The 222578-nt window shown below is 28.4% G+C and carries 205 protein-coding genes, 4 tRNA genes and 1 rRNA gene; 67 read left to right on the top strand and 143 right to left on the bottom strand.

Annotated features, from left to right (window positions below):
• The 4 genes from HNR35_RS03210 to HNR35_RS03195 form a co-directional block, all read left to right on the top strand.
• A partial coding sequence (locus HNR35_RS03210; protein ID WP_183223889.1) for a tetratricopeptide repeat protein occupies positions 1-1332 on the top strand: 1332 nt, incomplete at its 5' end.
• 7 nt (positions 1333-1339) lie between these two features.
• Positions 1340-3175: a DNA mismatch repair endonuclease MutL gene (gene mutL / locus HNR35_RS03205; RefSeq protein WP_183223887.1), complete on the top strand. Its 1836-nt coding sequence runs from the start codon at positions 1340-1342 to the stop codon at positions 3173-3175.
• Between the two features lie 18 nt (positions 3176-3193).
• Positions 3194-4228 (top strand): hypothetical protein, encoded by a 1035-nt coding sequence (locus HNR35_RS03200; protein WP_183223885.1) that lies wholly within the window; start codon positions 3194-3196, stop codon positions 4226-4228.
• Positions 4229-4255: 27 nt separating this feature from the next.
• Positions 4256-4329, top strand: a tRNA-Ile gene (locus HNR35_RS03195).
• An 11-nt stretch (positions 4330-4340) separates the two neighbouring features.
• Here the strand turns inward: HNR35_RS03195 and HNR35_RS03190 are convergent.
• Both HNR35_RS03190 and efp read right to left on the bottom strand, forming a co-directional pair.
• Positions 4341-4994, bottom strand: a complete 654-nt coding sequence (locus HNR35_RS03190) for a hypothetical protein (protein WP_183223884.1) — start codon at positions 4992-4994, stop codon at positions 4341-4343.
• Positions 4972-5550: an elongation factor P gene (efp, locus tag HNR35_RS03185; protein ID WP_006433484.1), complete on the bottom strand. Its 579-nt coding sequence runs from the start codon at positions 5548-5550 to the stop codon at positions 4972-4974. Before efp ends, HNR35_RS03190 begins: the two co-directional genes overlap by 23 nt.
• A 165-nt stretch (positions 5551-5715) precedes the next feature.
• Between efp and HNR35_RS03180 the strand changes: the two genes are divergently transcribed.
• The 4 genes from HNR35_RS03180 to pstB all read left to right on the top strand — a co-directional run bounded on the left by HNR35_RS03180 (position 5716) and on the right by pstB (position 9877).
• Positions 5716-6555 carry a PstS family phosphate ABC transporter substrate-binding protein gene (locus HNR35_RS03180; RefSeq protein WP_006433604.1) on the top strand — a complete coding sequence of 280 codons (840 nt, stop codon included), beginning with the start codon at positions 5716-5718 and terminating at the stop codon, positions 6553-6555.
• 89 nt (positions 6556-6644) lie between these two features.
• The gene (gene pstC, locus HNR35_RS03175) at positions 6645-7553 is read left to right on the top strand and encodes a phosphate ABC transporter permease subunit PstC (protein ID WP_183223882.1); all 909 of its coding nucleotides are present in this window, start codon (positions 6645-6647) and stop codon (positions 7551-7553) included.
• 104 nt (positions 7554-7657) lie between these two features.
• Positions 7658-9094, top strand: coding sequence for a phosphate ABC transporter permease PstA (gene pstA, locus HNR35_RS03170; protein ID WP_183224148.1), 1437 nt, complete (start codon positions 7658-7660; stop codon positions 9092-9094).
• Positions 9095-9877, top strand: coding sequence for a phosphate ABC transporter ATP-binding protein PstB (gene pstB / locus HNR35_RS03165; protein ID WP_006433492.1), 783 nt, complete (start codon positions 9095-9097; stop codon positions 9875-9877).
• Positions 9878-9879: 2 nt separating this feature from the next.
• Here pstB and HNR35_RS03160 read toward each other — a convergent pair whose 3' ends face one another.
• Genes HNR35_RS03160 through HNR35_RS05900 form a run of 6 tightly spaced genes read right to left on the bottom strand, consistent with a single transcriptional unit; the run spans position 9880 to position 14807 of the window.
• Complete coding sequence (locus HNR35_RS03160) at positions 9880-10701, bottom strand: ZIP family metal transporter (protein ID WP_183223880.1); 822 nt, start codon at positions 10699-10701, stop codon at positions 9880-9882.
• Between the two features lie 41 nt (positions 10702-10742).
• Positions 10743-12527, bottom strand: coding sequence for an alanine--tRNA ligase (locus tag HNR35_RS03155; protein WP_183223878.1), 1785 nt, complete (start codon positions 12525-12527; stop codon positions 10743-10745).
• Positions 12527-13744, bottom strand: a complete 1218-nt coding sequence (locus tag HNR35_RS03150; RefSeq protein WP_183223876.1) for a flagellar motor switch protein FliG — start codon at positions 13742-13744, stop codon at positions 12527-12529. The genes HNR35_RS03155 and HNR35_RS03150 overlap by 1 nt, the downstream gene beginning before the upstream one ends.
• Entirely contained in the window at positions 13731-14438 is a 708-nt protein-coding gene (locus HNR35_RS03145) for a 6-phosphogluconolactonase (protein WP_183223874.1), read from the bottom strand. Before HNR35_RS03145 ends, HNR35_RS03150 begins: the two co-directional genes overlap by 14 nt.
• A gap of 20 nt (positions 14439-14458) precedes the next feature.
• Positions 14459-14641 (bottom strand): hypothetical protein, encoded by a 183-nt coding sequence (locus HNR35_RS03140; protein ID WP_183223872.1) that lies wholly within the window; start codon positions 14639-14641, stop codon positions 14459-14461.
• Positions 14642-14675: 34 nt separating this feature from the next.
• The gene (locus tag HNR35_RS05900; RefSeq protein WP_272872315.1) at positions 14676-14807 is read right to left on the bottom strand and encodes a hypothetical protein; all 132 of its coding nucleotides are present in this window, start codon (positions 14805-14807) and stop codon (positions 14676-14678) included.
• 237 nt (positions 14808-15044) lie between these two features.
• On the opposite strand from HNR35_RS05900, the gene dusA reads away from it, so the two are divergent.
• Positions 15045-16052 carry a tRNA dihydrouridine(20/20a) synthase DusA gene (gene dusA, locus HNR35_RS03130; RefSeq protein ID WP_183223870.1) on the top strand — a complete coding sequence of 336 codons (1008 nt, stop codon included), beginning with the start codon at positions 15045-15047 and terminating at the stop codon, positions 16050-16052.
• On the opposite strand, the gene serS is transcribed toward dusA, so the two are convergent.
• On the bottom strand, positions 16042-17319 hold the full coding sequence (serS, locus tag HNR35_RS03125; protein ID WP_006433530.1) for a serine--tRNA ligase: 1278 nt from the start codon (positions 17317-17319) through the stop codon (positions 16042-16044). The two genes, dusA and serS, sit on opposite strands and share 11 nt — an antisense overlap.
• A gap of 129 nt (positions 17320-17448) precedes the next feature.
• Here serS and HNR35_RS03120 point away from each other — a divergent pair, with 129 nt between their 5' ends.
• Both HNR35_RS03120 and HNR35_RS03115 read left to right on the top strand, forming a co-directional pair.
• A complete protein-coding gene (locus HNR35_RS03120) occupies positions 17449-18150 on the top strand; it encodes a hypothetical protein (RefSeq protein WP_183223868.1) in 702 nt (233 codons plus the stop codon).
• A 15-nt stretch (positions 18151-18165) separates the two neighbouring features.
• The gene (locus HNR35_RS03115) at positions 18166-21081 is read left to right on the top strand and encodes an insulinase family protein (protein ID WP_183223866.1); all 2916 of its coding nucleotides are present in this window, start codon (positions 18166-18168) and stop codon (positions 21079-21081) included.
• A 34-nt stretch (positions 21082-21115) separates the two neighbouring features.
• On the opposite strand, the gene HNR35_RS03110 is transcribed toward HNR35_RS03115, so the two are convergent.
• The 8 genes from HNR35_RS03110 to HNR35_RS03075 form a co-directional block, all read right to left on the bottom strand.
• The gene (locus HNR35_RS03110) at positions 21116-21361 is read right to left on the bottom strand and encodes a type B 50S ribosomal protein L31 (protein WP_006433477.1); all 246 of its coding nucleotides are present in this window, start codon (positions 21359-21361) and stop codon (positions 21116-21118) included.
• A gap of 60 nt (positions 21362-21421) precedes the next feature.
• Positions 21422-22969: a transcription termination factor Rho gene (rho, locus tag HNR35_RS03105; RefSeq protein WP_006433621.1), complete on the bottom strand. Its 1548-nt coding sequence runs from the start codon at positions 22967-22969 to the stop codon at positions 21422-21424.
• A gap of 79 nt (positions 22970-23048) precedes the next feature.
• Entirely contained in the window at positions 23049-23456 is a 408-nt protein-coding gene (locus tag HNR35_RS03100) for a bactofilin family protein (RefSeq protein ID WP_183223864.1), read from the bottom strand.
• Positions 23457-23783 (bottom strand): HU family DNA-binding protein, encoded by a 327-nt coding sequence (locus tag HNR35_RS03095; RefSeq protein WP_006433421.1) that lies wholly within the window; start codon positions 23781-23783, stop codon positions 23457-23459.
• Between the two features lie 12 nt (positions 23784-23795).
• Positions 23796-24053: a 30S ribosomal protein S20 gene (gene rpsT, locus HNR35_RS03090; protein ID WP_006433627.1), complete on the bottom strand. Its 258-nt coding sequence runs from the start codon at positions 24051-24053 to the stop codon at positions 23796-23798.
• 69 nt (positions 24054-24122) lie between these two features.
• Positions 24123-24950: a hypothetical protein gene (locus HNR35_RS03085; protein WP_183223862.1), complete on the bottom strand. Its 828-nt coding sequence runs from the start codon at positions 24948-24950 to the stop codon at positions 24123-24125.
• 9 nt (positions 24951-24959) lie between these two features.
• Positions 24960-26066 (bottom strand): redox-regulated ATPase YchF, encoded by a 1107-nt coding sequence (gene ychF / locus HNR35_RS03080; protein WP_183223859.1) that lies wholly within the window; start codon positions 26064-26066, stop codon positions 24960-24962.
• Between the two features lie 30 nt (positions 26067-26096).
• The gene (locus tag HNR35_RS03075) at positions 26097-28103 is read right to left on the bottom strand and encodes a hypothetical protein (RefSeq protein WP_183224146.1); all 2007 of its coding nucleotides are present in this window, start codon (positions 28101-28103) and stop codon (positions 26097-26099) included.
• Positions 28104-28253: 150 nt separating this feature from the next.
• On the opposite strand from HNR35_RS03075, the gene lnt reads away from it, so the two are divergent.
• On the top strand, positions 28254-29822 hold the full coding sequence (gene lnt / locus HNR35_RS03070) for an apolipoprotein N-acyltransferase (RefSeq protein ID WP_040353466.1): 1569 nt from the start codon (positions 28254-28256) through the stop codon (positions 29820-29822).
• Here the strand turns inward: lnt and HNR35_RS03065 are convergent.
• Complete coding sequence (locus HNR35_RS03065; RefSeq protein ID WP_183223857.1) at positions 29759-30532, bottom strand: hypothetical protein; 774 nt, start codon at positions 30530-30532, stop codon at positions 29759-29761. The genes lnt and HNR35_RS03065 overlap by 64 nt on opposite strands.
• Before the next feature lie 63 nt (positions 30533-30595).
• The gene (locus HNR35_RS03060) at positions 30596-31198 is read right to left on the bottom strand and encodes a deoxynucleoside kinase (RefSeq protein ID WP_006433580.1); all 603 of its coding nucleotides are present in this window, start codon (positions 31196-31198) and stop codon (positions 30596-30598) included.
• A 418-nt stretch (positions 31199-31616) separates the two neighbouring features.
• Here HNR35_RS03060 and HNR35_RS03055 point away from each other — a divergent pair, with 418 nt between their 5' ends.
• The 3 genes from HNR35_RS03055 (at position 31617) to HNR35_RS03045 (ending at position 35786) form a co-directional block, all read left to right on the top strand.
• The gene (locus tag HNR35_RS03055) at positions 31617-32381 is read left to right on the top strand and encodes an MIP/aquaporin family protein (protein WP_006433568.1); all 765 of its coding nucleotides are present in this window, start codon (positions 31617-31619) and stop codon (positions 32379-32381) included.
• Between the two features lie 37 nt (positions 32382-32418).
• A complete protein-coding gene (gene glpK, locus HNR35_RS03050; protein ID WP_183223855.1) occupies positions 32419-33927 on the top strand; it encodes a glycerol kinase GlpK in 1509 nt (502 codons plus the stop codon).
• A gap of 269 nt (positions 33928-34196) precedes the next feature.
• Positions 34197-35786 carry a glycerol-3-phosphate dehydrogenase/oxidase gene (locus HNR35_RS03045; RefSeq protein ID WP_183223853.1) on the top strand — a complete coding sequence of 530 codons (1590 nt, stop codon included), beginning with the start codon at positions 34197-34199 and terminating at the stop codon, positions 35784-35786.
• An 86-nt stretch (positions 35787-35872) separates the two neighbouring features.
• Here HNR35_RS03045 and HNR35_RS03040 read toward each other — a convergent pair whose 3' ends face one another.
• From HNR35_RS03040 to HNR35_RS03030, 3 genes are read right to left on the bottom strand one after another with little or no spacing between them, the layout of a single operon-like run.
• A complete protein-coding gene (locus tag HNR35_RS03040; RefSeq protein WP_006433514.1) occupies positions 35873-36367 on the bottom strand; it encodes a DUF327 family protein in 495 nt (164 codons plus the stop codon).
• Positions 36354-36908, bottom strand: coding sequence for a bactofilin family protein (locus HNR35_RS03035; protein ID WP_183223851.1), 555 nt, complete (start codon positions 36906-36908; stop codon positions 36354-36356). The genes HNR35_RS03040 and HNR35_RS03035 overlap by 14 nt, the downstream gene beginning before the upstream one ends.
• Positions 36909-37934 carry a M23 family metallopeptidase gene (locus tag HNR35_RS03030; RefSeq protein ID WP_006433504.1) on the bottom strand — a complete coding sequence of 342 codons (1026 nt, stop codon included), beginning with the start codon at positions 37932-37934 and terminating at the stop codon, positions 36909-36911. It lies immediately after the preceding gene.
• Between the two features lie 179 nt (positions 37935-38113).
• Here HNR35_RS03030 and rdgB point away from each other — a divergent pair, with 179 nt between their 5' ends.
• From rdgB to HNR35_RS02995, 7 genes are all read left to right on the top strand, one after another.
• Positions 38114-38719 carry an RdgB/HAM1 family non-canonical purine NTP pyrophosphatase gene (gene rdgB / locus HNR35_RS03025; protein ID WP_183223849.1) on the top strand — a complete coding sequence of 202 codons (606 nt, stop codon included), beginning with the start codon at positions 38114-38116 and terminating at the stop codon, positions 38717-38719.
• Positions 38720-38838: 119 nt separating this feature from the next.
• Positions 38839-40611 (top strand): oligoendopeptidase F, encoded by a 1773-nt coding sequence (pepF, locus tag HNR35_RS03020; protein WP_183223847.1) that lies wholly within the window; start codon positions 38839-38841, stop codon positions 40609-40611.
• Between the two features lie 13 nt (positions 40612-40624).
• Positions 40625-41329: a phosphatidylcholine synthase gene (gene pcsA, locus HNR35_RS03015; protein WP_183223845.1), complete on the top strand. Its 705-nt coding sequence runs from the start codon at positions 40625-40627 to the stop codon at positions 41327-41329.
• Positions 41326-41940: a DedA family protein gene (locus HNR35_RS03010; RefSeq protein WP_183223843.1), complete on the top strand. Its 615-nt coding sequence runs from the start codon at positions 41326-41328 to the stop codon at positions 41938-41940. Before pcsA ends, HNR35_RS03010 begins: the two co-directional genes overlap by 4 nt.
• Before the next feature lie 20 nt (positions 41941-41960).
• Positions 41961-42044: transfer RNA gene (locus HNR35_RS03005), tRNA-Leu, on the top strand.
• Positions 42045-42132: 88 nt separating this feature from the next.
• Entirely contained in the window at positions 42133-44655 is a 2523-nt protein-coding gene (leuS, locus tag HNR35_RS03000) for a leucine--tRNA ligase (protein ID WP_183223841.1), read from the top strand.
• 14 nt (positions 44656-44669) lie between these two features.
• Positions 44670-46973 (top strand): efflux RND transporter permease subunit, encoded by a 2304-nt coding sequence (locus HNR35_RS02995; RefSeq protein WP_183223839.1) that lies wholly within the window; start codon positions 44670-44672, stop codon positions 46971-46973.
• Here the strand turns inward: HNR35_RS02995 and lon are convergent.
• Positions 46962-49382 (bottom strand): endopeptidase La, encoded by a 2421-nt coding sequence (gene lon / locus HNR35_RS02990; RefSeq protein WP_006433559.1) that lies wholly within the window; start codon positions 49380-49382, stop codon positions 46962-46964. The two genes, HNR35_RS02995 and lon, sit on opposite strands and share 12 nt — an antisense overlap.
• 276 nt (positions 49383-49658) lie before the next feature.
• On the opposite strand from lon, the gene recJ reads away from it, so the two are divergent.
• Genes recJ through rpsU form a run of 3 tightly spaced genes read left to right on the top strand, consistent with a single transcriptional unit; the run spans position 49659 to position 52946 of the window.
• Positions 49659-51785, top strand: coding sequence for a single-stranded-DNA-specific exonuclease RecJ (gene recJ, locus HNR35_RS02985; RefSeq protein WP_183223837.1), 2127 nt, complete (start codon positions 49659-49661; stop codon positions 51783-51785).
• Complete coding sequence (locus HNR35_RS02980) at positions 51778-52722, top strand: M23 family metallopeptidase (protein WP_006433562.1); 945 nt, start codon at positions 51778-51780, stop codon at positions 52720-52722. Before recJ ends, HNR35_RS02980 begins: the two co-directional genes overlap by 8 nt.
• A 14-nt stretch (positions 52723-52736) precedes the next feature.
• On the top strand, positions 52737-52946 hold the full coding sequence (gene rpsU, locus HNR35_RS02975) for a 30S ribosomal protein S21 (protein ID WP_002656880.1): 210 nt from the start codon (positions 52737-52739) through the stop codon (positions 52944-52946).
• Positions 52947-52981: 35 nt separating this feature from the next.
• On the opposite strand, the gene HNR35_RS02970 is transcribed toward rpsU, so the two are convergent.
• From HNR35_RS02970 to HNR35_RS02955, 4 genes are read right to left on the bottom strand one after another with little or no spacing between them, the layout of a single operon-like run.
• The gene (locus tag HNR35_RS02970) at positions 52982-55333 is read right to left on the bottom strand and encodes a DNA translocase FtsK (protein ID WP_183223835.1); all 2352 of its coding nucleotides are present in this window, start codon (positions 55331-55333) and stop codon (positions 52982-52984) included.
• Positions 55330-56130, bottom strand: a complete 801-nt coding sequence (locus HNR35_RS02965) for an undecaprenyl-diphosphate phosphatase (protein WP_183223833.1) — start codon at positions 56128-56130, stop codon at positions 55330-55332. The genes HNR35_RS02970 and HNR35_RS02965 overlap by 4 nt, the downstream gene beginning before the upstream one ends.
• Positions 56131-56144: 14 nt before the next feature.
• Positions 56145-58298 carry a flagellar assembly lytic transglycosylase gene (locus tag HNR35_RS02960; RefSeq protein ID WP_183224144.1) on the bottom strand — a complete coding sequence of 718 codons (2154 nt, stop codon included), beginning with the start codon at positions 58296-58298 and terminating at the stop codon, positions 56145-56147.
• Entirely contained in the window at positions 58291-59325 is a 1035-nt protein-coding gene (locus HNR35_RS02955) for a hypothetical protein (protein WP_183223831.1), read from the bottom strand. The genes HNR35_RS02960 and HNR35_RS02955 overlap by 8 nt, the downstream gene beginning before the upstream one ends.
• Before the next feature lie 182 nt (positions 59326-59507).
• Between HNR35_RS02955 and HNR35_RS02950 the strand changes: the two genes are divergently transcribed.
• Positions 59508-60890 (top strand): tetratricopeptide repeat protein, encoded by a 1383-nt coding sequence (locus HNR35_RS02950; protein WP_006433454.1) that lies wholly within the window; start codon positions 59508-59510, stop codon positions 60888-60890.
• Between the two features lie 6 nt (positions 60891-60896).
• Here the strand turns inward: HNR35_RS02950 and HNR35_RS02945 are convergent, their stop codons facing one another.
• Positions 60897-62150 carry a M23 family metallopeptidase gene (locus tag HNR35_RS02945; RefSeq protein WP_183223829.1) on the bottom strand — a complete coding sequence of 418 codons (1254 nt, stop codon included), beginning with the start codon at positions 62148-62150 and terminating at the stop codon, positions 60897-60899.
• Between the two features lie 61 nt (positions 62151-62211).
• Between HNR35_RS02945 and lepB the strand changes: the two genes are divergently transcribed.
• A complete protein-coding gene (gene lepB, locus HNR35_RS02940; RefSeq protein WP_006433482.1) occupies positions 62212-62718 on the top strand; it encodes a signal peptidase I in 507 nt (168 codons plus the stop codon).
• Between the two features lie 24 nt (positions 62719-62742).
• On the opposite strand, the gene HNR35_RS02935 is transcribed toward lepB, so the two are convergent.
• The 49 genes from HNR35_RS02935 to HNR35_RS02695 form a co-directional block, all read right to left on the bottom strand.
• The gene (locus tag HNR35_RS02935; protein ID WP_006433583.1) at positions 62743-64212 is read right to left on the bottom strand and encodes an Hsp70 family protein; all 1470 of its coding nucleotides are present in this window, start codon (positions 64210-64212) and stop codon (positions 62743-62745) included.
• Positions 64190-64711, bottom strand: coding sequence for a hypothetical protein (locus HNR35_RS02930; protein WP_006433540.1), 522 nt, complete (start codon positions 64709-64711; stop codon positions 64190-64192). Before HNR35_RS02930 ends, HNR35_RS02935 begins: the two co-directional genes overlap by 23 nt.
• A 19-nt stretch (positions 64712-64730) precedes the next feature.
• Complete coding sequence (locus HNR35_RS02925; protein WP_183223827.1) at positions 64731-65033, bottom strand: hypothetical protein; 303 nt, start codon at positions 65031-65033, stop codon at positions 64731-64733.
• A 22-nt stretch (positions 65034-65055) separates the two neighbouring features.
• Positions 65056-66963, bottom strand: coding sequence for a FapA family protein (locus tag HNR35_RS02920; RefSeq protein ID WP_183223825.1), 1908 nt, complete (start codon positions 66961-66963; stop codon positions 65056-65058).
• Between the two features lie 2 nt (positions 66964-66965).
• Positions 66966-67445, bottom strand: coding sequence for a hypothetical protein (locus HNR35_RS02915; protein WP_183223823.1), 480 nt, complete (start codon positions 67443-67445; stop codon positions 66966-66968).
• A gap of 9 nt (positions 67446-67454) precedes the next feature.
• Positions 67455-68342 carry a MinD/ParA family protein gene (locus tag HNR35_RS02910; protein ID WP_006433614.1) on the bottom strand — a complete coding sequence of 296 codons (888 nt, stop codon included), beginning with the start codon at positions 68340-68342 and terminating at the stop codon, positions 67455-67457.
• A gap of 11 nt (positions 68343-68353) precedes the next feature.
• Positions 68354-69520: a flagellar biosynthesis GTPase FlhF gene (flhF, locus tag HNR35_RS02905; protein ID WP_006433476.1), complete on the bottom strand. Its 1167-nt coding sequence runs from the start codon at positions 69518-69520 to the stop codon at positions 68354-68356.
• 4 nt (positions 69521-69524) lie between these two features.
• Positions 69525-71615 (bottom strand): flagellar biosynthesis protein FlhA, encoded by a 2091-nt coding sequence (gene flhA, locus HNR35_RS02900; protein ID WP_183223821.1) that lies wholly within the window; start codon positions 71613-71615, stop codon positions 69525-69527.
• A gap of 11 nt (positions 71616-71626) precedes the next feature.
• The gene (flhB, locus tag HNR35_RS02895) at positions 71627-72745 is read right to left on the bottom strand and encodes a flagellar biosynthesis protein FlhB (protein WP_183223819.1); all 1119 of its coding nucleotides are present in this window, start codon (positions 72743-72745) and stop codon (positions 71627-71629) included.
• Positions 72745-73533, bottom strand: a complete 789-nt coding sequence (fliR, locus tag HNR35_RS02890) for a flagellar biosynthetic protein FliR (protein WP_183223817.1) — start codon at positions 73531-73533, stop codon at positions 72745-72747. The genes flhB and fliR overlap by 1 nt, the downstream gene beginning before the upstream one ends.
• Before the next feature lie 35 nt (positions 73534-73568).
• Positions 73569-73832 carry a flagellar biosynthesis protein FliQ gene (gene fliQ, locus HNR35_RS02885; protein WP_006433594.1) on the bottom strand — a complete coding sequence of 88 codons (264 nt, stop codon included), beginning with the start codon at positions 73830-73832 and terminating at the stop codon, positions 73569-73571.
• Positions 73833-73840: 8 nt separating this feature from the next.
• Positions 73841-74605 carry a flagellar type III secretion system pore protein FliP gene (fliP, locus tag HNR35_RS02880; protein ID WP_006433461.1) on the bottom strand — a complete coding sequence of 255 codons (765 nt, stop codon included), beginning with the start codon at positions 74603-74605 and terminating at the stop codon, positions 73841-73843.
• A gap of 10 nt (positions 74606-74615) precedes the next feature.
• The gene (locus HNR35_RS02875) at positions 74616-75242 is read right to left on the bottom strand and encodes a flagella biosynthesis regulatory protein FliZ (protein ID WP_006433544.1); all 627 of its coding nucleotides are present in this window, start codon (positions 75240-75242) and stop codon (positions 74616-74618) included.
• Positions 75235-75576: a flagellar motor switch protein FliN gene (fliN, locus tag HNR35_RS02870; RefSeq protein ID WP_006068512.1), complete on the bottom strand. Its 342-nt coding sequence runs from the start codon at positions 75574-75576 to the stop codon at positions 75235-75237. The genes HNR35_RS02875 and fliN overlap by 8 nt, the downstream gene beginning before the upstream one ends.
• Before the next feature lie 46 nt (positions 75577-75622).
• A complete protein-coding gene (fliM, locus tag HNR35_RS02865) occupies positions 75623-76681 on the bottom strand; it encodes a flagellar motor switch protein FliM (RefSeq protein WP_006433563.1) in 1059 nt (352 codons plus the stop codon).
• A 28-nt stretch (positions 76682-76709) separates the two neighbouring features.
• A complete protein-coding gene (fliL, locus tag HNR35_RS02860; RefSeq protein WP_183223815.1) occupies positions 76710-77246 on the bottom strand; it encodes a flagellar basal body-associated protein FliL in 537 nt (178 codons plus the stop codon).
• A 47-nt stretch (positions 77247-77293) separates the two neighbouring features.
• Positions 77294-78076 carry a flagellar motor protein MotB gene (gene motB / locus HNR35_RS02855; protein ID WP_183223813.1) on the bottom strand — a complete coding sequence of 261 codons (783 nt, stop codon included), beginning with the start codon at positions 78074-78076 and terminating at the stop codon, positions 77294-77296.
• Complete coding sequence (locus tag HNR35_RS02850) at positions 78076-78861, bottom strand: motility protein A (RefSeq protein ID WP_183223811.1); 786 nt, start codon at positions 78859-78861, stop codon at positions 78076-78078. The genes motB and HNR35_RS02850 overlap by 1 nt, the downstream gene beginning before the upstream one ends.
• A complete protein-coding gene (locus HNR35_RS02845) occupies positions 78858-79082 on the bottom strand; it encodes a flagellar FlbD family protein (RefSeq protein ID WP_151059951.1) in 225 nt (74 codons plus the stop codon). The genes HNR35_RS02850 and HNR35_RS02845 overlap by 4 nt, the downstream gene beginning before the upstream one ends.
• A 21-nt stretch (positions 79083-79103) precedes the next feature.
• On the bottom strand, positions 79104-80432 hold the full coding sequence (gene flgE / locus HNR35_RS02840) for a flagellar hook protein FlgE (RefSeq protein WP_006433443.1): 1329 nt from the start codon (positions 80430-80432) through the stop codon (positions 79104-79106).
• Positions 80433-80436: 4 nt separating this feature from the next.
• Positions 80437-80880 carry a flagellar hook assembly protein FlgD gene (flgD, locus tag HNR35_RS02835; protein ID WP_183223809.1) on the bottom strand — a complete coding sequence of 148 codons (444 nt, stop codon included), beginning with the start codon at positions 80878-80880 and terminating at the stop codon, positions 80437-80439.
• 13 nt (positions 80881-80893) lie between these two features.
• Positions 80894-82078 carry a flagellar hook-length control protein FliK gene (locus HNR35_RS02830; protein ID WP_183223807.1) on the bottom strand — a complete coding sequence of 395 codons (1185 nt, stop codon included), beginning with the start codon at positions 82076-82078 and terminating at the stop codon, positions 80894-80896.
• A gap of 7 nt (positions 82079-82085) precedes the next feature.
• Entirely contained in the window at positions 82086-82703 is a 618-nt protein-coding gene (locus HNR35_RS02825; protein WP_183223805.1) for a periplasmic-type flagellar collar protein FlbB, read from the bottom strand.
• On the bottom strand, positions 82696-83127 hold the full coding sequence (locus tag HNR35_RS02820; protein ID WP_006433420.1) for a hypothetical protein: 432 nt from the start codon (positions 83125-83127) through the stop codon (positions 82696-82698). The genes HNR35_RS02825 and HNR35_RS02820 overlap by 8 nt, the downstream gene beginning before the upstream one ends.
• Entirely contained in the window at positions 83124-84434 is a 1311-nt protein-coding gene (locus HNR35_RS02815; protein WP_183223803.1) for a FliI/YscN family ATPase, read from the bottom strand. Before HNR35_RS02815 ends, HNR35_RS02820 begins: the two co-directional genes overlap by 4 nt.
• An 18-nt stretch (positions 84435-84452) precedes the next feature.
• Positions 84453-85373, bottom strand: coding sequence for a flagellar assembly protein FliH (gene fliH / locus HNR35_RS02810; protein WP_183223801.1), 921 nt, complete (start codon positions 85371-85373; stop codon positions 84453-84455).
• A 14-nt stretch (positions 85374-85387) separates the two neighbouring features.
• The gene (gene fliG, locus HNR35_RS02805) at positions 85388-86422 is read right to left on the bottom strand and encodes a flagellar motor switch protein FliG (RefSeq protein ID WP_002556889.1); all 1035 of its coding nucleotides are present in this window, start codon (positions 86420-86422) and stop codon (positions 85388-85390) included.
• 15 nt (positions 86423-86437) lie between these two features.
• Positions 86438-88147, bottom strand: a complete 1710-nt coding sequence (fliF, locus tag HNR35_RS02800; RefSeq protein WP_183223799.1) for a flagellar basal-body MS-ring/collar protein FliF — start codon at positions 88145-88147, stop codon at positions 86438-86440.
• A gap of 14 nt (positions 88148-88161) precedes the next feature.
• Complete coding sequence (gene fliE, locus HNR35_RS02795) at positions 88162-88509, bottom strand: flagellar hook-basal body complex protein FliE (RefSeq protein WP_183223797.1); 348 nt, start codon at positions 88507-88509, stop codon at positions 88162-88164.
• A 14-nt stretch (positions 88510-88523) separates the two neighbouring features.
• Entirely contained in the window at positions 88524-88982 is a 459-nt protein-coding gene (gene flgC, locus HNR35_RS02790) for a flagellar basal body rod protein FlgC (RefSeq protein WP_183223795.1), read from the bottom strand.
• Between the two features lie 23 nt (positions 88983-89005).
• The gene (gene flgB, locus HNR35_RS02785; RefSeq protein WP_183223793.1) at positions 89006-89413 is read right to left on the bottom strand and encodes a flagellar basal body rod protein FlgB; all 408 of its coding nucleotides are present in this window, start codon (positions 89411-89413) and stop codon (positions 89006-89008) included.
• A gap of 33 nt (positions 89414-89446) precedes the next feature.
• A complete protein-coding gene (hslU, locus tag HNR35_RS02780) occupies positions 89447-90793 on the bottom strand; it encodes an HslU--HslV peptidase ATPase subunit (RefSeq protein ID WP_183223791.1) in 1347 nt (448 codons plus the stop codon).
• Positions 90786-91334 (bottom strand): ATP-dependent protease subunit HslV, encoded by a 549-nt coding sequence (gene hslV, locus HNR35_RS02775; RefSeq protein ID WP_006433407.1) that lies wholly within the window; start codon positions 91332-91334, stop codon positions 90786-90788. The genes hslU and hslV overlap by 8 nt, the downstream gene beginning before the upstream one ends.
• Positions 91335-91342: 8 nt before the next feature.
• Entirely contained in the window at positions 91343-92287 is a 945-nt protein-coding gene (gene dprA / locus HNR35_RS02770) for a DNA-processing protein DprA (protein WP_183224142.1), read from the bottom strand.
• Positions 92288-92296: 9 nt separating this feature from the next.
• Positions 92297-92989 (bottom strand): tetratricopeptide repeat protein, encoded by a 693-nt coding sequence (locus HNR35_RS02765; RefSeq protein ID WP_183223789.1) that lies wholly within the window; start codon positions 92987-92989, stop codon positions 92297-92299.
• Entirely contained in the window at positions 92990-94189 is a 1200-nt protein-coding gene (ftsZ, locus tag HNR35_RS02760; RefSeq protein WP_183223787.1) for a cell division protein FtsZ, read from the bottom strand.
• Positions 94190-94210: 21 nt separating this feature from the next.
• On the bottom strand, positions 94211-95452 hold the full coding sequence (gene ftsA, locus HNR35_RS02755; RefSeq protein ID WP_006433399.1) for a cell division protein FtsA: 1242 nt from the start codon (positions 95450-95452) through the stop codon (positions 94211-94213).
• Positions 95452-96195 (bottom strand): cell division protein FtsQ/DivIB, encoded by a 744-nt coding sequence (locus HNR35_RS02750; RefSeq protein WP_183223785.1) that lies wholly within the window; start codon positions 96193-96195, stop codon positions 95452-95454. The genes ftsA and HNR35_RS02750 overlap by 1 nt, the downstream gene beginning before the upstream one ends.
• A 35-nt stretch (positions 96196-96230) precedes the next feature.
• Entirely contained in the window at positions 96231-97289 is a 1059-nt protein-coding gene (ftsW, locus tag HNR35_RS02745) for a putative lipid II flippase FtsW (protein WP_183224140.1), read from the bottom strand.
• Positions 97290-97331: 42 nt separating this feature from the next.
• Positions 97332-98387, bottom strand: coding sequence for a phospho-N-acetylmuramoyl-pentapeptide-transferase (gene mraY, locus HNR35_RS02740; RefSeq protein ID WP_183223783.1), 1056 nt, complete (start codon positions 98385-98387; stop codon positions 97332-97334).
• 19 nt (positions 98388-98406) lie between these two features.
• Positions 98407-99798, bottom strand: a complete 1392-nt coding sequence (locus HNR35_RS02735) for a UDP-N-acetylmuramoyl-tripeptide--D-alanyl-D-alanine ligase (protein ID WP_006433446.1) — start codon at positions 99796-99798, stop codon at positions 98407-98409.
• A gap of 21 nt (positions 99799-99819) precedes the next feature.
• Positions 99820-100101: a hypothetical protein gene (locus HNR35_RS02730; protein WP_006433481.1), complete on the bottom strand. Its 282-nt coding sequence runs from the start codon at positions 100099-100101 to the stop codon at positions 99820-99822.
• On the bottom strand, positions 100094-100984 hold the full coding sequence (gene rsmH, locus HNR35_RS02725) for a 16S rRNA (cytosine(1402)-N(4))-methyltransferase RsmH (RefSeq protein ID WP_183223781.1): 891 nt from the start codon (positions 100982-100984) through the stop codon (positions 100094-100096). The genes HNR35_RS02730 and rsmH overlap by 8 nt, the downstream gene beginning before the upstream one ends.
• Complete coding sequence (locus HNR35_RS02720; RefSeq protein WP_183223779.1) at positions 100977-101813, bottom strand: hypothetical protein; 837 nt, start codon at positions 101811-101813, stop codon at positions 100977-100979. Before HNR35_RS02720 ends, rsmH begins: the two co-directional genes overlap by 8 nt.
• Positions 101810-102886, bottom strand: a complete 1077-nt coding sequence (locus HNR35_RS02715) for a hypothetical protein (protein WP_183223777.1) — start codon at positions 102884-102886, stop codon at positions 101810-101812. Before HNR35_RS02715 ends, HNR35_RS02720 begins: the two co-directional genes overlap by 4 nt.
• A 27-nt stretch (positions 102887-102913) precedes the next feature.
• Entirely contained in the window at positions 102914-103672 is a 759-nt protein-coding gene (locus HNR35_RS02710; RefSeq protein ID WP_183223775.1) for a hypothetical protein, read from the bottom strand.
• 315 nt (positions 103673-103987) lie between these two features.
• The gene (locus HNR35_RS02705) at positions 103988-104827 is read right to left on the bottom strand and encodes an NAD(+)/NADH kinase (protein WP_006433618.1); all 840 of its coding nucleotides are present in this window, start codon (positions 104825-104827) and stop codon (positions 103988-103990) included.
• The gene (locus HNR35_RS02700) at positions 104817-105347 is read right to left on the bottom strand and encodes a chemotaxis protein CheW (RefSeq protein ID WP_183223773.1); all 531 of its coding nucleotides are present in this window, start codon (positions 105345-105347) and stop codon (positions 104817-104819) included. The genes HNR35_RS02705 and HNR35_RS02700 overlap by 11 nt, the downstream gene beginning before the upstream one ends.
• A 45-nt stretch (positions 105348-105392) precedes the next feature.
• Positions 105393-105971, bottom strand: a complete 579-nt coding sequence (locus HNR35_RS02695) for an SAM-dependent methyltransferase (protein WP_183223771.1) — start codon at positions 105969-105971, stop codon at positions 105393-105395.
• A gap of 50 nt (positions 105972-106021) precedes the next feature.
• Here HNR35_RS02695 and HNR35_RS02690 point away from each other — a divergent pair, with 50 nt between their 5' ends.
• Together HNR35_RS02690 and HNR35_RS02685 are read left to right on the top strand one after the other, a co-directional pair.
• The gene (locus tag HNR35_RS02690; RefSeq protein ID WP_183223769.1) at positions 106022-107065 is read left to right on the top strand and encodes a polyprenyl synthetase family protein; all 1044 of its coding nucleotides are present in this window, start codon (positions 106022-106024) and stop codon (positions 107063-107065) included.
• Complete coding sequence (locus HNR35_RS02685; RefSeq protein ID WP_183223767.1) at positions 107065-107748, top strand: tetratricopeptide repeat protein; 684 nt, start codon at positions 107065-107067, stop codon at positions 107746-107748. The genes HNR35_RS02690 and HNR35_RS02685 overlap by 1 nt, the downstream gene beginning before the upstream one ends.
• Position 107749: 1 nt before the next feature.
• Here the strand turns inward: HNR35_RS02685 and HNR35_RS02680 are convergent, their stop codons facing one another.
• The 5 genes from HNR35_RS02680 to HNR35_RS02660 form a co-directional block, all read right to left on the bottom strand.
• On the bottom strand, positions 107750-108556 hold the full coding sequence (locus HNR35_RS02680) for an ABC transporter permease (protein WP_006433585.1): 807 nt from the start codon (positions 108554-108556) through the stop codon (positions 107750-107752).
• Positions 108557-109489: an ABC transporter permease gene (locus HNR35_RS02675; RefSeq protein WP_183223765.1), complete on the bottom strand. Its 933-nt coding sequence runs from the start codon at positions 109487-109489 to the stop codon at positions 108557-108559. It lies immediately after the preceding gene.
• Positions 109486-110946 (bottom strand): ATP-binding cassette domain-containing protein, encoded by a 1461-nt coding sequence (locus tag HNR35_RS02670; protein ID WP_183223763.1) that lies wholly within the window; start codon positions 110944-110946, stop codon positions 109486-109488. Before HNR35_RS02670 ends, HNR35_RS02675 begins: the two co-directional genes overlap by 4 nt.
• Positions 110946-111995 carry a BMP family ABC transporter substrate-binding protein gene (locus HNR35_RS02665; RefSeq protein ID WP_006433419.1) on the bottom strand — a complete coding sequence of 350 codons (1050 nt, stop codon included), beginning with the start codon at positions 111993-111995 and terminating at the stop codon, positions 110946-110948. Before HNR35_RS02665 ends, HNR35_RS02670 begins: the two co-directional genes overlap by 1 nt.
• Positions 111996-112405: 410 nt before the next feature.
• The gene (locus HNR35_RS02660) at positions 112406-113464 is read right to left on the bottom strand and encodes a hypothetical protein (RefSeq protein ID WP_183223761.1); all 1059 of its coding nucleotides are present in this window, start codon (positions 113462-113464) and stop codon (positions 112406-112408) included.
• Between the two features lie 272 nt (positions 113465-113736).
• On the opposite strand from HNR35_RS02660, the gene HNR35_RS02655 reads away from it, so the two are divergent.
• Positions 113737-114876 (top strand): LysM peptidoglycan-binding domain-containing protein, encoded by a 1140-nt coding sequence (locus HNR35_RS02655; RefSeq protein WP_183223759.1) that lies wholly within the window; start codon positions 113737-113739, stop codon positions 114874-114876.
• A gap of 94 nt (positions 114877-114970) precedes the next feature.
• Positions 114971-115327 carry an outer membrane protein assembly factor BamD gene (bamD, locus tag HNR35_RS02650; protein ID WP_183223757.1) on the top strand — a complete coding sequence of 119 codons (357 nt, stop codon included), beginning with the start codon at positions 114971-114973 and terminating at the stop codon, positions 115325-115327.
• A gap of 15 nt (positions 115328-115342) precedes the next feature.
• On the opposite strand, the gene HNR35_RS02645 is transcribed toward bamD, so the two are convergent.
• The 3 genes from HNR35_RS02645 to HNR35_RS02635 are packed head-to-tail and all read right to left on the bottom strand — an operon-like array spanning position 115343 to position 120231.
• Positions 115343-116452, bottom strand: a complete 1110-nt coding sequence (locus HNR35_RS02645; protein WP_183224138.1) for a vWA domain-containing protein — start codon at positions 116450-116452, stop codon at positions 115343-115345.
• A gap of 54 nt (positions 116453-116506) precedes the next feature.
• A complete protein-coding gene (flcA, locus tag HNR35_RS02640) occupies positions 116507-119314 on the bottom strand; it encodes a periplasmic flagellar collar protein FlcA (protein WP_006433452.1) in 2808 nt (935 codons plus the stop codon).
• A 23-nt stretch (positions 119315-119337) separates the two neighbouring features.
• Entirely contained in the window at positions 119338-120231 is an 894-nt protein-coding gene (locus HNR35_RS02635; RefSeq protein ID WP_183223755.1) for a 1-acyl-sn-glycerol-3-phosphate acyltransferase, read from the bottom strand.
• Positions 120232-120622: 391 nt separating this feature from the next.
• On the opposite strand from HNR35_RS02635, the gene HNR35_RS02630 reads away from it, so the two are divergent.
• From HNR35_RS02630 to HNR35_RS02600, 7 genes are all read left to right on the top strand, one after another.
• Complete coding sequence (locus HNR35_RS02630) at positions 120623-122194, top strand: peptide ABC transporter substrate-binding protein (RefSeq protein ID WP_183223753.1); 1572 nt, start codon at positions 120623-120625, stop codon at positions 122192-122194.
• Positions 122195-122291: 97 nt separating this feature from the next.
• The gene (locus HNR35_RS02625; RefSeq protein WP_183223751.1) at positions 122292-123875 is read left to right on the top strand and encodes a peptide ABC transporter substrate-binding protein; all 1584 of its coding nucleotides are present in this window, start codon (positions 122292-122294) and stop codon (positions 123873-123875) included.
• A gap of 125 nt (positions 123876-124000) precedes the next feature.
• Positions 124001-125626, top strand: coding sequence for a peptide ABC transporter substrate-binding protein (locus HNR35_RS02620; RefSeq protein ID WP_183223749.1), 1626 nt, complete (start codon positions 124001-124003; stop codon positions 125624-125626).
• A gap of 290 nt (positions 125627-125916) precedes the next feature.
• Positions 125917-126837 carry an ABC transporter permease gene (locus HNR35_RS02615; protein ID WP_183223747.1) on the top strand — a complete coding sequence of 307 codons (921 nt, stop codon included), beginning with the start codon at positions 125917-125919 and terminating at the stop codon, positions 126835-126837.
• 12 nt (positions 126838-126849) lie between these two features.
• Positions 126850-127899 carry an ABC transporter permease gene (locus tag HNR35_RS02610; RefSeq protein ID WP_183223745.1) on the top strand — a complete coding sequence of 350 codons (1050 nt, stop codon included), beginning with the start codon at positions 126850-126852 and terminating at the stop codon, positions 127897-127899.
• A gap of 11 nt (positions 127900-127910) precedes the next feature.
• On the top strand, positions 127911-128783 hold the full coding sequence (locus HNR35_RS02605; RefSeq protein ID WP_183223743.1) for an ABC transporter ATP-binding protein: 873 nt from the start codon (positions 127911-127913) through the stop codon (positions 128781-128783).
• Positions 128784-129755, top strand: coding sequence for an ATP-binding cassette domain-containing protein (locus HNR35_RS02600; protein WP_183223740.1), 972 nt, complete (start codon positions 128784-128786; stop codon positions 129753-129755).
• A gap of 13 nt (positions 129756-129768) precedes the next feature.
• Here HNR35_RS02600 and HNR35_RS02595 read toward each other — a convergent pair whose 3' ends face one another.
• Positions 129769-130524: an early set domain-containing protein gene (locus HNR35_RS02595; RefSeq protein WP_183223738.1), complete on the bottom strand. Its 756-nt coding sequence runs from the start codon at positions 130522-130524 to the stop codon at positions 129769-129771.
• Between the two features lie 118 nt (positions 130525-130642).
• On the opposite strand from HNR35_RS02595, the gene eno reads away from it, so the two are divergent.
• Positions 130643-131944, top strand: a complete 1302-nt coding sequence (gene eno / locus HNR35_RS02590; protein ID WP_183223736.1) for a phosphopyruvate hydratase — start codon at positions 130643-130645, stop codon at positions 131942-131944.
• 63 nt (positions 131945-132007) lie between these two features.
• Here the strand turns inward: eno and rpsI are convergent, their stop codons facing one another.
• The 9 genes from rpsI to HNR35_RS02545 are packed head-to-tail and all read right to left on the bottom strand — an operon-like array spanning position 132008 to position 140891.
• Positions 132008-132418 (bottom strand): 30S ribosomal protein S9, encoded by a 411-nt coding sequence (gene rpsI, locus HNR35_RS02585; RefSeq protein WP_006433413.1) that lies wholly within the window; start codon positions 132416-132418, stop codon positions 132008-132010.
• Positions 132415-132879, bottom strand: a complete 465-nt coding sequence (rplM, locus tag HNR35_RS02580; protein WP_006433601.1) for a 50S ribosomal protein L13 — start codon at positions 132877-132879, stop codon at positions 132415-132417. Before rplM ends, rpsI begins: the two co-directional genes overlap by 4 nt.
• Before the next feature lie 52 nt (positions 132880-132931).
• Complete coding sequence (locus HNR35_RS02575) at positions 132932-133741, bottom strand: hypothetical protein (protein WP_183223734.1); 810 nt, start codon at positions 133739-133741, stop codon at positions 132932-132934.
• Positions 133734-135191: an Asp-tRNA(Asn)/Glu-tRNA(Gln) amidotransferase subunit GatB gene (gatB, locus tag HNR35_RS02570; RefSeq protein ID WP_183223732.1), complete on the bottom strand. Its 1458-nt coding sequence runs from the start codon at positions 135189-135191 to the stop codon at positions 133734-133736. Before gatB ends, HNR35_RS02575 begins: the two co-directional genes overlap by 8 nt.
• A complete protein-coding gene (gene gatA / locus HNR35_RS02565) occupies positions 135181-136626 on the bottom strand; it encodes an Asp-tRNA(Asn)/Glu-tRNA(Gln) amidotransferase subunit GatA (RefSeq protein ID WP_183223730.1) in 1446 nt (481 codons plus the stop codon). The genes gatB and gatA overlap by 11 nt, the downstream gene beginning before the upstream one ends.
• A gap of 10 nt (positions 136627-136636) precedes the next feature.
• Entirely contained in the window at positions 136637-136912 is a 276-nt protein-coding gene (gene gatC / locus HNR35_RS02560) for an Asp-tRNA(Asn)/Glu-tRNA(Gln) amidotransferase subunit GatC (protein WP_183223728.1), read from the bottom strand.
• 9 nt (positions 136913-136921) lie between these two features.
• Positions 136922-139018 (bottom strand): ATP-dependent helicase, encoded by a 2097-nt coding sequence (locus HNR35_RS02555; protein WP_183223726.1) that lies wholly within the window; start codon positions 139016-139018, stop codon positions 136922-136924.
• A 5-nt stretch (positions 139019-139023) separates the two neighbouring features.
• Positions 139024-140226, bottom strand: coding sequence for a BB_0345 family helix-turn-helix protein (locus HNR35_RS02550; protein WP_183223724.1), 1203 nt, complete (start codon positions 140224-140226; stop codon positions 139024-139026).
• 11 nt (positions 140227-140237) lie between these two features.
• Positions 140238-140891 carry a LolA family protein gene (locus HNR35_RS02545; protein WP_183223722.1) on the bottom strand — a complete coding sequence of 218 codons (654 nt, stop codon included), beginning with the start codon at positions 140889-140891 and terminating at the stop codon, positions 140238-140240.
• Between the two features lie 190 nt (positions 140892-141081).
• Between HNR35_RS02545 and HNR35_RS02540 the strand changes: the two genes are divergently transcribed.
• From HNR35_RS02540 to amrB, 3 genes are all read left to right on the top strand, one after another.
• Positions 141082-142500, top strand: coding sequence for an NFACT RNA binding domain-containing protein (locus HNR35_RS02540; RefSeq protein ID WP_183223720.1), 1419 nt, complete (start codon positions 141082-141084; stop codon positions 142498-142500).
• Positions 142501-142594: 94 nt separating this feature from the next.
• On the top strand, positions 142595-144028 hold the full coding sequence (gene pyk / locus HNR35_RS02535; RefSeq protein ID WP_006433643.1) for a pyruvate kinase: 1434 nt from the start codon (positions 142595-142597) through the stop codon (positions 144026-144028).
• A 17-nt stretch (positions 144029-144045) separates the two neighbouring features.
• A complete protein-coding gene (amrB, locus tag HNR35_RS02530; RefSeq protein ID WP_183223718.1) occupies positions 144046-144786 on the top strand; it encodes an AmmeMemoRadiSam system protein B in 741 nt (246 codons plus the stop codon).
• An 18-nt stretch (positions 144787-144804) separates the two neighbouring features.
• On the opposite strand, the gene rpmB is transcribed toward amrB, so the two are convergent.
• Positions 144805-145083, bottom strand: coding sequence for a 50S ribosomal protein L28 (gene rpmB, locus HNR35_RS02525; RefSeq protein WP_006433400.1), 279 nt, complete (start codon positions 145081-145083; stop codon positions 144805-144807).
• 19 nt (positions 145084-145102) lie between these two features.
• Entirely contained in the window at positions 145103-146665 is a 1563-nt protein-coding gene (locus HNR35_RS02520; RefSeq protein WP_006433640.1) for a hypothetical protein, read from the bottom strand.
• Between the two features lie 110 nt (positions 146666-146775).
• Here HNR35_RS02520 and HNR35_RS02515 point away from each other — a divergent pair, with 110 nt between their 5' ends.
• Positions 146776-147909, top strand: coding sequence for a hypothetical protein (locus tag HNR35_RS02515; RefSeq protein ID WP_183223716.1), 1134 nt, complete (start codon positions 146776-146778; stop codon positions 147907-147909).
• Here HNR35_RS02515 and HNR35_RS02510 read toward each other — a convergent pair.
• Genes HNR35_RS02510 through HNR35_RS02485 form a run of 6 tightly spaced genes read right to left on the bottom strand, consistent with a single transcriptional unit; the run spans position 147906 to position 153968 of the window.
• The gene (locus HNR35_RS02510; RefSeq protein ID WP_183223714.1) at positions 147906-149705 is read right to left on the bottom strand and encodes a hypothetical protein; all 1800 of its coding nucleotides are present in this window, start codon (positions 149703-149705) and stop codon (positions 147906-147908) included. The two genes, HNR35_RS02515 and HNR35_RS02510, sit on opposite strands and share 4 nt — an antisense overlap.
• Positions 149706-149717: 12 nt before the next feature.
• A complete protein-coding gene (locus HNR35_RS02505) occupies positions 149718-150668 on the bottom strand; it encodes a hypothetical protein (RefSeq protein ID WP_183223712.1) in 951 nt (316 codons plus the stop codon).
• Positions 150669-150701: 33 nt separating this feature from the next.
• Entirely contained in the window at positions 150702-151190 is a 489-nt protein-coding gene (locus HNR35_RS02500) for a CarD family transcriptional regulator (protein WP_183223710.1), read from the bottom strand.
• A gap of 27 nt (positions 151191-151217) precedes the next feature.
• Positions 151218-151811 (bottom strand): hypothetical protein, encoded by a 594-nt coding sequence (locus tag HNR35_RS02495; RefSeq protein WP_006433539.1) that lies wholly within the window; start codon positions 151809-151811, stop codon positions 151218-151220.
• Positions 151804-152535, bottom strand: coding sequence for a 16S rRNA (uracil(1498)-N(3))-methyltransferase (locus tag HNR35_RS02490; protein WP_183223708.1), 732 nt, complete (start codon positions 152533-152535; stop codon positions 151804-151806). Before HNR35_RS02490 ends, HNR35_RS02495 begins: the two co-directional genes overlap by 8 nt.
• 11 nt (positions 152536-152546) lie before the next feature.
• Positions 152547-153968 carry a S41 family peptidase gene (locus HNR35_RS02485; RefSeq protein ID WP_183223706.1) on the bottom strand — a complete coding sequence of 474 codons (1422 nt, stop codon included), beginning with the start codon at positions 153966-153968 and terminating at the stop codon, positions 152547-152549.
• Positions 153969-154032: 64 nt separating this feature from the next.
• Here HNR35_RS02485 and HNR35_RS05950 point away from each other — a divergent pair, with 64 nt between their 5' ends.
• The 5 genes from HNR35_RS05950 (at position 154033) to mgsA (ending at position 159108) form a co-directional block, all read left to right on the top strand.
• Positions 154033-154464 (top strand): hypothetical protein, encoded by a 432-nt coding sequence (locus HNR35_RS05950; RefSeq protein ID WP_084790339.1) that lies wholly within the window; start codon positions 154033-154035, stop codon positions 154462-154464.
• Positions 154465-154467: 3 nt separating this feature from the next.
• Positions 154468-155610: a MinD/ParA family protein gene (locus HNR35_RS02480; RefSeq protein WP_183223704.1), complete on the top strand. Its 1143-nt coding sequence runs from the start codon at positions 154468-154470 to the stop codon at positions 155608-155610.
• On the top strand, positions 155610-156596 hold the full coding sequence (gene lgt / locus HNR35_RS02475) for a prolipoprotein diacylglyceryl transferase (RefSeq protein ID WP_183223702.1): 987 nt from the start codon (positions 155610-155612) through the stop codon (positions 156594-156596). Before HNR35_RS02480 ends, lgt begins: the two co-directional genes overlap by 1 nt.
• Positions 156597-156616: 20 nt before the next feature.
• Positions 156617-158629 (top strand): EAL domain-containing protein, encoded by a 2013-nt coding sequence (locus tag HNR35_RS02470; protein ID WP_183223700.1) that lies wholly within the window; start codon positions 156617-156619, stop codon positions 158627-158629.
• A gap of 95 nt (positions 158630-158724) precedes the next feature.
• The gene (mgsA, locus tag HNR35_RS02465; protein ID WP_183223698.1) at positions 158725-159108 is read left to right on the top strand and encodes a methylglyoxal synthase; all 384 of its coding nucleotides are present in this window, start codon (positions 158725-158727) and stop codon (positions 159106-159108) included.
• 42 nt (positions 159109-159150) lie between these two features.
• Here the strand turns inward: mgsA and p22 are convergent, their stop codons facing one another.
• A complete protein-coding gene (p22, locus tag HNR35_RS02460; RefSeq protein ID WP_006433609.1) occupies positions 159151-159738 on the bottom strand; it encodes a lipoprotein P22 in 588 nt (195 codons plus the stop codon).
• Between the two features lie 126 nt (positions 159739-159864).
• Here p22 and HNR35_RS02455 point away from each other — a divergent pair, with 126 nt between their 5' ends.
• Positions 159865-161241, top strand: a complete 1377-nt coding sequence (locus tag HNR35_RS02455) for an aminopeptidase (RefSeq protein WP_006433495.1) — start codon at positions 159865-159867, stop codon at positions 161239-161241.
• A gap of 7 nt (positions 161242-161248) precedes the next feature.
• Positions 161249-161527 (top strand): PTS sugar transporter subunit IIB, encoded by a 279-nt coding sequence (locus HNR35_RS02450; RefSeq protein WP_006433639.1) that lies wholly within the window; start codon positions 161249-161251, stop codon positions 161525-161527.
• A 28-nt stretch (positions 161528-161555) separates the two neighbouring features.
• On the opposite strand, the gene HNR35_RS02445 is transcribed toward HNR35_RS02450, so the two are convergent.
• From HNR35_RS02445 to HNR35_RS02420, 6 genes are read right to left on the bottom strand one after another with little or no spacing between them, the layout of a single operon-like run.
• Entirely contained in the window at positions 161556-162611 is a 1056-nt protein-coding gene (locus HNR35_RS02445) for an NAD(P)H-dependent glycerol-3-phosphate dehydrogenase (protein WP_183223696.1), read from the bottom strand.
• 17 nt (positions 162612-162628) lie between these two features.
• Complete coding sequence (locus HNR35_RS02440) at positions 162629-164923, bottom strand: AAA family ATPase (protein WP_183223694.1); 2295 nt, start codon at positions 164921-164923, stop codon at positions 162629-162631.
• Positions 164924-164933: 10 nt separating this feature from the next.
• Entirely contained in the window at positions 164934-166151 is a 1218-nt protein-coding gene (gene tyrS, locus HNR35_RS02435) for a tyrosine--tRNA ligase (protein ID WP_183223692.1), read from the bottom strand.
• On the bottom strand, positions 166148-167485 hold the full coding sequence (locus HNR35_RS02430; RefSeq protein WP_183223690.1) for a glycine--tRNA ligase: 1338 nt from the start codon (positions 167483-167485) through the stop codon (positions 166148-166150). The genes tyrS and HNR35_RS02430 overlap by 4 nt, the downstream gene beginning before the upstream one ends.
• 10 nt (positions 167486-167495) lie before the next feature.
• Entirely contained in the window at positions 167496-168971 is a 1476-nt protein-coding gene (gene gltX / locus HNR35_RS02425; protein ID WP_183223688.1) for a glutamate--tRNA ligase, read from the bottom strand.
• A 12-nt stretch (positions 168972-168983) separates the two neighbouring features.
• Positions 168984-169751: a hypothetical protein gene (locus tag HNR35_RS02420; RefSeq protein ID WP_006433587.1), complete on the bottom strand. Its 768-nt coding sequence runs from the start codon at positions 169749-169751 to the stop codon at positions 168984-168986.
• 129 nt (positions 169752-169880) lie between these two features.
• On the opposite strand from HNR35_RS02420, the gene pdeB reads away from it, so the two are divergent.
• From pdeB to HNR35_RS02400, 4 genes are read left to right on the top strand one after another with little or no spacing between them, the layout of a single operon-like run.
• Entirely contained in the window at positions 169881-171017 is a 1137-nt protein-coding gene (gene pdeB / locus HNR35_RS02415) for a cyclic di-GMP phosphodiesterase PdeB (protein WP_183223686.1), read from the top strand.
• 21 nt (positions 171018-171038) lie between these two features.
• The gene (locus HNR35_RS02410; protein WP_183223685.1) at positions 171039-171752 is read left to right on the top strand and encodes a 5'-methylthioadenosine/adenosylhomocysteine nucleosidase; all 714 of its coding nucleotides are present in this window, start codon (positions 171039-171041) and stop codon (positions 171750-171752) included.
• Complete coding sequence (metK, locus tag HNR35_RS02405; RefSeq protein ID WP_183223682.1) at positions 171749-172927, top strand: methionine adenosyltransferase; 1179 nt, start codon at positions 171749-171751, stop codon at positions 172925-172927. Before HNR35_RS02410 ends, metK begins: the two co-directional genes overlap by 4 nt.
• Positions 172924-173397 carry an S-ribosylhomocysteine lyase gene (locus HNR35_RS02400; protein WP_004790298.1) on the top strand — a complete coding sequence of 158 codons (474 nt, stop codon included), beginning with the start codon at positions 172924-172926 and terminating at the stop codon, positions 173395-173397. Before metK ends, HNR35_RS02400 begins: the two co-directional genes overlap by 4 nt.
• Before the next feature lie 10 nt (positions 173398-173407).
• On the opposite strand, the gene HNR35_RS02395 is transcribed toward HNR35_RS02400, so the two are convergent.
• The 24 genes from HNR35_RS02395 to HNR35_RS02275 form a co-directional block, all read right to left on the bottom strand.
• Entirely contained in the window at positions 173408-174070 is a 663-nt protein-coding gene (locus tag HNR35_RS02395) for a hypothetical protein (protein WP_183223680.1), read from the bottom strand.
• A 27-nt stretch (positions 174071-174097) separates the two neighbouring features.
• On the bottom strand, positions 174098-174517 hold the full coding sequence (locus tag HNR35_RS02390; protein WP_183223678.1) for an HIT family protein: 420 nt from the start codon (positions 174515-174517) through the stop codon (positions 174098-174100).
• A 50-nt stretch (positions 174518-174567) separates the two neighbouring features.
• Entirely contained in the window at positions 174568-175932 is a 1365-nt protein-coding gene (gene mgtE, locus HNR35_RS02385) for a magnesium transporter (protein WP_006433645.1), read from the bottom strand.
• 54 nt (positions 175933-175986) lie between these two features.
• Entirely contained in the window at positions 175987-177411 is a 1425-nt protein-coding gene (locus tag HNR35_RS02380) for an MGH1-like glycoside hydrolase domain-containing protein (protein ID WP_006433422.1), read from the bottom strand.
• Positions 177412-177526: 115 nt separating this feature from the next.
• Positions 177527-178552 carry a nucleoside ABC transporter substrate-binding protein BmpB gene (gene bmpB, locus HNR35_RS02375; RefSeq protein ID WP_183223676.1) on the bottom strand — a complete coding sequence of 342 codons (1026 nt, stop codon included), beginning with the start codon at positions 178550-178552 and terminating at the stop codon, positions 177527-177529.
• An 81-nt stretch (positions 178553-178633) separates the two neighbouring features.
• On the bottom strand, positions 178634-179653 hold the full coding sequence (gene bmpA, locus HNR35_RS02370; RefSeq protein WP_183223674.1) for a nucleoside ABC transporter substrate-binding protein BmpA: 1020 nt from the start codon (positions 179651-179653) through the stop codon (positions 178634-178636).
• Between the two features lie 655 nt (positions 179654-180308).
• Positions 180309-181328 (bottom strand): nucleoside ABC transporter substrate-binding protein BmpA, encoded by a 1020-nt coding sequence (gene bmpA, locus HNR35_RS02360; protein ID WP_183223672.1) that lies wholly within the window; start codon positions 181326-181328, stop codon positions 180309-180311.
• A 40-nt stretch (positions 181329-181368) separates the two neighbouring features.
• Positions 181369-182430 carry a nucleoside ABC transporter substrate-binding protein BmpC gene (gene bmpC, locus HNR35_RS02355; RefSeq protein ID WP_183223670.1) on the bottom strand — a complete coding sequence of 354 codons (1062 nt, stop codon included), beginning with the start codon at positions 182428-182430 and terminating at the stop codon, positions 181369-181371.
• Positions 182431-182742: 312 nt separating this feature from the next.
• On the bottom strand, positions 182743-183771 hold the full coding sequence (bmpD, locus tag HNR35_RS02350) for a nucleoside ABC transporter substrate-binding protein BmpD (RefSeq protein WP_183223668.1): 1029 nt from the start codon (positions 183769-183771) through the stop codon (positions 182743-182745).
• A 99-nt stretch (positions 183772-183870) separates the two neighbouring features.
• Positions 183871-184344: a 30S ribosomal protein S7 gene (gene rpsG, locus HNR35_RS02345; protein WP_183223666.1), complete on the bottom strand. Its 474-nt coding sequence runs from the start codon at positions 184342-184344 to the stop codon at positions 183871-183873.
• A 24-nt stretch (positions 184345-184368) separates the two neighbouring features.
• A complete protein-coding gene (gene rpsL / locus HNR35_RS02340; RefSeq protein WP_002656492.1) occupies positions 184369-184743 on the bottom strand; it encodes a 30S ribosomal protein S12 in 375 nt (124 codons plus the stop codon).
• A gap of 67 nt (positions 184744-184810) precedes the next feature.
• The gene (gene rpoC / locus HNR35_RS02335) at positions 184811-188944 is read right to left on the bottom strand and encodes a DNA-directed RNA polymerase subunit beta' (RefSeq protein ID WP_183223664.1); all 4134 of its coding nucleotides are present in this window, start codon (positions 188942-188944) and stop codon (positions 184811-184813) included.
• A gap of 15 nt (positions 188945-188959) precedes the next feature.
• Positions 188960-192427, bottom strand: a complete 3468-nt coding sequence (gene rpoB / locus HNR35_RS02330) for a DNA-directed RNA polymerase subunit beta (protein ID WP_183223662.1) — start codon at positions 192425-192427, stop codon at positions 188960-188962.
• A gap of 82 nt (positions 192428-192509) precedes the next feature.
• Positions 192510-192884 (bottom strand): 50S ribosomal protein L7/L12, encoded by a 375-nt coding sequence (gene rplL, locus HNR35_RS02325; RefSeq protein WP_183223660.1) that lies wholly within the window; start codon positions 192882-192884, stop codon positions 192510-192512.
• A 69-nt stretch (positions 192885-192953) separates the two neighbouring features.
• Positions 192954-193442: a 50S ribosomal protein L10 gene (gene rplJ, locus HNR35_RS02320; RefSeq protein ID WP_183223658.1), complete on the bottom strand. Its 489-nt coding sequence runs from the start codon at positions 193440-193442 to the stop codon at positions 192954-192956.
• A 4-nt stretch (positions 193443-193446) separates the two neighbouring features.
• Positions 193447-194127 carry a 50S ribosomal protein L1 gene (gene rplA, locus HNR35_RS02315; RefSeq protein ID WP_183223656.1) on the bottom strand — a complete coding sequence of 227 codons (681 nt, stop codon included), beginning with the start codon at positions 194125-194127 and terminating at the stop codon, positions 193447-193449.
• Positions 194127-194558, bottom strand: a complete 432-nt coding sequence (gene rplK, locus HNR35_RS02310) for a 50S ribosomal protein L11 (RefSeq protein ID WP_006433846.1) — start codon at positions 194556-194558, stop codon at positions 194127-194129. Before rplK ends, rplA begins: the two co-directional genes overlap by 1 nt.
• A gap of 51 nt (positions 194559-194609) precedes the next feature.
• Positions 194610-195164 (bottom strand): transcription termination/antitermination protein NusG, encoded by a 555-nt coding sequence (nusG, locus tag HNR35_RS02305; protein WP_183223654.1) that lies wholly within the window; start codon positions 195162-195164, stop codon positions 194610-194612.
• 23 nt (positions 195165-195187) lie between these two features.
• Complete coding sequence (secE, locus tag HNR35_RS02300; protein ID WP_011600998.1) at positions 195188-195358, bottom strand: preprotein translocase subunit SecE; 171 nt, start codon at positions 195356-195358, stop codon at positions 195188-195190.
• Positions 195359-195384: 26 nt separating this feature from the next.
• Positions 195385-195457, bottom strand: a tRNA-Trp gene (locus HNR35_RS02295).
• 16 nt (positions 195458-195473) lie between these two features.
• Entirely contained in the window at positions 195474-195653 is a 180-nt protein-coding gene (gene rpmG, locus HNR35_RS02290) for a 50S ribosomal protein L33 (RefSeq protein WP_183223652.1), read from the bottom strand.
• 27 nt (positions 195654-195680) lie between these two features.
• A tRNA-Thr gene (locus tag HNR35_RS02285) sits at positions 195681-195753 on the bottom strand.
• A gap of 74 nt (positions 195754-195827) precedes the next feature.
• Positions 195828-196676 carry a hypothetical protein gene (locus HNR35_RS02280; RefSeq protein WP_183223650.1) on the bottom strand — a complete coding sequence of 283 codons (849 nt, stop codon included), beginning with the start codon at positions 196674-196676 and terminating at the stop codon, positions 195828-195830.
• Between the two features lie 13 nt (positions 196677-196689).
• Entirely contained in the window at positions 196690-197721 is a 1032-nt protein-coding gene (locus tag HNR35_RS02275; protein ID WP_183223648.1) for a hypothetical protein, read from the bottom strand.
• A 329-nt stretch (positions 197722-198050) separates the two neighbouring features.
• Here HNR35_RS02275 and HNR35_RS02270 point away from each other — a divergent pair, with 329 nt between their 5' ends.
• Positions 198051-198665: an ankyrin repeat domain-containing protein gene (locus tag HNR35_RS02270; protein WP_183223646.1), complete on the top strand. Its 615-nt coding sequence runs from the start codon at positions 198051-198053 to the stop codon at positions 198663-198665.
• Between the two features lie 64 nt (positions 198666-198729).
• Here HNR35_RS02270 and HNR35_RS02265 read toward each other — a convergent pair whose 3' ends face one another.
• Positions 198730-200253, bottom strand: coding sequence for a hypothetical protein (locus HNR35_RS02265; protein ID WP_183223644.1), 1524 nt, complete (start codon positions 200251-200253; stop codon positions 198730-198732).
• A 139-nt stretch (positions 200254-200392) separates the two neighbouring features.
• Between HNR35_RS02265 and HNR35_RS02260 the strand changes: the two genes are divergently transcribed.
• Positions 200393-201595 (top strand): dicarboxylate/amino acid:cation symporter, encoded by a 1203-nt coding sequence (locus tag HNR35_RS02260; RefSeq protein ID WP_183223642.1) that lies wholly within the window; start codon positions 200393-200395, stop codon positions 201593-201595.
• A gap of 11 nt (positions 201596-201606) precedes the next feature.
• Here HNR35_RS02260 and proS read toward each other — a convergent pair whose 3' ends face one another.
• Both proS and HNR35_RS02250 read right to left on the bottom strand, forming a co-directional pair.
• The gene (proS, locus tag HNR35_RS02255; protein WP_183223640.1) at positions 201607-203073 is read right to left on the bottom strand and encodes a proline--tRNA ligase; all 1467 of its coding nucleotides are present in this window, start codon (positions 203071-203073) and stop codon (positions 201607-201609) included.
• A gap of 52 nt (positions 203074-203125) precedes the next feature.
• Positions 203126-203803, bottom strand: a complete 678-nt coding sequence (locus HNR35_RS02250) for a DUF2259 domain-containing protein (RefSeq protein ID WP_183223638.1) — start codon at positions 203801-203803, stop codon at positions 203126-203128.
• Positions 203804-203967: 164 nt separating this feature from the next.
• Between HNR35_RS02250 and HNR35_RS05945 the strand changes: the two genes are divergently transcribed.
• The 3 genes from HNR35_RS05945 to HNR35_RS02240 are packed head-to-tail and all read left to right on the top strand — an operon-like array spanning position 203968 to position 205611.
• Positions 203968-204384: a hypothetical protein gene (locus tag HNR35_RS05945; RefSeq protein WP_006433818.1), complete on the top strand. Its 417-nt coding sequence runs from the start codon at positions 203968-203970 to the stop codon at positions 204382-204384.
• The gene (locus tag HNR35_RS02245) at positions 204381-204989 is read left to right on the top strand and encodes a DUF3996 domain-containing protein (protein WP_006433820.1); all 609 of its coding nucleotides are present in this window, start codon (positions 204381-204383) and stop codon (positions 204987-204989) included. Before HNR35_RS05945 ends, HNR35_RS02245 begins: the two co-directional genes overlap by 4 nt.
• A 10-nt stretch (positions 204990-204999) precedes the next feature.
• Complete coding sequence (locus HNR35_RS02240) at positions 205000-205611, top strand: DUF3996 domain-containing protein (RefSeq protein ID WP_006433823.1); 612 nt, start codon at positions 205000-205002, stop codon at positions 205609-205611.
• A 52-nt stretch (positions 205612-205663) separates the two neighbouring features.
• Here HNR35_RS02240 and manA read toward each other — a convergent pair whose 3' ends face one another.
• Both manA and HNR35_RS02230 read right to left on the bottom strand, forming a co-directional pair.
• Positions 205664-206779: a mannose-6-phosphate isomerase, class I gene (gene manA, locus HNR35_RS02235; RefSeq protein ID WP_183223636.1), complete on the bottom strand. Its 1116-nt coding sequence runs from the start codon at positions 206777-206779 to the stop codon at positions 205664-205666.
• A complete protein-coding gene (locus HNR35_RS02230) occupies positions 206776-208653 on the bottom strand; it encodes a fructose-specific PTS transporter subunit EIIC (protein ID WP_183223634.1) in 1878 nt (625 codons plus the stop codon). Before HNR35_RS02230 ends, manA begins: the two co-directional genes overlap by 4 nt.
• A gap of 170 nt (positions 208654-208823) precedes the next feature.
• On the opposite strand from HNR35_RS02230, the gene HNR35_RS02225 reads away from it, so the two are divergent.
• The 3 genes from HNR35_RS02225 to HNR35_RS02215 are packed head-to-tail and all read left to right on the top strand — an operon-like array spanning position 208824 to position 211101.
• The gene (locus tag HNR35_RS02225; protein ID WP_006433842.1) at positions 208824-209447 is read left to right on the top strand and encodes a hypothetical protein; all 624 of its coding nucleotides are present in this window, start codon (positions 208824-208826) and stop codon (positions 209445-209447) included.
• Entirely contained in the window at positions 209444-210325 is an 882-nt protein-coding gene (locus tag HNR35_RS02220) for a DNA/RNA non-specific endonuclease (protein WP_006433845.1), read from the top strand. Before HNR35_RS02225 ends, HNR35_RS02220 begins: the two co-directional genes overlap by 4 nt.
• Positions 210322-211101, top strand: a complete 780-nt coding sequence (locus tag HNR35_RS02215) for a hypothetical protein (protein ID WP_006433836.1) — start codon at positions 210322-210324, stop codon at positions 211099-211101. Before HNR35_RS02220 ends, HNR35_RS02215 begins: the two co-directional genes overlap by 4 nt.
• On the opposite strand, the gene HNR35_RS02210 is transcribed toward HNR35_RS02215, so the two are convergent.
• Positions 211089-211709: a diacylglycerol/polyprenol kinase family protein gene (locus HNR35_RS02210; protein WP_040353486.1), complete on the bottom strand. Its 621-nt coding sequence runs from the start codon at positions 211707-211709 to the stop codon at positions 211089-211091. The two genes, HNR35_RS02215 and HNR35_RS02210, sit on opposite strands and share 13 nt — an antisense overlap.
• Before the next feature lie 258 nt (positions 211710-211967).
• On the opposite strand from HNR35_RS02210, the gene HNR35_RS02205 reads away from it, so the two are divergent.
• Genes HNR35_RS02205 through HNR35_RS02185 form a run of 5 tightly spaced genes read left to right on the top strand, consistent with a single transcriptional unit; the run spans position 211968 to position 216958 of the window.
• On the top strand, positions 211968-212825 hold the full coding sequence (locus tag HNR35_RS02205) for a protein-glutamate O-methyltransferase (protein ID WP_183223632.1): 858 nt from the start codon (positions 211968-211970) through the stop codon (positions 212823-212825).
• A 32-nt stretch (positions 212826-212857) separates the two neighbouring features.
• Positions 212858-213985 carry a chemotaxis protein CheB gene (locus HNR35_RS02200; RefSeq protein ID WP_183223631.1) on the top strand — a complete coding sequence of 376 codons (1128 nt, stop codon included), beginning with the start codon at positions 212858-212860 and terminating at the stop codon, positions 213983-213985.
• Between the two features lie 24 nt (positions 213986-214009).
• Positions 214010-215224 carry a TraB/GumN family protein gene (locus tag HNR35_RS02195; protein ID WP_183223629.1) on the top strand — a complete coding sequence of 405 codons (1215 nt, stop codon included), beginning with the start codon at positions 214010-214012 and terminating at the stop codon, positions 215222-215224.
• A 40-nt stretch (positions 215225-215264) separates the two neighbouring features.
• Complete coding sequence (locus tag HNR35_RS02190) at positions 215265-215900, top strand: adenylate kinase (RefSeq protein WP_183223627.1); 636 nt, start codon at positions 215265-215267, stop codon at positions 215898-215900.
• 29 nt (positions 215901-215929) lie between these two features.
• The gene (locus HNR35_RS02185; RefSeq protein ID WP_183223626.1) at positions 215930-216958 is read left to right on the top strand and encodes a hypothetical protein; all 1029 of its coding nucleotides are present in this window, start codon (positions 215930-215932) and stop codon (positions 216956-216958) included.
• Between the two features lie 22 nt (positions 216959-216980).
• Here the strand turns inward: HNR35_RS02185 and HNR35_RS02180 are convergent, their stop codons facing one another.
• The 3 genes from HNR35_RS02180 to rrf all read right to left on the bottom strand — a co-directional run.
• Entirely contained in the window at positions 216981-217904 is a 924-nt protein-coding gene (locus HNR35_RS02180) for a diguanylate cyclase (protein ID WP_183223623.1), read from the bottom strand.
• Positions 217904-222394, bottom strand: a complete 4491-nt coding sequence (locus HNR35_RS02175; RefSeq protein ID WP_183223621.1) for an ATP-binding protein — start codon at positions 222392-222394, stop codon at positions 217904-217906. Before HNR35_RS02175 ends, HNR35_RS02180 begins: the two co-directional genes overlap by 1 nt.
• Before the next feature lie 96 nt (positions 222395-222490).
• A 5S ribosomal RNA gene (gene rrf, locus HNR35_RS02170) occupies positions 222491-222578 on the bottom strand; the annotation flags it as partial.

The following is a 222578-nucleotide window of genomic DNA, read 5'->3' as shown; positions in this document are numbered from 1 at the left end:
CTAAACGAATTCTTGACAACTAATCCCAATGACGCCCATGCCGCTAAAACTTTAGCTCAAGCTAATAAAATACAGCATTTAGAAAACCTTAAATCTAAGGTGCATTCAATAAAACCTAGCGATCTTGAAAACCCAAAAACACGCCAACAAGCTATTAAAGATCTAAACGAATTCTTGACAACTAATCCCAATGACGCCCATGCCGCTAAAACTTTGGCTCGGGCTTATGAAAACAATGGAGATTTACTAAAAGTAGAAAATGTATATGAAAAAATTACCAAACTCACAAATAACCAAGAAGATTACTATAAACTTGGAATTATTAGATTCAAGCTTAAAAAGTATGAACACTCAATAGAAGCATTTGATCAAACAATAAGGCTAGACCCAAAACATAAAAAAGCGCATAATAACAAAGGAATAGCTTTAATGATGCTAAATAAAAACAAAAAAGCAATAGAATCTTTTGAAAAAGCAATACAAATTGATGTAAATTATGACACTGCTTACTACCAAAAAGGAATAGCAGAAGAAAAAAATGGCGATATACAACAAGCATTCGCAAGTTTTAAAAATGCCTACAATCTTAACAAAAAAACCAACTATGCATTAAAAGCTGGGATAGTATCAAATAACCTAGGCAACTTCAAAAAAAGTGAAGAGTATTTAAATTTTTTTAATGACAATGTAAAAAAGCCCAACGAAATTGCTATTTACAACCTATCAATAGCAAAATTTGAGAACAATAAGCTTAAAGAAGCCCTTGAAATAATAAACAAAGCCATCAATTTAAATCCAGAAAAAAGTGAATATTTATATCTAAAAGCATCCATAAATCTTAAAAGCGAAAATTACCAAAATGCTATATCACTTTACAACTTAGTAATTGAAAAAAACCCTGAAAACACTTCAGCTTACATAAATCTAGCAAAAGCATATGAAAAATCGGGAAATAAAACTCAAGCAATCTCAACTCTTGAAAAGATAATAAACAAAAACAATAAATTAGCCTTAAATAATCTTGGAATACTTTATAAAAAAGAAAAAAATTATCAAAAAGCAATTGAAATTTTTGAAAAAGCAATAATCAATTCGGATATTGAAGCAAAATATAATCTTGCAACCACTCTAATTGAAATTAATGATAACACAAGAGCTAAAGATCTTCTAAAGGAATATACAAAATTAAAACCAAATAATCCAGAAGCCTTACATGCACTTGGAATAATAGAATATAATGAGAATAACAATGACCAAACACTAAGAGAACTTATCAAAAAATTTCCAAATTATAAAAAAAATGAAAATATTAAAAAAATAATAGGAATATAAATTTTTAATGAACAAAATAAGATTCTTAGATAAATACTTAGTTCAAAAAATAGCAGCAGGAGAATCAATAGACAGACCATGTTCGATATTAAGAGAATTGCTAGACAATTCAATAGATTCTGGAGCTACTAAAATTGAGGTCTTTCTTGAAGAAGGGGGAATTCACAAAATCTTAATAATAGATAATGGAAGCGGAATAAGTCAAGAAGATTTAAAAATATGCTACCTACCGCACACTACTTCAAAAATATCCTCAGAAGAAGATTTAAGAAAAATAGAAACTCTAGGATTTAGAGGAGAGGCCCTTTCTAGTATTGCAATTTGTTCTAATATTTCAATAACAAGCTCAACAACTAACAATGAAAGCTATCAAATAGAAATAGAAAATGGAATTGAAAAATGCTTCAAAAAACAACCTCCCATAAACGGAACAATAGTAGATGTCACAAAAATATTTCACAATTTTCCAGCAAGAAAAAGATTCTTAAAGCAAGAACCCATTGAAACAAAAATGTGTCTAAAAGTTTTAGAAGAAAAAATAATAACCCACCCCGAAATCAATTTTGAAATCAATTTGAATCAAAAACTAAGAAAAATTTATTTTAAAGAATCGTTAATCGATAGAGTACAAAATGTATATGGAAATGTAATAGAAAATAATAAATTTAAAGTCTTAAAAAAAGAACATGAAAACATAAAAATAGAAATATTTTTAGCGCCAGCTAATTTTTCCAAAAAAAGTAAAAGACATATTAAAACATTTGTCAACAGAAGACCTATCGATCAAAAAGATCTCTTAGAAGCAATAACTAATGGGCACAGCAAAATACTTTCTCCGGGTAACTTCCCAATATGTTATTTATTTTTAGAAATAAATCCTGAATATGTTGACTTTAATGTCCACCCTCAAAAAAAAGAAGTAAGATTTTTTAATCTTCCATTTTTATTTAAACTAATCTCTGATAATATTAATAATTTTTTCGATAAAGACTTAAATAGCTACAACGATGTAATAATAAAAAGACAATTAACAGATGATGATCATTTAATAGAAATGATCAACCAATCAGAAAGCTTTAATAAAACCAACACATATAATATATCACAAAACAAAAATTTAGAAATAGAAGAGAATACAAACGAACTAAACAAAAACATAATACAAGATGATGTTGGCCTTAAAAAATATAATTCAATTATACAAAATAGACCATCACTTAAAGAAAACATTACAAACATTTTCTCTGACACCTTTTTAGAATTTGAAGAACAACCAAACAAAAATGAACAAGAAGAAATACAATTTAACTATATAGGACAAATATTCTCTGAATTTTTGATCGTTGAAAAAGTAAATGAAATTTACTTCATAGACCAACACGCAGTTCACGAAAAAATAATATATGAACAACTTAGAAATTCAAAAAAAACTGTTCAAAAGCTTTTAATACCAATTGAATTTACAATAGTTGATAAAAACATAGAAAAAATTATAGATAGTGAAATTGAAGAATATAAAAAAATGGACATTACAATCTCTAAAATAGGCCCTGAAAAATATCAACTTGAGTCTATTCCTAATATTTGTAATCAGTATGAAAACACCCTTATTCACTTTTTTCAATCAAGAAAAAGTAGAACAATAGATTCTCTTGAATCTGATTTATATGCAACTATTGCCTGCAGAAAGGCTGTTAAAACAAATGACATATTAAGCGTTGAATTTAGCAAATTTTTAATAAATGAATTTTTTAAACTAGAAATCAAACATTGCCCTCATGGGCGAAAAATTTATTTCAAAATATCTAAATTTGAGCTTGAAAAAAAAGTTGACAGAGCATAAAATAAAGCTAGAGTTCCCATGATAAAAAAAATCAAATCAGAAATCAGCTTGTTAAAACTAGAAAAAGAAAAAAGTTTAATTGAACTTGGAAAAATATTGAAAAATAATAATATAGTAGAATTAAAAAGTTTAAACCACTATCCTAATCTAAAATTGGTAGAAAAAGAATTATACCAAATGAAAAGCAATTTAATCAAATCAGAAGAAAATGAAAATATATTAAAAAGTTTAAACAAACAGATTTATCTTCTTAAAACAGAATATAAATCTGTTAGCAAATCATATAAAAAAAACCTTAAAGAAATTGCTAAAACAATAATCAAAATTTATCCTCAAAATCTAGAATTAATATCAAAATACAATATGAATTTTTCCAAATTGAAGCTTGAAAAATATAAAAAAATAGAATTAGCAAGTGATTATAAAACAAAAAATTTTTTACAAAGAATAATACTTAAAGCCAACTCAGCAATAAACAATATTATAAATATGGTACATGTATGTAAAATATCAAAAGAATTAGAAAAACAAGTATTTATAAAATATTATCCTTCTGAAAACTTTGAAAACATAATAAATGAATTTTCATTAGATAAAAAATTAAACAATGCAATTATTAAAGAGTTTAAAATAATAAATGAAATTAAAACAAATATAAAAAATATAAAAGAAGAAATAAAACAAATAATATATACAAGCAAAAAAGAAAAAATATACAAAAAGAATCAAATAAAAACCGAAATCAATATCATTATAAAAAACAAAGAAAATATTTTAAAAAAAATCGCTGAAGAATTTATTGAAGCCACAAAAACAAATAAAATCACAGCTAAATCCAACGCAATAAGCTCAATAACCCAAAAAATAGAAAAAATAAACCAAAAAATATTAAATTTAAGTAATAATTTAATCAAAATAACAAAACAAGAAGAAATAAAAAACATTCAACAAAAAATTCAAGTTCTAACAAAAGAAAAAGATAAAATTAACAACAAACTAAATGCATTAACTTCTAAAATAGAAGTCATTCAAAATGAACTTGACAATAAATAAAAAATAAATATAATAAATTAAAGCTAAGGGCCCATAGCTCAGTTGGTTAGAGCACCCGACTCATAATCGGTAGGTCCCAGGTTCAAGTCCTGGTGGGCCCAATTTGATCTTTTTAATTGACCTTAAAAAAAAGATTTGAATTTTTTTCGATATAATAAAAGCTTATATAATTATCCAATGTTTTATCAATCTCTAAGGCATCTATTGAATCAATCTTAACAACTGAAGAGATGGGATATAACTTATCTTTAAAAGTTTTAACAAAAAATACTTTAGAATTGCTTAATTTATTTAACATTGCCATGTCTTTAGACTTATATACATAATTGTGAACATCGTCTAAATCATATTTTGACATATCTAAAGAAATAACAAGCTCTCTATTGTACACTCTCATACCCTTATCAAAAAGACGAACGCACGAAGTAAAATCTTCAAAAGTTTTATCAAAAAAATTAAACCTCAAATCCCTACAATATAGAATATCCTTGCCAAGACTAGAATCAATAAAAAAAGAGCTATAATTATTATTAATCACTTGAATAAACTCACCAGTGTTCTTATTTTCTATTGATAATTTAAAAACATCTTTTGGATTTAGAACTTTAATTGCAAAATCAAAACTCATATAATAATCTAAACGATTCTCAGTAAAATAATAATTTACCTTATAATCAAGTTCTTTTATCTCCGGATAATTTATTTCGCAAGAACAAACAACATAACAAAAAAACAGTATTGATTTAACTTTTAATTCGCTCTGCATACTCTTTAGTTTCAGAATTAACTAAAACTTTATCTCCAATATTAATAAAAAGCGGAGCTTTTATTACAAGCCCTGTATTAAGAGTAATATTTTTCATTGCATTTGTTACAGTGTCGCCTTTAACAGCTGCTTCAACCTCTACAACTTCAAAAGCAATTTTTGGAGCTAACTTAATATCAATAACCACGTTGTCAAACATTACAAGAGAATAAATTTCCGACTCCTGCAAAAAAAGTACCTTATCTTGAAAATTAGCATTTTCTTTTAAATCCAAACTAACTTGATCATAAGTTTCTAAATCCATAAAAACTAAAACATCTTTATCTTTGTATAAATACTGTACGCTAGTCTCATAAATTTCAATCGCTTCTGCAGTATCTGCGCCCTTTAAAGTTTCTCTAATGACAAACTTGTTTTTTAAGTTCTTAAGCTTTAACCTTACTATTGCCCCTCCCCTACCTGTTTTTGAAAATTCTCTTTCAAGAACAATATGGGGAGCCCCTTTAATAAGCAAAAAAGAACCTTTTTCAATCTCGCTAGATTTCACTACTGCCATTTAACTACCTCGCAAAACTTAACACATAAATCTAGTAGTAATTTATACCAAAAAATTAAAATATTTGCTATTATTCCCCAATTATAACTTAATCAATAAAGTTAATTTATAATTGACTTATTTTAAATTAATGCTATTATATACTTAAACAAAGGAGTTTACTTGATGAAAAAATTTATTATCTTAATTTTTATGCTATCAACAAGTTTATTATACAACTGTAAAAATCAAGACAATGAAAAAATTGTATCAATTGGGGGATCTACAACTGTAAGTCCAATACTAGACGAAATGATTCTAAAATATAATAAAATAAACAATAATACTAAAGTAACATACGATGCACAAGGAAGTAGTGTTGGCATAAACGGACTATTTAATAAAATATATAAAATAGCCATATCATCAAGAGATTTAACAAAAGAAGAAATCGAACAAGGGGCAAAAGAAACTGTATTTGCTTATGATGCTTTAATTTTTATCACAAGCCCTGAAATAAAAATTACAAACATTACAGAAGAAAATTTAGCTAAAATACTAAATGGAAAAATTCAAAATTGGAAACAAGTGGGAGGTCCTGATGCTAAAATCAACTTTATTAATCGAGACTCCTCTTCTGGTTCTTACTCATCTATAAAAGATCTACTTCTTAATAAAATATTTAAAACTCACGAAGAATCCCAATTTAGACAAGACGGAATAGTAGTAAAATCTAATGGAGAAGTAATTGAAAAAACAAGCCTTACTCCACACTCAATAGGATATATAGGCCTTGGATACGCAAAAAATTCAATAGAAAAGGGTTTAAACATACTTTCTGTTAACAGCACATACCCTACAAAAGAAACAATAAATAGCAATAAGTACACCATTAAAAGAAATTTAATAATAGTTACGAATAGCAGATACGATGACAAAAGCGTAACTCAATTTATTGATTTTATGACAAGCTCAACCGGACAAGATATTGTTGAAGAACAAGGTTTTTTAGGGATAAAAATATAATTAAATTAAAGAAAAGAAAACTTGACTTAATATCAAATCAAGTAATACAATTTAACACTAACATGAGCTTTAAGGGATTCTTTTAAAAAATGTATCTAAGCTTAAAGATAAAAAGAAAAATAGTTGGGATTATTTTTAAATCTTTCATTCTTGTATCCGCAACAATCAGCTCCCTATCAATAATGTTTTTGGCTGCGTTTATATTAAAAACTGGAATAACACCATTTATTAATAACAAAATTAAAATTTTCAACTTTTTATTTAGCACAAATTGGGATCCTACTAGCAATCTAGAAAAATCTTATGGTATCTTAGCATTCATCATTAATTCCTTTTTAACTACACTTTTCTCTATTTTAATAGCTTTGCCAATTGGATTGGGATTTGCAATATATTTACTTGAAAAAGCGAAAGGATTTTACCGAAAATTCTTACAAACAGTAATAGAGCTTTTAGCAGGAATCCCTAGTGTGGTTTATGGATTTTTTGGAAGCACATTTATTGCCACTTTAGTAAAAACCATTTTTCAAAGAGAAGACAATTTGGGATACAATTTAATAAGCTCATCGCTCATATTAAGCATAATGATAATTCCCACAATAATTAGTGTTTGCTACTCATCACTTAAAGCCGTTCCTAAATCATATAAATTTGCATCTCTTGCATTAGCAGCAACAGACTGGCAAACAATATATAAAATAATAATACCATCAGCTAGTCGAGGCATCTTAGCAGGAACAATATTAGCAATAGGAAGAGCTATTGGAGAAACAGTAGCCGTATTAATGGTTGGAGGGGGCTCTCCTCTTTTTATAAAAAATGTATTTTCTCCCATTAGAACTCTAACCGTAAATATTGCTATGGACATGGGATACGCCTCAGGTGTCCACAGAGAAGCTCTTTTTTCTACAGCTCTAGTGTTATTGCTATTTTCAATAATTACAAATTTACTTAAAAATTTTATACTTTCTTCAAATAAAGGGTTAAAGAAAAAGTGACCAAAACTCAAATAAACAAATTGATTAATAAATTCTACTTCTTTATAATCAATTTTATTGCATATTTTTTAACAGCATTGCTAATTTTTCTAATAGCTTACATATTGTACAACTCTTTGTTTTATTTCAAAAAAAAACAAACTTTATTTTTAAACAAAACTCAAAACTTTGTGCCATTTGAAACAGAAGACAACAAAGAAATACAAATTGTTTTTATTGTTAATAAAAATATCAATATAGATAAAATTTCAATAGAAGACATTTATAACATATATAATAATAAAATTTCACACTGGGGAAGCATTTCAGATCAAGGATTAGATATTATACCCATTGCCAATTCAATTAACAGTATATCTAACAAAGCTATTCTAAGAACATTAATCAAAGACAATGTATTTAATAAAAGATACATAAAAATCGAACCATCTACCCAAAAAACACTTCAAGCCATAAACAGCACAATGGGCTCTATAAGTTACTTAACAAAAGAAGAATTCGAATCCTTAGATTTTAAGTTATATCCTAATATTAAAGCTCTAAAAATAAAAACTATGTCCGTCTTAATAAGTAAAAAAACTTTAACAAAAAATGAAAATGAAATAATCAATACACTAGGTGTTGATGAGATTGAAAAACTTATTAAAGGTAAAAAAAAATGGGTTAATTTAATATCAAAGAATATTGAATTAAAAATAATAAAATATCTTGATCAAAAAGAAAAAATAATACAGGACATAGAAAAAACGGAAGGCTCATTAGCAATTGTACCTTGGCATTATTTTCAAAAAATTCAAGCACCCTTTATAAAAATGTACTACTTTGATAAAAGTAGTCCTTTAAATTTAAATTTCATATTATCTATTCCAAGAGATTCTGGTGCATATGGTGGGATTTCTTACTTAATCTTAAATACTTTTTATGTAATATTACTAACAACCGCTATTTCAATATGTATTGGAATAGGAACTGGCATAATGCTTGCTGAATACACTTCTAACAAAATATTTTACAAAATACTATCTATGAGTGTTGATATATTATCTTCAATTCCTGCAATAATTTTTGGACTTTTTGGACTGATATTTTTTGTGCCAATTTTTGGGATGGGAATACTTTCAGGAGCAATAACAAGCTCACTAATGATATTGCCAATGATTGTTAAAACAACCGAAGAAACATTTAAAACAATTCCAAAATCATACAAGTATGCTTCATTCGCCTTAGGAGCAAACAAAACAGAAACCATAATTTTAATTATGGTTCCAGCAGCTATTCCTGGAATACTAACAGGAATAGTTCTTGCAATAGGAAGAGCTTTAGGAGAAACAGCTGTATTGCTTTTTACAATGGGAACAAACTTGGGGCTTGCAACAAATTTAAATGAACCTTCAAGAACATTAACTGTTCACTTACTAATGTTATTTCAAGAAGGGCATCTAGACAAAGGATTTGGAACAGCTTCAATACTTGTAATAATGGTGCTCATAATAAATTTAACATCAAAATTTTTAATAAACAAATTATATAGGATTAAATAAGTGGTAAAAGAAAAAGATAAACCAAAAAATGAAACTATAATAGAAACAGAAAATCTAAATCTATTTTATACAGACTTTAAGGCTTTAAACGAAATAAATATTAAAATACTAAAAAATAGTATTACTGCTTTAATAGGCCCATCTGGCTGTGGCAAATCAACATTCTTGAGAACTCTCAACAGAATGAATGACCTTGTTGAAGGCATTAAAATAGAAGGCAATATAATATATGAGGGAAAAAACATTTATTCAAATAATTTCGACATCCTAGAACTTAGAAGAAAAATAGGAATGGTATTCCAAACTCCTAACCCATTTTTAATGTCTATCTACGACAATATAAGCTATGGCCCAAAAATTCATGGAATAAAAGATAAAAAAAGTTTAGATGAAATAGTAGAACAATCATTAAAAAAATCTGCACTCTGGGAAGAAGTTAAAGATAAACTTAATACAAATGCCTTAAGTCTCTCAGGAGGTCAACAACAAAGACTCTGCATCGCAAGAACTCTTGCAATAGAACCAAATGTAATATTAATGGATGAACCTACCTCTGCACTCGATCCAATATCAACAGGTAAAATTGAAGAACTAATAATAAACTTAAAAGAAAGTTACACAATAATTATTGTAACTCATAACATGCAACAAGCCGGAAGAATATCTGATAGAACCGCATTTTTCCTTAACGGATGCATTGAAGAAGAAAGTTCAACTGATGAGCTATTCTTTAATCCTAAAAATACTAAAACCGAAGAATATATCAGTGGAAAATTTGGATAATTTTAACCTAATGAAACATCAAGAAACATCATTAATGTAAAACCAATAACACCAAATATACTTGGCACTTTATTGTCAATATCTTTTCTCTTGGCTTCAGGTATTAATTGTTCAATTGACACATAAATCATAGCTCCTGCTGAGAAAGCTAAAGCAAAAGGTAAAATTCGGGTAAAAGAATAAACCGCATAAGCTCCCATAAGCCCCCCCACAATTTCCACTAATCCTGACATTTGTCCATAATTAAAGCATTTCATTAGAGCAACATTACCTCTTCTTAAAGGTAGAGAAATAGCCGCTCCTTCTGGGATATTTTGAATACCAATACCAAGCGTAAGAAGCATAGCTCCAACCAAGGTTTGAATATCTGGATTAGACGCCAAGGCCCCAAAAGCAACTCCAACAGCCAATCCTTCTGGAAAATTATGCAAAGTAACAGCAGTAAAGAGTAAAAAATCTTTTTTTCCATGCTTAGTTAAATCCTCATCAATAAAAGTAAGTTTATCAAGATCTGGAACAAATACATCTACAATATATATAAAAAATGCTCCGACAAGAAATCCAAAAACAGCTGGTATCCAAGTAATGTATCCAAGCTCTTCTGCTCTTTCTATAGCCGGCTGAATAAGTGAAAAAAAACTGGCCGCTATCATAATACCTGCTGAAAAACCAAGCATAGCGTCCATTATTTTATTATCTACTTTTCTAAAGAAAAAAACTGCTGCTGCTCCAAAAGCTGTAGTAAACCAAGTGAAAGTAGAACCTAAAAGTCCTAATAATACGGGATGCAAAGTCAATAAATAATCCAAAATTGATTTTATCATAAAGCCTCCTATTAAAATAAATCAACAAATAATAAAATTTTTTATCCATCAATCAAAATAGCTTTTATTCTTCTTATGCCCGAAGACGAAGATTGTTCTTTTTGTATTTTAAAAGTACCAAGTTCGTTGGTATTCTCTACATGAGGACCCCCACAAACTTCAAGTGAAAATCCATCTATTTCGTAAACACTCACCAAATTATCATATTTTTCTCCAAAAAGAGCCATAGCGCCTTTTTCTCTAGCCTCACTTAATTCCATTATAGATTTTTTTACAGATAAAGAGTTTTTTATCTGTAAATTAACAATCTCTTCAACTCTTTTTATCTCATCATCTGTCATCTTTTTAGAATGAACAAAATCAAACCTTAATCGCTCAGCAGTAATATTACTTCCTTTTTGCTTAACATGATCACCTAGTACTAATTGAAGTGCCTTATGAAGCAAATGAGTTGCCGTATGTAACTTGGTAGTCTCATAAGTATAATCAGCAAGCCCCCCTTTAAAGACTTTGTCTCCCCCTTTCTTTGAAGCCTTTTGATGCTTTTTAAAATACTCATCAAAACCTAACTTATCAATATTAAAGCCATATTCAAAAGCAAGCTCTTCTGTTAATTCATACGGGAAACCATAAGTATCGTAAAGTTTAAAAGCAATATCACCAGGAATAGTCTTAGAAGATAAATTTCGTGTTATTTTAATAAACTCTTGCTCCCCTTGAAATAAAGTTTTAAAAAATTTTTCTTCTTCTATGCTCAATTCCTTTTTGATAAAATCTTTTTTTTCTGTTAACTCATTATAAAACGATCTATAAATAGTCTCTACAGAATCAACAAGATCAGCTAAAAAATAGGATTTTATTCCAAGCTTTTTTGCATATCTAACCGATCGCCTTATTAGTCTTCTTAAAACATATCCTTGACCCACATTAGAAGGGAAAATACCAGAACTATCAGCAAGAATAAAGCAAGCCGCTTTAACATGGTCAGAAATTATTCTAATACATCTATCGTCGTCTTCTTTTTGCCCATAAGTTTTACCAGAAATAAATTCTATTCTCTTTATTATAGGTATAAATGCATCTGTATCATAAACTGAAGATTTACCCTGTAAAAAAGCAATTGTCCTTTCAAGCCCCATTCCCGTATCGACACATTTTCGATCCAATTCTATGTAGTTACCATTTTCATCTTTATTGTATTGCATGAAAACATTATTCCAAATTTCAAAATACTTACCACAAGAACACGTAATATTACAGTCAAAAGAACACCTAATCTTTCCAGTATCTACATATATTTCAGTATCTGGCCCACAAGGCCCTTTAGATCCAACAGGCCCCCAAAAATTATGGTCCTTAGAAAGATAATATATTCTATCTTTAGGAATACCCAAACTTTCCCAAACTTTAGCTGTCTCTGTATCACGAGGAATCTCTTGATCACCTTCAAAGACACTCACATAAAGACTGTCTTTTGGAATATTTAAATAATCAGAAGAGGTTAAAAATTCAAAACTACATTTTACAGAATATTCTTTAAAATAAGCTCCAAGAGACCAATTTCCAAGCATTTCAAAAAAAGTTAAATGGCTTAAATCCCCAACCTCATCAATGTCGCCCGTTCTCAAGCATTTTTGAACATTAACAAGCATATCTCCTGATGGATGCACTTCTCCAAGAAGATAAGGAATAAGGGGCTGCATACCGGCTGTATTAAAAAGGACTGTAGGATCATTTTCAGGAACCAATGATTTACCTATTATTTGAAAATGTTTTTTTGATTTAAAAAAATCAATATATTTTTTACGCAACTTGTCAAGTGTCATTAAATAAATTCCTCATTTTTTCTATATATTGTTAAATCACCTTTTAAAGTTAAATTTTTAATATAATTAATAAAAGATAGTGTCATAATTTTTAAATCTTTTTTGCTTATTTTCCCTAAAAAAGCTTCTTCATCTAAAATAATTTCTTTACGCCTTTTTGAAACATTTGAAAGCATTTTATCTCTAACCTCATCGGTTTTATCTTTAATAATAATTGCAATCTCTTTGTCTGTAAACTCTCTTAAAATATTATGAAGGTCGTTATCCATTATTCTCAATATTACATTGATATCAAATATTTTTTCTCGAATTTCACTGTCCACAGCAGGATTTAAATCCTGCATATTAATCTTATTAAGCAGATTTTTCTCCTCATTAGAATCCATATAGCTTAAAATATCAACAAGTATTTTAGATCCATCAAGTTTATCTGTCTTAAGCCTCCCTTGCATCTTAAATCTATCCTTAAGTTTATTTGAAATTGCCTCTATTGTCTCCATACTTAATTGCCTTGGTTTAGCAAGATCTTTTACAAATTCTCTTCTATTCTCTTCTCCTAGCATTGAAAAAACATATTTTTTTTGATCTTTATTTAAATAATTATATAATATAACAAGTGTTTTAATATTTTCATCTTTAACTAATGCCCAAAGTTGTTCATGTTCAATTTCAGATAAATAATCAAAAGGAATAAAAATATCATTGCCAGTAACTTTTTTATAAATTGATTTTGCTTTAGATTTCCCCAACGTTTTATTCAATAATTCATAAGCAAAGTTATCACCAACTTTAACATACTTTTTTTCATTTCTTAGCAATTCTTCAAATTCTTTAATAATGCGATCTTTTTCTTCTGGAGAAATATAATTAATCTTTGAAATTTCTTTAGTAATTAAAATTATATCCGAATCATCAAGCTCGGACATAATCTTTGCGGATTTTTCAAGCCCAATAGCCAAAAAATATTTTGCAATCTTTGTAACCTTACTCTCTTTGCGAATAAACCCTGGCTTTAAATCATTAATATTATTAGACTTAGACTCAATAGGTGCTTTATTTTTATTACCCTTAATAAGACTTATCCAGGATTTAAGCATAGAGCCTTGAATCTCTGAATCAGAAAAATTTTTATTTAAACTTAAAGTATCAATTTCTTCAACGGTTTTTTTGCTTAAATTTTTAACATTTTTATACTTAGAAAGCCTAGGATCCTTCATAACTTTTATCTCTTTTAATATTTGTAAGAACTAATAAATTGGGATGCTCTTTGAGAAGTCTAGCTGGACATTCATTGATAGAACTATTAAAGCCTAAAAATTTTTCTAAAGCACACTTTTTATCAAGGCCCATAAATAACAAAACAACGGCCTTTGCATTAAATAAAGATTTTGGAGTCAAGCTTATTCTTTTAGTAGGAAATTTGGGAGAATTGTACTCATACTGATAACCTTCTACATCTGAGAACAACAGTTTTCTTGAAGGGAAAAGCGATGCAATATGACCATCCTCACCAACAGAAACTAAAATAAAATCAAAAATATTAAACCTAGAATTAAATTCAATATTATAGTCATGAATAGATGTAGTTTCGTCTGTCTCGTTATAAACAAAAGCATGAAATTTGGAAATGCTTATTAAATTTTTATCAACCATTTTGGAAAAAAAATTTTTACTTAAAAGATTATAATTACTATTCTCATTATTTAATGGAACACACCGTTCATCAACTAAAAAAAAATGTGATCTTTTAAAAGAAAAATTTTGTTTTAGAAAAACACTTAAAAAAGTAATTATGCTTCTACCACCACAAATTCCAATACTTGCATATTTATCCTGATCTATATTCATATTAAAAAAATCAAAAAATCTATTTTTTAAATTATTCTCTTCATCAGAATATAAAAACTCCATTTAATTTCCTTTAATACATATTAATCTAAATAATAAGAAACGTCGCAACAATCCTTAAAAAATAAGTTAAAGTATTTTTGATTTGCATTTTTGACTTTACTTAATTTGGAATCAGAATATTTTACAAATTCCAAAGCTCTCAATTGTACACTTCCGATCAAATATGTTAGCATTTCGGTCATTACATTGATTTTATTAAACATACATACCGTACCTATAATGAGAGTTTTTATAACTTTACTCACTAAAATTTATAAACCCTACTTTTATATAGTCTTTACCAAATTTACATTTAATAAAAAAACTTTCAATCTTATCTAAGATTAAATTATTTACTTTAATGCAGCCATCAAACATATCGCCATTCAAATTACATTCTAAATTTTAACTCTAAGATGTTAAGGGGATTACTTTTCCGCTTATACCCTTTGCAATATAATTGCTATTCTTAGTGCCAACATTTTTTATTCCATAAGAAATTATAATTGACAATGTTAGGAAAATTAATAAAAAAATAAACCTTTTTTTCCAACCATATAATAATTCCCTATAAAAACAAGAATAAATAATTGTTAAATTAACTCGTTTATTCTAACATATTATGTAATGTTAATAAATCGGAAAATATCAATAGCTCCAATGGTAAACATTACAGACGAGCATTTTAGATATTTAATAAGACTTTTATCGAAAAAAGTTACATTATATACCCCAATGATTTCTGCAAAATCAATAATTATGGGTGATGTAAAAAAAATTGTAAAGCAAACACCCATAGAATCCCCAATTGCAATCCAAATAGCAACAAACTGTAAAAATGATGCTCTTAAAGCCATTCAAATTCTTGAAAAACACTTTAATTTTGATGAATACAACCTTAATGTTGGATGTCCATCTCTAAAAATCCAAAATGCAAATTATGGAGCTTGTCTAATGAGCAAAGCCGATCAAGTAGGTAAAATTTTAAAAACAATGAAAGAAAATACAAATAAGCCTATTTCGATTAAACATAGATTGGGTATAAGACTTTTACCTAGTGATTACAAAAATGAAAGTTACTCTGAGGTAAAAAGCTTTGTCAAAATAATCTCGGATTTTGGTATTAAAAATTTTATTGTACACGCAAGGGTTGCAATATTAAAAGGATTTTCTCCGAAAAATAATAGAAATATTCCAAAATTAAAACATGAATTTGTATATAAGCTCAAAAACGAGAATAAAAATTTGTTTATTGAAATAAATGGAGGAATTAACAACTTAGAACAAATTAAAAAACACTTATCTGCTGTGGATTCTGTCATGATTGGAAGAAGTGCTTTTGAAAATCCATACTTTATTGCAAACGCGTCAAGAGAATTTCTAAACGAAACTGATAAAATTCTTACAAGAAAAGACATATTAATGAAAATGGTAGAATATATTAAAGAATACGAAAATTATTTGTCAATAAATGTATTATTCAAGCATCTTATGGGAATAACATTTTCCAAAGAAGGCGCTAAAAAATTTAGACAAAATTTAACAGCACCATTTCCAAAAAACTTAAGAAAACATGAAATATTACTAAAAGCTATAGAAACACTGCCAGAAACAATACTAAATTCTAATTCTTAAAAGGAATGTAATCAAAACCTGTATACTTAACCAAACTTTTAGGAATTCTAACTCCTCCCTTTTCATCCTGAAAGTTTTCTAGTATAGAAATAATAACTCTCGTTGTAGCTATTGCTGTTCCATTTACCATATGTGCAAATTTATTTTGCCCATCTTGATCTTTATATCTAATCTTAAGCCTTCTTGATTGATAATCTGTACAATTTGACGTTGAGGTAATCTCTCCATAAGCACCTTTACCATCTCTTCCAGGCATCCAAGCTTCAATATCATATTTTTTATAAGCTGGAGAACCAAGATCAAAAGAACAGATATTTAAAACCCTATAAGGAATCTCAAGCTCAGTAAAAATTTGCTCTTGAATACTTAAAAATTCGTCATGAATAACCGAAGATTCTTCTGCTTTACAAAAACAAAACATCTCCACCTTGCTAAACTGATGAACTCTATAAAGCCCTTTTGAAAGCTGACCATATGCTCCAGCTTCTTTTCGAAAACAATGTGAAAATCCTGCCATTTTTATTGGAGAAGTGAGATCTATTATTTTATTATAATAGTAGCCACCAAGCGTAATTTCAGAAGTACCTACAAGATATTTATCTGTATCTTCAATCTTATAAATATTGCTTTCATCCCCGCGAGGATTAAAACCAATCCCATCAACTATAAACTCTCTTGCAACATCAGGAGTAATAAAAACATTAAAACCTTTTTCTCTTAATTTATTCAAAGAGAAATTAATTAGAGCAATTTCTAAAAAAACTGCTTCATTTTTAAGATAATAAAATTTACTTCCACTAACCTCACGTGCTCTGTCAAAATCTAGAAGATCTAAATCTCTACCAAGCTCCAAATGATCTTTTGGCTTAAAATCGAACTTTGAAACAACTCCCACTTTTTTTATCTCAAAATTATCTTCCTCACTATTGCCAATAGGAACATCAGGCGACAAAATATTGGGTACGCGCTTATTTTCAAGGTCAAAATCAATAGATATTCTTTCAAGCTCTTTTTCTAGATCAATAAGTTGTTTTTTTAAAATCTTTCCACCTTCTATTAAAGAGTTTTTCAAAACCTTATCAAGATTTTCCCGCATTTTATAAGAATTTTCATTTCTTTTTGCATTAAGCTCACTAATTTTGGTAATTATTTTTTTTCTCTTATCATCAAGATAAATTAATTTATCAATATCTAAAACAAGGCCTCTTGCTTTAATACTACTCTTAACAAGATCGAGATTATCTCTAATAAATTTAAGATCAAGCATCTTATCTCCTAAGATATGTCTTAAGTAAAATTTTTAAACAAAATTACAAATAATATTAATTCATATCAAGGTTATTATATAATATCTTATAGCAAGATTAGAATAAATATTGCAGGGAGAAGTCATAGTATGCTAAGTCCAAGAACAATAAAATCAACTTTTATGTTAATATCTACATTAATGATTTTTAACGGATGCACAAAAAAATTAACTAAGATCAATTTTAAAGATATTGACTCAAACAGTAGCAAAATGAATTCTTTAATACTAACTTCAATGAGCTCAAAAGAAGAATCAAAATTTTATGAATACAATATTAGAATACCTAAATTAATAATTGAAGGAAAAGAAAAAGGAAATCTTGAAGAATTTAATACTGAGCTTAATGAATATGTAAGCCAAATTGTAGAAAGACTTGATCTTGTTAGTAAAGAGCTCAAACCTGAGGATAAAAAATTCAGCTTAAAAATAGACTATGAAATTCACTATGGGCACAATACTTATACAATAATACTTATTTCAACTCAAGAAATCAATGATAGTCCTATTACAAATTACAGAAGCTATTACATCCAGGATAAAGGGAATTATATTCATAATATTGACGACATAATTAAAACAAATGAAGCATTCCCATTTTTTACAAAAAAAATTAAAGAAAAAATTTTACCTAACGAATTATTATTTGATTTACAACAAGCAATAATTTACTTTGAAAACAAAAAAATTATTATTAAATTCCCTGAATACACATTTAAACTAGACGATACAGAGGAGTTCCAAAACATATTTGAATTTAATGAAAACGAAATAGCACAATTTGTAAAATAAGGATTAAAGCCATAAATGAAAAAGAAAAAAAATTTCAAACTAATTTCAAAAACTTATTTAGAAGAACATGATGCAGAAGGATTTTATTTTAAACACGGTAGCGGCCTTGAAGTATTTCACTTAAAAAGTGATTCTTTTAAAGAAAATGCATTTTGCATAGCTTTCAAAACAATCCCTTCAAACAATACTGGAGTTGCACATGTTTTAGAACATACAATTTTTTGTGGTTCTAATAAGTATAAAATAAAAGATCCATTTCTTTACCTATTAAAGGGAAGTCTAAACACATTTTTAAATGCAATGACATTTCCAGACAAAACTATCTACCCAGCATCATCTACAATTGAAAAAGACTATTTTAATTTATTTAATATCTATGCCGATTCTATATTTAACCCATTGCTTAAAAAAGAAGCATTTATGCAAGAAGGATACAATATAAATCCAAAAGATTTTAAAGTATCCGGAATTGTCTTTAATGAAATGAAGGGCAGCTACTCAAATAAAAATTCTCTAATCAACGAAATAGCAAGTAGTTCTCTTTTTGAAGAAGGAGCATATAAATACGATTCAGGTGGAATCCCAACAAATATTATTGATCTCACCTACGAAAGTTTTTTAGATTTTTATAAAAAATATTATACACTTGAAAACTGCAAAATATTTTTATGCGGCAATACTCAGACTGAAAAAAATCTAAATTTCATTGAAAAATATATAATAAGACCTTATAAAAAAGAAAAAAGCAATGTTAATATTAATATAGAAAAAGTTAAAAGATGGGGAAAAGGGAAAAAATTAACATACAAAATTCCTAAAGAAAACGACAATACCCTTGGGGTATACACAATAAATTGGCTTTGCACAGATATTAACAATATTGAAGACAGCATTGGTCTTGAAATTCTCTCAGAAATACTCTTAGATGACTCTTGTCCATTCATAATCAATATCTTAAAAAGCGGCATTGGTGAAGACATAGCTCATATTAGCGGAATTAATACAGATTTAAAAGAATCCATTTTTTCATTTGGACTTCAAAATGTTGTTGAAAAAAAAGAAAAAGAATTTAAAAATTTAATTTTCAATGAGCTTAAAAATTTAGTAAAAAACAAAATTCCAAAAGAACTAATAAAAGGAATTCTTTTTGGCTACGAATTCGCCCTAAAAGAAGAAAAAGGACAAAATCTCCCCATAGCTTTAATGATAAAAAGTTTCAAAGGATGGCTAAATGGCCTACATCCAATCAAAACATTACAAACAAGCTACTATATAAATGAAATTACAAATAAATTAGAACAAGGAATTTACTACTTTGAAAATTTAATCGAAAAATATCTAATATTTAACAATCATTATACATTAATAAGCTTTATTCCATCATATGATACAGAAAAAGAAATGGAAGAAGAAATTGAAAAAAAATTAATGACAAAGGAAATTGAAATTAAACAAAATCCAGAAGAATTTTTACAATTTAAAAAAGACTATAATCAGTTTAAAAAATACCAAAATAAAAAAGACTCTAAAGTAGACATAGCAAAACTTCCTTTACTAAAAATAGAAGATTTGCCAAAACAAATAGAAAAAAGTTTATATCTTAATGAAATAAAAGAACTAAATCTACATTCTTTTAAATTTAAGAATAACAATATTTTTAATGTAAACTTATTTTTTAAACTAAATTTTTTAGAAAAAGAAGATTATATATACCTATCTTTATTTAAAAGAGCTCTCCAAGATTTATCTACAAAAAACTATTCTTACATAGATATTAACAATAAAATCCAAAACACTTTGGGACAAATAAATATATCTGAAAGTTACGATGAGGATATTAATGGAAACATTTTAAATTTATTTAATATTAGCTTTAAATCTTTCAACCATAAAGTTGAAGAATCATTTGAACTGATCAAAGAAATTTTAATTAATATTAACTTCCATGATTATGATAGGTTAAAAGAAATAACACTAAGCTTAAAAAATGATTTTAAATCCTTATTAATCCCCAAAGGACACCTTTTAGCAACATTAAGATCTAAATCAAAACTAAAATTAAATGAATATCTAAAAGAATTACAAAATGGAATAACAGGTAGAGAATTTTGGCAAAAAGTAAAAACCGATACAGAGTCTTTAAAAGAAATCGCAAATAAATTGGATAATTTAAAAAATAAAATAATTTTAAAAAACAATCTATCTGTATTAATAATGGGAAACACTGATGATATTCTTAAAAAATTAGAAAATGAATTGTTTAATCTAAAAGAAAACCTAAAGGAGCACAATTATTACAATGGATTACTCAATATTGAGGCAAACAACAAAACATTAAAAGAAATAATAATTATCCAATCAAAAGTAGCTTTCAATGCCATATGTTTCCCTAGTTATAAAATCAACGATGAGAATTATCCAAAAGCAAATTTTTTAGAGCATATATTAAGAAGTGGAATTTTTTGGGAAAAAATAAGAGTAATAGGTGGTGCATATGGAGCAAGTGCATCAATTGCTAACGGAATTTTCTCTTTTGTATCCTACAGAGACCCTAATTTCATCAAAACTTACCAAGCTTTCGAAAACTCTTTAGAAGAATTGGCTAATAATACAATGACAAATGAAGAAATTCATACCTATTTGATAGGCTTAATAGGAACCAACATTTATGTAAAAACTAAAGCTACAGAAGTTTTGCAAAGCTATAGAAGAAAAATATTAAATATTAGCGACAATTTAAGACAAGCCATTCGAAATGCCTATTTTACAATTACACCTCAAGAGATTAAAGAAATATCCGAAAAGATTCTAACACAAATAAGACACTGCAATAGCATTGCATCTTTAGTAAATAACCAAATATATGAAGAAGAAAAAAACAATCTAGAAAAACTAATAGGAAAAGAATATAACTTAAAAAAAATCTATTAACATTTTCTCAAAATTTTATACAAAAACTGATTTTTTAGGACTTTTTATACCTTTTATTAAATTTATCAATTCTTCCTGCTGCATCAACAAACTTTTGTTGGCCAGTATAAAAGGGATGTGATTTGCTTGTAATCTCCACAGTAATCAATGGATATTCCTTTCCATCAATATATTTAATGGTTTCTTTTGAATTCAAAGTAGACCTGGTTAAAAACATTGCTCCATTAGATCCGTCTTTAAATACCACTAAATTATTTTTAGGATGTATACCTTTTCTCATAAAACTCTCCTCTTAACCTTCACTAAAGTTTAATTGACATTAAAAATAATGTCAATTTATTCAATTACCATTACTCATTGTCTTTAAAAAGATTTCATTATTTTTGCTTTTTTTCATCTTTTCTATAAGAACTTCAACCCCCTCATAATCATCAACGCCTCCGAGTATTCTTCTAATAAGTAAAATCTTAGAACGCTCCTCTTCACTAAGCAATAGCTCTTCTTTTCTAGTCCCTGATTTTTTAATATTAATAGCAGGAAAAAGTCTTCTGTCTGCCAAACTTCTATCAAGAATTAATTCCATATTACCGGTACTTTTAAATTCTTCGAAAATAACTTCATCCATTTTGCTTCCGGTGTCAACCAAAGCAGTAGCTATAATAGTTAAACTTCCACCTTCCTCAATATTTCTAGCAGATCCAAAAAACCTCTTTGGTTTATGAAGAGCATTAGAATCTACCCCACCCGATAAAATTTTACCGGAAGTTGGCATGGTTTGATTATATGCCCTTGCAAGCCTTGTAATAGAATCAAGCAAAATAACAACATCTTTTTTGTTTTCAACAAGCCTTTTTGCCTTTTCAATAACCATTTCTGCTACCTGAACATGCCTACTAGCCTGCTCATCAAAATTAGATGCAATCACTTCACCTTTAACACTGCGAATCATATCTGTAACTTCTTCTGGCCTCTCATCAATAAGCAATATCATTAAAATAACATCCGAATAATTAGTAGTTATTGCATTAGCTATTTTTTGAAGTAAGGTGGTCTTCCCCGCTTTTGGAGGAGAAACTATTAAAGCCCTTTGTCCCTTACCTATAGGTGAAAAAAGATTAATAAGTCTTGTAGAAATATTGCAATTTTCATATTCAAGATTCAATTTAATATTAGGATAAAGTGGGGTTAAATTATCAAAAGGTATTCTGTTTTGAGCAAACGTAGGATCTTGATTATTAATAGATTTAATTTTAACCATAGCAAAAAATCTCTCACCATCTCTAGGTGATCTAATTTGGCCATATAAAATATCACCGGTTCTTAAATTAAAAAGTCTAATCTGAGAAGGAGAAACATAAACATCATTACCTCCTGAAAGATAAGAATTTGATGCGGTTCTCAAAAACCCATAACCATCGCTAAGTACGTCAAGCACACCTGTAAATAACACATCAATATTATTCTCACTTAATATTTTTACTAATAAAAATATTAATTCGGTTTTTTTCATTGTTACAGCAATAGTATGATTAGTTCCAAGACCTTCAACAATTTTTCTAACCTCTGTAATTGGCTTGTCATAAAGTTTTTCAATCTCTACATAATCTTTACCATTAAAAAACTTTATGATATTGCTTTGTTCCAAAGTTTTAATACTACTTTCTAAACCTGAAGAAGGAATATCATACTCAAATTCAGAAAATACTACACCGTTTGAATCCTTTGCATTACTTAAATCTGCAGATTTTGTCGCGTTAGATGAAAAATCCTTTTTAGCAACAACTTTAACCACTTTTTTTTTAAAATTATCTTCAATCTTAAACTCTTTAGAAATATCCAACCGCCTTATTTCATTTTCTAAATCAAATCCACCATTTTTTTTATCCATACTTTCCTCTACGAATCAAATTTTTGAGAAAGGATTTTATAAAAATCTACTTATTATTAATTAATAAAAAACACCAACTCTATTGCAAAGTATCTTTTATTTGTGAAACGGTAAAAGAAAACAAATCTACAATTTCATTAGACTTTATCATTTCACACTTACCATCAAAAATTATATTATCATTAATAAATATCTTTCTTGTTTTTACATCCCCATATATTTTACAACCGCTGTTTAAATAAACTTTACTAGCAGCATTTACATTGCCCTTCAAAATTCCTTCTACTATTAATGTATCACAAATTACTACATTGGTAATAACTTTGCTATTTTTACCAATAAAAAGCACACCTCCTTTTGAGGATATTTCACCCTCAAAAGAAGAATCGAGATACAAAGTTCCTTCAAATTTTAATTTTCCTCTAAAAGTTAAACTAGAATCCAGCTTACAATCCCATTTATAAGAATCTACCATATTAACCGGCATTTAACCTTTAATACCCCACACTCTCTCTTTCAAATCTTTACCTGGACGAAAATACGCAACATGATGATCTAAAACCTTAACATATTCTCCCGTTTGAGGATTGCGAGCATTTAAGCGACCTTTTCTTTTCCTAACTTCGAACGTACCAAAAGATCTAAATTCAATAACATTATTCAAACAAAGATTACTTTTAAGCTCTTGAAAAAAAGCATCTATTACAAGTCTTATGTATTTTTTTTCTAGTTTTAGATTATTATTTCTAATATTCAAAGATATTTGATCAACAATATCTGACTTAGTAATCTTTGGTCTTCTTGAAAAAGACATAAACTAATTTCCTTACTTTAATAGCAAAACATTTAAACGAGATTTTTTCCTAGCAGCTTTATTTTTATGAATTATTCGCTTTCTAGCAGCAGTATCTAGTTTTTTTGCAACAAACTTAAAAAATTCAATAGCTTCGTCTTTCTTGCCCGCTTTAATCATACTGATACAGCGTTTTTCTATTGTTTTTAATTCACTTTTTACACTTACATTTCTAATCTTTCTTTTTAAATTTTGACGAGAGCGCTTCAATGCAGATGCATTTTTTCTCAAATGATACTCCTTAATTTATTAAACAATAGCTTTAATATATCAACTAATTTAAATATAGTCAATCAAAGCTTAAATTAATTTAGTATAATAATTTTGATTAATATATTCAAAAACATTTTGCATGGAATAAGAAATTTTTTTATTTAAAATATACACTTTTTTAGTTGGATGATTTCCTTTATAAAAAAAGCATAAATAATTTTTATTGTTAAATTCAAATTCCCTAGTAATAAAAATTTTTTCAAAAAATTTATAAAAATAAATTTCACCTTTAAAAATTTTCCTTTCATAAATCGAATCTTTTCTAAACTCATAAAACAACACCATATTACTAATAACTAAAAAATCACCTAACAAAACTTTAATGTCAATAAAAAAAATAAATAAAAAAATAAATATATTGCTTAATGAAATATAATAAACAAACAAACTAATAATAATGCGAGCTAAAAACATACAAAGATAGGCATAAGACAAATAATATCTTATTGGAAAATTTTCCAATTTTGTGATAAACAAATCTTTTCTCTTAAATTTAAGCTCTTTGAATAATTCACTCGAACCATTGCCTATCCAAAAACAAACCTTAATCTTTTTTTTATTTTTTAATTTCAAAATCAAAACATTATCCGACAATCTTTTTTCAAGCGAAATAATGTCATTAAAATCAAAATTATAACTTAAAAAAATGCCCTTATAATAAATCTTAGAACCCTTAAAAGAAATAGAACAAAAATATCTTAAATAAAAAAGAATTAAACAAAAATTTATCAAAAAAAGCACTATAACAAAGTAAAAAAACCTTGTACCATATAAAAACAAATAAAACAAACAAATAGCAATATTAAAAACAAATAAACTAACTAATTTTATATTATTGAAAAATAAATTGACCATAAAATAAATCTAAACATTAAATTTAAAAAAGATTACATCTCCATCTCTTACCAGATATTCTTTGCCTTCAATTCTAACAAGTCCTTTTTCTTTTAATCTTTGAACGCTTTGAAATTTAAATAAATCCTCACAAGAATAAACTTCTGCTTTAATAAAACCTTTCTCAAAATCACTATGTATTATTCCAGCAGCTTTGGGGGCTTTGATTCCCTGTTTAAATGTCCAAGCTCTAACTTCTTGCAAACCTGCTGTAAAATAGGTTCTAAGTCCCAAGGTATAATAAGCTTTTTTAATCAAACTACTAAGGCCATTATCATTTATTCCAAATAATTTCAACATTTCATTTTTATAAGGTATATCCTTTATTGCAGCAAGCTCGGCTTCAATTTTAGCACATAAAATTAAAAAATCATTCCCTTCTTTTACGGCAATATTTTTTACAATATCTGTATATTTATTACCACTAAGTGAATTTTCATCAACATTACAAACATACAAAACTTTTTTAAAAGTCAAAAGATTTAATGATTTAATAAAGTTGTATTCAAAATCATCAAATTTAAACTCAACAACAGGATTCATATTGCTTAAATGATCTTTAAGTCTTTTTAACATTAAAACAATTGCTTTAGAATATTCACTAATTTTTTTATCGGTGCTTTTAACATTTTTTTCTTGTTTTTGAAGGCTTTTTTGAACAGTTTCAAGATCTGCCAGACAAAGTTCAATATTAATTGTAGTTATATCTTCCTCAGGATTAATATCATCATTAATATGAATAACCTCTTTTTCTTCAAAACATCTTACAACATGAACAATAAGAGAAACTTCACGAATATTAGCTAAAAATCTATTACCAAGCCCTTCACCTGTTGATGCTCCTTTAACAAGGCCTGCAATATCAACAAATTCCATAACAGCAGGAATAATTTTTTGTGGAACAATACACTCTGCGATTTTTAAAAGTCTTTCATCAGGAATCTCTACTATTCCTACATTCGGCTCAATAGTACAAAAAGGATAATTAGCAATTTCAACCTTAGATGATGTCAACGATGAAAATAAAGTAGATTTGCCCACATTAGGAAGCCCTACAATCCCCGCATTAAGTCTCATGACTTCCCCCTCATAAAATTAAAAAGCAATCTAATTAATAAAATATGCAAACTCCCCTCTTCCTGTCTGTTGATTTATATTTGCCTCAACAGATAAATTAAAATATTTATTAGGCTCTTGAGGGCCTGGATAATAATATTCTAACAAATAAGTACCCGTTTTTTGTTCTAAAATTAAATCATAAACTTTAGACACCCCTTCATAAGATGAAAAAGGGATTATAGCACCGCCCGTTTCGTTAACTAAATACTGAAGCTTACTATCAACAGGACTATTACCAAATAATATTAAGTAAAATCTTATATCATTATTTTTATAATAGCTTACTATCGTATCTAAAGAGTACTTTTCAAAAGCTTTACGATTTAAAACACCACCACTAAAATAAACTACTGCTCTTCTTGAGCTTTTTGACATAAGCCCAGAACCTGCTAACTTCAAACTAACATCTGTTTTTACAGTATCTGTACTATAAGGACCAAGGGAACTTGTATTTTTAATGCTATTTGTCAAGCTTTCAATATTATCTATAATGGGCACATTTGTTGCATTTATAAAACTAAAGTTTTTATTTTTTGACGACTCCATTAAAGCATTTAGCCCTATAATTTGATCCAGATCATAGGTTTTCATATAAGAAGATTTATCAAAAACAACTGCTATATTAATATCTTTTGAAGCATTTACATTGTACGCTACTTTAGGATTGACAATGTAATAATTTTCATTTGCAATTGAAAAATTTTCACTCTTAAGCCCAACAACAGGCAACCCACTTTTACTGCTAACATTAAGCTCAACGTAAATTTTAGGCCCTCCAAGCCTAACTATTCTTCTAACATCAACATTTAAACTGTCATAAAGGCTTGAATCACTCTTATAAACTGAAACCTTGGCATTATTAAAATCTGAGACAATCATCTGATTATTGGCATCCAAAATAGATGAAGAGATTTTAGAATTCAATTTATCTGCTTTTAAAATTTTTGTAATTGTCTTTTTAGCAACATTGTAATTATAAACACCATCCTTTGAAGATACTATAATATTGTTGCCAACAGAATCGCTACTAAGACTCTCTATTCCTTCAATAGAAGTAAAAACTGAATATAAATGGTTGCCGCTAGTGTCAAAAACTTCAATAGTATTTCTTAGAGAATCTGCAACATAAATGTTTTCATTCAAGTAAGTAACACCTGTAGGACCTAAAAGGCCTTTGTAACCTGAAGTTCTATAACCAAAATGAAGAATAAAATCACCCTCAAGTCCAAATTTACTAACCCTTTTATTTCCCCACTCGCTCACATAAATATAGTTTCTCTTATCAATAGCCATATACTGAGGAGCAAGCAATTCGCCATCTTTTGTGCCTTTTTTTCCAATAGATCTCCTTTTAACGCCAAGAACCTTATCATAAACGCCAATTTCATCGCTTGAATAAAGGCTCACATAAAGCAAATTATTAGCTTCAATAACATCATAAGGTGATTTTAAATAACTAAATCCATCTTTAACTAAAGCATTAACATTATTATTAACATCAAAATATAATATTTCATTACCCACGAAATTTGCAGCATAATATCCGCCATACTTATCAGCCCTCAAGGATGTAATCTGATACCCATGTGGCCTTTTATAAATAGAGTTATCAAGAGAAGCAACTTTTACAAGTTTTTTAAAATTAAGTTCGTAATTTGAAAAAATACCTCTTCTTTGCTCAATAGTAGAAATCAAATGTCTAAGATAGGGGACTTTATAACCTTGATCTTTTAAATTTCTCCACTCCATTAAAGCTTCTTCAACATAACCCAACCTATAATAAACATTACCAATCCAAAAATGATAATCAAGGTTATTAGGATCAAAGCTTAAAATTTTTTTAAAAGATAAAAGAGCATCGTCATAAATTCCATTATTATAGGAATTAAGAGCCCATTTAAACTCTTCTTGAGCGTCTTTATTGGTAACTATTCCTTGAGCATGTAAATTAAAAAAATTTAAAAATAACAAACCAACAAAACCAAAAATCAACATAATTCCCTTTACTTCTTTCAAGACCCATTATAAGCATAAATTTTCAATAATAATACAAAAAAATCCATGCTATCATATAAAATTATTAATGATAATGTTAAATATATTACATCATTATATTACTAATAATGATAGTAAAAAAGAGGAAAAATGAAAACCAGATGTTTTTACCTAGCCGCATTTTCAGGAATTCTTACAACACTTGCAATTCCAAACGAAATTAAAGAAACCGGATATTCAATCCTGGGATTTGTTGCTTATGTACCGCTTTTTATAGCTTTAAACAAACTCGAAAATAAAAAAACATTAATAGGATTAACGGTATTTTACTTTATAATAGCCAACAGCTTGCAAAATTTTTGGCTTGGATTTTTTCATGCATTTGGGTGGATTACCTTCATAGGAGTAGTAATAGGATACATTCCATATTCATTAGCTTTGGGTTATTTTCTATATTACTCTTTAAAAAACTTTAAAAATAAAGCAATAGCAATAGCAATGCTTTTTACATTTTATGATTACTCAAGATCAATTGGATTTTTAGCGTATCCCTGGGGGCTTGCCGCTTTCACAGTAAATAACTTCAATAATTTAATTCAAGTAGCAGACATTTTTGGTGTATTTTTTGTATCATTTGTAGTCTACTTTTTAAACTCAGGAATAGCAGACTTTTTAATCCATAAAAACAAAACAAATTTGCTAAACACAATATTTCCAATACTATTAACAATAGTATCTTTTACTTACGGAATGCTTAAAAAAACAGAATTAAAAAGTTTATTAGCAAAAGAAATAGATAGTCTAAACATTGCAGCTATTCAGCTTAACACTGATCCGTGGTTACCTGGAAATGACAAAAAAGGAATAAGAGATTCTATTGAAATTACAGAACAAGCCTTAAAAGAAAACCCAAAAATAGAATTTGTAATCTGGAGTGAAGGAGTACTAACCTACCCTTTTAACAAAGAAGAGCAATACTTTAAAAACTATGACTTACATAATGAGCTGAAAAATTTTATAAAAGAACGAAAAATTCCATTTGCCATTGGGGCTCCTTCAAATGTAGACAAAACCATAGGAATTCAACAAAATTCTATTTACATGATAGAGCCAAATCTCAACATTGCAAACATATACTCTAAAATATTCTTAGTCCCTTTTGCAGAAAAAATTCCATTTTACGAATATAAATTTGTAAGAAACTTTTTTTTAAAAAATTTCAGGCTCTTGGGACAAATTGAAGGAAATAAAATTGAAATATTGAAATTGAAAAAATTTAAATTTGCTCCCTTAATATGTTATGACGATGCATTCCCAGAACTTTCAAGGTTTTATAAAATCCAAGGTGCTAATACATTGCTCAATTTCTCAAACGACTCTTGGTCAAAAACAAATTCAGCAGAATGGCAACACTTTGTTGTAGCTAAATTTAGAAGCATTGAAAATGGAATCAAAACCATTAGAGCTACAAACTCAGGAATCACTGCCATCATCAACGAATACGGAGAAGGCATTAAAAGATTAGAAACTTTTACAAAAGGCTACTTATTATCAACCGTAAAACTGTCCCCAACATTTACAACCATTTATGAAAAAATTGGAGACTTGTTTATACATATACTAATGACAATGTTCTTAATTACAATATTAAGATTTCACTTTATAGAAGACAAAAACCAATTATCATTATCATCATCTTTGGTAAAAATTAAAGTCTGATGCTCTTTCCAAAATGGGAAATTTTTAGTAACATCATTTTTCTTGGCGTTAACATTAACAGAAAAAGAAGTATCGTTGGATTTTAAAATTTTCAAAGACTTTAAATCGTAGTAATCATCAACTGATAAATATTCTAACTCTTCTGCATCAATCTTAGATGAAGCTCTTGATAAAGCTGATATAAAATCGTCTTTTAATTCAAATTGACCCATAACATTAACTTTATCTGCAATAACAGAAGCAAATAAATCAAAGTTCCTAGAAATTAAGGCTCTTGCGAACTTTCCAAATTGAAATTTAATAATTTTATCTTCATTTTTGCTTCTCTCTCTCTGGGCAATATATTCTATTTTAGGAGCATTTGTAAAATCATTGATTTCTATTTTTTCATGCACTATTCCAGGTATCTCCTCAAGCTTAACATCCTCAAGCATAACAACCTTGGAATTGTCATCCTTAATCTTAGCATCAAGCTCTTTAATTGCAAGCTTAATATTAACTCCCTTTTTCAAATCTGGATAAATCTTTAAAGCTTTTGCTTGAAAAAGCTTTCCCTTTTTAACTTTACCAACATTTATATACCTTTGACCAACCTCATAATAAAAAATAGCAAGCTCTTTTTGCTTATCAACATAAGAAGAACTACCCTGGGCAAACAAATTCAAAAAAACAAAAGAACATAAAAAATACAGAAGAAATAATCTCCTCATAAGAACCTCCATTAACACTCAACCTTTAAATACAATAAAAGAATGTCAATCTACTATAAGTAATTATAATACAAGTTTATCTCTAATTAAAGAAATCACTTTGTTCTTATCTTCTTCGTTAAAAATATTTATATCATCGTAAGAAAATTTTATCTTTGAAGACAAGTTATATTCATTATACCACTTCAAATATTTTCTATTAAGACCTTCAAGATAATCTCTAGGAATATTCATCTCAAAGCTCCTATTTCTATTTTTAATTCTGCGCTCAACCTCATCAATACTGCAATCAAGATACACAAGCAAACTTGGTCGTTGAGAATGTTCAAGCATATTATCAAGAAGATCAATATATATTTTATACTCCTCATCAGAAATATGCCCATCGCAATTTAAAAGAGACGCAAATACACAATCACCATAAATAGATCGATCAAGTATACCCCCTTTTGTTCTAAACACCCCTTTTATTAACTTAAACCTCTCATTGAGAAAATTAATTTGAACTGGAAATGCCCATCTGGATTTATCCTTATAAAATTTATCTAATACAGCCAAAGTAAAATCATTATTCAGTTCACTATAAAAAGGAACTTCCAACTCCTTTGACAAAATATTTCCAAGAGTAGTTTTTCCTACCCCAATTAAACCTTCTATTACAATCACCAAGTCTACCTCCAAAACCAACTAAATAATTCACATATAAAATAAAAAAAGAATTTCTAAAACATAAAATTGAATCATAAAATTGAATTAATAAAAAAATCCAATGTAAAAATTTTAATATAAAATAAAAAATCCTTAAACAAATTTTAGGAAAGAAATCAATAATTTAAAAATTAAAATTTTTAAATTATTGACATTAATCTTAATTAGAAATAATATATTAAATATAAATATTATAAAGTTATAATTAAAAATATTAATTATCCTTAAAAGAAAGAGGATAAAATATAAATAATCTAATTATTTTGCAAAAAGAACAATAAAATTTAATTAAAAATTTAATATATAAATTCAAAAATTGAAAAATTCAAACTTTTTAATAAAAAATAAAATTGCTATAAAAATAAGGAGACACACTATGAATTATACAAAATTCCAAGAATTTATATCGGAATTTTTGGGAACATTTATTCTATTAGCTCTAGGAACTGGATCTGTTGCAATGACAGTACTATTTCCATCAAGTCCTGAAATAACAGGAGAAATAATAAAAGGGGGATATACAAATATAGTATTTGGATGGGGGCTAGGTGTAACGTTTGGTATTTATACAGCAGCAAGAATTAGTGGCGCACACCTAAACCCGGCTGTTAGTATAGGCTTAGCAAGTGTTGGAAAATTTCCCGTTTCAAAACTTTTACATTACATTGTAGCTCAAATATTAGGAGCATTTACAGGCGCATTAATGACACTTGTCGTATTTTATCCTAAATGGATAGAAATAGATCCAGGACTAGAAAATACTCAAGGCATAATGGCAACTTTTCCTGCTATTCCTGGATTTTTACCTGGATTTATTGATCAAGTTTTTGGAACTTTTTTGCTAATGTTTTTAATTTCTGTTGTTGGAGATTTTGTAAAAAAACACGATGATAATCCATTTATTCCATTTATTATAGGAGCAGTGGTTTTGGCAATAGGAATAAGTTTTGGGGGAATGAATGGTTATGCTATTAATCCTGCAAGGGATCTGGGGCCAAGAATTTTACTCTTATTTGCTGGGTTTAAAAATCATGGCTTTAATAACCTAAATATATTTATTGTACCAATAATTGGTCCAATTATTGGGGCAATTTTGGGCGCTACAATTTACGAATTTACATTAAAAAATAACAAAGGTTAAAAGATATTTATCTTTGTTAAAGTAAAAAGGAGAAATTATGAAATACATTTTATCTATTGATCAAGGTACTACAAGCTCAAGAGCAATAGTATTTGACAAAAATGCAAACATAAAAGGGGTTGCTCAAAAAGAATTTACTCAAATCTATCCGCAACCAAGCTGGGTGGAACATGATCCTACCGAAATATGGGGATCTCAACTTGGGGTTATAACAGAAGCTCTTGCAAATTCAAGAATTTTACCAAGCGAAGTTGATGCTATTGGAATAACTAATCAAAGAGAAACTACGGTTATATGGGAAAAAAATACAGGAAAACCTATTTACAATGCAATAGTATGGCAAGACAGAAGAACTGCCAAAATTTGTGACCAATTAAAACAAGAGGGAAAAGATAAAATTATTTTGGAAAAAACAGGCTTGGTATTAGATTCTTATTTTAGCGGAACAAAAATACTTTGGATCTTGGACAATGTAGAGGGCGCCAGACAAAAAGCTGAAAATGGTGAATTATGCTTTGGAACAATAGATACATGGCTATTATGGAATCTAACCCAAAAAAAAGTACATGCGACTGATTACTCTAATGCTTCAAGAACATTATTATTAAATATTAAAACATTAGAATGGGATGATGAACTTTTAAGCATATTAAATATTCCAAAAGCAATTTTGCCAGAACTTAAAGAAAGTTCCACAATATATGGTAAAACAGATAAATCGCTATTTGGAGCAGAAATTCCTATTGCAGGAATTGCTGGAGATCAATTTGCAGCAACATTTGGACAAGCTTGCCTTAAAAAAGGTATGGCTAAAAACACATATGGAACTGGTTGCTTTTTAACAGTAAATATAGGTAAAGAACCAATTATTAATCATGAAAAGCTTTTAACTTCAATTGCATGGGGAAGAAAAAAATCTGTAACTTATGTTCTTGAAGGAAGTGTTTTTATTGGTGGAGCTGTAATCCAATGGCTAAGAGACGGTCTTGAATTTTTCAGAAAAAGCTCAGATGCAGAATCATTGGCAAGCTCTGCTTCAGACAATGGGGGAGTTTATTTTGTGCCAGCATTTGTTGGGCTTGGTGCACCTCATTGGGATTCTTATGCAAGAGGAACAATTATTGGAATAACAAGGGGATCAACAAAAGCTCACATCACAAGAGCTGCTCTTGAGAGCATAGCATTTCAAAGTTTTGATATACTAAATACCATGAAAAAATCCATTCCCAATTTTGAAATTCAAGAATTAAGAGTAGACGGAGGAGCAAGCCAAAATAATCTATTAATGCAATTTCAAGCTGATCTTTTAGAATGCAAAGTTGTAAGACCAAAAATAACAGAAACAACCGCTCTTGGGGCTGCTTATCTTGCAGGGCTTGCATCAGGTTATTGGCAAAGCGCCGAAGAAATCGTAAGTCTTTGGCAAGTAGATAAGATATTTGAGCCTTCAATGTCAAAAAATCAAAAAGAAAATCTTCTTGAGAATTGGAACAAAGCAATTGAAAGATCAAAATCCTGGATACAGAATTCTCATAATCATGCATAACTTATTTAATTTTTCAAAACCAGAACAAATGAATTTAAGAAATAAACTATTTACACCTTATAAAAAGGTAAAATTCATTGGAGAAATATAAAAAATGATTAATAATATATTAAATCGAAAAAAAAATCACAAAAGATTGAAAATTTTATCATTGCAATTAGTTTATAGTGCTATTCAATAAAATTAAAACAAACGATCTTTGCGAACAAATGATCTTTGCTAATTTCTCAAACTTAGAATTTAATTAAAAAGAAGAGAAATTAACCAAAATGGAGGAATATTTAAATTTCATGAATAATAACAAAGAAACAAAATTAAAAGATCTTGAAAATCAAGAATTTGATCTTATAATAATTGGGGGAGGCGCAACAGGTCTTGGTATCGCAGTAGACGCAATCACAAGGGGATATAAGACAATACTTATAGAAAAATTTGATTACGCAAAAGGCACTTCCTCTAGATCAAGTAAATTAATTCATGGCGGAGTGAGATATTTAGCTCAATGGAATATTTCTTTAGTTAAAGAAGCTTTACATGAAAAAGCCATTCTTGAAAAGAATGCGCCTCATTTAATTAACGAATGTGCATTGATTACTCCTATTTATAATATTTTAGAAGTACCTTATTATTATTTTGGATTAAGCTATTACCACAATCTTATGGGTAAAGAAAAATCTAGTAAATACAAAACTAAATTACTATCCAAAACAGCTACCATTGAAAAAGCTCCTAATATTAAAAGAGAGGGCCTTAAATGTTCTGTTCTATATTACGATGATTCATTCGATGATGCTAGAATGGCAATAACATTATTGAGGACTTTTACCGAAAAAGGAGGTATTGCTCTTAACTACACAGAGCTTAAAAAATTCAACAAGGAAAATGAAAAACTTTCAGGAGTTATCATACAAAATAAATTATCAAAAGAACAAATTTCATTAAAAAGTAAATGTATAATAAACGCCACAGGAATATTTTCAGATGAAATAAGAAGATTAGATGATGAAAAAGCTTTAAACATTATTAAACCTTCCCAAGGTAGCCATTTAATAATCAAAAAAGACAAATTTCCCAAAAATCATGCAATATTAATGCCTAAAACCAGTGATAATAGGATTTTATTTGCTATTCCTTGGCATGATAGCGTTGTTTGCGGAAGCACCGATATTCCAATTAAAGAAATAGAAGAAGAACCTAAAAGATTTGATGAAGAGATTGACTTTATAATAAATAATTTAAACAACTATTTAAATATTAAAATAGAAAAATCGGATGTAAAAAGCGTATATACTGGAATAAGGCCATTAGTAATGGATCCAAAAGCTGGGGGCAATACTTCAAAAATTTCAAGAAATGAAAAAATATTTATATCAGATTCAAATCTTATTACAATAGCTGGGGGTAAATATACTACATATAGAAAAATGGCGGAAAAAACCTTACTCAAGGCAATAGAAAAAAATTTAATACCAAATTATCCATCAACTACAGAAGATTTAAAGTTACACGGTTATCTTAAAAAAGAAGAGGCAATAAAAATTCCTGAACCTTTTAGAACTTATGGTAGTGACTTTGAAATTTTAAAAAATATGGAGGGGTTTAATAAAAAGATACACGAAAATTTGGATTTAAATGAAGCTCAAATAGCTTTTGCAATTGAATTTGAGCAAGCTAAAACTATTGACGATGTTTTAGCAAGAAGAACAAGATCATTGCCTTTAAATCCTCAAGCCGCAATTGAAGCTGCTCCAAGAGTTGCTGAAATAATGATGAAAAAATTAAATAAATCTGAAGAGTGGAAAAATGAACAAATAAAAAACTTTTTAGAAATAAGTAAAAAATATTTAATTAAGAATTAATTTAATATTTACTATTCAATAAAGGGATTGTTTAACAATCCCTTTTAATTTGAAATTTGAAACATTTTAAAAGCCTCAAGCTTAATTTACATTAGCAAATCCACAAGTAAACCCTGAATCTCTTCAATACTATCTAAAAGTTTAATCTGAGTCATTTGATTTTGTAAAACAGAATAGGCAAGTTTATCCAGCTTGTCATTAATAATCTTAATAATTCTATACTTGGGTCGCTTGAGATCTCCCAAACTCCCCCCTTTTTGTTCTTTCAAACAAACAGAAGATGATATTATAATGGATATAAACTCTGAAATAACTTTTTTGTAAAAAATCACATTTTGTCTGGAAGGCTCACTCAAAAGTCTTTCGCCAATCTCGTTAATTCCATCTAACATATTTTTAATCAAATCAAGATTAAATTCACCATTTTCAAGCAACACAAACCGCTTATCTTCTTTAACGCTTTCAGTCTGAAACACCGAAGAAAAAACATTACTCTTGTCAAAAAATACTTTTTTACCACCTTTTTTATAATCTTTTGAATCAAGATTTAATGCCCCAGCAATCAAATTATTTACTTTCATCTATTTTACTCATAACACTTGAAAAATATTTATCATCTTCACCTTCTAAGGGTTGAAAAGATTTTTTTTCTTCTCGATACTCCTTATTAATTTCAATTAAAAGATCTTCATTAACCTTATAAGAACCAGTATAAAAAAATGCATTTCTCTCAGGAGCTCTAAGATGATCAGCACCGATATCCATATACCCATCAATAATAGCGCCCTCTTCAACTTCAATCGACCTGCAAGAAATATTTCCAATAACACACCCTGATGCAAATATTTTAATCTTGCTTTTCGCATAAATATTGCCTACAACCATTCCAGAAATAACAAGTTCATTAGCATCAATACTAGATTTAACTCTCCCGCTTTCTCCAATAATTACTCTTTTTGTAGAACTAATAGTGCCTATAAAATCGCCATCAAGTCGAATAAAATTATTTGAAACCAGATCCCCTTTAAAAAAATCACCAACACCCACTATTGTTTTTATTTCATCAAAAATAAACAAAGGCGATGCTTTTTTTTCTTTTTTCACAGTCAAAAAATTTAACATCTATTTTGAAGCTCCTGTAGCCAAATTTAAATACATATCAGGATTAATAACTTGAGAACCTACACGAACCTCATAATGCACATGCGGACCTGTTGCATAACCTGTCTGTCCCATAAATCCAATTACCTGTCCCTTTTTAACATAAGACCCTTTAGAAGTATTAAGACGCGACATATGTGCATAAAGAGTCGCAAGCCCATACTTGTGCTTAATTTGAACAAAATTGCCATAGCCTGCTGATTGATAACTTGCTCTAACAACCTCTCCATCAGCAGTTGCAACAATAGGAGTTCCAATTCTAACCCCCCCAAGATCTATACCTTTATGGATATACCACTGCCTAGTAAAAGGCTCAATAGCAGGACCAAAATGCAAAGTAATAATTCCAGATCCACCCGCAAGAGGCCAAAGAGACGGAATATCATTTAAAAGCTTATCTTGAGCATGCAAGACCTTAACTATGCTTTTAAGAGGGGGAATTGAACTTTCTATTTTACTTTTAATATTTTTAAGATCACTAAGCTCTTTTATTGAATTAGCCTCTAAAATTTGCAAATCAATAAAATCAGAAAGATCCCCATCTTGTTTATTTTTATTTAAATCAATACTATTAGAATTAATTTTCAAAGAAGTTTTAAGCTCATCTAGAATTTTTGAAAAATTTTTTGCAACAGAATTAATTTCTACAACTGTATTTCTAAAATCCTCAATCTCAGACTCTGCTAAAGAGTAATTTTTCTCTGTAGATTTTACAATTGATGAGAGAGTAACATAATTAACAGCAAGCAAAACAAACCCTATAAAGCCGCCTAAAAAAAAAGTAGAAAAGAAAAATAAAGTCAAAAAAGAAATTTTAATATTTTTTACATTCCCTTTAACATGAGGAATAATCATAAAACTAACATTTTGTTTAAAAAAAGAATGTATGGCTTTAAGGGCGACAAATAAAGAATTACAAATAACTAAAAAACCCTTGAAAATTCCCCTAAAACCTGAAATAATCTTAAATTTAATTCTTTTTTTCATAACAAACCTTACTAAAAATTACAATGCCCAAACAAAAAAATTAAAAATTTATTTTAACACTTTAGACAAAAATTCAAATTTTTCGATAAAAACCTGATGCAAAAACACTCAACAAACACACACAATTAAAGCTAATATAATTATATAATTAAACTCACAAATACTTTATTATTATATAAATGAAAACACTATTTTTTGCAACAACAAACGAAAATAAAATAAATGAAGTAAAAAATATATTAGATATACCTAATTTAAACTTAATAGTCCCTCAAAATTTTAACATCAAAGAAACAGGAAAAACATTTAAAGAAAACTCTTTACTTAAAGCAAAAGCACTGTTTGAAATTTTAAAAAAAAATCAAAATGTTTTTGGAGAAGATTCTGGGCTGTGTATTGAAGCACTAAACTTAGAACCTGGAATTTACTCTAAAAGATATGACACTTACAAGCTATGTAAAAAATTAAGCACTAATGAAAAAAATCAACTTATTTTAGACTTAATGAAAAATGAAAAAAATAGACAAGCATATTTTATATGCAACATAAGTTATATATCAAAAAATAGACAAATATCAAATTTTGAAGGAATTATTAAGGGAAAAATTGCCTTAAGTTTAAATGGTGGTAAAAACCATGGATTTGGTTATGATTCAATATTTTTAACTAAAAATAATAAAAAGCTTAGTGATCTAACGCTTGAAGAAAAAAACAAAATATCCCACCGAGGAATAGCATTTTTAAAGTTTAAAAAATTTTTATTAGAATCTCTATTCAACAGTTAAACTTATAGGCTTTTTATATATAAAGTTTAGACTTTATTGTAAAATAATAAGCACAATGTTTATAAAATTTCAATGTATTATTTCTTTCCAAATAATAAAAAAAGAAAGAGGAGAATTTAGTGATAAATAGAAACGAAATCAATGAGAATGATAAATGGGATTTATCTTTTCTATTTGCGAATGAAGAAGAATATACAAAAGCAATCAATGCTATTGAAATTAAAACCAAAGAATTTAAAAAATATGAAAAATTGGAATTAAATTTTGATTTATTTAAAGAAACTGTAAACAAATACTATGAAATTATGGAAGATTTAGAAAAAGTATCTTACTATGCAATGCTTCAATTAGAAACAGATGTAACCAATAAGGACTCAAATAAATTATATTCTACATGTATTAATCTAACTACAAAAGTATCTAATGCCACCTCATTCTTCATGCCCAAAATACTAAAAACAAATGCAAAAAAAATTCAAGCTTGGATAAATGCACCCGAGCTTAAGGAAAAAAAAATTGCAATTGAAAAAATACTAAGAGAAAAAAACCATATTCTAAACGAACAAGAAGAAGAAATACTTGCTAACTACACCCCTCTTTACTCATCTTATCAAAACATATTCTCAGCATTAACAAATGCTGATATGAAATTCGGAGAAATTAATGGACATCCTTTAACCAATTCTACCTATACACTATTTTTACAAAACGAAGATCAAAAAATACGAAAAGAAGCTTTTTTAAAATTTTACCAAAAATACAAAAACAATGAAAATACGCTTGCTAATCTTATTATTTCAGACTTTAAGAAAAGTCACTTCATTGCAAAAACAAGAAAGTTCCAAAATACTTTTTCAATGCAACTCTTTTCAAATAATATTGACAAAAAAGTTTATACAAATTTAATCGAAACTGTCAATGAAAATTTATCTTCACTTAATGATTATTATGAATTTAGAAAAAAAATTTTAAACCAAGAATATCTATATCACTATGATGTTTACGTCCCATTAACAAAAGGAATAACATTTAAAAATTCGTTTGAAGAAGCTTGTGAAAAAATATTAAAATCTTTAGAGATATTGGGACATGAGTATACAGAAATCTTAAGAAACGGTCTTTTAAAAGAAAGATGGGTTGATAAATACGAAAATACTGGAAAAAGATCGGGGGCTTTTAGCGCTGGATCATACAATGGAAAACCTTATATACTTATTAATTACAAAGATGAATCAATAAGAGATATGTTTACTCTTGCACACGAAGCAGGACATTCAATGCACTCTTACTTCAGCATAAAAAACAACCCATTCCCACATTATAATTATTCCATTTTTGAAGCAGAAATAGCATCAATAATCAACGAACAAATATTAGCAGAATATTTACTTAAAAACGAAACCGATGCTAAAAAAATTAAATATATAAAACTCACACAAATTGACGACATGATTTCAATATTCTTCCGACAAACAATGTTTGCTGAATTTGAGTACATTATTCATGAAATGATTAGTAAAGAAGAACCTATAGTAAAAGAAACACTAATAGAAACTTATATGAATTTGCTAAAAAAATACTTTGGGCCTAGTCTAAAATTTGATGAATTAAGTCCCCTTGAATGCCTTAGGATTCCCCACTTTTATTCACCCTTTTATGTGTATCAGTATGCCACAGGCATTGCAGCTGCTCTATCAATATACAAAGACATTAGAGAAAATAAAAAAAATGCAGTAGAAAATTATATAAAATTTTTAAAAACAGGGGGTTCTAAATATCCATTAGATTCCTTAAATATTACCGGAGTTGATTTAACAAAAAAATCAACAATAGAAAATACTATTAACATTTTCAAATGTAGACTTGAAGAGATAAAGAAAATATTCCAATAAAAGGAGATTTACTGTGAAAAATATCAATTTAATTTTAGCTTGGCTTGTACATATTTTTACAGCATCTGGCCTGATTGTAGGACTTTACTCAATAATTTCAATTGTAAATGGTGATTATTCTCTTCTTTTAAAGTTAACAGTAATAGGACTTATAATAGATGGAATTGACGGAACTATAGCAAGAAAGCTTAGAGTAAAAGAATTAATACCTGAAATTGATGGCGCTCTACTTGATAACATTACAGATTACACAAACTATACATTCATACCCGTTATATTTTTTTATTTAGGAGAATTCATTGAAGAAAAATATAAAGTCGCCATTTGCATTGGAATTTTACTCTCATCAGCATACCAATTCTCAAGAACAGATGCAAAAACACCTGACAATTACTTTAGGGGATTTCCTTCTCTGTGGAATCTCTTTGTAATACTAAACATAATCTTTAAAATAGAGCAAATAACAAATTTTATTATGATGTCAATATGTATTATTACAAGCTTTATTCCAATAAAATTTATTTATCCATCAAAAACTAAAGAATTAAGAAAAATTACCATACCATTAACAATAATAAGTTGCCTAATATTTGTTGTATCAATATTCTCAGAATTATCTACAGCAGCATTAAAAATAGCAAAAACTGTTCTCATCTTTTACTTTGCATATTTAACTTTAGCAAGCATATATTTAACCTACAAAACAAGACATAGATGACAACAATGTATATAAACACAATAATAGAATCCATTGATTCAAACATAGCTTATTCCCCAATAGTATTTTTTTCTTTGCTAATTTTAGCAGGACTTAATGTCCCTATTTCCGAAGATGCAATAGTGCTAATGGGTGGAATTTTAGCTAGTCGAAAAAATGAATATACTCTATTAATTTTTTTAGGAATTTTTTGGGGGGCTTACCTTGGGGACATAATATCTTTTTACATTGGAAAATTAATGGGAAATAAATTTTTTAAAAATAAAAAAGACAATAACCTGCTTGACAAAATAAATTACTATTATGGTCAATACGGAGTATTAACTTTATTTATAGGAAGGTTTATCCCCTTTGGAGTTAGAAACGCAATATTTATATCAGCGGGAATGGGAAACATGAAATCCAATCTATTTATTGTTTCTGACTTTTTTGCAACTTTACTCTCAATAATAGTTTATTTTACTCTAAGTTTTAAACTAGGACAATCATTTGAAATAATATTTTCAAAAATAAAAATAATTATCTTTACAATATTTATTACTATAATAACAGCAACATTAATAATCTGCGTAATTAAAAAAAATAAAAAAGTTGACAAAAATTTAAAATAAAAAATATAATACTTAGTAATGCTGTGGTGGTGAAAGTGGTAGACACGCTAGCTTGAGGGGCTAGTGGGCGCAAGCCCGTGCTGGTTCAAGTCCAGTTCACAGCATCAAAATTGTTACTAAATTAAAATTAATAATAGTGTAATCTAAAAGGATGTTAAAGAATAACTTATAAATTAATTTTCAAGGGGACAAATGTCTAAATACGAATTCATAAAAATTGAAAAAAAATGGCAAGAATTTTGGGATAATAACAAAACATACAAAGTAAAAGAAGATCCAAGCATTCCTAAAGAAAAAAGATTATACATACTTGACATGTTTCCCTATCCTTCTGCCAACGGACTTCATGTTGGCCATCCAGAAGGATATACAGCTACTGACATATTTGCAAGATACAAGATTTTAAATGGATTTCATGTACTTCATCCAATAGGATTTGATAGTTTTGGACTTCCTGCTGAAAATTATGCAATACAAACAGGGACTCACCCTCAAAAAAGTACAGAAGAAAATATTAATAAGTTTAAAAAACAAATAAAAGCTTTGGGATTTGCCTATGATTGGGATCGAGAAATTAGAACACATGACGAGAATTACTATAAATGGACACAGTGGATTTTCTTGCAATTATATAAAAAAGGTCTAGCTTATGCAAAAGAAATGCCCGTATGGTACTGTCCCGAGCTTGGAACAGTATTAGCAAATGAAGAGATTATTCAAACTCCAAACGGGCCAAAATCTGAGAGGGGATTTCACAACGTTGAAAAAAAATATTTAAGGCAATGGGTTTTAAAAATTACAAAGTATGCTGAAAGATTGTTAAACGACCTTGAAGAATTAGAATGGCCCGAATCTGTAAAAGAAATGCAACGAAATTGGATTGGCAAATCAACAGGTATTGAAATTGACTTTGAAATTGAAGGCTACAATGATAAAATCAAAGTTTTTACAACAAGGCCAGACACAATCTTTGGTATCACATATTTAGTAATTGCACCAGAAAATAAACTAGTAGAAAAAATAACAAAAAATAACTTTAAAAAAAATGTCTTGAAATATGTAAAGCAAGAAGAACTCAAAAGCGATCTTAAAAGGACTTCTCTTGAAAAAGATAAATCGGGGGTTTTCACAGGATCTTACGCGTTTCATCCAATAACAAACGAAAAAATTCCAATTTGGGTTGGAAGCTATGTACTAGGAACTTATGGCAGTGGAGCTGTAATGGGTGTTCCAGCACATGATGAGAGGGACTTTCAATTTGCTAAAAAATATGAATTAAAAATTCTACCTGTGATATCGAAATCGGGGAAAAATGAAATATTAGAAAAAGCATTTATTAATGATGGAATTTCAATAAATTCTCCTAATGAATTTAATAATCTTAAAAATTCTGAAGTAAAAGATAAAGTAATAAAATGGCTTACTAAAAACAAAAAAGGGAAAGAAACGGTTACCTATAAGCTTAGAGATTGGGTTTTTTCAAGACAAAGATATTGGGGAGAACCTATACCCATTTTATTTGATAAACTTGGAAATACAATACCTTTAGAAAAAAATGATCTTCCCTTAAAGCTTCCAGAAACTGCAAACTATAAACCTTCTCTAACAGGAGAATCTCCTTTATCAAGGATTAAAGATTGGGTAAACGTAAAAAATACAGGTTTTACAAGAGAAACAAACACAATGCCGCAATGGGCAGGTTCTTGTTGGTATTATTTAAGATACCTTGACCCCAAAAACTCAAAAGAATTTGCAAACAAAAAAAAAATTGAATATTGGATGCCAGTTGACCTATACATAGGTGGAGCTGAGCATACCGTATTACACCTACTTTACTCAAGATTTTGGCACAAGGTTCTTTATGATTTAGGGTATGTAAATACCAAAGAACCTTTCAAAAAACTAATAAATCAAGGCATAATAACAGCATTTTCTTATCAAAAAGAAAATGGAATTTTAATACCCAATGACCAAGTTGTAGAAAAAGACAATAAATTTTTTGACAAAAAAGATGGTAAAGAAGTAACCCAAGTAACTGCCAAAATGTCAAAATCTTTAAAAAACGTAATAAACCCAGACGACATTATTAAGGAATTTGGAGCAGACTCAATAAGAATTTATGAAATGTTTATGGGACCACTAACAGATTCTAAACCTTGGAACACCAAAGGTATTATTGGTGTTTTTCGATTTTTAAATAAAATTTGGAGCTTAAGAGAAAAAGAACTATCAAAAGACAATCCTCCAAAGGAAATAATATCTAAACTGCATAAAGTAATAAAAAAAGTCACAGAAGATACAGAAAAACTAAATTTCAACACAGCAATCTCTGCTATGATGATATTTATAAATGAACTTTTAAAGTATGAAAAAAACTATTTGAGTATATTTAAACCATTTATCATTATTTTATCCCCGTATGCACCCCATTTAGCAGAAGAACTCTGGGAATATATTGAAGAAACCCCTAGTTTATTCAAAAATTCAAAATGGCCAAAATTCGATGAAAACCTTATTATTAAAGAGACAAAAGAAATTGTCTTGCAAATAAATGGAAAAATAAAAGACAAAATTTTACTAAACAAAGAGATAAATGAAGAAGAGCTAAAAGAATTAGCAATGGAAAATAGCAAAATAAAATCAAACTTATTCAATAAAAAAATAGTAAAAATAATTGTAATTAAAAACAAGCTTGTCAATATAGTGATAAAGTAAAAAAGAGGCGTAATATGGACTTTGAAAGTCTAACCATTAGATATAAAGGAATTATATTCACAATATTTATATTAATTACTATTTTTTTAGGATTTTTTTTAAAAAATCTTAAATTTGATGCTAATATCTTAAAACTTATTCCCAAGACTAAAGAAACTGAAAGCTTAATAGACATTGACAAAAGCAATTCACTCTTATCTACAATAGTAATATTTCAAGATAAAAAAAATATTTTCAATAAAAAAAATTTTGAAATAATAAACAGTGTAATCAATGAAATAACTCAAATTTTAAAAGTATCTCCAAATGCCGTTACAAGCATATTTTCTTATTTTCCACAATTTAAAAAAGAAAACTACACAGATAAAGACATAGAAGAAATAAAAAATAAAATAAAATCAACTCCATTCGTAAAAAACACATTCTTGGGCAACTCAGAAAATTTCATATACTTTATAATAATTCCATCAGAGAGTGACAAAATCAACTTTAGTAGAAATTTAAAAACTGAACTTGATGAGATGGAAAAAACAATTAAAAAATATGAAACAGACAATCTAAAGTTATATCTTACAGGGGATTTAATAGTAAGAGAAAAAATCTTAAACTACATGGTTGAAGACTTCAAGATCTTAGGACCTCTTGCTACTTTTGTTGTAATAATTTCACTCTATCTTATTATAAAAAATCTACTCGGCGCATTAATTCCCATTTTTATTGCATTATTATCATTAACTTGGACTTTTGGAATTAAAGGACTTGTACAATCCCCCATTACAGTACCAGAAACTTCAATGATTGTTTTACTTATTTCAATCGGATGCGCTAATGCTGTACACATAATAAATGGAATATTTAAATTAATAAAAAAAGAACAACTCTCAAAAGAATCAATAAAAACAACAATTAAAAAACTTAAAAAACCCATCCTACTAACATCTCTTACAACTGCATTTGGATTCTTATCTCTTACAACCTCTTCAATTAATGCTTACAAAACAATGGGTATTTTTATGGCAATTGGAGTAATTATCTCAATGATAATTTCATTAACCGTTTTACCTGGAATAATAACATTAATCCCATTTGCAAAAAAAAAGTCTCTTGAAAAACAAAAAGAAAATAAAGCATATAAAATATTTTTCCTTGAAAAACTTGCCAATCTAAATACACAAATAACAAAGTCTATCCTAAAAAGAAAATATACATCTTCTATAATAGTAGGCATTATACTGGCAATTTCTATTGCAGGTCTTTTAAGAATTGAAATCAATTTTGATGAAAAAGATTACTTTAAAGAAAACACAAGTGTAAAAAAAACATTAAACCTAATGCAAAAGGAAATGGGAGGAATATCAATTTTCAAAATAGAAATTGAAGGGGCCCCCGGAGAATTTAAAAATGCTAAAGCGATGCAAATCTTGGATTTAATTACAAATAAGCTTGATGCATTTTCTGCAAAAACTCAATCAAGCTCTATTAATGGGATTTTAAAATTTACAAATTTTAAAATTAAAAAAGAATCACCGCTAGAGTATAAACTGCCTGAAAACAAAACTATACTAAACAAACTAATAAATTTGATCGATAAAAGCGATTGGGCTAAAGACAATAAAAAAATGTATATTAATGATGATTGGTCATTAATATCTATTATAGTAAGAATTGAAGATAACTCAACCGAAGGAATAAAAAAATTTGAAAAATATGCTATTAAAACAATTACTGAACATATGAAAAATAATAAATATCATTTCTCGGGGGTATATGATAAGGTTTTAATAGCTAAAACAATGGTAAAAGAGCAGATTGTAAACATTATAACAACTCTTGGATCAATAACGTTATTACTTATGTTTTTCTTTAAATCTATAAAAACCGGAATAATTATTGCAATCCCAGTGGCATGGTCAGTATTTTTAAACTTTGCTGTAATGAGATTATTTGGAATAACCTTAAACCCTGCAACAGCAACAATTGCGTCTGTAAGTATGGGAGTTGGAGTAGATTATTCAATTCATTTTTTCAATACGTTTGTTTTAAAATACCGAAAAAGTCAAATCTACAAAAAGGCACTTCTTGAATCAATACCGAGTGTATTTAATGGAATATTCGCAAATTCCATTTCTGTTGGAATAGGGTTTTTAACCTTAACATTTTCAACCTATAAAATAATATCAACTCTTGGAGCAATAATTGCTTTTACAATGCTAACGACATCTCTTGCATCGCTAACTCTTCTTCCATTATTAATTCATTTATTTAAACCTAGCGTCAAACTAACCTCAAATAACAATTTTAAAAAATCAAAACAATAATTTAATGACCTCAAGCATATTATCTACAAGATAAAAATTAATGCCGCTTTTAATGTTAATAGGAATCTCTTCTAAATCAACTTTATTTGCCCTAGGAACAATAATATGCTCCACCCCACTACGCTTTGCTGCAATTATTTTTTCTCTAAGACCCCCTATCATCATTACATTCCCAGTAAGAGAAAGCTCCCCTGTCATAGCCAAATGGGGCCTAACAACCTTATTAAGAGCAAGGGAGATAAAAGCACTAGCTATTGTAATTCCTGCAGAAGGTCCATCTTTTGGGGTAGCTCCTTCTGGAATATGCAAATGAATAATATTTTTTTCAAAAAAGGATTTGTTAATGTTTAAATCCTCTTTAATGCTATTAACATAAGTATAGGCAATATTAGCAGATTCCTTCATAACATCTCCAAGTCTGCCTGTTAATTTAATTCCACCTACCTTGGACTCAGTCTTTACTGTTTCAATCATTAAAGTTGAACCTCCATAATTTGTCCAAGCAAGGCCCATTACCATCCCCGAATACATAGCATTAAGCATACTTTCTTTTCTAAAAACAGGTACACCAACATATTCTTCTAGATTGTCATTAGAAATTTGATAAGATTTAACCTCGGTATTTTCAATAAGCTTTCTAGCAACCTTTCGCACAATTTTGTTTAAATATTTTTCAAAATTTCTCACTCCATTATCTCTTGCATACTCTTGAGCAATTTGAACAAGAGCTGAACTTTGAAATTTTAAAGAATCTTTATCAACTCCATTTTCACTTAAAACTTTAGGGATTAAATACTTTCTTGCAATCTCTATTTTTTCATTATCAACATATCCAGAAACTTCAATAACCTCCATTCTATTTAACAAAGGTCTTGGTATTGTTTCAACAGAATTAGCAGTTAGAATAAAAAATATATTTGAAATATCAAAAGGAAGGTCAAGATAATGATCTCTAAATTTAACATTCTGTTCGGGATCTAAAACTTCAAGAAGAACTGAAAAAGGATCCCCATAATTTGAAGCAGAAATTTTATCCACCTCATCAATTAAAAAAACAGGAGAATTTGTCTTAGTAATTCTTAAGCCTTGAATAATTTTGCCAGGCAAAGCACCAACATAAGTTCTTCTGTGCCCCTTAAGCTCTGCTTCATCACGCATTCCACCAACAGAAAATCTAAAAAACTTGGTGCGCAAAACTTTTGCAATAGCCGCCCCAATAGAAGTTTTTCCCACACCAGGAGGTCCCACCAAAAGAATAATAGCTCCCTTTTGGGTCTTTCTTAATTTAAGAACAGAAATATATTCAATAATTCTATTCTTAACTTCCGTCATCCCATAATGAGTTTTATCTAAAATTTTTTTAGATTTTTGCAAATCTAATTTATCAAAATTAATTTTCAAATCTCGCCAAGGAAGCTCAGTAACAAGTTCAAGATAATTTCTAATAACAATATATTCAGCCGAGCTTGTCTCAAGAAGTGAAAATTTTTCCAACTCTTTTTCAACTACCTCCAAAGACTCTCCTTTTAACTCTAAAGCCTTTAGCTTAGTTTTAAGCTTTTCTAAATCACTATTTTTTTTATCACCTATGCCAAGTTCAGCTTTAATAGCTTTAAGCTGTTCTTTTAAAAAAAACTCTTTTTGTTGTTTTTCTAATCTCTCTTGAATGCCTTTAGCAATTTTATTTTGAATTTCAATTAAATTAAGCTCCTCATAAATTAGCTCTAAAACTTTTTTTAGCCTATCTTTTACATTTAAAGTTTCAAGAACTATTTGATGATCATTTTTTGAAGATGAAATAGTGCTGGCCACAATATCACATAATTTTCCCCTATCTTCAATATTAACCATATTTAATTGAACTTCCGGCATTTTTCTATGTGAAAATATCTCTTTAGTCCTAAGCAAAATACTACTGTAAACTGCCTTTGATTGAATATCATCTTTTCTAACTGGAATTTGCTTTAAATAGTCAATCTCAATTATGGGAAACTTGTCATTAAGAACAACTTTAATAAATTTAATCCTATCAAAAGTTGAAACGAATATATTATAACCACCATCTGGAAGATTAATTTTTTTTATTATCTTACCAGTAACTCCAACAGAATAAATATCTTTACTATAATCAATAACTAATTTCTGTTGGGCATTATTATTATTTTTTTCTAAAAATTTATCATTCAAAACAAACAAAGCAATGATTCCATTACCTTTCATAGCATAATCGATTGCTTTCATATCAGAGTCAGAGATTATAACAATTGGAATAAACATCCCTGGGAAAACTGGATGAGAAGGAACCGCTATTAAAGGTACTCTTGCGGGTTTATTAGAATGAGGCAAAATTCCAGCTACAGTTTTTTCCTTCTTTTTATCTACCAACCTAGCTTTTTTAAATTCATCCATAAAATTTGAAATCTCCTAAGCTAATTATAACAAAACAAATATTTTATGAAAATTCATTTAATAATATTTTCTTTTATTATAAAATAATAAAATGAGAATTTTCACAGTTAAAATTATGGCCATAGATTTATATTCTGGTAAAAATTATAATCCGCTAAAGCTATACCATTTAATAATAAGCACAATGACTACTGCTTAAAATTAATTAATCTATGGTGAAGTTGATAAAGAAGAGTCCTTGAAAAATCGATTAAAAAATAAATTTTAGAGAAATAGATGAAAATTTGGAAACAAAAAGAACTTAACATACAAGCCCATGAATTAAATCGCATTGTTAAGCAATACAATATCAATCCTTTTGAAGCAACTTTACTTTTAAAAAGAGAAATCAAAGAAGAAGATTTTATGTTTTTCCTTGAAGACAGCGTAAATTTACTACACAATCCATTTTTATTAAAAAATATAAATAAATTTATAAACAGAATTAATAAAGCAATCAAAGAAAATGAAAACATATTAATCTTTGGAGATAAAGATGCTGATGGAATCACAGCAACAATAATAATGTATGAAACTCTTAAAGATTTCGGACTTAATGTGAGTTATAAAATACCTTCAAATGGGGAATTTTATGGGCTTTCAACCGAATTAATCAACATGGCTTTAGAAAAAAAAATCTCTTTAATAATAACTGTTGATAATGGCATCTCTAGTATTGAAGAAATAAATTATGCAAATTCAAAAGGAATAGAAATAATAATCACAGACCACCATCTTCCAGGCGAAGATTTTAAAACTGAAAGCATAGTTATAAATCCTCATCTAAAAGATGACAAATATCCATTCAAAGAAATAGCAGGATGTTGTGTAAGTTTTAAAACCTGTCTTGCTCTTAGCATGTCCTTTACAGATCTTTATTCTAAAAACCTTGTATTTTTATTTTTAGAAAAAACAAAAAATGAAATTATTCTTCATGCAATAGAAATAAACAACTATGTTTTAGAACAATATCTAAGATTATATTATAAGAATGACCCTTTAACTAACTTAAACAAACTAGAAAAATTTGTACAAAACAAATATATAATAATCTTTAACAAAGAAGATCAAAACCAATTATTAAATAAACACTTCGCAAGAAACATAAATATAAACACAATTGATATTAGTGAAAATTTTACAAAAAAATATCCAAATTTCAGAAAAAAAACATTAAAAGACTTAATCCAAGCAACTAAATATTTTAAATATAAAGAAGTTGAGATTAAAGACAAACTTTACTACATATTTTACAACATAATTTTTGAAACTAACAAAAATTTGCTCCAAAAATGTCTAAAAAGACTTAATTTTGTTGCAATAGGAACAATAGCAGACAATATGCCCATTATTAATGAAAACAGAATAATTCTAAAAGTAGGACTTAAAGAAATTGCATTAAGAGAAAGAATGTCTATAAATTACCTGTTAAAAGATGCGGGTATATTAACAAAACCAAATATAACTTCAATAGATATCGCATATAAAATTGCACCAATACTAAACTCAACAGGAAGACTTGAAAAAGCAAATATTGCAATAAATTTTTTACTAACTAGTGATATTAATCAAATAGAAAATAAATTTAAAGAAATAAAAGAAATCAACGAACTGAGAAAATATAAAGAAGAAAAAGCTTGGAATTCGCATAATAAAAATACTATTTTTAAAAACGATAAATTTATAGTTTGCTACGATAAAAATACCCCAAAAGGAATAAGTTCTAGAATTGCAACTAGACTTTCTGTTTACTACCAAAAAGTTGCCATTTTTTTAACAAAACAAGGTAATATTATTAAAGGATCAATTAGATCAAACAATAAAATTAATTCAAAAACACTAATATCGATAGTACCTTCTCATTTAGTAATAAATTCGGGAGGACATAAAGCTGCTGCTGGATTTACACTGCATGAAAATTTACTCGAAGACTTTATTAAAGAATTAGAATATGCAACTACAAAAGTTGAATATGAAACCACTAATGAAAACGAATCAATATTAATAGATGCTATTATTCCAAAAGATTTAACAAAAGATTCTCTTTTTAAAACAATAGAAATATTTGAACCTTATGGTTACGAATTTAAAGAGCTAGTATTAATGATGGAAAATGTTTTCCTTCAAGAACTCAAAATAATTGACAAAAATCATAGCTCAAAACACATAAATATGCGCATTAAATCACAAAACGATTATTATAAAGCTATTTTTTTTAACGGAACAAAAAAAATAGAAGAATTAAATATAAAAGAAGATCAATATTTAGACATCATTTTTACAGTTAATGAAGATTTTTACTGCCCAAGAGAAAAAATTTTGAAAATTATAGACATAAAAAAGAGCGCTCAAACCAATGTATAAAATACAAAAAACCTTACTTATATTATGTATTCTAGGAATAGAAAATATAAATTCAGAAATAACAAATACTATTCCTAAAGTCCAATATAAAAAAGAGGCATTTCAAGGAGATTACATATACTTTGCAAGTAATGATAACTTTAAAAAGTTATCACTTTTAAGTATAAATAAAAATCCAATCATAAGTTCCTCTCCATTCAAATTTACAGTAGGAAATAAAAATTACTACATAGCATTTATAGGAATTACACCAATGATAAAAGAGGGAAAAAGGAAAATTCAAATAGAATTCAAAAATAAAAGCTATATCAAGGAAATAGAAATAAAAAAATTTAACTTCAAAAGAACAAAAATCAGTTTTAATAAAGAAAAAGCTAAACTTATTACCCAAAAAAAATCAATAAAACAAAAAGAACAAGCTTTGGTTTTATGGAACATTATTGGTAATATTGGAGACACAACAATATACCACTACGATGCTTTAGTTAAACCAATAAAAGATCAATACACAGTAACAAGCCAATACGGAGATTTAAGGCTTTACATGCAAGGTGCCAAAAAAATTTCAAATTATACAATGCACAATGGAATTGATTATGCACCATTTAAAAGAGAAAATACCCCGATTTTTGCTGCTGGCAAGGGAAAAGTTGTATTTGCAAAAAACAGAGAGCTAACAGGCAATACCCTTATAATACAACATTTACCGGGTATATTTACAATTTACCTTCACCTCTCAAAATTAGGAACAAGTGAAAATAAAGTAGTTAGTGCCGGCGAATATATTGGACACACTGGAAACACAGGCCTCTCAACGGGTCCTCATTTACACTTCGAAGTAAGAATTAATGGTATAGCAATAAACCCAGATTTCCTTTTAAATGGCATGCTTATTGACAAAAATAAAATAATAAATAATATTAAAAGAATAGAGTAAAAGGAGGTGATTTTTTGGTAACAGTCACTGTGGATAAAAATGAAAATCTTGAAAAAGCATTAAAACGTTTTAAAAGAATGATTGAAAAAGAAGCAATTATTCGCGAATGGAAAAGAAGAGAATACTATGAGAAGCCATCCACAATCCGCGTGAAAAAGGAAAAAGCTTTTAAACGAAAACAAGCAAAAAAAGTAAGAAAACTAAAACAAAAAACTAATAGATAGATATCAAGAGATGTTCAAATGGATGTCTCTTTATTTTAAATTAATACCTCTCTTGGTTTTGATCCATTAACAGGGCCTACATACCCCATATCTTCCATAATTTCAATAATTCGAGCTGCTCTATTGTATCCTATCTTTAACCTTCTTTGCAGATAAGATGCTGATGCTTTTCTTGTAGCTTTAACAATCTCAAGAGCCTCATCAAACATTGGCTCATCAGAAGGCCCAAGAGCAACTAAATCTGGCTCTTTTACATTATCAATAAATATTTCATCATCAATATAATTTGGAAAACCAAATTTTTTAACCTCTTCAACAAGTCTATAAACTTCTCTTTCCTTTAAAAATCCACCCTGAATTCTTTGCGGGAAAGGATTTAAAGAGCTAATATAAAGCATATCCCCTTTTCCCAAAAGCTTTTCAGCACCAGAAGATCCAAGAATTATTCTTGAATCCATAGAGCTAGCAACCATAAAAGAAATCCTTGAGGGGAAATTGGCTTTTATTACTCCTGTAATAACATCAACCGAAGGTCTTTGGGTTGCAAGAACCAAATGAATTCCCACAGCTCTAGCCATTGCAGCAAGTCTAGAAATTAGATTTTCCAAATCTTTTCTTGCAGAAAGAATAAGATCTGCAAATTCATCAATAATTATTACAAGATATGGCAAGATTACTAGATTTAAATTCTCATCCTTTATTTTTTTATTATAAGAAGAAATATCTCTTACCAATAAATTATCAAGAAGCACATACCTTCTCTCCATTTCATCAAGGCACCATCTAAGAGCTTCTAAAGCTCTCTTTACATCCGTAATAACTGGAGTTAATAAATGGGGAATATCATTAAAAAGTTTAAGCTCAACTATTTTGGGATCTATCATAATTAATTTCACTTCATCTGGAGATTTTGAAAAAATAATTGAAGCAATTAAAGAATTCACACAAACAGACTTACCCGCCCCAGTTGCACCAGCTATTAATAAATGTGGAGAATTAACAAGGTCAAAAACAATATTTTCGCCACTAATCTCCTTTCCAAGAGCAAAAGGAATTCTAAAATCACCTCTGAATTCCTTGCTATCTATTATCTCTGAAATTAAAATAAACTCCCGTCTTTTATTAGGAATTTCAATTCCTACAGCTTCTCTACCAGGAATTGGAGCAATAATTCTAACCCTAATAGCTGCAAGTCTTAAAGCAATATTATCAGAAATAGAAGTAATCTTAGAAAGCTTAATTCCCTTATCCGGACGAACAGCATACATAGTCACAACAGGTCCTTTAATAATATCAATTAATTTAGCATTAATATTAAACTCTTTTAATGTCTCCTGAAGAATAATTGATTGCTTTTGAATTTCTTTCTCATATTCAATATCCTCTACATCATTTTTAACCTCTTTCTGGTCAAAAACTAAAATATCAATACAATAAGAATCACTTTTTTTATTCAAAACTACATTCTCGTTATAAACATTAGAAATAGTAGCTTGACTCATTATGCCTTTAGTTCTTATCTCACCAGCCTTAACCTTTCCACTAATAATTAATTTATTATCTTCAAGATTGTCCAAATATTTATAATCACAAGATTCATTAACTTCGTCTGTATTTAAAGCATTATCATTTGAAGTCTCCTTATTTAAGGAGACTTCTTCTCTAGAACATGAGTCTTCAAAAACAGTTTTGGCTAAATTAACATTGGAAGGTTTTTTATTGTTTCTTAAAAAAGCACTAAATGACCATAAAGCTTGATATTCCTCATCATTAATGATATTTTTTTTCTCATCAAAAACTTGAGAATCTTCTAAATTCTCTACAAAATCTCCATAAACTTTAATATCTTTTTTTACATCTAATGAATTTGAAAAGGGAAAATAACTTATTATATTTTCAAATAAAATTTTAATCTTAAACGCTAAAAATTTAAAAACATCTAAAATAAAATTAACATCTTTGAAAAAGACATAATTTAAGTAAATCCAAACAACAAATTCTAAAATTAAAAGAATAAAAATAAAAAAATTCCCCAATATTATACCAAAATTAATAACAAATACATTAATAAGATAAGATTTTTCAACATTAGAATTAATTTTTATTAAAAATAACAAAGTAAAAAATAATATTACAGTATAATTCCAATTAAATATAAATCGTTTAGTAAATAAATGTTTTTTATAAGCGTACCAATTAACAATTGGATAAATTATTAAATAAAATGACAAGAATGAAAAAACATTAAGCAGTATTTGTCCTAATAAATTGAAAACAAAAAATATAAATATATTACTCAAAGGGGTCAATGCTACAAAAAGAGAAAAAGAAATAACTGAAAGCATAAAAAAAAACAAAAATTGAAAATATTGATAAAAATCTTTCATATTCTAAAAAAATAACAAACTGTAATTGAAAGTGCAAATAAATATATTGAAAAATAATATAGTTTTTTGTTATTAAGCATTTTAAAAAATAAATTTATTGAGAAAATACCAACAACAAAAGCAATCAATGCTCCTAAATTTATTTCAAAAAAATTTAAAACCATAAAAATATCATAAAATTCTTTATGTTTTAATAAAATTGCTCCAAAAACTATTGGGATTAAAGACAAAAATGAAATTTCAAATGCACTTTTTCTATTAAATCCAAGAACCGTTGCAGAAAAAATTGTAACTCCCGAACGAGAGATCCCAGGAAGCGCACCTAAACCTTGCATCAACCCTATAAAAATTCCTACTAACAAAACATTACCTTTAAAATCAATTTTAAAAAAATTAAATTCTAGCATCAATATTAAAACCCCTGTTATAATAAAATTAATTAAAATAAAAGGTAATGTAAATATTCTCTCGTATTTTGAAATAAAAGTTCCAACAAACCCTGTCACAATAGTTATTATTAATATTAGCAATATTAATTTTAAATTTGTTAAATCAGATTTAACAGTTTTTCTTAAAGAAAACCTAATAAAAGTCGAAAAAAGTTCTAAAATCCTTTGACGATAGTAAATAATAATCACTAAAACTGTTGCAAAGTGCAAATAAATATCAAATATTATTGGAAGCTTTAAATGTACAAAATGCCTAAAAAGTAATAAATGTCCCGAACTAGATATTGGTAAAAACTCTGTAATACCTTGAATAATACCCAAAATAATTGCATTTAAAATATTTGCCATTAAATACTCCAATACTAATTTTTGGGAAATTCGCCCATAATTCTAACTATTACCGAATCTATTCCCTTCTTTTCATACAAAGCATCATAAAATACCGAATAAACTAATATTTTTTTAATATAATTTCTAGTCTGACTAAAAGGAATTGCCTCAATAAAAAGCTCTTTTGATAAATGTCCATAATTTTTTTCCCATTTTCTAACATTGCCAATACCCCCATTGTAAGATGCAAGAGCCTTATAAAGGCTACCGGTTGTAGATATTCTTTTTTTTAAATAATATGTCCCAATTATTATATTGTCTTTTGGAATCTTTAAATCATAATCAAAATACTTAAGTTCTTTAGAAATATCATTTGCTGTTGAAGGCATAACTTGCATAAGACCAACAGCACCGGGTTTTGAAACAGCATTTTTCTCAAAGCTACTCTCGGCTTTTATTAAAGAAAATACAATACTGCTTTCAAGCCCACGTCTTTTAGCCCAATATTCTACCAAAGTTCCATACAAATAAGGATAAAGCCTTTTATAGTCATCCTCCATTAAAGCAGATTCATCTTGATTTACAAGATAATTAATAACAAGAGTTGCATCGTAATAATTTTCACTCCTTAAAAGTTCATCGTATACTTTTCGATAAAAATCGAGTGAAAATCTATACCCATTCCTAAAATCTTCAGAAATAAACCCTCTAACATAGCTACACAGATTAAATTTTAAAAACCCCTCCAAAAAAATCTCATAATCAGATTGTTCATATTTAACATCAAGCTCACGTGTAAAAAATTCATCAATATTTTGATCTAATAAGTACCTGCTCATAAATGAAGAATAAGACCATTTATCATAAATAACAGCAGAATTCAAAAGACTCTTATATTCTCCGCCTACATTAGACTTAATTAATTTATGATATATAAGCCTTGCATTAATAAAGGCAAGCTTAGACAAAATAGAATTAGAAATAACTTTTTGAGCATTAGAATAAAGCTTGTAAAGATTATCATAGTCTTCAAGCTGAATTGATTCTAAAATATACTCTTCTAAAATCTTAATAAAAGTAGAACTTTTTTTATCGCTCTCGGTATAAAACTTGGCTACGCTTTCGGCAAAATAATCTCTTGCACTTTTAGTAAAAATTAAATTACTAAAAGCCGTATTAAGCAAATCTAACCTGTTAATCTCATTATTAAGATTTAAACCCTCAAGATATTCTTTTAAAAGAAGAAGACCTAAATTATTTTTTAACCTAAGATTTAGAATACCTAAATAATAATTCTTATATTTGCTACTTATTTTACTAAAAAATCTTAAAGCATTTGAAATTTTGCCAGAATTAATAAAAGCCTTATAAACATCGCTTAATACAATATTATTGTCATAATAGTCATTTAAACCATTTTTATTCAATATATTTATTGCACTATTAAAATTACCATTCGCCAATTCATACTTAAATCTAACAAGATTTAAAAAATTTGCACCAAAGTACTTAGACTTATTTTCAATAATAAAATAATCATAAGCTCTTACATGTAAATAATTTGCAGGTAAATTCTCAAAAAGTTCATTAAAATAAATTTTTGACTCACTTACATTAGAAAGATTAAGATGAAGAGCTGCTTTTAACAAAATATTTTCATTTTCCTGATAATCAGAAAATTTCATCTTATCAAGTTTATTTAAAAGACTAAACGCCTTATCGTTTTTCTTTTGCCAATAAAGACTTTTAAAGTATCCGAGAATAATAAATTTATTATTCTCGTATTTTTTATAAAGCCTCTCCCCAATCAATTCAGACTCAGAATACGCTTTTACTGAGTTAAAATATTCAATAAGTTTAATCCCAGCAAACTGAGATGAAATATTATCCCCATTAGCTATAGCCTTTTTCATATATTCTACAAATTTCTCTTCAAATCCTATTTTTTTAAACAAATAAGCAACATATATATAAGAACTTGGATCTATATTAAAATGCTTATCAAAATTTTTTTTTGAATAATCAAAATTCCATAACCAATTCAAATTATTTAAATCAAACTCTCTTGAATGCACCTTAATAAAATCACTACCTGAAATTTCTTTTCTTACAAAGCAAGAAAATAAACTTAAAAAGAAAAAAAGAAAAAGAAAATTTTGCAATACATAAAAACTTCTATTAAACATACTGATCTTTTTCATATATCTCAGTTCTCTTTTTACCACATTCAAAGCAATGTGAGACAAAATCTCTAGGCTTTAAAATTTTTGAAAAAACTAAAAACAAAGAAAAAAATATCAAAAGAAAAAGAGAAATAAGACTCAAATAAAGCATAGGAGAATGAACTACCCCCTCACTTGAATTTAATTTAAAATTATTTCTCACCGCATCATTCTCAAAATCTTCTCTAAGATCTAGTTCAACATCTTCATCTAAAGTATCTATTAAATCCTTGTCAATATCTGCAATAATGTCTTCAACGCTTAAATCATGCAAATCTTCTTGTTCTAAAGAAGATTCTTCTAATTTTTTAAGCTCAAAATTACTAAGATTTAAAGACTCCTCATTAATATGATCAATTTTCTTAGTTTCTAAATTAAGCTCTTTAGAGTCAACATAACTATAGTCATTATCATCAAAATCTTCAAACTCTGAATCATTTGGCTCAATTTTTTGATTTTCTTCGATTTTTTGATCTTCTTCTTTTTCTTCGATTTTTAAAGAATTAATAATAGGAGGCATACTTAAATCAGAAAGATCTTCTTTGATAAAATCATCTTTTTCTTCGAAATTTATATCAAATTCAGAACTTAGATTTTCAACAGACAAATCATTGCCAATGCCACTTTTAAAATCATTTAAAAGACTGCTATTATTAGGTTCTTTAAAAGTTTGATTAAAATCTACAAGACTTAAATCAAACTTCACTTTATCTTTAATCCCGTCAGATTCACTATAAACATAAAGTATTTCATCCATAACCTTAAAATAAACATTGACACTTAAACTTTCCTTTTTTAAATTATCTAAGAAAAAAGAACCAACTAAAAAAGAATCTGAAAAATCTTCATATTCACTAACATAAAAATTCAACCTAATACTAGTATCACCTGCAACCTTACCCAAGATTATTCTCTTAACAGAGCTATCATCTAAATTTAAAACCGAATAATACTCATTATTAGATAATTTTATCGCTAAAAAACCTTTCAAAAATTACAACCTCTTTGCTTTATTTTATTGAAACCAAATTTATATACTAATTATAGTTATTATTATTATTATAACTATAATATAATATAAATAATGTGATGTTCAACTTACAAATTACTTTTATTTAAAGTAAACATGATGATGCAAATTAATGGTATATTTTGAATTTAGGAGCAATACGAGTGTTATCGCTATTTATAGTAATCTCTTCATTGATAGTATTTATCTTAGTATTTTTGTTTTTTAAAATAGCATTAAAACTTACAATAGGCAAAACTAAAGGGAAAATCAAAAAAGATACCGAGAGAACACGAAAATTAATCGAAAGAGCAACTTCTCTATTAAAAACAAATCCAAACGAAATAGGTGCCCTTGAAATTTTAAATAATTACTACTATAAAAATGAAGACTATGAAAATGGCATAAAATATGCAAAAAAATTATGTCAATTAATAGAAGACAACCCAATAAGCCAAGAAATAAACACATTTAAAGCTTTTTTAAGCTATGGATTTTATAATCTTAAAAGAAATTTTAACAGAGAAGCCTTAGAATTTTTAAAAAAAGCTTACTTGATAAAAAAAGCAGATGAAGATGTAAATTATTATCTTGGTATAGCATTCTTAAAAAACGAAATGTATAAAGAAGCTTTATACTATCTTACAAAAGTCTATAAGTTTAATAAAAATAATAAGGACATCCTAAAGCACATAGGAATAACTTTATTTAATCTAGAAAGCTACAGAAAAGCTGCTGGAATATTTAATAATATAAAAAAACACATACAAGGCGATATTGATGCGCTTTTAGCATATGCTAAGTCTTTGTCAAAAATGAATCAAGATCACCTAGCACTAGAGATTGCTAATAAAATAAAACAAAAAGACGGGATGATTTATGAGGCTTTATTAATTACATCTGAGATTTATTCAAAAAATAAAGAATTAGAAAAATTAGAACAAAACATTAAAGAAATAATAAAAATAAAACCTGACTTGCCTAAAAAAATTTTCCTTGAATTATTTTATAATCTTGGGGAACTACAAATCTCTGTTGAAAATTATCAAAAAGCTGCAGAAGCTTTTACTAAAGTTGAAGATATTGATCCAAATTACAAAAAAATTAAAGAAAAATTAGAATTTAGCAAAAGACTAAACGAAAACATAGCACTAAGAATATATTTGCGCAGTTCAAAAGAAAATTTTGTAAAAATAGCAAATGAAATTATTTTAAAACTATATTTAAATAAATTTCAAATAAGAGATTCTAAAATAAATGAAATAACAACACAATTTATTGATATGAACTTTCACTTAGCTAACAATCAATGGGAAGAAAACTTAATAGTACGCTTTGTAAGAACTGAACAAGATACTTTTGGTGAATTATTTTTAAAAGATTTCATTTCAAAAATAAAAGAAAATAAAATAAAAGGACTCTGTATTGCTCCATCAAAATTCTCTTTAAAGGCTAAACAAATGATTGAAGGAAGGCTTATTGATCTAGTAGAAGGTAAAAAACTAACTCAAATACTTAAAAAAATTAACATATCCAAATACACATGAAAAACACTACCTTAAATATTTCATAGGATTTTCAGTTTTGCCATTCTTAAAAATAGTAAAATGCAAATGATTGCCTGTACTATAACCAGTACTTCCCATATAGCCTATTACTGCTCCCCTTGAAACTTTTTTTCCAACTTTAACAGCAAAAGAATTTAAATGAGCATATAAAGTTTGAAATCCGTTACTATGAGAAATAACAATATATTTTCCATACCCTCCTGCATTAAATCCCACAGTTACAACAATACCCTCTCTTGCAGCTCTAATGGGGGTATTGGCTAAATTTGCAATGTCTATTCCATTGTGAAAACTAATAACTCTTGTAAACGGATCTGGTCGATAACCATATCCTGAAGTAATAACGCCTTGTACAGGATAAATAAAAGTTTCTCCTAATACCTCTTTTAAAAAATCTTTAGGCAATCTTCCTCCAGGAATAAATAATTTTTGCCCTAAAAATAAAACTTCATTATCAAGATTATTAGAATCTAAAATATCCACCTTGGGAATATTATAAGCACTAGCTATAGATGAAATAGAATCGTTTTTTTTAACAACATAAAGAATTCCTTTCATATTAGGAACTTTAATAACTGAATTTGGCTTAATATTTCTTACATCTTTAATTTCATTAAAGGAAATTAAAGTTTCACTAGTTATCTGATATCTAGCTGCAACATGAGAAAGCGTTTCTCCAGGCTTAATCTTATGATCAAATACCTTTAATACAAAATTTTTTTTAAATTCAGGAACATTTGTAGAAACATTAGATTCAAGCAAATAACTACTAATTTGGGCTATATCTTGGTCGCTGTAATATAAAAATGTATCAATAAAATAATCTTTGGGCAAAGTAAGTCTATTTAAAAAAATATACGAACCGTAGTAAGAAAAAATATTAATGTAAAATATTAATATAAAAATAAAGATTATTGCATTAAGCTTAAAAACAAACTTATAATCGAATTTTACGCTAAAAATGTCAAAAACTTTCTCTCTTAAGCTCTTATAATAATATTTATATTCATAATGATTAATATTTTGTATTTTAAGATTGTGGAAAAATAAAGAAACTTTTTTTAAAAAAAACTCAATTTTTTTAAAAAAGTTTCTGGGCTTGAAAACTTTTTTTCTTCTTTTGTCAATATTCCTAATATTGGCAAAATCTTTTAATTCAAAATTAACATTCTTTTTGTTATCAAATAAAATTTTTTTTTTACGTTTTTCTACCCTTTGTTTTTTTTTTGGTATAATCATAACATGCTATTTCATTATACAATAGAAAATTGTATTTCAATGAAAGCTTTGTTCGAAAGTTATGAGAATATTTAAAACTCACAAATATGAACTAGCGTCAATTTTAGTCGCTTCCTTATTTTTAATAACCTTAATAAGGTTATTCTTATCATTTTACATAGTAGAAGGCGAATCAATGACCCCAATAATATTTGATAAAAATTGGATTGTAAATCACAAATTTGCATATGGACTTAGGCTTAAAAAGCTCCAAAAATATCTTTTATTATGGAAAAAACCCAAAAAAAATGAAATGGTACTTATTAAAGACCCTATAACAAACAAAATTGCCATTAAAAAAATATTTGCAATTCCAGGAGAGAAATTTAAACAAATAGAAAAAAATAAAATATGTATACATGACTTAAACTTTAAAATAGATGAAAATTTTTTGAAAAAAATTACTAAAAAAATTCCTAATAATTACTATTTAGTCGTAGGAGAAAATAAACAAACCTCATTAGACTCAAGAGATTACGGATTCATAAAAATTGACAACATATTAGGAAAAATAATTTATTACTTTTAAAAAAGTCTTATTCCTTTTAAATCTTTAATCAATAATACTTATAAAAGTGCCTGAAAGACTTTCTTTTGCCACATTGTCAGATGAACTTGTAATTTTTATTTCAATAAAATTAGAAGAATTCGTCTCTAAATCTTTAGCATTAACGCTTAAAATACCACTTTCATTTAAAGTAAAAAGCACCTCTATTTTAGGGATTCCTTTTAAAGCTTTTTGAATATTGCCAAAGGAAAATCTACCTATAGAATAATTCAAAGAAGCTTTTTTATATTCACCTTGGAGTATATGGATCTCAATTTCATCTTGATAATCGTTGGTAGTCGTAAATAGTTTACTCCTGGAAATCGGCAAAGCAGTGTTTCTCTCTATTAAAGTAAAAAATTTATTATCTCTTATTTCAAGTCCAAGAGAATAAGGAGTCACATCTTTAAACTTAATAACAGAATCATTTTTAGAAAGACCAAAAGCATGAATACCTGCACCAATAGCTACAACTTCATCTTGGTTTAAAGCATCTAAAATCGAAACAGCAGGAAAAGCTTCCTTTAAAACTTTTTCAATTAAAGGAATCCTTGTTGAACCACCAGAAAGTATGATTTTAGAAACACTATTAATATCAATTCCAGAATCAGCAATACATTCCATAGACAATTGAATAGTTTTATCAACATATTCACTTATCATTAAATTAAATTCATTCCTTTTAAGTCTATAATTTAAATGATTGCCATTAAGGAAAAGCAAAGTGATGTCGACCTCTTCCATGACAGATAAATTTTTTTTACCCTCTTCAATTCGTTCTCTTAACTGCTCAAGAAGAAAAACATCGTCTAAATCAAAATCGGGATATTCATTTTTAAAACTATCTAAAACATGCTTTTCGATAATTTTATTAAAATCATTGCCTCCAAGTCGGCTTTGTCCTTTAACCGAAAGAACAGTATAAGTATCGCCTTGCTTTTCCATAAGAGTTACATCAAAAGTCCCACCTCCAAGATCATAAATAAGAAAAATTCCATCAACCTGTCTTTCAAAGGCATAAGCAATAGCAGCTGCGGTTGGTTCATTAAGTATAGCCTTACAATTCAAACCAGCAAAATTTGCAGCCTCAACAACACCTCTTCTTTGAATCTCGGAAAAATATGCAGGAACTGTTATTACAACATTTTCAATCTTTTCATCTAAAAACTTTTCAGCGTTCTTTTTAACACTAGAAAGCAAATGTGCTGAAATATATTCTGCTCTATAAAATTCACCATCTACTTTATAAAAAGTATTAGAACCCATATTGGTCTTAAAATCATAGAATGTTTTATGGGGATTGACTAAAATTTGATTTTTAGCAGCACTTCCCACAAGGACACCTTTATCTGAGAAAGAAACAATAGAAGGTGTTATTCGCTCACCCCTTTCATTTAATATTATCTTAGAACTAACATCAAAATACGATGCCACAGTATTTGTGGTTCCAAGATCAATACCTATCCATTTTTTCATGAATACCTCCCCTATGTATTGAAATAATTAACTCAACCTCGCCTAAATCTAACTTAAACTTTTTAGCAATGGCTTCAAAAGACATACCTTGTTCATGAAGTAAAATAACCTGATTGCGAATATTATAACTTTCTTTTATTATATTTTTTTCGATAGTAGGCATAGAATAATCCAAATTACTCTTATAAATTCCATCATTCTTAGATCCAAAATTAGAAGAACTATCCCCAGGGATAGAACTACCATTAAACCCTAACAATCTCTGATCAAGAATTTCAATTCTCTCATCAACCTCTTTAATAATTCTATTTAAACTTTCGATTTTTATTTCAATAATATTTATATTTCTATCCGTAGCTTGATTAATTTCAATAATCGTTTTATCTACCTCGCTTTTGAACTTTCTAAGTATGCTATTAGATTTTATTTTCAAATTAACATACACATGAAAATATATAAAAATAAATATAATTAAAATAAGATAAAAAACAATAAACATATAAAAGACCTAAAACATTTTATCTCTTAATATTAACATTTTTACCAATTTTAGGATCTTCAAATTTACCAGAATATAAACTAAGCATCACTTTTTCTTCATTCTTGTTTTTTTTAACTGGAAACGAAAGCAAAAGATTATCTTCAACTTTGCCAACTGCACATATATTGCCAACCTCAGAATCAGTATGAGAATCTCTTAAAAATTTCAATCTAGTATTTTGATTCATTTTTAATCTTTTATGCTTTTCATCTTCACTTAAAAACTGCCTAGCCTTAAAAGACCCAACAACAGACATTTTAAAAACTTCAAATGTATCCATATCTTAATCCTTATATTAAAAATCATTGACCAGATTTAAAAGGAATATAGGTCATAACTTTAATATAATTATCATCCTCTACAAAAGTAACATTGCTGTAATCTTTTGAAAGCTCATAAAAAGCATTCTTAATATAAAGCTTAACACCTGAACAAGCTATATTTTCAACAGAAACTTTACCTTCTATCTTAGTATTTTCAAGCTCATTTTGCAAATCAATTCGCTTAGACTCTATCATTTTTATTTCCATTCTAAGAATTTTGCTCTCATTAACAAATTCATTATAACTATCGATCTTTAAGGACTTTTCTGCCTTATCTGTAACAAGTACAATATTCTTCTTTAAAGCAACAATATCTTTAGTTAAAACTTCTAATCGCTTTTCAATCTTTTCAAGATGATTAGTAAATCTAGTCAGTAAATCTTTAATTTCAGGATCATAGCCAACATCAATGCAAGTTTCACAACTTCTATCAGAACCTATAGAATAAGCCCTGACTTCTTCTTTAGCGTAAACATTAGAACCAACTATTTTTGATTTTTTACCAATGCAAAGAACTCTCTTTTTAGAAGAAACTGAAGAATTCACAATGCCTCTTAAAACTTCAACTTCCCCACCACAATTTAAAGTAACATTTTCTAAAAACTTAGCTCTAATATTACCCCGTGCATAAATCTTAGAATCACCCTTACCATTCACACCACTATGAAAAATAATAGACCCATCCGTTTTTAAATTACACCGACCTACCAATCCTTTCACTTCTATACCACTTTTGGCCATAATATTGTATCCATCTAAAACATTGCCTTGAACAAGAACCATTCCGTTATTTACTATATCTCCAGTAGCAGGTCCAACATCACCCCTGACTAAATAGATATTATGAACAGATATTACACCATCTGAAACAGACATATACCCATTACATTTTGCACGAATTTTATAACCATCTCTAAAAGTATTTTCCCCTAAAACAAAATTAATATCTTGCCCACTCTCTGATTTTAACACTTTACCAAAAACAGTATAGCCATCTACACCTTTACCAAAAGGAATAATCCTGGCCAACTCCTCGCCTTCAACAACATTTCTAAATCCTATGCTTGAAACCTCATACTCACCAAGTCTATTATTTTCATCAACAATAAAATCGATATAAGAATCTTTACCCTTTACTGGCTCTAAGCCCCTTGCAAGTTCAACAGGTTCTCCATAAACAGGATAATCCACAAATTTTGCTACTTTATCTTTAAGTATTGCAATATCTATTACCCCATATTTTCTAAGAATATTAAAAATATCTTGTGAAAAAATTTCAGCCCCATTAATTCCAGGCGCAGTAAATTCAATAGTAACTGACATTGAATTTTCTGATATTTGAACCATCATTGTAACATTTTCAGAAGGGTCAGACTCAAAATCAGCAATTTTTTCATAATATCCACTAGCATTTTCAACTATACCTTTCACAATGTCTTTATTAAACTTTTCAATATTGTTATGTAATTCCAATTTAGAAAGAACATCTTGATACTTAATAGAAATTCCTTGTCCCTTTGATGAGATAACCTTTAAAAATACACCTTTGGAAGATTTCCTGATAAAAAATTCGCCGTCCGATGAAACCGTTTTTTTTTCTCCTGAATCATTTTTTGCATCAAGAGACACTTTTGGCTTACTAGAAGCACTTCTGTAGGCAACTATTTTCCATTTTTTCCTTCCATATCCTAATATACCATTACTACCTTTTAATAAAATCTCATAGTCTAATTCTTTATAAGGCACTGAAAGCTCTAAAGAAGCATCATTTAAAGCTTCTTCAAGGGTATCTGCTTCTATTTCCATTAAATTAACATAACTTTCTCTTTCTAAGTAAGATCGCATCTTATCACAAAGTTCAGAAAAATTTATAGCCCTATCATCCATATTTATTCCTTCTTGCTCATTAAAGTTTTAATAGCATCTGCAACAACTTTTGGATCATTATCTTCAATAAATGACATTTTTTTATTTTTGTCACTTTCCTCTCTCATGTCTTCAGTCTCAAATTTATACTTTTTAACCTCTTCTAAAAGATCAGCACTATTACTGATATTTTGAGAATTCTCATAAAGAGAATTTTTATTTTGAAAATCAAGATTATCGTTAAAATCTTTATAAACCTTCTTATCATCTTGGGATTTATTTTCCATAACACTAGACAATTCTGTCGAAAAAAGATTTGATAAATATTTCTTATAAAGAAATTCAATTAAAAGCCCAATAACAAAAAAAAATACAAACTGGAAACAAGATCTCACTAAGATTGTAAAAAATGGTAAGCCGCAAAATAATCCTAAAACTGCTGAGATAAACAATGCTGACACACTAGCTAATAAAATATACTTTAATTCCCTACTTATAAACATAATGCCCCACTATTCTACACCAAAAAATCTTAATATAAAACCTATAACACCTCTTCTTTTTCTGCTATCTAGAGAAACTTCTTCAAGAGTGGCAACAATAGAATCAAGACAATAACTAGCTTTGCTATTTGGATTTACCAAAACAAAAGGCTTTTGCTTAAAAACAGAGCTTCTAATATTTTGATCCTCATAAATGTATCCCAAATAATCAATATTTAAATTTAAAAATTGTCCTGAAATATCTATAACCTTTTTAGCAACTCCCTTAGCCTCACTAACATTAGCTACTCTATTAACAATAAGTCTTAAATTTTTCAAATTCTCCATCTTATAAGACAAAACCTTTATTATTCCATAAGCATCAGTAATCGAAGTGGGCTCTGGAGTAGTAACAATAACAACATCGTCACTAGAAAGTAAAAACGAAATAACTTGTCTTGAAATCCCGGCACTAGTATCTATTACAACTATATCATATTCATATATTTTTAATAATTCTTTTATAAATTTATTAATATCAACATCAGAGAGATCTAAAAGCTCCATTGTACCAGAAGCACCAGCTAAAAGATCAATATTGTACTCTGTCTTTGTTATTACCTCTCTAATATCACGACTTTGAGCAATCATATGATATATACTATACCTAGGAATAACTCCAAGCAAAATATTAACATTGGCCATTCCAATGTCAGCATCAAGTATTAATACCTTTTTACCAAGTTCAGAATATTTAAGAGCAAGTCCAATCGCAATATTGCTTTTGCCAACACCACCTTTGCCACTACTAACAGCAATAAATCTTGTTTTACTATTTTGAACTTTCTCATCAATTGAAAAATTAAATTTACCATTTAATCTCATCATATCTCTTAAACTTTGAGCTTGATCTTCCATTATAACTTTCCTTAATAATAAGATTTACTTTTTATCTTCTTAATAAACTCTGCATCATCGCTTATTCTGTAGCCATTTATTCTTCTAATAAAAGTAAGTGGTTCTGCAACGCTGATATTATGAGGAACAATTTGCCCATCTGTAACATAAGAAACTACTTTCTTCATTTCATAAATTAAACTTATCAAATTTCCAACACAAGTGGTTTCATCTACTTTGGTAAAAATCACAGTTTTATAATTAAAAGGAGAGAATTGATGAAATATTTCTTTAACATCTGATGTTTTTGTAGTAGAACTCACAGCCAAATGAAATTCGGCATCTCTTCCGCAAGCATTAAGAAGTTCCTTCATCTCAGCAAGCTTCATAAAATCTTTAGGACTTTTGCCAATTGTATCAACAAGTATAAGATCGAAATCCTTTGAATCGGTAATTTCATCTTTTAAATCTTTAAAAGACTCAATTGCTCTAACCGGAATACCCATAATATCGCCATAAGTTTGAATTTGTTTTTTAGCTCCAATACGATAATTATCAATAGTAATAATCTTAATATTCAAACTCTTAGATTCTCCATTAATACCATAAATTGCTGCAAGTTTTGCAATTGTGGTAGTCTTTCCAACACCTGTTGGACCAACTAGAATAAAAACCCTTTTCTTAAGATCATCAATAATAGATCCTGAACATTTAATTGTCTTTGCAATATACAAAACGACATCCTCTCTAACTCTCTCATAATCATCAAGATCTGACAAACTGAATTCTCTCTTAATAAACTCATTAATGTCTTTAATATAATTTTCAGAAAAATCATTTTCTCTTAAAATATCTTCAATTTTTGTAATTGTTGGATGATTAATATTTTCTTTTTTGTGAGCAAGTTCTGTTTTAAGAGACTTAACTTCTTTGAGTACATCTTCGATTGAAGAATTTTCTTCTCTTTTGATGCTTTGAAGGATCTTGCGCTTTTCATCCTCAATATTAATCTGTTGATTCCCAATGTCATACCTAACATAACCTGAAACTTCAACCCAATCTTTGCTAAACAAGCCTAAAATCCCTCCATGAGGAATGGTCTTATAGGTCATAACCCTAGCATTCTTACCGTATTTTTTCTTAATTATTTCTATAACTTCATTATAAGTTGGACCTTTTTCTGTAAAATATTGAACCATAATACTATTCTTCAACCTCTACTGTTTTAAGAACATTAACTTTAATATTTTGAGGAACCTCTAAAACAGAAATAACAACAAGCTCTGGAATCTCTCTGCTTGTTATCACCTTTATTATAGGCCTTGACGATTCGCTTGATAGAATAACTGGATAAAATCCTTCTGCTTGAACCTCGTTTACAATTTTGAAAAGTTCATAAATAAATTTGGTTTTCAAATTAGGATCAATTGAACTTATAAGATCATGATTGGATTCTACACGAGAATCAATTATTATTTGCTCTAAGCTAGGACTTAAAGTTATTACATTAAGTTCAGAATTTAAGTCCAAATAACCACTAGTTATTTGCCTTCCAACTGATTGTCTACATTTTTCAATCAAGAAAAATGTATCCTTAGTAATACTTGTAAAATCTGCAATCGTTTCAAAAATTGTAACCAAATTGCGAATTGAAACCTGCTCTTTTAAAAGGCCTTGTAAAACCCTTTGGATCTCACCAACTGAAAAATTCTTAAGAACCTCTTCAACAATAGCCCCATAATCTTTCTTAAAAACATCAAGGGTATTTTGAACATCTTGACGAGTCAAAATTTCATAAGAATGTCTTTTAATAAGCTCTGTCATATGAGTAGCAATAATCGAAGGGGGATCTACAACGGTGTATCCTAATTTTTCAGCAGTTTCTCGCCCATCATCATTTACCCAAAGAGAAGGAAGTCCAAATGAAGGATCTTTAACAAGCTCTCCATCTATTCCAGAGTCAATTCCAACATTTACCACTAAAAATTTACCAAGTTTAATCTCACCTCGTCCAACCTCAACTCCTCTTAGTTTAAAAGAATAAGCATTGGGCTGAAGCCGCATATTATCAACTATTCTAATCTTAGGCACAACTATTCCAAACTCAAATGCAATCTCACGCCTTATCTTAACAATACGATCGAGTAGTTCAGACGTTTTTGTATCATCAACTATTGGAACAAGATTATATCCAATCTCAAGAGCTAGTGGATCAAGAGGAACAACAGGCGCAACATCTTTGTCTGAATAAATTGCCGCTTGCTCTTCTTCTAGCCTTATTTTTTCAGCAATTTCTTCTTTACGCCTTATTCCTGAAAGAGAATAAGCTAAAAATGCAATTAGCAAGCTTAAAAAAATAAGAATTAAGGTTGGAAATCCAGGAAGAAAAGCTAAAAAAAATAAAAACCCAGCAACAATCCAATAAATTCCTAAATGATTTGTGAATTGCTCAAAAATTTCACCACCAAAACTATTTTTTGAAATCGACCTAGTAACAATCAAACCTGTAGCTGTTGAAATTAAAAGAGCCGGCAATTGAGACACAAGCCCATCGCCAACCGTCAATGACACATAATTATTAAGAGCTTCATTAAAATTAAGCCCTTGTAAAGTTATTCCTACTAACAAACCACCAAGAATATTTATAAGAGTTATTAAAAATCCAACCTTAACGTTTCCCGATACAAATTTAGAAGCTCCATCCATTGCGCCATAAAAATTGACTTCAGATTGTAAATCGTTTTTTTGCCTTGTAGCCTCTTCTTCTGTCAAATTTCCAGAGCTGTATGCAGAATCAATGGCCATTTGCTTACCAGGAAGCGCATCAAGAGCAAACCGGGCTGCAACTTCAGCCACCCTTGTTGCTCCTTTGGTAATTACAATAAATTGAACAGCAATAATTATTATAAATATTATAAATCCAATAACAAGTCCTTGAATTCCAGAACTACCTACAACAAATGTACCAAATGTTCTTATCATTTGCCCATCAAAATTTATACCTTTAGTTAAAATTAATCTAGTAGAAGAAATATTAAGAACAAGTCCAAAAATAGTCATTACAAGCAATAAGGTGGGAAAAACAGAGAAATCTAGAGATCTCTTAGAATAAAGAACAATTAAAATAATTAAAAGACTTATTACTAAATTAATCGTAATCAAAACATCTAAAATAACAGCAGGGAGAGGTAAAATAAATCCAGCAACAACAAATATCAAACCGACCGAAATTATTAAATCAGACTTATTATTAAGTCCTAAATATCCTAATATAGAATTTTTTGTAGCATCCAAAAATAGAACCTCTAATTAAACTTTTTAGTAATAGAATATACTCTCACAAGAATTTTTGAAACAACCTCCCAATATTCTCTTGGGATTTCTTCGTTAACCTTAACATTAGTATAAAGCGCCCTTGCAAGAAGCTTATTTTCCATTAAAGGAATATTATTTTCTCTTGCTATTTTTTTAATTGTAAGAGCTATTTCATCTTGACCTTTTGCAAGCACCCTTGGAGCTAGCATTGTTTCACTATCCCACTTAATAGCAACTGCAAAATGCTCTGGATTTGTAATTACTACATCAGCTTGGGGAACAGCTACTCTTAAATTAGTACTTAAAACAACCCTCATTCTCTCTTTTATTCTAGATCGAAGCAAAGGATCACCCTCCATTTCCTTTCTCTCCTGCTTCACCTCTTCTTTTGTCATTTTCAAACTCTCAATGTACTGAGATCTTTGAAATAAATAATCAAACACCCCAACAATTGCCAAAAACATTACCGAGAAAAAACATATCTTATAGGCAAGCACTAACACAATAGAAATCCCAGACTGGAGTGTATACTCCGAAAGCTTAGAAATTTTGCCTATATTGCTTTCTATAATAAAATAATATATCAAGCATATTATAACAACTTTTAACAAACTTTTAAACAAATTGAAAAAAGCCCCTGCTGAAAAAAAAGAATTTTTTGCCCATCTGGAAAAATTAAAACTAATTTTATCCCACCTTGGCTCTAAAGATTTAAAAGTAATAAAAAACCCCACTTGGATAATATTAACAAAAAAATTAACAGCTAAGGATGCAAAAAAAAACAAAACAACATACCCCACGATAGATCTAATATATGCAAAACCCATAGCATAAACACTCATCTTCATAACTTCAGGAAGCTTACTAGCCTGCTCTTTAAAAACAGCTACTAAATCTAAGGCAAAATAAGAAAGCATGAAAAAAAACAATGCAAATAATAACAAAAGACTAATAGCGATATTAATTTCATTAGACTTTAATACTCGGCCTTCTTCTCTTGCTTTTTGCTTTTTCTGATCAGTAGGTAACTCAGTTCTCCCTTCATCATCTGCAGAAAAAAAGTCCAACGGAATATACCAACTTTTAACTAAAAGCTCGTCTTTTATCATTATTTTAAAACTCTAGAAAATAATTTTATAAAACTAGCAAGAGAATCTAAAGAAAGTTCAATCACTCTTTTTGAAGATATTGCTAAGCTTGGAAATCCAATATACAAAATCAACAACCCTAAAAATAGCGAAGTTGAAAAACTAATTATTAATAAATTAATCTGAGGCGATGATTTTGAAAGTATTCCTAACACCAGATAAAAAAGTAAAAGTAAAGCCAATACCGGAAACGAAATTAATAAAGCTTTTTCAAAAAGAAATCCAAAAGACATAAGCAAAAGCTTAATAAATTCTGTATTTCTCATATTAACTAAATGCTCAACCCTAATGTTCAAAACAGAATCATGTATACCAATCACAAAAAATCGAAGTAAAAAATCGCTTGATAAAAACAAAAGCAAAAACAAATAAGCAAAAATTTGCGAAATAATCATGCTATCTTCTTCTGAAAAAACATCAAAAATATTAGCATAAGCAAGTCCAATTTGATTAGAGAAGAAAAATCCAACTAAATGAAAAACATTAAAAATTATGCTAACAAAAAATGCTTGGATAAGGCCCAAAATAGCTTCTCCTAATAAAATTAACACAAAAGAAAGCATATTATCTAAAGGATAAATAATCTTAATTTTTTCGACAATAATTACAGAAAGAATCAAAGAAAAGAAAAAATTAAAATATCCGATTTTTATTGTTGAAAAAAATGGAGAAAATTTTAAAAACATAAAAATTCTAACCAATACAGGTAAAATTGTAAAAGATTTTAAAACTAAAAAATTCAAATTCAAAATTTCATCCAAATAATAAAATTTTAAACCATAAATTAAACATTTTGCAATTGATTAAAAATCATATAAGTAAACTGCATAAGCTTATTCAAAATCCAAGGACCAAAAATCACAACAGTCAAAAGTATGACAATAATCTTTGGAATAAAACTTAAAGTTTGATCTTGAATAGAAGTAATAGCTTGAAAAATTGAAATCAAAAGACCAACTATAAGAGCTATAATCAACATTGGAGATGATAAAATAATAATATTTTCAATAGAAATTCTAATTAAATAAAGAATGTGTCCTGCAGTCATATATAACCTTACATAAAACTTTTAATAAGACCACTAGTAATTAAAGTCCAACCATCTACCATTACAAAAAGAATCAACTTAAAAGGCAAAGATATCATTACAGGGGGCAACATTATCATACCCATAGCCATTAAAACAGAAGCAACAATAATGTCTAAAACTATAAAAGGCAAAAATATTAAAATTCCCATCTTGAAAGCCACTTTAAGCTCATGTAAAATAAAAGCTGCAATTAAAACATGTGTTGGCACTTCGCTAAAATTTTTTGGTCGATCATAACTACTAATACTCATAAATAATCTAATCTCTTCATGACGCCCATCAGACATCTGCTTATACATAAAAATTCTAAGAGGAGCAATTCCTTTATTATAAAATTCATCAAAATTTATTTTTGACTCTTTAAGAGGTAAATAAGCTTGTTTATATATAACATTAAAGGTCGGCCACATAGTAAAAATAGTTAAAAATAAAGCCAATCCCATTACTATCTGAGTAGGGGGAGATTGTTGAAGAGATAAAGCACGCCTAATAAAATCCAAAACTATAGATATTCTCAAAAATGAAGTCATTAAAACTAAAAATGCTGGAGAAAGGGTAATAATGGTTAATAGAATTAAAAGCTGTAAAGAAAAAGCTATTTCTGAACCACTAATATTTTCAAAATTTAAAAATGGAAAATTAAGACCATTGGTGGACTGAAAAGATTTTGTTTGGGCAAAAGATAAACTTGTTACACTAAAAAATAAAAAAAAAATAAAACACTTTCTCAAAATAAACCCTCTAAAATTTCTTTAATCTATCTTGTTTATCCTTAAGTGAAGTCTCAATTTTCTTCTCAAGTTTAACATAGTCATTCCTAGAAAAAGGAATACCTTCTTTTTTAAGCAACATTTTCTTAAAGATAGATTTAAAAGAATCCTTCTTGGAAGAATTATTAATTTCGCTAAGCCTAAGTTTTAAATTTTCTAACTCCTCTTCAGATTTAACCTCTTTGAGCAAAATAGCAGAATTACTCGAAACTAAAAATATGTAAACATTGTCTAATATATTTATAATTCTTATTGAATTTTTAACATCTATCTCGTAAAAAACAAGCTCCTTAATCAAATTAGAATTTTGTTCATAATTGCTTCTTTTTGAATAAAAAATCAACTTCTTTAATAAGAAAAAAATAAAAAAAGCAACAAGTAAAAATAAAACTATCTTAACCAAATCTGAAATATTAAAAAGAGAACCTGACTGAGCACTAACATTGTTAGCAAGATTTACCTTATCCTCTTCAAAGATTGGCAAGTTAGATTCAACATCTAAATCGGTAGATACTGAATTTACTTTCTCTTGTGAATTAGCATATGTAAAAAAATTAGAAAATGCTAAAAAAACTAAAAATAAAAATTTTCTATTCATTTTTAGTTTTAATTATCTCAGTAATTCTAACTCCAAAATTTTCATCAATTACAACTACTTCTCCCCTGGCAACTATTTTACCATTCACTAAAATATCTACAGGCTCACCGGCAAGTTTATCAAGAGTAATAATTGTACCCTCAGACATACCAAGTATATCCTTTATTTTGCGCTCTGTTCTTCCAAGCTCTACAGTAAGCTGCATAGAAACATCCATTAAAAGCCCAAAATTACTAGGATCAACTCCTTCTGGCAAAGTATCAATTAAATCAGGAAGCTTAACCCCTTTTATTTCTGGCTTTTCTACATTATCACTTTTTTCATCTACACTCACAATTTAACCTCCTAATAATTTAAGCTATAATTAAATAAAATAACTATCACTCAACCTCTTCTGTAAGCTCTTTTAATAAATCAAAACCTTTTATATCTCCAATTTTTTCTGTAATTTGTACTGAAACTTTATTCCCCATTAAACCCATTCTACATTTAAACTTTTCTTTAGTTCCAACCTTTAAAGTCAAATCCTTATTGATTAGAGAAGATTCAAGATTTAAAACATCACCTTTGTTAAGCGATAAAATTTCTCTTACTTTAAGCTTAACTTCCCCTATTTCTGCTACCAAAGGCATTGCTGTATTTTCCAACTTTTCACGCAAAGCGTCAAGATTCTCACTAGTGGTTCCAACTCCAATCAAAGAATGCCAATATCTTGTTGACAATTTTGAAACAATAGGTTCTATAGTAATATAAGGTAAACAAAAATTCATAAGCCCTTCCACTTTTCCTATTTTAACCTCAAGAGTTACTAAAATAATCATCTCTGTAGGGGGGACTATTTGAGCAAACTGTGGATTGACCTCAATATGTCCAAATCTTGGCCTTAGATCAACCACCTGAGACCAAGCCTCTCTCATATTAGCAAGTATACGAATAATAACACTTTCCATGACAGACTGCTCAATTTCTGTCAAATCCCTGCTTTTATCTTTAATCGTGTCTCCATCTCCCCCAAAAAGCCTATCTACTATAGCAAATGCGATGGTTGGATCAACTTCAAAAATAGCAGATCCTTTAAGAGGATCCATGTTAATTATTGCTAAAGTTGTGGGATTTGGTATTGACCTAATAAACTCTTCATAAGTTAATTGATCAACTGAAGCCACATGAACATGAACCATTTTTCTCAAAAGAGCAGAAAGCGAGGTTGTAGTGTACCTAGCAAATGCCTCATGGAAACTTGAAACTGTTCTGACCTGCTCTTTTGAAAATTTATCCGGCCTTTTAAAGTCATACACTTTAACTTTTTGCTTTTTACCTGTAGGACTAGATATAACATTAGAAAGGGACTCATCTAACGATAAACTTTCAGATGAGTTGATAGACTCTAAAAGACTATCTATATCGTCTTGAGATAAAGCTCCTGGATTATTTGCCATCTAAAATTCCTTTAAATTTATTACATTATTACATATCAAAAATATCAATTTGGGTTAATGCTATTTCCTTTATTTCTCCATTTCTAAGAATACTATTAATTCTTGCCTTAATTTCTGCTTTTATTTGGCTTTCATTTTTTATTTCTTGGCCGGTTCTTTGACTAAAATATTCTCTAATAATATCTTTTAAGCGCACTTTTTGTCTTCCAAGCTCATTGAGAATATTAACATTATTTTCTGCATAACCTAAAGCAAGTTTTACAACAAAAGTTTTTGGAGGAACATCTAAAGTATTACCTCTAATCTCATCTATGCTTTCATACCATATAAGCATAGGGGGTTTTCCTAAGTATTCATTAGAAAAAACTGGAAAATCACTAGGAGCCCCACTTTGACTTACTACCATTTTAGATACAAAATAAGAAACAATTATCATTATCACAACAGTAAATATTCCTATTGCAAGTATCTGTAAAATTTTTATTATAATATCAGGCAATAAACCACCTTTTCTACCAGCATTAGAATCCCCTATATCTAAATTTTCATCGTCCTTATTTGGCATAATAAAATTCCTCCTATTAGTTTCTTTTTTACAGATACAAAGAATTATTACTGCGTAATTTCCTTAGGAAAACTTAAAGATGCATCCGTAGTAATTAATATATCAATTCTTCTATTATAAGCTCTGCCCTCAGGAGTATCATCTGTTGCAATAGGCCTGCTTCCACCAAAACCAGATACTTCAAACTTATTTTCAACGCTCGTAACATTAGATTGGTCTAAATAATTTAAAATATGCTCTAGCATATTAACAGATCTTGCAACAGAAAGCTCCCAATTGCTTTTCCAAGGCCCGTTTACATCAGTATCAATATTATCTGTGTGACCTTCTATTTTAAAATTATAACCCCTAGAACTTAAAACTCCAATAAAAGATGCTATTTTTTGAATAGAATCTCTATTGTCTTCAAGCTTAACATCTGCACTAGCAGAATCAAAAAATGCATCTGCTGCAAGAGATATCACAATCCCTCTCTCTTCCATCCTAACCATAATATTTTTAGACTGGATTTTCTCAATAAATTCAATCATAGACTTATTTTTAGCCGTCTGAGATGCTTGCTTATTGCGCACAGTAGAAGGCAAAGACATAAAACTATTACTCAAATAAGATAACTTATTAAAATCTAAAGCCTTACCACCTTTAAAAAATCCTGCACCCGTGAAAGAAGCAGACATTATCCTTATTACATTTTCTTGAAAAATAATATCATTTAATGAAAACATTGTAACAAAAAATACAAGTAGCAAAGTAACCATGTCTCCATAAGTCAACATATAATCTGGAGCTCCTTCATCGCATTTTAAAGACTTTTTAGTTCTCAAAGCCATTATTCACCCCCCCCAATACTACTAGCAAGATGGCTTCGATCTTTAGGAGTTAAAAAAGTCATTAATTTTTGCTCTAAAATTCTTGGATTATCTCCAGATTGAATTGACAAAACACCCTCAATTATCATTGTCTTTACCGCGGCTTCCTCAGAATCAATTTTCTCCAGCTTAAGTTGAACAGGAATAAACATTAAATTTGCCATTATGGTTCCATAAAGAGTTGTAATAAGAGCAACAGCCATAGAAGAACCAAGAGCAGACTTGTCCTCTAGGTTGCCAAGAAGAGCTACAAGCCCAATAAGAGTACCCGTCATTCCAAAAGCTGGGGCAAGCTTTGCCCAAGTTTTAAAAAGCTCTGAACCAACTTTATGCCTTTCTTGCATTTGATCAAGCTCTAAATAAAGCATAGTCTTAATTACCTCGGGATCTGCACCATCAACAACAAGCCTCATTCCTGACTTAAAAAAGGGATCATTAATTTGTTCAAGCTCATCATCAAGAGATAAAAGACCTTCTTTTCTGGCCTTTTCTGAAAGCTCTACTAATATTTTTATAATAGAAATCTTAGCATGAGAATTTCTTCTAAAAAAAAATCCTAAATACGTTGGAATTTTTTTTACAGCAATAACTTCTGAAGAAGCCATAAGAGCAGAAAAAGATCCAACAACAGTAATAAAAACAGAACTTAAATCCCAAAAAACACCAAGTCCTGTAGGGGTGAATGCCATGGAAATTAAAATAGCTCCAAATCCAACTCCCCACCCAATTATACTAGCTAAATTCATAATTCAACACCCCCATTTCCTTCTCCTACAATTTTTTCAAAAGAAGCAACTTCTTTCCTATACAGCTTAATTCTATTGACCACCTCTTCAACTTTTTCTTTTACAATTAATTTCTTGCCATTCATAAGAAGAATTGTAGTATCAGGATTAGCCTCAATACTTTCAATATGACAAGGATTTAAATAATATCCATAACCATTAAGTTTAGTTACAAAAATCATATGTTAAAAAACAATCTTAGCTTAATTTTTCAATCTTACAAGTTCTTGCAATAATTGATCAGAAGTGGTAATAGTTTTAGCATTTGCCTGAAATCCTCTTTGAGTTACTATCATATCTGTAAACTGCTCTGCAAGATCAACATTAGCCATTTCTAAAACACCAGACCTAATATCACCAAGTCCAGCAAGTCCAGTTTCACCTATTCTAGCTTGCCCTGAATTGCTTGTTTCTACAAAATTAGTATCGCCTGATTTTGCAAGTCCTCCAGGATTCATAAAAGAAGCAAGGGCAATCTTGCCAAGATCTCGCCTTATGCCATTCGAATAAACACCAACTATGACACCGTTTTGATCAATTTCATAACTTTCCATATATCCCATGCCATATCCATCTTGAATAATAGCCTTTGTGCTACTAGAATCAGCAAACTGAGTAATTGAATCGGTGTAACTCCCAACTGTTCCTAATTTTAAATTTACAGTTTGCTGTTCGCCAGCTTCACCTACATTTGCTTCTGAAACATTAAATGTTATAGGAATTTGAAGAATATCTCCTTTTTGACTTGGTTGCCCATTTAAAGACGCCAATGCCCCTTCATTGTCAAATCCAAGTGTAAAATTTGAATTTTGCTCACCATTTATTAGAACTGTTGCATTCCATAAATTAGGAGTATTTAGATCTTTTACGACTCTAAGCTCAAGAACACTAACATTCCCAAAACTATCATACAACGACTTATTGACAACCCAAGTTCCACGTGCAATATCTGCCGAACTTGCGCCTTCTTGAATTACGGGTAATCTTTTGTCAAGATTACAAGCAAAAGTAACGTTTTTAGTAGATTTTGCCCCTTCTTTATCTCCAATCGGAATAATTAGATCCTCAATATCAGAAGCTGTATTTATAACCTTCTCTCCTTCTAAATCTCTTGCCATCCAACCTTGAATTCGCATCCCATTTGCAGGATTTACAAGATGTCGATCAGAGTCCACATCAAAAGCACCAGCTCTTGTATAAAACAAATTTTTACCTTCTTTTAAAATAAAAAATCCATTACCACTAACCCCAAGATCAGATGCTTTTTGGGTACTTTGAAAAGCCCCTTGAGTGTGGATAGTGTCAATTGCAGCAACATTCATACCTAATCCAACTTGCTTGGGATTAGTCCCACCACGAACATCAGTAGGACGAGAAGCTCCAGAAATAGACTGCGATATCATATCTTGAAAATTTACCCTTCCTTTTTTAAAACCAATTGTATTAACATTCGCTATATTGTTACCAACAACATCCATTCTTGTTTGATGATTCTGAAGCCCAGAAACACCAGAATATAAAGACCTCATCATATAATTACTCCTCCAAACCTACCGATAATATGTTTTTATATACATAATAATTACCATTAACCATAACTTGGGGCATTGCGCCTGTCTTAATGCTTGTAACACGGCCTTTAACAATCTCCCCATCACCATGCTGAAATTTAATTACTTTACCTAATAAATCCAAATCTTTTCTTATTTCTAAAGAGGATGAAAGTTTTTCAAATGACTTACTCATATTAGCCATTTGCTCAAGAGTTGAAAACTGTGCCATTTGAGCAATAAATTCTTTATCTTTCATTGGATTTGTGGGATCCTGATATCTAAGTTGGGTAATGAGCAATTTTAAAAAATCATCCTTGCCAAGATTAACCTTATTAGATACATTATTAACCTTAAAATCTGATTCTTTTTTAATTCTAGCACTATTAAACAAATTAGAAACATTTTCAATGCCATTTATTTTATCCATTTAACTCCATCCTCTAAACAATTAAATTAACATTTTTATCTAAATCATAAGAAAATTCAACTTCTTCTTCAATTTGAAAAAATTTATTATAACCAAAATGGAAATTTTGATCTTTAGAGTCGTCCTTAAAATTCTTAGAAAAAGAATTTAAATTCTCGCCCGCAAGAAAAAGATTTAAGCTGGTATTAAAACCACTCTCACCAAGCATTTTATTTAATGAATGCATATTTTGGTCAAAAAGCATTTTAACATTTTGATTGTCCACCACGATCTTTCCCAATAAATTATTATTAGAATCAAGGTTTAAATTAATTCGTATACTACCAAGCTCTTTGGGCTTTAAAACCAACTTAATCTCTCCTGTATTATTCGATTTTAACACAACTTTAGCTTTATCCACAATATTTTTATTAATCTTAAGATTCCATTCAGGCTTTAAACTGCTGACAAAATCAAAACTATCAACCTCTTTAGAGCTTTTTACGTTATAATTAGCAAATTCTTCAACAAAGCCTTTTAAAGAGTTGTCTAATATTTCTTTAACCTTATACCTAACAACAAAATTTTGACCATCAATTGCATTTAAGCTAAACTTTGAAAAACCAAAATCACTGTGATTATTATTACTCTTTTTAAAATTTTTCACATCAATGTTAATAGCATTTTTTTCTTCCTTTTTATCATTCAAGCTTATCTGATTATAATAATCATCAGCCAAGAAAGTTAAAAAATCAAAGTCTAAAAAAGAACTTAAATCATTAAAAGCAAAAAAAAGTCTTTCGATTTTTTCAAAAAATTTTTCTTTGCTTAAAGAATCAAAATTATCAAAATTAAATGATAAATTTTCTTTAATATTTAAACCTTCAAAATCTAACAAAATATTCATTCTAGCAATCAAGGATTTCAAATCAGAAACAAAAGCCTCATTTTCAAGTTTTTTCAAACAAAGGGATTTATTTAAAGGAATTTTTTTTAAACTTTTAGAAATAAGTCCATTATCTTTAAAAAAATTTAAGAAATCAAATATCATTAATTTTGCCTTAGCTAACTTTTTAGATTCCGAGGACATAATTTTCAAAAAAGAACCTGAATTCCCTTTAAATTCCATTTTAGAAACATTTAAATTTAATCCTTTAATTGTATTTAAAAGATCAAACTTGTTATCATAAGCTTTATTTAAATTTAATAAATTACTCATATAAGCACTACTCCAATGAACTAACAGACATTTTTCTAATCAATATAGCAGCTTTTTTAGAATCCATAAGAGACAGCCAATAAGGAACAATTGACAACCGGCCTTCTTTTTTAGAAAGCTCTTCAATTTTTCGCATATAAGATATTGCAAGCTCGGGATTTAAATCCTCAAGCCGCTTAACAGCATCTTCTGGTGGCATATTCATTAAATATACAGCTGTTTGTAAAATATTTGCTTCCTCATCATTATATTTATTTATAATGTCATCTATTACCTTTTGTTTTAAATCTAAATCTTTCTGCCTTTGCTTAAGCTCAAATTCAAGCTTATTTAAACTGTCTTCTTTTGACTTTAAATCTTCCTTAAGCTTTTCAATCTGCTGATTCTTAATATCAATAGCTTCTCTTTCCTTCACAAGCCTAGCTTCATCAAGAATTATATTAGAATTATGATCAAAACCCAGAGAAGCTTCTCCTAAAAATTTAGTTCTTACAAACTCAGGGAAATATCTCTTAGTATTATACATTCCAAGAAAATCAACAAAGAATAATATAAAGAAAAATAAAATAGCAATTAAAAATAACAAAAAAAATGCCCTAAAAAAGAACGATAAAAAATTATTCACTTTCAATCCTCAGATTTTGACAAACTTTATAATTTATATACTCATCTAGCAGTAAGCTTTCCTTTTTTTCTCTATTTTTAATTATAGAATTATTTAAAGTTTTTATTAATATTTTAATCTTTTTTTCTTCTCTATATTTATCCACATAAATATCATAACACTCATTATAACGCTTTCTAAATTCTCCAAGAATTTTATAATTTTGTTTTTTTTTATAATTTAAAAAGTCTATATAACCTCTTATGGAAAGATCGTCAAAACTATTTAGGCTTTTTAAAAGATTAGGAATTCCATCTGAAAACTGATTTATTTTTGAAATTTCCTTATTTATATTCATTAAGTCTCTCTCGCTTAGCTTTCTATAATAGGTTCTAAAGGTTAATATTTTATTAAGCTTTTGTTTTCTAAAGTTTAAATCATTCAAGATAATATTTTCCTTATTTCATCTTCTAAATTTTCAAAATCAAATGTTTCATTTATTCCTTGTGAAATAAAATCAATAATCCTGGGATACTTGGAAATTGCAAAATCAACATCTTTATTAGATCCTTTAAGATAAATCCCTGTTCTAACAAGATCTTCATAATCTTTATAAATAGACAATAAATTTCTAGCTTTCATTATTAATTTTTGTTTTTCCAAACTCATTATTCTATGAATAGACCTTGAAGTTGAACTAAGAATATTTATTGAAGGATAAATTCCTCTGTCAAACAAATCTCTGTCTAAAATAATATGACCATCCAAAACAGCCTTAATATTATCAGCTACAGGCTCTGTAAAATCATCCCCCTCAACAAGAACAGTGTAAAACCCAGTAACACTCCCCCCATTACCATTAAAACCTGACCTTTCGAGCAAAATTGGAATTTCAACAAAAACAGAGGGCGGATAACCTTTAGCTACCGGAGGTTCCCCTAAAGAAAGAGACATCTCCCTTTTAGCATTTGCAAACCTAGTAATAGAATCAAAAAGCAAAGCCACATCTTTACCTTGCTCTCTAAAGTATTCTGCTATCATGGTAGCAACATAAGCTCCCTTATACCTTGATATAGGTGATTCATCAGAAGTTGAAACAACTAAAACACTTTTTTTTAAACGCTCCTCACCAAGTTCAAACTCAATAAACTCATTAAGCTCTCGACCTCTCTCCCCAATAAAAGCAATAACATTTACATCTGCATTTGAATTTTTTGCAATCATACCAAGCAAAGTAGATTTGCCAACTCCAGCACCAGAAAAAATACCAACCCTTTGCCCTTTTGCTACTGGCAAAAACCCATCAAGAACTTTAACCCCTGTTAATATTTGCTCTTCAAAAATACTTCTATTGATTGGATTGATTTTTTTAAAAATCAACTCTTTATATCTATTATTCAAAAATGACCCTTTGTTATCAATGGGTCTACCAAGAGAATCGATAACTCTTCCTAAAAGCTCTTCGCTAAGATTTATTTCTAAGCCTTTATTTAAAGAATAGACCTTATTTCCAACTTCAATCCCACTAAATCCTTCATAAGCCATAAGGCTAACATAAGGACCATTAAACCCTAAAACCTCTGCACACACCTTTTTATTATTTCTTTGATCAATTAAACACAAATCTCCAATAGCACACTGAGGCCCCAAACTTTCAACTAAAAGACCTTTTATTTTTTGCACTCTACCAACAAAAGCTACAGTTTCAATATCATCTACTTGTCTTAAATAATTTTCAAAAAAATTGCTCACTAAAATTCCTTTAGACACTTAACTTAATAACGAAAAATTTTTAAATTTTTCCTCTATTTTATCAAGTTGAGAAGAAATACGCGCATCAATCTCCCCAAAATTAGTTTCAATTATACAGCCACCTTTGCCTATATTAGGATCTTCTATGATTTCTAAATTTTCTATAACATCAAACCTAGAAATAAAATCACTCTTTTTATGTCTAACAATATCTAAATCATCAAGATTTACACGAATAGTAATTTGTGTTTTATCTTTTACCCTTTTCAACACCTCATTAACATTTTCTAAGACAATGTCTTTTTGAGAATCTGTAATCCTCTTAATAACCTTAATTGCAATTTGCATAACAAGACTTACTATCTGAGCACTCGAGGATTCAAGAATACCTTTTCTTTCAGCGATCAAAGATGCTATTATGCTATGCAACTTTCTCATAACTTTGTCAAAATCTTCAAAACCACTTTCATAACCTTTGCTATACCCTTCTTCTCTACCCTTAGCTGTTGCTATTTCAAGATCTGTTTTTAATTTTTCCTCATACTCTCTTGCTAGTCTTTCAATCTCGGCATTAGATTCAGATTCAATAGATTCCTTCTTATAAATAGCTTCCTTTTGTAAAAGATCTGACTCTTGCTTAGCTGCTTCTAATACTTCCTTGGCTTTTATCTTAGCCTCTTCAATCATCCTCTCAGATTCAATTCGAACTTCTTCTTTAGCAAGCTTTTGTCTTTTAATAAGCTCTTCTTCAAGTTGTAATTTCTCATCTTTTAATAATTGTAACTCTTCTTTAAGATTGGCAATTTGACTTTCTATGTCGTAAACTTTGCCTTCCTTCTCCTTGATTTCCAAAGATTCAAAAACAGGCTTTGCTATCTCAACAAGCTCAAACTTTAATGAATTATCAACTTCTGATGATTTATATAAAACCTTAGGCAAACAAAACTCCTTTATCAGACAAGCACATCTTCCTCACCACCTCTTGAAATAACTATTTCTCCTTGTTCTTCCAATTTTCTAATAAGAGAAACAATTTTTTGCTGGGATTCCTCAACGTCTTTTCGCCTAGTAGGTCCCAAAAATTCCATATCCTCCTTAAGCATTGAGGCTGCTCTTTTTGACATGTTTTTGAAAATTTTTTCTTGGACAGGAATATCTACAGATTTTAAAGCCTTTGCCAACTCTTGACCATCTATTTCTCTTAAAACTCTTTGTATAGATCTGTCATCAAGCAAAACTATATCCTCAAATACAAACATTTTCTTCTTTATCTCTTCTGCAAGCTCTGGATCTTCTTCTTCAAGAGATTCAATAATAAACTTTTCCGTCTTTCTATCGGCCATATTAATTATCTCAACAACATTGTCAACTCCTCCTGCTGATGTGTAATCTTCTGAAGAAAGAGAAGCTAATTTTTTTTCAAGAACTCTTTCAACCTCTCTTACAACCTCAGGAGAAGTTCTATCCATTAATGCGATTCTCCTTGCAACATTGGTCTGCACCTCTGTAGGCAAACTAGAGAGAATAAAAGAAGCTTTTTGGGGATCAAGGTATGAAAGTATTAAAGCAATTGTTTGAGGATGTTCTTGTTGAATAAAGTTTAAAATATTTGCAGGATCTGCTCTTCTAACAAATTCAAAAGGCCTAGACTGTAAAGCAGATCCCAAGTTATTAATAATGTCAACTGCTTTTTGGGTCCCAAGAGACTTTTCAAGAAGCTCTCTTGCATAATCAATTCCGCCCTTTTGAATAAATTCTTGAGCCATCATTAATTCTTTAAACTCTAAAAGGACATTATCTTTAAGCTCAGAAGTAATTGTCTCAAGCTTTGCTATCTCAAATGTCAAAGACTCTATCTCTTCTTGAGAAAGATACTTAAACACTTTAGAAGAGATTTCAGAACCTATTGAAACCAACAAAATAGCAGCCTTTTGCTTACCTGTTAAAGCAGAAACATCAAGGATCTCCTTTTCTTTTTTTTCTTCCATATCAATTACTACCTTCTACGCGTTTTTCAAAAGCCATGTTCTTATAAGCTTAGCAACATCTTCTGGCTTTTCTCTGGCTAAAAGCTCAGCATTGTTTTGAAGCTCATCGCCTTCTCTAATCCCACCAACAACATCATCAACACCAATATCATCACCACTATCCATTAAGGCTTGCTGACGCCTTAAATGCGCCTGCTTTGCCAATTCCTCTTCTCTAAGACGTCTTCGTCTTTCAAGTTCTCTAGAAATAGCAAAAAATATTGTAAACATTAAAATTAATAGTGAAAATATTATACTTGCAATAAACAAAAAATATTTAAACCTTTCACTTGCAAAATAATTTTCATCCATTTCTCTAAATTCATTCATACGATCAAAAGAAATATTTCTAACAGTTATTGAATCACCTCTTTCTGGCTTATATTCAAAAGAACTTTGCAAAACATCTTCAATATTTTTTATTTCTTCTAATGCCATAGGCTTATATTCTCTTTTTCTCATTCCATTTTCTATTACAAAATTTCCCTTCTCATCATACACAAAATTCCAAATACCATCCACGAAAATACCAAGAGAAACACCTACAATCCTAGCAGGTTCTTTTTCGCTTGTAGATTTTTTTTCATTTAAAGCAACATTTTTAATCTCTTGAGACTCATTATATTTGCCAGTAATATCGCTTAAATCTTGATATTCAGGGGGAGTATTGCCTTCCTGCCCAGGAGGCCCCCAAGGACTATATCCTTGTCCCTGATATTCTTTTTTTTGCGTCTGAGAAGATATAATAGTTGAATCACTTACTTTTCTAGTATTGTAAGAAGCTTTTGGATCTTGGGATTGAAGCTCAATAGGAGCATACTCTTTAGATTCTGTGGTTTCCTTTGAAGTATCAAGCTTTACATTTATTCTGGCTATCATGAATCTATCAACAGATAAGACCTTACCTAATGCGGAGTCGATTTCCCCTCTAAGCATAGCTTCATACTTAAGCTTTAACTTGCGTTCTTTTTCTGCCAAATCTATTCTATCTATCCCATCTAAATTAGAAAAATCATTTAGAATGGTTCCACTATTATCAACAATAGCAATATTATCTGACTCAAGACCTTCAATGGCATACTGAATAAGCTTAACAAGTCCTTCGATTTTTTTTCTATTGGTAATAATATCAGAACCGGGTCTTGGAGTAATCCTAACAGATGCCTTAACAGGCTCTTGTGATTCTTTAAAAAGAGCCTTCTCTGGCATAACAAGATTCACACTAACAGCATCAACATCATCTAAAGCTACAATATGCTGCTCAACCGCTCTTGTAATAGATCTTCTAAGATTAATACTTCTTTCAAAATCAGTAATAGTCCATCTATCGATATCAAATAAAGCCCATGGATCCATATGAACGGGCACAAGCTCTTCTCTGACAAGAATTGCCCTCATTTTTTTTGCAAGCTTTTCATCATCTAAATAAATTCTTCCATCGGAACTTAAAATATACTTAACATTTTCTCTGTCAAGTCTCTGCGATATCCTATCTAAGAGATACTGATCTTTAATCTCAACCCCAAAAAGAGCAATACTTTGGCTTTTAGTAGAAAGCCCTATCAAAAAAACAAACGCAAGAACCACAAAAAAAATAATCAACCCTAAGGCTATTTTTTGAACCGTACTAGCTTTTTTGAAGATTCCTTTTGCTGAAACAAAGAAATTAGTAAAAAAATTGCTCAAAATCTCATAGCTCCTTAACGAATATTGATTATATCTTGATAAGCCTTCACGCCTCTTTCAACAACAGCCTTTAAAATGCTTAAATTCATATTGGCCTTAGACATAGCTATTACAAAATCATGAACATCAACGTTACTAGGTCGAAGAATAGCTTGTTCCATAACTTTAGAAACATTTAATTGGCTTTTATTGACATCAGTAACCGTATTTATTAAAACATCCTTAAATGTTTTAATATCATTGTCTTTGACAGTGACAGTGTCTTTAGAACTAAAAAGATTCACATCAAAATGCAAAGGGCTTTTTTTAACCAAATTAACATTATTCTCTTTATTCTCTGTAAAAAAAGCATCTATTCTCACTAATAGTCTCTCCTTTAGCTTTGAAGTATAGCTAATGCACTTCTAAACATAGACTTACTACTATTAATAACAGTAGAATTTGCCTCATAAGCACGAGAAGCTGAAATCATATCTACCATTTCTTCAACTAAATTAACATTAGGAAGCTCTACATAACCTTTTTTATCCCCAGAACTTATTGAATCAGGATGAGTTGGATCATATTTTAACTTTAATGGAGACCTATCTTTTTCAATACTAGCTACCCTAACCCCTTGCCCAATACCATTATCAAGATAATCTGGAATAAAAGGCCCTTTCCAATAAGGATTATTAATCCTTGGGGCAAAAATAATCCTTTGCCTTCTATAAGGCCCACCATCAGGGGTTCTAGAAGTAGAAACATTTGCAATATTATTAGAAATAACATCAATTCTCAACCTTTGTGCTGTTAATCCTGTTGAAGCTACATTAATACTTGAAAACAATCCCATTTTACATTCCTTAAAATATTAATTTATTTTAATACAATATTTATACTTTTAAAATAATGCGCTTGAACATTAGTCATAAGATGATACATCATTTGATTTTGTACAAGTGCCTTAATCTCAGAATCAATATCAACATTATTGCCATTATTATTCATAGTTGAAAAATGATCAAGAACTCTGTGAGGCTTGACATCTGAATATTCTGGACTTTTAAGCCTAGATAAATGCTTATCGCTAGACTTAATTAAGTTTAGATTATTTTTATCTTTATTTAATAAAGCTTTCTCAAGCTCTGCCTCAAAAGAAATTTTGCTTCTTTTAAAATTTGGAGTATCTACATTTGCTATATTATCAGAAACAACACTTTGCCTTAAACTTAGAACATCTAAATACCTGTGTGAAAAATCTACAGATCTTTCAAAGTCATTCAAATCAAAACCCCCTCTATTTAAAATTGCTTTTAACTAAATTATATAATAATTTAAATCTTTTTGTTCGTTAATTTGTATTTTTTTATTAACATAGTCCAAGTTTATTTCAAATTTTTTTAACTTACTACCAGGTACCTCAAAAAAAAGATCTGCAAGTACTCTTTCCATAACACCGTGAAGTCTTCTTGCACCAAGATTTTCATTCTCAAGATTCATATTAAAAGTAAACTCTGCAATTCTATCTATAGCCTCCTCGCTAAACTTTAAATCCAAATTATAAACCTTAAACATAGCAACATATTGCTTTATTAAAGAATTTTTTGTTTGTTTTAAAATTTTTTTAAAATCGTCTATGCTTAAACTCTTAAGCTCAACTTTAATTGGAAATCTTCCTTGAAGCTCGGGTATTAAATCAGAAGGTTTGGCTAAATTAAATGCTCCTGCTGCAATAAACAAAATATGAGAAGTATCAACTATTCCATATTTTGTATTAACTTTAGAACCTTCAATAATTGGCAAAATATCTCTTTGAACGCCTTCTCTAGATACATCATTACCACTCCTATTCTTAGCAGCTATCTTATCGATCTCATCAATAAAAATAATTCCCATATTCTCAACTTTAGATTTTGCAATATCTGAAATATTTTCATGATCAACCAATTTCTCAAGTTCTTCTGCTAAAATTATTTCTTTTGCCTTTTTAATTTTCAATTCTCTTTTCTTTTTTCTATCAAATATATTGCCTAATAAACCACCAATTCCCATATCGATCTCTTCAAAATTACCACCTGTAAATATTTCTATTGTAGAAAATGGCATTTTACTAGAAATTTGTATTTCAATAGTAGTATCATCAAGCTCGCCTGCTCTAAGTTTTTTCCTAAGCTTATCTTTTACTTTTTCTTCCGCTTTTATTTCATTTGGATCTACATTCTCAGAATTGCCAGACCCTTTAAAAAGACTCTCAACTATTCTCTCCTCTGTTTTTACTAAAGCATCTTCTCTTACAGTGTTATACATCTCTTCTTTTACCATATTAACTGCAATGCCCATCAAATCTCTAACCATAGATTCAACATCACGACCAACATAACCAACCTCAGTATATTTTGTAGCCTCTACTTTAATAAAAGGAGCTTTAATTAACTTAGAAAGCCTTCTTGCAATCTCAGTTTTTCCAATGCCGGTTGACCCAATCATAATAATGTTTTTAGGCATTACCTCATCTTTTATTTCTTTTGGAAGCCTAGACCTTATATATCTATTAACAAGAGCAATCGATACTAATTTTTTAGCTTCGTCTTGACCTATTATGTACTTATCAAGTTCTGCAACTACATCTTTAGGAACTATATAATGTTCTTCTAATTTATTCATTTTCAATCTCCTCAAGTACAATGTTAGAATTAGTATATATACATACTCTTGCTGCTATTTTTAAAGATCTAAGAGCAACCTCAAAAGCACTTAATTTTTTGTTCTCCATATAAGCAAGAGCTGCTGAGTATGCATAATTGCCACCACTACCGATTGAAATAACATCCTCTTCTGGTTCAACAACATCGCCGGTACCAGAAATCAAAAGAATATTCTTAGAATCAGCAACAAGCATCATCGCTTCAAGCTTATGCAGTATTTTGTCAGAACGCCAATCTTTCGCAAGGTCAACAGCCGCCCTTTTAATGTCCACCAAACCATCACCTTTTGCCTTGATTTTTTCTTCAAATTTTTCAAAAAGAGTAATTGCATCAGACGTTGAACCTGCAAATCCTGCCAAAATTTTGCCATTAAGCAATTTTCGTATTTTAATAGCATTACTCTTTAAAACAGTATGTCCAAAAGTTACTTGTCCATCTGCTGCCACCACAGTCTTACCATTTTTTTTTATTGCAATCACTGTAGTTCCTTTAAAGCCCATATTACCCCCTATTTATATACCTCTTTTAAAAGTTCTCCAATAAGAACATCAGACACATCTTTACAATCACAACACTCTTTAGAATCATCTTCAATATTATTGGAATCTACATATTTAATATTTAATAAAGTATAAAGATCCTTAACGGTTTTTATTTCTTGAGCACCAAAGCTGTGTAATTTTACAGCTCCTTCTCCACAAAAATCTAAATCATAAACATAAATGTCAAGCCCTAAATCAAGCCCAAGTTCAGCTGTAATCAAAGCCCCCGATTTTAAAGGCGCATAAGTTATAAAAATAGCATCTGATAGACCCGAGATCAATCTATTCCTTTTGGCAAAAAAATAATTTTGAATTTTATCAAATGGTAAAGTTTCAGTAATTATTCCTCCACCTTGTTCTAAAAGCTTGAAAACATATTTTCGATTTTGCTTAGGATAAATATTATCAATATCTGTTGGAATAACAGCAAATGTTCTGCTATTCTCATTGATTGCTGCTATATGAGCTTCAATATCAGCACCAATTGCAAATCCAGAAACAATCTCTACACCATTTTTTGCAAGATGTGAAGAAAATTCTCTTGTTCTCTCGGCAAGAGCTTTGCTAATTCTTCTAGAACCAACAACAGCCCAAGACAATAAAGAGGAATTCGGCAAATTGCCTTTATAGTAAATAGCAAAAGGGGGATCATAAATTCTTTTAAGCTTATTAGGATAAAGCTTAGACCCCAGAATAGCAATTTTAGCCTTTGTCCTTCGAATAACTTTTTCTTGCAATTCTACTAATTTTAAATCTGGCAACCTAAATGCTCTTCTAAACGATCTTAAAAGATAAGACTCAATGTCCTTTTGAGTCAATTTAATAATATCATTAAAGTCAAAATTATTAAAAAGTTTCAATTTTTCTTTGCTTTTTAAAAATTTCAAGTTATCAATATAAAGCAATTTCATCATAAATAATTATTTCAAATTACTCATGATCCTAGAAACACCTTCTTTTTGCTCATCAGTTGAAGCACTTTTACTAGCTTTATCATAAAACAATATAGCATTACCAAGATCACCTAGCGAATAATAATTTGCACCCCTTAACATGAAAAACTCAAAATAATCCTCACCCATATCATCAAGTTTATTTAAATAATTTTTAGCTTCAAGTTGTTTGTCAAGATCATATACATACATATTAGAAATAGCAAAAAGAGAGTCTTTAAAATCATCTCTGATTGAAATTGATTTTAAAAAAGAATTTTCAGCAAGAATTATGTATTTTTCAACTTCATCTTTTACTCTTAAATTTTTAGCTAAATTATAAGATACGACACCTAAGTAAAAATGAGATAAATAATTATTAGGGTTGATTTCTAAATTTTTAGTAAAATACTCAATCGCAGGTCCATACTGACCAAGCTTAAAAAATTCAAGACCAATCAAATTGAAAAATCTGGCTTTCTTATCAATAGAATTAACTATCTTTAAAATATTTTTATCTTCTTTTTGAATAAATTCCTTATAAACCTCAATCTTAGATTCAGATCCACCGCCTGAAATTTCCAATTCTCTTAATCTAAGCCCAAGATTCAATTTTTCTTTAGATTCGCTACCACAAGATAAAAATAAATTAATAAGTATTATTAACGATAAAATTTTCATTTAATCATCGCTACTTTTCTTATTTAAATTTCTAAGAAATGTTGGAACATCAATGTCATCATCAAAATAATTTACATTTTTAGACTTTGTTGCAAAAGAAGGATCTTGATGTTCATAGGATCCAGAAGGAACATTTTGATTGCCTGACATTAAAGTGTCAAACTCTTTAGAGCTTAAGGTATTATTTTCTGGCACATTTAATATTTCTTTTTGCTTTTTAGATGCAAAGCCTGTAGCAACAACTGTAACGTAAATTTCATCATCAAGATTTGAATTAATGGCATGCCCATATATTACAGTAGCCTCATCATCAACGCTAACAGTAATTATCCCCATAATCTCTTCAAGTTCAAGCAATGAAAAATCATCTCCACCAGTAACATTAACAAGAAGCCCTTTAGATCCCTCAATACGAACTTCTTCAAGTAGTGGATTGCTAATCGCAGAAGTTGCAGCATCAACAGCCCTGTTTTCACCCTTGCCATATCCGATTCCCATTAAAGCATCGCCTTGCCCTTGCATAATACTTTTAACATCAGCAAAATCGATATTAACCTCTCCGTGCTCAATAATAAGCCCCGCAATACCTTGAACACCCATTCTTAAAACATCATCTGCACGCTTAAAAGCATCTTTAATGGTAGTCCTTTTGTCAACAACGGTTAAAAGCTTTTGATTTGGGATAATAATCAATGTATCTACAGATTTTCTTAAGTTATTTATTCCTTGCTCAGCAAGTCTTAATTTCTTAGGGCCTTCAAACTTAAAAGGCTTTGTTACAACTCCAACTGTTAAAATGCCAAGTTCTTTTGCAACTTGTGCAATAACCGGAGCTGCTCCGGTTCCCGTCCCACCCCCCATACCAGCAGTAATAAATACCATATCAGCACCAGAAAGATGATTACGTATAACATCTATATCTTCTTCTGCTGCAGCTTGTCCAATCTCGGGCTTTCCTCCAGCACCAAGCCCTGCTGTAACTTTTGCTCCAAGAGCAATTTTTATAGGAGCAATAGAGGTTTGGAGAGCCTGAAGATCCGTATTAGCCACAATAAATTCAACATCTCTTACTCCATACTCAATCATACGATTAACAGCATTACTACCTCCCCCACCCGCACCAATTACCTTAAGAATTGTAGGATTTGTAGTAGAATCAAATCTTCTTGTATGGCTATCAATCATATTATAATCTTTCATTAACGCTTCCTCCATGATTGGTCAAAACCATTCTTTCAAAAACCAACCTTTCAACTTTGAAGATATTTTATTTTTTCTTTTAACTTTACTGCTTACCTTCTTTAATTTATTGAATTTTTGTTGCTCGTGCTTATAAAGAACAAGACCAAGAGCTGAAGAAAACTTAGGATCTATATGCTCTTCTCCAATCCCATTAATACTCATTGGCAAACCTATTCTTGCAGGGTAATTAAATACTTCTTCTATTAAATTTGAAATACCTGGGAATAAAGCTCCTCCACCTGTTAAAACTATCCCACCATTAATTTTATTATAAAGCCCTCTTTTAAATATTTCTGCTCTCATCATTTCAAAAATTTCCCTTAGTCTTGAATTAATTATTACAGACAACTCTTTTCTACTTTTCTCTTGAGGAGGTCGAGTTCCAAGATTTGGAATAATTACAGTTTCCATTTGACTCTCTAAAATAGACGGGTGAGCAATTCCAGCTGTTATTTTAATATTTTCAGCAACATCCTCAGGAACCTTCCAAACTTGAGCAATATCAAGAGTTACCCTATTAACACCAATAGGAATCACACCCGTATAATAAGGGGAACCGTCAATATAAAGAATAATATCTGTTGTGCCTTTACCCATATCAATAAATAAAACACCCATCTCGCGCTCTTCTTTAGAAAGAGTTGCATAAGATGAAGCTAAGCTTCCAAGAACAACCTCATCAACAGCAAAACCAGCTCGATTTACGCATCTGACTAAATTCTGACTAGAAGAACTAGATCCTGTAATAATATGCACCTCTCCTTCAAGACGAATACCCATCATGTCTATTGGGTTTTTTATATGCGGTATTCCATCCACAATAAATTCTTGAGGAATGACATGAAGGATTTCTCTATCCATTGGAATGACAATTGCCTTTGCTGCTTCAATTACTCTCTCAACATCTTCTTCGTTAATCTCTCTCGTTTTTGAATTTATTGCAACAACACCACGTGAATTAGTTCCCTCAACACTACTTCCAGACATAGAGACTGAAAGCGATGTAATGTCACACCCTGAAATAAGCTCTGCAGCCTCAATCGAATTAGATATTGAATCAAGAGCCGCTTCAATATTTATTAAAACTCCCTTTCTAACTCCTCTTGATATACTAGTGCCTATTCCAACTATTTCTAATTGATCATTTAAATTTACTTCAGCAACAACAGTACAAATTTTTGAAGTTCCAACATCCAAACCTACTATCAAATTCCTAGACACTAACTTTCTCCTAACAAAATGATATCACCACTTCTTAAATCTATAATGCCGGGCTTTTCTTTAAGTAAATCAACTGCAAGAAACACTTTATGCATCACATCCATTAAATCCATATCAACTGTTATCAATATTTTATTATATATACTTTTAATATACAAAATTACATTATAATCATAGAAATTCAATTTTAAAAAATTCACCTCTGATATTAAATTATACAAATATTTTTGATTTATTTTAAGATAATCAAGGCCTCTTACAACATTAAGCATCCTATCCTCTAAAAAATCGCCTACATTATTGTCATTTAACATTAATCCGCTAATTACGGGTAAATCGTAAATTAAATACTTACTTTTTTCCAAAATTACACCATCTGATGCAATCAAATAATAAGTAATATTGCCACCTACGTTTTCTAAAGCAACAGCAACGGGTATTCTTTTCTCTATTTTAATATTAATTTTATTAGGAAACTTAAGATCAACTTTGACATTTTTTACCCTTAAATCTCTTTTAAGATTCTCTTCATATATTCTAACATTAGCATTATGATAATATGTATTGGGCTTGATTCCTGAAATCTTGATTATATCCTCTTTAGAAAGAGAAATATCATTATTAATACTAATATACCTAATCAAAAAATAAGGAGATGCAAAAATAATAACTATTACTTCAAAAAAAATTAAAGTCATTGAAAAATATATATACTTAATTAAAAATTTTCTCTCAAAAATCATAAACTAACCCGATTCACACTGCTATAAAAATCCAATCAATTATTACTTAAGTTTTTTGCAACATTTGAAATAAGACCAGAAAGCGCCATGGTAACAATAATAGAAGATCCTCCGGATGAAAAAAAAGGCAAATTTATCCCAGTAGGAGGCAAAAGACCAATTGCAATTAAAATATTCATTATACTTTGAAGAAAAATTGCAAGACTTGAAATAAATGCTATAAAAAATTTAAACCTACTATTAGAATAAATAGCTATAAAATAACCAAAGTAAAAAAACAAAAAAAATAAGCTTATAGCAAACAAAACACCTAAAAATCCCAATTCTTCTCCAAGAACTGAAAAAATAAAATCGGAATTAGCCTCCGGGAGTTTCCCAAGTTTTACCTCCCCCATTCCCAGACCTTTACCAAAAATTCCTCCACTTTTTAAAGCATTAAGAGACGCTATTATTTGGTAGCCTTTACCGGAAGGATCATCGTAAGGATTGAGAAAGGCAAAAATTCTAGAAACCCTATAAGGTTCAAGCATTAAAAATATAGCAGAAACTGGTAAAAAAGTAATCACAATAGCAAAAACATAACTAAATGCCATATTAGAAACAAACAAAACAATAAAAAAAAGAATGGCAAAATAAATAGCTGTTGAATAATCGTTTTGCAAAATTATTAACACCCAAAAAATTGCAAAAATCAGCATCGGCTTTAACCAGTATGAAATACTATTATTTTTTCTTGGATCAAACTTACTCAAATAAGTTGAAAGATAAATAGTAAAAGATATTTTAAAAATCTCAGAAGGTTGGATGCTAATACCTTGAAAGAATATCCATCTCTTTGCTCCAGAAATACTTGGAGATAAAAAAGTTGCCATAATTAAAAAAAGAGTTATAGTTAATATAGGAAATATTGTTTTTTTTAAAAAATTCAAAGGAATTCTCTCAAAAACAATAAAAACTAAAAAGCTCAAAAAAAGATAATTGAGTCTTGTAAAAAATAAAAAATTTGGATTACCTGTTAATTCTAAACTTAAGAAAAAGGAAGAAGTATAAAAAACTATAAGGCCATAGGCTACTAATAGTAGCAAAACAAGCAAATAGCACTTCCTAAGCGAATTAATCTCTACAAACATAATAAATTATCTGATTTTTATCGTACTTAAAGCAATTATAGCAAATATTAGCCCCATTATCCAAAATCTAATAACAACTTGCATCTCAGACCACCCAAGTTCTTCAAAATGATGATGAAGTGGAGCCATTTTAAATACTCTTTTTTTAGTCTTTTTATAAACTATGACCTGAATAATTACAGACATGGTTTCAATAATAAAAACACCCGCTAAGATTGAAAAAAGTATTTCACTTTTTAAAATCAAAGCTGCCATTCCTAGAATGGCACCTAAAGCCAGACTACCTGTATCTCCCATCATAATTTTAGCAGGATAAGCGTTAAACCATAAAAATCCAAAACTACCTCCTAGTAAAGCTCCAAGAAATATTACAAGCTCTTCAGAACCTTTAATATTTGGAATATTTAAATAAGTTGCAAAATCAGCCCTACTTGTAATATAGGCAATTATTATTAAAGCTCCTGTTATAACTATGCTTAATCCAATTGCAAGTCCATCAAGCCCATCTGTTAAATTAACAGAATTAGAAGCCGAAATTAAAATAAACATGCCAAAAGGAATGTAAAATACTCCCAAATCTATTTGAAAAGACTTAATAAAAGGAAAATAAATTATACTAACATGTTCACCTCCAAAATAATACAAAATGCTAACAGAAATAAAAGAAAATATTATTTGCCCATAAATCTTAAATCGGGCTTTAAGCCCATCTGAGGTTTTCTTTTTGATTTTTAAAAAATCGTCTATAAACCCTAAAAAAGCAAATCCAAACATAACAAAAAACATAATTAAAAAATAAACATTTAAAATATTACTCCAAAACATTAAAGAGATAAAAACACAAAAAAAAATAAGAATGCCTCCCATAGTAGGAATTCCTGTTTTTTCACTCAAATGCCTTTTAGGCCCATCTTCTCTTAAAATCTGATCGGCCCTTAATTTTTTTAGTCTCAAAATAATCTGGGGACCTATAATTAAAGACAGTAAAAATGCAAAAATTGTAGCATAAGCCATTCTAAAGGTAATATATTTAAGCAAGCGCAACCCTAAAAGGTAAAACATAAGAACCTCATTATCATCTCTAAATATAATTTAAAACTCTCTCCAATCTGTTAAACCTTGAGCCTTTAATGACAATAAAAACTGAAGGTTCTAAACTTTTTAAAAAAAAATCAATAAATTTATCAAACTCACTAAAATAATATAAACACTTTTCAACTAAATTCTCAGAATACCTAACATCTAAAAATTCTTCGCCAATTAAAAAAATTTTATCAAAATTCATTGAAACAGCTTCTTGGATTAAATCTTTATGAGTTTTATATGCAAATTCCCCAAGCTCTTTAAAAGACCCAAGAACTATAAATTTTTTATTTTGGATATTAAGATCTAAAATCATATTTTTTAAGGCTATAAAAGAACCCATATTGCCATTATAAGAATCATTTAAAATTAAATATCCATTTTTTATTAAAATTTCAGCCCTACCCTTTTGAAAAGTGGTTTCAATAAGTCCTTCTCTTATTTCTTTTTCTCTCATTCCTAAAAATAGAGCCAAATTAATACATCCTATTGCATTAAAAATATTATGCCGACCCAGCAATAAAATAGAGTACTCAAACCCTTTGTAAACAAAATCATAAGAAAACTTACCTTCTAAAAAAGAAAATGATTTAATATTAAGATTTTCAAAATCAAAATAAACGATTTTAACATTTGGATTTGCGATTTTTGCTCTTTTTTCAAGATAAGCACAATAATCATTCTTTTCATTTACAACAAAGATTTCAATGTTTTTGCCAATTATTTTGCTCTTTTCAAAAGCAATAGCTTGCAACTCTTTGAAAGCTTGCATATGTGCATAATTTATATTCGTAATAATAACAATTTCTGGTTTTAAAATTTGGGATAAAAGCTCCATTTCTCCAACATAACTAACTCCAACTTCAAAAACAGCATATTCTTCATTGCCTTCTACCCTTAAAATGCTAAGAGGAAGACCAATGTCAGAATTTAAATTGCCCCAAGTTTTGTAAGTTTTATATTTCTTTGAAAGTATGCTATAAAGCATTTCTTTGGTTGTAGTTTTACCATTACTGCCTGTAATAGCAATTCTTTTAAAGCTTGTCCTTTCAATTAAAACCGATGCTAAAGTTTGAAGAAGTTTTATTACATCACTTGTAAGCAAAAAAACTAACCCTTCATTATCATTTAAATATTCAATACACTCAGATTCATGATCTCTTGAACATATAAAACATTTAACACCCAAATCAATTAAATATTTAACAAAAGAAAATCCATCTACTTTATTTCCCTTATATGCAAAATAAAGACTAACGTTAATATTGTCACCATTTATTTCGCGACTATCTAGCGAATAAAACGCTACTACTTTTTCAATATTTTTTATATTCCCTACAAACTTTACATCTTTAGAAGAGATTAAAATATCCTTAATCTTTATACGCACTCAAACCTCATTCTAAATCTTTTATTCAGTAAAAATATTTATATCTTCATTGGCTTTTTTTTCCAAATTTAATTCTCCAAAATAAAAACTCTCTATTCTATTAATATCCTCAAGTTCATATATTACTGTAAGTAATCTTAAATTATCATCAATAATATTTTCTTGCTCATTGTCTAAGTGATTAAATTCTCTAAGCTTTACAACATATCTGAAATTTAAGTAAATATTAAAACACACTATAACTGTTAATATTAAAATTAAAATACAATAAACTTCAAACTCAATCTTACTTATACTATTCATATTTTTTTAAAGCTCTAAGCTTCGCGCTCCTTGAAGGTTTGTTTTTTTTAATCTCATCAAAACTTGGAATAATGGGCTTTTTTGAAATCTTAGCATATAAATCGCAGCTTAAACTTTTAAAAAAATCTTTCACAATACGATCCTCTATGGAATGAAACGTAATAATAGCTAAAATTCCATCTTTAGCTAAATTTTCTACCCACAAAGGCAAACTCCTTTTAAGCCTAGCAAGCTCATCATTAACATAAATTCTTAACGCTTGAAAAGTTTTTGTAGCTGGATTTATTTTAAATTTTGAAAAAGGATAAACTTTACTTATTATGGATTGCAACTCTTTTGTAGTTTGTATTTTTTTAATTTTTCGATATTCTACAATAGCTTTAGAAATTCTTCTAGAATAATGTTCATTACTTAAATTGTAAATTAAACTTTCAAGATCATACCTACTAAAAGTATTTACAATCTCAGCAGCACTAATACTACAAGAAGAACAAAGTCTCATATCTAAAGGTTCATCTTCAAAAAAAGAAAATCCTTTTTTACTCCCCTTATAATGAAACATAGAAATACCAAGATCAACTAAAATAAAATTGGCTTTAACATTTAAAGGATAATTGGCAAAAAAATTATCAAACCAATCATTAAAATATGTAATTCTCCCTTCAAAAACACGAAGAAACCGCTTTGCTCTTTCTAAAATTTGAGAATCTCTTTCAATTCCAACTAAACTTAAAAAACCATATTTCTCAAGAATCGCTTTTGCATGAACACCTTCTCCAAGAGTAGAATCAATGTATATTAAATTACTTTTTAAAGGCAAATCTTCTATAAGCCTACAAATCGCATCAAGAAGTACTGGAAAATGAAAAACATTATTAGTCATTTAATTTAAACCTATAAATTATTTTTTTTTCATTTCCATAAACATCTCCATATTTTATTTTAAGCTCATTCTTACCCTTAATAAAATTAAGATCATTTATTTTAAGACATCCGCCATCTTTTTTAATATTCAAAATATCTAATCCATAATTTTTCTCTTGAGCTAAAACATATGTATTATTAATCAAAAAAATATTTTGAAAATCTGAACGAAAGATACTTTTATTATTTAAAATAGTCTCAAAATAATAAATTCCTTTAAGAGAATTTTCAAAAGATTCTACTTTTTGAGTATGAAAATATAACAAAAGGCTATACTGACCAAAATCAACATTTAAATTTATATTTTTTGGTAATTCCAATCTTTCATCATCACCTTTTCCTTTTAAAAATACCCCACCTAAAGTATAGACTGTATCAGCAACTACATTGTTCCTATTTTTGATAACAAACAAAGGATTGATAATCTTTTTAGCACTAGGGTCATTAACTACCAAATCAATAACGCTATTTTCATCCTTTAAAAAAATCTTTCCAAGTTTATAAAAAAACCCTCCTAAAACTTCTAAATTTAAATTAGAATCATTGTCAAAAATAATTAAAATACTACTATCCCTATCTGGCCTATTTTTTGAATACAAGATTTTATAATTATTTGAAAAAACAGATACGGTCTTTCCCAAAGGCCTTAACCTTATTCCAATATTTAATTTATTATTATCCAATACACCAAAATCTTTCACTAAAGCAAACTTTTCATCATTTCTAAATTCCAAAAATGGATATAAATCTAAAATACTAAAGAAAAATATAAAAAAAATTAAAATCACCGCCCCAATCCTAAATATTTTAAATTATTATTACTGTTAAAATATAAAAGTCCCTTTTCATATTCAACAAAAGAGCTTATTTCATCTTTAATAAAAACATTATCAAATAATCTAAAAGAATTAGCAGAATAAGTTCTTATATTAATAATTTTTTCACTCTCAAAATAAAAATATACTCTGTAAACATTTTGGAAATAATCATATGATGCTCTTAAAATAGAATTTTTATTTTCAACTTTAAATATTTTACCACTTTTAATATTTATCACCATAAGTGAATTTCTACCTTCAATAAACAAATTATGATAATCATCTATTTTTATAAAAGTCTCAAAATTACTAATAGTTAAATTGTTTAATTCTAAAATTTTTTTATAATCACTCTCTAAATCAATTATTTCTAAAAAATACTCAGAATTACCTTTTAGTGAAACTAAATATTTATTATCAAGGCTTAATTTAACAAAACATGTTGGAAATTTTCTATCTAAAAAATTTTCCACATAAACTATCTTACCTTGTTTGTATATATAAATCTCCCCATTAGAAAGTCCTAAAACTAAAATCTCATTATTATAGTCTACACTTAAAATTGAGGACAAAAAATTAAGCACCAGTATATTATTTCCACCGGAATCATAAATCTCTAAAGTTTTATACAAGTTGTTTAAAGTAAAAATCAAGTTATTTATTACAAAAACAAAATCTTTAAACTTAAGTGTAAATAAAAATTTATTGTTTTTAACAGAAAAAACAGAATAATCCTCACTAGAATTAAAAAGCACATAATAGTAGTCTGAATAACTTATTAAGTTATCACTTAAAATAGAATAACAAGATTCCCTAAAATTAAGACTTAAAACCTTATTTGATACAAAAACATTCTTACTTAAATTTATATTTTTATAATCAGATTTATTCTCAAAATTTTTAAAATCATAAAAATTAGATACATTCATAGTAGATCTTATAAAGAAATCAATCAAAATTATAAATAATAAAAACAAACTCAAGATCAAAAAAATTTTTAATTTTCTAAATTTAGTTGTACCCTCTTCTGGATTAAAACTCAATAACTACTTCCCCCCACTTTAATCTATCTATTTTGCTTTAATTAAATCTGCACTAAGCTTTGAAGACCAAACTCCATGAAACCTTGAAAATTTTTCAGCAGCTTCTTTTTGAGAAGTTATGGTAGCTAAAACTCTTCCAGCTTCAAGATAACCGAGAGAATGTAGTCCAAATTCATGAGATCCACTAAGCTCATATTTGCTCCTTAAAATAAAGGCTCCTTCTTCTAAAAGCTCCAACACTTTAATAAGATGTTCAAATTGAAATTTATAATAAGGACTCTCAAGTTTTAAATTTTTAGACAAATCTCTAAAATCAATAATATTTTTAGAAAAAACAATAAATTTAAGATACATATCCTCAAGAAAAACAAGCGTTTTAGAATCTTTTTTGCTAAAATTTTTAGCCAAATCAATTAAATATCCCAATTTTTTAACAACCAAAAACCTCTCTTCGGGGTTTAAATCAAGAGCTTGAGGCATTTCGATTAACTCTCTTGGGGTGATGCTAAGAACAGGACTAATAATTAAACTAAAATCAGAAATCAAGCCAGATAAAATTTTTTTTATAGAATAATTTATTTTCAATCTGGGTCTAGTATAAAAATAATTTAAAGACGAAATATAGCTTAAAACATTTAAATTGAAATCAATAAGATCAAATGAAAGTTTAGCATTTGATGTAAATTCGCTAATCTCTTTTATAGCTGCTATATCATTTAAAGTCCTTAAAACAAGGTTATTAATATACACTATTTTTTTATAATTTTCATTATCAATTAAATCCATAAACACCTGCCTAAAACTCATACAAAGGTGATTTATTAGCCATCCAATATATTGATTTTAGAAACAAACATATTAAATATTTTAACAAGTTATAAATTTATAAAAAACACCCTTGGAACATTAACTCTATAAATAAACAAAACATTAACATCCTTATAATAAATTATGTAAATTTTGATCGCTTTTTAAAAGCACTAAGTCTTAAAACATATAAAATTCTCTAGTCTCATTAAAGATTAGATTAATTAAAAACATTTAAATAAAAATCAATAGCAATATTTATTAAAAAGAAAACTATTTAAAAAAATATTAAGCTTATAATAATTTGTTTTTCAATCTTTTAACAAAAGTATCTGTACAAAATGAAACAAAATTCAAACATTGAGAAGAAATTTCAAATTCAAAAACAACATCAACTCCAAAAGAACCAAAATGAATACCATCTAAAAAAATTGATGCTGCTGCTATAAAATATTCCTTTGAAAAAGAAAGAGAAAGTTTGGTTAATTTAGAAAACACAAAAGAACGATTATAAACAGAATGGGGAGAAATGGGTGTGAGTAAAAATCCCTCAAGATCTGCTTCTAAAATAGGACCCCCTGCTGAGAAAGAATACCCCGTTGAACCTGTTGGAGTAGAGACAATTACCCCATCACTTTTATATGATAAAAAACTTTCAGAATTAACCCTAAGATCTACAAAAATCATTTTATTAAGAACGCTTGAGCGAATAATAATATCGTTTAAAGCATATTTAGAAATTAAATCTTTACCATGCTGACAAACTGTTACATGAAGCAAAAATTTTTTATTAATAACTAAAGAATTGTTAAAAAATCTATCTATGACTTTTTTAAAATCTTCAATCTTAATATCTGCTAAAAACCCTACCTTGCCCATATTAATTGAAATAATTGGAATATTAATATTTTTATTTTCAAGAAGTAAATTAACAGCTAAAAGAACTGTTCCATCTCCTCCTAAAGTTATCAAAAAAAGAAAATTTTCTTTTGGAAAAGATAATAAAGGTTTACTAACATCTATTAATACCACTTCAACAAAATACCTAGTTTCTAAATAAACTCTAATATCATTTCCTAAAATACTAGCTCCTGACTTTAAGGTATTAATGCAAAGAAGAACCTTATTCTTCATGTTGATCTTTATAGGGAATGTCGTCAAATTCACATTTGTCAAAAATCTTTGCAATATCAATTAATACTAAATATTCACTCTCAAGATTATCAGCCTCTTCAAGCTTCACAACTCCAGATATATATTTTCTATCTAAAGTTTGCAAAGTAGCAGGAGGCTCTTGAATCCTAGAATCATTAAAGCTAATAACTTTAAGAACCCTATCAACAAAAATACCTAAAAGTTTATTTTTAATCTTAACTATTAAATATCCTGTTAAAAGCATATCTTCTTCTGTTATTGAAATAGAGGGAACTCCAAATTTAATATTTAAATTGATTAGAGGAATAATATTGCCTCTAAGATTATAAATACCTATAATATATTCAGGAACATTTGGTATAGCATAAACCCCTTCTGCTGGAACTTTAATAATTTCTCTAATATGCTCTATTGACACCCCATAACTTTCTTTGCCTATTTTAAAACCTGCAACTTGTAGCTGAGATTTCCTATCTTCAAATATCTCTTTTCTAAACATATTTTATACCTTTAAATTGCTACTTATAGCAATTTGATTAACTTACTACTTTCCAAAACTTTTACCCAAAAAATAAATTTCAAAAGAATTTTTCCTTACAGCTTTGGGCCTAATTTTTTTTACAAATTTAAAATATTTTTCAAATTTTTTAAAAATTTGCACTTCATCTCCCCCCTGGAAAACTTTAACAAGTAAATTTCCTTTTTTAAGTAAAACCTCAAGGGATAAATCTATTATTTTCATGCTTAAATTAAAAGAATTACTAGTATCTATAAGTCTATTTCCACTAGTTCTAGGAGCCGCATCACTAATTACAAGACTATAAGGTCCAAGGGTATTAATTTTAAAAACTGTATCATATGAAAATACATCCCCCTTTATAAAATAAAAATTATCAACATATCTAAGAGTAATATCATTAATGTCAACAGCCACAAGAACGCCTCTTTTAAGCTTTTTATAAGCATATTGAGAAAAACTACCCGGTGATGCACCAATATCTAAAACATTACCATAAGAAAATAAAGAAAATTTTTCATTAATTTCTATCAACTTGTACACAGACCTTGCCAAATACCCTTCTCTTTTAGCTTTTTGAGAATACTCATCATTTAAGCGATACACATTAATCTCTTTAATACACTTTATTATACTTTTTCATTATAATTCTTATTATGCAAAATAAACTATTTTTAAAAAATATTGAAAAAAATATTAACAACATCTTTTCAACAACTAATTTTATAAATTTATTCAAAGATAAAGATTTAAAATTTACTTTTAAAATAAAAAAGAAAACCCTTGATTACATTAAAGCACCGGCAATTGAAATCATTAGCAGAGGTGGAAAACGAATAAGACCAATGATAATGATCCTTTTAGCATACGCATTGGGTTTAAAAGAAAAAAACACTAAATTAATATATAAATTAAGCTTACTACTTGAACTTCCTCATTCTGGAAGTTTAATTATTGATGATATTGAAGACAATTCGCTAAAAAGACGCGGGGCATCAGCAATACATTTAATTTACGGGATAGACAATAGTATAAATACTGGTAATTTAATTTATTTTTTACCTGCAAAATTAATAGAAAGATCAAATTTAAAAGAAAATCAAAAATTAATGATTTATGAAAATTTTTTTACAACTCTTTCAAATCTCCACTTAGGACAAGGCATTGATATTAAATTTCACAACGAATCATATATTCCAAGCATTAAAGAATACATTTCTTTAGTAGAATTAAAAACAGCTTCACTTTTCGGAATGGCTAGCTTTATAGCTGCAATACTTACAAATAATGAAGATAAAGCTAAAAAAATTTACAGTACATTCTTAAAACTTGGTGTTTATTTCCAAATAATAGACGATATTAAAAACATTAAAAATAAAATTAATGGTAAAGAATTCGGAGACGATTTACTTGAAGGGAAAAAAAGTTTGCCAATAATTTATTTTTTACAAGAAAAAAAAGATGAACCAAAAATTATTTCAAAATTTAATCAAATAAAAAATGCCAAAAAACCTACAGCAAAAAAAGAAATATTTAAACTAACAGAAATGATAAATTCATCAAAATCAATAAAAAACTCAACTATTATTGCTCTAAAATATTTAACCGAGTTTAAAACCGAACTCAATTTATACCCATTAACAAATAGATATAAAAATCTGCTAATAGATATTGTCGAACAAATAAAAGAAGGAATATAATGAAAAAAACAATAATAACAGCGCTTTTTTATGGATTGATCACAAATATTTACCCCACAACAACATCAACATTAAAACCAGACGAACAAGCGAGTAAGTATACAATAGAACAACTTTACCAAAAATCAATGTTGCTAAAAAATTCAAAAAAATATAACAAAGCCATAGCAAATCTAAAAAAAATAATTAGCATGGATCAAAATCAGGTTGATGCTCATCTTTTACTCTCAGAATTAGAATATTTAAATAAAAACTGGAAGAAAGCAATTATCAAATCTCAGGATTACTTAAAAATAATAGACTTTAAAGATAAAAAAAACTTTTTAGATATCTCTTGGGCATATTTTTTAATAGGAGAAGTTGAAAATTCAATGGACTACATAATTAAATTTTTCCAAAGCGGTAAAGAATTGTTCAAAGAAAATATATTTATAGCAATTGATGCTCTTTTTAAAAAAAGTATTTATCATTTTATAAACAATGAAGATGCGGCATTTAATATAATGTTAACCTCAACATTCCAATTAGCATTCAATGACGACACTTTATTTATAATTTTTTTAAATAATTTAGAAATAATAAAACAAATACCTTTTTATTATTTTAATAGAAAAAAAATAAAAGAATTGTATCTGCAAATCAACACCCTAAAAACAATTCAAAACACAAGATGCGGAACTTAACCTAAGACTTATCTTTTTTCTTAATCAATGAAACTAATATATTTATTATTATTGCTACATAAAATGAAAAAGAAAGAGAAAAATAAGAATTTATATACTCTTGGGTGTGAAAAAATTGATATTCAAAAAAAACTATCAAAAAAGAAATTGGAAAAATTAATAAAGGATTCGAAAATGCAATATAAAGAATGCAAATAGCAAGCCAACCATTATTTAATCCCAAATTATAAGAATAAGCATTAAGATTTACCGCAATAAATGAACCGGCAAGACTTGCTGTGAAAATTGATACAAAAATTGCAAAAGATTTAAAACGATTGCTTATTTTTTCGCCCAAAATGTCTTCATAATTCCCCGAAGAGATAAATTCAAAAACTGCTCTAATTCTTGAATAATTTATCACATAAACAGTAATAAATAAAAAAATGAAAAAAATGACAATAAAAACAATAATCTCAAAATTTCCAGACAAATTTAAAGTAAAACTAGGAATGAAATTAAAATTACTCTTCATTAAATAATCAACAAAAAAATAACAAAAAATATTAATGCCTATTCCTGCTATAAAAATATCATAATTTTTCTTTACTATAAAAGATAAAAAAAATCCAAACAAAAAGCTGATAAAAAGAGTAAAAATGGTCGACATAAAAATTCCATATCCAAAATAAATAAAAAAAGATGTTAAAAATATTGAAAGATATGAAATGCCCTCAATAGATATATTTAAAAGCCCTATTTTTTCTGTATAAAGGACTCCAAGTGCTAAATACGAAAATACAATAGCTTGTTCAAAAATACCAAACATCTACTTTTTCCTAGCTTTAATCAAAAATAAAGAGAGAAAAATAGCAATTGATTGACAAAGACCAATAAACTCATACTTAAAGTCATAATTTATATTAAGAAAATTATTAAATTCTATTAATATTGAAAACAATAAACTAAAAAATAATACATAAATATAATTAAATCCCGAAATTACAGCGACAATTAAACTACTCCAACCAAGTCCGGAGGTTAACCCCAAAACCAAATACGGTTTAAAAAACACAACAAACATAGAACCTGCAAGACCATTTAAAAAAGCGCTGCCAAATACGGCACAAAACTTATATTTAAATTCATTTATATTTAAAAAAATATCTATCTTTTTCTTATTATTTAATATTTCAAGCTGAAGCCCATAAATAGTTTTTTTATGAATAAAAACATAAAAAAGCCAAATTGACATACCAAACAAAAACAAGTAAATAAGTGATGAATCTAAAACAAATAAGCTATTAATTCTTTTTGTCTGATTGGAAAAACTACCTGTTTTTAACATATTTAAAATAAATCCATCTACCAATCTTTGATTTCCATAAGATATTAAAAGACCTGTTAAAGCTCTATTTAATCCAAAGAAAAAAGTAATAAAAAAGGGAATAAGACCTAAAAGTCCTACAAAAAAAGAACTCAAAAATATTAAATATATAAAATTAAAGTAGGTTAATCCAAAAAAACTTGAAAATACATAAACTAAAAATGCTCCAAAATAAACCTGCCCTTCATTTCCAAGATTTAATGAATTGCTCTTGGCGCAGGTGGCAATACCAGTAGCCATGATTGAAAATAAAATAAATCGCCAAGATACCATCTTGATATAAGAAAATTGAAAAAAATCACCAAAAAAATAGCTGATACTTAATATCAAAAAAGAAAAAATTAATGCCATAAAGCTATTTCTAAACAGGGTCATAAAAATAGCAATTCCTTTAATTTTTCTTTACTAATCTTTTCTCTAGATACGTTTAACAAAACTTCTCCCATTTTCATTGCCAAAATATTATCAGAGAGTAAAAGCAATTCATCTAAATTAGAAGTAATCAAAAGAACTGGCTTTTCTTTTGAATAATTACGAATAGCAACAGACATTTCATTATAAGCTTTATGATCTAAATTACTTAAAGGAGAAAAACAAATTAAAAAACTTTTTGCAATATACATCTCTCTGTAAAGAGCAAATTTCTTTAAAGTTCCTCCAGAAAATGCTAAAGATTTAGAATAAAGAATTCTATATATTTTCTCTTCGCTACAAAATTCCATCTTTTTTTTAAAAAAATCTTTAATCTTATTGATATAAGATTGCCTAATAAAAATTTTATTTTCAAAATTCATAAATTTAGCTAAAAAATTATCCAATATACTACTATTATCGGGGAATAAATTACCAATACCTAAAGGTAAAAACCCCGCTTTGCACTCAAAAATATTTATTCGCTCATATCTGATACCATCAATTTTTATACATCCAACAAAAATAAGCTCTCCTAAGAATAATTTTTCCCAAGTTCTAATTGCGGCTTCTTCACCAATTATTCCTAAAACACCTCTTTTATTTAAAGAAAAACTAACATCATATTTCCAAAAATCTTCAAAAAATAAATTAAATTTAATAGAATCTTTTTCAAATTTATTAAAATTAATATTTGCAAACAATACTTTATCATTAGAAGATTCAAGTTTGCTCAAAATCAACTCTTTGTTTATTGTTCTAAAGCACTTTCCATCTTTTAAAACAATAAACTCATCACTAAATTTTACAGCATCTGTAATCTCGCTATGAGTAATAAAAAGAGATGCAATTCCTGATTTCTTAAGTAATACAAGCAATTTTATAAAAGCTTGAGCTTCTTTTTGAGAAAAATAAGCAGCACTCTCATCGAAAATAATTACTTTTGCATTCTCTTTAAGAGAAGCAATAATAAGTAGAAAATAAATCTCTTTAATATTTAAATCTTTAATTTTCTTATCTAGATCAAAAGAAATTTTATAAAATTGCATAAGCCATCTATAATATTTATAAGTCTTAGATTTATTCATTGGCATGAAAAATGCATAACCAAACCAATAAATGCTCAAATATTCCCAAACTCTTAAATTCATTTTCAAATTAGGAACTTGAGAAACAAGATAGATACCGTTATTTTTAGCTTTATCTACATTCCAATTTTTCTGCTTAACGCCATTTACCAATACTTCACCACTATCAAATTCAACAAGCCCGGCAATAATCTTAGCTAAAGTGCTCTTTCCTTCTCCATTTTTACCAACTACTGTAAAAATTTTAACTTCTCCAATTTTTAAATTAATACTGTCCAAAATGGGTTTATCAATATCTGGGAAATGCTTAACTATATTTTTAAACTCTACCATTAATTTTGTTCCAAATTAATTTTTATACCATTTGCACTAACCTCTTCTATTTTTTTTAAAAGATCTTCTTTTAACTTTTGACTGGTCTGCTCTAAATAAAAAACATTAGAAATATTAAATAAAACTCCTTTGTGTTTTATACCAAAAATATCAGAATTGCCATAGTTAATCTCTAAGCTAAGCGCCTTATCTAAAACATATGAAACATAATATTTTTGATTTGTAATTCCTGAACCAATAATATTTTCTTTATTATCTAAATAATCTTCACTATCAAAAAGAATAGCAAAAATATTATTCTCTCTAACAGAGGAAAGCACCCCTTCAACAGCAGGCCCTACAATGGGAAGTATTACAAAAACACCCGAATTTTGAATCAAAGAGTTTGCCAGTAATTTAGCCAAATTACTATCGTGCCAATTGCCTAAAACTCGATAATAAACTTCAGAATTCACACCCACATCAAGAATGCCTTTTTTAAAATAGTAATATATATAATCTCTCATAACAGGATATTCTTGACCCGCAATTAGAGCAACATTCCCTAAGCCAGAATTAAATTCCTTTAAAAAAAGGCCTACATAATACCCTAAAATATAAGCCTCCTCCGCAACATTATAAGAAACTGAATAAACTTGCTTATTGACGTTTTTGACCAAAGAATCAAAAATTAGAAACTTAGTATAAGGATAATTATTTGAAACACTATCAACCATATCTTGCATAGCATTATTTGTGGTTATTAAAAAATCATATTTTTTTGAAGTTAATAATTTTTCAAGCATTTCTATCCAATCGCTTTGATTAAATCCAGCTTCTAAAACTTTAATTTCGAGATTGTTATGCTTTTTTTTAAATTCAAATAAAGAATCATACATTTCTTTATAAGATGGAGATCCTGAAATAACTCCTGGAATAAATAAAGCAATATTTGTTTTATTAGAAATATCAATTTTTTGCTTCCTTAAAAAAATCAAATAAACAAATAAATATAAATGGAATATAGTGAATAAAATCCAAAACCCTTTAAAAAACATGTTCTTACTCATAAAGACAAACATCCTTTTATTAATTATTATTAAATTCATCTTAATACTATAAAAGTCAAATAAAAAAAGTACTAATAATAAGATACAAAAACAAAACTGCCAAAACCAATTAAAAAATTATCCAAACATCTAAAGAATATATTTTTCCCCTTATTATAAGATTTTAGCAAAAAATTTTAGAACTCAAATTTAATAAAATATTAAGCAAATTCTGAATGTAAATTTTAAATTCCGTTGAATAATATAATAAAATTTGAAAATTTTTTATTTTTTTAAAAATGCTCAATATTAACAGCTTAAAATAGCTAATAAAAATAAATAGATTGATTTCTTCTTCTATTTGAATCTTTAAAGAATATATCATTTTATCTAACAAATAAATTTAACATAAAAAGCTAAACATATAAAAATCAAAACTCTCTAGGGCGCAATAAATGCAGCTCATTAACATTTAAATTACTAGTAATATCATCATTTGAACGTCTTAAATACATCTTTAAAGAATGAATTGTTTTAAAGAATTTATCTTTTAAAACGTTTTTATTAGCCTTATAATCTTTTAAAAATTTTAAAATAGGACTGCTAACACTTATTGACTTATCGAAAAAAGTAGGAAAATATTTAAAAATATCATCTACAAAATAAAACCTATTGGACAAATCAACAAAATTATTAAAAAGTACGCCAATTCTACCTTTTAAATAATTAACATTATTTATCATATCAACCCTATTACCAAGCTTATAATTTTTATCTTCCAAACTCCATTTTGAATATATAGAATTAAATTTAAAATCTTTCATTAAATAATTATACATAAAGTTAAACCTAAAACTGTCTTCAATATATTTTAAAATAAAAAAATATAAAAACCCTTTATTTAAAGACATAAAATTATCTTTAGCCATTCTTATAAAATTTTGATTAACACCCTTTAAAGTGCCTTCATTAACTTTATGTAAAAAAGAATTTCCATTAAAAAGCAAAAGACTGGTATTGGAAAAAATTAAATATTCCGTTTTATTAATATGCCTAACACTACCCTTGTAAACATTAATAAAACAATTATTAAAATAATCACTATTGGCATAAAACTTTGCCGCATTTTCAACATTAAACAGATTATTATTTATAATAATAGAAAATGAAGATCCTTTAACAATATTATGAATTACAGCATCAACACTTCCTCTAAATAAATATATTTTTGCATCTTGCAAATCTTTAAGAGAAGAATAAAACATAAAACTATTTGTATTAGAATAAAAAATTAAATCTGCAGAAACACCATTTATTTCATATAAATTTATTCTAAGCTTTGAATTTTCTCCAACCTCTATAAAATCATACTCAAAAATTTCATCATCTAAATCCAACTTAACAGGAAATGTATTTCTAACAACACTAACTTTACCTTCTATTTCTTTTACAACTGCTACTTGAGAAAATAAAGTCTTATTTGAAAACAATATTAAAAGAACAAAATGATATACTTTGAAAATATAGCTCTCCTGATCTTTGAAAAACTTATAAGCTTAATTATACCTTATTTTAAATAAAATATTACACTTTGAACAATGATGAAAAAGAACTATAATTTAATTTAAGAATTAAAAATATTAAGTTTTTTTATCATGTTATAATTGCTATAATATATAATAATAAAATAAAGAAGAACGTTAATATTTAAAGGTTCTTATTTTAAAGACAATAGAAGCCAAGTTATTAGAAGGGTGTATTTATGAATATAAAGAATAAATTAATATTGATGCTTCGCATTGCAGCAGCAATCGCATTTATCGCATGCAAAACGCCTCCGGAAGCAAGAGAGAGTAAAAATGCTAAAATTGCACAATCAGATAATCAAATCTTTCAATTAAGAGATATAAAAGACGTTAAAAATGAACTAATAAGAGAAAGAGGACATCTTTTCTATTCTAAAGAGTTTAATGAGGCTGAAAGATTAGAAGAAGCAATGAAGCAAAATTTTTTAAAAAAAAAGACAACAGAAGGCAATGAAATTGCATTAAAAGTACTTGAAAGGTACAAAACAATAATAAAAGAAACAAGAGAAAAAAAAGAAAAAACAAATTACCTTAAAGAAAATATTGAAAAATATCTAAACGATGCAGAAGCAAATGAAGCTTACATATGGATTCCGTTGGAAATCGACGAAGTAAATAACTTATATTTTGAAGCAACAAGAAAATATAAAAACTACGATCTTGACAATGCCCTTGACATGTATAGCAAAGCATTCAACAGAGCACAACAAGCAGCAAAAAATGCCAAAGAAGCTAAAGCCTTAAAAGAAACTGATGAGAGAATGTATAAACAATTAAAAGCGCTTGAAGCAGCTTCCAATTTACCAGTTTATAGTAATAATAAGCTTATCAAGCCATCACCGTGGAATGGCAGAGCATTTATTAAAGAAAAAAGCGGACACTTAAACCTTTTAAACATTAATGCGGGAACTACTTATTTCCTTGGAGAAACAAAGACCCCAACTCCAATAGTACTAGCATACGAAGAAAAGGTAGAAATAGCAAAAAACTCTAAACCTCAAGAACAATTCAAAACACTAGAACTTATTGAACAATCTAGAAAATTATGGGAAAAAGGGGTTGAGGCTAAACATGTCAAAAACTTTAGACTTGCCAATGAATTATTTTTAGAATCTGCAAGATACTTAGAAGCTTACCAGAGTAATGCAAGTAGCGAGCTTTATGTAATAAAAATAGGTAATACTTTATGGGGCATTTCTAAGAAATTATACAACGATCCTTATTTATGGCCAAAAATTTGGTTTGCTAACAGACAAAAAATCCAAAATCCAGATCTAATTCATTCTAACTGGAAAATAATAATTCCTGCTAAATAAAGCACAAGCAATCATATAGCAAGGCCTTTGGCCTTGCTTTCTTGTTTTACATCTAATAAAATAAATAATAAAAACATTCTAAAAGAGATAGAAAATGAAGAAACTAATATCATTAAACTTAATATTTATTTCATGCTACACAATTAACTTAGAAAAATTAACAAAAGAAACTCCTTACGGGGTTTATCTCAGAGAAGCCCAAAAGGCTGTCAATGTTAATGATTACAACTCTGCATTAAAAGCATACGAAAAAATGATTCAAAATTTCGCTCATAATCCGAATATAGTTGCTACTGGCAAATATGAAATTGCATTTATATATTACACAATAAACAAAACAGAAAAAGCAAAAAAAATATTTAAAGAGCTAATAGAAAATAAAATGGAAATGCCTAAATGGATTAAGCCTTTGGCTAAAAAAATATTAAATAAAATAGAACATAATAATTAAAAAAAATAAAAATTTTTACTGGAATATTATTCCATAAATTGTAATATCTTTTTCCTTTGCAGAATTGATAACATCTTTATAAACAATAGACCCCCTTGGATATTCATGGGGGGGAGCATCTCCTATAACAATAATAAATCTTCTTTCTGCTCGCCAATCAAACTGAGTTACCGCAGCATCAATCCCCTCAAACACAGCTTCTGGATAATCTCCACCACCACCAACATTAACATATTTGAGAATATTATTTAAATATGGAATAGTATTAAAATCAAAAGCTTTGGTTAAAAAATCTTCGAGATAGTCTTTATAAAAAACAAGACCTATTCTATAGGATTTAAACTTTTGCAGTTGAGGTTCTATTATTGAAAATAAATGCTCTTTTAAAATCTCAATATTACTTTTCATACTATCAGTAACATCAATAACAAGCACTAAATCTAAATCATAAACTGAATCTTCTGAGTTTTTTAAAATTTTTTTTATTTTATCAACAATATCAATACCATTATTAGCAATAACAACCTCATCTGAAAATTTCGTAAAAGTATCCCTTAATTCATTAAATTCAATTTTTCCTTGATTTTGAGTATCCTTAAAAAGCAATTCATAAGCATTGTCTTGATACTTACCTAAATAATCATTATATTTTTTTTCAAAAGATCTAATAGAAAACCAAAAAGGCTCTTTTTTATTTTTTAATACTTCTAAATCAATCTCACCACTTCTTGTTGAAAAATTTGGAAACCCGTATTTTAATTTTTTTGGAATCAATATATGAAAAGCTTCTCCAAACTTCTTATTAGGAACAGGTGTGGAAGATGTCAATGATAAAAGCTCTTTATTTCTAATAACCCTCCCATTTAAAATCCGAATTTCATCTCCATTAACCTTATTATAACTTAATGTACGAAATGAATAAGTAGCCACATCTTTTTTCTTATCAGGAATTTCAAAAGACTCTGTTAATATTACTGATTTGATTGCAGGTTTTTTCCTAACAAAAAGGTGAAATCCCTCTTCATGAGCCTCAACATAAACATCATCAATACCAATTTTTAAAGAATCGTCTTCAAATCCAACCAAACAAAAATTAATAAAAAGAAATAAAAAAATTTTCTTCATCATAAGGAAACCGCCCTCATAAACAACTTAAAACCAATAAATCAAACCCTATAATTAAAGTTTTTCGGATAAATTCTCATAAAATAAAATATTCGATTTAGAAAAACTATTCTTAAAAATATTTCTGAGATTTAAACTAGCAAGATCTTTTTTAACACTTTTTACCATATCCTCATCTCTATTTAATATATCAAAAATCCTAACTGATTCGCTTAAATTACTAACCCCAGAATTAAAAAGTTTAGTATCTCTTATGGATGACGAAAAAGAGGCTATTACTTCTACAACTCCAAGATTATTATAAGTCTCAATTTCTTTTAGTAAAAGAATTTTATGATAATCATTTTCCTTGGGATTAAAATTTAAAACATTAGCCTTCTCCAGTTCTAAATTTTGCATAACCCTTAAATAATAACTCCTGGAGGCTAAAAAATCACCTACCTTATAAAGAGTTAAAGCAATAGAATTTAAAACTTCGTTACTACTTGAAAATCCCGCCATGCTCTCCACTTTAAATAAATATTTCAATGCATCATCATAATTATTTTCTCTGTAACTAAGCAATCCAACTTTATAGTAAACATCTGGATAATCAACGCCCTCATCTATCGCTAATTTGTAAGAAGATATCGCAGACCTAAAGTCATTTAAAGATCTAAGAATATCACCTTGCTTTTCATAAATTGAAGAAATCTCCTTAGATCCTTTTATAAGATTGTATTTTTTATAAAAAGAATAATCATTTAAGGCTAAACCGATAATATTGCTTGCCCTAAGAGAATCTCTAGATTTTTCATAAATGTCTGCTAAGATTTTATAAGCCAATATTTTGTCCCCAGCATCTTCAATAGAATTTTTTTGCCTAAAACTATTTAATGCTTTAAGTAAATAAACTTCTGCTTTCTTAAAATCCCCTATGTAATACGAATATCTTCCACTTTCAAAAAGCGCCTTATCGTAATTGGGATTTTTATTTAAGATTTTTCTAAGGATGTATTCAATCTCTGAATTCATATTAACATTATTATCAAGCTTAAAAACAGTTTTGCCGTCATTTCTTTTTAAATCAGAAAATTCCTTATTTAATAAATTTGTTTGTCCATTAAGATAATTTAAGTTTATAGCAAGATTATTTGCTCTATGATTGTAAGACACAAAAGAAATATACTTGTCTACAAGCTTTTTAGCATATTTAGTATAAACAACTTCATCAACATCTAGAATTTCATTTGACTTAATAAAATTATTAACATTATCAGACTCAATATCTAAATTAGCTTCAATATAAGCATTGAAAAGCTTAAATAAAATTTCCTTTTTTTGTCCATACTTCGAAAGAACAACCGTATAGTTATTAATACTATCTTTATAGTAATTAGAATTTGTCTTAGCCCATTTAAAATAATTATCTCCCTTTAATACTAAAGCATCATAATCGTAAAGATCATAAGATATAACCTCATCGAGTATTGAATTGGCCTGAGAGTATTCTCCAAGACTAATTTTCATAGAAGCATACGCAATGTACCCTTCCTTATTAAACTTTTTTCGCCTTCTATTTGCAGAATTTTTAGAAAAAGGCTCAATTGTAAACAATTCCTCATATTTCTCTTCAGCGCTATCAAAGTCTCTGACTTCTTCAAACGCTTTAGCATAATTAATAAACCATTTATCATCGGGCCTAATATAATAAGCATCTCTAAAGATAGCTTTTGCAAGCTCCCTTTTATTTGCATATATAGATTCTATCCCCTCTTTATACTTGCTTTCAGAAGCAATATAAAAAAATACTACATCTACTATAAAGTATAAAGAAAACAAAACTAAAACAACAAAAAAAGAAGCTATTTTTACCAAAGGCAGCAAAGCTCTTGAGACCCTATAACTCAATTTCTGTTGAAGTTTGCTAAATTCTTCCGCCTTAAAATAAATGACAGGCAATTTAATAGATCGCCCAACAATATCTCCTACAAATTTAGCAATAAATTTCAACCCTTTTTTATTTTTTTCAACAAGATCAATTAATGCTTCAAGCTTATACTTTGAAATATTCTCCTGAGTTAAAGCCTCAGCAATTGCAATTCTTAAATTTCTAGGATAGGAATTCAAATGCTTTAAAAATAATGGATAATTAACCTTAAATTCAAAGCGTTTGGAATTTGAATTTTGATTGTACTCTAAAAATTTAAAATCATCTGCAACATTTTCAAAAACATTGTCATCTGTGCTTAAATTTAAATCGCCGCCAGCGAACATCTCTGATTGTTCACCTGTCTGGCTTTTATCATTTATAGTATCATCAATATTAAATTCATTAGATTTATTAGATTGTAAAAAATCATCATCCTCTAAAAAAAAAGAATCATTGCTAGCTTCAAAAGAATTATTATCACCTTGGGTGTTAATCAATTCTTCAGAATTTAATTCTGAAGAATTGATTAACTTATCAAAATCAAGTTTAGAAGCACTTTCTAAATCAATAGAATTATCATCAAGAACTTTGTCAATATTATTTTCAAAAGAGTCATTAGAAGAAACATCAAAATCATTATTCAAAGTTGAAAGCTCTGAATCTATATCAACTTTCAAATCAGAATTATTGAAAGACAAATTGTTATTAGAAATGTCAGAGTAGGATAATTTATCTTCATTCTCAAGAGCATCAAGCATAAAATTCAAATCAAACTCATCATCATTTTCCTCTAAAGTAAGATCTTCACCTATCCAAGGAATAATACTCTCTCCAGGCTCAGGAGGCTTAACATCCATACTCACACCAAAAGATTCTTTAGATAATCTCTCATTAGAAAGATCATCTAATATTTCTCTTTTAAACTGTCTTATTTTATCTATATCAGGCATATTGCAATCAAATTCCTAGCTCATCAAAAACTCTTTTTATACACTTCAAGCCCTTCTGCATGAAGCACATTAAAGCGATTTTCTAAATCCTCAGCAATTTTTAACCCCAAAGCTTCCTTTGTAATCTCTGTCTGGCAATCTTTTAAAGTATTTAAAATTTTATCTTTATATTCAACAATACTTCTAACTTTGTCAGCATTATATATAAGGCAATCTCTTTTAAAAACATCGTGAGACATATCTCCATCCTCAGAAACTTCTAAAACATTTCCATTAACTCCAATCATTAAATAATAATCAAAAATTTTAAAATAATTACCAATTTCTAAAATTATTTTTTTTGTTTCAGGTCTTCCTTTTCTATATCTAGTAGCCGTAGGAAAAATAAGTATAATGCATCCACTATTTTTCTTTTCATAAATATATTTCATAGAATTAGCATTAAAAACACGTCTTTGCCTAGCATGCTCTATACCAACCCCAACAAATGCATGCGGCGGATATACTAATATTGCATTGTATCCCAAAGAAAGAGTTTTAACAAATAAATTATCCCTGAAAAGCTTAACTCCAGCTATTGGAATAATATGATCTGCAATCTCACGATAACCCATTTTGTAAAGTAAAAATTGGAAACAAGGAAAATCAAAATTACTATAATGCTCCATTAATATAATTGAAGACTTACCGGATTTAACCTTTTGGTAAAGTTCTAAAATATTTTGCATGCCTACAATAGTAGAACCACTCTTAAGCAGTCTCTCTATCATTCTATCTGCTAATCTTCTACTATTAGAATCTGCATTACGATAAGATTTCTCCAAATAATTAACATTTTCAACCGACTTAAATTGACTTACAAAGTCGCTTTCCATGTCTTTAAAATATTTATCAAAACTTTCATTTTGTACAAACATAAAACTAGCACCTTTTAAAGCATTCTATGTTGCCACTTAATTATTAGCTACATTATTTTATTTATTACAAACAAGCAACTCCAAAAAACTAACACTAAATAACTAATATTAAACAAGCATACATTTTAAAAAACATTTCATACCCATTATACCTTATTTATTACACAAAATTAAAGTAAAATTTCAACTTACAATAATAGATAAAATAACCACAAAAAAACCCATTTAAATTAATAGACTTTTTTTATTGTAAAAATTAAAGTAAAATTTAAACATAAGAGAAATAAAGTACCAGGGGGCACAAATATTTAAAAGTAAATATTTTTTATTAAAAAAGATTAATAAAAAATCAACACAATAAATATGTAAAACATTGAAAAAGGAAAATCCCATGAAATATATAAAAATAGCTTTAATGCTAACTATTTTCTTTCTAATAGCCTGTATTAGTAGTGCTAAAAAAGAAAAAATAGTTTTTAGAGTGTCAAACTTAAACGAACCATCATCACTTGATCCTCAGATCTCAACAGACCTTTACGGTAGCAATATCATTACAAACCTATTCTTAGGCCTAGCAGTAAAAGATTCACAAACTGGAAAATATAAACCAGGACTTGCAAAAAGTTGGAATATTTCTGACGATGGAACTATTTATACATTCAACCTAAGAGAAGATATAGTTTGGAGCGACGGAGTTTCAATCACTGCCGAAGAGATAAAAAAATCATATTTAAGAATTTTAAATAAAAAAACAGCTGCATTGTATGCTAATTTAGTAAAATCTACAATAAAAAGCGCACAAGAATATTTTGATGAAAAAGTATCTGAATCTGAGCTTGGGATTAGGGCAATTGATAGCAAAACATTAGAGATAACATTAACATCTCCAAAGCCTTATTTCCCTGATATGCTAACAAACTCAGCATTCATACCAGTTCCAATGCACATTGTTGAAAAATATGGAGAAAATTGGACAAATCCTGAAAATATAGTTGTTAATGGCGCATACAAACTTAAAGAAAGATCAATTAACGATAAAATCGTAATAGAAAAAAATGAAAAATATTATAATGCAAAAAATGTAGAAATTGATGAGGTGATATTTTACCCAATAGAAGGTAGCGTGGCTTACAATATGTACATAAACGGTGAAATCGATTTTCTGCAAGCAGCAGAAAAAAATAATTTGGAAGAAATTAAAATACGAGATGATTATTACTCGGGATTAAAAAATGCAATGGCATATATGGTCTTTAATACAACCCTAAAGCCGCTAGACAATTTAAAAGTTCGACAAGCCCTCTCACTTGCTATTGATAGAGAAACTTTATCTAAAATAGTTTTAAAAGGGAGTTCAGATCCAACAAGAAATTTAACTCCAAAATTTGATGATTATTCTTATGGAAAAAATTTAATACTGTTTGACCCTGATAATGCTAAAAAACTTTTAGCTGAAGCTGGATATCCAAATGGAAAAGGATTTCCTACATTAAAATATAAAATTTCAGGAGGAACCCAAACAGTAGCAGAATTCTTACAAGAACAATTTAAAAAAATCCTAAACATTAACATAGAAATCGAGAATGAAGAATGGACAACATTTTTAGGAAGCAGAAGAACTGGAAATTACCAAATTACAAGCATGGGATGGATAGGAGATTATTTTGACCCTTTGACATTCTTAGAAAGTTTATTTACAACAGAAAATCATTTTTTCGGAGCATACAAATATTCAAACAAAAAGTATGATGATTTAATAAAAAAATCTCATTTAGAATTTGATCCAATAAAAAGGCAAGACATTTTAAGAGAAGCTGAAGCAATCATAGTAGAAAAAGATTTCCCTATGGCGCCCTTATATATACCTAAATCTCATTACCTCTTCAGAAATGATAAATGGACAGGGTGGGTGCCCAATATTGCAGAAAGCTATTTATATGAAGATATTAAAACTAAAAAATAAAAAAATTAAGTATTTTTAAAATTAAGATTTAAAATTAATGTATACAAAAGGACAATTATAAAATTAAAGCTAACTTTAAAACGGAGGCATAAAAATTATGAAATTACAAAAGTTATTATTTTCAATAATATTTTTTCTAACTTTTCTTTGTTGTAATAAAGAAGAAAAAAAAGAAGGAGTATCATTTAAAATAAGCTTGGGGGCAGAGCCAAGTAGCCTTGACCCTCAATTAGCAGACGACAATGTCGGATCAAAAATGATAGACACAATGTTTAGAGGGCTTGTTACAGGAGATCCTAACACAGGGGGAAACAAACCGGGCCTTGCAAAAAGTTGGGACATTTCTCCTGATGGAACAGTTTACACATTTACTCTAAGAGAAAAAATCACCTGGAGTGATGGGACTGCAATCACTGCAGAAGGAATTAGAAAATCTTATCTTAGAATTTTAAATAAAGAAACTGGATCAAATTATGCTGAAATGGTTAAATCAACTATTAAAAATGGTCAAAAATATTTTGACGAGCAAGTGTCTGACTCTGAACTTGGGATTAGGGCAATTGACGAAAAAACATTAGAAATAACACTAGAATCACCAAAGCCCTATTTTATTGACATGTTAGTACACCAATCATTTATTCCAATACCAATTCATATTACCGAAAAGTACGGACACAGCTGGACAAGTCCTGAAAACATAGTTACAAGTGGCCCTTTTAAGTTAAAAGAAAGAATTCCAAACGAAAAATATGTAGTTGAAAAAAATGACAAATACTACAACTCAAAAGAAGTAGAATTACAAGAAATTGCATTTTATACAACAAATGACAGCTCAACAGCATATAAAATGTATGAAAATAAAGAATTAGATGCAATCTTTGGGACTATACCACCCGATTTAATTAAAGATCTAAAATTAAGAAGTGATTATTACTCATCAGCTGTTAACGCCATATACTTTTTTGCATTCAACACACACATTAAACCACTTGACAATGTTAAAGTTAGAAAAGCCTTAACTCTTGCTATTGACAGGGAAACACTTACTTACAAAGTTCTTGACAATGGAACTACTCCTACAAGAAGAGTAACTCCTAACTTTAACTCATATTCTTATGCAAAAAATTTAGAATTATTTAATCCTGAAATTGCAAAAACCCTTCTAGCTGAAGCTGGCTATCCTAATGGCAATGGATTTCCTGTTTTTAAATTAAAATATAATACAAACGAATCTCATAAAAAAATTAGTGAATTTATTCAAAACCAATGGAAAAAAATTTTAAACATTGATGTGGAACTTGAAAATGAAGAATGGACAACCTACCTAAACACTAAGGCAAGTGGAAATTACGAAATAGCAAGAGCAGGATGGATAGGAGATTACGCTGATCCTTTAACATTTTTAAGCATATTCACACATGGATATACACAATTCTCATCTCACAATTACTCAAACTTAGAATACAACGAACTTATTAAGAAGTCCGATCTTGAACTTGATCCAATAAAACGACAAGATATCCTAAGAAAAGCAGAAGAAATAATTATTGAAAAAGATTTTCCAATAGCCCCAATATACATATATGGAAATAGTTACCTTTTCAGAAATGACAAGTGGACAGGCTGGAATACTAATATTTCAGAAAGATTTGATTTATCTCAACTAAAATTAAAAAAATAAATAATCTTTAATTAAATAAAAATCGTCTATTAATTTATTTTTATAGGCGATTTTTTTATTGACTTTCTTCTAAAAAAAAGATAGCTTAAACTTTATAAATAATTATAATTGGGGGAAAGGTTAAGATGGATTTTAATAAAACTGAAAAAATTGGTAAAAAAATTAAGATAGCAGTGCTAATTATGCTTGCCGCATCTTTGATTACATGTAATAACAATTCGGAAAAGGAGAAATTAACATTTAAAGTATACATAGGGGGAGCACCCTCATCACTTGACCCACACTTGGTAGATGAAACAATCGGAGCAAGAATTTTAGAACAAGTATTCTCGGGGCTCTTAGCATTAAATACTAAAACGGGAAAACTAAAGCCTGGGCTTGCTAAAAATTGGGAAGCCTCAAAAGATAAAAAAACATATCAATTTTATCTAAGAGATAATCTTGTTTGGAGCGATGGAGTTTCAATCACTGCTGAAGGCATAAGAAAATCTTTTTTAAGAATTTTAAATAAAGAAACAGAATCTGCACATGTTGACGTGCTTAAATCGATAATAAAAAATGGACAAGAGTATTTTGATGGCAAAGTATCTGATTCTGAGCTTGGAATTAAAGCAATTGATAGCAAAACACTAGAAATAACACTTACATCTCCAAAACCTTATTTTCTTGAATTACTCCTACATCACGCATTCATGCCAGTACCTATTCATGTTATTGAAAAATATAAGGGCAATTGGACAAAGCCTGAAAACATGGTTACCAGTGGTCCTTTTAAATTAAAAAAAAGATTGCCTAATGAAAAAATTATATTTGAAAAAAATAAACACTATTACAATGCAAAAGAAGTAGAGCTTGAAGAGCTTGTCTACATTACATCTGACAATGATCTAACTGTATACAATATGTACAAAAATAACGAAATCGATGCTATTTTTAACAGCATCCCTCCAGACATTGTAAATGAAATAAAACTACAAAATGACTATTATCAACACAAAAGTAATGCAATTTATTTATACTCGTTTAATACAAAAATAAAACCCCTTGATGACGCTAGAGTTAGAAAAGCTTTAACGCTAGCTATTGATAGAGAAACTTTAACTTACAAAGTACTCAATGATGGCACAGTTCCCACAAGAGAAATAACTCCTAGCCTTGAAAATTACAATTATGGTAAAAAATTGGCTTTATTTGATCCTGAAAAATCTAAAAGACTTTTAACACAAGCTGGATATCCTAATGGAAAAGGATTTCCAATGCTAACGCTAAAATATAATACAAATGAAACTCATAAAAAAATTGCTTCATTTATTCAAGACCAATGGAAAAAAATTTTAAATATAAATATTATGCTTGCTAATGAAAATTGGCCTGTTCTTACTAATAGTAGAAATACGGGCAATTTTGAAATAATAAGAATTGGGCGCATTGGAGAATATTTGGATCCACACACATACTTCACAATATTCACAAGTGAAAATTCTCAACTTGCATCATACAGATATTCAAACCTAGAATTTGATAAACTTGTTAGAGAATCGGATTTTGAAAAAGATCCTATAAAAAGAAAAAAATTACTCAGAAAAGCGGAATCAATAATCATTGAAAAAGATTTTCCTGCCGCACCAATATACATATATTCTGGACACTATCTTTTCAGAAACGACAAATGGACTGGATGGAATCCTAATGTATCAGAAGTTTATTACTTATCTGAATTAAAGCCAATTAAGAATGCAAAACACAATTAATTAATTTTTAAAAAAGCTCTACATAATTTAAAATTAATATTTAAGTTTAATACAAAAGCAAAACTAGCTAAATATCAACCAATAGAATACTATTGATTAAAGTAAAAATAACAACAATTAAAAAGGCAAAATACATTTTTTTTAAAAAAACTTCTAATTACAATGCAAATAAATTTCTATTCCATTAAAAATTATCAACTATGGCTTGAAAAACAATAAATACTATATGATATAATTGACTAATATATAATGTTGCCAGTATCTATTACAAAGGTTACAAAGGAGCAAAAATGTTAAAGTTTACTTTAAAAAAATTAATAGGAATAATCCCAACTTTACTAGCAATAGTTTTTTTATGCTTTTTTGTAATGAGAATGGCCCCTGGAAGCCCATTTGATTCTGAAAAACCTATTGATCCTCAAGTAAAAGCAAGATTGATGGAAAAATATCATCTTGACAAACCTTTTTATATTCAAGCATTTTACTATATTTCAAACGTTCTCAAAGGAGACCTGGGACCTTCTTTAAAAAAGAAAGACCTTACTGTTAATCAATACATAAGATTAGGATTTCCAAAATCACTTACTCTTGGGGTAATGTCCCTCATTATATCGCTATCAATAGGAATACCAATAGGAATCTTGGCTGCTATTTATAAAAACACTTATATAGACTATATAATAACATCAATAGCAATATTAGGAATTTCTATACCACTATTCGTAATAGGGCCAATTTTACAATACTTTTTTGCAATTAAATGGGGTTTGCTTTACACCTCCGGATGGATCACAGAAAGAGGAGGATTTTCAAATTTAATTTTACCCATAATAACTCTTAGTATGCCTAATATAGCTATTTTCGCAAGAATAATTAGAGGCTCAATGTTAGAAATAATACAGAGTGACTTTGTAAGAACCGCACGTGCAAAAGGGCTGGACTTTAAAAAGATAGTTATAAAGCACATGTTAAGAGGAGCAATACTACCTGTAATAAGCTATGTGGGTCCAGCATTTGCTGCTATAATCTCTGGAAGCGTAGTTATCGAAAAAATATTTAGAATTGCTGGAATGGGAATGTTTATAACAGAATCTGCACTAAACAGAGATTACCCAGTATTAATGGGGGGATTATTGGTATACTCAATAATATTGCTTATTTCTATATTAATATCAGACATTATATATAAAATGTTAGATCCAAGAGTATAAGAGGAAATCAAAATGAATAGCCTTGAAAAACAAAATGAAAAAAACAATTCTAAACTCGAAAGAAGAGCATGGTCAAGATTTAAAGAAAATAAACTGGCATTTGGCAGTCTTTTTGTAATTGGATTTTATATCTTAATTGCTATTCTACAGCCAATATTACCAATATATAAATACCATACTCAAATAGTAGAGCATTCCGATTTACCACCATCTTTCCAAGCTGCTGGAGAGCTATGGTATAAGAAAGAAAAAAAATTTATTGAAAAATTAGCAAAAAAAGAAAAAAGAGAAATAAATGAAGACGAACTAAAAAAACTAGAAGACATAAAAAGAAAAATAGAAAATGAAGTTCAAATAATAGATAAAAAGGAAGTAAAAATACATAAAAGAGTATATTTGCTTGGCACAGACAATCTTGGAAGAGATTTGCTTGCAAGATTAATACAGGGCAGTCAAATCTCTCTTTCTGTAGGATTTATTGGGGCTTTCTTATCTATGATAATAGGAACTATTCTAGGAGCAATAGCAGGATTTTTTGGGGGATTGCCTGACAAAATAATCACTAAAACAATAGAAATTCTTTACGTATTGCCTTATTTACTTATTGTAATAATACTAATGGCAATAATGGAGAGAAGTATAATAGGATTATTCATAGCACTTGCATTTGTATCATGGTTAACAGTAGCCCGAGTTGTACGAGGTCAAGTACAATCACTATCAAGCTCAGAATTTATACAAGCAGCCAAAACTTTCGGCGCAACAAATCAAAGAATAATTTTAAAACACTTAATCCCTAATAGCATTGGAATGATAGTTATATTCACAACAATAAGGGTTCCAAGCTTTATTATGGCTGAAGCATTTTTATCCTTTTTAGGACTTGGAATTTCAGCTCCAATGACAAGCTGGGGAGAATTAGTACAAAATGGAATTGCTACATTTATCGAATATCCATGGAAAGTTTTTATTCCAGCTATAGTTATGACAATATTTTTATTATTTATGAACTTTTTAGGTGATGGGTTAAGGGATGCGTTTGATCCAAAAGATAGCATCTAAGGAGAAATTGAATGGAAAAAAACAACATATTAGAAATAAAAAATTTAGCAATTGACTTTAGATTAAAACATACAACAATTCATCCCGTAAGTAATGTTAATCTATCTGTAAAAAGAGGAGAAATTAGAGCTATCGTTGGGGAATCTGGGAGTGGAAAATCCGTAACAAGCATGGCTATTTTAAAATTATTACCAGAACTTACAACAGTATATAAAAGCGGAGAAATACTATTTGAAAATCAAGATCTGTTAAAACTTAGCGAAAAAGAACTTTTAAAAATCAGAGGTAATAAAATATCAATGATATTTCAAGACCCAATGACTTCATTAAACCCATTTTTAAGAATATCAACTCAACTTGAAGAGACAATAATTTTACACCAAAGATTAGGAAAAAAAGAGGCCAAAGAAAAAGCAATAGAAATGTTAAAAACTGTTGGTGTTGTAAACGCAGAAGAAAGAATAAAACATTTCCCCCACCAATTTTCAGGAGGCATGAGGCAAAGAGTCATGATTGCCATGGCACTTAGCTGCCATCCGTCCTTATTAATAGCAGATGAACCGACAACAGCCCTTGATGTTACAATCCAAGAGCAAATATTATTATTAATCAAAAACCTATCTAAAAAATTTAATACTTCTACCATATTTATAACTCATGATCTTGCAGTTGTTGCTGAAATTTGTGATACAGTATCTGTCATGTATCAAGGAAAAATTGTAGAAGAAGGAACAGTAGAGGAAATATTTAACAATCCTAAACACCCTTACACTATCGGACTTTTAAAATCAATTCTAACATTAGAACACGATCCGAATAAAAAACTTTATTCGATGAAAGAAAATCCTATTAATAGCACAAAAACCAGCATTGAGGAGTTTTAAATGAGCAGTAAAAAAGAAATAATTCTTAAAGTAGAAAATTTAATGCAAACATTCATAACTGGAGAAGATTTTGTATTTTGGAAAAACAAACAAAAAGTAAATGCGGTAAACAATGTTAGCTTTGAAGTTGAAAAAAATAAAACTTTGGGACTTGTTGGAGAATCTGGCTGCGGCAAATCTACCACTCTTCGCTCAATAATGCAGCTTTACACACCAACCTCTGGAAATATTTACTTTAACGAAAAAAACATAACTGAACTTTCAAAAAAAGAACTCTTAAAAACAAAAAAAGATATGCAGATGGTGTTTCAAGATCCCCATACTTCGCTTGACCCAAGAATGACAATAAAAGAAATAATTGCAGAACCGCTAGAAATATACAATGAAAACAAAATTCTTCCAAAAACAAAACGGGAAATAGAACAAAGAGTAAACGAATTAATAGATATTGTTGGATTACATAAAAATATGTTATCTAGATATCCTCATGAATTTTCCGGGGGACAAAGACAGAGAATAGGAATTGCTAGAGCGTTAGCTTTAAATCCTAAGCTTTTACTTTTAGATGAAGCTGTTTCTGCACTTGATGTATCAACCAGAGCTCAAATTTTAAATCTGCTAAAAACCCTGCAAAAAGAATTCAATTTATCTTATTTATTTATTTCTCACGACCTTGCTGTAGTAAAATATATGAGTGATAAAATCGCTGTAATGTACCTTGGAGTTATCCTAGAACTTGCACCCAGAGAAACACTGTTCTCAAACCCAGTTCATCCATACACTAAAATGCTAATAGCATCAATTCCTGAAATCAACCCCGAAAAAAGAAAAAATAAAAATATAAAACTAGACGAACAAACCCTAGCAAACATTAGAAAAATTCATTTATCAACTCAAGTACATCCAAAACTTGAAGAAATAGAAAAAGATCATTTTGTATCTAAATACCTTTTTGATGAAATGAACAAATAAATACTTGAAAAACTTACTTATGGTCAAAATAGGAAACTTCAAAATCTATTTTATTATCAATACCTTCAACAAAGTACAAGTTAATTCTATTAACATTATTTTTATCTATTACTTTATTACCAGAATCAATAAAATAATAATAAATCCTATCCTTAGGTAAATTTTTAAGCTTAATAGTATAAATTCCCTTATTGTCTTCTTTTTCAACAAGCCTATTTAAAAAAGGATTAAAATTATTAAAACTGCCAGCTATTGTAACTATTTGTCCAGGACGACCGATATAAAAAATTTCAACTTCATTGTTGTCATATGATTGTATTGGATTTCTCAATGAGATATAACTAGATTTCTCCTTGGCAACTTCAATTTTAGAAAATGGGACTAAATCCTCATTATAAACCACATTTTTATTATACTCATCATTAGTCCAAACACCATCTACAATAAGTCTATATTTTATATTGCTTGTGCCATGAGGAATATTAACTTTAACAAAAAAAACTCCATACTCATTTTTTTTGAACAAATATTTTTTAGAATACTGATCAAAATCAAAAGCAGCAAAAATTTTTCTAATGCCCTTATTGGGAGGATAAAACAATAATATGCGATTAGAATCAACAATGGGTTCAAGATTGTCTTTTCTTGTTGAAACTTCTAAAAATTCACTTAAACTCAAATCAAAATCATACATTATATAATTATCTGAAAAAAGATTATTAACACACAAAGTTGCAAAAATAAATAAACACAAACATCTTTCTTTCATAAATTATATACAAAGCCTTCAAATTCTTTTGGCAAGATACTACACATTTAAACTTTTTAACATTATACTAAAAACATACATTAAAGTAAATAATATAAATAATATGAGGAGTATAAAAATGGGTTTTCACATTTATAAAATCAAAGCAAGACAAATTATTGATTCTAGGGGGAATCCAACAGTTGAGACTGATGTCATTTTAGAAGATGGAACTTGCGGAAGATCTGCCGTACCATCAGGTGCATCAACAGGAATTAACGAAGCTGTTGAGCTTAGAGATGGTGATAAATCTGTATATATGGGAAAAGGGGTTTTAAAAGCAATTGAAAATATAAAAAACATAATTGCCCCAGAACTCGAAGGTATGAGCGCCTTAAATCAAGTTGCAATCGACAGAAAAATGCTTGAACTTGATGGCACCCCCACAAAAGAAAAGCTTGGTGCTAATGCAATATTAGCGGTTTCAATGGCTACAGCTAAAGCTGCCGCAAAGTACCTTGGGCTTAAGGTTTATCAATATCTTGGAGCGTACAAAGCCAATATCTTGCCTACACCTATGTGCAATATTATTAATGGTGGCGCACATTCTGACAACTCTGTTGACTTTCAGGAGTTCATGATAATGCCAATAGGAGCAAAAACTTTCAGCGAAGCAATAAGAATGTCAGTAGAGGTTTTTCACACACTAAAAGGCATTCTAAATGGAAAAGGATATGCAACTTCTGTTGGAGATGAAGGAGGATTTGCCCCAAATTTAAAATCAAACGAAGAAGCCTGCGAGATGATTATAGAAGCAATAAAAAAAGCGGGATATGAGCCTGGAAAAGATATATCAATAGCTCTTGATCCAGCAACATCTGAGCTTTATGATCCAAAAACAAAAAAATATGTGCTTAAATGGTCAACAAAAGAAGAGCTTACTTCTGAACAAATGGTTGAATATTGGTCAAAATGGGTAGAAAAATATCCAATTATTTCAATTGAAGATGGCATGGCCGAAGAAGATTGGGATGGATGGAAAAAACTTACAGATAAAATTGGAAACAAAATACAACTTGTTGGGGATGATTTATTTGTGACAAATACCTCATTTCTTAAAAAAGGAATCGAAATGGGAATTGCCAATTCAATTCTTATCAAGGTTAATCAAATTGGAACACTAACAGAAACATTTGAAGCTGTGGAAATGGCCAAAAAAGCGGGATACACAGCAATAGTTTCCCATAGGTCAGGAGAAACAGAAGATACAACAATAGCTGATCTTGTAGTAGCTCTTGGAACAGGTCAAATCAAAACTGGCTCACTCTCAAGAACAGATAGAATAGCAAAATACAATCAACTCATAAGAATAGAAGAAGAATTAGAAACAACTGCCGAATATCACGGTAAAAACGTCTTTTATTCCATTAAGCAGAAATAAATTAAATCCCTGTATAAGGGATTTTTTTTGCTTTAAAAAAATGTAAAATGTATAAAAATAAAATTATCTTTTAGAAAATTGAAAACTTTTTCGAGCCTTCTTCTTCCCAAATTTTTTACGTTCAACTTTCCTTGAATCTCTTGTTAAAAACCCATTAGATCTCAAAATCATCTTATTAGATTCATCAAGCTCAAAAAGAGCTCTTGAAATACCATGCCTTATTGCTCCCGATTGACCTGAGATTCCTCCCCCATAAACATTAATATAAAGATCATATTTGCCAAGCGTATTTGTTAAAAATAAAGGCGATAGCGCCATTGTTCTTAAATTTTCAAGTTGGATGTAAGAGTCAAAGTCTCTATTATTTACTTTAATATTGCCACTACCCTCTCTAATGTAAACTCTAGCAACAGAAGATTTTCTCCTACCAGTTCCCATTGATAAATTAACATTACTAAAATTTGATTTTTTCATCTTACCTCTCTTAAATTAGCTTCTAGCTTTATAGGATTTTGAGCTTTAAGAGTATGCTCTGAACCAGAAAAGACTTTTAAATTTCTAAAAAGATCACGCCCTAAAGGACCTTTTGGCAACATACCTTTAATAGCAATCTCAAGAGGCGCACAAGGCTTTCTTTCTGACAATGTTCTAAAAGTGTCAGAATAAAGACCTCCTGGATATCTTGAATGCCTATAATAAAGCTTTTGTTGATATTTTTTACCTGTCAGCCTAACCTTAGAAGCATTAATAACAATAACATTGTCACCTAAATCCTGATGCGGAGTATAATAAGCTTTATGCTTACCTCTTAAAATTCTAACAACATCCACAGCAACTTTACCTAAAACTCTGTCTGCTGCATCAATTACATACCATTTTTTCTCAACAGTCTTTGGCTTAATCCAAATCGTAACATTATTGGTTATCTTATTCATAATAGTACATTACCCTTACATATAATTTTATGCATAAATCTTATTCATTGTATTATTTGCAAGGATCACTGTCAAGTCCATCAACAAACTTGTTTTTAAGGGCAAAGCAAATTTTTTTAAAATTATCCAGATCTCCTTTAGAAAACTTCAAGGGAACAATAGACGGAATACTAAAAGTTGGACTAATTAAATATCCATACCTAAGAAATTCATTAAAAATTTCAGAATGATAACAAGCATCATAAAGAGGAAACATATACCTATTAGTCACTCTAAACAAAGATGTAGTAAAAAAATTAAAATCAATATTGAGATTTTTTCTATAAAACAAAAGTTTGCTTAATGTATGTCTAGCCAAAGATAAAGTTATAGCATCAAAATTATCTTTAAATTCTATTTTTCTAGTATTGTTATCTATGATAACAATACTAACAGACATACAATCAGGCAAAGGAATATTAAAAATCATAGGATATTTAATATTGTTAAATCCTACTTTAAACTCATATATTCCTTCTCCCTTTTCCCAAGGCATAAAAACTTTATCTTTACCAGTTAAAGATAGTAAAAATTCTTTTGCATCTCGCTCTAGCTTAAAAATATAAACGGATCCGGCCTCTTTAAAAAAAGTAAATACTAAATTGATAAACTGATTTTTAAAAACAGAAGGATAAGGAGATATCAAGCCCCTTGACATAGTTTGCTTAAAAAGGCGATTTAAACCTTGAATCCTATAGCCTAAAAAATTTTTTCCACCATTTAAATATAAATCCAAATATCTCTTGCCATGAATATCGTAAAGATAAAAAAATCTTGCTCTTTTAATCACCGGCAAATTATCTATTAAGGAGAAATCATACATTTGCTAAACTTTGTAAAAGAATTTCATTTGCAAGTATAGGATTAATCTTTCCTGAAGATTTTTTCATTATTTGCCCCATCATAAATTTAATAGCATGATCTTTACCCTTTTTGTAAAGTTCAATTGATTTGGGATTTTCATTTAAAACTTCAAGAACAATCTGTTTAATAATAAACTCGTCACTTATTTGCTCTAATTGATTTTCACTTATAATAACAGAAGCTGAAACTTTTCTAGCCATCATCTCTGAAAACACTTTTTTTGCCATTTTACCACTTATTTTACCATCAACAATAAATTCAACAAGCTCTGTAATATAACTTGGAGGCAAGTCATATTCAAGAACACTAATTCCTTTGTCATTAAGAACACTTAAAACTTCGGATAATACCCAATTGGATACTTTTTTAGGATCGCTTGAATTAATAACAGCCTCTTCAAAATATCTAAGTAAATGCTTATCTGATGTTAAAGTAGTAACATCAAAATCACTTAATCCATATTGGGCCTTAAGTCTAACTCTTGCATCAAATGGAAGCTCAATTAACTTTAATTTTTTAATATTATCAATATAAAAATCATCAATCTCTATTAAAGGCAAATCGGGTTCTTGGAAATAACGATAATCAGATACTGTTTCTTTATCCCTTTGAATCACTGTTATTCCGCTCTTATCATCAAATCCTCTAGTATGCTTACCACAACTATCAAGAGTTTTCCTAAATTTAACCCATTCTTCTTGTTGTCTTAATTCTTCATATTCAATGGCAGCTTTAATAGATTTAAAAGAGTTTAAATTCTTTATTTCAGCTATAGGAGTTTTATACTCAACGTCACTCTCTTTAATAATTAAATTAACATTTACATCACATCTGAAAGAACCATTTTCCATATTGCATTCTGACAAATCAAGATACCTAAAAATTTCTCTTAAAGAACTTAAAAAAGCAACTGCCTCATCTCCACTGCTAATATCTGGAGCAGAGACAATCTCAAGCAAAGGAGCCCCTGAACGATTAAAATCAATATAACTTTGATTTTCACTATCAAGCAAATGTAGACTTTTACCTGAATCTTCTTCCATATGAATTCTAATAATGTTAATCTTTTTAAGCCCAGCAGAAGTTTCAATCAATAAGCTTCCTCCCTCACAAATTGGCTTATCATTTTGTGAGATTTGATATCCTTTTGGTAAATCTGGATAATAATAATGTTTTCTATCAAATTTAACAACGCGGCTAATCTTTGAGCTTGTGGCATGCCCTGCTAAAATTGCACTATTAATAAGCTCTACATTCACACTTGGCAATGCCCCGGGTAACCCAAGGCAAATTGGACAAATACGAGAGTTAGGGACTCCTCCAAACTCATTTTTACATCCACAAAAAGCCTTTGTTTTTAAACCTAGCTGAATATGAATTTCTAATCCAATAACTAATTTATATTCCATTCAATCCCAATTCCCTAATCACATTTTTTGAAAAACTTAAAAGTTCAAAATCCTTTTTACTGCGCCCAATAATTTGCATTCCAATCGATAATCCTTCTTTATCCTTAGAATACGGAAGCGAAATAGCAGGAGCTCCAATAAGATTTGCAATCACAGTACAAATATCTGAATAATACATTTTAACAGGATCATCAAAAGCCAAACCAACCCTAAAAGGTTTAACAAAACTTGTAGGAGTGATAATAAAATCACAACTTTCAAAAAGCTTGTTGAATTTGGGAATAATCAAATTTTGAAGAATTTCGCAAGCTTTTGCATAATATTTAGCATCATATCCTTCTGACAACAAATAATTTCCAAGAACAATGCGTCTTTTAACTTCTTCTGACAAGAAATTGCTCCTATGTTTAAAATAAAAATCATTAAGGCTTAAATTTTCTGACATTCTCTTACCATAACAAAGCCCAGTATAACGAGCAAGATTTGAGGATGCTTCAACAGGAGAAATTGTATAATAAATTGATAAAATAAAATTAATCTCTTCTATTGAAACTTCTTTTATATTAATACCTTTTGACAAAAGATCTAATTTAAATTTAGAAAAACTAGTTGCAATATTTTTGTCCATTAAATCTTCGCTAAGTTCTTTAATCACAACTAAATTTTTACCTTGCAAAGACTCAATTTTTAAAGGATAAAAATCATCAAAGATGTCTACACTAGTAGAATCCATTTCATCAGATCCACAAGTATGCTTTAAGATTAAAGCAATATCTTCAATAGAATGCGCAAAAAAGCCTATTTGATCAAAAGAAGAAGCATAAGATGCAAGTCCATAACGAGAAAGACCCCCATAAGAAGGCTTGAAGCCCAAAATTCCTGAATAAGATGCAGGAAGTCTAACAGAACCCCCAGTATCACTACCAAGCGAAAAAGGTGCCTGAAAAGATGCAACTACAGCTGCAGAGCCTCCAGAACTACCACCTATAACATATTCTCTATTTAAAGGATTTAAAGTTGCGCCATAATAAGAAAATTCACAAGTAGAACCCATGGCAAATTCATCCATATTGGTTCTACCAATTAAAATTGCTCCTTTATTCTTAAGCCTTTTGATCACAGTTGCATCATAAGGAGAAATATAGCCTTTTAAAATTTCAGAAGCACAGGTTAAAGATTTATCTTGAATTGAAATATTATCTTTAACAGCAATAAGCATACCAATTAAAGGAAAATTCTCTAATTCACAATTTTCTAAACAATCGTCATACCTTTTTGCAATCTCTAAAGAATCATCAAAAAATTCAATATATCCATTAATATCTTTATTTAATTCATAATTATTTTTATAAGCAAGCAAAATATCATAAATTTTACATTTTTTAGTTAAAACTAATTCTTGAATTTTGGTTAAAGTTAAATTGCTTAAGTCCAAAACCTTATCCTTATTCTAATATTTTAGGAGATGAAAAATATCCATCTAAAAACGAATTACTCAGCCTCTTAATCGATTCAATAGGAAGAGAAAATCTTACTTTATCCTCACGCAATGTAGAAATCTTTTTCTTATTAGCATTAAAATTAATTTGAACCTCAAAATTTAAAATTTCATCAACCAATCTAATAACTTTTTCAAATTTTGAAATAAATTTATCTTCACTCTCTCCACCAAGCCTTACTAAGCTTAATTTCAAGCTATTTTCTAAATGTATATCTTTCAAAATAAACCTCTAAACTTTAATAATTTTTTTAATATACTCAGGACTCAAAATAGCCTTCTTACCATTTCTCAAACTAATTTTAACAAACTGCAAGTTACCTTGGTACCAGCTATCAATAATCATTCCCTTTTCTTCATTATAAATTATATAATCTCCAATATTAAATCTAACAACACTTTTATTATTAATAAAAAAATTGTTGAAATACTCTTTCAAATATTCGGGAATAAAGACAATGTCATAAGAGTTTTTGTCAATATCTTGGAAAAAAACAGAAAGCGCAGTGCTTTTAAAAGAACCTCTAAAAGCTCGCCTCAAATTTAAGGTAATAATAAGCTCTGATTTAGCTCTCGTGATTGCAACATAAAAAAGTCTTCTCTCTTCCTCAAGCCTATCTTCTGTTAATTCTTCAATTTCAGCTGGTAAAAGACCTTTCTCAAGTCCAGAAATCACAACTCTATCAAATTCAAGTCCCTTAACACCATGAATTGAAGACAAAAATATATTAGACTTAAAATCTCCAGAAATTAAAGGAGAAAGTGAAGAATTTTCTAAAAATATAGCAAGACCTTCAAATGTACCCGAATATTCAATTCCGCTATTAATAAGCTCGTCAATGTTTCTTAATTTTTCTTCCTTATCAAATTTTTTATAATAATCTAAAAGACCAAACTTAATTACAATATCATTAATAAAAGCAGATAAATTAATGTAATGATCTTCAAAAAGTTTTTTACTCAGATCATCATAAGCATTTAAAAACAATAAAAGGGACTCTTTAGCTCTATTTTTAAGCAAGCCTAAAACCTTTTTACTCGCACAAAACAAATTAAAATTAACACCATCATCATTTAAAGCACTAATTATTTTGTCTAGAGTAGTTTTCCCAATTCCTCTAGAAGGCTTGTTTATTATTCTCAAAAAAGCTATTTTATCTTTCCTGTTTATAAAAAGCCTAAGCAAACACATAATATCCTTTATTTCCTCTCTCTCATAAAATTTAATTGATCCTAAAACCTTGTATGAGATATTTTTCTTTAAAAACGATGTTTCAAAATAAAAAGATTGGGAATTAAATCTATAAAGTATTGCTGTCTCAACATCATTGAGAGTAAGTAAGTTAGAAAAATATTCAGCTTCATCTGATGTGCTTTGAAAAACTAAAAATTTCATTCTTTTATCAGAACTATTTTGAGTTATTATTTGTTTCTCATATCTATTTTTATTTTTCGATATAACCCCATTTGCAATACCCACTATATTTGAACTTGAACGATAATTTTGCACTAAATAAAATTTAATAACATTGCCGAAAGTTTTTTCAAATTCAAGAATATTTTCAATTCTAGCTCCTCTAAAAGAATATATTGACTGATCTTCATCTCCTACAACCATAAAATACATACCATCTAAATAAAGTTCTTTCAAAAATAAAAATTGTGAATAATTTGTATCTTGATACTCATCTACAAAAATCACTTTAAATTTAGATTGAACAGATTCTTTTAGAGGTTTAGACTGTCTTAGCATTAAAATAGATTTAATAATAAGATCTGAAAAATCAAAAGCATTATTTTTAGCTTTTTCTTCCTCATAAATTTTAATATACTCAGCTTCCTTTTCTGTAAATTCAACAGATTTTCCTAAAAAAAAATTTTCTTTGCCTTTTAAAATCAAAGCCGCAATATGCTTTGCCATTTCAAGATTTGAAGCAAGATTAATTTGCTTGACAAATCTAACAACATCATTAGTATCCCAAATTGTAAAATTTGAATCATAATTCTTGTCAAAATCCTTATAGTAACATCTTAAAAGCCAAGACCCAAAAGAATGAAAAGTTTGAATATGGAGTTTCTTGTCAAATTTTAAAAGATCGTTTATTCTGTCATTCATTTCATTTGCAGCTTTATTGGTAAAAGTTAAAGCCAAAATTTCATTAGGGTTTATATTCATATGTTTGATTAAATACACAATTTTTGCAATTATAACCCTTGTTTTACCACTTCCAGGCCCTGCCAAAACAAGAATTGGATTTTTACTTTCACTAAAAACAATTTTTTCTTGAAAAACATTTAAGCTAGAAAAAAAATTCTTTATTTTATCCATTATTACTAATAAACTTCAGAAACCTTAAGATCAAACCCTGAGGGTGTCTTTACCCAAAAAAATTGGACAGCAAAAATTTCTTTTCCCTGCTCTTTTAAAAAAGGAGTAATGTCTCTGTCATTGAGAATAATATTAACATCAGAAAGTCTTGAAAAGAATAATATTAAAGATTTTTCAAAAGCTAAATTAATAGGAATACCTTTGGACGCAAAAAAAGATTTGCCATGAAGATTGTTTTCATCAGCATATCTAAAAAATGTATCATTTAAAAAATCAATTTTTAAATCAACATTTGAAAGTTTTTGAGAAGAATATAGAGTAAGATAATTACTACTTGGTAATTTTTCAGTTCCCTTAACATCAAACTGCCAATTTAAAATATTAAATCTATTGTCAATATTAGTCTCAGATACATATTTAACATTTAAAGCAAAAGACTCTAAACTTACATGGGCTATTTTTAACTTATCATAATAATAATTCTCATAAATAATTTTAACTCTCAGATTATCATCAAGATTTATCTCTTTAAACTCTCCTAAATTAAAAATATTTTTATTTTTTTTAGACTCATCAACAATAACTAAATCATCACTAATAAACGATGTTCTATATTTTGCGACATTATCACCACACGTTAAAGATAAAAAATCCCCCTCTTTAAGAGAAACATTCCAAAAATTCTTTTTATCAAAAGACACTTCATGAATATTTGAAATTATCTTCTCATCCTGACTAATCTTAAAAAATTTTTTAAAATAAACTTCCACTTCCTTAAAAGCAAATAGCATAAATAATAGCAAAATAACACCAACAATTCCTAACAGGATTCTTAACATACTTAAAGAATCTAAACTAAAAAACAACATTTTTTTGTCCGAAGGAACTTTATTATCGCTTAAAAACCCTGAATTTGAAATTTTATCTTCAAATCTAATCCCAATGTAACTACTATTAAGTTTTCTTTTATAGTCCTTAAAAAGTGTTGATATTAATTTAGAATCAATATCTAAATATTCGCTATAAGTTCTTAAAAATCCAACAGCCAAAACTTCATTTGGAAAAATTTCAATATTAGAATCTTCAAGAGCTTTAAGGTACTTAATAGAAATTTTAATATCATCAGCTACCATTTCAAGAGTCAAATTTTTACCATTTCTAACTTTTCTCAAATAACTCCCAAATTTAATAAAATCATTTTCTTCCATAGATTTAAACCTTAATTTTTTTTAATATCATATAAAAAATTATCTACCTTATTTGAAGATTTTGGAGGATCATAGTTAAATTTACTATCAAGAATTCCAACATTAAACTTCACAGCAGCTAAATCAATAACTATTTCACGCCCACCACTAGTAGGATAAGCAGTAATTCTTCTAATTATTCCATCCGGAGTAAAAGCAATAATAAAAGAATTAATAGTAGCAGCCCCCTTGTAAAGCTTTCTAGAAAAGGTTAATTTAATATATTTTCCAGAATCAGATGAATCGAGAGCTTCTAAATTTGGAGAATTAGTATAAGACACGCTGTACTCACTATTTAAAACTTTCATAAGCCCCCCCCCACTGCTACCTTTTATTAATTGCTGCTTAAACGAAGTCCCAAGAGATGGAACATAAACTGTTAAAAATTCACCATCACTTACAAAAACTTGATTATTTGAATCTAGATTAATAATAAACTTGTCTGGGAACTTATAAAGCAAAACACCTGTTTGCTTTAATCCTTTTAAAGTGAAATTAATTGTTGCTTGCATATCCCCTATATTTTGATATTTAGCATAAATTCCTTCAAAATATTGATTTGCAGATATTTGAGCAAACAAAGCAACAGGATACAAAACAAATAAAAAAAGTAGTGTTTTTATCATTCTATGAACTCTTATTATTAAGCTTAAGCTATTAACAAAATTACATTAAAAATTTATTGCTAATAAACTTTATTTTCATAATACTACATATCATGTAAATAAACTATTATTAGTAGTAATAGTTTAATACATAAAATAAAAATTTAAAGCTTAGGTATAAACACTTTTAAAGAATTAGGATTTTAAAAAAATGTCTTTGAATTACGTTGAAATAAATACTTTAATTAAAGAAATTCCTTTCACAAACTCTTTAATTAAAAAAATAATACAACCGGATTACAAAAGTTTGATTTTAGAGATTTACAATAAAATTGAAAATAAAAAATTTAAAATATTAATCTCTTTAAATCCAAACACTACTAGATTCCATATAACAAAAAAAAATTACAAAAAGAATGCCTTAAAATTAAGATTTTCTGAATTCTTAAAATCAAAAATTCAAAATGGAAAAATTCTAAAAGCTTTCCAAATGAAAAATGAAAGAATCATTTCTCTTGAGATTTTAAAAAAAGATATAATTATTTTATTTATTAAATTGTGGCCATCCTCTCCAAATATAATAGCTACAAACCAAAACTTTAAAATACTAGATGCTTATTACAGAAGACCCAAAATAAAAGAAACAACAGGTGAAATCTTTTTAAAAGCTAAAGAAATACATGAAAGCAATAAAGTGTCTGATAAAAAATTAATGGGGCTAAAAGAAGAATACAATAACGCTGGCTATACATCTTATTCTGAATTTCTTGAAAATTACTACGAATCACTCGGCAGTCAAATTAAAAACACCAATATAAAAGAATTACTTATTGAAAAATATAAAAAAGATCTAATTGATTTGGAGAAAAGAATAAAGTCTTTAAAACAACAAATCAAACTGATTGAAAACATTGAAAATGAAAAAGAAAAAGGTGAGTTGATTTTATTAAATATTAGCAAAATACAAAAAGGGCTTAAAGAAATAAACCTCTTAAATTATAAAGAAGAAAAAATAAAAATATCGTTAAATCAATCATTATCAGCAAAAGAAAATGCCTTACAATATTTTAAAGCATATAAAAAAGGAAAAAATTCTTTTAAAACTATACAAAATCAATTAAAAGAAAATCTAGATAAATTTAATCTTATTCAATCAAAAATAACTATGTTAAAAGTAGAAAATTTCATTCCAAAAGAAGAGTATAATCAAGAAAAAACTACTATTAAAAAAAAAGAAAAAACACCAAAGATGGGCTTGCATTTTAGATCTTGTGGATTTGAAATTATTGTCGGAAGAAGCGCAAAAGAAAACGATGAACTCTTAAGACATTGTGTTAAAGGAAATGACTATTGGCTTCATACAAGAGATTACCCTGGAGCTTATGTTTTTATTAAAAGTCAAAAAAATAAAACCCCTTGCCTTGAGGTACTTTTAGCTGCTGGTAATTTATGTGTGAATTATACAAAATTAGCAAAAAAATCGGGAAAAGCGGATCTTTACTACACTCAAGTTAAAAATTTAAGAAGAGTTAAAAATGGAAAGCCAGGCCTTGTAATTCCAAAAGCAGAAAAAAATTTACATATTAAGCTGGATGAAAATCTGATAAAAAAAATAAAAAATCAAATCTAAATACTACTGGCAAAGCACAATTTTGAATTTTTAATAAAATATTGTTATTCAAAGACAAAAAGCATAAAATTTATAACAGTGGAGGAAGAACTTTATGATTTCAAAGTTAACAAAAATTGTAGCAACAATATCTGATCTTAGATGCGAACCAGAACATATAAAAGATTTATACGATGCGGGGGTAAACGTCATAAGATTAAACACTGCCCATCAATCACACGAAGATACAATAAAAGTAATAAACAATGTTCGAAAAATTTCAAATAAAATAGCTCTAATGATCGACACAAAAGGACCCGAAGTTAGAACAGCAAATATTGAAAATCCTATTATTGTAAAAACTGGAGACAAAGTAATCATTTCAACTTTACCTATTAATGAACCCAATAACTTCCAAACTAATTATGACGGATTTGTCAAAGAGGTACCTCAAGGATCTAAAGTACTAATCGATGATGGTGAGCTTGAAATGACTGTTGTTTCCAAACTGCCTGACCGATTAATTTGTGAAATTAAAAATGATGGTCAAATTAAAAATAAAAAATCAATCAATACTCCCGGCATTTCTCTTAAACTACAATCAGTAACTGAAAAAGACAAAGGATTTATTGAGCTTGCAGCAAAATATAATGTTGATTTTATTGCCCATTCGTTTGTAAGGCATTCTAAAGATGTTCAAGATGTTCAAAAAATTTTAAATGACGTTGGAAATCCTGATGTAAAAATCATATCTAAAATCGAAAATCAAGAAGGAATTGATAATATTGAAGAAATTGTAAAAGTATCTTATGGAATAATGGTTGCAAGAGGAGATATGGGCGTTGAAATTCCTGCAGAAGATGTACCCATTGCTCAACTTAAAATCACACAAACCTGCATAAAGTATGGAATACCTGTGATTACAGCAACTCAAATGCTTCATACAATGATTGAAAATCCAAGACCTACTAGAGCAGAAGTATCTGATATTGCTAATGCTATTTTAAACGGAACAGACGCAATTATGCTATCTGGAGAAACCGCTTACGGGAAATATCCAATTGCAGCTGTAAAAATGATGACAAGCATTGCTAAAAAAGTTGAAAAACACAGAAAAATGACCTTATATAAAGATGAACTTTTCTACGATAAAAGCATTACAAGAAACTATATTATCAAATGTGCAATCGATGCCACAAAACTTATGGATGTAAAAGCAATTATTGTAGATTCTCTAAAAGGTAAAACTGCAAGAATAATGGCAACTTACAGAGCAAGTGTTCCATTGTTCATTACAACAAATAGCGAAAGATTGGCAAGAGAATTAACATTATCTTATGGGGTTTATTCTAATCTTGTAGACAACAATTTTAAAAGAACTACTGAATTTGTAGTAACTTCTCTTAAAATATTAAAAGAACAAGGTATTGTTAATGATAAAGACACTGTAATAATTATTTCCGGCAACCCAAATAGAAATATTGACAAAGGAACAGAATTTATGGAAATAAACACAGTAGAAGATGCAATCAAGGGGCGAAATATATAAAACAAATTAGAAACCCCTTGGTTGAAAACATATTTTATTTAAATAATACAAACAGCTTATCATTTAAGTTGAAAGAAAAAAAAACTCACAAAGCCATTCTAATAAGTTATGGAAACTATGAGTTTTTTTTAAAAAATGAATATTTGTTTACCAAAATAATATCAAATCAAACTAATAATATATTTATAATCTCTGAAGCTGAAAGCAATTTTTTAATTAATATATCTAATCATCATGTATGGAGAATTTTTAATAAAAATATTAAAGTAAACCTCAAAATATTAAATTTATTAAGAAATTTAAATTTTATCAATATAGACGATGCCCTAATCGAAAATGATCATAAAATTGAAATTACATTGAATTTTATTAGTAATATAAAGAAAAATATAAAAATAATTCCAATAATTTTTGGGAAAGCTTGGAATAAACATTTAATAAAATTTTGTGAGTTTTTAACACCTTTTATAAGCAAAAAAGAAAATTCATTTATTTTTCTATCTTACTTTACTTCAAAATCCACAAATATAAAAAAAGTCCTAAAGCTTGAAGAAAATTTAAAGCGCATTTTTCTTGAAAAAGAACCGCCAAACCTCAATCTAATACTAGAGAACTATAAATCAAAAAAAATATTTCCAGAAAACATAAATGCAATCATGGTTATTTCAAGTCTTTTTAAAAATTTTGAATTTATAGACTCAAAAATAACAACTAACTCCCCAGAATACTTGATATCAAGCAGCATTCTGATAACATAAAATTGTTAAAATTAAAATCTATAAAAAGTTCTCTATTTTTTTGCAATTTTTTTTTAAAAAAGCATCAAGTCCTAACTTTGAAATACTTCTTAATGCACTAGCAGAAACCTTAATATTAATACTCCTTCCAAGATCTGGAATAAAAAATTTTTTATTTATTAAATTAACCTTAAAAGTTCTTTTGGTTTTTACTCCAATATGTTGTCCAGCTCCACCTTTTTTCTTGGCAAGGCCCTTTCTTGGAACATTACTTCCAAACATAGTTTTTTTCCCTGTTATCTCGCACTTCCTAGCCATTTAACACTCCTTAAAATTATTATTTTTTCTCCAAATACAAATTCATTAACTTTAAAAATAAAGCCAAACTACCCAAAACATTTTTCATTATACCTCCAAAGTTTAAATTGTTTCCATAGCTTTTAGCAAGCTCCATATCAAGCTCCTTCCAATTATAAATCAGCTCTCTTTCTAAAGAGACCTTTAAATAATCAGAAAGACAATCTTGCAAACGCTGCTCAATAGAATAAATTTTAGAATAATATTCACTTGATATAGTAAACGCCTTTTTATTAACATCTGCTATTATATTTAACAATAATTTCTCCGAAGATTTATCCCCCACAGAAGCTCTATGTAACAATGCATTTATTCTATTGCCATAACCGCCTTGCTCTCCTAAATTAGAATCAAAATCAATAAGACTTGCATAAATATTAACCAAGGAATGCATGTCATTAGACATTTCCCTTGAAAGCTCTATAAGCTTCCATTGTCCTTTAATAATAAGTAAATTAATAATATCATTAAGATCTTTTTTTACAAAATGAATAGTATATGTTCTTAAATAAACTAAAAGTTCACAATAAATATATCCTGTGGTACTCACAATTTTAGATACAATCTTTTCATTCATTTTTTCATTATAATTATCCAAATTTAACAAGGATATTCCTGGAAAAAGCTGCTCAGCTAATATTTTAGATTTGCTATTTTTTTGCAAAACTTTAATCTTTTCAATTTCAGTAGCAACATGCTTAGTAAGATCATTAAAAAAAATTCTTGCTATTGGATTAGGTTTTTGCCCAACAGAAATAGGAAAATAATCTGGATCCCCACTAACATATCTTATTAGATATAAAATTTCTTTACTCTTATTTATATCCAAAATAGAAGAAATAATCTTAATCCAGACATTTGATTTAATAGGAAAATCTTCCTTATTACCATAAATTTCTAAAATAATGTCATAAAGATTTTTCCAAATAGAAATATTTTTAATGCCAGAGATACATTCTAACAAATCTTTAAGATCATCTATAATAACTCCACAGCCTATAGAACTAAATCTGGGCCTATATATAAAATCATCTTCTGGAAGCAAGCTGTCAAAATTTTTAAGAACCAAATAGTATTGATATAAAACTAAATCAAAAAAACTATGCAAAGCTTCATAAGTTTCATCTATTAATTTAATTTGTTCTTGAGTTATGTTTTTAAACAAATAAGATAAATTATTATGTAATTTTTTGGGAAGATCTGAAGCGAAATTTATGTTATCGTTTGCAGAAAAAGAATAAATATAATCTAGGGATTTCTTCTGACTTTCATTTAAATATTTTTCAACAACAAAATGAATAATTTTATTAGAATTTTTATATCTTTGAGCAAATGGCCTTAAAGGAGAAAAAATTTTATAAAAATTATAAAGAAATCTAGAAAATTGAGGTAAAGCCTGAATTTTTGAAGCATTGAAAAAATTACTTACCCTGCTTAAACTAATTTTAACTTCTTTTAGCCTTTTTTGCTTTATTTGTTCAGAAGTAAGTTCCTTATTAATACTAAACATAGAAAGTATAAAATCAAATAAACCCAAATTCATCATCCCCCTAAAACCTTTTCAGCTCCCTTACTCTATTTCCTAATTAAACATGGAAGTCTACATTAACTATAAAAATTATACATAATTTATTGTAAAATAAAAGAAAAAACTTGAATAATTTTATGAGAATAAAAAATTTAACACTAACAGCAATTTTACTAATTAGCCTCAGCTGTTCAACAAACAAAAATATAATTATATTAACCGACAATAAAATAATACCTTTTTATATAAATCAATTTAACATCGAAAATAAACTTAATTTTATAATTAAATTTAGGAATAATATTGATCTACAAACAATAGAAAAAGAAAATGCCCAAATAATTATTTCTAAAAACATTGGAAATATAAATATTACCAACCATTTTAAATCTATAAAAATCGATTATAATCCAGATTATCCTATTTTAAAACATATTTTTAAACAATTTAATTACAAAATTATTCCATTAAGCTTTGATATTCCCATCTTAATCTATAAAAATACACACCACATTAAAAAATACATAAACATTAAATATTTAAAAGAAGAATACGAAAATTTCATTAAAGATGGAAAATTCTTTATATCACCTTATATTTCTGAAAATTTATTTTATGTGATCTCTGAAATAAATGATGTGAGATTTTCTTTTGAAAAGAATAAATTAAATTATAATGAAAATAAAATTTTAAAAATGCTAGAATATTTTTCATCATTTTTAAATGAAAAACAAATAAATTTGCAAAAAGATTTCTTCAACAAATATGGCTACCTCAAACTAAACAAAATATTGCTTAATAAAAAATCTCTTTTAATAGCGGGATTGAGCGATTTAACTTTCTATAATAGCTTAAGCGAACAAGAAAAAACACAAGTAGGATTTTCATATTTAATCAACAATAATAATGAAATTGTTATCTCAAACCCAAATTTTATTGGCATTTTAGAAACATCTATTTTAACTAAAAAATTTATCAAATGGATTTTAGATAAAAAAATCCAAAAAAACCTAATTGGATTTAATAATAAATCCCAATCAAATATATGTTTTGGACTTGCTAATGGTTTTACTCCCTATAAAGAATTGAATTTAAAAATAAAACACGAAATTGATGGAATATCTCCTTTTATTATTGATGAAACTCAAATTAGCAGCTACTCCTATGTATTAAGCAAAAAAACAATTGAAAAAGAAAACTTACTAATAAATGAATGGTTTTTCTCTAAAATTAAGAATTCAAAAAAAAATGAAAATTAAATACGCTTTTCCCTGTAATTTAAAATTATTATTTTGAAAATAAGAAAACCTAATAACGCAGAAAGGATAGCCAAAGATATGTGAACACTATTAAAAATATATATAAGAAGAGAGGTAAAAATAATTAAAAAATAATTTACAAAAAGACAAGTAATCCCCGAGAAAATAGATAGAATTAATGAGACTAAAAAAATCATGAACTTGGAATTGAAATTAAATTCTATTTTAGAAAATAAAGAGACAAAAAATGCTCCTATTAAAACTAGCAAAATAGGAGAAATTAGTAAAACTAAACTTAATGAAAAAATATTAATTAATTTCAAATTTAATATAGCAACCTTATGAAAAGCACTTGACAAATTTTGAACTTTTAAAAAAAATCCAACCTCATTAACATTTGAAAATAAAGCCAAATTTTCTACATTTTCATTAATCTTAACAACTTTTAAAACGCTTGTATCAAAACTATCCGTAGACACAAAGACTTTAGTAAGGGTAATTTCGCTCTGTTCATTATCTTTGTCTAAAACGTTTTGATATACAAAATCACCTCTCAAGGTGGCAAATGGAATTTTAATATGCAAAATAACACTTCCTGTGTTATCAAATCTAATAAGTTCAAAATTTTTTATTATTTTAGAATAATTATTTAAGGTGACAACTTTTTGCATATAAATATAATCATAAAAACCTCTATTAGAATCTGGTTGCAATAAAAATACATCATTTATTCCATAATATTCAAAATATTTTTCAATCTCGTCAAAAAAAAGATACCTCTTTCTAAGCTTTTCAAGCGATTTATTTTTATAATTCAAAATTTCATTATCACTAGGTAATAGTTTATGAAGTTTCGAGAAACCGTAATAAGCTAATTTAAATTTTTCAGTATTAAGATATAAAAAATTTTTTTGCTTTTCTTCGGAAATCAACTGCATTTTTTCTTTTTCAAAATTCCTGTTCTCATTAATAAACTTTAAAGTCAAATTTAAAAGCGCAACAAAATTATCGTCTTTTGTTGCAACATAAGCAATATAAGCAAAGTAATTGGCTGTATAATAATCGGCTTGAGAAATAAATTCATTGACAATATTAAAAAAATCTTGCTTTTTAAGGCTTTGCAAAGGATATCGTGAAAAAGTTTTTTTAACCTTTTCTAAATCAACATCATAACTTGGAATTTTACTGTATTCAGATTTCACTAAATAATAATTTGTTAAAAGCTCTTCATTATTTACATAAATAATTCGCATTTTATCATATATTCTAATCAAATTTTCAAGATATTTTCTCTTTTGTTTCATTGTATCTGATAAATCAGAAGATAAAAAAAATCTACTTGAAGATAAACTTATATCTATATTTTTAATTTTAAGAGATATTTCATTTGCTTCACTCTCAAGAAGATTATATCTATCGTAACTAAACTTATACTCATTTCTCTGGGAAATTATATAAGGCAATATTAAATTAAATATAAAAGTAAAAAAAAGCCCTATAATAAAAAACAATAGTAAAAATGAATAAAACCTAGAAAATAAATACCCGTTATACGATTTTAAATAAACCTTTATTTCTTGCCCAACAAAAAAAGCAAAGTAAATGCAAACAATAAAAATAAAAAATCCATAAAAATACTTATAAAAAAGCAAAATAGAATCAAAAAAAGCAGCTATCAATCTATGCTTTTCTAAAAAATTTTCTCCAAAAAAATAAGAATAACTAAAAATTAAACCTAGAAAAAAACATAGAAAAACAATAAAGTTGCTCAAAAATGCATATATTTCTCTTTTCATAAGCTTTAAGAATCAACTACCCTTATATAAATTATTATTCAAATCTTTGCTGATTTTAATATATTCTGAAACAAAGCCAAATAAATAGGTAGAAAAAAAAGTTAAAACACAAAAAATAAAAGGAATAAAATCAGAGATTATGCTCTTTCCTATTATTACATTATAAATCTTGGGAAACTCAATTGAATAAACATTATAAATTTTTAAAAAAAGTATAATAAAAATGGGATAAAGAAAAATTGCAAAACTATTTGAAAAAATAAGATTAAAAACATAAGAAAACGCAAATAACAATAAAGAAATTCCCAATATGTTAAAAATTAAATTTAAATAATTAAGGGAGAATAAAAAATTATTCAAAATTTTTAAATCCTTGAAAAAAAAATCAACAAAATTATTATAAATTTTTTGCTCTAAAAAATTATTCTCAATAAAATCAATTTTATTAGAATCAGAAAGATTTGATTGGTAAGAAAAACTTTTATCATTTTTACCATTCTCTGAAACAATTAAAACTCCATTAAAACCATAAAATTTAGGCTTATTGCTAGAAAATATTATTTTATCATTCAAAAAATGTACAACCTCATCTTTAAGAATAAAATTATTATTTCTATTGCTATTAATATAGTAAGAATGAAAACTATAACTAACTAAAAATCCTAAATAAGAAAACAATAATATAAGAATAAAAATAATACAATAAAAATAAAAAGTCTCTCTAGGTGACTTTAAAACCATTCCATAAAAAGGATAAGACATTCTCATAAAAGTAACAATAAGCGATAAAGGAAAAGAATAAAGATAAGCATTGTAATAAAGACTATAACTAAAAATAGAAAAATTAAAATACAAAAACTTATATTTTAAATAAAATGTACAGATAAACATTAAAGAAAAAAGGCAAAATATTAAAATAAACCTATAAATTATTAAAAAGATCAATCTTAAAGAATCAAACACAGCAAATCCTCACCCTCAAAAATTGAAAAAACTTTAAGCCTTTTTACCATCGAATAAAATATTTTTAATCTTCTTCTTAGCTTCTTCAAAGCTAATCTGCAAAGCTAAGCTAATCTCGTGCTCCAGTATTAACTCAAAATCATTTAAAATCCTTTTTTCGTAAAAAGGAAGTTCTTTTTGAGTAGATTTTTTATATAAAAATTTATATAACTTTGCTGTATCCAAAATATCGCTTTTTTTATAAAATTCATGACCACCATCTTTTATTTTTTTTGAATCTATTTGACCTTCAAACTTTTTAATAACATCAAAAACTTCTTCTACCTTTTCCCTGCTAACCAAAGCTCTAATCCCAAAATCGTCAACTTTAGCAACAGGAACCATAAAAATCATATCATTAAATGGAAAATGTATTTCATAATAATCAATAATCTCACCATTAAACTCTTTAGTTTTAATATCCTTAATCGTACCTACTCCATGCATTGGATAAACTACTGATTGATTTAGCAAAAATGCCATACTTACCTCATAAACTATATTAAAAGATCATAAAAAAACGCTTAAATTGGTCCTAATATTAAATTTATTTTCATAAAATAAATTTTCAATATATCTATCATTACAAAAGCTTATTATTACACTAGGAGTAAGTTTATTAATATTTGCAAAAAACATTTCTTTATTTCTCTTTACAGCTTTTAAATCATAATAACCAATAAAACTAATTTCTTTATGAGATTCTTTTAATCTTAAAAATTTTTTCTTTGAAATTACTTTATCCTTATCAATAATATAACATGTTTTATGGGCATTTTCTAGTATTCCCATTAAAATGAGAAGAACTGTATTTGAATCATAACAGTCAATATTAACTCTTTTAAAAATCCTACAAAAAAATCTTACAATCTTGGAATTTAAAAAAACAAGAGAAGAATTTTTAATGTGATTTCTAAACTTTTTAAAAATCAAAACCTTTAGAAAAGCCTTAAACCCAATAAAAATTACTATTGAATGATAAGGATGCCCTGAAAGATAAGCAAACCTACTTATAAGCTTACTGTGACTATCAAAAACATCTATAGGCACACCTAAAAAATAAAATCTGTCTGGTTTTGAATATATGTCTTTTAAATTAGCCATTACAATCCTCTAATAATACCTTAAAACAAGCAAGTGAATAAATAATAGCCGTATCCGCTCGTAAAACGGGAGTGTTAAATCTTACAAAATTAAAACCTTTCTCCTTAAAAAAGGCAATTTCTGAATTTGAAAAACATCCTTCAGGCCCTATTATAATTCCAATTTTGCTAAAATTATCAAAATTTTCATTCTTGCTTAAAGTCACTCCACTTTGATGAGCAACATAATATCTAGTGGTACAAAAAGAATAGGGTAAATAAAAAAAATTATTATAAAAATTAATTTTAGGAACAATTTTATTACCGCTTTGTTTTAAGGTCTCATCTATTATTTTTGAAAATCTTAAAGTTTTGGCAGATGTACTATTTATATCTATTTTAGACACAGAATGATCTGCATTAATAATATTAATTTCTGAAACTCCAATTTCAACAACCTGTCTTAAAACCGAATCTATTTTTTTACCCTTTAAACTAGAAATAAACATACTTATCTCAAAATTATTTTTTTCAATTTTATCTATTTTATTGGTAGCAAACTTAATAAAATTACTACCAATATTCACTATTTCTGACACCCTTAATTCCTTATCTTTTAAAAGAATGTTCAGCTTATCGCCCTTTTTAAGTCGTCTTACATTAACAAGATGATGATATATTCTCATATCTTTAACAATAATAAAATCACCTACTAAACAATTAGCATCTAAAACAATTTGCTTCACAATTTAATTGCCTAACTTTTAGATAAATACTCACAAGCCGCTTTTAAAGCCTTGTCATAATGTAGATTATAAATTGGTAGTTCTTTATTATTATCTTGATAGTAATTAAAAAACACATACTTGCCTAAAAATTCTTTATCAATTTTATATTTTGGATTTTCTTTAATAAGATTCTCAACAAAAAAATCAATTTCTTGTTCAGTAATAGATTTTTTACCCTTTAAAAAGCCTTCTATTAGCTTCTTATCAAAAATTTCTTTATATATTAATGCTTCCTCCTCAGAAAAGTCTGGGGATTTTATTTCCAAATCAGGCTCAATCCCAATCTTATGAATACTCTTTCCAGATGGAGTATAATACTTTGAACTTGTAATTTTAAATCCGCCAGTATAAAAAGGAACTACGTGCTGAATAAGCCCTTTGCCATAAGACTTCTCACCTATGATATAGGCTCTTTTATTATCTTTTAAGGCTCCTACAAAAACCTCTGAAGCTGATGCTGATGCTCTATCTATTAAAGCAACAATTTTTATATCTGAGGATAAAATTTGTTTTGAGCTTGCCTTATAATCAATAGGCTTAGTAGAATTTCTTGACCTTGTAGAAACAATAGTTCCTTTAGATAAAATATCATCCGCCATTTTTATAGCCGCTTGAAAATACCCTCCGGTATTAAGTCTTAAATCTAAAATTAAAGATTTAATGTTCCTATTCTTGAGATTGTCTAAAGCTTTACTAAAATCTGCAGAAGTGTGTGGATTAAAGCTCACTATTCTTATATAACCAATATCTGAATTAATAACATCATACTTGATTGTTTGTATTTCTATTTTCTCTCTTGTAAGTTCAAAATCCAATGTTAAATTTTTTCCCCTAAGAATAGACACTTTGACTTTTGTACCCTCTTTGCCCTTTAAAAGATCAACAACTTGATCTACCTCCATAGAAAAAACACTCTTGCCATCAACAGCAGTAATACAATCTCCAGATTTAATTCCAGCCTTATAAGCCGGACCTCCCTCAAAAGGTGTAACAATAGAAACACAAGCACTATTAGGATCAAGATCTTTTGTCTTGTCTTGCTTATCTTGAGAATGCATTTTTTTTATTATAGAAATTCCAATACCAACATAATCTCCTACCGTTGTTTTTGAAATTTCTTCTAAATCCTTTTTTGTCAAATATTGAGAATAAGGATCACCTAAGGCTTGAAATATTCCTTTTAAAGCGCCTTCAAAAATTACTTCATCACTTACAGGATCAACATAATTTTCTTTTACAAATTCAAAAGCTTGAATCATCATTTGCTCATAACTAGATCTTGACAACTTATTATTAGATTCATCAAAAGCAAAAATAGATTCAACAATTACTAGAGAGCTTATACCTAAAGTCAATAAAAAATACACGCATATTAAAAATTTATTTTTCATTTATTCATTCCTAATGCAAAAATTAAAACTTGATTTTATTTCCATAATATAATATTTTAAAACTATGTTAAACTCACATCCTAAAAAAAAACAAAGCCTTCAAAGAACAAAAGTAAGCCTTGTTATGCTGCAAATAATCGAAAGCCTTTTAATTTTAGTCTTACTATACCAAGCCATTAATAGATTGATTTTTATTAATAATTACTCCATAAAGTTTATGCTAACGTTTATCTTATACTCACCTGAATTTTTCATGGCCAATTTAACACTCTATTATTTTATTTATGAAAAATTTAAAATTCTTCACAGCATTATAGTAATAACTAAATTATTCCAAATAATATTAACATTATTATTATTTATCTTAGGATTTACTTTTAAAATATACGTCTATCAAACCTCTCTAGCTATACTTTTAGGAATTACAGTAGTTTATCTAGTATTTAATGTAATAATTTTAACACTAATTAAAACAAAAATAAAAACAATGGAGTAAAGCTTGATTATCATTCCTGTAGCCAGTGGTAAGGGGGGGGTTGGCAAATCCCTTTTCTCCGTAAACATAGCAATTTGCCTGGCAAATGAAGGGAAAAGTGTCTTGCTTGTTGATCTTGACCTTGGAGCATCTAATTTACACTCAATGTTAAACATTACACCAAAAAAAAGTATAGGCACCTTTTTAAAAACAAAAATTAATTTCTCAGATATTATTATTAAATCCGGAATTAAAAATCTAAACTTCATCGCAGGAGATTCAGATATTCCAGAACTTGCTAATATAGCTGTTTCTCAAAAAAACACTATAATAAGAAATTTAAAATCTTTAAAATACGATTACTTAGTGATTGATCTTGGGGCAGGAACAACCTTTAATATCATAGACTTTTTTTTAATGTCAAAAAGAGGGGTAATAGTAACAACACCAACAGTAACAGCGGCAATGAATGCATATTTATTTCTTAAAAATATAATATTTAGACTGTTATCAAGCGTGTTTAAAAAAGGAACAAAAGGAAATGAAATCCTCAAAACAATAAAACAAAATTCAATCGATCTTCAAAAAGTATATATACCTAATTTGCTGTTAAAACTAGAAAGCGAAGATCCTGAAAATTACTCCAAATTTAATAAATTGTTTAAAACAATTTGCCCTTTTATGATATTTAATATGCTCAAAGCTCCAAACGATATTGAAAAAACCGAAAAAATAATAAAATCAGCAAAAAACTATTTAAGCATAAATTTACAAAGTATTGGAGCAATCTATAAAGATGAAATAGTTGATCAAGCTTTAAATAGCAAAATCCCTATTACTATCTACAAACCTACAAGCCCAACTTCTAAAAGTATAAAAAAAATTGCAAAAAAATTGCTAGAAATTAAAGATTTAACAAATGATGCTGAGTTTTTAAACGAAGAAGATTTAAATGAAAGTTATGACTTCGTACTAAGAGAAGCTCAAGAAGAATATATTGAAAAAATTGAATATCTTGAATCGTTGATAAAAAATAAAACGATAGACAGTAGCGAAATTATTGATATAATAAAATCTCAAAAAAGAGAAATCGAAACATTAAAAAAACAAAATATGTTATTTAAAAAAAAGCTTTTTGAAAAGCTTGAAAAGACTAAGGAGGTCTAATGCCAAATTATATAAATTACCCAAGCTGGTTACACCCTGAAGTGATTCAAGGCATACCAATCACATGGTATAGCCTATCTTACATTTTTATTATATTAATTTCTTATAAATTTATTTGGTATCAAATACAATTAGATAGAATTGATATCAAAAAAGAAGATTACGAAACATTTATGTTCTCACTTGTACTTGGGGCAATTTTAGGAGGCAGATTAGCATCTACCTTGGTTTATGACCAATCAGGAATTTATTATTCTCATCCTTGGTTAATCCTTTTACCATTCGATCAACATTGGAACTTTACAGGCTTTAGGGGTATGGCCATTCATGGCGGTTTTTTAGGCGCAATTATTGCCCCTCTAATCATAATAAATACAAAACTTAAAAATACAAATGTTCAAAAATATTTTCTAAAACTAACAGACTATGGATCAATAGCTTTTTCCTCTGGATACATACTTGGAAGACTTGCTAATTTCGCAAATGCGGAACTTTATGGAAGAGTGATGAAAGGGGGAATAATATTTCCTAATGCAGAACCATTTGACACAAATATACCAGGTGTAAAAGAATTTGCATCATCCGTAGGGCTTGAAATTTTGCCTCATGATCTGCTAATCAACCTCCCAAGAATACCTTCTCAACTTATTGAAGGATTTTTCGAAGGGCCTGTAACTTTTATATTATTATGGTTTTTATTTAGAAGAATAAAAAAACATGATGGATTTGTTTTTGGTACATACATAATGCTTTACGCTTTTTTTAGATTTTTTATTGAATATTTAAGAGAGCCAGATAAAGAACTTGGATTTATAATAAACTACAAACCAATTGAAAGTCTGTCCGAATTTTCTTTTTTAAACATATCAATGGGCCAGATTCTCTCACTAACACTAATGCTCTTTGGTTTAATCTGGATAATAATAACTAAGAAAATCGCAAATAAAAAAAACAACATTAATACTAACTTGGCATACAAAAATTAAAATAAGAGCAAGCCAATAAAATGAAAGGGGTTAATAATTATCAAAATATAAATTCTGTTGTAATCTCTAAAAAAGAACTTGATGTTAGAGATCTTGTAAAACTTAAATCTATTTTCAACTTAATTCAAATCGTAAAGTCTGAAAAAGCTTTATACAGTGAATATGTAAAGCAAAATAATATTAAATTTGCCATTATTTATAATTATGAAAACCCAATAGATTTTTCAATAAACGTTGCAAATGAATTAAAAAATACAAACAAAATCCATTCCATTATAATTAGCAATGAAAAATTTGATGAGGAATATTTAAAACTTAATCACATTGAAATAATAAAAGATATTAGCGAATTAGAATATAAACAAAACTTAATACACCAAAAAAAACTATTTTGCGACAATAAAAATACAACTCTGGATTTCTTCTTAAATTTATCAGAACTCATCAAAGAAATAGTAATCATCACAAACACCGAAAATGAAATTATTTATATCAATGAAAAAGGCAGTAAAAATCTTAATCTTCCAATGAAAACCCCTGGAAATACAATCAAAGTAACTGACATAGATATTAGAGATTGGGAAAAGTTAAAAAAAATAGATTTAAGTTACCATACAAATTCTATTCCTGAATTTAAAAACATATTAATAACCGATTGTATTTTAACTTTAAAAAATAATAAAAAACTATATGTAGATGTATTTATTAGCACAATTGATCAAAACAATATTGACAAATTAATAACAATCAAAGAAATACCAAACTTTAATGAAATAGAAACCTATAAATACCTAGAAATTATTGGTTCACAAGATGAGATTCAAAATGCCAAAGAAATTGAAAAATTACTAGTAAACCATATGGATATTTATAAAAAAAAAAGAATATATTTGCTTAATTTAGACCTATCTCTAACAACAGAATATGAATATAAAGGTGATAGAGAAAAACTTAATATAAAAATACTAAAAATAATATATTTAAAAATAATGTCATTATACTCTGAATATATTTTCAAGCTAAAAAATAATAATTTAGTAGTAATTATATGTACAAATGGTGATGAAAAACAAATACTCTCAATTGCAAAAAAAATCAAAAAAACAATTTTGCTGGCATTAAAAAAAGAAGGTGTTATTATATTCCAATTCAATATCGGAATAATAGAAGTAAATCTAAGAGAAAACTTGGAATTCAAAATCCCTAAATTAATGATGGCTACAAAAATATCATCGGAATACAAAGACTCTAATCCTATTATATACAAAGAAGAACTACCAGAAGCGGTGATCTTAAAAAATCAAAATAAAATCTTTCAATATATACTCAAAGCAATAAAAAATGATTTTTTTACTCTTTATTATCAAAAAATAAATCCTCTTAAAAAGAACTTAAAGCCTAAAATAGAAATCTTGACAAGACTTTTTGACCACATGGGCAAACCAATTCCAAGCGATCAAATTTTCAGCTTAATAGACAAATATAATTTAACCGTTGAGGTTGATAAATTAGTGCTTAAAAAGGCTTTAAGAGAGTATAAAAGTTTTGTATCAAAAAATGGAATTCACGTTTTCTCAATTAATATATCTCCTTATTCACTAAAATCCCAAAACTTTCGAATCTTTTTAAGAGATACTTTGTTAAAAAGCCAAATTCCACTTCAAAATATATGCCTAGAAATAACAGAAACTGGAATTCTTGAAAATTTTGAGATAATAAATAAATATTTTCAAGAATTAAAAAGTTTTGGAATCAAATTAGCACTTGATGATTTTGGAAGCGGACATACATCACTCTCATATATTAAAACACTGCCAATAGACTTGCTTAAAATAGATGGGTCTTTCATAAAAGCAATAAACTCTAGTGAAATAGATTTTGTAATAATACAATCTATTAAAAAAATAGCGGATACAAAAAATATAAAAATTATTGCCGAATTTGTATATAATGAAGAAATATTAAAAAAAATAAATGAACTAGAAATAGACTATGGACAAGGATTTTTATGGCACAAACCAGAACCAATATAAATTCTAAAAGACAGCAAAATCTAAAAATTTGGTCATGAGTATATTTTATTAAATTTCAATAAAAATTATTTTACATTGAAAAAGGAATAAAATTAATGGAAAAAAAAATAGCATTAATTGCACACGATAAAAAAAAGGATGATTTGGTAAATTTTGTCAAACAAAATTATCTCTTCTTATCTAAATTCAAACTTATTGCAACAGGAACAACAGGATCCAGAATCCAACAAGCCACTGATCTTACGGTTGTTAAATATAAATCAGGCCCTATGGGGGGAGATCAGCAAATTGGAGCAGAAATAGCTGAAGGAAATGTCTTAGCTATATTCTTCTTCAGAGATCCCTTAACAAGCCAACCTCACGAACCAGATGTGTCAGCTCTTATTAGGCTTTGTGATGTACATAAAATACCACTTGCAACCAACGTAAAAACAGCAGAAATTTTAATAAAAGGACTTGAAGACTTGATTTCAAAATAGGCTTTAATTTTTATTTAAAGCCTAAAAAATCAAAAATATAAATTAATCCATTATTATAGGTGAAATTTTTTCAACACCATCGATAATATAATTAACAGATTCAAGAAAAGTCTTGGCATCTGAATTATCATCATCAACTGTAATTTCTAATTTTGAATTTTTAATATTAAGATCTTTAAAAGTGCCAATAAGATCACTTTTAGCACCATGCAAATTACTATTTATAATCTTTTTAAAATCAGAGGTAATGCCAACAAAAATAAACGCTTCTTTTCCATAGATACTAATTGGAGCTTCTCCTGCATAAATATTATCATAACGATAAACTATTAACTTTGCACCCTCTTTTGAAGGTATTGTTTCAAAGTAACCATCTTTTTCAGAAAAATAAAAGACCTTTATATTTTCTCCTAAACTTTTTCTATCATTTTTTGAATGAACTACCCCCATAGCATGAAAAACATGCCCAATAGTATGTTCATCTATTTTAGAAGCATCATCAAGTTTAGAAGAGTTATCCACTTCTTGTTCTTCAACATATTCATTTGAGCTATCTTTTGAAGTACACGCAATTATTAAAAAAAATAAAAATCCTATTAAATAGTTTTTTAAAACCCCATTTTTATACATAAAAATTCTCCCTTATATTTATTCATAAATATTATTAAAATTAAAGGTAAGTTTACAATAAATAATTTATTTTGTACACACTTTAAAAACAATTAAAATGTTAAAATGAAAGAGGAGGTCTTATTAATGAAAAAACAAAATCCATGGATATCTTTAAGCAAAGAAGAAAAAAATCAAATTTTTAATTTTTCTGAAAGTTACAAAAAATTTATAAGCAAATTTAAAACAGAAAGAGAAGTTATATCGTATGCCTTAGATAGAGCAAAAAAAGGCGGGTTTCTTAACGCTGAAGAGAAAAAAAATTTAATGCCGGGCGATAAAATTTTTTATACCTGTAGAGAAAAATCTGCTGCTTTTGTTATTATTGGCAAAAATCCTATTGAAAATGGAATGAATTTAATTGTTTCTCACACAGATTCGCCAAGACTTGATGCAAAACCCTCACCAATCTCTGAAGAAAACGAACTTGCATTTCTTAAAACCAACTATTATGGAGGAATAAAAAAGTACCAATGGTTATCTACACCTCTTTCAATAAGAGGTGTAATATTCTTAAAAAATGGAGAAAGGGTTGAAATCAACATTGGCGATAATGAAAACGATCCTATATTTGTAATTCCTGACATTTTGCCCCATCTTGATAGAAAAATACAAAGAAATAAAAAATCAGATGAAATTGTTGAAGGAGAAAATCTAAAAATTTTAATTGGAAGCCTTCCAATCGAAACAAAAGAAAAAGATAAAGTTAAACTAGCAACTCTGCAGCTAATAAAAGAAAAATATAAAATAGAAGAAGAAGATTTCGTATCATCAGAAATTGAAATAGTACCCGCAGGAACAGCAAAAGACGTTGGATTTGATAAGGCTTTAATTGGTGCTTACGGACAAGATGACAAAATATGCGCTTACACTTCACTAGAATCCATATTTGATCTTGAAGAAACTCCAAACAAAACAGCTATTTGTTTTCTTGTGGATAAAGAAGAAATTGGCTCAACAGGCTCAACTGGATTAGACTCAAGATATCTTGAATATTTTGTTTCTGATATGATCTTTAAAATTAAAAAATCAGAATACAATAATCTTCACGTTCAAAAAGCTTTATGGAATTCAAAAAGCATTTCTGCTGATGTTTGTGCAGCAATAAATCCATTATTTAGCTCAGTTCATGACGAACAAAATGCTCCTAAACTTGGCTATGGTATACCTATAATGAAATACACAGGACATGGTGGAAAAAGCATGGCCAGCGATGCTGATGCAGAGCTTGTTTCTTATATTAGGCAATTATTAAATAAAAACAATATAGCCTGGCAAGTAGCAACACTTGGAAAAGTAGAAGAAGGAGGAGGCGGAACTGTTGCTAAATTCTTAGCTGGATATGGAATAAGAACAATAGATATGGGACCTGCTGTTATAAGCATGCATTCTCCAATGGAAATAACTTCTAAATTTGATATATACAATGCTTACTTAGCATACAAAGCTTTCTACAAGGAATAAAATTACTATGGTAGATTCAGAAAAAACAAATAAAATCAAAGTAGCAGAGCATATTGTAGAATGCTTTGGAGGAATTAAAAATATTAAAAATATAAACAAAGACATAACTAGAATAAAAATTCTAGTAGATAGTAATTCTTTAGTCAAAAGAGACGATTTAACAAAAAATGACAACATAATAGGAACTATTAAATCTAATGAACTTACAGAAGTTGTAATGAATTTTGAAATAATCGAAGATGTTTATAATAAAATTTTATATATGATGAATGATCAAAAACAATAAAGCCTCTACAGAGGCTTTATTTTATTGTCTAATACCTTCCTCTCATATACTCAATAACAGATTCAGACCCCAGCTCTTTATTTAAAATTTTATATATAACACTTAACAAGCTATTAGGATTGAGATCACGATTTAATTCTTTTAAAAGAGAAAAAATTGATTTAGCAGCCAGAACTCCTTCTGGTAAATATCCAATTTTTTCAATATTATTTATCAAATCATCTATACTAAAAAAACTTCCTAAAATGTTTTTACTAACAATTTCATTACCAAATCGTCTATTTCTTCCAAACATGCTTCTACAAGTAACATCTAAATCGCCAGAACCAGACAAAAATAAAAATGTTTCAATATTTCTTCCCCCAAGCTCAATTGCAATATCCTTTATATCATTTAAAGATATTGAAAATAAAAATGATTCTGTATTACTCCCTATTAAATTAGGATAATTCAATTTATACGCATCTAAAATTCCAAATGCAATTGCAAATACATTTTTTAATGCCGCTGCTATTTGTACCCCAAAAATATCATTACTATAAAACAAAGAAATTGGGGTTTGAGCAAATAAATTAATAAACAAATATGCATTTTCTTTGTTATTGCTAGCCGCAACAAGTCCTGTTATCACACCAAGTCCAACTTCCTCAGCATGACTTGGACCAACAATATAAGTAATTTTATCTTTATATCCTTTCATAACTCTCTCAGCAGCTTCAACAAGCGTCTGAGTTTTCCCATTAAAAGTAACAAACCCTTTTGTAAGTATTGCTAATTTTGGCTTTACCTCTAAAGAATTAAAAAATTCATCCAATTTTTTCAAAATATCAACAGTAAAAAGAGACGGCGTTACAATGAAAATATAATCAGACATCGATACAACTTCAAACAAATCTGAACTTGCAACTAAATTTTTTGGCAATTTAATTCCTTTTAAATATTTATCATTAATATTATCATTATTAATACTATTCTTAACATCTTCTTCAAAAGACCATAAAAAAATATTAAAATCAAATTTATCTGCCAAAGACTTCGCAATAGCTGTTCCCCAAGCACCCGCTCCTATTACTGATATTTTCATAAATACTCCCTATAACCTTATAAAAACTCATATTTTATTGTTTCATCTAAATAGATTTTTATTTTACCAGAATTTTCAATTTTCTTAAAAAGAATTTCGTCTATTAAAAGCTTCCCCACTTCTTTGAATATAAATTTTTTAACACTTTTCAATCCGTAACCCTTTCCATAAATCTTTTCCCGAATATAATCAACAACACTTTTTTCAAAAAAAATATCAAACTTTCTATCTCTCAATATTCTAGCAAAACGATTAAGCTCATTAAAAATGATTTTTTCAAAATCTAACTCATCAATAGATTTAAATACAAACATACAATCTATTAACTCTAAAAATTCATTAGAAAATCTCTTCTCTAATATAAGATTAAAATCATTTCCATCTGTCGATTTATTTTTAAAGCCGATACTATTAAGCTCATTACTCTCAACATTGACACTTATTACTATTAAACTTTCCGATAAGCTTACCTTTTTCCCAAGACCATCAAAAAGTTTGCCAGTTTTAAACCCTTCTAAAAAAAATTCTAAAACCCTTTTATTACATTTATCAAAATCTGACAGGAAAATAATAGAATTAGAAGATTTATTCAAAAATTTGAAAAATCTAGTAGATTCATAATACCCATCATTACTTAAAACAGGACCAATTAATCTATCAAAAGAATTAAAATCACTATACTCACTCATATTAATATTAAATTTCGGAATTTTAAGCTCTTCTGATAAGATATCAGTCAATTTGCATTTTCCCACTCCAGAAGCACCAATAAAGGCAAATATACCAATAGTGCTTCTATTGGTAAGTAAATTAAATTTTAATAATTTTAAATTTAATATCAAATCAAATACCAAACTATCATCTATAATAAGTTCTTTTTTTATTCTATTTTCTAAATTAATTAGCAATTCGCTATTATACTCTTCAAAATTAAAAATATTAGAGCCAACAATAGACTTAATTAGATCACAAACATCGTCTTTTGTTATGACCCTTTTTATGTTTTCAAGCTTAAACTTAGAACCCAGTTCATCTAAAATATCAAAAGCTTTGTCTGGAAGAAATCTATCTTTAATATATTTTTGAGACATAATAATACAAGCTTGTATTGCTTCATCTGTATATTCCACATTGTGATGTCTCTCATAATCTTTTTTAATTTCCTGTAAAATATTATAGGTGTCCTCAAAATTAGGCTCTTTAAGCTCTATGCTCTGAAACCTTCTCATTAAAGCCTTATCTTTTAAAAAAAATTTTCTATATTCATATTCTGTAGTAGCTCCAATAAATTTAATTTTCCCCAAAGTAAGAATGGGCTTTAATAAATTAGAAATATCCATACTGCCAAATGAAGTGGCTCCTGCCCCTACTATCATATGGATCTCATCAATAAAAAGTATGACTTTTTTTCTTGAGTTTAAAAAATCTAAAACCCTGTTCATTCTACTCTCAAGATCTCCCCTATATTTAGTCCCCGAAATAAGCCTACCAATATCAAGAGAATAGATTTCATATCCTATTAAATCTTTTGGAACATTCTCCGTTTTTATTTTATATGCAAGACCTTGGATTAATACTGTTTTTCCAACACCAGGTTCTCCAAATAAAATAGGGTTACTTTTATGCTTCCTAAGTATTACCTGAATCAACCGAGACAACTCTTGATTTCTACCAATTAAAGGATTGTAATTTAAATCTAAAGAATCAATAACGTTTGTTAAAAAATTACCAACAGAATCTTTATTTTCTAAGAAAATGTTATTTCGATCCAACTTATCACGATTATCATCAAAAATATGAAAGCCTCCTTTACTTTTTGGCGCATTATTATGAATATATTCTGCAATTAATTCACTATCATAACCTGAATTGGATTTAGTATTTAAAGCTAAATAATCATGAACTTCAATAAGTTTGTCAAAAATAGTCAAATTAAAACCAGAGTTAAGTAACGTATCTAAAATGCTATTTTTTCTTTTTCTGACAAGCACCCATAATAAATCTTTTTCTTGTATTTTATAAGGTTTTTTATAAAAAAAAAGAGCACTGATTATGTCCTCATACAAATAATCCATACTAGAAATATAATCTGGGATATATTTGTCTCTTAAGGGAAGTTTGCTAAAAAATTCTTCTAACTGTTTATTAAGTTTATAAAAGTCAATTGTACATAAATCAAGCAGTTCTTTGATTTTATGACTTTTAATCAACCCATAAAAAATGTGCTCTTCTGTAAAAACAAGATGCTTAGACTCCATAAAAAACAAAAATGTGTTAAAAAACAAACAATTTAAAGCTCTTCGGTCATACATTCAAAATCAACTATAAAACAATTCGTAAAATTTTTTTTTTGCCCACTCTTAATTCAATTTCATTGTTATTAAAATCTTCTCTAGTAAGACAATGGCTTGGATTTTCTACCCTTTTACCATTGATATAAACCCCTCCAGAATTAATTAATCTTCTGCCTTCTGACTTGCTAGGCACAATCTTTGAATCTAGCATTAAATCAATCAATAATACCACCTCTTCTAAGCTAGAAAAGCTAAATTTAAAAAATGGAATATTACTTCTATCTCCTTTCCCTCTAAATGCAGCAAAAGATGCCTCTTGAACTTTCAAAGCTTCTGCTTCTCCATGAACAATTTTAGTTATCTCAAAAGCTAAAATCTCTTTGGCTTTATTTAAAGAATTCCCGTTAAAATTTGAAATTAATTCAATCTTATCTTCTTCTAAAAAAGTAAAAAGATATAAAAAAGTTTTCACATCAGAATCTGAAGTATTTCTAAAATACTGATAAAAATCATAAATACTGTAAAGACTAGAATCAAGATAAACAGCACCTTTTTCTGATTTACCCATCTTTTTCCCATCACTTCTTGTAATTAATGGAAATGTAAGTCCAAAAGCCTCCACTCCAGCTTTTCTTTTAATCAAGTCAATACCTGAGACAATATTGCCCCATTGATCATCGCCACCAATTTGAAGTCGACAATTTTTAATTTTATTAAGCATATAATAATCATAAGACTGCAAAAGCTGATAATTAAACTCAATAAATGAAAGTCCAAAATCTAACCTTCTTTTATAAGTTTCAAAACTTAACATACGATTAATAGAAAAATGAATGCCAATATCTCTTAAAAATTCAATATAATTGAGATTATCTAACCAATTTGAATTATGAATAAAACATGTTGAACTAAACTTCGTTATTCTTTGAAGTTGATTTTTTATCGAAAAAGCATTATTACTAATCTCTTCTGAAGATAAAATCTTTCTCATCTCACTTTTTCCAGAAGGATCACCTATTTTTGTTGTAGAATCCCCAATTAAAACAATTGGTATATGACCATGTTGCCTGAGATGCATCATCGCTAAAAAAGGAATCAAATGACCAATATGAAGAGAATTAGATGTTGCATCAACTCCTGCATAAAAAACTACTTTTTCTCTATCCATTAGATCACTTAAAACTCTCAAAGACGTACATTGCTTTAAAAATCCACGCTTATGTAAAAGATTTAACGCAGGATTCATTTATTAAAATCCTCTTTGTAATTTAAAATCTCCGTTTTAATGTAAGCATATAAATCATTAATAAAAATTCTCTTCTGGGTCATATTATTTCTTTCTCTAACAGTAACTGTTTCATCCTCAATAGTATTGTAGTCTACCGTTACACAATAAGGAGTTCCTATTTCATCTTGGCGTCTATACCTTTTACCTATTGTTCCACTATCATCGTAAAAAATATGAAAATCATCACAAAGCTCCACATAAATTCTTCTAGCAACCTCAACAAGCTCAACTTTTTTAACAAGAGGAAATATAGCAATCTTATAAGGAGCCAACTTAGGATGTAATCGCAAGACAATACGCCTATCTCCATCTGAGAGCTCCTCCTCAGAATAGGCATCACAGAGGGTCATCAAAACAGATCTAGTAAGCCCCGCAGAAGTTTCAATAACATAAGGCACATATCTCTCTTTTGTTAACAAATCATGATATTCAAATATTTTAGGATTGTTAGAAAATTTAGAGTGTTGAGTTAAATCATAATTACCTCTATTGTGAATACCTTCTACTTCCTGAAATCCAAACGGAAATTCATACTCAATATCAAATGCAGATTTTGCATAATGAGCAAGTTGTGTTGAATCGTGAGCTTTAAATCTTAATTTATTAGGCCTAATTTTAAGAGTTTCTATAAAAAAGTTCATTCTATTTTGCTGCCAATAACAAAACCATTCATCTATTTGCTTAGGATGTACAAAAAACTGCATTTCCATTTGCTCAAACTCACAAGTTCTAAATATAAAATTTTTAGTAACTATCTCATTTCTAAAAGCTTTACCTACCTGGGCAATTCCAAAAGGAATCTTAAGCCTTGAAGAATCCAAAACATTTTTAAAATTAACAAAAATTCCTTGTGCTGTCTCGGGTCTTAAATAAATCTCACTAGAACTGCCCTCTACTACTCCAATATGCGTCTTAAACATTAAATTAAAACTTCTCGGAGACGTAAAATTATTCCCAGCTTTACAATTTGGACAATTTTTTGCTAAATCAACAAAATCAGCTCTAAATCTACTCTTACAATTTTTGCAATCAACCATAGAGTCTGAAAAACCATCAATATGCCCGGATGCTTTCCAAATTTCAGGTCGCATAAAAATAGCGCTGTCTAAACCTACAATATTTTCATGCAAGTAAACCACACTTTTCCACCACTCTCTTTTTATATTTTCTTTAAGCTCAACTCCCAAAGGACCGTAATCCCAAGCTCCTGAAAGACCTCCATAAACTTCTGAAGACTGAAATACAAATCCTTTTCTTTTTGCAAGAGAAATAATATCTTCCATTCTAACCATAAAAACATCCTTAATAACTATTTATTCTTAAAAATTCTTGTGCCAATTTTATTCTTTCAAAAACTTTAAACTTACCTATTAATTTCAAAGAATCAAAAAGTGGTGGAGAAACTTTACTGCCAAGCACTGCAATTCTAATAGGAAGAAGAATTTCTCCCAATTTAAAACCATTATTCTCAGCAAAATCATAAAAAATTTTATCATTCTCCTTTGACGATCTTTTTTCAAATCCTTCTAAAACAGGCTTTATTAATTCTAAAATAGAACAAATCTCCTTGGCTGTTTTTTTTCTACTTAAAAACTCATTTAAATCCCAAGATTTAATGTCCTCATAAAAAAATTTAGTCATATTTAAAGCATCACTTAGTTTTTTAATTCTACTCTTTATAAGAGGCACTAATGATTTTAATTGCTGGCCCTCCTCTAAAGTAATAGGATTAGAAACATACCCCTTTTTTTGGAAAAAAGGAAGTAAAAGATTACATAAATCTTCATCTTTTTTTTCTCTAATATAGTAGCTATTGAAAAAATCTAACTTATGATAATCAAAAATTGCAGGGGATTTATTAATCTTCTCAATTGAAAAAAATTGCTCAAGGTCATCTTTTGAAAAAAATTCTCTCTTATCATCATAAGACCAACCAAGTAAAGTAATATAATTAATAATAGCTTCTGGAAGATACCCATCTTCAATAAACTGCCTTAAAGCTGTTGATCCATGTCTTTTGCTTAATTTTTGGCCATCATTTCCCATAACCATTGGAAGATGGCAATAAATAGGCGGCTTCCATTTAAAAGCCTTATAAAGAAGTGCGTGTAATGGGCCTGAAGAAACCCATTCTTGAGCCCTTAATACATGCGTAATTTTCATTAAATAATCATCAACAACATTTGCAAGATGATAAGTCGGCAGTCCATCTGACTTAAGGATTATAGGATCAGGACTAATGTCCTTATTCGACCATGTAATCTTTCCAAGCAAAATATCCTCAAAGCTAGTGTCCCCTTCTAAAGGAATTTTAAATCTGACAACAGGCTTAATTTTTTTAATTATCGCACTCTCAACTTCCTCATCGCTCAAATTTCTACAATGCCTATCATATCCGGGTGGCATCTTATTAATATTTTGAATTTTCTTAATCCTTTCCAACCTTTCAGGGGTACAATAACAATAATAAGCATGCCCAGATTCAATTAAATATTTAACATATTGCTTATATATTTCACTTCTTTGAGACTGAACATAAGGCGCATAATCACCTCCTACAACAGGCCCTTCATCAAAAGAAATACCAAGCCATTTAAGACTTGAATAAAGGTCATTCTCAGCTTCTGGAAAATATCTGCTCTGATCTGTATCCTCAATTCTAAGTAAAAATTTACCCCCACAAGACTTTGCAAAAAAATAATTAAACAAAGCTGTTCTAATCCCACCAATATGTTGCAAACCCGTTGGAGAAGGCGCATAACGAACTCTTATACTCAAAACACAACTCCTTTAATAAAAAACATCTTTTTTAGAAAAATCATAAATATAATAAAAAACAACAAAAAATAAATTCGAACTAAGTAGCCTTGTATGCTTAGAATCTATCTTATTTTTAAATTTATAATATCGATTCCTAATCTCAATTTTTCTATTTTCAAGCAAATCAAAAGATGTTTTTGATTTTAGTAATAAATAATAGAAATAAAGAGTAAAAATATCATTTTTTAAAAAAAACTTATCTAAAAAATTTACTAACTCTTTTAGCTTTAAATGCTCTTCAAATGACAACATGCTAAGAGCCTCACAATATTTCACCCACTTGTCTCTGCTGCACTTATATTTTAAAATTAAACTGGAAGCCTTTTCTTTTTCTCTAAAACTAATCAAAACAGAATAAAGTTCTATTATTGTTTTATGCCTTAATCTATTGTCTTTTAAATAAAAATAAAGTTCATCAAGACTTTTTTTATCTTGTTTTATTAAAATAAACCTAAGAAGAATAGATATTTCAAAAACACTTTTAAGCTTTTTACGAACCATTTTAAGCTTTAAAAAAGTAAATGTATCTTCCATCCCATTTAAAATAAAATACAATCTTGAAGAAAAATATTGGGAATAAATAATATTAAAAACAACTACTAATAAAAAATAAATTACAATAAATTGGTAATTAAACAAAATAAAGCTTAATTTCATTTGAAATCTTAAAATTGCAAGAAAATAAATAAATAATCCAAGAAATACAATATTAAAGCCTAAGCGTATTTTTTCTACCATAAAAATCTCTTTAAAAAGCTTAATTCAAAAATTGAGATATATATATAATAAATACATTATACTAATAGATAGACAATTAATAAATAATATGATATACATGGTTAATAGAGCTTAATTCCAAGGAAATAAATGCAAAATTTTGAAAGCATTATTAAAAATATAAAAAATTCATCATATTTAATAGACAAGGAATTCTTGGTTTGGCCTGAAAATGCATTTATTGGAGAGAAAAATTTTGAGCTTATTGAAAAATGGAACTTAAAATCATACATTAAAGAGAGAACAAATTTTTTCAGCGATGATTCTGTTAAAAGAGAATATGAAGAAATACATAAAAAATTCAACGAAGAGGCTATTTCTAGTTATCATGTAATAATAAGCAATTTAGAAGAAATTTATGAAAATTGCAAAAGAAATAAAAAAATATATTACCAAGATATTATGCCTACTGTAAAAAAAGTAATGGAATTCTACAAAAAACAGAAAAAAATTTTCATCAAATATTTTAGAATTCCCAAGCTTTCTGCAAACTATCACATTATTCATTCAGTAAACACAGCTCTCTTGACAGTAGCCCTTGGTAATGAAATGGGACTAAATAACTACAAAACAGTAGAACTTTGTAGTATTGCACTTTTACATAAAATAGGATTTCTATTTATCCCATCAAAAATTAGCGAAAAAAAAGAAGCATTAACTGATGAAGAACTAGAAATAATAAAAAAATATCCCATAATAAGCTATAAAGTAGCTTCAACAAGCAATTTGTCAAGATCAATATGTTTAACACTTTTAACACATAAAGAAAATCTAGACGGCACAGGCTATCCTAAAGGATTAACCAGTGACAACATTAGCATAGAATCAAACATAATAGGCGCTGCTAGCGCCTATTCCGCTATCATTTTAGATAAGACATATAAAAAATCTTTTAATTCTGGGGCATCTATTATTGAATTGATTAAAGATGCTGACAAAAAATTTGACAAAAGGGTTTTAAAGTTAATAATCAATGCAATATCTTCTTGCCCTTTAGACTTTATTGTAGAACTTAATGACAATTCTATAGCCAAAATAGTAGACATAGATGATTCTAACCCAAATCTACCATATGTAAGTTATATAATAAAAAATAGAAAAGTTGTAGACAAAAATGAGCCTAGCGTTCAGGCTATACCAAACACAAACACAGGAATAAAAAAAATACTCAATCAAGATGAAATAGAACTAATTAAAAATAAATATTCTTTAACAGATAGTATATAAGACACTTAAAGGAGAAAAAGAATGATTTTGATAATATCAGCTATGCAAGAAGAAGCAGAAGAAATAAATAAAATGATTGATGAAAAAAAAGAAGTTGTATTAAACGACTACTTAGAAAATAAAAAAATTTATAAAGGAAAAATTTTGGGAAAAGATGTAATATCTTTAACTACAGGAATTGGAAAAGTTAACGCAGCTACTTGGAGTAATCAAATCATATCTAAATATAAAATCACTCATATAATAAACTCTGGAAGTTCTGGCGGAATAAAAGAAAACTCTAACCTTAAAATATTAGATATCGTAGTATCCTCACAAGCAGCATACTATGATTTTAACTTAACCAAGTTTGGACACAAACTAGGACAAGTCCCTAATTTACCACAAAAGTTTAACGCAGATGAAGAGTTATTGAAAAAAGCAGTCAACATTATTGACAACAAACTTTTAAACATTGATATACATATCGGCTTAATACTAACAGGAGATCAATTTATTGACAATGAAAAAACTCTTGAAATAATTAAAAATAATTTCAAAGATGCTTTAGCTGTAGATATGGAAGGAGCTGCAATAGCTCAAGTAGCATACATATTTAAAATACCATTCATAATAATTCGTTCAATTTCTGATTTACCAAACAATAAAGACAACCATATAGACTTTAATAAATTTTTAAAAACATCATCAATAAATTCAAGCAAAATGACAAAGGAACTTATTAGGCTAATATGAATAAAATAATAGCAGCTAACCAAACTTTAACTTCTGAGGCTGTATCTGAAGGGCATCCAGATAAAATTGCAGATCAAATCTCTGATGCAATACTTGATGAAATGCTAAAAATAGACAAAAATGCAAAAGTGGCTTGCGAAGTCATAATTGCGCAAAATTTAGTAGTGGTAGCAGGAGAAATAAATAGTCCTGTAAAAAAAGCTATAGATATAAAAGAAATTGCTAAAAACATTATTAAAGACATAGGCTATACAAATATTGATTATGGGCTTGATTACAAAACAATAACAGTAATAGACGCCGTTGGTAATCAATCGCGTGACATCATAAACGCAATTGAAAAAAAAGGGTCTAATGCCCTTGGAGCAGGTGATCAGGGAATAATATTTGGATATGCTTGCGATGAAACAAAAAATTTTTTACCTGCTCCTTATGAACTTGCTAATTCAATTCTAAAACAAGCTAGCAATCTTAGAAAATCGGGAGCAATAAAATGGTTGCGACCCGACTCAAAATCTCAAGTTACTATGGAATACGATAAAAACAGAAGACCTATAAAAATAAAAAATATTGTGGTCTCTCACCAACACCACCCAAATATCTCCAAAAAACTAATGCGACAAACAATAATTGAAGAAATTATCAAGCCTGCCATTCAAGACAAATCAATACTTGATGAAAATACTACTTATTGTATCAATCCTTCTGGAAATTTTGTAATTGGAGGGCCTACCGGAGACACAGGTCTTACAGGGAGAAAAATTATTGCTGATAGTTATGGAGGATTTGCAAGACATGGAGGAGGAGCATACAGCGGTAAAGATGCCACAAAAGTTGACAGATCAGCTGCCTACATGGCAAGATATATCGCAAAAAATATGGTAGCAGCCGGCATTTCTAAAGAATTTGAACTACAACTTGCATATGCAATTGGAATTGAAAACCCAATATCTATTCAAATAACTGCAGGAATAAATGATCCTAAATATGAAAACGAAATATTAAATTTCATTATCAATAACTTCGATTTAACTCCCAACGGTATAATTGAAAAATTAAAACTAAAACAACCCATATATCTTAAAACTTGTACCTATGGTCATTTTGGAAAAAATGAATTTGAATGGGAAAAATTAGATTTTGTAAAAAAAATACAAACGGTGCTAAAAAAATGAAAAAAATAACAAGCTTCACAATAGATCATACAAAATTAAATCCTGGTATATATGTCTCAAGAAAAGATACTTTTGAAAATGTAATATTTACTACAATAGACATTAGAATCAAAGCTCCTAACATCGAACCAATAATTGAAAACGCAGCAATACATACAATAGAGCATATAGGAGCTACTTTACTTAGAAATAATGAGGTTTGGGCCGAAAAAATAGTATATTTCGGTCCCATGGGATGCAGAACTGGGTTTTACTTAATAATTTTTGGAAACTATGAAAGTAAAGATCTTATTGACTTAATATCTTGGCTTTTTTCCGAAATTGTAAATTTTTCAGAGCCTATCCCAGGCGCAAGCCATAAAGAATGCGGGAATTACAAAGAACATAATCTTGATATGGCTAAATATGAATCTTCTAAATATTTACAAATATTAAACAATATCAAAGAAGAAAATTTAAAATATCCTTAGTTAATAAAATTTACAAAATAGAAAGTATCTCGCTGTCATTTCTTGTTGCTACATCAAGCTGAAAAATAAAGCCTAAAGTTATTTTATGCATTTGATTTAAAAATAAAAGTTTGTTATAAAAAATTGGAGAAACTGAATATTCCAAAAAAATAAAATCTATATTAATTCTAGCACCAATGTCTACTCCTAAAACAACATTGCTAAGCAATACCCAATCTCTTGAATCTCTAAAATAGATTTTTGCATCAATATATGAAAATTTTAAACCTGTAAAAAAGATTAAACTAAACATTGGGGTACAAGGTAAAAAGAAATAATTGCCATAAATTCTCATTGATACTGAAATATCTTTTACTATGAAATAATTTAGAGAATGTCTCAAATATGACCGATCATCCAACACAAACATAATCTCTTTGGTGTAAGGGGTATAACTTGGTAAAAATTTAATATCTAAATTAAATTCTCCACCAAATGCAAAATTTTGAGAAACATTAACACCAAGTCCACTGAAAAATTGATATTTAAGCCTTTCATAGAAGAATAAATCTTGAGTAAAGTTATCAACACCAACCCCTACTCCATTGTAAACATTAAGATATCCAGGAATTCCTGAATAAATTCTTAATATATTAAACATAAAAACAAAAAAGAAAAAAAAGCTTCTTCTCATAAAGAATCCCTTTTAGGCAAAATAAAATTAAATATTCATACTTATTTGCGTAGATAACTCTTTAAATTTATCAACTTCAAGACTAAGTTTATTGTCTCTCTTAAAACCAAAACCATCATCTTTAAATCTTGGAATTACATGAAAATGGGTATGAAAAATCTCTTGCCCCGCGCCAGCCCCCAAAGAAGAATGAATATTTATTCCAACACAAATGTTTGAATTTATTTTCTTTAAAGCATTCGAAATTTTTTTACATACTCTTAAAACTCTTTCATTAAATTTATCATCCATATTTGACAAATTCTCACTATGTTCTTTAGGAATAACAAGAGTATGCCCAATAGTTAAAGGATTAATATCTAAAAATGCTAAAACTAAATCATCCTCATAAACCTTATAACTAGGAAGCTCTTTGTTTACTATTTTACAAAAAATGCAATTATACATTTAAAATGTCCTATTATAAAAAAATAACAATTAACATGTTTAAACAAAATTTAAACAACATAACTAACCAAAACCCATTTCGCTATATTAAAATAAGCTATCAAAGTAATAGCATCTGCAATTGTGGTAATTAAAGGACCTGCCATAAGTGCTGGATCTAACTTGAAAATTTTAGCAACAATAGGCAAAAGACCTCCTAATATCTTTGCTACGGTCAAGCTTACCATTAAACAAGATGAAACTACAAACGCTATTTTTAGCTTATCAGAATGCTGTGGGGCTACAAAAAACACAATTCTTAAAAAATTAACACTAGCAAGAATTCCCCCCACCAAAATACTAACACATATTTCCTTTAAAAAAACTTTAAAAAAGTCTTTTACCTTAACAGTACCAAGAGCAAGCTCACGAATTATTAAAGCAGATGCCTGAGAACCAGCATTTCCCGAAGTATCCATTAAAAGGGGAATAAAACTAGCTAAAACCACTAAAGACAACATTAAATTTTGATAATTTGAAATGATTGTCGCTGTAAAAGTAGAAGATACCATAAGAACTAAAAGCCAAATTATCCTATTTTTTGTCATAACCAAAATAGAAGTATCAAGATAAGATGTGTCTAAGGGTTTAACAGCCGCAATCATTTGAAAATCTTCAGTATTTACAGATTGAATAACTTCTAAAATATCATCAATAATAATAACCCCTATCATTCTTCCTTCATTATCAACAACAGGAACACTGGTAATATCATGTTTTTGGAAAAGAAGCGCAACATCCTCTTTCCCATCATTGACCCCCACAATATAAAACCCACTACTTCTCATTATTGATGCCAAAATAACATCATCTTTAGCTAATATTAAATCCTCAATTTTTATAACTCCTTTTAAATGCTTTTCATAATCTGTAATATAATAAGTGTAAATATCTTCTTTGGTTTTAGCCACCCTTCTAATATAGTCAAGAGCTTGACCAACGGTAAAATCTTCTTTAAGTTCAACATATTCAATTGTTACGATCGAACCTGCAGAATCATCATTGTAAGACAAAAATTTATTAATAATTTCTCTATTCTCTTCTGTAGAGCTTGCTAAAAATCTCTGAACAACATTTGCAGGAACTTCTTCTAAAAGATCAATAACGTCATCAAGATTAAGCTCATCAATCATTTCGCTTATTTCTTTATTTGTAAAAGAATTTGCTAATTTGTTTTTTGTAGATTGATCAAAATTGGAAAAAGTTTCAACTGCTATTTTTTTGGGCAAAAATCTGTAAAGTAAAATCAATTCAGATCCATTAAGTCTTTTAAGAGCCTCAGCAATGTCAAAGGAATCATGCTTTAAAAATTTTTCTTTGATTTTAGAATAACTCTTCTCTTTAAGAAAAATTCTCAATTCATCAATATCTATCATTAAAAGGCCTCCAAAAAATTTAAATTTTACAAGACATTTAATGAATCCAATTCATCAAAGCTTATCTAATAACATAGAACATCTTCCCGAAGGGATAGGAAGGGTTTTTTCTTTTTTATTTAATATATTTATTGTAAAATAATAAAGCTTTTCAGATTCCATTTTTATTTCCCAACCTCTTTTACCTTTATTACAAATTATTGTAGTTTGATTCTTTTTAAGAGACAAGCTTTCTATCCCCATAATCTCAAGAGTAGGTATGTTCCAATATACGGTTTTATCAGGCAAACTAATTGTAAGTCCTATAATATTTTCTATCATCAAACTAATACTAAAAAGCGAAAGATAACAAATAAGATCTTTCTCAGTATAAGTTTTTTTATTAGAATCAAAATATGCAGGCCCTTCTTGCATAGGCTTATAAGCTTCCCAAATGTGTCCTTTGATTTTATTAAACGGCATTAAAGTATCTAATATATAATATAAATGTCTTATAGTAAATTCCCTTGCAATATTTGCACGACCACAATATTCAAGGCCTTTGATCACAAAAAAATTCATATAAGTATAAACTGAACCATAATATCCATTACCATCTTCACTAAACCCCGGCTCACTAACAGAAAGCGTTGGGAAAGGATTTGGAGTCCCAAAATGTTTAGTACTTTTTAAATAAAAAATCATTCTTTCTATTCTGTCCTCACTAGGAATCTCTGAAAGCATTGGGAAAAACCCTACTAATGTCTTAATCTCAAGAATATTTTCATTCTCATCAAGATCATAATAAAATCCATCTTTTTCGCTCCACATTAAAGAATTAATTTTAACCTTAAGAGAAAAAAATCGTTTTTTATACTCAAGTGATAAATTTTTATCATTTAAAATGTCTGCTAATTTAGAAATACAATACGCACTATGAACCTGTAATGAATTAAAATCTATAGGATAATGTGCATCTACTCTTGGAGAGTTTTTATAAAAAATTTTATTTACATTAATTGAATAAAGACCATTTTTCTTTAAAAATTTGCTCTCTATCCACTTATAATACTTATCAAGAATTGGCAAAACTTCAGAAATTCTCTTTTTATTTCCCGTTTTATGATATAAATTATATTCAGCCCATGCAAAAATAGGAAATCCAATATTTTCTTCATTCTCATCAAGATCAATAATAGCATTATTATTATCATATCTAGCCCTTATTGCGCCAGATTCTTCCTGTAGTTGATAAAATTTATCAATTGTAGATGTAGATGAATATTCCCCATTACTATAGACAAGGAAAAAGCTTGACATACAAGCTTGCATCTGATCTATATAATTAAAATTCTCTGAATAATAATTTTTATCTTTTTTACCCTTATCAGCAACTTTTTGTAAAATAACCTTGTCTTGAATCCAGGATAAACTTTTATTATAAATATCAATAAAGTCTTGATCATAATAGTAAATTTTGGGAAACATTTTTTTATTCAATGCTAAATCCTCTAAAACAATAGAAATTGTACTTCTATTTATTATAACACAACAAATATAACATAATTAAAAAATCAAAAAACTAGAAAATTAAAATCTTTTTATTTTGAAAAATCTATAACTTTAATATTTGTTTTATAAAAATTTCATATCCTTCCTGATTGTAAGGAACAATAATCTCTTTATTGATTATTTTCCTTTCAAGGACTTTTATGTATTCAAATTCATTTGCATTAGATAAACCAACAACACCATCTCTTAACCCCATTTTAACAATTTTTCCACCTTCCCAAACATTATCATTTTTAAGATATTCACTAGTAATTAAATACAAAGCACCACCAACGTTTTTTATAACAGAAGTAATAAAATTTTTAGGAGCAAGATGCGATTGATCTTGATCAGCTCCAATAACATAATAACCATCACCAAGTTCTTTTGCCGCCTCAATAACACCAACTCCTGCCAAACCAGCTGCAAAATGAATTATATCTATTCCTTTAGAATACATTTTATTAGCCATGACTCTACCAATATTAACATCAGAAAAAGAATTAGAGTATTCACTTACGATCTCTATACCTTTATTAGCATACTTAGCACCAGCTTCATAACCATAACGAAATGCATCTACTATATCACCTTTTACGCCCCCTATAAAACCTATTTTATTAGAAGAACTTTTTTTAGCTGCAATATAGCCAGCTAAAAAAGCGCCTTGCTCTATTTTAAAAACAACACCAATCAAATTTTTAGGAATCTGAACATCACCACCATAAATAGGATCTATTATTCCATACCTAATTTCCGGATTTTCTAATGAAACCGATAAAGAAACGTCCGTAAGCATATACCCCACAAGCCAAATCAACCCCGAGCCATTCATTTTCAAATTATCAAGATCTGAAACATAGCTAGAATAAACTCCAGAAACAGCAGCAGAAAAAACTTCTTCAATACTTTCTGGAAAATCTTTTTTCAAACGCAATAAAGCATTATTGGCACTAGAATTAAAAGACTTATCATCAAGAACACCATCTACTAACATAGATATCTTAATCTTACTTGAACCAGATTCAATTCCATTCTTGCTAAAGCAAGAAGTTAACAAAATTCCAAATATAAAAATTGCAATCCTCATATAGAACGCTTCTCCATTTAAAAAAAACCAATGTGTTTTTATACTTAAAAATAAAATATATAAATTGATTTTTTATTTTATTTAAAGAAATTCTTTAAGAAATTTTTCATAACTTTCTTTATTATATGGAACAATAACTTCTTTATTGATTATTTTACCAGAAAGGCTATCAATTTCTTTTTCAACTTCAAAAGGGATCATCTTGGGATTTCTTACAAACCCTACAACTCCTTCTTTAAGACCATAATTTATTAATTTTCCACCTTCAAAATTATTAGTTTTTAAATAATTAGATGTAAAAAGATTTAAAGATCTACCAACATCTTTAGTTGAAGATGTAATAACATTATTGGGAGCAAGATATGATTGATCCTCATCAACTCCAATAATGTAATGCCCAGAACCAAGTTCTTTTGCGACCTCAATAGCCCCAATTCCTCCAAGACCTGCAGCATGATGAATAATGTCTATCCCATCAGAATACATTTTAGTTGCAACACTTCTACCAGCTTCAATGTCAGCAAAACTACCAATATACTGAGAAAATATCTTTATATCTTTATTAGCATACTTAGCACCAGCCTCATACCCATACCTGAAAGCATCTACTATATCACCTTCTATTCCCCCTAAAAATCCAATTTTACCTGTTTTAGAAACTTTTGAAGCAATATAACCTGTTAAAAATGCTCCTTCTTGAGCTCTAAAAGTCATCCCTACTAAATTTGCAGGAATAGGCTCACTAGAATAAACAGGATCAATAATTGCATATTTCATCTCGGAATTTTGCAAAGAAACAGCCTTGGCAACATCGCTAAATTTATATCCAATAAGCCAAATTAAATTCGAACCCGCATCTTTAAGCCCTTCAAGATCAGATACATAAGAATTTGTTGAAGATTCTTTTAAAACAAGATCAATTTCAAATTCTTCCTTAAGTTTTTTTACACCATTTAAAGCACTCTCATTAAAAGATTTATCATCAAAAGTTCCATCAATTATTAAAGAAACCTTGGGAATTTTATTCTCAAAACCACCCTTATCACTACAAGATAAAAAAATAATACCTTCAAACAAAATAAACAATAATAATTTATTCATAAACTATTCCCCCTTTTTTAAACAAAGCTATATCTAAGTAGTTTATAACTTTGATTTAAATAAATCAAATGCATATTTACTATTAAGAATAATAATTTCTCCATTTAATATTTCATTTTCTAGATTAATAACTTCATCAATTAATCCATTATTTTAAAACATCAAGGTCCTTAACAATTTCTATTACTCCCTCTTTTAACTTTCGATTAATAAAAACTCCACCTTTACCCCCCCCCATTTTTAATATAATCTAATTAAACTAAAACCGAGAAAGAAACATTGGCAAGCATATCCTATAAGCCAAATACAGACAAACCCTTTATTTTAAATTATTAAAATCTGCAACATAGCCAAAATAAACTATAGAGAAAGTAGTAGAAAAAACTTCTTCAATATTTTTTAGAAAACTTTTTTTTAAACAAAATAAAGCCTTATTATCCTAGAATTAAGAGATTTGTCATTAAAAATACTATCTAACATAGATATTTTAATCTTACTTAAACCAATTTCTATTTCACTCCTGCTAAAGCAAGAAATCGAAAAAATGCCAAATATAAAAATCAACCCTTATCCAGATACTTTTCCATTTCCATCACTTAAACAAAACCAATGGGTTTTTATACTTAAAAATAAAACATATAAATTGAATCTTTATTCAAACAAATTCTTTAAGAAATTTTTCATAATTTTCTTTATTATATGGAACAATAACTTCTTTATTAATTATTTTACTAGAAAGACTGTCAATTTCTTTTTCAAGTTCAAAAGAAATCATCTTGGGATTTCTTACAAACCCTACAACTCCTTCCTTAAGGCCATAATTTATTAATTTTCCACCTTCAAAAATATTAGTTTTTAAATAATTAGATATAAAAATATTTAAAGATCTACCAACATCTTTTGTTGCAGATGTGATTACATTGTTGGGAGCAAGATATGATTGATCCTCATCAACTCCAATAATGTAATGTCCAGAACCAAGTTCTTTTGCAACCTCAATAGCCCCAATCCCTGCAAGACTTGCAGCATGATGAATAATATCTATCTCATCAGAATACATTTTAGTTGCAATACTTCTAGCAGCTTCAATGTCAGAAAAACTACCAACAAACTGAGAAAATATCTTTATATCTTTATTAGCATACTTAGCACCAGCCTCATACCCATACCTGAAAGCATTTACTATATCACTCTCTATTCCCCCTAAAAATCCAATTTTACCTGTTTTAGAAACTTTTGCAGCAATATAACCCGTTAAAAACGCTCCTTCTTGAGCTTTAAAAGTCATCCCTACTAAATTTGCAGGAATAGAATCATTAGAATAAACAGGATCAATAATTACATATTTCACCTCAGAATTTTGCAAAGAAACAGCCTTGGCAACATCGCTAAATCTATATCCAACAAGACAAATTAAATTTGAACCCGCATCTTTAAGCCCTTCAAGATCAGATAAATAAGAATTTGTTGAAGATTCTTTTAAAAGAAGCTCAATTTTAAATTCCTCTTTAATTTTTTTTACGCCATTTGAAGCACTTTCATTAAAAGATTTATCATCAAAAGCTCCATCAACTATTAAAGATACCTTAGGAATGCTATTCTCAAGACTACCCTTACCACTACAAGATAAAAAAATAACACCCTCAAACAAAATAAACAATAATAATTTATTCATAAATTACCCCCCTTTTTAAACAAAGCTATATCTAAGTAGCTTATAACTTTGATTTAAATAAATCAAATGCATATTCACTATCAGGAACCACAATTTCTCCATTTATTATTTTATTTTCTAGATTAATAACTTCATAAACTAACCTATTATTTAAAACATCTGGATCTTTAACAATTTCTATTACTCCTTCTTTTAACCCCCGATCAATAACAACTCCACCTTTAAAAACTCCATTTTTAATATAATCTGATGAAACAGAATAAATAACTTTACCGACGTCTTTAAGTATTGAAGTAATAACATTTTGAGGCGCAATATATGATTGATCTTGATTTAAACCAATAACATAATATTTAGGTCCAAGTTCCTTAGCAGCGTCATAAACTCCAAGACTAGTTATACCAGCTATTGGAAAAATAACACCTACTTTATCCTCTTTATACATGAACCGAGCCATTTCTTTGCCTTTCTCTTTATCAAAAAGAGAAGGTGCTTTTTTTGCAACCAATCTTAATTTGGGATTAGCATAAAAAATTCCAGCCTTAAAACCAAACTTAAAATCATTCAAATATTCGCTTGTGGGGCCTGTTAAAAATCCAATCTTTTCCTTTCTACTCATCTTAGCAGCAATATACCCTGCTAAAAATGCAGCCTCTTCATTTCTAAACTTAATAGCCAAGGAATTTTTAGGAACTTGAATATCACCATAATCAAAGGCATCTATAATCCCATAACAAATATCTGGTCGTTCATACGAAAGCTTAACTGATAAACTGGAAAATTGATACCCAATCAACCAAAAAAGATTTAAAGGATTTTTTTGAACCTCATAAGCATCCTCGGTCATTGCTTCATTAACGGTAAGAAGTCTTTTGCCCTCAATAGGGTAAGGCCTTAAAGATTTAGTTATAAGTTTTACTCCAAAATCATCTCTAAGTTTTACAACACCATCATAAACGCTTTGATTATAGCCTTTATCGTAAAAACTACCATTAGCTAAAACACCTATAATAACTTTGTCAGATTTAGAAGACTTTCCATTAGACTTAAAACAAGACAACACTAATAAAAGTAAAGCAATAAAAATAAACCTTTTAAACAAAATCAACCCTCTCCTTACAAAATTTATTTAAAAAATTTAGAATTTTTCAAAAATTAAAACATTAACTTTATTTTACTAACAAGTAATATTCTTAATTTATAAAACAAAAAGCTCAATAAAACTAAAAAACATTGCTTTTAGCATTAATAAAACATGGTGATAAGAAAAATTTTTTCCTACATCACCATAATATCTAAATTTAAACCCTTTTTCAAGATTAATCTTTAAAACTTGAAATAATTAAAAGACTACCTAAAATCTTTTTAAAAAAGTTAAAGTCATATTTTACAAATCAACTCCACATAAATCAAGTTAATTTGCTATTTGCAAAACAAAGTTATCATAAGATGCCTTGTCATAAGGAACTCTTATTATACCGTTCATTATACTTTGCCCAATTTTTAATGATTTATCATAAATTTCAGAATAATCTAACTTTAAGTTTTCATTTAAAACTAACCCAAGTCCATCTTCTTTAAGTCCGAACAACATGGTCTTGCCCCCATCCCAAACTCCGGTTTCTAAATACTTTTTTGTTAAACTATACATTAATGAATCAACCTTCTTTACAGCAGAAATAAGAACATTATTGGGGGCAAGATATGATTGATCCTGATCGACTCCAATAATATAATGATCGGGCCCCAATTCTTTTGCGGCCTCAATTACTCCTATACCAGAAAGTCCTGCAGCTGCAAATATAATATCAACCCCATCCCGATACATATTAGATGCTGTTGATCGACCAAGTCCAAAGTCTCCAAATGTACCAACATATTGAGAAACCACTTTAATATTGGAATTTGCATACTTAGCACCAGCTTCGTATCCATACATAAAAGATTCTAAAACCTCCCCCTTCACTCCTCCAATAAATCCGATCTTACCCGTTTTAGAAGACTTTGAAGCAAAATATCCTGCTAAAAAAGCCACCTCTTCGGATTTAAAATTAATATTAAGAAGATTTTTGGGCATTTGAATTTCATCATTATAAACCCCCTCCATGATTGCATAATTGATAGAAACATTCTCACTAGCTCTTTGTAAAAGAATATCTGACAATCTAAATCCAACTCCCCAAATCAAACTTGAATTACCATCCTCTAAGTTTGCAATATCTCCTAAATAAGAATTACCCGTAGATGATTTTTCAATTATATTTATATTAAAATCTGCCTTTAATTTTTTCATCGCATTAGAAGAACTCTCATTAAACCCTTTATCATCAAAAGCACCATCAACTATAAGCGAAACTGTTTTGGACTCTGACTTACCATCATTAGAACCAGAACAAGCAATAAAAAATAAAAAAATTAAAAAACAATAAACTTTTTTTAACACAAAAATACCCCCTTACTTTTAATAAAATAAATATAAAAAATAGCCCTAATAATACACAGCATATAAACAAAAAAAGACACCTTAAAAAAAGGTGTCTTTTTACCATCTATAATGAGTAAAAGCTTTATTTGCTTCAGCCATTCTATGAGTATCTTCTTTTTTCTTAAAAGCAACTCCAGTAGAATTGTATGCATTTAAAAGTTCGTTTGACAACTTTTCCTTCATAGACCTACCACTAGCCTTTCTAGCAGCAAAAATAATCCACTTCATAGCTAAAGCCTCTCTTCTCTCTTCTCTAACTTCAACAGGAACTTGATATGTAGCACCACCCACTCGTCTACTTCTTACTTCTACTAATGGCTTAATATTATCTAAAGCCTTGCAAAAAACAGCCATCTTATCACTATCTTCAAGCTTGTCAGCAAGCAAATCAATAGAACTATAAAGTATACTCTCGCTTATTGATTTTTTTCCATTATACATCATTCTGTTTGCAAACTTTGCAACAATTCTAGAATTGTACCTAGTATCAACAAAAACTTTCTTTTTGATTTTTTTATTTTTTCTTGACATATTTAATATTAACCCACCTTTCAATTAAGCTTTAGGTTTTTTTGTTCCATACTTAGATCTCCCCTTTTTCCTATTATTAACACCAAGAGTATCCTTAGCTCCTCGAACTATGTGATACCTTACTCCAGGCAAATCTTTAACTCGACCACCTCTAATTAGAACTACAGAATGTTCTTGTAAATTATGACCAATTCCTGGAATATATGCAGTTACTTCAAATCCATTTGAAAGTCTAACACGTGCTACTTTTCTTAAAGCCGAATTAGGCTTTTTGGGAGTTACAGTCATTACACGTGTACAAATTCCTCTTCTTTGGGGACAATTTTGAAGCGCAGGAGACGCGGTCTTCTCCGTTTGACTTTTTCTAGGCTTTCTAATTAACTGATTAATTGTAGGCATTTATCAACGCTCTCCTTTTCTTGAAATTATTAATAAAATGGTAGCAAATATATCACTTATTTTCAAGCTAAACTTCAGAATTGATATTTTCACTAACTTTAATTTTTTTATAAAGTCCCATGCCAGTTCCCGTAGGAATTAAATGCCCAATGACAACATTTTCTTTCAATCCTCTAAGATCATCTATTTTTCCAGCAATAGAAGCATCTGTTAATACTTTTGTTGTTTCTTGAAAAGAAGCTGCAGAAATAAAAGAATCTATATTAAGAGAAGTCTTAGTTACTCCTATAAGAATGGGACTTGCTATTGCTGGCTCACCACCTTGTTCGATCACTTTTCTATTTTGCTCATAAAAAGTGTGCTTATCTACCTTTTGCCCATAAACAAAATTAGTATCACCAACTGCTACAATTTTAACTTTTTTCATCATTTGTTTAATTATCACACCAATATGCTTGTCATTAATGCTAACACCCTGTTTTCGATAAACATCTTGAATTTCTTCTAACAAAAACTCTTGCAAACTAATCCCACCTAAAATTTCAAGCACATCATGCGGATTAATTCTGCCATCACAAAGCATATCTCCTGCCTTAACAACATCTCCATCTCTAACTAAAAGATGTTTGCCAGCTGGAATATAATGCTTATGCTCAACCCCATACTCATCTAAAATATTAATAAGTCTTTTGCCTTTTTGAATTGATTTAAATTGAACAATTCCACTTACTTTGGCCATTTCAGTCAAATTCTTAGGAATTCTTGTTTCAAAAAGATCATTAACACGTGGCAATCCCCCTGTAATATCTTGAGTTTTTTCAGACCCTTTAGAAAGTTTCGCAATAACATCTCCTATATTAATATTCTGACCATCTTCAACTTGAAGATAAGCATCGCCTGGTAATACATAAGATGCAACCTCCATACCACTGCTATTAATAATAAAAATTCTAGGATCAAGAGATTCAAAAACATTATCTGTAATTCTTTTCTCAACATTACCTGTTTCGGTATTTATCTCCTCTTTAAGGGTAGTACCCAAGATAATATCCTTAAATTTAATTTTACCCTTAACCTCTGCAATAATAGGCTCTGCAAATGGATCAAATGTACCGATAACTTTACCCGATTCAACATAGTCGCCAACCTCTATTTCAAGCTTTGTACCAGCTTTCAAGACAACTTCTTGCTCTTCTGATACTATGAAAAATTTATCGTCTCTTAACTTCACATAACCAATATAAGAAGAGAGAATCTCTACTCCCTTTTTATTAACAAACAAAGGGATTCCTTTAATTACTCTTTGAGAATCTAAAACTTTAATTTCTTTTATATTCTTAATTTTTTCCTCGTAAAAAACATTGATTATTTTTAAAGTTCCTTTTCTTGTAAAAAGAACTCCATTGTCAACCTTAACATTAAAGCCTTCTATGCCATTAAGTATAAAAGCATTCTTTAAAGATATTTTATCATATTCACTACCAGCCTGAGCAACTCCACCAATATGAAAAGTTCTCATGGTTAATTGGGTGCCTGGTTGACCTATAGACTGAGCGGCAATTATTCCTACAGCCTCGCCAATGTTAACGGGCTTATTCTTTGAGAAATCTCTACCATAACATTTTTGACAAACGCCATGTTCAGCTTCGCATGTTAAAACAGATCTAATAACAAGCTTTTCAATACCAATTTTCTCTAATAATTCTATTTTGGCTTCTGAAATTTCTTCATTTGCATCTAAAACAATCTCACCGGTAATTGGATTTTTTATTCTTTCAATAGAATAGCTCCCAACAGCTTTTTCTTTCAAAGATTCTAATATTTCTTCACCATTTTTTACAGTTTCAACTTTTATTCCGTTTATAGTCCCACAATCTTCTATTCTAACAACAACATCTTGAGCAATATCTACTAGTCTTCGAGTTAAATATCCAGCATCAGCGGTCTTAAGAGCAGTATCAGCTAACCCCTTTCTCGCTCCATTTGTAGAAATAAAAAACTCTATAACAGAAAGGCCTTCTTTAAAGTTAGAAATAATTGGAAGCTCAATAATATCCCCAGAAGTTTTTGCCATCAATCCTCTCATACCAGCAAGTTGCCTTATTTGATTTCTACTACCCCTAGCGCCCGAATCTGCCATCATATATATAACATTAAACCCGTCTCTATCTTTCTTTAAAATTTCCATCATCTTATTAGTAAGTTCCTCGTTAGTCTTTAACCAAACAGAAACTACATTATTATAACGCTCTTCACCAGTAATAACACCTTTAGCATAATCATTTTGAATTTTAGCAATTTCTTTATTGGCCCTGTCTATATAAGTTTTCTTTTCATCAGGAACAATAATATCACTCATGCTAATTGTGCATCCAAACTTAGTGGCATACTTAAAGCCCAACTCCTTGATAATGTCAAGCATTTCAATTACAGTAGAAGAACCATGAACTACATAAACTTTTGATATTAAAATTTGTAGTTCCAAATCACTAAGAGTTTTATTTATAAATTCAATCCCATTGGGCAAAGCCTCATTAAATATAACCCTACCAGCTGTAGTTTTTTCATATTCGCCATTAATTTTTACATAAATAGAAGCATTATAATCTAGACTCCTATTATTTATGGCAAGAATAACATTGTTAAAGTTTAAAAACTTTTTACCTTGTCCAACAGTATTCTTTTTTTCCATTGTTAAATAATATAGGCCTAAAACAATATCTTGAGATGGAAAAACAATAGGATGCCCATTGGCAGGATTTAAAAGATTGTTTGTTGAAAGCATTAACGCCCAACTTTCAGCTTGTGCTGATGGAGTAAGAGGCACATGTACTGCCATTTGATCCCCATCAAAATCAGCATTATATGCATGACAAACAAGGGGATGTAATTTTATTGCCTTACCCTCAACTAACACAGGCTCAAAAGCTTGAATTCCAAGTCTATGAAGAGTAGGCGCTCTATTTAAAAGAATAGGGTGCTCTTTAATAACAAGATCTAAAATTTGCCATACCTCATCAACTTCTTGCTCGATTAAATTCTTTGCTCTTTTAATATTAAAAACAGCTTCACTCTCAATCAACCTTCTTATTACAAAAGGCTTAAACAACTCAAGAGCCATTTTTGCAGGCAATCCACATTGATGCAGTTTTAACTCAGGTCCAACAACAATAACAGAACGACCAGAATAATCTACTCTTTTACCAAGAAGATTTTGCCTAAATCTTCCCTGCTTGCCTTTTAAAGCATCCGAAAGCGACTTAAGAGGCCTACTTGACGATCCTTTAACAACTTTTCTTTTATGAGAATTGTCAAAAAGAGAGTCTACTGATTCTTGAAGCATTCTTTTTTCGTTTCTAACAATAATCTCTGGCGCATTAAGAAGAAGCAATTTTCTTAAACGATTATTCCTATTTATAACTCTTCTATAAAGATCATTAAGATCAGACGTTGCAAAGCGTCCTCCATCAAGCTGAACCATTGGCCTAATCTCTGGGGGAATAACAGGAAGAACCTCCATAATCATCCATTCTGGCTTATTCCCAGAAATTTTAAAATTTTCAATAATTTCAAGACGTCTTAAGAGCTTCTTATCAGTTTTATCATCTTTATCTATCATTTGAATCCTAAGTTTAGATGAAAGCTCATCAAGATCAAGATTTTCAAGAAGAGTTTTAATAGCTTCAGCTCCCATCGAAGCATTAAAAGACATCCCGTATCGCTCTCTAGCCTCTATATACTCATCTTCATTTAAAAGCTGCATTTTTTTAAGATCAGTATCACCCGGCTCAATTACTACATATTTTTCATAATAAAGAATAGAATTTAAACTAGATGCCGTAATGTCAAGCAAAAGACCAATCCTAGAAGGTATATATTTGTAATACCAAATATGAGCAACTGGAGCTGCTAACTCAATATGCCCCATTCTCTCCCGCCTCACCTTAAAATGGGTAACCTCTACATTGCAACGATCACAAATAATACCCTTATATCTAACTGATTTGAATTTACCACAATAACATTCCCATTCCTTTGTAGTACCAAAAATTCTTTCACAAAAAAGCCCATCCTTCTCGGGTCTCAAAGTCCTATAATTAATAGTCTCAGACTTTTTAACCTCTCCATAAGACCAATTTCTAATTTGATCAGGAGATGCTATTTTAATTTTTATTTTTTCAAAATCTTTTATCTCTTTCATAAAAACTCCAAAACCCTAGCTTTTATTAATCAATTCTTCTTCTTTCTCTGTTAAAGGAACTTGATTCCCATTATCATCGTAAATTGACAAGTCAAGTCCAAGCCCTCTAAGCTCTTGCATTAGCACATTAAAAGACTCGGGAATCCCTGATACATTAGTAGGAATACCTTTTACTATATTTTCATATATCTTAACTCTGCCCGACATATCATCAGATTTAACTGTTAAAAGTTCTTGAAGGGTGTGAGCTGCACCATAAGCTTCAAGAGCCCATACCTCCATTTCCCCAAGTCTTTGCCCACCAAATTGAGCTTTTCCTCCAAGAGGTTGTTGAGAAACAAGAGAATATGGCCCTGTTGATCTTGCATGCATTTTATCATCAACAAGGTGATGTAGCTTAAGCATGTAAATCACCCCAACCATTACTTCATTTTCGAAAGGCTCCCCTGTATAACCATCATATAAAATTTCTTTAGAAGTTGGATTAAATCCAGCTTTTTTTAATTTTTCTTGAATTTGCTCATTTGTAGCAGATTCAAAAACAGGAACATTATAAAATTCACTAAGATATTTACCAGCAAGACCTAATTGTGATTCCATTAACTGCCCAATATTCATTCTAGAGGGAACTCCTAAGGGATTTAAGCATATGTCAAGAGGAGTTCCGTCTGCAAGATAAGGCATATCTTCAACAGGAAGAATTTTTGCAACAACACCCTTATTACCATGTCGTCCAGCCATTTTATCACCTTCTTTAAGCTTCCTTTTTTTAGCAACATAAACTTTAAGTATCTCCTCAACCCCAGGAGAAAGATTGCCAACATCCTCTTTGGTAATCCTTTGAACATCAATAACTGTACCTTCGGTGCCATGAGGAACTTTTAACGAATTATTTTTAACATCTTTTGCTTTTTCTCCAAAAATGGAAGTTAAAAGTCTAAATTCGGGAGTAATATCTCCTTCTGATTTTGGAGTAACTTTACCAACCAGAATATCTCCGGGCTTTACATAAGTTCCTATCCGTATAATCCCATTTTCATCCAATTTATTTAGTATCTTTTCGCTAACATTAGGTATATCTCCTGTAACTTTCTCAGGACCAAGTTTAGTTTCTCTTACCTCTATACTGAATTCTTTAATATGAATAGATGTATAAAGATCTTCCTTTACAATTCTATCAGAAATCAATATAGCATCCTCATAATTAAATCCATTCCAAGGAATAACTCCTAGTAATAAATTATTACCAAGAGCAAGCTCTCCATATCTAGTAGCAGGACCGTCAGCTATTATTTCACCTCTTTCAACCTTTTGACCCTCTTTAACTAAAACGGATTGATTAAAACAAGTATCTTGATTTGTCCTTTCATACTTAACAATATGATATTCATCTAAATCTTTAACATTCTCTGATTCAAAAGGTTTAACAACTATTTTATTACTTGTTGCAAGAATAACTTCTCCACTTCTTTTAGCCTTAACTACTACTCCTGAATCCTTTGCAACAACACTTTCCATGCCTGTACCAACAATCGGGGGTTTAGGAAAAAGTAGAGGTACTGCCTGTCTTTGCATATTAGAACCCATAAGCGCTCTATTTGCATCATTGTGCTCAAGAAAAGGAATTAATGCTGAAGATACTGAGATTAATTGTCTAGGAGAAACGTCCATATAGTCTATATTTTTGGGGTTTGTTGTGGTATAATCACCAGAAATTCTAACAGAAACTAAATCTTCAAGATACTTCCCATTAGAATTAAAAGCAGCATTGGCTTGAGCAATACACTTTTTCTCTTCGTCAATAGCAGATAAATATTCTAATTCGTCAGTCACTTCTCCATTAATAACTTTCCTATAGGGGGTTTCCAAAAACCCATAGTCATTAACTCTGGAATAAGTAGCCAAAGAAACAATAAGTCCAATATTTGGCCCTTCAGGAGTTTCAATAGGACACATTCTGCCATAATGAGTATAATGAACATCTCTTACTTCAAATCCTGCTCTATCTCTTGAAAGCCCCCCCGGACCAAGAGCATTAAGACGCCTTTTGTGAGTAAGTTCGGCCAAAGGATTAACTTGATCCATAAACTGCGAAAGTTGGCTAGTTGCAAAAAATTCTTTAACAGCAGATACAATAGGTTTAACACTTATTAATTCTTGAGGCTTTAGATTAAAAACTTCTTTGTTAGACATTCTATCTTTAGCAATTTTTTCAACTCTTGACATTGCGCCCTTATATATATTGGTAAGAAGCTCACCAACAGAACGCACTCTTCTATTTCCCAAATGATCAATATCATCAAAAATATCATGACCTTCATATATTCTCAAAAGATGAGATATGGTATTAACAATATCACTCATAGTTAAAACTGATGTAGTTAAATCATCAAATCCAAATTTTTTAGAAAGTTTATAGCGCCCTACACGTCCAAGATCATATCTTCTTTCAGAAAAGAATATGGTTTTTAAATCGTTTTCAGCATTATCAATCGATATTGGCTCACCAGGGAAAAGAGCACCATAAACAGCGAGCATAACTGATTCTTTTGGAAGCTCTTTAGAACCATCCTTTAAGGCAAAAAAAGCATCCTCTTTCTCAAGACAATTTAAAATAACATTCGAACTTACAAAGTACTTTCCAGAAATATCATTATAACCATCAAAATCAACAAGCTCTATTTCATTTACTCCATTTTGTAAAAAATCTTCAACATCTTGTAAAGTAATCTTATCTCCTGCTCGATAATACATATTCTCTTTTATGTTAATACTCTTGGCTAAATATTGACCTGGAAGATCTCTTTTTGTAATCTCTTCAACTTTAATTTTTTTAATGTTATAAAAAGTTTCTATTATTTTTTCTCTAGTATCAAACCCTAAAGCCCTTAAAAAAAGAGTTATGAGTATTCTTTTTTTTCTATCTATCTTTACATAAAGATAATCTTTTTTAGAATCAATCTCAAATTCTAGCCAAGAACCACGATAAGGAATTATTCTAGCAGAATACAAATCTTTTTCTTTATAAAAAACCACTCCTGGGGATCTATGAATCTGAGAAACAATAACCCTCTCAGCCCCATTAATAATAAAAGTACCCCTTTCTGTCATTAAAGGAATAGTTCCCATGTACACGTCTTTTTGCCTTATTTCCCCAGTAGTCAAAAATTGCAAATTTAGTCTTACTTTTAAAACAGCTTCATAACTTTGACCTTTTCTTTTACATTCTTTTTCTGTAAAATTGAGGGCATCGTTTTCTATATAGTATCTTTCGTACTCAAGAGCAACATCACCATTTCCACTTTTGATGGGAAATATATTTCTAAAAACAGACTCAAGTCCTTCATTAAGTAAAGGTTTTTTATTTTTTAATTTATCAAGTTGTAAAAATTTTTCATAAGAATTTAATTGTATTTCTATCAGGTTAGGTAAGTCTAAAATCTCATCAGCTCTTCCTTGTCCCAGATGAACTCTTTTTATCATTAAAAGACTCCTTTTTTAAGACATAACAAGCCGCATATCATAAAGACATGCGGAATAACAACTTTGATATATTTTTAATTTTTTATTTAACTTCAACTTTTGCGCCAACTGCCTCAAGTTTCTTTTTCAATTCCTCAGCATCTGACTTAGAAAGACCTTCTTTAACAGCTTTAGGGGCAGATTCAACTAAAGCCTTAGCTTCTCCAAGACCAAGCCCTGTAATAGACCTAACCTCTTTTATAACATTTATCTTACTATCACCAAAAGACATAAGAATTACATCAAATTCGGTTTGTTCTTCAGAATCAGTTGAACCTACTGAAACAGCTCCTCCTCCACCAGCAGCAACAACAGCAGTTACCCCAAACTTTTCCTCAATAGCTGTTACAAGGTCAACAACTTCCATAGTTTTTGCACCCTCAAGCCAGGTTAAAATATCTTCTTTATTTAGTGCCATATTAACTCCTTATCATTTTAATTTTACAGTGATAGCATGCACTCAAAAATTAAGACTAACACTGCTATGTTAACTTTTAACATCAGCCAAAGCTTTCAATGTTCTTACAAGCTTAGAAACTGGCGCTTTTAACACACTAGCAAATAAAGAAATAGACTCTTTTTTGGTAGGAAGCTTGCTATAAGCTTGAACTTTAGCCTCATCATAAAACTCCCCTAAAATAAAGCCGCCCTTTACTTTTAAAGTAGTAGTTTTTACAAAATCATAAAAAATTTTTGCTATTACATTAGCCTCTTCTAATGCAGCAATAACAACTGTTGGGCCAACCAAACAAGAATCAATAACATTAATATTCTTTTCTTTTAAAACCATCTTCATTATATTGTTTTTAACAACTTTTAAGGCTCCATGCTCTTCTTCTATTTTATTGCGAAGATCTGTCAACTGAGACACACTCAAACCTCTATAATCCAAGAAAAAAAAATTTTGCTTGCTATCTACAAATTTTTTCAATAAATCAAACATTTCTAACTTTTTAGAATTTATCTTTGTACTCATAATGTCACCTCCAAACAAAATTAACTTTTATAGAAGGCCCCATAGTAGATGAAATATAAACACTATCTATAAAAGCTCCTTTTAAATCACTCGGTCTTTTTTTGACAACTTCCTTGATAAATTCCTCATAATTTTCTTTTATCTTTTCATTGTCCATAGAGGATTTACCAAAAGAAAAGCTTATTACACCGTTTTTATTTGCTCTAAATTCTGTTCGGCCTTTTTTAAGGCTATTGATTGCATCCTTAAGATTATTTGTGACTGTTTGAGTCTTTGGATTAGGCATCAAGCCTTTTTTCCCCAAAATAGGACCAAGTTTTCCAACATCCTTCATCATATCAGGAGTTGCAACAACAATGTCAAATTCATCCCAACCACTTTTAATCTTATTTATCAGATCATCATCTCCAACATAAGTTGCACCAAACGCTCTAGCTTCATCTGCTCGATCACCTTTTGCAAAAACAAGTATTCTTTTTGGCTTCATAAACTGATTTGGCAAAACTATAGTGTCTCTAACGGTATGATTCTTTTTTAAATTAAGGTTAACAGATATATCTATAGTTTCATCAAATTTAACAAACTTAATTTTTTTCAATAATGAAATTGCTTCTTCAATGTTATAAAATTTGCTCTTATCTACTTTAGAAAAAGCTGCAATGTATTTTTTACCCTTTTTTGACATTATTTCTCCACCTCAACACCCATTGAACGTGCACTTCCTGAAATAATTTTAAAAGCTGCTGATTCTGATTTTGCATTTAAATCAGGCATTTTAATTCTTACTATTTCCATTAACTTTTCTTTTGATATAGTCCCAACTTTATCTGTATTAGATTTTTTAGATCCTGACTCTATCCCAATAGCTTTTTTAATTAAAATTGAAGCTGGAGGGGTCTTTACAATAAAAGAAAAACTTTTATCGCTATAAACAGTAATGATAACAGGAACCACAATGCCAGGCTCCATTTTTGCGGTTCTCTCATTAAATTCCTTTACAAACTGAGGACCACTAACTCCATGTGGTCCAAGCGCTTGTCCTATTTTAGCTCCAGGAGCTGCTTGAGCAGCTGGAACCTGTAATTTAATCCAAGAAATTGCTTTTTTTTTTGCCATATCATCTCCTTATGGTAATAACGCCTTGAAAGCTCCCATCAGTATTAAATTTTAAATCTTTTCTATATGTTGAAAATCAACCTCAACAGGCGTTGATCTTCCAAAGATTTGAACTGAAACCTTTAATTTCTTTCTTTCGTAATCAATAGAACTAATAAGCCCTTCAAAAGAATCAAAAGGACCACCTTTAATTCTGACTCTTTCTCCTTCCTCAAAGTCATAAAGCATAAAAATAGATTTATTTGCTTTAATCTCACCAGTAAGCATAAAAACACTTTTTACTTCTTCATCATTAATAGGAATAGGCCTTTGGCCTTTGCTAACACCTACAAAATTAATAACACCTTGAACTTTAATAATATTAGCGACAATATCCTTCCAACCTACCTCTGGAAGATCTAGCTCAACAAGAATATAACCTGGCCAAATTTTTCTCTCCCTTATTCTTTTCTTGCCATTTCTTATTTCTTCTATTTTTTCAATAGGAGCCTTAACATCTAGCACTACACCGCTAAAAACACCTTCACTTATTAAAAGTTTTATGTCTTGCTCTATCTTTTTCTCATATTGAGAATAAGTTTGAACTACATACCAAGCTCTAGACATAATTTACCCTTCTTATAATAAAACTAAAATACATAAGTTACAACAAGAAACATGAGATAATCGACTATGCCTAAGAAAATTGAAACAAATAATACCAACCAAAAAACTTGCTTTCCATTTTCAACCACTTCATTATACTTAGGCCACGTTACCTTCTTAAGCTCCAAGATACTATCTTTGATAAACCTAAACACTTAAAGCCTCACTTTAATTCTAACAACAGGTCAGGAGGGATTCGAACCCCCAGCATACAGTTTTGGAGACTGTCGTTCTACCGTTGGAACTACTGACCTATTATTTTATTATTTATTATTTTATTTTTCCTTCCTTATGAAGAGTATGCTTCCGTAATTTTGGACAATATTTCATCAATTCTAACTTCTCTTGCTTATTACGTCTATTCTTAGTAGTGGTATAATTCCGAATTCCAGTCTCCTCACAAATCAAAGATACAAGCTCAACAGCTCCTTTTCCTTTCTTTTTACCCATATAGTAAAACTCCTAACTACCAATAAAAGCCCTCAATCGGACTTGAACCGACGACCCCCACCTTACCATGGTGGTGCTCTACCAACTGAGCTATAAGGGCACTAATTCCTTATAAAACTCTTTATTATCTTAGTTGATTGTTTAGAAAAAAACAAGTACCCCAGTTTAATTTTCTCACTTTATTACAACAAGTCTTCCATCTTGCAAAAGTTTAATATTATTACTATTTGAAAACAACTTGTTAATAGAATACTCATCAAGTATAATATCTGTGTTATTTTTACCATAAATACTTTTGGCAACCAATTTTAAAGGACGATATCCGACCCTATTTTTATTATTATAAAGAACATCGTTACTATATTCAAGCATTCCCCATTTTTTCAAAGCCTCTGAAGAAACCATTCTCTTGTCAAAATATGGCCTAATGTTTTCATCATAAATTTTGATAAAAAAAGAGTCTTCTAATTTTTTAGAACCAAAAGTATTATTGTAGACATCACCCACATAAATCACAACTCCTGTATAGTCAGTTTTATCAACATCAGAATTTACTAATGGATAAAAAGCTTTATAAGGTTTTTCATGAGAAAAAAATAAATTTATAAAATCAGGAAAAAGACTAAGCTCGTACCTAACAGTTAGACTTCTTAAGTCTTCTGAATATTTTATATAAGATCTTTTCAAGATACTATTGGGACCTGAAAAATTAAGTATTAAGCTGGGATTTAGATCAAAATAATTCTTAAAAGTATTTTCAGAGTCCATAATTATCTTAAAAAGAGATTCTCTTATTAACGTATCTTTAAAATCATTAATGGTTGCTATTAATTTAGACGCTGTATTTAAACCTACTGGCCTAAATTCATTTTCATTAATTTCCTTAACAATATCAAAACAAATAACCTTCCTATCCCAATCAATTATTCTATGTACGCTTGTCTCGGCAACCTCATCTTTTATTATAGAAACATTAGAATAAAGTAGAAATAAATAACTAAAAAGAACCTTAAGAAAATGCATTATTTCCTTCCTATTATTTTTTACCTAAATACACACCTATCCAAGTCCAACCATTATTAATTTCTGGATCTTTAGGATAAACAATTCTTTTAAAAACAAAATACCATTCCCGAATATGATCCCACCCACTTGATTCAAGGTAAGATATATCATCGCTAGAATCCGCCTCAAGATGCTTTGCAAATTGTATTCCATTTTTTCTTCTCCCTCCAAGCCTAATCATCGTGGTTAAAAAGCTGTTAGTATTAATAGAATTGCTTTTGCCGCCCTTTTGATCCCAGCTTTGAATAAAAAAATTATTCTTATCTCTTATGTTGAGTAATTTAGAAGTATCCCCAGAGAGAATAAAATTTTTAACATCTTGGATTAAATCTCCTAAATTTCTATAAACAACAAACTCTGGATTATTAAAGTAATTAATTTTTGTAACGACATTAAAATAGTCTCTAGAATCTATTTTTAAATGTGCTCTTGGAATCGAAAGAAATTTTTTATAGTAAAAATAAGATTCATCATAATCTTGAACATCTTCCAAACTTAATGCAAGATTATAAAAATAATTACCTTTTTCTTCATTATTTAAATTATCAATCCCTGTATTTAATATAAATTTGTAATAATTAATCTTATCAGCTGAATCAATATTTAAATTAATAATCTTTTTAGCTACTATTGTTTTCACTGAACAGTTTTCATAAAAATAATCATCAAAATTGTCAACAACATGTTTGTAAATACTAAAAGCTATAAAATCTTCTCCCATAGAATTATAAATATTGCCCATTAAATAAAGATACAAAGGATAATATTCTCTAGATACATCATCAATAATTCCATTATTTACAATCTCTAAAGCGCTTTCATAATTCTTATTTGCAATATATATATTAACAACCCTATCAATAATAAGAAATTTATCCAATCTATTTTTATTGGAAGATTTTAAAAGATGAGTAAGGTTTTGAACCTCACTTTGTTTTTGTTTACAAGAAGTAAATAAAAACAAAACCAAAATAAACTTAGCAATTTCAATCAATAGGCTCATAAGAGTATTTTATACTGCATACTATACATAATAAAATGTATACCTCAATTTAAAAAATTATTTAAATTTTTATAAAAAAACTTAATATGATTATATATTATATTAAACTAATACAAAAAACATCAAAGTTGACGCCTAAATTTAATATAAAATTATCTAATGTTTAAAAAATAGGTAAATTAACTGATAATTAACAATTGTGACAACAAAAATATTGAAAACCAATCTAATAATAACCTATAATAAATATTAATTTAATACTATGCTTATTAAAAAAGCAATCATTTAAAATTAAATACTCTGTTAAAGGAATACAAGACTCACAAAACATGAAAAAAGAATTCATCATACTTTCACTGTTATTACAAATAATAATGAATTTAAATTCAACAACCACCGATACAAATGCTTTAATAGTAAAAGAATTGCAAAAAAATTTGTATGCTTTCAGTAGCACAGAATATCAAAACAATAAAGACACCTTAAATAAATTTATAAATTCAATAAATATCAACGACAAAAAAACCTTACAAACTTTAGAAAAAATTAAAAACGATCTTTTTATAATATCTGTTTTTTTCAACAATACAAAAGGAGTTTTAATTGCGCTAAATCTTGGAGCAGAAATAAACTTTAAACATAAAATGTCTCCAATTTCAATTTCAATAATAAACAACGAATTTGAAATCATAAAAATATTAGTAGATTATGGCATAAGCCTCAATCAAATAGATGATACCGGGCATTCTCCAATATTTTGGGCAATATATACTAATAACGAAAAAGTATTTGAATTTTTAAAAGAAAGCGGAGCTGATTTAAGCTCCACGCTTAAAAATAAAAAAACTCCCATGCAAGCTGCAATAGAAACAGAAAATATAAAATTAATTAAATCTCTGGAAAAGAAAAAACCTTACGTTGATAATAATTATAAAAAATTATAAAAATTAACTTAACTCTCTGAAAAATAAAAAAATAGCTAGAATTTTAATAAAACAGCAAATAAGTTTAATACCCATCAGATACTTGAATATTTTTATCTTTATCAAGAAGCTCCTTGTATATAAAAGATTTTTTAGCAAGTGTCTCTTTTAAATTTTTAGAAAAGGGTAAATTTCTCCACATTATGCCACGTACCAATTTTTCAAGCTTTTGAATTCCTTTACTTTCTTTGTCTATCCAAAGAAAATAATCTTCTAGAAAAAAATTTTTAACATTTCCTTTTTTAATAAATTTAACATAATAATCATAATATTGGCCTGTAATTCCTGTTTCCATCCATCTAAAAGATGCTTGTTCTTTTGCAAGTTCCCAAACAAAATCGCCAATCCCCAAAATAACCGCTTTTCTTAAATTTTTAGCATACATTGGTATTAATATTTTACCCCTTCCATTTGCTCTGTTTTTAACATCAATTGCCTCCCAACAGATTCCTTTATCGCCATAAGAAGGTATTAATATAAAATAAGGAACCACTCTAATCAAATCTCCTCTATAAGCTTTTTGAAAAAGCCTAGGTTGGATATTTTCAATTTCCCAAACAAGCTGGATAATTCTTTCTCTGCTTCCAAAAAATTGAGGGTTAGCAATTACATTATTCCTCAAAAGAATAGGAAAATGATTGCCTCTTGGACCTATTGCAAGTTTATTAGCACTTCTGATAGCCTCAACTTCATCATGTGCAATAGTTGATTCGACAGACATTCCAATATTATTCATTTTATTTTGAATTTCAAAAAGCTCTCTGTTAGCATCTTCAATTTTATTGATAAAAATATTGACATCTCTATTTGATTTAATAAGATCATCAACATAATCACTAGCAAAATTTAAAGGCTTTAAAATCGAATTGGCATAAGGACTTCGGACTCCGTATTCAGGCATATAAGCTAAATCGTCTTGGCTATTATTTGAAAATAAAAATCCAAACATACTTCTTAACCTATAAAGAGCTTCTTCTCTAACCTTATCAGTTCTCTTAAGGCTACTCTTTGCAAAATCAATACTTGCCAAAAGTTTTTCTTTCTTATTAATTAAAATTTTTTCCAAATCTTCTTCTTTAAAATTATCCATCGGCAAATCAGTTGCTAATCTACTAAGCTTAAAACTATTAACCCCATAAAGCCATTCATCAAAATAAATAAAAGACTCGTTATAATGATTGTCCCAAATAGTTTTTGAAATTAATAGCTGAATTTCAGATCCAAGTGCATTTGGAATAAGAGCAGCAAATCTAAATAAAATTTTCTGCTCCATAGTCAATTTTGAAATGTTTTTTGCAATTGATTTGAGAAAAGACCAATAAATGTTAATCACTTGATTATATTTTAAAACCCTATCAACCTCTTCTGGCTGCGGATTTAAATAATCTACTAAAACTTTATGAAGCTTAAGACCAATTTCTTTGCTACTTGAAATAAGATTTTTATAAAAATCTTTAGTAAAAAATTGTTTATCATGTTCTTCTAAAGTTGAAATATTTGGCAACCTTGAATTTAAATCTGTATCTACAGAATCAGGATACTTATACAAACAACCCCCAAAACACCCTTCCTAGCAAGCAGCATAATAATATAAGTACAATTGTAACTCCAAAGTTTATATTTACAAAAAAATTTAGTACTATTTTATAATACACAGTGTACCTTAAATCTCTGAAAGGAAAAGTCATATGAATGTAAAAATCAATTTTTTTTTCACTCTGCCTATTGGTATCTTTTTAGGATTATTTTTCCCTCTTGGAATTTATAGTTCTTTATCTCATGCTTTTATAAGATTATCATACTTATCTCTTATTCCTTTCTTAATATTTTCAATTCCATTGGGAATTGAAAATATTATTGAAAATAAAAACTTTAAAAAACTCTTTGGCAAAACAATTTATTATGGAATTTTAACTAACCTGTCTGGAGTTGTTGTAGCAATAATAGCTGCAATAATATATCTTCCACAAAGAATTCCAATATTAGAAAAAACAATACAAAATACATATTTTTTCGAAAAAGAAGTTTTACTAGAAACATTTTTTCCAAAAAATATTTTCAAAATATTTACATCTGGTAATCCGAATCTACTCAGTATCTATATGATTTCAATAATACTAGGAACTAGCTTTTATTATGCAAAACAAAAGGGCAGAATAGCTAGAGAACTAATGCTAAGCGCATCTAATCTTTTTTACCATGCAAATGGATTTATTGCAAAGATATTAAATATAGGAATCATTTTTATAGCAGCAGATTACACCGTAAGCCTAAAAAACTTTAAGGATTATCAAAATTATATAAATAGCATAACATTCTTTCTAACATGGACAATTATAATTTTATTCGTAATATTACCAATAATTAGCTATAGATTGACAAAAAATTTTAGAATGATATATAAAGGAATCTTTGTATCATTCCAAAATATAATATTTTCAGGACTATCAAGAGATTCTTATTCCCCTTATGTGATATTAATAGAAGATATCAAAAGTGAAAGAATAAATATAAAAAAATCCATAATTATAAACATACCCCTAATAAATTTTATTTCTAAATTTGGGACTATTTTTGTTTCAGTAATATCATTTTTTATAATTTTAAAATCATATTCTAGTCTGCCTATTTCTATCTATGAAATAAGCTATATGGGTGTTTTATCATTTCTTTTTATCTTTGCATTTCCCCATATACCAAATAGCTTAATTTACATAATTACAATGCTTTGCTCTACATATACAAAAGGAATAGAGTTAAACGTTTCTAACATAACACCAATGATGCCAATATTAATCTCTTTGGCTTTACTGATTGATTTTGCTTTTAACATTGCAATAATTCATATAATAAATTTTAAAGAATTAAAAGATCAAGAAAAAATTAACTAAAGTTAACCCAATTAGTAAGATTTGGCAAATAAAACAAAATATTTAGCCTTAGAAGAACAATAAATACAAGTCATGTCTGTTAAATCCCTGGATTTAAAATCATCAGGAATGCATCTTATTGTAGCTTTAGTTTCATTTTTAATAATATTTTCACAATTCACACCACCACACCAACAAGAAAGGACAAATCCAGAATAATCATTCATATAAGCTTTGAATAGCTCATAACTATCCTTCCCACTACTAAAAATCTCCTTGGTATTTAGGGTCCTAAAATTCAATGCTTTTTCAAATAAATTCTTCTGCATAGAATCAAGTTCTGCCTTAACCTTACTAACAAGAGAATCAAGCGATATCTGATACTTAAATTTCTTATCTTTATCTCTTCTTACAATAGTAACAGAATTTAAAAGAATATCATTTATTCCTATTTCAAGACGTATTGGAATTCCTTTAAATTCGGCAGATGAAAATCTAAATCCTGGAGAACTTCTAATATCCTTATCAATTTCAACCCTAAATTCTGCTTTTTTTAAAGCTTGCACAACACAATCAGAATAGTCCAAAATTTTTTTATTAATCTTATCTTCTTTTTTAAAAATGGGAATAACTATAATTTCTATAGGAGCAATCCGAGGCGGCAAAATTAAACCTCTCTCGTCAGAATGAACCATAATCAAAGCACCAATCAATCTAGTAGAAACACCCCAACTACTAGCAAATACATACCTCATCTTGCCATCTTTGTCTTGAAACTTTACATCAAATGCCTTTGCAAAATTCAATCCTAAATAATGGGATGTAGCAGCTTGAAGTGCTTTTTTATCTTGCATTAATGCCTCAACAGAATAAGTAGAAACAGCCCCTGCAAATTTTTCCTTTTCAGATTTTTTACCACAAAAAACTGGAATAGCTAAATAGTCTTCTATAAATCTTTTATATACATCTAAAATCAGCAAAGTTTCTTCTAATGCTTCCCCTTCAGTAGCATGAGCAGTATGCCCTTCTTGCCATAAAAATTCGGTGGTGCGCAAAAAAGGTCTTGTTCTCTTTTCCCAGCGAATAACATTTGCCCATTGATTAATTTTAAGAGGAAGATCTCTGTAAGACTTAATCCACTTACTATACATATTCCAAATAATTGTCTCAGAAGTAGGCCTTAAAACTAAAGGCTCAGCTAAACTCTCTCCACCAGCATCCTTAATAATTGCAAACTCCGGTGAAAATCCATCAATATGATCCTTTTCTTTTTCTAAAAAACCATAAGGAATAAGCATAGGAAAATATGCATTCTCATGCCCTGTCTCTTTAAATTTTTTATCAAGTATGCTATGAATTTTGCTCCAAATAGAATACCCATAAGGCATAATCACCATGCACCCTTTTACAGGGCTATAATCAGCAAGTTTTGCTTTCTGCACTATATCTAAATACCACTTAGAATAATCATCTTCTTTTGATGCTATAAAATCACTCATACATTATCCTTAATAAAGCATTAAACTTCTTTAAAACGCTAAATAATTATATTCAATATTTTTTAACTTCAACCATAAACCGCTTATACTTATTCCCATAAGAATTTAACATTATTTTTTCCAAAACAAAAACAATTCCATCTTCATTTGGAAACAAAACAATCTCTCTTATTTTGTAATCAACAACATTTTTTCTATAGAAATTCCCTCTCCCAACAGTCAAATGTTTTTCTAGAGTTGAATTACAATATCTGACAGATAGAAAAATTTTAAAAGAAGAAGAACCTTCTTGGGAATTAATATCCTTATTTATAAAAACTTGATATTCGTTTCCTGTTTTAAAATCAATAAAATTTAAAAAATCTGTTTCTGGAATCTCACTCTTAACATAAAAATAAATTTCTCGCCCTCTTCTTAAATGATTAATTTTAAATTCTCTAACTTTAAAATTAATCATCTTTAAAAGTTCGTAAAGGCTTTTATCATAGCTGTCTAAATACTCAATGTGCTCCTTAAAAACCCTAGAATGCACCCCAGAATTTGCAAAATTATTTTTAATAACATCAACAAAATAAACAGCAGAATAATAATATCCATTTTCAAACCCATATTCGCCAAACATAAAATATTGACCATCATTAGAGAATCCTAAATTTTTAAAAAAAATATTTTCTGGAAACCCTAATAAAAAAGAAAAAAAATAAAAAAAAACAATATACAGTTTAATCATAAGCTTTGTATAAAGTTTAATAACAATAAATTACATATTAAACTTATTTATAATTAATTTAGTCTTACTTAAAATAATATCAAACAGTATTTCAAATTCAAAACTTTGCTGTACTATTTGTTTATAGATTAAAAACTTAATATTCAAATTTTTGGGATAAATTTTTGAACAAAAGGATTAATAACCTTATATTAGTTTTAAAAGATTTAAGGCAAATAAAATTTTATTGCAAACGCTTTAAAATAAAACACTGCAATAAAATTTATTTATTACAAATTCATCAATTCATACTTTTTTTAAAGGCCAAAAAATCAAAGAAAAAATATATTCCTAAAAATCTTATCCTAACAAATAATATTAACATCAATATACAGTCAAGTAGTATAATAATACCTGTATTTGTGATTAAAATTTTTTTGATAAACAAGATTTTTATAAATAAAATTATAAAAAATTTAACAATAAAGTTTTGTTATCAAAATAAGCAAATAAATATCAATATTTTTAATTTTTTACGTTTTATTAAAAATATTGTAAAAATAATATCTAGAATTGAATATAAAAAAGGAGAATTTCAATGAGAATGCTATTAGCAACAATAATACTTATATTAACAACAGGTTTATTAACTGCCCAATCAAAAAACAAAGCTATGGTTGGAGATGATTTTGACTTTGAAAAACTTCTTGAAAAAGAAGAGTCTGTGCGTCGCTTATTTGGCATAGGCTTTGGAGTTGGATATCCACTTACAAACATTACCATATCTGTTCCTTATGTAGATATAGACCTCGGCTATGGGGGATTTGTTGGGCTTAAACCCAATAATTTCGTGCCCTATGTTGTAATGGGAATAGATCTTTTATTTAAAGACGAAATACATAAAAACACTATGATTTCCGGAGGAATTGGAATAGGTGCAGATTGGTCAAAAGGTAGTCCTGAAAAATCGAATGAAAAACTTGAAGAAGAAGAAAATGAAGTTCAACAAACAGCTTCTCTTGAGAATAGAATAGGGGTTGTAATAAGGCTACCTTTAGTAATAGAATACAGCTTTCTTAAAAATATTGTGATTGGGTTTAAAGCTGTTGCTACTATTGGAACAACCATGCTATTTGGCAGCCCAATGTCATTCGAAGGAGCTAGATTTAATTTCTTGGGCACGGGTTTTATAAAAATATATATATAATGGAGAATAAATGATAAAAAATTTTAAAAAAATACATATCTTAATATTAGCATTAGGTGTAATACACCTTTCTTTTGCATCTGACAATTACATGGTCAGATGCAGCAAAGAGGAAGATTCAACCACCTGTATCGCAAAACTTAAAGGCATAAAAGAAAAAAAAAGCTATGACTTATTTTCAATGGGTATTGGAATAGGCAATCCTATTGCAAACATCATAGTTACAATTCCTTATGTAAATATTGATTTTGGATATGGAGGTTTTATTGGCCTTAAGTCAAACAACTTTGAAAATTATCTAAACGGTGGAATAGATGTTATTTTTAAAAAACAAATTGGGCAATATATGAGAATCGGCGGCGGCATTGGAATAGGTGCAGATTGGTCAAAAACATCCCTTATACCTCCCGATGAAGAGGAAGAGACTGATTATGAGAGAATAGGTGCTGTTATAAGAATTCCTTTTGTAATGGAATATAACTTTGCAAAAAATTTATACATGGGATTCAAAATTTACCCCGCATTAGGACCAACGATATTGCTGACAAAGCCAAACATTTTATTTGAAGGAATTAAATTTAATTTTTTTGGATTTGGATTCATTAAATTTGCATTTAATTAAACAAATAACTAAATTGGAAATTAAAATTAAGCTCACACAAGTAAGCTTAATTTTAATCAAAACCAGCAATAAAAGCTTGACCATCCCCATTAATAAACAAGTTTTCAGCTTTTCTGCCTATAAAAATGCTCTCACCTTTATTAAGATCTAAAGATTTATTTATATTCACACATCCATCTAAAACTAACAAGACCATTGCACTATTTCTATTGATACAAATGCTCTCATTTATTTTTTTTTGAATTAATTTCAAATTAGTATTAGGAAGTCTAAATACACTAAAACCATTTTGAAAATCGGGATTTAAAAATGATACCTTTTCTTCCTCAAATTTACCAACTCTTAACATCTCCTCTTTATCAATATACTTAGTAGTAAGACCAGCTCTAATAACATTGTCAGAATTGGTCATAAGCTCAATGCAGTCTCCCTTAAGATATGCATGCACCTCTTGACTATTTGTATAAACAACTTCCCCTGGTTTTAGTTTTAAAATATTCATGCCTAAAAATACTAAAAGACCCACATCTACACCATAAATATTGTAAATTTCATTAAACCAATAACCCCTAAAATTATCAATAAGATTTAAATTTTTTAAAATTTTCTCAATAATCTTCTCAAGTTCATACGCTTGCAAATCAAAAACGGTTTTTACAAAATCTTTATGTGATTGAAAGTCGAAATTTAATTTTAGAATTTCACAAATTCTTTTAATCTCGCCCAAAGGCAAAAAGCCTTTAAGGGCATAAAAATCACTCAATGCATAAATAAGCTCAATTTTGGGATTTTTGTCTTTATATATCCTTTTAGGATCATCAATATCTATCCCTTTATTATTCTCTGATTCATGCCCTTTCAAGGCAATATCTTTAGAAGGATGAATTTGAATAGATAAAGGTTTATTTGCAGACAACACCTTAAATAAAAAGGGAAATTCGTCATTACAACCTAAAAGCTCTTTACGGTCTTCTAAAAAATCGCTTAAAAGCACATACTCATTTCTATATAAAATCTTACTAGAAAATGTTTTGTGCGCTCCAAGCCACATTTCAGCTTTAGGCTTTCCATCAATCTTATCACCTAAAAGATTGGGAATAAAACTAACCCCTCCCCAATCATATTCTTTAATACTATTTTTCATTAAAAAAATATTATCTTCATTCATTCAGATTCCTTTAATTTTAAAGATTTCAAAAAAATTACCAACGCTGTTGCAACTGCAACTCCAACAGCAATTGCAATAATAAACTCAAATTTATTATCAATAACAGGAAGCACTATTGGCCCTCCGTGTGGAGCATGATTGGCAACACCTAAAAAAGCCGCGATAATGCTTGATACAGCTCCTCCCACCACTATCGAAGGAATTACCCTTCCAGGATCACTAGCAGCAAAAGGAATAGCCCCCTCACTAATACCAATAAATGAAATTAAAAAGGCTATTTTTCCAGATTCTTTCTCTTCATTTTCAAATAATTTAGGCGCTAAAAAAGTTGCAAGCCCCATAGCCATAGGGGGAACAGGAATTGCTGCTGCCACCATTCCCATTATTTCTGGCACTTGGGGAATTAGTCCTACACCAAAAAGAAACGCCACTTTATTAAAAGGTCCACCCATATCAACAGTAATCATTGACCCCAACACTAAACCTAAGAAAATTTTACCTAATACACCAAAAGTTTCTGAATTGCTCTGTAAAGATTTAAGCCCGCCCTCAAGAACCCCCATAAATTCTCCAATATAAACACCAACATATAACATAAAAAAGCCAACAATAATGGTGCTTATTAACGGAATTACAAATATGGGCATTACAGGCCTTAGCCATTCAGGAACAGATCTCTTTGCTAAAAACTTAGCAATATAGCCTGCTAGAAATCCTGCAAATATTGCACCCAAAAAACCTGCTTTTACATTTCCAGATATTACTCCACCAACAAGACCAGGCGCAAGACCGGGCTTATCAGCAATTGCCATTGAAATAAAACCAGCAAGAACGGGCAGCATCATTCCAAAAGCAACAGAGCCAATATCTGCAATTTGCTTATAAAATGGATGCTCAGAAAAATTTGGCCCATCGGGTCCAATCCCAACAAAAGCAATGCTAAGAGCAATTAAAATTCCTCCGGTTGCAACAACAGGAATCATTGGAGATACCCCACTCATTAAATATTTATAAAAACTCCCTTTACCTGTTATAATCGGGCCTTTAGAACTACCATTAACCCCAGCGTCTTTGTAAAAAAATATTGGAGCATTAAACGCTTCTTTAATAATATTTTCCGTATTATTTATCGCTTTTACAGTTGAAACTTTATAAACTCTCTTACCTTCAAATCTCTTTTCATCAACATCCTTATCAACAGCAAGTATTACAATATCTGCATTCTTAATTTCTTCTTCTGTTAAGGCATTTTCAATACCAATAGATCCTTGGGTTTCGACCCTAATATCGTACCCCTGCTTTTTAGCTTCATTTTCAATTTTCTTTGCTGCAATATATGTATGAGCAACTCCAACAGGACAAGCAGTTACAGCCACTATTTTCTCTGATTTTGTAGCTCTAAAATCCTCTTCTTTAACTTTTCTCTGAACATTTTCTATATAATAATAAATGTCATCAGCAGTAACCATCCCGTTTAAAGCATTTTGAAAAGCATCATCTTCAAACAGCTTAGCTATAAAGGCAATCGCCTTAAGATGCTCATTGCCTTGTTGCTTTTTTGACATGCAAATCAAAAATATTAAATTAACGGGAGGATTTTCTTCAGACCACTTAACCCCAGCACCTTTAATGTAAAGCAATGAAATAAAACTGGTTTTAACAACATCTCCTATAAAATGAGGAATTGCAACCCCATTTTCCCAAGAAGTATCACCTATTTTCTCTCTATCAAGAATTCCTTGAAGAAACTCTTTTTTACTATCTATATATCCTTTATCATTGATTTTTTCAACTAAAAAATCAATTACACCCTCTTTTGAATTTACTTCTGGCAAAACAAATACAAGATCTTTTTTTAAAAAATTAAAAAACATAAATGTAGTCTCCTAGCAATTAAACATATTGTATAATATACAATAAAATAGCATATTACAGCCACCTAATATAAAAAATATTTTTACACTAAACAGGAAAATTCTCCCTAAATAAATGTTATATATTGAAAAGCTAAAGCAATTTTTATATTATTTAAAATAATCTGTTTATGAAAAAAAATCCAAACATTTATATTTTCTTAACATTGCTCATCATCTCCACTTTAAATGCATTTGCAAATGAGGATAATACTAATGAGAATAATCAATCCAAACAAAGTTACAATTTTTTTAGCCCAGAAAGAGGATTCAAATATTCAACAGGAATTGGAGTTGGAATTGGATTTTTCCTGAATTCAAACATCAAACATCTTATTTTTAGACCTTACTACACATTTTCTAATAATAATTTTGATTTTTTAATCGTCGTTATGATATTGACAACAAAAAGTCTTAATATCCCTAGCAAAATGCAATACTTTAAGTCTTATATTGGGGGAGGAATAAACTGGCACATTGCAAACTTAATTAAAAAAACAAAATATTTTTCCTCTACTATTGGCGTAGGTGGTCGCTTTTACTTATCCACAAACTTTATAGGAGATATTAAATTTTACGAAAAATTGCCTTATGTACTAGAGCCTTATATGTTTATTGAAATTTCTACAAAAAAGGCAATACCTTTAATGGGATTAGACTTTAAAATTGATTTTTTATTTTTAGATACATTTAACATTTCTTTTAATTTTACTATTAGATATAATTTTGAGGATGAAAAAGAGATAGAAATATGAAAAAAAGATCAAAATTTTTTCTTTACTGCTATATTTTATGTCTAGCGGGATTTTTATTTTTTTCCTTAAATCCAAAAATCCTAAAACAAATTAAACATAGAATTTATGACTATTTAGAGATAATAGAAAATAAATATATTACCATTACAAAAACTATTCCAATAAAAGAATCACAATTAATACCAAAAGGATATCTTACTACTCAAATAATAAGCAAAAAACACTATACTTTGGGATATGCTGAAAGCGCAAGACAATCTGAATGGGCTGCTTATCCGCTTAAAAGAGAAATGGTAGAACTAGCATTAACTTTGTTAAAATCCAAAAAGATTAAAAGAAGCACTAAATTCTTTGAAGACGCCAACATCAAAGGCATTTTTCCAAAACTTGAAGATTACTTTAAAAGCGGTTATGACAGGGGGCACATAGTAAGTTCTGCAGATATGTCTTTTTCTGAAAATGCAATGAAAGATACATATTTTTTATCAAATATGTCCCCTCAAAAAAGCGAATTTAATTCTGGAATTTGGCTAAAACTTGAAAAATTGGTAAGAGAATGGGCAATCTCAAAAGGATATATATATATAATTAGTGCTGGAATTTTAACGGAAAATAAAGGATTTATTGGTAAAAACAGAATTTTGATACCTAAAAATTTTTATAAAATAGTACTAGCAATTAACAATAACAATTCTTTTGACATAATCTCTTTTATCATCCCAAATGAGAAAGCAAAAGACTTGGATTTGAAAAATTATGTTGTTACCGTCGATTTAATTGAAAAAAAAACAAAGATACATTTTTTTGAAAAACTTGATTCAAAAATTAAAAAAAATATCAAAAAAATAAAAAATACACATTCTTGGAAGTTTAAATGAAACTAATATTTACAAAGTTAAACGCTTCTATTAATCTCTTTCTCTTTATAATTTTTATTTTAGCAACACTAGTTATACTGATTTTCTCTTATAACATAAAATATAATGAAAATTATCAAAATTATGTTCTAGAAATTTACAATAATAATTTTATAATATTGGTTAATAAATTTGCAATCTTTATTGCTGGAATTATAGGCTCACTTTGGTCATATATTAATTACAAAAGAACCAATAATATACAATTTATACTTTTCTATTGCTTTATTAGTTCATATACATTAGAACCTATTCTGATCTCTGAAGATTTTTTTTTAAAAAACAACTTAAATTCAAGTTATTACTTATTTACAAAATTTATCCTTTTTGTAAATGCTTTTTCATTATTAAATTTATTTTTTCTAAGTTTATATATATGCGATTTCAAAATAAAATCAATACATTATACAATTTACATTATCTTGACCTTTGCCTGCATATATAGCTATATAATACCTATTAATTCGTACGAAAATAGCCAAGATTACAGCATCCTTAAAATAGAAAGTACAAAATTTTACATAGATGCATTCTTGTTGCTCATTTTAATAAACTTTATAGTAGCCTTTTTAAGAAAAAAAAGCTTTGACTATTTTTTCCTTTTTGTTTCAATGTTTTTAATATTAAGTGGAATTTACTTGAATTTGCTAAAAATACCTTATGCCTTTCTCCCCATCTTAATTGGCGTACCAATTTACCTAAAAAAATCAGGAAAAATTTTCTTTTACTGGCTATAAAAAAAGAAAGTTAAAAAATAGGACGAAGTTGAAACAATAAGTGGTAAAAATAAATTATCATAATTTGCAGTATCAAAAAGCTCTACCAATACTGCTAAAATTCCAAGAATTAAAGCTAATGTTAAACAAGGAAAAAAATAATAATATGAAAAAAAAGTAGCACAAAATACAACAAGGCTACCAGAAATGGTTTTATCGTTTACAAGCTTAAAAGAGGGAATTAACTTTCCAGCAAGACTTGCAAATCCATCACCAAGACATACTGAGAATATTCCAATATAATTAAAGGGACCCACAACCAAGCAATACGATATCAATATACCTAAAAACAAAAAAATGGGAGGAAAAGATACTTTATTGGGTAATATTTTTCTTGATTTTAATATTATGTCTGAAATATTTTTAAAAAAAAGTAGTTTTTTTTTAGTAATTCTAAAAACTTCAGAACTTAAGTATAAAATCATAAAAAGTATATTAGAAATAAGTCCTATCCAAAAATTTATTCTATAAAAAACCAAAATTATCAAGCTAAAAATATGAAAAAATTTTCTAAAAATTTCATACTTAACATCTTCTCTAAAGATTTCTTTCTTAAGTCTATTAAACATCATTCAATATCATTCAATCTTTAAAAAACCATTAAATCAGTATTTGCAAATATTTTTTCCAACACCCATTAAATTCCTCATTTATTAGTATAAATAAATTAAAATAAACAAAACCCTTTTTATAAACCTAAGTCTTATAATAAAATTATTTATATTAACTTTACAATTTTTTTTAAAAAAAAAATATTCTTATCTAGAGATTTATTGTAAATAGGCAATACTTATTTATAAAGAGAATAATTAAGCGGGTTCCAAAAAATGCTAGAAATTGAAGATCGGCTATTTTTAAAATTTTGCGACTTTATATATAACAACAGCGGAATGCGTTTTGACGAAAAAAATAAATTTGTTCTTCAAAGCAGAATTAATGATGCGATACGAGAACTTACTCTTGAAAACCCATCACAACTTTATAATTTAATAATTGGTGAAAAATTAAAAAAAGAATATTTCTTGGATTTAGTCACAACCAATTTAACAAGATTTTTTAGAAATTCACTACATTTTCAAACTTTTGAAAAATTTGTAATTCCTAATTTAATTAAAATTAAAAAAATAGAAGAAAAAAATAGGATTATTATCTGGTCTGCGGGATGCTCAACAGGAGAAGAACCTTATTCATTGGCATTTGTACTCAAATCAAAGCTTCCAAAAGAAATAGATTTTATTATTATTGCTTCTGATTTAAGTTTAAAATCTTTGATGATAGCAAAAGAGGGATATTACTCATCAAGTAAATGTGAAAATATTCCTAAAGAATATCGACACTATATATATTCTCATTCAAACGGATATAAAATTAAAAATGAAATTAAAAATCACATAAGATTTGATTATCATAACTTAAACTTTGAAAGTAATTTTTCACAAATTGATGTTATTTTCTGTAGAAATGTATTAATATATTTTGATGAAAAATCAAAAATTAAAGTACTTAAAAAATTTTACAATAACATGTCTAAAAATAGCTATTTATTTATAGGACACTCAGAATCACTTTTTGGACTTAACCTTCCTTTTAAATTTTTAAAAACACCTTGGGCAATAATATATGAAAAAAAAGATACTGGTTGTAAAAAAGAAAAATTTAAATTAAAAAATAAATATAAGTTATAATTTAACAAGAATTAAATAGGGAAAAATTAGCAATGGAAACAAAAATTTCTGTACTTATCATAGAATACTTTGCTGTAAAGAGAAAGCTTATATCAGACCTTATTAATTCGTCTCCTAAGCTTCAAGTCATTGCAACTGCTTCGAATGGCAACTTCGCAACAAATAAGCTTAAAAAGCATAACCCCGAAGTAATATTAATGAATTTAGAAGAAAACAACATTAAAGATATTCTCTTTTTAGAAAAAAAAAACAATATAAACAAAACAATACCAATTGTCGTCACATCTTCAAATCAAAACCTAATAAATATTGCTGCTTTAAAAGGAGCTGATGATCTTATATTAGTATCTAAAAATAAAAAATCACATGAAAACAAAAAAGAACAAATTATCAATTCTCTTTTAGCTTATGGATCGATATCTATAAAAAACAAAATTGTCTTCGATAAGGATATGAAAACAAAAAACAATAAAAAAGCTAATTTCTTTTTAAATCATAAAAATGACATTTTTTCATTAACTCAACTTAAAGAACATGAAAAAGAAAAAATATTAAATGAAAAAGAAATAAAAAAACTTAGATTGAGAAAATTTGACATAATAGCCATTGGAGTATCAGCAGGGGGTCCTGTGGCCTTAAAATCAATATTGCCAGAAATACCTGAAAGCTTTCCACCAATAATAATTGTTCAACATATGCCTAAAGGATTTACAGAAGAATTTGCAAAAAATCTTAACAATCTTTGTAAAATAAACGTAAAAGAAACCACCAATAACGAAATATTAAAACAAGGACACGCATACATAAGCTCGGGTGGATATCATACAAAAATAAAAAAACTCGATGGTAACTATCAAATACAAACTTTCGATGGTAAACATATAAATGGCCACAAACCATCTATTGGGATATTATTTCAATCTATCGCAGATATTGCAAAAGATAAAGCAATTGCTCTAATAATGACTGGAATGGGAAACGATGGATCAAGAGAAATTGGCGATATAAAAAAAGCCGGGGGACTAACTATTGCACAAGATAAAGAAAGTTCCATGGTTTTTGGAATGCCAAAAATAGCAATAAAAGAAAACAACATAGACTATATAGTTCCACTAAACCATATGATAAAATTATTAAAAGCTATTCTAATTAATAGCTAATTTTTTTAAAACAAGGAATATTTTTTGGACAATAAAACAGAAAACACCAAAACAGAAAACTGTTTTTCTCATGTAAGTAAATTTACTATACATAATAAAACAATATATATACTTGGAACTGCTCACGTGTCAAAAAAAAGCTCAGAAGACACTGCAAATTTAATAGAAATCTTAAAACCAGACTATATTGCTGTTGAACTTGATGAAGCTCGCTATCATTCAATCTTAAACACCGATGAAAATGAAAAATGGAGAAACTTAGATATAGATAAAGCACTAAGACAAGGAAAAGCCTTCTTTTTAATAATAAACATAATTCTTAGTAATTTTCAAAAAAAATTAGCAAAAGAACAAGGAATAAACCCCGGAGAGGAAATGAAAACAGCTATTTTAAAAGCTAAAAAGCATAATATTCCGCTAATCCTTGCTGACAGAAAAATTGAAACAACTTTAAAAAGAGCTTGGATATCTATTCCAATATTTGAAAAAATAAAAATAATCTCAAGCCTTTTTTCTCTAACAGATACAAAAATTACAAAAGATGAAATTGAAAAGCTCAAAGAACAGGACGCTCTTTCAAAAGTAATGGAAGAACTTTCAAAAGAAATACCCAAAGTAAAAAAAGCTTTAATTGACGAAAGAGATGAATTTATTACAAACAAAATACTTGAAGGAACAGGTATTATTCTTGCCATTGTGGGCGCAGGCCACGTAAACGGAATAATGAGAACTTTAAAAGAAATAAGCCAAAATAAAAAAATAATAAACGCTGAAGAACTCGACAAAATACCTAAAACCCCTTTTTCATTTAGCAAAATGCTATCTTACTTCATTGCAATTTCAATTATTTTACTAATAGTAAGCTCTTTTTACGTTAAAGGATTTGATTTTGCTTATAAAAATTTAAAGCTTTGGATAATATCTAACTCTCTTTTTTCAGGCGTTGCATCCATCTTATTAAAATCTCACCCTTTAACAATTTTAACAGCTATTACAGGTTCTCCAATATTCTCTCTAATACCATTCATAGGAACGGGCATGGTGGCAGGACTTGTTGAAGCTTATATAAACAAACCAAAAGTCAAAGATTTTGAAAATTTACAAGAAGAATTATCAACAACAAAAGGATATTTCAAAAACAAAGTTACAAGAATTCTATTAATAGTGCTTTTTGTTAACCTTGGATCCACAATTGGAACAATTGTGGGACTTAAATTTTTATTAAATGTTTTCAAATAAACCCTTAAAATAATAAATATCTATACAGGAGTTACAATCTATGGGACTTGTATTTTTAGGTCCTCCAGGTTCTGGAAAGGGGACTATTTCAAAAATTATTTCTAACGAATTTCAATATTATCACATTTCAACAGGAGATTTATTTAGAGAAAATATTTTAAATTCTACAACTCTTGGAAAAGAAATAAAAAAAATCGTTGAAAAGGGAGAACTAGTCCCTGACTTAATTACAATAAAAATGGTAGAAAATAAAATTAAAGCTATTAAAAATAATGACAATTTTATTTTAGATGGATTTCCGCGTAATATTTGTCAAGCCAAAGCTCTTGATAAATTTTTACCAAATGTAAAAATAATAAACTTTTTAATTGATGAAGAATTATTAATAAAAAGACTCTCGGGAAGAAGAATTTGTAAATCTTGCAATAATATTTTCAATATACATACCCTAGCCACAAAAAACAATAGCATTTGCGAAGTTTGTGGAGGAGATCTTTACCAACGAGAAGATGATAAAGAAGAATGCTTAAAAACAAGGTTTAAAGAATATAAATTACAAACAAAACCGCTAATAGAATTTTATTCAAAATGCTCTAGAATTAACAATGTTGATGCGTCTGTTAAAATTGATGAAATGAGAAAAAAAATAATTAAAATAATGTTTAAAAAAAATTAAATGGAAAAGAAAAGGTATTTAAAATAAAAATGCTAATAAAAAAAATTTTCTTTTGCTTGTTATTTTTGCAAGCAAAGGTGATTCTTGCCCAAGATCAACAAGACTTGGAATTCAATAATAAATACTTTTACTTTAATTTTCAATCTGCTTATTACCCTCCCCACGAAATGGGAACAAATGGAAAAAGCTTTTCACGAAGCTTTAAACATCCCAACTTCCAAAATATTAAACCAAGTTTAAAAATTCCAACCAATTATTGGGGAGGAATAAAATTAATATCATACTTGGGGTACTATAAAAATTTCAAAGTTTTACACAATCCCAATTCTATGTTTTTTAAAAACAATGGTATAGACGTAGATTTAAATCTCGGGCTGTCTCCTGTAAGCATCTCATTTAAAAGCATACTAAGCTTTACTCCTATTGCTTTCTTAAATTTATATGTATCAAATGAAATTGGCATGGGTTGGGAAGCTTTTGGATTCAAGGGAATTGGTGTGCACATTGAAAATGGGAAATATTCAAATACTCTTGAATTTTATTCAGAAATAACAATAGGGGGACGATTTCAATTCGACTTAAACGCTATTTTTCAAGGAGACTGGACACACATTATTACGGTTATTGGAAATACTTTTACATGCTTAATTAATCCTCATGCAAGCAAAAACCAACTTTGGAAATATAAAGCAGATGATGGCAAAAATATAAATGGCATACTAATAAAACCTTACGCTCTTTTAGCTTACAAAATGCCAATACCTCTTAACACTATAGGCCTACTTTATGAAGGAAAAACACAAATTGGCAAAGAAAGAAACATAAGCTCCTGGAAAAACAAAGGCTGGGGAAGTGACATTTTTTATCACAATATTTCTATTGTTGCTAATTGTGAAGTTGTCAAGCCTTTAACAATTGGCCTTAAATTAAAATTATCTACGAATCCCACATACACAAATAATACAGCTGGACTGGCCGATATTTCAAAAAGAATAGCAACTGGTAATTCTTATTTTTATTACGATTCTATTGGAATCTCTGTAACTTATAAATACTAAAGCCTACTAAATAAATATAAATTTAATATCTAAACTGATTCCTTCCAGAAACTTTAGCCTCATAAAGTTTGCTATCAGCAAGCTTTATGATATTGGTAAAATTGTTATCAATAGGAATTTCTTGAGCAAGACCAATTGAAACAGTTACAATACTAGAAATACTGCTATGCTCATGAACTATCCTTAAACACTTTATATCATCAATCATTGTTTTAATAATATTAATCATTTCACTTAAGTTCTTATTAACAGAAAAAAAAATAAATTCCTCTCCTCCATATCGAGCAACATCTATTTTATATTTTAAAGCAACCTTATACAAAGCTTTAGCAATCAACTTAAGACACTCATCGCCATTGGTATGGCCATAATTATCATTGTAATTTTTAAAATTATCAATATCTAGCATCCCAACAATTACTATTTCTTTGCTTTCTAAAGCTTTCATCCATGACTTAGAAAATTTATCCATAAAAAATCTTCTGTTTGGAATCTGAGTAAGTCCATCAATTCTAGATAAGCTTTTAAAATAATCTCTTAACCGCTTTAATTCAAGATGTGTCTTAACTCTAGCATCAATTATTCGACTATTAAAAGGCTTTAAAATATAATCCACTCCACCAACATTAAATCCCTCAAGCTGAGCATCTGTAGAACTTTTTGAACTAATAAAAATTACGGGGATCTCTTTAGTATCAGGATCACTTTTTAACCTTCTACATACCTCATAACCATTAATATCTGGAAGACCTACATCAAGAAGCACAAGATCAGGACTATCTTTTTCAACTTGCTTTAAAGCATCAAGCCCATTTGTTGCAACTTCAACTTCATAGGCATCTTGCAATATATTTACCAATAAATCTAAATTGGGGGGAGAATCATCTACAATTAAAAGCTTTTGATTCTCCACTTCAAAAGCTTTATCTTTAATTATCATTTCCACTACCAATATCTCTTATTGCTAAGTATTTCAATAATCTCTTTAAGAATCTTAGAGCTCTCATCGAATCTATATAATCTTAAATTCCTACGAAAATCACTAAATAATTCTTGAATCTTATCATCTAAAACATACTTATCAATGCTCTTAAGAATTTCTTTGTATTCCCTTGGCTTTCTAGTTTTAATGCCAATTAAAAGTCTATTGAGAAGATTTAAAAATTGATCATTATTCTTAAAGTAAAGCTTATTCTCACTAACAATCTCAGACTCAAATAAAACATTCTCCTTTATGTCGCTTATCAGTCGCAATAAATCATCCTTTACAAAAGAATACATTTTTTTCAACTCATAAATTGAATCTTTACTTGTTTCAATTTTTTTAAAATCTTTATACAATGCACTACGCATATTAGAAAGAGCTCCAGATATTGAATGGGATATATCCCTAATTAAATACAAATTCTCCTCATCAAAAGCTTTTTCTAAATCAATAATATTGATAGAAATAAAATCAACAAGTCCTCTACATAATTCAGAATATGATAAATATGAAAGATTTAATTCTTTTAAAGCTCTGTTAATATCTAAATTAGGAAACTTAACAAGTTGATTCAAATCTTCACTCTTTCCTATATTATCAACTTCAAACTGTAAATATTTTTTTAATATGCCTTTAATTGAACTTATATGTATTGGTTTTGATATATAATCATTCATACCACTTTCAAAACACTTATTTTTATACTCTTGCAAAGCATGCGCTGTTACAGCTATCAAAACACACGGCTTTAAATTCTTTACCTTTTCAAATTTTCTAATCTCTTTAGCCACTGAAAATCCATCATATCTTGGCATTCGTATATCAATAAAAGAGATAGCATATTTTTTCTCTTTTAAAGATTTTAAAGCCTTTACTCCATCATCTACAACATCAATAAAATTTTCATTAATACCTATTACAATAAGAATGTCTTTTAACACTTTTTGATTTACTTGATTATCTTCAGCTATTAACACACTAATGGGTTCTTTTATTTTAAAAGCACTATCTATTAAACCCAAATTTTCAACAAAATCCATTTTTGATTTAAACTCTTTTTTAAAAAGAATAGAGGATATACCAAGCCCTGTTAAAGGCTTTTTAACATACATATATTTTAAATTTTTCAAAGCTTTGTTATCCAAACAATAAAATAAAAAAATAATTTGTACATCAGGGCTTAGTTTTTCAATATTATTAGCAAATCGAATACTCTCCTCAATATTATCGTTATTTACATTTACACAAACAAAATTATAAAAAGAATATTTCTTAAAAAATTTATAAGCATCCTCAAAAGATGCTACATAATGTACATTAGAAGAGTATCCCAGCAAAGTCGAACAATGCTTATAAATTTTAATAGATTTTTGACTTAAGAGCACATTTAATACTTTACTATTAATGTTTATTGATTTTAATCTATTGATTGACAAATTTTTACTTTTATTAAGCTCGCTGCCCAAGAAAAAAGGCAACATAAATGAAAAAGTTGTACCCTCCTCCACCTTACTGTCAACAGCAATACCAAGACCACCCATTAGTCTTATAAGCTCTCTAGATATTGACAATCCCAATCCCGCTCCCTCATAAACCCTTGAAGAAGAATCATCCTCTTGCTTGAATATTTCAAATATCTTAGAAAGATTCTCTCTTTTAATGCCTTTACCTGTATCTATTACCTTAAATTCAACTGTAACCAATCTATCACCATCAACTATTGTTCTGTATACTTCTTCATAGTTTAAAACAATAACACCCTCATCTGTAAACTTAAAAGCATTTCCTATTAAATTAATTAAAACTTGTTTAATTTTTACAATGTCACCTTTTATATAATTATTAAAAATAGATTTGGAATAAGAGAATAAATCAATATTTTTCTTTGCACATTGAGATTGAAAAGTTTTTAAAACCATTTCCATTTCACTTTCTAGATCAATCTGTTGACTCTCAACATGTAATTCATTGACATCTATTTGGGACAAATACAATATATCATCAATTAAAGAAAGTAAAGAATCAGATGAATAATTTATCATACTAACATAGTCTTTTTGAACATTCGTAAGAATAGTTGTATCCAAAAGTTCAGTAGCCGCCATTATTCCATTAATGGGAGTACGAATATCATGGCTAACGTTTGCTATAAACATAGTTTTAGCAGCATTGGCAGCTTCTGCAATCTTTTTTTCATTCATTACAAAAGAATATCTTCTTTTCTGCTCAAATGATAATTTAAACAGAAAAATTATTACAAACACGAAAAAAGTAAAATAAAATATAATGACTGTTACAACTGAAAATTTGAAATTTTTAAACCTACTACCTTTGGATTTATAATAAACATCAAACTTCCAATCATTCAAATATCTCTGACTATCAACATTTGAACGCATAACAACTTTTTGAATAATTTCTTTTAAGATATAATCCTGATCATAAATAGCAAGACTCAAATCAAAAGCCAAATCTCTAAAAATAGGAAGTTTTTCAACATCAAAAACATTTAATTCTTCAAAAACAGCTGCAGCTGTATGCTCATCACTAATAATCCCATCTATATTCCCCTTATAAAGAAGAAGTAAGGCTTCTTTAAAGCTACTTACCAAAACAAGCTTTGATTTAACATTAGAAACTAAATTTTTACTATATAAAAAATCAAGTACGGCAAGCCTCTCTAAAGATCTTGATGGAAGCACCCTTTTTTTATTTGAAAAAATATAAAGTGGAATTCGAGAATTTAACTTTATATTGAAAACATTATCTAAATTTGAATCGATCGCATTAGTATTTAGCATATCGATTTTTCCAGATTTGATTAATTTTTTTAGATCCAAACTACTAGACGTTTTAATTATGTTAAATTCTAAACCTGCAAACATTTTAATCTTATCAAGCAAAAATTGATTTATTCCTTTATAATTATTTGCTTCAACATAATCTATTGGGTACCAATTTTTAACAGCAAGATTTAATTTATTATTTTCTAGTAACCAAATTTTTTCTTCTATATTAAATTTAACCTTATTCATAATTTTATAACTATTTATTCGAGAACTATTAATCTCTTCTTTGTCTAACCAATTTTTATCTATTTGAAGTAAAGATTCAAATGAAATATCATCAAATATAGCATTAAGAATATATTTGATAACCTTATAAATCCTATTATCAATAGCTAATACCAAAAACCTATTTTTATTAAAAATCAAATCGTAAGATTTTAACCTACCGTTATATCCATTTAATTTTAATAAATATTTTGTTGTTATTGAATTTTCTATAAACCCATATGAATTATTGACAATATCTATAAAGTTATTAACAATATCTTGATTCTTATTTAATTGAATATTATTAAAATTAAAATCAATAAACTGAGAATTTATTGGACCAATATTCTTGTTTAAACCTTTAGAATAAAATTTAAAATTAAGAGGATATATTGGCTTACTTACTACATAATTAACATTTTCAAATACGCTATCATTGCTAATAATTCCTCCAAAAATTCCCACTGACTTTCCCTCTAATGATTTTTTAATATCCTCTTTAGAAAATCCTTTAAAAATAGGTTTAAAGATATGCTGCCTTGAGAGAAGATTCCACAAATCCACTAAAATGCCAGACAAATTTCCTTTTGAATTAATAAAGCTTAAAGGGGGATAATCGTTATACAAACCAACATCAATAAAATTTCCCTTAGAAGTTCTATCTAAAAAAGAAAAAACATATTCATCAGGTAGTTTCATCAAATATGAAAACAAATCTAAATTCAAATTCTTTATTATCTCAGGAGCATTTCTACTAATAGCCACCCTATTTTTGATACTATAAAAAACATCTCCGTTAAAAATAGCAAGATCTTCACCTAAAAAACGCTTTGCAACATAATGTAACGTCTTACAATCACCATATACATAATCAACTTTATCATTTTTTAAAGCCAATAATAGATCTTGGACATTATCAGCTAAAAAAATGGCGTTAGCACCTCTTAGCCTTAAGATATCCTCATATATTGTACTTTTAACAACCCCTATATTAAAGTTGGATAAAAATGTTGAATGGGTATTTTTATATTTTTTATTAGAGCTTTTAGAAAATAAAATTGAAATGCTCCTAGCAAGCTCACTTTTAAAATAAAACAAATCATTTAATTTTGAATTATAAGTCAATCCTAAATATATTGCTTCATCTTCAATTTTACTTTCATTTAAAGTGCCAATAGGCTCAACTTTAATCTCAACATTATTGTCTTTTGACCATTTATCTAAAATAGAAAAAATAAGCCCTACATATTCTCCTTTATCATTCTTATAGTAAAAAGGAAAATATTGATCTACAAGTTTAAACTTGAAAATATCCTTAGAAAATAAATTGGCATTGACAAAACAAACCAAAAGCAAAATTAAAAAATTAGTATTTAAGAAGTTTGCTTTTTTCATGTTATTTTAAAATTTCCTTATTAAACTACAATAGTCTTACTAATGTGTAAAAATAAGTATACACAATAAATTCAAGGTTTAAAGTATAAATAAAAACCCTGGCAATAACTTACTCTCCCGCGAACTCGCAGTACCATCAGCGAATAAGAGCTTAACTTCTGTGTTCGGAATGATAACAGGTGTT

This window comes from Borreliella spielmanii (assembly GCF_014201705.1).
In the GTDB taxonomy this organism is placed as follows: domain Bacteria; phylum Spirochaetota; class Spirochaetia; order Borreliales; family Borreliaceae; genus Borreliella; species Borreliella spielmanii.
This window is presented reverse-complemented; position numbering and strand designations above follow the sequence as displayed.

Excerpts from the sequence above, each read along its gene's own strand:
- mutL (WP_183223887.1), top strand. The coding sequence starts at position 1,340 with ATGAACAAAATAAGATTCTTAGATAAATACTTAGTTCAAAAAATAGCA.
- HNR35_RS03200 (WP_183223885.1), top strand. The coding sequence starts at position 3,194 with ATGATAAAAAAAATCAAATCAGAAATCAGCTTGTTAAAACTAGAAAAA.
- HNR35_RS03190 (WP_183223884.1), bottom strand. The coding sequence starts at position 4,994 with ATGCAGAGCGAATTAAAAGTTAAATCAATACTGTTTTTTTGTTATGTT.
- efp (WP_006433484.1), bottom strand. The coding sequence starts at position 5,550 with ATGGCAGTAGTGAAATCTAGCGAGATTGAAAAAGGTTCTTTTTTGCTT.
- HNR35_RS03180 (WP_006433604.1), top strand. The coding sequence starts at position 5,716 with ATGAAAAAATTTATTATCTTAATTTTTATGCTATCAACAAGTTTATTA.
- pstC (WP_183223882.1), top strand. The coding sequence starts at position 6,645 with ATGTATCTAAGCTTAAAGATAAAAAGAAAAATAGTTGGGATTATTTTT.
- HNR35_RS03160 (WP_183223880.1), bottom strand. The coding sequence starts at position 10,701 with ATGATAAAATCAATTTTGGATTATTTATTGACTTTGCATCCCGTATTA.
- HNR35_RS03155 (WP_183223878.1), bottom strand. The coding sequence starts at position 12,527 with ATGACACTTGACAAGTTGCGTAAAAAATATATTGATTTTTTTAAATCA.
- HNR35_RS03150 (WP_183223876.1), bottom strand. The coding sequence starts at position 13,744 with ATGAAGGATCCTAGGCTTTCTAAGTATAAAAATGTTAAAAATTTAAGC.
- HNR35_RS03145 (WP_183223874.1), bottom strand. The coding sequence starts at position 14,438 with ATGGAGTTTTTATATTCTGATGAAGAGAATAATTTAAAAAATAGATTT.
- HNR35_RS03140 (WP_183223872.1), bottom strand. The coding sequence starts at position 14,641 with ATGTTTAATAAAATCAATGTAATGACCGAAATGCTAACATATTTGATC.
- dusA (WP_183223870.1), top strand. The coding sequence starts at position 15,045 with ATGTTAATAAATCGGAAAATATCAATAGCTCCAATGGTAAACATTACA.
- serS (WP_006433530.1), bottom strand. The coding sequence starts at position 17,319 with ATGCTTGATCTTAAATTTATTAGAGATAATCTCGATCTTGTTAAGAGT.
- HNR35_RS03120 (WP_183223868.1), top strand. The coding sequence starts at position 17,449 with ATGCTAAGTCCAAGAACAATAAAATCAACTTTTATGTTAATATCTACA.
- HNR35_RS03115 (WP_183223866.1), top strand. The coding sequence starts at position 18,166 with ATGAAAAAGAAAAAAAATTTCAAACTAATTTCAAAAACTTATTTAGAA.
- HNR35_RS03110 (WP_006433477.1), bottom strand. The coding sequence starts at position 21,361 with ATGAGAAAAGGTATACATCCTAAAAATAATTTAGTGGTATTTAAAGAC.
- rho (WP_006433621.1), bottom strand. The coding sequence starts at position 22,969 with ATGGATAAAAAAAATGGTGGATTTGATTTAGAAAATGAAATAAGGCGG.
- HNR35_RS03100 (WP_183223864.1), bottom strand. The coding sequence starts at position 23,456 with ATGCCGGTTAATATGGTAGATTCTTATAAATGGGATTGTAAGCTGGAT.
- HNR35_RS03095 (WP_006433421.1), bottom strand. The coding sequence starts at position 23,783 with ATGTCTTTTTCAAGAAGACCAAAGATTACTAAGTCAGATATTGTTGAT.
- HNR35_RS03085 (WP_183223862.1), bottom strand. The coding sequence starts at position 24,950 with ATGGTCAATTTATTTTTCAATAATATAAAATTAGTTAGTTTATTTGTT.
- ychF (WP_183223859.1), bottom strand. The coding sequence starts at position 26,066 with ATGAGACTTAATGCGGGGATTGTAGGGCTTCCTAATGTGGGCAAATCT.
- HNR35_RS03075 (WP_183224146.1), bottom strand. The coding sequence starts at position 28,103 with ATGTTGATTTTTGGTTTTGTTGGTTTGTTATTTTTAAATTTTTTTAAT.
- lnt (WP_040353466.1), top strand. The coding sequence starts at position 28,254 with ATGAAAACCAGATGTTTTTACCTAGCCGCATTTTCAGGAATTCTTACA.
- HNR35_RS03065 (WP_183223857.1), bottom strand. The coding sequence starts at position 30,532 with ATGAGGAGATTATTTCTTCTGTATTTTTTATGTTCTTTTGTTTTTTTG.
- HNR35_RS03055 (WP_006433568.1), top strand. The coding sequence starts at position 31,617 with ATGAATTATACAAAATTCCAAGAATTTATATCGGAATTTTTGGGAACA.
- glpK (WP_183223855.1), top strand. The coding sequence starts at position 32,419 with ATGAAATACATTTTATCTATTGATCAAGGTACTACAAGCTCAAGAGCA.
- HNR35_RS03045 (WP_183223853.1), top strand. The coding sequence starts at position 34,197 with ATGGAGGAATATTTAAATTTCATGAATAATAACAAAGAAACAAAATTA.
- HNR35_RS03040 (WP_006433514.1), bottom strand. The coding sequence starts at position 36,367 with ATGAAAGTAAATAATTTGATTGCTGGGGCATTAAATCTTGATTCAAAA.
- HNR35_RS03035 (WP_183223851.1), bottom strand. The coding sequence starts at position 36,908 with ATGTTAAATTTTTTGACTGTGAAAAAAGAAAAAAAAGCATCGCCTTTG.
- HNR35_RS03030 (WP_006433504.1), bottom strand. The coding sequence starts at position 37,934 with ATGAAAAAAAGAATTAAATTTAAGATTATTTCAGGTTTTAGGGGAATT.
- rdgB (WP_183223849.1), top strand. The coding sequence starts at position 38,114 with ATGAAAACACTATTTTTTGCAACAACAAACGAAAATAAAATAAATGAA.
- HNR35_RS03010 (WP_183223843.1), top strand. The coding sequence starts at position 41,326 with ATGACAACAATGTATATAAACACAATAATAGAATCCATTGATTCAAAC.
- leuS (WP_183223841.1), top strand. The coding sequence starts at position 42,133 with ATGTCTAAATACGAATTCATAAAAATTGAAAAAAAATGGCAAGAATTT.
- HNR35_RS02995 (WP_183223839.1), top strand. The coding sequence starts at position 44,670 with ATGGACTTTGAAAGTCTAACCATTAGATATAAAGGAATTATATTCACA.
- lon (WP_006433559.1), bottom strand. The coding sequence starts at position 49,382 with ATGGATGAATTTAAAAAAGCTAGGTTGGTAGATAAAAAGAAGGAAAAA.
- recJ (WP_183223837.1), top strand. The coding sequence starts at position 49,659 with ATGAAAATTTGGAAACAAAAAGAACTTAACATACAAGCCCATGAATTA.
- HNR35_RS02980 (WP_006433562.1), top strand. The coding sequence starts at position 51,778 with ATGTATAAAATACAAAAAACCTTACTTATATTATGTATTCTAGGAATA.
- HNR35_RS02970 (WP_183223835.1), bottom strand. The coding sequence starts at position 55,333 with ATGAAAGATTTTTATCAATATTTTCAATTTTTGTTTTTTTTTATGCTT.
- HNR35_RS02965 (WP_183223833.1), bottom strand. The coding sequence starts at position 56,130 with ATGGCAAATATTTTAAATGCAATTATTTTGGGTATTATTCAAGGTATT.
- HNR35_RS02960 (WP_183224144.1), bottom strand. The coding sequence starts at position 58,298 with ATGTTTAATAGAAGTTTTTATGTATTGCAAAATTTTCTTTTTCTTTTT.
- HNR35_RS02945 (WP_183223829.1), bottom strand. The coding sequence starts at position 62,150 with ATGATTATACCAAAAAAAAAACAAAGGGTAGAAAAACGTAAAAAAAAA.
- lepB (WP_006433482.1), top strand. The coding sequence starts at position 62,212 with ATGAGAATATTTAAAACTCACAAATATGAACTAGCGTCAATTTTAGTC.
- HNR35_RS02935 (WP_006433583.1), bottom strand. The coding sequence starts at position 64,212 with ATGAAAAAATGGATAGGTATTGATCTTGGAACCACAAATACTGTGGCA.
- HNR35_RS02930 (WP_006433540.1), bottom strand. The coding sequence starts at position 64,711 with ATGTTTATTGTTTTTTATCTTATTTTAATTATATTTATTTTTATATAT.
- HNR35_RS02925 (WP_183223827.1), bottom strand. The coding sequence starts at position 65,033 with ATGGATACATTTGAAGTTTTTAAAATGTCTGTTGTTGGGTCTTTTAAG.
- HNR35_RS02920 (WP_183223825.1), bottom strand. The coding sequence starts at position 66,963 with ATGGATGATAGGGCTATAAATTTTTCTGAACTTTGTGATAAGATGCGA.
- HNR35_RS02915 (WP_183223823.1), bottom strand. The coding sequence starts at position 67,445 with ATGTTTATAAGTAGGGAATTAAAGTATATTTTATTAGCTAGTGTGTCA.
- HNR35_RS02910 (WP_006433614.1), bottom strand. The coding sequence starts at position 68,342 with ATGGAAGATCAAGCTCAAAGTTTAAGAGATATGATGAGATTAAATGGT.
- flhF (WP_006433476.1), bottom strand. The coding sequence starts at position 69,520 with ATGGTTCAATATTTTACAGAAAAAGGTCCAACTTATAATGAAGTTATA.
- flhB (WP_183223819.1), bottom strand. The coding sequence starts at position 72,745 with ATGATAAAAGACGAGCTTTTAGTTAAAAGTTGGTATATTCCGTTGGAC.
- fliQ (WP_006433594.1), bottom strand. The coding sequence starts at position 73,832 with ATGACTGCAGGACACATTCTTTATTTAATTAGAATTTCTATTGAAAAT.
- HNR35_RS02875 (WP_006433544.1), bottom strand. The coding sequence starts at position 75,242 with ATGAATAGAAAATTTTTATTTTTAGTTTTTTTAGCATTTTCTAATTTT.
- fliM (WP_006433563.1), bottom strand. The coding sequence starts at position 76,681 with ATGGCAAATAATCCAGGAGCTTTATCTCAAGACGATATAGATAGTCTT.
- fliL (WP_183223815.1), bottom strand. The coding sequence starts at position 77,246 with ATGCCAAATAAGGACGATGAAAATTTAGATATAGGGGATTCTAATGCT.
- motB (WP_183223813.1), bottom strand. The coding sequence starts at position 78,076 with ATGGCTTTGAGAACTAAAAAGTCTTTAAAATGCGATGAAGGAGCTCCA.
- HNR35_RS02850 (WP_183223811.1), bottom strand. The coding sequence starts at position 78,861 with ATGAATTTAGCTAGTATAATTGGGTGGGGAGTTGGATTTGGAGCTATT.
- HNR35_RS02845 (WP_151059951.1), bottom strand. The coding sequence starts at position 79,082 with ATGATTTTTGTAACTAAACTTAATGGTTATGGATATTATTTAAATCCT.
- flgE (WP_006433443.1), bottom strand. The coding sequence starts at position 80,432 with ATGATGAGGTCTTTATATTCTGGTGTTTCTGGGCTTCAGAATCATCAA.
- flgD (WP_183223809.1), bottom strand. The coding sequence starts at position 80,880 with ATGGATAAAATAAATGGCATTGAAAATGTTTCTAATTTGTTTAATAGT.
- HNR35_RS02830 (WP_183223807.1), bottom strand. The coding sequence starts at position 82,078 with ATGAGTAATTTATTAAATTTAAATAAAGCTTATGATAACAAGTTTGAT.
- fliG (WP_002556889.1), bottom strand. The coding sequence starts at position 86,422 with ATGGAAGAAAAAAAAGAAAAGGAGATCCTTGATGTTTCTGCTTTAACA.
- flgC (WP_183223795.1), bottom strand. The coding sequence starts at position 88,982 with ATGGGATTGTTTTCAAGTATTAATGTAGCTTCAACAGGATTAACAGCA.
- hslU (WP_183223791.1), bottom strand. The coding sequence starts at position 90,793 with ATGAATAAATTAGAAGAACATTATATAGTTCCTAAAGATGTAGTTGCA.
- hslV (WP_006433407.1), bottom strand. The coding sequence starts at position 91,334 with ATGGGCTTTAAAGGAACTACAGTGATTGCAATAAAAAAAAATGGTAAG.
- dprA (WP_183224142.1), bottom strand. The coding sequence starts at position 92,287 with ATGAAATTGCTTTATATTGATAACTTGAAATTTTTAAAAAGCAAAGAA.
- HNR35_RS02765 (WP_183223789.1), bottom strand. The coding sequence starts at position 92,989 with ATGAAAATTTTATCGTTAATAATACTTATTAATTTATTTTTATCTTGT.
- ftsZ (WP_183223787.1), bottom strand. The coding sequence starts at position 94,189 with ATGAAAGATTATAATATGATTGATAGCCATACAAGAAGATTTGATTCT.
- HNR35_RS02750 (WP_183223785.1), bottom strand. The coding sequence starts at position 96,195 with ATGATTTTTGAGAGAAAATTTTTAATTAAGTATATATATTTTTCAATG.
- mraY (WP_183223783.1), bottom strand. The coding sequence starts at position 98,387 with ATGTTTTACCTTTTAGGGTTGCGCTTGCTTAAATATATTACCTTTAGA.
- HNR35_RS02730 (WP_006433481.1), bottom strand. The coding sequence starts at position 100,101 with ATGAATAGTATAAGTAAGATTGAGTTTGAAGTTTATTGTATTTTAATT.
- rsmH (WP_183223781.1), bottom strand. The coding sequence starts at position 100,984 with ATGACTAATAATGTTTTTCATTTTCCAGTACTTCTTGATGCGATTTGT.
- HNR35_RS02710 (WP_183223775.1), bottom strand. The coding sequence starts at position 103,672 with ATGGATTTAATTGATAATGAAAATTATAAAAAAATAGTGTATATTAAT.
- HNR35_RS02705 (WP_006433618.1), bottom strand. The coding sequence starts at position 104,827 with ATGAAGAATAAGGTTCTTCTTTGCATTAATACCTTAAAGTCAGGAGCT.
- HNR35_RS02700 (WP_183223773.1), bottom strand. The coding sequence starts at position 105,347 with ATGTTTAGAAAAGAGATATTTGAAGATAGGAAATCTCAGCTACAAGTT.
- HNR35_RS02690 (WP_183223769.1), top strand. The coding sequence starts at position 106,022 with ATGCAAAATAAACTATTTTTAAAAAATATTGAAAAAAATATTAACAAC.
- HNR35_RS02685 (WP_183223767.1), top strand. The coding sequence starts at position 107,065 with ATGAAAAAAACAATAATAACAGCGCTTTTTTATGGATTGATCACAAAT.
- HNR35_RS02680 (WP_006433585.1), bottom strand. The coding sequence starts at position 108,556 with ATGTTTGGTATTTTTGAACAAGCTATTGTATTTTCGTATTTAGCACTT.
- HNR35_RS02675 (WP_183223765.1), bottom strand. The coding sequence starts at position 109,489 with ATGACCCTGTTTAGAAATAGCTTTATGGCATTAATTTTTTCTTTTTTG.
- HNR35_RS02670 (WP_183223763.1), bottom strand. The coding sequence starts at position 110,946 with ATGGTAGAGTTTAAAAATATAGTTAAGCATTTCCCAGATATTGATAAA.
- HNR35_RS02665 (WP_006433419.1), bottom strand. The coding sequence starts at position 111,995 with ATGAGTAAGAACATGTTTTTTAAAGGGTTTTGGATTTTATTCACTATA.
- HNR35_RS02655 (WP_183223759.1), top strand. The coding sequence starts at position 113,737 with ATGAATATAAAGAATAAATTAATATTGATGCTTCGCATTGCAGCAGCA.
- bamD (WP_183223757.1), top strand. The coding sequence starts at position 114,971 with ATGAAGAAACTAATATCATTAAACTTAATATTTATTTCATGCTACACA.
- HNR35_RS02645 (WP_183224138.1), bottom strand. The coding sequence starts at position 116,452 with ATGAAGAAAATTTTTTTATTTCTTTTTATTAATTTTTGTTTGGTTGGA.
- flcA (WP_006433452.1), bottom strand. The coding sequence starts at position 119,314 with ATGCCTGATATAGATAAAATAAGACAGTTTAAAAGAGAAATATTAGAT.
- HNR35_RS02635 (WP_183223755.1), bottom strand. The coding sequence starts at position 120,231 with ATGTTTGTACAAAATGAAAGTTTTGATAAATATTTTAAAGACATGGAA.
- HNR35_RS02630 (WP_183223753.1), top strand. The coding sequence starts at position 120,623 with ATGAAATATATAAAAATAGCTTTAATGCTAACTATTTTCTTTCTAATA.
- HNR35_RS02625 (WP_183223751.1), top strand. The coding sequence starts at position 122,292 with ATGAAATTACAAAAGTTATTATTTTCAATAATATTTTTTCTAACTTTT.
- HNR35_RS02620 (WP_183223749.1), top strand. The coding sequence starts at position 124,001 with ATGGATTTTAATAAAACTGAAAAAATTGGTAAAAAAATTAAGATAGCA.
- HNR35_RS02615 (WP_183223747.1), top strand. The coding sequence starts at position 125,917 with ATGTTAAAGTTTACTTTAAAAAAATTAATAGGAATAATCCCAACTTTA.
- HNR35_RS02610 (WP_183223745.1), top strand. The coding sequence starts at position 126,850 with ATGAATAGCCTTGAAAAACAAAATGAAAAAAACAATTCTAAACTCGAA.
- HNR35_RS02605 (WP_183223743.1), top strand. The coding sequence starts at position 127,911 with ATGGAAAAAAACAACATATTAGAAATAAAAAATTTAGCAATTGACTTT.
- HNR35_RS02600 (WP_183223740.1), top strand. The coding sequence starts at position 128,784 with ATGAGCAGTAAAAAAGAAATAATTCTTAAAGTAGAAAATTTAATGCAA.
- HNR35_RS02595 (WP_183223738.1), bottom strand. The coding sequence starts at position 130,524 with ATGAAAGAAAGATGTTTGTGTTTATTTATTTTTGCAACTTTGTGTGTT.
- eno (WP_183223736.1), top strand. The coding sequence starts at position 130,643 with ATGGGTTTTCACATTTATAAAATCAAAGCAAGACAAATTATTGATTCT.
- rpsI (WP_006433413.1), bottom strand. The coding sequence starts at position 132,418 with ATGAAAAAATCAAATTTTAGTAATGTTAATTTATCAATGGGAACTGGT.
- rplM (WP_006433601.1), bottom strand. The coding sequence starts at position 132,879 with ATGAATAAGATAACCAATAATGTTACGATTTGGATTAAGCCAAAGACT.
- HNR35_RS02575 (WP_183223734.1), bottom strand. The coding sequence starts at position 133,741 with ATGTATGATTTCTCCTTAATAGATAATTTGCCGGTGATTAAAAGAGCA.
- gatB (WP_183223732.1), bottom strand. The coding sequence starts at position 135,191 with ATGGAATATAAATTAGTTATTGGATTAGAAATTCATATTCAGCTAGGT.
- HNR35_RS02555 (WP_183223726.1), bottom strand. The coding sequence starts at position 139,018 with ATGGATAAAATAAAGAATTTTTTTTCTAGCTTAAATGTTTTTCAAGAA.
- HNR35_RS02550 (WP_183223724.1), bottom strand. The coding sequence starts at position 140,226 with ATGGAAGAAAATGATTTTATTAAATTTGGGAGTTATTTGAGAAAAGTT.
- HNR35_RS02545 (WP_183223722.1), bottom strand. The coding sequence starts at position 140,891 with ATGATAAAAACACTACTTTTTTTATTTGTTTTGTATCCTGTTGCTTTG.
- HNR35_RS02540 (WP_183223720.1), top strand. The coding sequence starts at position 141,082 with ATGTCTTTGAATTACGTTGAAATAAATACTTTAATTAAAGAAATTCCT.
- pyk (WP_006433643.1), top strand. The coding sequence starts at position 142,595 with ATGATTTCAAAGTTAACAAAAATTGTAGCAACAATATCTGATCTTAGA.
- rpmB (WP_006433400.1), bottom strand. The coding sequence starts at position 145,083 with ATGGCTAGGAAGTGCGAGATAACAGGGAAAAAAACTATGTTTGGAAGT.
- HNR35_RS02520 (WP_006433640.1), bottom strand. The coding sequence starts at position 146,665 with ATGAATTTGGGTTTATTTGATTTTATACTTTCTATGTTTAGTATTAAT.
- HNR35_RS02510 (WP_183223714.1), bottom strand. The coding sequence starts at position 149,705 with ATGAAAAGAGAAATATATGCATTTTTGAGCAACTTTATTGTTTTTCTA.
- HNR35_RS02500 (WP_183223710.1), bottom strand. The coding sequence starts at position 151,190 with ATGGCATTTTTGCTAAATCAATCAGTAGTTTATCCAATGCATGGAGTA.
- HNR35_RS02495 (WP_006433539.1), bottom strand. The coding sequence starts at position 151,811 with ATGGCTAATTTAAAAGACATATATTCAAAACCAGACAGATTTTATTTT.
- HNR35_RS02485 (WP_183223706.1), bottom strand. The coding sequence starts at position 153,968 with ATGAAAAATAAATTTTTAATATGCGTGTATTTTTTATTGACTTTAGGT.
- HNR35_RS05950 (WP_084790339.1), top strand. The coding sequence starts at position 154,033 with ATGTTAAACTCACATCCTAAAAAAAAACAAAGCCTTCAAAGAACAAAA.
- lgt (WP_183223702.1), top strand. The coding sequence starts at position 155,610 with ATGCCAAATTATATAAATTACCCAAGCTGGTTACACCCTGAAGTGATT.
- HNR35_RS02470 (WP_183223700.1), top strand. The coding sequence starts at position 156,617 with ATGAAAGGGGTTAATAATTATCAAAATATAAATTCTGTTGTAATCTCT.
- mgsA (WP_183223698.1), top strand. The coding sequence starts at position 158,725 with ATGGAAAAAAAAATAGCATTAATTGCACACGATAAAAAAAAGGATGAT.
- p22 (WP_006433609.1), bottom strand. The coding sequence starts at position 159,738 with ATGTATAAAAATGGGGTTTTAAAAAACTATTTAATAGGATTTTTATTT.
- HNR35_RS02455 (WP_006433495.1), top strand. The coding sequence starts at position 159,865 with ATGAAAAAACAAAATCCATGGATATCTTTAAGCAAAGAAGAAAAAAAT.
- HNR35_RS02450 (WP_006433639.1), top strand. The coding sequence starts at position 161,249 with ATGGTAGATTCAGAAAAAACAAATAAAATCAAAGTAGCAGAGCATATT.
- HNR35_RS02445 (WP_183223696.1), bottom strand. The coding sequence starts at position 162,611 with ATGAAAATATCAGTAATAGGAGCGGGTGCTTGGGGAACAGCTATTGCG.
- HNR35_RS02440 (WP_183223694.1), bottom strand. The coding sequence starts at position 164,923 with ATGTATGACCGAAGAGCTTTAAATTGTTTGTTTTTTAACACATTTTTG.
- tyrS (WP_183223692.1), bottom strand. The coding sequence starts at position 166,151 with ATGAATCCTGCGTTAAATCTTTTACATAAGCGTGGATTTTTAAAGCAA.
- HNR35_RS02430 (WP_183223690.1), bottom strand. The coding sequence starts at position 167,485 with ATGGTTAGAATGGAAGATATTATTTCTCTTGCAAAAAGAAAAGGATTT.
- HNR35_RS02420 (WP_006433587.1), bottom strand. The coding sequence starts at position 169,751 with ATGGTAGAAAAAATACGCTTAGGCTTTAATATTGTATTTCTTGGATTA.
- pdeB (WP_183223686.1), top strand. The coding sequence starts at position 169,881 with ATGCAAAATTTTGAAAGCATTATTAAAAATATAAAAAATTCATCATAT.
- HNR35_RS02410 (WP_183223685.1), top strand. The coding sequence starts at position 171,039 with ATGATTTTGATAATATCAGCTATGCAAGAAGAAGCAGAAGAAATAAAT.
- metK (WP_183223682.1), top strand. The coding sequence starts at position 171,749 with ATGAATAAAATAATAGCAGCTAACCAAACTTTAACTTCTGAGGCTGTA.
- HNR35_RS02400 (WP_004790298.1), top strand. The coding sequence starts at position 172,924 with ATGAAAAAAATAACAAGCTTCACAATAGATCATACAAAATTAAATCCT.
- HNR35_RS02395 (WP_183223680.1), bottom strand. The coding sequence starts at position 174,070 with ATGAGAAGAAGCTTTTTTTTCTTTTTTGTTTTTATGTTTAATATATTA.
- HNR35_RS02390 (WP_183223678.1), bottom strand. The coding sequence starts at position 174,517 with ATGTATAATTGCATTTTTTGTAAAATAGTAAACAAAGAGCTTCCTAGT.
- mgtE (WP_006433645.1), bottom strand. The coding sequence starts at position 175,932 with ATGATAGATATTGATGAATTGAGAATTTTTCTTAAAGAGAAGAGTTAT.
- bmpB (WP_183223676.1), bottom strand. The coding sequence starts at position 178,552 with ATGAGGATTGCAATTTTTATATTTGGAATTTTGTTAACTTCTTGCTTT.
- bmpA (WP_183223674.1), bottom strand. The coding sequence starts at position 179,653 with ATGAATAAATTATTATTGTTTATTTTGTTTGAAGGTATTATTTTTTTA.
- bmpA (WP_183223672.1), bottom strand. The coding sequence starts at position 181,328 with ATGAATAAATTATTATTGTTTATTTTGTTTGAGGGTGTTATTTTTTTA.
- rpsG (WP_183223666.1), bottom strand. The coding sequence starts at position 184,344 with ATGTCAAGAAAAAATAAAAAAATCAAAAAGAAAGTTTTTGTTGATACT.
- rpsL (WP_002656492.1), bottom strand. The coding sequence starts at position 184,743 with ATGCCTACAATTAATCAGTTAATTAGAAAGCCTAGAAAAAGTCAAACG.
- rpoC (WP_183223664.1), bottom strand. The coding sequence starts at position 188,944 with ATGAAAGAGATAAAAGATTTTGAAAAAATAAAAATTAAAATAGCATCT.
- rpoB (WP_183223662.1), bottom strand. The coding sequence starts at position 192,427 with ATGATAAAAAGAGTTCATCTGGGACAAGGAAGAGCTGATGAGATTTTA.
- rplL (WP_183223660.1), bottom strand. The coding sequence starts at position 192,884 with ATGGCACTAAATAAAGAAGATATTTTAACCTGGCTTGAGGGTGCAAAA.
- rplJ (WP_183223658.1), bottom strand. The coding sequence starts at position 193,442 with ATGAGTACAAAGATAAATTCTAAAAAGTTAGAAATGTTTGATTTATTG.
- rplA (WP_183223656.1), bottom strand. The coding sequence starts at position 194,127 with ATGTCAAAAAAGGGTAAAAAATACATTGCAGCTTTTTCTAAAGTAGAT.
- rplK (WP_006433846.1), bottom strand. The coding sequence starts at position 194,558 with ATGGCAAAAAAAAAAGCAATTTCTTGGATTAAATTACAGGTTCCAGCT.
- nusG (WP_183223654.1), bottom strand. The coding sequence starts at position 195,164 with ATGTCTAGAGCTTGGTATGTAGTTCAAACTTATTCTCAATATGAGAAA.
- rpmG (WP_183223652.1), bottom strand. The coding sequence starts at position 195,653 with ATGGGTAAAAAGAAAGGAAAAGGAGCTGTTGAGCTTGTATCTTTGATT.
- HNR35_RS02280 (WP_183223650.1), bottom strand. The coding sequence starts at position 196,676 with ATGCATTTTCTTAAGGTTCTTTTTAGTTATTTATTTCTACTTTATTCT.
- HNR35_RS02275 (WP_183223648.1), bottom strand. The coding sequence starts at position 197,721 with ATGAGCCTATTGATTGAAATTGCTAAGTTTATTTTGGTTTTGTTTTTA.
- HNR35_RS02270 (WP_183223646.1), top strand. The coding sequence starts at position 198,051 with ATGAAAAAAGAATTCATCATACTTTCACTGTTATTACAAATAATAATG.
- HNR35_RS02260 (WP_183223642.1), top strand. The coding sequence starts at position 200,393 with ATGAATGTAAAAATCAATTTTTTTTTCACTCTGCCTATTGGTATCTTT.
- proS (WP_183223640.1), bottom strand. The coding sequence starts at position 203,073 with ATGAGTGATTTTATAGCATCAAAAGAAGATGATTATTCTAAGTGGTAT.
- HNR35_RS02250 (WP_183223638.1), bottom strand. The coding sequence starts at position 203,803 with ATGATTAAACTGTATATTGTTTTTTTTTATTTTTTTTCTTTTTTATTA.
- HNR35_RS02245 (WP_006433820.1), top strand. The coding sequence starts at position 204,381 with ATGAGAATGCTATTAGCAACAATAATACTTATATTAACAACAGGTTTA.
- HNR35_RS02240 (WP_006433823.1), top strand. The coding sequence starts at position 205,000 with ATGATAAAAAATTTTAAAAAAATACATATCTTAATATTAGCATTAGGT.
- manA (WP_183223636.1), bottom strand. The coding sequence starts at position 206,779 with ATGAATGAAGATAATATTTTTTTAATGAAAAATAGTATTAAAGAATAT.
- HNR35_RS02230 (WP_183223634.1), bottom strand. The coding sequence starts at position 208,653 with ATGTTTTTTAATTTTTTAAAAAAAGATCTTGTATTTGTTTTGCCAGAA.
- HNR35_RS02225 (WP_006433842.1), top strand. The coding sequence starts at position 208,824 with ATGAAAAAAAATCCAAACATTTATATTTTCTTAACATTGCTCATCATC.
- HNR35_RS02220 (WP_006433845.1), top strand. The coding sequence starts at position 209,444 with ATGAAAAAAAGATCAAAATTTTTTCTTTACTGCTATATTTTATGTCTA.
- HNR35_RS02215 (WP_006433836.1), top strand. The coding sequence starts at position 210,322 with ATGAAACTAATATTTACAAAGTTAAACGCTTCTATTAATCTCTTTCTC.
- HNR35_RS02210 (WP_040353486.1), bottom strand. The coding sequence starts at position 211,709 with ATGTTTAATAGACTTAAGAAAGAAATCTTTAGAGAAGATGTTAAGTAT.
- HNR35_RS02205 (WP_183223632.1), top strand. The coding sequence starts at position 211,968 with ATGCTAGAAATTGAAGATCGGCTATTTTTAAAATTTTGCGACTTTATA.
- HNR35_RS02200 (WP_183223631.1), top strand. The coding sequence starts at position 212,858 with ATGGAAACAAAAATTTCTGTACTTATCATAGAATACTTTGCTGTAAAG.
- HNR35_RS02190 (WP_183223627.1), top strand. The coding sequence starts at position 215,265 with ATGGGACTTGTATTTTTAGGTCCTCCAGGTTCTGGAAAGGGGACTATT.
- HNR35_RS02185 (WP_183223626.1), top strand. The coding sequence starts at position 215,930 with ATGCTAATAAAAAAAATTTTCTTTTGCTTGTTATTTTTGCAAGCAAAG.
- HNR35_RS02175 (WP_183223621.1), bottom strand. The coding sequence starts at position 222,394 with ATGAAAAAAGCAAACTTCTTAAATACTAATTTTTTAATTTTGCTTTTG.